General features: G+C 62.3%; 205 protein-coding genes, 6 tRNA genes and 10 pseudogenes (1 of these 221 running past the window's edge). 159 read left to right on the top strand and 62 right to left on the bottom strand.

All coding sequences use genetic code 11. From position 1 onward, the window contains the following. Window positions 1–251: 251 nt before the first annotated feature. Window positions 252–1,928 (bottom strand): glycoside hydrolase 64/thaumatin family protein, encoded by a 1,677-nt coding sequence (locus GNH96_RS13140; protein ID WP_169604082.1) that lies wholly within the window; start codon window positions 1,926–1,928, stop codon window positions 252–254. A 260-nt stretch (window positions 1,929–2,188) separates the two neighbouring features. On the opposite strand from GNH96_RS13140, the gene GNH96_RS13135 reads away from it, so the two are divergent. Next, window positions 2,189–3,361: an integrase catalytic domain-containing protein gene (locus GNH96_RS13135; protein ID WP_223163426.1), complete on the top strand. Its 1,173-nt coding sequence runs from the start codon at window positions 2,189–2,191 to the stop codon at window positions 3,359–3,361. A gap of 108 nt (window positions 3,362–3,469) precedes the next feature. Here GNH96_RS13135 and GNH96_RS13130 read toward each other — a convergent pair whose 3' ends face one another. Both GNH96_RS13130 and GNH96_RS13125 read right to left on the bottom strand, forming a co-directional pair. Continuing rightward, window positions 3,470–3,724, bottom strand: a complete 255-nt coding sequence (locus tag GNH96_RS13130) for a hypothetical protein (RefSeq protein WP_188114777.1) — start codon at window positions 3,722–3,724, stop codon at window positions 3,470–3,472. Between the two features lie 36 nt (window positions 3,725–3,760). After that, window positions 3,761–4,765, bottom strand: a complete 1,005-nt coding sequence (locus GNH96_RS13125) for a DUF3047 domain-containing protein (protein ID WP_169604081.1) — start codon at window positions 4,763–4,765, stop codon at window positions 3,761–3,763. A gap of 3 nt (window positions 4,766–4,768) precedes the next feature. Here GNH96_RS13125 and GNH96_RS13120 point away from each other — a divergent pair, with 3 nt between their 5' ends. Beyond that, the gene (locus GNH96_RS13120) at window positions 4,769–5,332 is read left to right on the top strand and encodes an AraC family transcriptional regulator (protein ID WP_169604080.1); all 564 of its coding nucleotides are present in this window, start codon (window positions 4,769–4,771) and stop codon (window positions 5,330–5,332) included. A gap of 39 nt (window positions 5,333–5,371) precedes the next feature. On the opposite strand, the gene GNH96_RS13115 is transcribed toward GNH96_RS13120, so the two are convergent. Together GNH96_RS13115 and GNH96_RS13110 are read right to left on the bottom strand one after the other, a co-directional pair. Beyond that, entirely contained in the window at window positions 5,372–5,851 is a 480-nt protein-coding gene (locus tag GNH96_RS13115; protein WP_169604079.1) for a cupin domain-containing protein, read from the bottom strand. Between the two features lie 4 nt (window positions 5,852–5,855). Further along, entirely contained in the window at window positions 5,856–6,512 is a 657-nt protein-coding gene (locus GNH96_RS13110; RefSeq protein ID WP_169604078.1) for a glutathione S-transferase, read from the bottom strand. Between the two features lie 135 nt (window positions 6,513–6,647). Between GNH96_RS13110 and GNH96_RS13105 the strand changes: the two genes are divergently transcribed. Beyond that, complete coding sequence (locus GNH96_RS13105) at window positions 6,648–8,315, top strand: L,D-transpeptidase family protein (RefSeq protein ID WP_169604077.1); 1,668 nt, start codon at window positions 6,648–6,650, stop codon at window positions 8,313–8,315. A gap of 1 nt (window position 8,316) precedes the next feature. Here the strand turns inward: GNH96_RS13105 and GNH96_RS13100 are convergent, their stop codons facing one another. Beyond that, window positions 8,317–11,034: a cation-translocating P-type ATPase gene (locus tag GNH96_RS13100; RefSeq protein WP_169604076.1), complete on the bottom strand. Its 2,718-nt coding sequence runs from the start codon at window positions 11,032–11,034 to the stop codon at window positions 8,317–8,319. Window positions 11,035–11,199: 165 nt separating this feature from the next. Here GNH96_RS13100 and GNH96_RS16110 point away from each other — a divergent pair. From GNH96_RS16110 to GNH96_RS13080, 5 genes and pseudogenes are all read left to right on the top strand, one after another. Then, a pseudogene (locus GNH96_RS16110) lies at window positions 11,200–11,523 on the top strand (inorganic phosphate transporter); the annotation flags it as partial. Next, window positions 11,465–12,460 (top strand): inorganic phosphate transporter, encoded by a 996-nt coding sequence (locus tag GNH96_RS16105; protein WP_267313374.1) that lies wholly within the window; start codon window positions 11,465–11,467, stop codon window positions 12,458–12,460. The pseudogene GNH96_RS16110 and the gene GNH96_RS16105, both read left to right, overlap by 59 nt. A gap of 198 nt (window positions 12,461–12,658) precedes the next feature. After that, window positions 12,659–13,696, top strand: coding sequence for an IS630 family transposase (locus GNH96_RS13090; RefSeq protein WP_169604075.1), 1,038 nt, complete (start codon window positions 12,659–12,661; stop codon window positions 13,694–13,696). Beyond that, window positions 13,697–13,891 (top strand): annotated as a pseudogene (locus GNH96_RS13085) (integrase core domain-containing protein); the annotation flags it as partial. Window positions 13,892–14,015: 124 nt separating this feature from the next. Next, the gene (locus tag GNH96_RS13080) at window positions 14,016–14,603 is read left to right on the top strand and encodes a transposase (protein ID WP_169604073.1); all 588 of its coding nucleotides are present in this window, start codon (window positions 14,016–14,018) and stop codon (window positions 14,601–14,603) included. Between the two features lie 628 nt (window positions 14,604–15,231). Here GNH96_RS13080 and GNH96_RS13075 read toward each other — a convergent pair. Continuing rightward, window positions 15,232–16,749 (bottom strand): carbohydrate porin, encoded by a 1,518-nt coding sequence (locus GNH96_RS13075; protein WP_169604072.1) that lies wholly within the window; start codon window positions 16,747–16,749, stop codon window positions 15,232–15,234. An 11-nt stretch (window positions 16,750–16,760) separates the two neighbouring features. Between GNH96_RS13075 and GNH96_RS13070 the strand changes: the two genes are divergently transcribed. The 3 genes from GNH96_RS13070 to GNH96_RS13060 are packed head-to-tail and all read left to right on the top strand — an operon-like array spanning window position 16,761 to window position 17,779. Then, window positions 16,761–17,165, top strand: coding sequence for a transposase family protein (locus GNH96_RS13070; protein WP_169604071.1), 405 nt, complete (start codon window positions 16,761–16,763; stop codon window positions 17,163–17,165). A gap of 45 nt (window positions 17,166–17,210) precedes the next feature. Beyond that, on the top strand, window positions 17,211–17,522 hold the full coding sequence (locus GNH96_RS13065) for a hypothetical protein (protein WP_169604070.1): 312 nt from the start codon (window positions 17,211–17,213) through the stop codon (window positions 17,520–17,522). A 26-nt stretch (window positions 17,523–17,548) separates the two neighbouring features. After that, on the top strand, window positions 17,549–17,779 hold the full coding sequence (locus tag GNH96_RS13060; RefSeq protein ID WP_169604069.1) for a hypothetical protein: 231 nt from the start codon (window positions 17,549–17,551) through the stop codon (window positions 17,777–17,779). A 116-nt stretch (window positions 17,780–17,895) separates the two neighbouring features. Here the strand turns inward: GNH96_RS13060 and GNH96_RS13055 are convergent, their stop codons facing one another. Continuing rightward, window positions 17,896–19,467 (bottom strand): 8-oxoguanine deaminase, encoded by a 1,572-nt coding sequence (locus tag GNH96_RS13055; RefSeq protein WP_223163425.1) that lies wholly within the window; start codon window positions 19,465–19,467, stop codon window positions 17,896–17,898. A 115-nt stretch (window positions 19,468–19,582) separates the two neighbouring features. After that, a pseudogene (locus tag GNH96_RS13050) lies at window positions 19,583–19,738 on the bottom strand (IS1595 family transposase); the annotation flags it as partial. 205 nt (window positions 19,739–19,943) lie between these two features. On the opposite strand from GNH96_RS13050, the pseudogene GNH96_RS13045 reads away from it, so the two are divergent. The 4 genes and pseudogenes from GNH96_RS13045 (at window position 19,944) to tnpA (ending at window position 25,413) form a co-directional block, all read left to right on the top strand. Further along, window positions 19,944–21,407 (top strand): annotated as a pseudogene (locus tag GNH96_RS13045) (transposase). Between the two features lie 588 nt (window positions 21,408–21,995). Beyond that, window positions 21,996–22,658: a nucleoside deaminase gene (locus GNH96_RS13040; protein WP_169604068.1), complete on the top strand. Its 663-nt coding sequence runs from the start codon at window positions 21,996–21,998 to the stop codon at window positions 22,656–22,658. Between the two features lie 381 nt (window positions 22,659–23,039). Next, on the top strand, window positions 23,040–24,602 hold the full coding sequence (locus tag GNH96_RS13035; RefSeq protein ID WP_169604067.1) for an FAD-binding oxidoreductase: 1,563 nt from the start codon (window positions 23,040–23,042) through the stop codon (window positions 24,600–24,602). Window positions 24,603–24,981: 379 nt separating this feature from the next. Then, window positions 24,982–25,413, top strand: a complete 432-nt coding sequence (gene tnpA / locus GNH96_RS13030; RefSeq protein WP_169604066.1) for an IS200/IS605 family transposase — start codon at window positions 24,982–24,984, stop codon at window positions 25,411–25,413. 134 nt (window positions 25,414–25,547) lie between these two features. Here tnpA and GNH96_RS13025 read toward each other — a convergent pair whose 3' ends face one another. Both GNH96_RS13025 and GNH96_RS13020 read right to left on the bottom strand, forming a co-directional pair. After that, window positions 25,548–26,291, bottom strand: a complete 744-nt coding sequence (locus tag GNH96_RS13025) for a hypothetical protein (protein ID WP_169604065.1) — start codon at window positions 26,289–26,291, stop codon at window positions 25,548–25,550. Between the two features lie 829 nt (window positions 26,292–27,120). Then, complete coding sequence (locus tag GNH96_RS13020; RefSeq protein WP_169604064.1) at window positions 27,121–29,553, bottom strand: AMP-binding protein; 2,433 nt, start codon at window positions 29,551–29,553, stop codon at window positions 27,121–27,123. Window positions 29,554–29,747: 194 nt separating this feature from the next. Between GNH96_RS13020 and GNH96_RS13015 the strand changes: the two genes are divergently transcribed. Then, window positions 29,748–30,404: a hypothetical protein gene (locus GNH96_RS13015; protein WP_169604063.1), complete on the top strand. Its 657-nt coding sequence runs from the start codon at window positions 29,748–29,750 to the stop codon at window positions 30,402–30,404. 107 nt (window positions 30,405–30,511) lie between these two features. Further along, window positions 30,512–31,141, top strand: a complete 630-nt coding sequence (locus GNH96_RS13010; protein ID WP_169604062.1) for a DUF47 domain-containing protein — start codon at window positions 30,512–30,514, stop codon at window positions 31,139–31,141. A gap of 79 nt (window positions 31,142–31,220) precedes the next feature. Here GNH96_RS13010 and GNH96_RS13005 read toward each other — a convergent pair whose 3' ends face one another. Further along, the gene (locus tag GNH96_RS13005; protein WP_267313373.1) at window positions 31,221–31,496 is read right to left on the bottom strand and encodes an RNA recognition motif domain-containing protein; all 276 of its coding nucleotides are present in this window, start codon (window positions 31,494–31,496) and stop codon (window positions 31,221–31,223) included. 337 nt (window positions 31,497–31,833) lie between these two features. Here GNH96_RS13005 and GNH96_RS13000 point away from each other — a divergent pair, with 337 nt between their 5' ends. The 7 genes from GNH96_RS13000 to GNH96_RS12970 all read left to right on the top strand — a co-directional run bounded on the left by GNH96_RS13000 (window position 31,834) and on the right by GNH96_RS12970 (window position 41,114). After that, the gene (locus tag GNH96_RS13000) at window positions 31,834–33,198 is read left to right on the top strand and encodes a DEAD/DEAH box helicase (protein ID WP_169604060.1); all 1,365 of its coding nucleotides are present in this window, start codon (window positions 31,834–31,836) and stop codon (window positions 33,196–33,198) included. Between the two features lie 218 nt (window positions 33,199–33,416). Beyond that, complete coding sequence (locus GNH96_RS12995; protein WP_169604059.1) at window positions 33,417–34,409, top strand: sterol desaturase family protein; 993 nt, start codon at window positions 33,417–33,419, stop codon at window positions 34,407–34,409. A 213-nt stretch (window positions 34,410–34,622) separates the two neighbouring features. Then, on the top strand, window positions 34,623–37,346 hold the full coding sequence (gene bstA / locus GNH96_RS12990) for a sterol transporter cytoplasmic membrane protein BstA (protein WP_169604058.1): 2,724 nt from the start codon (window positions 34,623–34,625) through the stop codon (window positions 37,344–37,346). After that, window positions 37,343–38,188, top strand: a complete 846-nt coding sequence (gene bstB / locus GNH96_RS12985) for a sterol transporter periplasmic substrate-binding protein BstB (RefSeq protein WP_169604057.1) — start codon at window positions 37,343–37,345, stop codon at window positions 38,186–38,188. Before bstA ends, bstB begins: the two co-directional genes overlap by 4 nt. Window positions 38,189–38,201: 13 nt before the next feature. Then, window positions 38,202–38,990: a sterol transporter outer membrane protein BstC gene (gene bstC, locus GNH96_RS12980; RefSeq protein WP_228720094.1), complete on the top strand. Its 789-nt coding sequence runs from the start codon at window positions 38,202–38,204 to the stop codon at window positions 38,988–38,990. Window positions 38,991–39,021: 31 nt separating this feature from the next. Then, window positions 39,022–40,131 (top strand): aromatic ring-hydroxylating dioxygenase subunit alpha, encoded by a 1,110-nt coding sequence (locus GNH96_RS12975; protein WP_169604055.1) that lies wholly within the window; start codon window positions 39,022–39,024, stop codon window positions 40,129–40,131. Next, window positions 40,128–41,114, top strand: coding sequence for an SDR family oxidoreductase (locus GNH96_RS12970; RefSeq protein WP_169604054.1), 987 nt, complete (start codon window positions 40,128–40,130; stop codon window positions 41,112–41,114). Before GNH96_RS12975 ends, GNH96_RS12970 begins: the two co-directional genes overlap by 4 nt. On the opposite strand, the gene GNH96_RS12965 is transcribed toward GNH96_RS12970, so the two are convergent. After that, window positions 41,092–42,537 carry a L,D-transpeptidase gene (locus GNH96_RS12965; protein ID WP_228719864.1) on the bottom strand — a complete coding sequence of 482 codons (1,446 nt, stop codon included), beginning with the start codon at window positions 42,535–42,537 and terminating at the stop codon, window positions 41,092–41,094. The two genes, GNH96_RS12970 and GNH96_RS12965, sit on opposite strands and share 23 nt — an antisense overlap. 660 nt (window positions 42,538–43,197) lie before the next feature. On the opposite strand from GNH96_RS12965, the gene GNH96_RS12960 reads away from it, so the two are divergent. The 4 genes from GNH96_RS12960 (at window position 43,198) to GNH96_RS12945 (ending at window position 47,819) form a co-directional block, all read left to right on the top strand. Then, window positions 43,198–44,703 (top strand): dynamin family protein, encoded by a 1,506-nt coding sequence (locus tag GNH96_RS12960; RefSeq protein ID WP_228719863.1) that lies wholly within the window; start codon window positions 43,198–43,200, stop codon window positions 44,701–44,703. A gap of 114 nt (window positions 44,704–44,817) precedes the next feature. Further along, complete coding sequence (gene gnd / locus GNH96_RS12955) at window positions 44,818–45,828, top strand: phosphogluconate dehydrogenase (NAD(+)-dependent, decarboxylating) (RefSeq protein WP_169604053.1); 1,011 nt, start codon at window positions 44,818–44,820, stop codon at window positions 45,826–45,828. Continuing rightward, window positions 45,825–47,339 (top strand): glucose-6-phosphate dehydrogenase, encoded by a 1,515-nt coding sequence (zwf, locus tag GNH96_RS12950; protein ID WP_169604052.1) that lies wholly within the window; start codon window positions 45,825–45,827, stop codon window positions 47,337–47,339. The genes gnd and zwf overlap by 4 nt, the downstream gene beginning before the upstream one ends. An 18-nt stretch (window positions 47,340–47,357) precedes the next feature. Further along, the gene (locus tag GNH96_RS12945) at window positions 47,358–47,819 is read left to right on the top strand and encodes a metallophosphoesterase family protein (protein WP_169604051.1); all 462 of its coding nucleotides are present in this window, start codon (window positions 47,358–47,360) and stop codon (window positions 47,817–47,819) included. A 9-nt stretch (window positions 47,820–47,828) separates the two neighbouring features. On the opposite strand, the gene GNH96_RS12940 is transcribed toward GNH96_RS12945, so the two are convergent. Next, window positions 47,829–48,989 carry a MalY/PatB family protein gene (locus tag GNH96_RS12940; RefSeq protein ID WP_169604050.1) on the bottom strand — a complete coding sequence of 387 codons (1,161 nt, stop codon included), beginning with the start codon at window positions 48,987–48,989 and terminating at the stop codon, window positions 47,829–47,831. Between the two features lie 196 nt (window positions 48,990–49,185). Between GNH96_RS12940 and cysK the strand changes: the two genes are divergently transcribed. Together cysK and GNH96_RS12930 are read left to right on the top strand one after the other, a co-directional pair. Further along, entirely contained in the window at window positions 49,186–50,118 is a 933-nt protein-coding gene (cysK, locus tag GNH96_RS12935) for a cysteine synthase A (RefSeq protein WP_169604049.1), read from the top strand. Between the two features lie 102 nt (window positions 50,119–50,220). Then, window positions 50,221–50,505, top strand: a complete 285-nt coding sequence (locus GNH96_RS12930; protein ID WP_169604048.1) for a hypothetical protein — start codon at window positions 50,221–50,223, stop codon at window positions 50,503–50,505. A gap of 67 nt (window positions 50,506–50,572) precedes the next feature. On the opposite strand, the gene GNH96_RS12925 is transcribed toward GNH96_RS12930, so the two are convergent. From GNH96_RS12925 to GNH96_RS12885, 9 genes are all read right to left on the bottom strand, one after another. Further along, window positions 50,573–51,178 carry a peroxiredoxin gene (locus tag GNH96_RS12925; RefSeq protein ID WP_169604047.1) on the bottom strand — a complete coding sequence of 202 codons (606 nt, stop codon included), beginning with the start codon at window positions 51,176–51,178 and terminating at the stop codon, window positions 50,573–50,575. Window positions 51,179–51,331: 153 nt separating this feature from the next. Further along, window positions 51,332–51,778 carry a hypothetical protein gene (locus tag GNH96_RS12920; RefSeq protein ID WP_169604046.1) on the bottom strand — a complete coding sequence of 149 codons (447 nt, stop codon included), beginning with the start codon at window positions 51,776–51,778 and terminating at the stop codon, window positions 51,332–51,334. 257 nt (window positions 51,779–52,035) lie between these two features. Then, window positions 52,036–52,398 carry a hypothetical protein gene (locus GNH96_RS12915; RefSeq protein ID WP_228719862.1) on the bottom strand — a complete coding sequence of 121 codons (363 nt, stop codon included), beginning with the start codon at window positions 52,396–52,398 and terminating at the stop codon, window positions 52,036–52,038. Window positions 52,399–52,552: 154 nt separating this feature from the next. Continuing rightward, entirely contained in the window at window positions 52,553–53,131 is a 579-nt protein-coding gene (locus GNH96_RS12910; protein WP_228719861.1) for a hypothetical protein, read from the bottom strand. A gap of 24 nt (window positions 53,132–53,155) precedes the next feature. Beyond that, the gene (locus GNH96_RS12905; protein WP_169604045.1) at window positions 53,156–54,472 is read right to left on the bottom strand and encodes a PepSY-associated TM helix domain-containing protein; all 1,317 of its coding nucleotides are present in this window, start codon (window positions 54,470–54,472) and stop codon (window positions 53,156–53,158) included. Between the two features lie 10 nt (window positions 54,473–54,482). After that, window positions 54,483–55,454, bottom strand: coding sequence for a DNA/RNA non-specific endonuclease (locus GNH96_RS12900; protein WP_169604044.1), 972 nt, complete (start codon window positions 55,452–55,454; stop codon window positions 54,483–54,485). A 92-nt stretch (window positions 55,455–55,546) separates the two neighbouring features. Continuing rightward, complete coding sequence (locus tag GNH96_RS12895; protein ID WP_228719860.1) at window positions 55,547–56,185, bottom strand: hypothetical protein; 639 nt, start codon at window positions 56,183–56,185, stop codon at window positions 55,547–55,549. Between the two features lie 182 nt (window positions 56,186–56,367). After that, window positions 56,368–57,504, bottom strand: a complete 1,137-nt coding sequence (locus tag GNH96_RS12890) for a Glu/Leu/Phe/Val family dehydrogenase (RefSeq protein WP_169604042.1) — start codon at window positions 57,502–57,504, stop codon at window positions 56,368–56,370. A gap of 137 nt (window positions 57,505–57,641) precedes the next feature. After that, window positions 57,642–58,001, bottom strand: coding sequence for an HPF/RaiA family ribosome-associated protein (locus GNH96_RS12885; protein ID WP_169604041.1), 360 nt, complete (start codon window positions 57,999–58,001; stop codon window positions 57,642–57,644). Between the two features lie 267 nt (window positions 58,002–58,268). Between GNH96_RS12885 and GNH96_RS12880 the strand changes: the two genes are divergently transcribed. After that, window positions 58,269–60,572 (top strand): Tex family protein, encoded by a 2,304-nt coding sequence (locus tag GNH96_RS12880; protein ID WP_169604040.1) that lies wholly within the window; start codon window positions 58,269–58,271, stop codon window positions 60,570–60,572. Between the two features lie 10 nt (window positions 60,573–60,582). Here the strand turns inward: GNH96_RS12880 and GNH96_RS12875 are convergent, their stop codons facing one another. Beyond that, window positions 60,583–61,593: an alpha/beta hydrolase gene (locus GNH96_RS12875; RefSeq protein WP_169604039.1), complete on the bottom strand. Its 1,011-nt coding sequence runs from the start codon at window positions 61,591–61,593 to the stop codon at window positions 60,583–60,585. A gap of 347 nt (window positions 61,594–61,940) precedes the next feature. Here GNH96_RS12875 and GNH96_RS12870 point away from each other — a divergent pair, with 347 nt between their 5' ends. After that, window positions 61,941–62,756: a spermine/spermidine synthase domain-containing protein gene (locus GNH96_RS12870; RefSeq protein WP_169604038.1), complete on the top strand. Its 816-nt coding sequence runs from the start codon at window positions 61,941–61,943 to the stop codon at window positions 62,754–62,756. Between the two features lies 1 nt (window position 62,757). On the opposite strand, the gene GNH96_RS12865 is transcribed toward GNH96_RS12870, so the two are convergent. Together GNH96_RS12865 and uvrD are read right to left on the bottom strand one after the other, a co-directional pair. Further along, a complete protein-coding gene (locus GNH96_RS12865; RefSeq protein WP_169604037.1) occupies window positions 62,758–63,072 on the bottom strand; it encodes a DUF6156 family protein in 315 nt (104 codons plus the stop codon). A gap of 295 nt (window positions 63,073–63,367) precedes the next feature. Continuing rightward, a complete protein-coding gene (gene uvrD / locus GNH96_RS12860; protein WP_169604717.1) occupies window positions 63,368–65,530 on the bottom strand; it encodes a DNA helicase II in 2,163 nt (720 codons plus the stop codon). A 165-nt stretch (window positions 65,531–65,695) separates the two neighbouring features. Here uvrD and GNH96_RS12855 point away from each other — a divergent pair, with 165 nt between their 5' ends. Next, a complete protein-coding gene (locus GNH96_RS12855; protein ID WP_169604036.1) occupies window positions 65,696–65,962 on the top strand; it encodes a YgaP family membrane protein in 267 nt (88 codons plus the stop codon). 38 nt (window positions 65,963–66,000) lie between these two features. Here the strand turns inward: GNH96_RS12855 and GNH96_RS12850 are convergent, their stop codons facing one another. Continuing rightward, window positions 66,001–66,423, bottom strand: a complete 423-nt coding sequence (locus GNH96_RS12850; RefSeq protein WP_169604035.1) for an FxsA family protein — start codon at window positions 66,421–66,423, stop codon at window positions 66,001–66,003. Between the two features lie 41 nt (window positions 66,424–66,464). On the opposite strand from GNH96_RS12850, the gene cutA reads away from it, so the two are divergent. From cutA to GNH96_RS12805, 9 genes are all read left to right on the top strand, one after another. Then, window positions 66,465–66,791, top strand: a complete 327-nt coding sequence (gene cutA / locus GNH96_RS12845; RefSeq protein ID WP_169604034.1) for a divalent-cation tolerance protein CutA — start codon at window positions 66,465–66,467, stop codon at window positions 66,789–66,791. Beyond that, window positions 66,773–69,010, top strand: coding sequence for a protein-disulfide reductase DsbD (dsbD, locus tag GNH96_RS12840; RefSeq protein ID WP_228719859.1), 2,238 nt, complete (start codon window positions 66,773–66,775; stop codon window positions 69,008–69,010). Before cutA ends, dsbD begins: the two co-directional genes overlap by 19 nt. Beyond that, window positions 68,997–69,518, top strand: a complete 522-nt coding sequence (locus GNH96_RS12835) for a TlpA disulfide reductase family protein (RefSeq protein WP_228719858.1) — start codon at window positions 68,997–68,999, stop codon at window positions 69,516–69,518. Before dsbD ends, GNH96_RS12835 begins: the two co-directional genes overlap by 14 nt. A gap of 110 nt (window positions 69,519–69,628) precedes the next feature. Further along, window positions 69,629–70,075, top strand: a complete 447-nt coding sequence (gene aroQ, locus GNH96_RS12830; protein ID WP_169604032.1) for a type II 3-dehydroquinate dehydratase — start codon at window positions 69,629–69,631, stop codon at window positions 70,073–70,075. Further along, complete coding sequence (accB, locus tag GNH96_RS12825; protein WP_169604031.1) at window positions 70,076–70,531, top strand: acetyl-CoA carboxylase biotin carboxyl carrier protein; 456 nt, start codon at window positions 70,076–70,078, stop codon at window positions 70,529–70,531. Between the two features lie 42 nt (window positions 70,532–70,573). After that, window positions 70,574–71,920, top strand: coding sequence for an acetyl-CoA carboxylase biotin carboxylase subunit (gene accC / locus GNH96_RS12820; RefSeq protein WP_169604030.1), 1,347 nt, complete (start codon window positions 70,574–70,576; stop codon window positions 71,918–71,920). Window positions 71,921–71,924: 4 nt separating this feature from the next. Continuing rightward, window positions 71,925–72,806, top strand: a complete 882-nt coding sequence (gene prmA, locus GNH96_RS12815) for a 50S ribosomal protein L11 methyltransferase (RefSeq protein WP_169604029.1) — start codon at window positions 71,925–71,927, stop codon at window positions 72,804–72,806. Window position 72,807: 1 nt separating this feature from the next. Beyond that, window positions 72,808–73,497, top strand: a complete 690-nt coding sequence (locus GNH96_RS12810; protein WP_169604028.1) for a DUF3426 domain-containing protein — start codon at window positions 72,808–72,810, stop codon at window positions 73,495–73,497. A gap of 84 nt (window positions 73,498–73,581) precedes the next feature. Continuing rightward, entirely contained in the window at window positions 73,582–74,781 is a 1,200-nt protein-coding gene (locus tag GNH96_RS12805; protein WP_169604027.1) for a class I SAM-dependent rRNA methyltransferase, read from the top strand. 10 nt (window positions 74,782–74,791) lie between these two features. Here the strand turns inward: GNH96_RS12805 and prmC are convergent, their stop codons facing one another. From prmC to hemA, 3 genes are read right to left on the bottom strand one after another with little or no spacing between them, the layout of a single operon-like run. Further along, on the bottom strand, window positions 74,792–75,649 hold the full coding sequence (gene prmC, locus GNH96_RS12800) for a peptide chain release factor N(5)-glutamine methyltransferase (RefSeq protein ID WP_228719857.1): 858 nt from the start codon (window positions 75,647–75,649) through the stop codon (window positions 74,792–74,794). A gap of 5 nt (window positions 75,650–75,654) precedes the next feature. Beyond that, window positions 75,655–76,737 carry a peptide chain release factor 1 gene (prfA, locus tag GNH96_RS12795; RefSeq protein WP_169604026.1) on the bottom strand — a complete coding sequence of 361 codons (1,083 nt, stop codon included), beginning with the start codon at window positions 76,735–76,737 and terminating at the stop codon, window positions 75,655–75,657. Continuing rightward, complete coding sequence (gene hemA / locus GNH96_RS12790; protein ID WP_169604025.1) at window positions 76,734–77,996, bottom strand: glutamyl-tRNA reductase; 1,263 nt, start codon at window positions 77,994–77,996, stop codon at window positions 76,734–76,736. The genes prfA and hemA overlap by 4 nt, the downstream gene beginning before the upstream one ends. Before the next feature lie 339 nt (window positions 77,997–78,335). On the opposite strand from hemA, the gene GNH96_RS12785 reads away from it, so the two are divergent. From GNH96_RS12785 to thiS, 30 genes are all read left to right on the top strand, one after another. Continuing rightward, window positions 78,336–80,033 (top strand): tetratricopeptide repeat protein, encoded by a 1,698-nt coding sequence (locus tag GNH96_RS12785; RefSeq protein WP_228719856.1) that lies wholly within the window; start codon window positions 78,336–78,338, stop codon window positions 80,031–80,033. After that, the gene (gene lolB / locus GNH96_RS12780; protein ID WP_228719855.1) at window positions 80,030–80,641 is read left to right on the top strand and encodes a lipoprotein insertase outer membrane protein LolB; all 612 of its coding nucleotides are present in this window, start codon (window positions 80,030–80,032) and stop codon (window positions 80,639–80,641) included. The genes GNH96_RS12785 and lolB overlap by 4 nt, the downstream gene beginning before the upstream one ends. Next, window positions 80,614–81,501, top strand: a complete 888-nt coding sequence (gene ispE / locus GNH96_RS12775; RefSeq protein ID WP_169604024.1) for a 4-(cytidine 5'-diphospho)-2-C-methyl-D-erythritol kinase — start codon at window positions 80,614–80,616, stop codon at window positions 81,499–81,501. The genes lolB and ispE overlap by 28 nt, the downstream gene beginning before the upstream one ends. Before the next feature lie 6 nt (window positions 81,502–81,507). Further along, window positions 81,508–81,582: transfer RNA gene (locus tag GNH96_RS12770), tRNA-Gln, on the top strand. A 33-nt stretch (window positions 81,583–81,615) separates the two neighbouring features. Then, a complete protein-coding gene (locus GNH96_RS12765; protein ID WP_169604023.1) occupies window positions 81,616–82,569 on the top strand; it encodes a ribose-phosphate diphosphokinase in 954 nt (317 codons plus the stop codon). Window positions 82,570–82,617: 48 nt separating this feature from the next. Further along, the gene (locus GNH96_RS12760) at window positions 82,618–83,226 is read left to right on the top strand and encodes a 50S ribosomal protein L25/general stress protein Ctc (RefSeq protein ID WP_169604022.1); all 609 of its coding nucleotides are present in this window, start codon (window positions 82,618–82,620) and stop codon (window positions 83,224–83,226) included. Between the two features lie 14 nt (window positions 83,227–83,240). Then, the gene (gene pth, locus GNH96_RS12755) at window positions 83,241–83,804 is read left to right on the top strand and encodes an aminoacyl-tRNA hydrolase (protein ID WP_169604021.1); all 564 of its coding nucleotides are present in this window, start codon (window positions 83,241–83,243) and stop codon (window positions 83,802–83,804) included. Window positions 83,805–83,884: 80 nt separating this feature from the next. Further along, window positions 83,885–83,969 (top strand) — tRNA-Tyr (locus GNH96_RS12750). 17 nt (window positions 83,970–83,986) lie between these two features. Further along, window positions 83,987–84,060, top strand: a tRNA-Gly gene (locus GNH96_RS12745). Window positions 84,061–84,090: 30 nt separating this feature from the next. Next, a tRNA-Thr gene (locus tag GNH96_RS12740) sits at window positions 84,091–84,166 on the top strand. A 66-nt stretch (window positions 84,167–84,232) separates the two neighbouring features. After that, window positions 84,233–85,423: an elongation factor Tu gene (gene tuf / locus GNH96_RS12735; protein WP_169604020.1), complete on the top strand. Its 1,191-nt coding sequence runs from the start codon at window positions 84,233–84,235 to the stop codon at window positions 85,421–85,423. A gap of 44 nt (window positions 85,424–85,467) precedes the next feature. Then, window positions 85,468–85,543: transfer RNA gene (locus GNH96_RS12730), tRNA-Trp, on the top strand. Window positions 85,544–85,602: 59 nt separating this feature from the next. Continuing rightward, window positions 85,603–85,977 (top strand): preprotein translocase subunit SecE, encoded by a 375-nt coding sequence (gene secE / locus GNH96_RS12725; RefSeq protein ID WP_169604019.1) that lies wholly within the window; start codon window positions 85,603–85,605, stop codon window positions 85,975–85,977. Window positions 85,978–85,986: 9 nt separating this feature from the next. Further along, a complete protein-coding gene (gene nusG / locus GNH96_RS12720; RefSeq protein WP_169604018.1) occupies window positions 85,987–86,520 on the top strand; it encodes a transcription termination/antitermination protein NusG in 534 nt (177 codons plus the stop codon). A gap of 99 nt (window positions 86,521–86,619) precedes the next feature. Continuing rightward, the gene (rplK, locus tag GNH96_RS12715) at window positions 86,620–87,051 is read left to right on the top strand and encodes a 50S ribosomal protein L11 (RefSeq protein WP_010960362.1); all 432 of its coding nucleotides are present in this window, start codon (window positions 86,620–86,622) and stop codon (window positions 87,049–87,051) included. After that, window positions 87,051–87,746 (top strand): 50S ribosomal protein L1, encoded by a 696-nt coding sequence (gene rplA / locus GNH96_RS12710; RefSeq protein WP_169604017.1) that lies wholly within the window; start codon window positions 87,051–87,053, stop codon window positions 87,744–87,746. The genes rplK and rplA overlap by 1 nt, the downstream gene beginning before the upstream one ends. 216 nt (window positions 87,747–87,962) lie before the next feature. Next, window positions 87,963–88,490, top strand: coding sequence for a 50S ribosomal protein L10 (gene rplJ, locus GNH96_RS12705; protein ID WP_169604016.1), 528 nt, complete (start codon window positions 87,963–87,965; stop codon window positions 88,488–88,490). 39 nt (window positions 88,491–88,529) lie between these two features. Continuing rightward, window positions 88,530–88,907, top strand: a complete 378-nt coding sequence (rplL, locus tag GNH96_RS12700) for a 50S ribosomal protein L7/L12 (protein ID WP_169604015.1) — start codon at window positions 88,530–88,532, stop codon at window positions 88,905–88,907. A gap of 269 nt (window positions 88,908–89,176) precedes the next feature. Then, a complete protein-coding gene (gene rpoB / locus GNH96_RS12695; RefSeq protein WP_169604014.1) occupies window positions 89,177–93,253 on the top strand; it encodes a DNA-directed RNA polymerase subunit beta in 4,077 nt (1,358 codons plus the stop codon). A gap of 77 nt (window positions 93,254–93,330) precedes the next feature. Beyond that, a complete protein-coding gene (rpoC, locus tag GNH96_RS12690) occupies window positions 93,331–97,521 on the top strand; it encodes a DNA-directed RNA polymerase subunit beta' (RefSeq protein ID WP_169604712.1) in 4,191 nt (1,396 codons plus the stop codon). Window positions 97,522–97,643: 122 nt separating this feature from the next. Further along, window positions 97,644–98,312, top strand: a complete 669-nt coding sequence (locus GNH96_RS12685; RefSeq protein WP_228719854.1) for a c-type cytochrome — start codon at window positions 97,644–97,646, stop codon at window positions 98,310–98,312. A 129-nt stretch (window positions 98,313–98,441) separates the two neighbouring features. Then, window positions 98,442–99,023, top strand: coding sequence for an ATP-dependent zinc protease family protein (locus tag GNH96_RS12680; protein WP_169604013.1), 582 nt, complete (start codon window positions 98,442–98,444; stop codon window positions 99,021–99,023). 16 nt (window positions 99,024–99,039) lie between these two features. Next, complete coding sequence (locus GNH96_RS12675; RefSeq protein WP_169604012.1) at window positions 99,040–100,572, top strand: inactive transglutaminase family protein; 1,533 nt, start codon at window positions 99,040–99,042, stop codon at window positions 100,570–100,572. Further along, window positions 100,569–101,537, top strand: a complete 969-nt coding sequence (locus GNH96_RS12670) for an alpha-L-glutamate ligase-like protein (protein ID WP_169604011.1) — start codon at window positions 100,569–100,571, stop codon at window positions 101,535–101,537. The genes GNH96_RS12675 and GNH96_RS12670 overlap by 4 nt, the downstream gene beginning before the upstream one ends. 233 nt (window positions 101,538–101,770) lie before the next feature. Then, window positions 101,771–103,150: a phosphate ABC transporter permease subunit PstC gene (gene pstC / locus GNH96_RS12665; protein WP_169604010.1), complete on the top strand. Its 1,380-nt coding sequence runs from the start codon at window positions 101,771–101,773 to the stop codon at window positions 103,148–103,150. Next, the gene (pstA, locus tag GNH96_RS12660) at window positions 103,143–104,447 is read left to right on the top strand and encodes a phosphate ABC transporter permease PstA (protein WP_169604009.1); all 1,305 of its coding nucleotides are present in this window, start codon (window positions 103,143–103,145) and stop codon (window positions 104,445–104,447) included. The genes pstC and pstA overlap by 8 nt, the downstream gene beginning before the upstream one ends. Before the next feature lie 107 nt (window positions 104,448–104,554). Further along, window positions 104,555–105,391, top strand: coding sequence for a phosphate ABC transporter ATP-binding protein PstB (gene pstB / locus GNH96_RS12655; protein WP_169604710.1), 837 nt, complete (start codon window positions 104,555–104,557; stop codon window positions 105,389–105,391). Between the two features lie 18 nt (window positions 105,392–105,409). Beyond that, a complete protein-coding gene (gene phoU, locus GNH96_RS12650) occupies window positions 105,410–106,102 on the top strand; it encodes a phosphate signaling complex protein PhoU (RefSeq protein ID WP_169604008.1) in 693 nt (230 codons plus the stop codon). 186 nt (window positions 106,103–106,288) lie between these two features. Next, a complete protein-coding gene (gene aroG, locus GNH96_RS12645; RefSeq protein ID WP_169604007.1) occupies window positions 106,289–107,380 on the top strand; it encodes a 3-deoxy-7-phosphoheptulonate synthase AroG in 1,092 nt (363 codons plus the stop codon). Between the two features lie 4 nt (window positions 107,381–107,384). Further along, on the top strand, window positions 107,385–108,365 hold the full coding sequence (thiS, locus tag GNH96_RS12640) for a sulfur carrier protein ThiS (protein WP_169604006.1): 981 nt from the start codon (window positions 107,385–107,387) through the stop codon (window positions 108,363–108,365). A gap of 57 nt (window positions 108,366–108,422) precedes the next feature. On the opposite strand, the gene smbP is transcribed toward thiS, so the two are convergent. Next, the gene (gene smbP / locus GNH96_RS12635) at window positions 108,423–108,761 is read right to left on the bottom strand and encodes a small metal-binding protein SmbP (protein WP_169604005.1); all 339 of its coding nucleotides are present in this window, start codon (window positions 108,759–108,761) and stop codon (window positions 108,423–108,425) included. A 240-nt stretch (window positions 108,762–109,001) separates the two neighbouring features. On the opposite strand from smbP, the gene GNH96_RS12630 reads away from it, so the two are divergent. After that, window positions 109,002–110,873, top strand: coding sequence for a PhoX family protein (locus GNH96_RS12630; protein ID WP_169604004.1), 1,872 nt, complete (start codon window positions 109,002–109,004; stop codon window positions 110,871–110,873). A 49-nt stretch (window positions 110,874–110,922) separates the two neighbouring features. Here the strand turns inward: GNH96_RS12630 and GNH96_RS12625 are convergent, their stop codons facing one another. Then, window positions 110,923–112,137 (bottom strand): hypothetical protein, encoded by a 1,215-nt coding sequence (locus GNH96_RS12625; protein ID WP_228719852.1) that lies wholly within the window; start codon window positions 112,135–112,137, stop codon window positions 110,923–110,925. A gap of 378 nt (window positions 112,138–112,515) precedes the next feature. Here GNH96_RS12625 and GNH96_RS12620 point away from each other — a divergent pair, with 378 nt between their 5' ends. From GNH96_RS12620 to cax, 4 genes are all read left to right on the top strand, one after another. After that, entirely contained in the window at window positions 112,516–113,232 is a 717-nt protein-coding gene (locus tag GNH96_RS12620; RefSeq protein ID WP_228719851.1) for an EcsC family protein, read from the top strand. A 10-nt stretch (window positions 113,233–113,242) separates the two neighbouring features. Then, window positions 113,243–113,587 carry a DUF5132 domain-containing protein gene (locus tag GNH96_RS12615; RefSeq protein ID WP_169604002.1) on the top strand — a complete coding sequence of 115 codons (345 nt, stop codon included), beginning with the start codon at window positions 113,243–113,245 and terminating at the stop codon, window positions 113,585–113,587. Beyond that, the gene (locus GNH96_RS12610; RefSeq protein ID WP_169604001.1) at window positions 113,587–114,057 is read left to right on the top strand and encodes an HMA2 domain-containing protein; all 471 of its coding nucleotides are present in this window, start codon (window positions 113,587–113,589) and stop codon (window positions 114,055–114,057) included. Before GNH96_RS12615 ends, GNH96_RS12610 begins: the two co-directional genes overlap by 1 nt. A 145-nt stretch (window positions 114,058–114,202) precedes the next feature. After that, entirely contained in the window at window positions 114,203–115,288 is a 1,086-nt protein-coding gene (cax, locus tag GNH96_RS12605) for a calcium/proton exchanger (protein ID WP_169604000.1), read from the top strand. A 63-nt stretch (window positions 115,289–115,351) separates the two neighbouring features. Here cax and GNH96_RS12600 read toward each other — a convergent pair whose 3' ends face one another. The 4 genes and pseudogenes from GNH96_RS12600 to GNH96_RS12585 form a co-directional block, all read right to left on the bottom strand. Beyond that, window positions 115,352–116,647 carry an alkaline phosphatase PhoX gene (locus GNH96_RS12600; protein WP_228719850.1) on the bottom strand — a complete coding sequence of 432 codons (1,296 nt, stop codon included), beginning with the start codon at window positions 116,645–116,647 and terminating at the stop codon, window positions 115,352–115,354. A 209-nt stretch (window positions 116,648–116,856) separates the two neighbouring features. Then, window positions 116,857–116,930: transfer RNA gene (locus GNH96_RS12595), tRNA-Gly, on the bottom strand. A gap of 820 nt (window positions 116,931–117,750) precedes the next feature. Then, a pseudogene (locus GNH96_RS16385) lies at window positions 117,751–118,197 on the bottom strand (competence/damage-inducible protein A); the annotation flags it as partial. Then, window positions 118,194–119,135, bottom strand: a complete 942-nt coding sequence (locus GNH96_RS12585) for an AEC family transporter (RefSeq protein ID WP_169603998.1) — start codon at window positions 119,133–119,135, stop codon at window positions 118,194–118,196. The gene GNH96_RS12585 and the pseudogene GNH96_RS16385, both read right to left, overlap by 4 nt. A 153-nt stretch (window positions 119,136–119,288) precedes the next feature. Between GNH96_RS12585 and pyrF the strand changes: the two genes are divergently transcribed. From pyrF to GNH96_RS12570, 3 genes are all read left to right on the top strand, one after another. Beyond that, entirely contained in the window at window positions 119,289–120,017 is a 729-nt protein-coding gene (gene pyrF, locus GNH96_RS12580; RefSeq protein WP_169604707.1) for an orotidine-5'-phosphate decarboxylase, read from the top strand. Window positions 120,018–120,081: 64 nt separating this feature from the next. Beyond that, window positions 120,082–120,807 carry a sulfite exporter TauE/SafE family protein gene (locus GNH96_RS12575; protein WP_228719849.1) on the top strand — a complete coding sequence of 242 codons (726 nt, stop codon included), beginning with the start codon at window positions 120,082–120,084 and terminating at the stop codon, window positions 120,805–120,807. Window positions 120,808–120,824: 17 nt separating this feature from the next. Continuing rightward, on the top strand, window positions 120,825–121,766 hold the full coding sequence (locus tag GNH96_RS12570; protein WP_169603997.1) for a sigma-54 interaction domain-containing protein: 942 nt from the start codon (window positions 120,825–120,827) through the stop codon (window positions 121,764–121,766). A gap of 64 nt (window positions 121,767–121,830) precedes the next feature. On the opposite strand, the gene feoB is transcribed toward GNH96_RS12570, so the two are convergent. The 3 genes from feoB to GNH96_RS12555 form a co-directional block, all read right to left on the bottom strand. Further along, window positions 121,831–123,618 (bottom strand): ferrous iron transport protein B, encoded by a 1,788-nt coding sequence (gene feoB / locus GNH96_RS12565; RefSeq protein ID WP_169603996.1) that lies wholly within the window; start codon window positions 123,616–123,618, stop codon window positions 121,831–121,833. Further along, window positions 123,618–123,860 (bottom strand): FeoA family protein, encoded by a 243-nt coding sequence (locus GNH96_RS12560; RefSeq protein WP_169603995.1) that lies wholly within the window; start codon window positions 123,858–123,860, stop codon window positions 123,618–123,620. Before GNH96_RS12560 ends, feoB begins: the two co-directional genes overlap by 1 nt. A 134-nt stretch (window positions 123,861–123,994) precedes the next feature. Continuing rightward, window positions 123,995–125,221 (bottom strand): argininosuccinate synthase, encoded by a 1,227-nt coding sequence (locus GNH96_RS12555; RefSeq protein ID WP_169603994.1) that lies wholly within the window; start codon window positions 125,219–125,221, stop codon window positions 123,995–123,997. A gap of 340 nt (window positions 125,222–125,561) precedes the next feature. Between GNH96_RS12555 and GNH96_RS12550 the strand changes: the two genes are divergently transcribed. Continuing rightward, window positions 125,562–127,037, top strand: coding sequence for a multicopper oxidase family protein (locus GNH96_RS12550; RefSeq protein WP_228719848.1), 1,476 nt, complete (start codon window positions 125,562–125,564; stop codon window positions 127,035–127,037). A gap of 37 nt (window positions 127,038–127,074) precedes the next feature. Here GNH96_RS12550 and GNH96_RS12545 read toward each other — a convergent pair whose 3' ends face one another. Next, window positions 127,075–128,397: a sigma-54 interaction domain-containing protein gene (locus GNH96_RS12545; protein WP_169603992.1), complete on the bottom strand. Its 1,323-nt coding sequence runs from the start codon at window positions 128,395–128,397 to the stop codon at window positions 127,075–127,077. A 180-nt stretch (window positions 128,398–128,577) separates the two neighbouring features. Here GNH96_RS12545 and GNH96_RS12540 point away from each other — a divergent pair, with 180 nt between their 5' ends. From GNH96_RS12540 to GNH96_RS12505, 8 genes are all read left to right on the top strand, one after another. After that, window positions 128,578–129,300, top strand: a complete 723-nt coding sequence (locus tag GNH96_RS12540; RefSeq protein WP_169603991.1) for an MBL fold metallo-hydrolase — start codon at window positions 128,578–128,580, stop codon at window positions 129,298–129,300. Then, window positions 129,297–130,202, top strand: a complete 906-nt coding sequence (locus GNH96_RS12535) for a sulfite exporter TauE/SafE family protein (RefSeq protein WP_169603990.1) — start codon at window positions 129,297–129,299, stop codon at window positions 130,200–130,202. Before GNH96_RS12540 ends, GNH96_RS12535 begins: the two co-directional genes overlap by 4 nt. Before the next feature lie 186 nt (window positions 130,203–130,388). After that, on the top strand, window positions 130,389–130,601 hold the full coding sequence (locus GNH96_RS12530; protein WP_169603989.1) for a hypothetical protein: 213 nt from the start codon (window positions 130,389–130,391) through the stop codon (window positions 130,599–130,601). Continuing rightward, window positions 130,598–132,175, top strand: coding sequence for a cytochrome ubiquinol oxidase subunit I (locus tag GNH96_RS12525; protein WP_169603988.1), 1,578 nt, complete (start codon window positions 130,598–130,600; stop codon window positions 132,173–132,175). The genes GNH96_RS12530 and GNH96_RS12525 overlap by 4 nt, the downstream gene beginning before the upstream one ends. A gap of 19 nt (window positions 132,176–132,194) precedes the next feature. Further along, window positions 132,195–133,331 carry a cytochrome d ubiquinol oxidase subunit II gene (gene cydB / locus GNH96_RS12520; RefSeq protein WP_169603987.1) on the top strand — a complete coding sequence of 379 codons (1,137 nt, stop codon included), beginning with the start codon at window positions 132,195–132,197 and terminating at the stop codon, window positions 133,329–133,331. 39 nt (window positions 133,332–133,370) lie between these two features. Then, window positions 133,371–133,493 carry a cytochrome bd-I oxidase subunit CydX gene (gene cydX, locus GNH96_RS12515; protein ID WP_169603986.1) on the top strand — a complete coding sequence of 41 codons (123 nt, stop codon included), beginning with the start codon at window positions 133,371–133,373 and terminating at the stop codon, window positions 133,491–133,493. 58 nt (window positions 133,494–133,551) lie between these two features. Further along, on the top strand, window positions 133,552–133,830 hold the full coding sequence (locus GNH96_RS12510; RefSeq protein WP_169603985.1) for a PepSY domain-containing protein: 279 nt from the start codon (window positions 133,552–133,554) through the stop codon (window positions 133,828–133,830). 237 nt (window positions 133,831–134,067) lie between these two features. Continuing rightward, window positions 134,068–134,712 carry an alpha-ketoglutarate-dependent dioxygenase AlkB family protein gene (locus GNH96_RS12505; RefSeq protein ID WP_228719847.1) on the top strand — a complete coding sequence of 215 codons (645 nt, stop codon included), beginning with the start codon at window positions 134,068–134,070 and terminating at the stop codon, window positions 134,710–134,712. Between the two features lie 42 nt (window positions 134,713–134,754). Here GNH96_RS12505 and GNH96_RS12500 read toward each other — a convergent pair whose 3' ends face one another. Together GNH96_RS12500 and GNH96_RS12495 are read right to left on the bottom strand one after the other, a co-directional pair. Beyond that, window positions 134,755–136,329, bottom strand: a complete 1,575-nt coding sequence (locus GNH96_RS12500; RefSeq protein ID WP_169603984.1) for a glucan biosynthesis protein — start codon at window positions 136,327–136,329, stop codon at window positions 134,755–134,757. A gap of 114 nt (window positions 136,330–136,443) precedes the next feature. After that, a complete protein-coding gene (locus GNH96_RS12495) occupies window positions 136,444–137,226 on the bottom strand; it encodes a sulfite exporter TauE/SafE family protein (protein ID WP_169603983.1) in 783 nt (260 codons plus the stop codon). Window positions 137,227–137,455: 229 nt separating this feature from the next. On the opposite strand from GNH96_RS12495, the gene GNH96_RS12490 reads away from it, so the two are divergent. Continuing rightward, window positions 137,456–138,136: a TVP38/TMEM64 family protein gene (locus GNH96_RS12490; RefSeq protein ID WP_169603982.1), complete on the top strand. Its 681-nt coding sequence runs from the start codon at window positions 137,456–137,458 to the stop codon at window positions 138,134–138,136. Here the strand turns inward: GNH96_RS12490 and hisC are convergent. Beyond that, the gene (gene hisC, locus GNH96_RS12485) at window positions 138,133–139,206 is read right to left on the bottom strand and encodes a histidinol-phosphate transaminase (protein ID WP_169603981.1); all 1,074 of its coding nucleotides are present in this window, start codon (window positions 139,204–139,206) and stop codon (window positions 138,133–138,135) included. The two genes, GNH96_RS12490 and hisC, sit on opposite strands and share 4 nt — an antisense overlap. Window positions 139,207–139,547: 341 nt before the next feature. Here hisC and gspE point away from each other — a divergent pair, with 341 nt between their 5' ends. The 11 genes from gspE to gspD all read left to right on the top strand — a co-directional run bounded on the left by gspE (window position 139,548) and on the right by gspD (window position 150,653). After that, window positions 139,548–141,305: a type II secretion system ATPase GspE gene (gspE, locus tag GNH96_RS12480; protein ID WP_169603980.1), complete on the top strand. Its 1,758-nt coding sequence runs from the start codon at window positions 139,548–139,550 to the stop codon at window positions 141,303–141,305. A 59-nt stretch (window positions 141,306–141,364) separates the two neighbouring features. Further along, window positions 141,365–142,582, top strand: a complete 1,218-nt coding sequence (locus GNH96_RS12475) for a type II secretion system F family protein (protein WP_169603979.1) — start codon at window positions 141,365–141,367, stop codon at window positions 142,580–142,582. Window positions 142,583–142,621: 39 nt separating this feature from the next. Beyond that, entirely contained in the window at window positions 142,622–143,056 is a 435-nt protein-coding gene (gspG, locus tag GNH96_RS12470; protein WP_169603978.1) for a type II secretion system major pseudopilin GspG, read from the top strand. Between the two features lie 13 nt (window positions 143,057–143,069). Next, window positions 143,070–143,525 carry a GspH/FimT family pseudopilin gene (locus GNH96_RS12465; protein WP_169603977.1) on the top strand — a complete coding sequence of 152 codons (456 nt, stop codon included), beginning with the start codon at window positions 143,070–143,072 and terminating at the stop codon, window positions 143,523–143,525. After that, entirely contained in the window at window positions 143,500–144,000 is a 501-nt protein-coding gene (locus GNH96_RS12460; protein ID WP_169603976.1) for a type IV pilus modification PilV family protein, read from the top strand. The genes GNH96_RS12465 and GNH96_RS12460 overlap by 26 nt, the downstream gene beginning before the upstream one ends. A gap of 2 nt (window positions 144,001–144,002) precedes the next feature. After that, window positions 144,003–144,605 (top strand): prepilin-type N-terminal cleavage/methylation domain-containing protein, encoded by a 603-nt coding sequence (locus tag GNH96_RS12455; protein ID WP_169603975.1) that lies wholly within the window; start codon window positions 144,003–144,005, stop codon window positions 144,603–144,605. A 266-nt stretch (window positions 144,606–144,871) separates the two neighbouring features. After that, window positions 144,872–145,774 (top strand): type II secretion system minor pseudopilin, encoded by a 903-nt coding sequence (locus GNH96_RS12450; protein WP_169603974.1) that lies wholly within the window; start codon window positions 144,872–144,874, stop codon window positions 145,772–145,774. A gap of 44 nt (window positions 145,775–145,818) precedes the next feature. Then, window positions 145,819–146,937, top strand: coding sequence for a PilN domain-containing protein (locus GNH96_RS12445; RefSeq protein WP_169603973.1), 1,119 nt, complete (start codon window positions 145,819–145,821; stop codon window positions 146,935–146,937). Beyond that, the gene (gspM, locus tag GNH96_RS12440; RefSeq protein WP_169603972.1) at window positions 146,888–147,499 is read left to right on the top strand and encodes a type II secretion system protein GspM; all 612 of its coding nucleotides are present in this window, start codon (window positions 146,888–146,890) and stop codon (window positions 147,497–147,499) included. The genes GNH96_RS12445 and gspM overlap by 50 nt, the downstream gene beginning before the upstream one ends. Then, a complete protein-coding gene (locus tag GNH96_RS12435; RefSeq protein ID WP_169603971.1) occupies window positions 147,496–148,185 on the top strand; it encodes a hypothetical protein in 690 nt (229 codons plus the stop codon). Before gspM ends, GNH96_RS12435 begins: the two co-directional genes overlap by 4 nt. 29 nt (window positions 148,186–148,214) lie before the next feature. Further along, complete coding sequence (gene gspD, locus GNH96_RS12430) at window positions 148,215–150,653, top strand: type II secretion system secretin GspD (RefSeq protein WP_169603970.1); 2,439 nt, start codon at window positions 148,215–148,217, stop codon at window positions 150,651–150,653. A gap of 21 nt (window positions 150,654–150,674) precedes the next feature. On the opposite strand, the gene GNH96_RS12425 is transcribed toward gspD, so the two are convergent. Then, window positions 150,675–151,376, bottom strand: a complete 702-nt coding sequence (locus tag GNH96_RS12425; protein ID WP_169603969.1) for a ComF family protein — start codon at window positions 151,374–151,376, stop codon at window positions 150,675–150,677. Window positions 151,377–151,693: 317 nt separating this feature from the next. Here GNH96_RS12425 and bioB point away from each other — a divergent pair, with 317 nt between their 5' ends. The 7 genes from bioB (at window position 151,694) to GNH96_RS12390 (ending at window position 157,994) form a co-directional block, all read left to right on the top strand. After that, a complete protein-coding gene (gene bioB / locus GNH96_RS12420) occupies window positions 151,694–152,674 on the top strand; it encodes a biotin synthase BioB (RefSeq protein ID WP_228719846.1) in 981 nt (326 codons plus the stop codon). A 5-nt stretch (window positions 152,675–152,679) separates the two neighbouring features. Next, complete coding sequence (gene bioF / locus GNH96_RS12415; protein WP_169603967.1) at window positions 152,680–153,843, top strand: 8-amino-7-oxononanoate synthase; 1,164 nt, start codon at window positions 152,680–152,682, stop codon at window positions 153,841–153,843. After that, window positions 153,844–154,602: a pimeloyl-ACP methyl ester esterase BioH gene (bioH, locus tag GNH96_RS12410; RefSeq protein WP_169603966.1), complete on the top strand. Its 759-nt coding sequence runs from the start codon at window positions 153,844–153,846 to the stop codon at window positions 154,600–154,602. It abuts the gene before it with no gap. After that, the gene (gene bioC, locus GNH96_RS12405) at window positions 154,586–155,422 is read left to right on the top strand and encodes a malonyl-ACP O-methyltransferase BioC (RefSeq protein WP_169603965.1); all 837 of its coding nucleotides are present in this window, start codon (window positions 154,586–154,588) and stop codon (window positions 155,420–155,422) included. Before bioH ends, bioC begins: the two co-directional genes overlap by 17 nt. A gap of 10 nt (window positions 155,423–155,432) precedes the next feature. After that, window positions 155,433–156,122, top strand: a complete 690-nt coding sequence (gene bioD / locus GNH96_RS12400) for a dethiobiotin synthase (RefSeq protein ID WP_169603964.1) — start codon at window positions 155,433–155,435, stop codon at window positions 156,120–156,122. A 102-nt stretch (window positions 156,123–156,224) separates the two neighbouring features. Beyond that, window positions 156,225–156,629, top strand: a complete 405-nt coding sequence (locus tag GNH96_RS12395; protein WP_169603963.1) for a hypothetical protein — start codon at window positions 156,225–156,227, stop codon at window positions 156,627–156,629. Window positions 156,630–156,635: 6 nt separating this feature from the next. Continuing rightward, on the top strand, window positions 156,636–157,994 hold the full coding sequence (locus GNH96_RS12390) for an MBL fold metallo-hydrolase RNA specificity domain-containing protein (protein ID WP_169603962.1): 1,359 nt from the start codon (window positions 156,636–156,638) through the stop codon (window positions 157,992–157,994). Between the two features lie 43 nt (window positions 157,995–158,037). On the opposite strand, the gene GNH96_RS12385 is transcribed toward GNH96_RS12390, so the two are convergent. Further along, window positions 158,038–158,805 (bottom strand): Nif3-like dinuclear metal center hexameric protein, encoded by a 768-nt coding sequence (locus GNH96_RS12385; RefSeq protein ID WP_169603961.1) that lies wholly within the window; start codon window positions 158,803–158,805, stop codon window positions 158,038–158,040. Window positions 158,806–158,898: 93 nt separating this feature from the next. On the opposite strand from GNH96_RS12385, the gene GNH96_RS12380 reads away from it, so the two are divergent. After that, window positions 158,899–160,395 carry a phenylacetate--CoA ligase family protein gene (locus GNH96_RS12380; RefSeq protein WP_169603960.1) on the top strand — a complete coding sequence of 499 codons (1,497 nt, stop codon included), beginning with the start codon at window positions 158,899–158,901 and terminating at the stop codon, window positions 160,393–160,395. 213 nt (window positions 160,396–160,608) lie between these two features. On the opposite strand, the gene GNH96_RS12375 is transcribed toward GNH96_RS12380, so the two are convergent. After that, window positions 160,609–161,826: an MraY family glycosyltransferase gene (locus GNH96_RS12375; protein WP_169603959.1), complete on the bottom strand. Its 1,218-nt coding sequence runs from the start codon at window positions 161,824–161,826 to the stop codon at window positions 160,609–160,611. A gap of 129 nt (window positions 161,827–161,955) precedes the next feature. After that, complete coding sequence (locus GNH96_RS12370) at window positions 161,956–162,744, bottom strand: TIGR01458 family HAD-type hydrolase (protein ID WP_169603958.1); 789 nt, start codon at window positions 162,742–162,744, stop codon at window positions 161,956–161,958. 203 nt (window positions 162,745–162,947) lie between these two features. Between GNH96_RS12370 and GNH96_RS12365 the strand changes: the two genes are divergently transcribed. Beyond that, entirely contained in the window at window positions 162,948–163,397 is a 450-nt protein-coding gene (locus GNH96_RS12365) for an STAS-like domain-containing protein (protein ID WP_228719845.1), read from the top strand. A gap of 10 nt (window positions 163,398–163,407) precedes the next feature. On the opposite strand, the gene GNH96_RS12360 is transcribed toward GNH96_RS12365, so the two are convergent. The 6 genes from GNH96_RS12360 to hyfB (GNH96_RS12335) are packed head-to-tail and all read right to left on the bottom strand — an operon-like array spanning window position 163,408 to window position 170,755. Then, the gene (locus GNH96_RS12360; RefSeq protein WP_169603957.1) at window positions 163,408–163,920 is read right to left on the bottom strand and encodes an NADH-quinone oxidoreductase subunit B family protein; all 513 of its coding nucleotides are present in this window, start codon (window positions 163,918–163,920) and stop codon (window positions 163,408–163,410) included. An 11-nt stretch (window positions 163,921–163,931) separates the two neighbouring features. Continuing rightward, on the bottom strand, window positions 163,932–165,554 hold the full coding sequence (locus GNH96_RS12355; protein WP_169603956.1) for a hydrogenase large subunit: 1,623 nt from the start codon (window positions 165,552–165,554) through the stop codon (window positions 163,932–163,934). Beyond that, a complete protein-coding gene (locus GNH96_RS12350; protein ID WP_169603955.1) occupies window positions 165,551–167,017 on the bottom strand; it encodes a hydrogenase 4 subunit F in 1,467 nt (488 codons plus the stop codon). The genes GNH96_RS12355 and GNH96_RS12350 overlap by 4 nt, the downstream gene beginning before the upstream one ends. Further along, window positions 167,014–167,691: a formate hydrogenlyase gene (locus GNH96_RS12345; protein WP_169603954.1), complete on the bottom strand. Its 678-nt coding sequence runs from the start codon at window positions 167,689–167,691 to the stop codon at window positions 167,014–167,016. The genes GNH96_RS12350 and GNH96_RS12345 overlap by 4 nt, the downstream gene beginning before the upstream one ends. Window positions 167,692–167,696: 5 nt before the next feature. Further along, on the bottom strand, window positions 167,697–168,635 hold the full coding sequence (locus GNH96_RS12340) for a respiratory chain complex I subunit 1 family protein (RefSeq protein ID WP_169603953.1): 939 nt from the start codon (window positions 168,633–168,635) through the stop codon (window positions 167,697–167,699). After that, window positions 168,635–170,755, bottom strand: a complete 2,121-nt coding sequence (gene hyfB, locus GNH96_RS12335) for a hydrogenase 4 subunit B (protein ID WP_169603952.1) — start codon at window positions 170,753–170,755, stop codon at window positions 168,635–168,637. Before hyfB (GNH96_RS12335) ends, GNH96_RS12340 begins: the two co-directional genes overlap by 1 nt. A 249-nt stretch (window positions 170,756–171,004) precedes the next feature. On the opposite strand from hyfB (GNH96_RS12335), the gene GNH96_RS12330 reads away from it, so the two are divergent. The 36 genes and pseudogenes from GNH96_RS12330 (at window position 171,005) to GNH96_RS12160 (ending at window position 203,356) form a co-directional block, all read left to right on the top strand. Continuing rightward, window positions 171,005–171,574, top strand: a complete 570-nt coding sequence (locus GNH96_RS12330) for a Uma2 family endonuclease (protein ID WP_169603951.1) — start codon at window positions 171,005–171,007, stop codon at window positions 171,572–171,574. 1 nt (window position 171,575) lies between these two features. Further along, a complete protein-coding gene (locus GNH96_RS12325; protein ID WP_169603950.1) occupies window positions 171,576–171,971 on the top strand; it encodes a hypothetical protein in 396 nt (131 codons plus the stop codon). Window positions 171,972–172,096: 125 nt separating this feature from the next. Beyond that, window positions 172,097–172,465, top strand: a complete 369-nt coding sequence (locus GNH96_RS12320; RefSeq protein ID WP_169603949.1) for a MarR family EPS-associated transcriptional regulator — start codon at window positions 172,097–172,099, stop codon at window positions 172,463–172,465. 7 nt (window positions 172,466–172,472) lie between these two features. After that, window positions 172,473–173,591: pseudogene (gene gmd / locus GNH96_RS12315) on the top strand (GDP-mannose 4,6-dehydratase). A gap of 6 nt (window positions 173,592–173,597) precedes the next feature. Beyond that, window positions 173,598–174,554 (top strand): GDP-L-fucose synthase, encoded by a 957-nt coding sequence (fcl, locus tag GNH96_RS12310; protein ID WP_169603948.1) that lies wholly within the window; start codon window positions 173,598–173,600, stop codon window positions 174,552–174,554. After that, window positions 174,551–174,982, top strand: coding sequence for a nucleotidyltransferase substrate binding protein (locus GNH96_RS12305; protein ID WP_169603947.1), 432 nt, complete (start codon window positions 174,551–174,553; stop codon window positions 174,980–174,982). Before fcl (GNH96_RS12310) ends, GNH96_RS12305 begins: the two co-directional genes overlap by 4 nt. Before the next feature lie 4 nt (window positions 174,983–174,986). Continuing rightward, window positions 174,987–175,310: a nucleotidyltransferase domain-containing protein gene (locus GNH96_RS12300; RefSeq protein WP_169603946.1), complete on the top strand. Its 324-nt coding sequence runs from the start codon at window positions 174,987–174,989 to the stop codon at window positions 175,308–175,310. Window positions 175,311–175,663: 353 nt separating this feature from the next. Then, window positions 175,664–176,740 (top strand): ATP-binding protein, encoded by a 1,077-nt coding sequence (locus GNH96_RS12295; RefSeq protein ID WP_267313372.1) that lies wholly within the window; start codon window positions 175,664–175,666, stop codon window positions 176,738–176,740. Continuing rightward, window positions 176,737–177,090, top strand: a complete 354-nt coding sequence (locus tag GNH96_RS12290) for a four helix bundle protein (protein WP_169603944.1) — start codon at window positions 176,737–176,739, stop codon at window positions 177,088–177,090. The genes GNH96_RS12295 and GNH96_RS12290 overlap by 4 nt, the downstream gene beginning before the upstream one ends. Window positions 177,091–177,125: 35 nt before the next feature. Beyond that, window positions 177,126–177,964: pseudogene (gene gmd, locus GNH96_RS12285) on the top strand (GDP-mannose 4,6-dehydratase); the annotation flags it as partial. 143 nt (window positions 177,965–178,107) lie between these two features. Further along, window positions 178,108–179,082: a GDP-L-fucose synthase gene (gene fcl, locus GNH96_RS12280; RefSeq protein WP_169603943.1), complete on the top strand. Its 975-nt coding sequence runs from the start codon at window positions 178,108–178,110 to the stop codon at window positions 179,080–179,082. A gap of 74 nt (window positions 179,083–179,156) precedes the next feature. After that, window positions 179,157–179,474, top strand: a complete 318-nt coding sequence (locus GNH96_RS12275) for a nucleotidyltransferase domain-containing protein (protein ID WP_169603942.1) — start codon at window positions 179,157–179,159, stop codon at window positions 179,472–179,474. Continuing rightward, window positions 179,374–180,042 (top strand): DUF2887 domain-containing protein, encoded by a 669-nt coding sequence (locus tag GNH96_RS16380; RefSeq protein ID WP_407658827.1) that lies wholly within the window; start codon window positions 179,374–179,376, stop codon window positions 180,040–180,042. Before GNH96_RS12275 ends, GNH96_RS16380 begins: the two co-directional genes overlap by 101 nt. A 113-nt stretch (window positions 180,043–180,155) precedes the next feature. Beyond that, on the top strand, window positions 180,156–180,836 hold the full coding sequence (gene cysC, locus GNH96_RS12265; protein ID WP_169603940.1) for an adenylyl-sulfate kinase: 681 nt from the start codon (window positions 180,156–180,158) through the stop codon (window positions 180,834–180,836). A gap of 176 nt (window positions 180,837–181,012) precedes the next feature. After that, a complete protein-coding gene (locus tag GNH96_RS12260) occupies window positions 181,013–182,287 on the top strand; it encodes a flippase (protein WP_228720093.1) in 1,275 nt (424 codons plus the stop codon). Between the two features lie 88 nt (window positions 182,288–182,375). Next, window positions 182,376–182,576, top strand: coding sequence for an LbetaH domain-containing protein (locus tag GNH96_RS12255; protein WP_169603938.1), 201 nt, complete (start codon window positions 182,376–182,378; stop codon window positions 182,574–182,576). Between the two features lie 37 nt (window positions 182,577–182,613). Then, a complete protein-coding gene (locus GNH96_RS12250; protein ID WP_223163423.1) occupies window positions 182,614–183,294 on the top strand; it encodes a class I SAM-dependent methyltransferase in 681 nt (226 codons plus the stop codon). Continuing rightward, window positions 183,234–183,548: pseudogene (locus GNH96_RS16375) on the top strand (hypothetical protein); the annotation flags it as partial. The gene GNH96_RS12250 and the pseudogene GNH96_RS16375, both read left to right, overlap by 61 nt. A gap of 129 nt (window positions 183,549–183,677) precedes the next feature. Then, window positions 183,678–183,851: pseudogene (locus GNH96_RS16370) on the top strand (hypothetical protein); the annotation flags it as partial. A 186-nt stretch (window positions 183,852–184,037) separates the two neighbouring features. Beyond that, entirely contained in the window at window positions 184,038–184,976 is a 939-nt protein-coding gene (locus tag GNH96_RS12240) for a class I SAM-dependent methyltransferase (protein WP_169603937.1), read from the top strand. Window positions 184,977–185,240: 264 nt separating this feature from the next. After that, the gene (locus GNH96_RS12235) at window positions 185,241–186,578 is read left to right on the top strand and encodes an O-antigen ligase family protein (protein ID WP_169603936.1); all 1,338 of its coding nucleotides are present in this window, start codon (window positions 185,241–185,243) and stop codon (window positions 186,576–186,578) included. A gap of 94 nt (window positions 186,579–186,672) precedes the next feature. Then, window positions 186,673–187,620, top strand: coding sequence for a glycosyltransferase family 2 protein (locus tag GNH96_RS12230; protein WP_169603935.1), 948 nt, complete (start codon window positions 186,673–186,675; stop codon window positions 187,618–187,620). Next, complete coding sequence (locus tag GNH96_RS12225) at window positions 187,617–188,198, top strand: serine O-acetyltransferase (RefSeq protein WP_169603934.1); 582 nt, start codon at window positions 187,617–187,619, stop codon at window positions 188,196–188,198. Before GNH96_RS12230 ends, GNH96_RS12225 begins: the two co-directional genes overlap by 4 nt. Beyond that, the gene (locus GNH96_RS12220; RefSeq protein WP_169603933.1) at window positions 188,182–188,706 is read left to right on the top strand and encodes an acyltransferase; all 525 of its coding nucleotides are present in this window, start codon (window positions 188,182–188,184) and stop codon (window positions 188,704–188,706) included. Before GNH96_RS12225 ends, GNH96_RS12220 begins: the two co-directional genes overlap by 17 nt. Window positions 188,707–189,396: 690 nt before the next feature. After that, entirely contained in the window at window positions 189,397–190,398 is a 1,002-nt protein-coding gene (locus tag GNH96_RS12215) for a sulfotransferase family protein (RefSeq protein ID WP_223163421.1), read from the top strand. 49 nt (window positions 190,399–190,447) lie between these two features. Then, on the top strand, window positions 190,448–191,557 hold the full coding sequence (locus GNH96_RS12210) for a glycosyltransferase family 4 protein (protein WP_169603932.1): 1,110 nt from the start codon (window positions 190,448–190,450) through the stop codon (window positions 191,555–191,557). A gap of 13 nt (window positions 191,558–191,570) precedes the next feature. Continuing rightward, a complete protein-coding gene (locus GNH96_RS12205) occupies window positions 191,571–192,650 on the top strand; it encodes a family 20 glycosylhydrolase (protein ID WP_169603931.1) in 1,080 nt (359 codons plus the stop codon). Then, window positions 192,640–193,797 carry a DUF1972 domain-containing protein gene (locus tag GNH96_RS12200; protein WP_223163420.1) on the top strand — a complete coding sequence of 386 codons (1,158 nt, stop codon included), beginning with the start codon at window positions 192,640–192,642 and terminating at the stop codon, window positions 193,795–193,797. Before GNH96_RS12205 ends, GNH96_RS12200 begins: the two co-directional genes overlap by 11 nt. Window positions 193,798–194,022: 225 nt before the next feature. After that, the gene (locus tag GNH96_RS12195; RefSeq protein ID WP_223163419.1) at window positions 194,023–194,670 is read left to right on the top strand and encodes a glycosyltransferase family 2 protein; all 648 of its coding nucleotides are present in this window, start codon (window positions 194,023–194,025) and stop codon (window positions 194,668–194,670) included. A gap of 661 nt (window positions 194,671–195,331) precedes the next feature. Next, the gene (locus GNH96_RS12190; protein ID WP_169603930.1) at window positions 195,332–195,886 is read left to right on the top strand and encodes a hypothetical protein; all 555 of its coding nucleotides are present in this window, start codon (window positions 195,332–195,334) and stop codon (window positions 195,884–195,886) included. 76 nt (window positions 195,887–195,962) lie between these two features. After that, entirely contained in the window at window positions 195,963–197,432 is a 1,470-nt protein-coding gene (locus GNH96_RS12185; RefSeq protein WP_228719843.1) for an O-antigen ligase family protein, read from the top strand. Then, a complete protein-coding gene (locus tag GNH96_RS12180; RefSeq protein ID WP_169603929.1) occupies window positions 197,429–198,766 on the top strand; it encodes an outer membrane beta-barrel protein in 1,338 nt (445 codons plus the stop codon). Before GNH96_RS12185 ends, GNH96_RS12180 begins: the two co-directional genes overlap by 4 nt. A gap of 90 nt (window positions 198,767–198,856) precedes the next feature. Continuing rightward, a complete protein-coding gene (locus GNH96_RS12175; RefSeq protein WP_169603928.1) occupies window positions 198,857–199,396 on the top strand; it encodes a polysaccharide biosynthesis/export family protein in 540 nt (179 codons plus the stop codon). 42 nt (window positions 199,397–199,438) lie between these two features. Then, window positions 199,439–201,871: a GumC family protein gene (locus tag GNH96_RS12170; protein ID WP_169603927.1), complete on the top strand. Its 2,433-nt coding sequence runs from the start codon at window positions 199,439–199,441 to the stop codon at window positions 201,869–201,871. A gap of 56 nt (window positions 201,872–201,927) precedes the next feature. Beyond that, window positions 201,928–202,653, top strand: coding sequence for a tyrosine-protein phosphatase (locus tag GNH96_RS12165; RefSeq protein ID WP_169603926.1), 726 nt, complete (start codon window positions 201,928–201,930; stop codon window positions 202,651–202,653). 13 nt (window positions 202,654–202,666) lie between these two features. After that, window positions 202,667–203,356, top strand: a complete 690-nt coding sequence (locus GNH96_RS12160; protein WP_169603925.1) for a hypothetical protein — start codon at window positions 202,667–202,669, stop codon at window positions 203,354–203,356. Window positions 203,357–203,388: 32 nt separating this feature from the next. Here the strand turns inward: GNH96_RS12160 and GNH96_RS12155 are convergent, their stop codons facing one another. Genes GNH96_RS12155 through cysT form a run of 3 tightly spaced genes read right to left on the bottom strand, consistent with a single transcriptional unit; the run spans window position 203,389 to window position 206,217 of the window. Continuing rightward, a complete protein-coding gene (locus GNH96_RS12155; RefSeq protein WP_169603924.1) occupies window positions 203,389–204,447 on the bottom strand; it encodes a sulfate/molybdate ABC transporter ATP-binding protein in 1,059 nt (352 codons plus the stop codon). A gap of 17 nt (window positions 204,448–204,464) precedes the next feature. Then, on the bottom strand, window positions 204,465–205,352 hold the full coding sequence (gene cysW, locus GNH96_RS12150) for a sulfate ABC transporter permease subunit CysW (RefSeq protein WP_169603923.1): 888 nt from the start codon (window positions 205,350–205,352) through the stop codon (window positions 204,465–204,467). Between the two features lie 28 nt (window positions 205,353–205,380). Continuing rightward, complete coding sequence (gene cysT / locus GNH96_RS12145; RefSeq protein WP_169603922.1) at window positions 205,381–206,217, bottom strand: sulfate ABC transporter permease subunit CysT; 837 nt, start codon at window positions 206,215–206,217, stop codon at window positions 205,381–205,383. A 161-nt stretch (window positions 206,218–206,378) separates the two neighbouring features. Here cysT and GNH96_RS16260 point away from each other — a divergent pair. Next, a pseudogene (locus tag GNH96_RS16260) lies at window positions 206,379–206,504 on the top strand (hypothetical protein); the annotation flags it as partial. Between the two features lie 223 nt (window positions 206,505–206,727). Further along, window positions 206,728–208,125 carry an FAD/NAD(P)-binding protein gene (locus GNH96_RS12135; RefSeq protein ID WP_169603921.1) on the top strand — a complete coding sequence of 466 codons (1,398 nt, stop codon included), beginning with the start codon at window positions 206,728–206,730 and terminating at the stop codon, window positions 208,123–208,125. Between the two features lie 535 nt (window positions 208,126–208,660). On the opposite strand, the gene GNH96_RS12125 is transcribed toward GNH96_RS12135, so the two are convergent. The 4 genes from GNH96_RS12125 to GNH96_RS12110 form a co-directional block, all read right to left on the bottom strand. Then, window positions 208,661–209,305: a c-type cytochrome gene (locus GNH96_RS12125; RefSeq protein ID WP_169603920.1), complete on the bottom strand. Its 645-nt coding sequence runs from the start codon at window positions 209,303–209,305 to the stop codon at window positions 208,661–208,663. 9 nt (window positions 209,306–209,314) lie between these two features. After that, the gene (locus tag GNH96_RS12120; protein ID WP_169603919.1) at window positions 209,315–210,520 is read right to left on the bottom strand and encodes a hypothetical protein; all 1,206 of its coding nucleotides are present in this window, start codon (window positions 210,518–210,520) and stop codon (window positions 209,315–209,317) included. A gap of 12 nt (window positions 210,521–210,532) precedes the next feature. After that, the gene (locus GNH96_RS12115; protein ID WP_169603918.1) at window positions 210,533–211,900 is read right to left on the bottom strand and encodes a c-type cytochrome; all 1,368 of its coding nucleotides are present in this window, start codon (window positions 211,898–211,900) and stop codon (window positions 210,533–210,535) included. A 235-nt stretch (window positions 211,901–212,135) separates the two neighbouring features. Further along, window positions 212,136–213,161 (bottom strand): IS5 family transposase, encoded by a 1,026-nt coding sequence (locus tag GNH96_RS12110; protein ID WP_169603917.1) that lies wholly within the window; start codon window positions 213,159–213,161, stop codon window positions 212,136–212,138. Window positions 213,162–213,511: 350 nt separating this feature from the next. Between GNH96_RS12110 and GNH96_RS12105 the strand changes: the two genes are divergently transcribed. From GNH96_RS12105 to GNH96_RS12085, 5 genes are all read left to right on the top strand, one after another. After that, window positions 213,512–215,467 (top strand): sodium/proton-translocating pyrophosphatase, encoded by a 1,956-nt coding sequence (locus GNH96_RS12105; protein ID WP_169603916.1) that lies wholly within the window; start codon window positions 213,512–213,514, stop codon window positions 215,465–215,467. A 31-nt stretch (window positions 215,468–215,498) separates the two neighbouring features. Then, entirely contained in the window at window positions 215,499–216,254 is a 756-nt protein-coding gene (locus tag GNH96_RS12100) for a ferritin-like domain-containing protein (RefSeq protein ID WP_169603915.1), read from the top strand. 4 nt (window positions 216,255–216,258) lie between these two features. Further along, a complete protein-coding gene (locus GNH96_RS12095; RefSeq protein ID WP_169603914.1) occupies window positions 216,259–217,134 on the top strand; it encodes a hypothetical protein in 876 nt (291 codons plus the stop codon). 79 nt (window positions 217,135–217,213) lie between these two features. Next, window positions 217,214–217,807, top strand: coding sequence for an SCO family protein (locus tag GNH96_RS12090; protein ID WP_169603913.1), 594 nt, complete (start codon window positions 217,214–217,216; stop codon window positions 217,805–217,807). Continuing rightward, window positions 217,804–218,229 carry a copper chaperone PCu(A)C gene (locus tag GNH96_RS12085; RefSeq protein ID WP_169603912.1) on the top strand — a complete coding sequence of 142 codons (426 nt, stop codon included), beginning with the start codon at window positions 217,804–217,806 and terminating at the stop codon, window positions 218,227–218,229. Before GNH96_RS12090 ends, GNH96_RS12085 begins: the two co-directional genes overlap by 4 nt. A 42-nt stretch (window positions 218,230–218,271) precedes the next feature. Here the strand turns inward: GNH96_RS12085 and GNH96_RS12080 are convergent, their stop codons facing one another. Both GNH96_RS12080 and GNH96_RS12075 read right to left on the bottom strand, forming a co-directional pair. After that, entirely contained in the window at window positions 218,272–219,039 is a 768-nt protein-coding gene (locus GNH96_RS12080) for an XRE family transcriptional regulator (RefSeq protein WP_169603911.1), read from the bottom strand. Between the two features lie 91 nt (window positions 219,040–219,130). Continuing rightward, window positions 219,131–219,394 (bottom strand): RNA recognition motif domain-containing protein, encoded by a 264-nt coding sequence (locus GNH96_RS12075; RefSeq protein WP_169603910.1) that lies wholly within the window; start codon window positions 219,392–219,394, stop codon window positions 219,131–219,133. A 306-nt stretch (window positions 219,395–219,700) separates the two neighbouring features. Between GNH96_RS12075 and GNH96_RS12070 the strand changes: the two genes are divergently transcribed. The 6 genes in view from GNH96_RS12070 to GNH96_RS12045 are tightly spaced (at most 24 nt apart) and all read left to right on the top strand, a layout consistent with a single transcriptional unit that may run on beyond the window. Continuing rightward, window positions 219,701–221,335 carry a SulP family inorganic anion transporter gene (locus GNH96_RS12070; RefSeq protein ID WP_169603909.1) on the top strand — a complete coding sequence of 545 codons (1,635 nt, stop codon included), beginning with the start codon at window positions 219,701–219,703 and terminating at the stop codon, window positions 221,333–221,335. A gap of 24 nt (window positions 221,336–221,359) precedes the next feature. Beyond that, entirely contained in the window at window positions 221,360–223,474 is a 2,115-nt protein-coding gene (gene hyfB, locus GNH96_RS12065; RefSeq protein ID WP_169603908.1) for a hydrogenase 4 subunit B, read from the top strand. Then, window positions 223,474–224,418, top strand: coding sequence for a respiratory chain complex I subunit 1 family protein (locus GNH96_RS12060; RefSeq protein ID WP_169603907.1), 945 nt, complete (start codon window positions 223,474–223,476; stop codon window positions 224,416–224,418). Before hyfB (GNH96_RS12065) ends, GNH96_RS12060 begins: the two co-directional genes overlap by 1 nt. Then, a complete protein-coding gene (locus GNH96_RS12055) occupies window positions 224,418–225,095 on the top strand; it encodes a formate hydrogenlyase (RefSeq protein WP_169603906.1) in 678 nt (225 codons plus the stop codon). The genes GNH96_RS12060 and GNH96_RS12055 overlap by 1 nt, the downstream gene beginning before the upstream one ends. After that, on the top strand, window positions 225,092–226,558 hold the full coding sequence (locus GNH96_RS12050) for a hydrogenase 4 subunit F (protein ID WP_169603905.1): 1,467 nt from the start codon (window positions 225,092–225,094) through the stop codon (window positions 226,556–226,558). The genes GNH96_RS12055 and GNH96_RS12050 overlap by 4 nt, the downstream gene beginning before the upstream one ends. After that, window positions 226,555–227,758: the 5' portion of a hydrogenase large subunit gene (locus tag GNH96_RS12045; RefSeq protein ID WP_169603904.1), read on the top strand. The gene runs 380 nt beyond the window's last position; 1,204 of the gene's 1,584 nt are visible here — the first part of the coding sequence; it begins with the start codon at window positions 226,555–226,557; its stop codon lies off the right edge, out of view. Before GNH96_RS12050 ends, GNH96_RS12045 begins: the two co-directional genes overlap by 4 nt.

Here is a 227,758-nt window from a genome sequence, read left to right as displayed (position 1 = left end):
AAGGCGATCCGCCAAATCCCTTCGCCGAGATGTTCCGGCGGAATCCTTACGATGGCGACCAACTCGGCGAAACGATCATCCATCGATGTCTCGCCGGAATGGGGGCGGGGAGAGGAGCCGCTTCCAGAGCCGGCATCGGGGCTGTGGCGCGGCGCCAAATCAGGGACGAGACGCGAAACCGAAGTTCCGAATGCCCCGTGTCTTTGCCGGGCGGATGCAAGGCGCGGATCGCGGGATTCGCGCCGAGAGTGCTATTGCGGTGGCCAGGGCTGCTGGTTGTTGGTCACGCCCCATGGGCCGGTGCAGACGTTGCCCATGTTCTGCAGGGGCGGGGCGCAGCAGCCCGGCGTGACGGCGTCGGTGTAGGGCTGACTTTCATCGATCGTTATCAGGCACTCGTTGGTCCCTTTTTTCTGGGCGGTCACCGTCGAAATCTTGTAGGTCTCGATACCTTCGCCGTAGACCGGCGGCGCCTGCGACAAGACGCACTGGTCGGAAATCATGAACTGGGCGCCCGAATTGTCCGGATTCTGCGGCGGACCCTTCTGGACCGGCAGGTCTTCCGAAGTCCAGTACCAGTTGTTCACCTGCAAGCCGAGCCCGGGATAGGCGGAATAGTCGCCCTGGAGGGTGACCGAGCCGCCGCCGGGCTGGACGACCTGCTGTCCGCCGGAGGTGAAGATGCTCACGGTGTTGCCGTTGGCGCAGGGAGAGCTCTTGCTCAGGTTGTTCTGGACCGTGATCTTGTTCTGAAGGGCGCCGGCCTGGGCCAGTGCCGGCAGTTGATGGGTGCCGGGACAGAGCGTGACGACGTAGCCGGTGCCGGCCGGGCAGGCGACCTGCTTGTTGTCTTCCGGATACTGATACGCGTCCGGACACGAGACGTCCGTGCAGGTGAGATCCGAGCCGCCTTGCGGGAACGTGCAGCCGGCGCCGTTGCTCATGGTCACGCCGATCGGAACGTTGAAAAATAGGTTCGCGGTGGCGCTCACGCAGTTGTTGGCGTCGGCACCGGGGGTGCCGCACAAGGTGGGCGGCGAGGTGGGGCCCGAACCGTAATTCGTGCTGAGATCGACGAAGTCCTGGCTATTCGTCGCGCCGCCGTTCGGGGTGATCTCGAAAGTCGTACCGAAGGTCTTGTCATAATTCATTTGCGAGCCGCAGCATGGGGTCGTGGAGGTGGTGGTGCACTGTCCTGCCGCCGCATTGGTGGGCTGGCAATAGGCTGCGTAAACCAGGTTGTCGTTGCCGGGAGGGTTATTGGAAGTGTTGTTCATCCACATGTAGCCCATGCGCTGTCCCGCGGCCCGTATGTCCGTCCAGTTGCCGCATTGCACCTGGGCGCATTGGGCATCGGTGGTGATCGGCGCGAACAGGAAGGTGTTGGGCGTGTTCTGGCCCAAACCCCCGCCGGCAGCGGTCGGATAAAAGGTGCTGTCATACGGCTGCAGCGTCGTGCCGTTGATCGTGCTGCTGGTGGGCGACATGATCTTTATGGGCCGGGTGCAATGGTTGTAGAGCGTGAGTTGGCCCGGTACCGGGTCGGGCGGGGTTCCCGCAACCATGCCGCGCACTTCGCCCACCGTTTGCCGAACCTCTTGCTCCAATGGCGACTGGATACCGGATTCGGTGTCGCCCGCCGCGGGGCACCCTTCGGCCGAGAGCTTCAGGGCCGCGTGGTAGGCTTTTTTGTAGGCATCGTCGCAGGCCTTACGGACATGCTCATTCTTGAGCACGTTTTGCCCTTTCGCCAAGGCGGCCTCGGCGTTCATCCGGCAATGCAGGTATTCGCCGATATGCCGGTAGAGTTTCACCTGACATTGCGTCTGCCGCGAGTGCGCCGGTGTTTGAGCCACCGGCATGAGCAGTAGCAGGCCATAGGCGACGGGGCGGAGGCTGGCGCGGTACAGGTTCAGGATGCGTTTCACGGTCGATCTCTCCCAGATGTTGTTATTCGGAATCCAATCATCCGCTCATTGGTTCCCGATCGGGGGAGGACCGCGGTATCGCCGAGGTGGCGGCAGATCGCCGGGGCGGAGAAACTGGAGAGGGTTCCTATTGTCATCCCGTCGGGCGGAACGGTCCATATCGAGCCTTGTCCAATGACACATGAGCCTGAAGGGAGGGCCGTGTTTCCAGTGTGAGGTGAGCCTGGAGGCGGCGAAGTTGGGATCATGGAGAGGTGATCGTGACTTTGCAGACCGCAGGACTTCAAACCCTGGCGCAGGTACGCGCCTTCGTGGAGGGCAATGAGCCCGTTTCTTTCACTCTCACCGACCGCACCGTCGCCCATCTGTGGATGACGGACACGCTCAAGCGCTTTCGCTACATGCACTGCACACGGACCGATAAGGGCCTGCTGCGCCGCTACCTGGCCAAGGTGACCGGGCTGTCCCGAGCCCAGCTGACCCGCGCCATCACTCTGTTCTGCCGCGCGGGTGTCATCGAGGATCGCCGCCGAGCTCCCGCCAAGCCCTTTGCGCGGCGCTACACGGCGGACGATATTCGCCTGCTGGCCGAGACGGATGCGCTGCATGGCACGCTCTCGGGCCCCGCGACACGCAAGCTGTGCGAGCGCATGCACCAGGTCTTCGGCGACGCCCGCTTCGAACGGTTGGCGCGAATCTCAAACGGCCACCTCTACAACCTGCGCCAGCACAAGACCTACCGGACTCAGCGCGGCAGCTTCGACAAGACCCGCCCGGTTCATGTCCAGATCGGCGAACGGCGCAAGCCCACACCCCAAGGCAAGCCCGGCTATCTGCGCATCGATTCGGTCCATCAGGGCGATCTGGACGGCATCAAGGGGCTGTATCTGATCCACGCGGTGGATGAAGTCACCCCGTTCCCGGCCGTCTTTGCCACGGCCAAGATCAGCGAGCACTTCCTGGTGCCGGTGCTCACCCAACTCCTCAACAGCTTCCCCTTCACCATCCAGGGGTTCCACACCGACAACGGCTCGGAGTACATCAACAAGAAAGTCGCCAAACTGCTCGAAAAGCTCCGTATCGAACAGACCAAGTCCCGCGCTCGAAAGACCAACGATAATGCCCTGGTCGAATCCAAAAACGGCTCCACCCTCCGCAAACACCTCGGCTACAGCCATATCCCCGGCCGCTTCGCCGAGGCGGTCAATCGCTTCACCAGCGGCATGCTCACCGAGTATCTCAACTTCCACAGGCCCTGCCACTTCCCCACCGAATCGGTCGATGCCAAAGCTAAGCTTCGCAAACACTACCGCTACCAGGACATGATGACGCCCTACGAGAAATGGAAATCCTTGCCCCAAGCCTCCGAATACCTCAAGCCCGGCATCACCTTCCAACCACCTGGATGCCATCGCCAACCAATACAGCGATAATGAAGCCGCCCAACGCTTGAATCAGGCTCGGGCTGAACTCTTTCAACTCATCAACCAATCCCAAACCAACGCCGCCTGAACCGCTGCTTCCTCAACCCTCCTTCAGGCTCATCTCTGGATTGGAAAGGACTTTGGGGGCAAGGGGATCTTCGCGGCATGGAAGCCGAACAGCAGGGCGCTCATCAGCAGCAGATCCAGATGCGCCTGCACCAGACGGGTGAATTTGCCCGCGAAAACCGCAGGCAGCAGGGGCAGGCCGAAATTCAGCCCGACCAGGCACCAGGCCAGGATCAGGGCCAACAGCAGCCACAGGGCCGCGCCTTGCAGCAGAAGCTTGTTTTCCGGCTGTGAAGACTGGGGCATCGATCGTTCTCCTTTGCGAAACATGGCCGGGGCGGCTCACTCGCCCGCCGGAACCGGGATTATGCTAGCGTCGGTCACGAACGCCATGTCCGCGTAGCGCCCGTCGCCTTCCCGTCCCTGAAACAGACTGACGGCGATCAGCCACACCCGCACGATGTTGCCCGGCAGCGGACCGCCGATGTACTGCTGATAGTCCCGGTAGACGTTCCGCTCCTCGTCGAACCATTGGCCGAGTTCCTCGCTGCCGGAACGGATCACCACGTGGGTTTCGCGCGCGGTCCAGGTGGGGATCGGGCAGCGGTAGCCGGTGCCGACAGGCAACTCGGCGCTCCAGTAATAGGTGATGTCCTGGCCGTTGTCGAATTCCACGGCGATGCTGAGGTAGTCGTGGGTCGGCAGGGTATCTTCGCGGACCGCCGAGGGCAGGCGGTCCATCCGCCAGGCCCAACGCAAGCGGGTGTCCGGCGAAAGCGGGAGCGCGACGTCCTTTTGCAGCAGCCCGACGTCGCGGTGGGTATGGCAGCAGATGGCGGGCTTTTCCTCCGGGGTCCGGCAGGGCCGGTAGATTTCGGCCGGTCCCACGAACCACAGGTCATTCCAGCCCGCCGGCGTTTCCACGGGATGGCTCAGACGGTCGATCTCGGAGGCGATCAGTCCTGCCACGTCGCCGATTTCCGCCAGTTTGTTCAGCCCTTCCAGCGGCGCCTTCCGCCAGCGCAGGATCAGCACGGCCAGGTTTCCCGAGGCGTGGTTGTAGACCTCGTCCGGCGTCGCCAGGCCGCCGGTCCGGGTCGACCATTCGCCTGGGAAGTAGCTGGCCAGATAAAGCCGGCCGGCGCGCTCGGCCGTGAAGGTATGGCTCGCCCGGGTGCCGCGGAAGACTTCACCGTCCGCGCCGATGCGGAACCACAACTGGAAGTCCGCGCCGAACCAGAAATCCGCGCCCTGTAGCTGCGTCTTGCCCACGGCGAAACTGGTGACGGATTCGCCCTCGGCCAGATCGATGCCGGTGTCCAGCCAGGGCCTGCGGGGATCAGCCATGCCTTGGACCTGGCGGGCGGGGTGCACGGCAAGCTGTTCGTGGAGCGGGACAGCGCCGATGCGCCGGGACTGTGCCGCCGGTTTCCCCATCCGGAGACGGCGGCGAGGTTTTTCGAGGATACGGAAGCGATCGAATGCTTCCGCTGGATATACGAGGAAGACCCCGGCCGGGTTGCCGTCGAGGAGTGCCTGGACTGGCTGCTGCCGTGCCCGGAGCGGCAGCCGTGGGCGCCCGATGCCCGCATCCGCCAGGTGGTCGAACTGATCGGCCGGGAGCCGGACCGGAATTTTTCCCAGGAGGAGCTGGCGGCTCGGATCGGCTTGTCGCCCTCGAGGTTCCTGCACCTATTCCGCCAGCAGACCGGTTTGCCCTACCGCCGCTTCCGCCAGTGGAAGCGCATGATGTCCGCCATTGCCCTGCTGCATTCCACCGACAGCCTGACCCGCGCCGCTCTGGACGCAGGCTACGCGGACGCGACCCATTTCAGCCACCGCTTCCGCGCCACCTTCGGCGTCAATCCGGCGCCGGTGTTCCGCAAGCTGGGCCGGTTCGAGATGGGGCCGTGAGGCGCCCATGCCGGAGTTCGGGCGCGAGCCAGGGCGGTTTCAGTAGGGCGTGCCGTCCTTGTGCCGGAACTCGTAGCTTCCCCTGATCGCCCTGGCCTCCATATCCTCTTCGGGATAATGCACCCGGTCTCCCGGCAGCCGGTCGCCGACTTCCAGGTAGACCGCGACGCGGCCGCTCCGGTTGACCAGCTGATGCCCGTCCGCCTGGCCGGCCGGGAAGCCGGCGCAGGTGCCCGCCGCCAGGCATTGCTCGCCGGCCTCGGTGACCAGGGTGAGTTCGCCTTCCAGCACGTAGATGAATTCGTCCTGCCGGCTGTGCCAGTGCCGGAAGGCGGAGATCGCGCCGGGCTCCAGCCTGACGAGGTTGACGCCGAAATTCTGCAATCCCAGGGCGTCGCCCAGGGCCTGCTTGCTGCGGCCATGGATCCGCTGGCGCTGCTCCACGGTCGGGTAGATGGAGGCGGTCCGGGCCGGCACGGCCGCGGGGTCGAGGGCGGGTAAATCGAGCGGCGTTTTCATGGCGTTACGGTTTGCGGTTGCCGAAGAATGCTTCCAGCGCCTGGGCCCGGTCCGCTGCGACCTTTTGTGCGGCGGGGCGGGCCGTCATCGCCGCCAGATACTCGGCCAGAGCCGGAATCTGGGCGGAGACCAGGTCTTCGCCGTAGACGCGGCTGGTGGCGAGGCCGATCAGGGTCAAATGCGGCCAGGCGGCGCAGTCGGCGGCGCCGAAGTTCTCGGAGCACACATAGGGGTTGAACCGTGCCAGCCGCATCACGCCTTTCAGGCCCGCTTCGATCTTCGGTCTGACCTCGGCCTTGGTTTCCTCGGAGACCTTGCCGCCGAAGAAGGCTTCCAGGTAGAGCCGGCGGGCGATGAGTTCGACGTTCAGCTCGAGGTGCTGGATCAGTTCGCGGCATTTGGCGCGGGCGTAAGGGTCGGCGGGGTAGAGCGGTCTTTCCGGGTAGGCGTCTTCCAGGTATTCCAGGATGGCCTGGGATTCCGACAAACAGCCGTGCCCGGTTGCGATGAACGGGATCTTTCCGAGCGGCGACTTCGCCAGGACGGCGGCGTCCTGGGAAGGGATCGTCCGTTCCTCGCGGAATTCGACGTCCTTTTCGAGCAGGGCCAGCTTGACCTTGTTGTAGTAGTTGCTGATGGCGGAACCGTACAGGGTGATCATGGGCGGTGCCTCGCGGGGGGATGGAGCGCCGATTGTAAGTCGATGGAAGACTGAAGCGTGCCGATACCGCATTATACTGTTGCGGATGGGCAACGGTTCGGTCGGAGTACGATGAAAAACGGGCGGGAAAGGAACATGGGCGGCTTCCCACGGGGCCGGTTGATCGCATTCGTGGCGGCATTTTCGGTCGGCGCCGATGCCGCGGGCGCCGCACCGGAGGCTCCGGCGGCGCACATCGACGCCCTGGTCGCGTCGGGTGTCCATCCCCGGCTGCGCTGGGGGCGTTTTGCGGATGTCCAGGAGCCGTTGCGGGCCTTGTACCTTGCCCAAGGTTCACGGCCTTTGTGGCTGGACGGGGGCAGGCCGGTGAAACAGTCGGCCGCCGTTCTCGAGTGTCTGCGCATGGCCGACGACCAGGGCTTGAACGGCAGCGACTATGACGCCGATCTCCTGGGCGGTTGGATCGAGAAGTTCAATGACGGCGGGGCGGCCAGCGCGGAGGAAGCGGCGCAGTTCGAGGTGGCGATGAGCCTCGCCTTGATGCGCTACGGCTCGAATCTCGCCGTCGGCCGGGTCAGCCCGCGCGCCGCCGATTTCGCCCTGGACGTTGCGCCGAAGCGGCTCGACCTGCCGGCGCTGGTGCAGCGCCTCGCCCATGATTCCCGGCCTTGCGAGGTGCTCGCCGAGCTGGAGCCGAAACTGCCCCTGTACCGGAACCTCAAAGCCGCATTGCCGCGCTACCGGGATTGGGCCGGGGGCTACGATGCCTCGGCGCTGGTCCTCCCGTCCAAGCTGAGTCCGGGCGACCGCCACAAGGAGGTTCCCGCCTTGCGCAAGCGTCTGGCCGCCATGGGTTTCCTCCCGCAAGAGTCTCCCGCCAAAGATCCGGAAGCCTACGCCGGCGATCTGGTCGACGCGGTCGAGCGGTTCCAGGAGCGCCACGGTCTGGTGCCGGACGGGGTGATCGGCAAGGACACGCTGGCGGCGCTCAACGTGCCGCCGGGCGCGCGGCTCACGCAGATCCGGCTGGGGCTGGAGCGGCTGCGCTGGCTGCCGGAGCAGTTCGATGGGCCCTTCATCCTGGTGAACATCCCGTCGTTCCGCCTGTACGGCTACGGCGAGGACCACGAGCGGCCGGAGGTGTCGATGAACGTGGTCGTGGGCCGGTCGTCCGGGGGCCATAACACGCCCGTGTTCCATTCCGACATGACCTACGTGGTGTTCCGCCCCTACTGGAACCTGCCGCGCGCCATCACGGTTAAGGAAATGCTGCCGGGCATCCTGCGCGACCCGAGCTACCTGGCCCGCCACAACCTGGAGATGGTGCCGAGCTTCGGCAACGGTTCCCAGGTCTATGAACCCAGCCCGGAAAGCCTGGCGATGCTGTCGGCCGGTTCACTCAAGCTGCGCCAGCGGCCGGGGCCGAAGAACGCGCTGGGGCTGGTCAAGTTTGCGTTTCCCAACAACGACAACATCTATCTGCACGGCACGCCCAGCGTGAACCTGTTCCAGCGGGCGCGGCGGGATTTCAGCCATGGCTGCATCCGGGTCCAGGACCCCGTGGGCCTGGCGGAGTTCGTGCTGAAACGCCAGGACGAGCCCTGGCCTCCCGAGCGGATCGAGGCGGCGATGAACGGCGCCCAGTCGCGCACGGTGACGCTGAAGCAGCCGCTGCCGGTCTACATCTACTACTCGACCGTGCTGGCCGAGCCGGATGGCACCGTACGGTTCTTCGAGGACATCTACGGACTCGACCTGGTGCTGGAGCGATTGCTGGAGAAGGGCTTCCCGTATCCTTCCTGATCTAGCCGTGCCGGAGAAATCCCGCCAGCTTGATCCGTTCCGTACCCAGGAACACGGTTGTGGCCACTGCGCCGGCAACGGCCAGATCGCCCAGGGACAGCGCGGTGGTATGGAAGGCGGTTTGCAGCGGCGGCAGGTAGACGATGGCGAGCTGCAGCAGCACCATGGCGGCGACGGCGCCGAGCAGCGCCGGGTTCGATCCCCAGCCGAGCTGGCTGACGGGGCGCGTCCGGCTGCGCAAGGCCAAAGCGACGGCCATCTGGCTGAACACCAGCACCGTGAGCAGCATGGTCTGCCAGGCCGCACTCCTTCCCAGCCAGTAGGCGAAGCCCACGCCCAAGCTCAGCTCGGTGATCAGCGCACCCACCAGCAGCATCAGGTGCAGGCCCTGTTTCCCGAAGATCAGCTCGTTGGCGGCCTTGGACGGCCTCTCCATCAGGCTGTCCTCCGCCGGTTCCATCCCCAGCGCAAGGGCCGGCAGGCCGTCGGTGACCAGGTTCATCCAGAGTATCTGCAGCGGCAGCAGCGGCAGGGGCATCCCCAGGAACGGCGCGAAGGTGACCACGGCGATTTCACTGACGTTACAGCTCAGCAGGTAGACGATGAACTTGATCAGGTTGTCGTAGATCGCCCGCCCCTGGCGCACGGCGGCGGTGATGGTGGCGAAATTGTCGTCCAGCAGGACGATCTGGGCGGCTTCCTTGGCGACGTCGGTGCCGATCCTGCCCATGGCGATGCCGATGTCCGCCTTCTTGAGGGCCGGCGCGTCGTTGACGCCGTCGCCCGTCATCGCGACGCTCCAGCCTTCGCTCTGGTAGGCTTCGATCAGCCTTAGCTTGTCCTCCGGCGCGACCCGGGCGAACACGGCGCAGCGTTTCACCGCGTTCCGCAGTTTGGCGGGTGTCATGGCGGCGATCTCGCTGCCGCCGATCACGCCGCCCGTGGTGTCGATGCCGACCTCCTCCGCGATGTGGCGGGCTGTCAGCGGGTGGTCGCCGGTGATCATGACCGGCTTGATGCCGGCTCGGCGGCATTCGGCGATGGCTTGCATGACCGCGGGGCGCGGCGGGTCGTAGATGCCGATCAGGCCGATGAAGCTCAGGCCGCTTTCCAGCGTCGCCTTGGCTGCCGCCGACGGGGGAGCTTCCAGGCGACGCGCGCCCAGGGCCAGCACCCGCATGCCTTTTTCCGCCAGGAGGTCGTGCGCCCGGACGATCCGCTCGCGCCAGGCAGCGTCCAGCGCCTGCTCGCTGCCGTCGACCCAAATGGTGTCGGCGCGCGGGAGGAGGGCTTCCACCGCGCCTTTGGTCAGGCTGAGGAACCGGCTCCCGGCGAGATACTGGCCGACGACGCCAGGGTAGGCGCCGTCGGCCGCTGCGGGGCCGTGCACGGTCGTCATGAGCTTGCGGCCGGCATCGAAGGGGATTTCCTCGATCCTGGGCAAGGCGGCTTCCAGTTCCGGCTTGAGCCGTTCCGCCCGGGCCGCGGCCAGCACCAGCGCGGCCTCGGTGGGCTCTCCCAGGACCCGGTACGCGTGATGCGGGTCTTCCGGGTTCTCGATCAGTCCATCGTTGCACAGCGCGCCGCCGATCAACAGCAGGTCGATGGCCGGGTGGCCGGCGATTTCCACCGCCAGTCCCGCGGCGTCCGGTTCGTCGAGCTTGAGTTCCAGCCGGTGTTCGGCGACGTCCAGCACGGAGACGGTCATCCGGTTTTGGGTCATCGTGCCGGTCTTGTCGGCGCAGATCACCTTGATCGAACCCAGGGCTTCCACCGCCGGCAGGCGACGGATCAATGCGCCTTGCTTCAGCATCTTCTGGGCGCCCAGAGCCAGGGTGATGGCGACCAGCGCCGTGAGTGACTCGGGCACCGCTGCGACGGCGAGGCTGACCGCCGTGAGCATCATGGTGCGGAAGCTCTCGCCCATGGCCGTTCCGAGCAGCAGGATCACGATGGCGATGCCGGAAACGCCGTAGGCCAGCGAGCGGGCGAAGCCGTCGAGCTGCTTCTGCAGCGGAGTGGGCTCGGCAGTCACCGATTCCAGCAATCGGGCCGTGGCGCCGAGGGCGGTGGCCGGTCCGGTCTCGGTCACGATGAAGCTGCCGTGGCCGTAGACGACCTGAGTGCCGAGGTGGACCCTGTTGGTCCGGTCGGCGAGCGCGGTAGCCGGCTCCAGCACGGCCGCGGCATCCTTGCGGACCGGCGCCGATTCGCCGGTCAGCGCCGATTCCTGGATGCTGAGGTCGATGCTTTCGAGCAGCCGGCCGTCGGCGGCCACGCTGTTGCCGGTCTGCAGCAGCACGACGTCGCCCGGCACCAGCCGGTCGGCGGGGATTTCGCAGATCCGCCCGCCGCGCCGTACCGTGGCCTGGCCGACCGCCATGCGCCGCAGCGCCTCGAGGGCCTTTTCCGCTTTGGATTCCTGCAGGAATCCAAGGATGGCATTGAGCAGGACGATGGCCAGGATCACGCCCGCCTCCAGGCCTTCACCGATGATCAGGGAGAATACGGCAGCGGCGATCAGTATCTGGACCAGCATGCCGGAGAACTGCTCGGTGAAGATGCGCCAAGGGTCGCGCGTGCCGGCGCTGGGGATTTCATTCGGGCCGGACGTGGCGAGCCGGTTTTCGGCTTCGGTCTCGCTCAGTCCCTGCTGGACGTTCACGTCCAGGCGGCTTGCCACTTCCTCGGATGTCAACGAATGCCAGGCTTGGTTCATGGTCGCGGTTCCTCTCCGTGAAGATCATCATGATGGCCCGAAGCACCGCGCTTGCCTAGAGCGGGGACTGTCACACGGCGGCAACGAGGCTCGCTTATCGTCTTGGCCGGCGGGGCGGATTTCCCGTGCCCGGTATCGTATCGCTCTCCGTCGGGACAGGTGCTCATGACACAGACTACTTGCGAAGCGGTTGCAGAGCCCATCGCGGCCACCGTCGAGAAACCGAAACTGGCATCCCGTACCGGGCCGGTCGGGTCGATCGTATTCATGGGCCTTCTGGGCGTCGGCGTGGCCTTCACGGCGTACGGTCTGCAAAGCGACGTAGCCGGTGCCGGCACATCCCTGGCCTTGGCACCCCTGCTACTGCTCGGGCTGTCGTTGCTGATCGCCCTGGGTTTCGAGTTCGTGAACGGGTTCCACGATACGGCGAATGCCGTCGCCATCGTCATCTATACCCATTCGCTGCCGCCGATGGTGGCCGTGGTCTGGTCGGGACTGTGGAATTTCGTCGGCGTGCTGGTGTCGTCCGGGGCCGTCGCCGCCGTGGTGGATCCGCAGCGTCCTGGTGCTGACCTGCACCGGCGTCTCCTTCGCGCATGGCTCGAACGACGGGCAGAAAGGCATGGGGCTGATCATGCTGATACTGATCGGCATCGTGCCGACAGCCTATGCCTTGAATCGGGCGGTGCCGGACTCCTATGTGCCAGAATTCCTGGCTTTGTCGCATGTCGTCGGGCAGGCTTTGCTGGAAAAGTCGGTAGGGGCGAAAGGATTCGACGGTGATCCCCGGCCTGCGGTGACCGACTTTATCAGGGCCCGCCAACGGGGGCCGGACACGCTGACGGCAACCGCGAAGCTCGTCGAGGAGATCGCCGGCACCATCGAAAAGAACGGGTCGCTGGCGCACATTCCCGTCACCAAGACCCAGGACGTGCGCAACGACATGTACTTGGTCGACGAGGCCATGCGCTGCTTCGAAAAACTGGGCCAGCCCGTGTTCGACGAGCGCAGCCAAAAGGAGATCGGTGGCTACCGCAAGGCGCTGGGGAAGGCCACCCGGTTCATTCCCACCTGGGCAAAGGTCGCCGTCGCCATTGCGCTGGGGCTAGGCACGATGGTGGGCTGGCGGCGCATCGTGGTGACCGTCGGCGAAAGGATCGGCAAGCAGCACCTGACCTACGGCCAGGGCGCTTCGGCGGAACTGGTGGCCATGAGCGCCATCGCGGTGGCGGACCTGTATGGGGTGCCCGTGTCGACGACCCATGTACTGTCGTCGGGGGTTGCCGGCACCATGGCGGCCAATGGCTCGGGACTGCAGTGGTCCACGGTGCGGAATCTATTGATGGCCTGGGTGCTGACCCTGCCCGCCGCCATCCTGCTTTCGGGCGGGCTGTTCTTTCTGTTTCATCAGTTCATCGTGCATTGATCAGGCATCCCGCACGGAAAGGTGGAGTAGTCCCCAGGAACACTCCAACGTCTTGTAATCTTTGTGGGATATGACACCGACCCGGATATCGCGTTGGCCATAAAAGCGGGCACAGGGTGGAAGCATCGAAGAGTGTTGATGAATTTCGGACTATTAACCAGGCAACATAATACCGTACATACATGATAGAATTCCGGCATGGAAACGGAACGCACGGATATACGGAAACTGGAGCCGGCGGCGTGCGAGCAACTGCGCCGCACGGTGATACACATGCACAAGCGGGGCCACACGCAAACGGCCATTGCGCAGAAACTGGGTCTGCGTCGCCCGACGGTGACGGGCTGGATTGTCCAGGCCAACGCGGGCCGTGGCGTGAAAGAGGCCCAACGCGGCCGCCCGCTGGGCGAGGGGCGCAAGCTGACGCCGGCCCAAGAGGAGCGCATCCGCAAGGACATCGTGGACAACACGCCCGACCCGCTCAAGCTGCGCTTTGCCCTGTGGAGTGCGCAAGCCGTGCGCGCCCTGATCAAGGCGTACTTCGGCATCGATCTTACGGTGCGCTCGGTGAGGAACTACCTCAAGCGCTGGGGCTTCACACCGCAGCGGCCGCTGAAGCGGGCCTTCGAGCAAAAGCCCGAAGCGGTGCAGAAATGGCTGGCCGAGGAATATCCGGCCATCGCGGCCCGAGCCAAGGCGGAAGGGGCGGAAATCTGCTGGGGGGACGAGACGGCGGTCAGCTCGGTGGAGCACTACCCGCGCGGCTACGCGCCCAAAGGCAAGACGCCGGTGCTGGTGCTCTCCCAAGCCAAGCGGGAGCGCATCAACCTCATCTCGGCCATCACCAACCAGGGCACGATGCGCTTCATGATGTACCGCGACACGCTGACTGCCGAGGTGCTGATCAAGTTTTTCGACCGGCTCAGCCGCGAGGCCGACCGCAAGGTGTTTCTGGTCTTGGACAACCTGCGCGTGCACCACAGCCGCAAGGTGCGGGAATGGCTGGCGGACAAGCTCGACAAGATCGAGCTGTTCTTCCTGCCCAGCGATTCCCCGGAGCTCAACCCCGACGAGTACCTGAACGCCGACTTGAAGGCGAGGATGAGCGCCGCCGAGCCGGTGCGCGATGCCGCCCATCTCAAGCGCAAGGTGCTTTCTCATCTGCGCTCCATCCAAAAACAGCCAGCGCGCATCCGTTCGTATTTCAAAGCTGATCGCATCAAATATGCCGCATGATTCGTACGATATTTCATGGCCGGGTTAAAATACGAGGAAGTTTACTTGCATGCTTACGACTCAGTTTCTCAAGCAAGGCAAGGCTTACAAAGCTATTTCAAGTTTTACAATGAACGGCGGCCTCATTCATCGCTTGATGGCAAGACCCCGGATAGCGTGTACTTTAATTCGCTGCCACTCCAGAAGGCAGCCTAAACCGCAGAAGCCCACTTAAGCCAGGTAAAATCCTGTCTAAAAAACCGGGGCCACCGCACCCCGACCGGGTGTAGAGTTCGTCGTGTAAGCGGAACGAACGCGAACCCGAGAAGAGGAGCCGAAGATGAAACTGTACGGTGGTATCGACTTACATTCCAACAATAGTGTGATCGCGTTGCTGGATGAACAGGATCAGGTGGTGTATCGGAAGCGGTTGCCGAACGACCTGGCCACGATGCTGGTGGCCGCCGGTTATCGCGTGCATTTGGACGAGCAGATCACGGTGCTGGAGAAGACCATCCAGGCGCACGTCAAGCCAAGCGCTGAGTTGCAGTTTCTGCTGAGCGTCAGTGGGGTCGGCGACATCCTGGGATTGACCATTTTGCTCGAGACGGGCGAGATCAAGCGCTTCGCCAGCGTGGGTCAGTATGCGTCGTACTGCCGCTGTGTGGGCAGTGAGCGGATCAGCAACGGCAAGCGCAAAGGGCGCGGGAACAGCAAGAACGGCAACCGCTACCTGGCCTGGGCATACGTCGAAGCGGCCCACTTTGCGGTCCGCTACAACGCGCAGATCAAGCGCTACTACCAGCGCAAGTGCAGCCGGAGCAACACATTGGTCGCGATCAAAACCGTAGCGCACAAGCTGGCGCGGGCGTGCTACTACCTTCTGCGCGATCAGGTGCCGTTCGACGTGAACAAGGCGTTTGCATGAACACCTGAGATTTCCGGGCTGAGGCGGTGAGCTCGCCATGGGGTTGGCTGATAACCATGAGACCTGATTCGGCCGCCGTCTCATCCCACCCATCGGCCGTGGAGCAACGAGTTTGACTGAGACGCCTCTGACTTGAGCCCACATGGGGTTGGACGCTGCCGCCGACGGTGGCGAGCCACAGACCTGTGAAGCGGTCTTCACCGACTGCGACCACTTGGACAGGGCAGGGTACTGAGGATTTTCTGGGGCTCGAACGAGCCAGGGGCCGGGTGTCTCCCCTCCACAGGGTAGCCCCGAAGCCTTGATCCAGAAGGGTGACTGGTGCGGATCAGCGATGATGCCGTCACCGACCGACCGAGAACCGAAGGCGCGTACTGGGTTGAACACGGCGCTTCGCGCCAGGAAAGACGAACATCGTGAACGGGCGCGAGTAGCAAACTCGTGCTATTGACCAGGGCCGGCTAAAGGGTGACCCCGTGGTTTCGTGGTTTTTCGGTTGCATGCCCGTTACCTCCGATGGGGAGTTCCGACGCAAGATTATGCCGGCAGCAGCGGGGTCTGGCCAGAAGGCTTTTTCAGGGGCACATGGGGAAGCGCTAAAGAATACGGCCAGAGGGGCTGGTTTTCTTCAAAAGAGAGTCACTAACTGGAATATCATCGAGGTGGCGGATGGGTAGCTTCCGTATGCACCATTAGGAATCCCTGGGTTGGGTACATAGGAAAACGTGGGCTGGAAAAAAACGTCGCCGATGACGTGGGCTTGGTAATAGAACTGGGTCAGTATTTCCGTTGATTGCGACCGAGGCGGGTTGTTTAGCCAGGAAACGCCGATGCCCAGGCCCAGCGAATCTTTATTACGGCCAGGAATCAGGCCGAAACCGGACAAACCCCCGCCCACGAATTCGTTGACCATCATGGTATGTGAATTGTTGATGCCATATTGAAGATATCCTAAAACCACTCCCTTGCCATGGGTTGTGTCAAGGTTCCACAAGCGATTGGATGCCGTTGCATAAATGCCTTGGGCACCAGTTTCCAGGTCGTTGCCCGTACCTAAGGTTCCGCTCTGACCCCAGCCGCCTACTGCAACCTTGCCAGGGTAGTCTCCAACCCATGAAAACCCGGCTTCGCTAATATTGAAATAATAGCTGTTAAAGGTTGGCCAGGCGTGAGTTCCCGTCTGCCGGCCCCTGGCCAAGGATCCATCGTAGATACCATAGGAGGCATAGAGGGTCTTGGTGGGTGCGGCCGTGACCGTGAGGCCCCAGGCCGAGTTGTAGTACCCCGGCATGACGCCGAGGATGGACGGGTTCACATAAATGGGAGTGAATAAAAGGCCGGTCACGGCGGCGACATAGGGCTTTTCGTCGGGTACCGGCAAGCGGCGGCTGACATTATTGAAATCGAAAGTCGGAATGCTCTTGCCTGCACGTACGATCACCTTGTCATCAAGCAAGGACTGACGCCACCAAAACTGATAAAGCTCGCTTCTATTCAGCGGTTCCGTTTCGGTCAAACCATTGTAGCCGGTTAGAACGCCGCCTCGTCCGTTGCTGTCCTGACCATCGAATTGCAGGAAGGTCGCGCCGAATGATGCGCCGGGAAGGCCACCCAAGCGGGCCAGGTCGAGTTGCAGATCGACAATGCCCATGCTGTTGAACGACGCACTGCCAGCCAACCGGCCTGACATCTGAATGTCGGCGTTGCCGATCCAGAGTCCCCCCAAACGCACGCCCGTATCTTCCGTCAAGCCCAGCGTCTGGCCCAGCCATCCGGTGCCGGTCAATACGTTGACCGCGCCCGGGTTTCCTGCGATACCAACCTGCTTGCTGCTATAGCCACTTTCGTTGAGATGGTTTGCCGGTTTACTTGATGCGGCCGCTGCTTTTTGCCGGTGCTTTGATTTTTCCTCGGAAACAGGATTAATGGTGGGTTTGTCATCCGACTGCGAATGGGTTGCCTTTGGTGCCGGAGATTGCTGCTCGGCATTCGCCTGCATGTTGGGCAGACAAAAGGCCAGTAAAACTGCTATTACAGACCACGGATGCTGTTGCTTATTGTTATTTGGACCTCCCATAATCGATGCCATGGTAATTCCAGGGCTGTTCAATGCTGAAAAATTGATGCAAGAAGTCGAGATTTTCAAGGAGGTTCCCGTTGTCCGCCCTCAAACAAAGTCTGCTGGCCATCCCGGATCATCGCCGTGCCCAGGGGCGGCTATTCGACCTGCCGCATCTGCTGCTGTTCAGCATCTTGGCGATCATGAGCGGCGCGACGTCGTACCGGCGCATTCATCAGTTCCTGTACACCCATCAGGTGGCTTTGAACGCGGCCTTCGGTTGCCGGTGGCGCCGCGCGCCGGCTTACAGTTCGATCCGCCATGCCTTGCAGGGCTTGGACACGCAAGCCATGGCGCCGCATTTTCGCGCCCATGCCGCGCGCTTGGCCGAAGGGGCGGCCGTCATCACGCTCAATGGCAAGACCTTGCGCGGCAGCCTGGACCGTTTCGAGGACCGCAAGGCCGCCCAGGTGCCCAGCGCCTCATCGAAACCTTGGGGCTGAGCGGGCGGCTCGATACGCTCGACGCCCTCCACCTTCAAAAAAACGGTGGAAACCGTGCTCGCCACCGGCAACCACCTCCTGGTGCAGCTCAAAGGCCATCATCCCAAGCTGCTGGCGGCAGTGCGGATGCTGTGCCAGAGCCGAGCCCACGCCGAACAGAGCTACACCGTCGACCTGGGCCGGCGCAACCGCATCGAACAGCGCACCGTGCGCCTGTGGCCGCTCCCGTCGGGCAGCGGCACCGAACCTTGGCATGACCACTTCCAGACCGTGATCGAGGTGCAGCGCCAGACCGAAGTTTTCCATCCCTGCCACCGCTGCTTCGAGCCCCGCCAGGCCCCCCGGCCTATTACCTGACGACCTGCACGGCCTCGGCGGCCACCATGGCGCACCTCATCCGCGGCCATGGGGCCATCGAAAACCGCCTCCATCATGTGCTCGATGTCTCCCTCGGCGAGGACTCAAGCCGCATCCGCAAAAATCCCGGCGTCTTTGCCCTGCTGCGCCACTTCGCCTTGAACCTCTTGCGACACAAGGGACAAACCCCCATCCGCTCCGCCCTTTACGACAATGCCATCAGCCTACACCGGCTCTTGGCCTATGAAGGTATTTAGCGTTGAACAGCCCTGATGGTAATTCGGCCAGAAATTTCCTTTGCGGAAACCTTATATCGATGACTCCAGAATTCCGCGCAATGAGCTGAATCTTGCCCATTGCGCGGGTTCGCTACTTAGCCCGACACGACTCGCCGCGCTGCTCGGTTGCACTGAGCGATCACATTGGGCAGGTCCAGAGTCGTGACATGGCCTTGTTTGACGATGTAACGGCCGTTGATCACCGTGTAGTCGGCGGTTACCGGTGCGCAGAAGACGATCGAAGCCACGGGATCGATCATGCTGCCTCCGGCGAAATCCACCCGATTGAGATTTACGGCGAAGAAGTCGGCGCATTTGCCTGGTTCGAGAGAACCGATATCGTTTCGTCCCAATACGGCTGCGCCGCCCAGGGTCGCGATCTCCAACGCTTCCCTCGCGCTCAGCCATTGTTTCTTGTCGGTCGGAGGGCCGCCAGGAGTGTTCGCCAAGTTGAGCCGCGCCAACAACATCGCCTGACGAGCCTCGGCCAGTAAATGCGATCCGTCGTTGCTGGACGAACCGTCGACGCCAAGGCCTACGTTGACACCCGCTTGACGGTATTTCCACACCGGGGCGATGCCCGAGGCGAGCCGCATGTTTGAACAGGGGCAATGGGCCACGCCGCAACCCGTCTTGGCAAACATCGAAATTTCGGCGTCGTTGATGTGTACCGAGTGCGCAAACCAGACGTCTTTGCCGACCCAGCCGAATTTTTCCATCAGACCCGCGGGGCGCACGCCGTATTTGTCCAGCGTGAAACGCTCCTCATTGGGCGATTCGGCGAGATGGGTATGCAGATTCACCTTATATTTTCGCGCCATCTTGGCAGATTCGACCATGAGGTCGTCGGTCACCGAGAACGGTGAGCAAGGCGCCAGCACGATACGGGTCATCGCCCCATGCTTGTCGTCATGGTATGTCTCGATAACCCGCTGTGAGTCTTTCAGAATCGCGCTTTCTTCTTCGACGCAACTATCCGGCGGCAAGCCGCCTTTGGACGCGCCAAGCGACATGCTGCCACGTGATGCATGGAAACGCATGCCGAATTCGGCAGCGGTATGTATTGCGTCGTCGATCTTGCAACCATTCGGGAAAACATATTGATGATCGAAAGCGGTCGTGCAGCCGGACAGGGCGAGTTCCGCCAGACCAACCTGAATGGCCAGCTTGACGTCATCGGGCTGCATGCGCGCCCACATGGGATACAGCACCTTGAGCCAGTTCCAGACGTTGCCGTCCTGTGCGGCAGGCACTACCCGAGTCAGGTGTTGGTACAAGTGATGATGGGTATTGACCAGCCCCGGAAGAAGGATGTGATCCTTGAGGTCCAGCACTTCGTCGGCGGTTTTCGGCAGACTGCTGGTCGGGCCGACTTGCTTGATGACGCCTTCCTCGATGTACAGGCCACCGTCTGCAATTTCCCGGCGACTGCCATCCATCGTAACCATCACGGTCGCGTTTTTTACAAGCATCGTTTTCGGGCCTTTACGGTCCGAACCGGCGGCTTTTTTGGATTTTGGTGCCGCTAGGCCTCCTTTGCTATCGACACTGAGCGCTAGTCCAGCCGCGACGGCAGAACCGGTAGTCAAGAATTCTCGCCGGGTAAACCCTTGGTGGCCTGAGTCGTCGGCAAGCCTCTCCCCATCTTTAAATTCAAACTTATTCATCCACATCTCCCTTTTCTTCTGTGTTCGATCAAACAGGAAGCTCCCGGATGCACTGATAAAGCCCGAACAGCCTTTTCGTATCCAGGCGGATAGTATACCGGAAAAATATTGAGGTTCAGACAAAAAGTTCAGCGTCCTGCAGATCGCGCTCCGGTCTGGGTGGCGGGGCCACAGCGGCGACGAGCAGACGCCTGAGGATTGAGGTTAAATCGAGGCGACGATTGAAACGGTATTGAACCTCGGCAAGATAGCGATGAGCGTATTTGGCGAACCCCGCTTAGTACGTTTCGGGAAGATACCAGCTCAGTGCGATGCTCCGCACGCGCTGGCCAATCGCGTAGTTGATGAGAATACCCAGCTCAGAAGGCCGAGCTGGTATGGGTCTACCTGAATCCGTGTTCATGATCCCGAAATAACAATCCAACACATTGATTTAATGAGATAATTGAGCGCAATTCAACCTCACCCAAACGACCATGCCGCACTTTGAAGTCAAGCACTCGAGCAAGCTGCAATTGACCTCGTATGCAGGGCTGGCCCTGATTGGCCAATGTTGTCAAGCGGCGCAGGTGGAAGCGGTGATCGACGGGAAGATTCCCGTATCGCAAGGCATGCGCACATCAAGCATCGTCAAGAGCATGGTGGGGGCTTTTGAGTCTGGGGAAGAGTGACTTCGAAGCCATCGAGCCATTCCGGACGGATCGATTCTTCAAGGAGGCCCTGGGTCTGTCCAATGTCCCGAGTAGTGTCTGGAACGGTAAGCGGCTCGATGCCAAGGCGGAGGCGATCCGGGAGCGGGTCGACGAGCTGTCCCTGCGCCTGCTGGAACGGACCGAAGCCCCCATCACCGCCCACCGAGGCGATGTCTGCGTCGACATCGACACCGTCGCCCTGGACAACAGCGGGACGAAGAAGGAAGCGGTCACGCGCACTGACCTGGGCTTTGACGGCTATACCCCGATTGCAGCGTACCTTGGCAACGAGGGCTGGGCCATCGGTCTGGAATGGCGACCGGGGTCGCAACACTCGGCGAGCGAAACGGAGTACTTCTACGAGCGGCTCTTTCCCCGGATCGAGCGCCTGGTCCAGGCCGATCAACCCGTCCTGCTGCGCGAGGACAGCGGTTTCGACAGCGCCCGCCTGCTCTTTGCCAAGGTCGAGGAACGGGATCGACTGGCCCTGCTGGGCCGCTCCTTTGACTTCCTCTGCAAGTGGAACCCGCGCCGCCAGGACAAGGCCGCTTGGGTGGCCCAGGCAGAAGCAGCGGGCGCCTTTGAAGAGACGCGTCCCGGCAAGCGCATCGCCCTCTTGTCTGTCGAGGTCGAGCGCGCCTGGGCCAAAAAGACGCGCCGCTTCCGGCTGATCGTTCAAGTCACCGAACGCACCATCGACCAGCCCGAAGGGCGCAGGACGCCACGTCGTGGCGGTCCTGAGCGAAGCGAAGGATTCGGCGCAGCCGAACACAAGAACGGCCAGCATCTGTTGGTCCCCGACATCGAATTGCAGGGCTGGTGGACGAGCCTTGATGCCACGCCGCAAGAGGTCATTGACCTCTACAAGCACCACGGCGTGCATGAGCCGTTCCACTCCGAGTTGAAGACCGATCTGGATATGGAGCGGCTGCCTTCGGGCCAATTCGACACCAATGATGTCGTCCTGCATCGGGCGGCCTTCGCCTACAACGGCCTGCGCTTGCTGGGGCAGTTGGGGCTCACCGGCGAGGATCGCGCCGCCTCTACACCCGGCCAAACGTCGGCGCTATCCGAGACGGTGCTGCAGGAGATCATGTACCGGGCAGCGAACCCTTCGACTGGCTCAGGACAGGGTTCGTGGCCCATGCCCGCCGCCTCGTGCTGGACTTCGGGCGCAGCGTAGCCGCGCATGTGAACGTGTTCGTGGCGCTGCAAGAGCGCTTGCGGCGAGCGGCGGCTTCGGGATGAGACCCACTGGCGGACGAACTCCCGTGGTGAACACCTCTTCCGACCCGTCGGAAGGGTCTGCCCTGCACGGAGCACGGAAAATGAGCCGATTTCGGGCGAAAGAGAGGCCGATTTGCTTAAAACCCCCTATCGATGCTTCCCCGGATCGGAGTGGTCCAAGGCAAAAGCCGGGGCCGATTGCTGAAAAATCATGCAATCAGGCCTTCAGGGTTGTTGTGAGGGTTGGGGAACACGGATTCAGGCAGAGGATTGCGTGCTGCTGCATTTGGGGTCGCCGAGTATTACGAGAATTTCATGGTACGATGCAGCGGGACGGTGCTGCATGGGCCTACCGGGACGAGCTATCAGGTTCAGTCTAAATGGACATTAGTGCGTGCACCTTGGGAGCCTTAGCAGCGAGATCGGTAAATTAAAGGTTACCCGTTACGCCCGAAGTTGATCGTCGGACTCCGAGCGCCAAGGACAGCGCATTTGCAGTACAAGCTTCGAACGGCACGTCACCCTTTTTCTTCTCGGGGCGTACCATTCCAAGGGGAGCGTTTTGTTATTGCGACAACAACCATACCAAGTCCATTAGGAGACTCCGAAATGAGCGCAGAACAAGAAAACAAGCCTGAACATTCAGAGCAAGCATTGGATGCCGATACCACCCGGATTTACGCGGTGTCCCGCCGTAATTTCCTGCTTGCTGGCGCAGCGGCCGGCGCAGGCCTCTATTTTGGAGCCGGCGACGCGCTTGCCAAATCCCCTGCCGGCGGCAAAGCAGCTGAACCCGTGACGGATAAAGATCGCGAATATATGCGAGAGGCCATCCGTCTCATGCGGCAAGCTGGAGTCGTCGACAAGACAGGTGGCCCTTTCGGCGCCGTTATCGTCAAGGACGGCCAAATCCTGTCCGCCACGGGCAACAGCGTCATGAAGGACAAGGACCCTTCCGCCCATGCGGAAGTGAACGCTATTCGGCAAGCTTGCCGCAAAATCGACAGCCATGATCTCACTGGCGCAGTGCTTTATTCGAGCTGCGAGCTGTGCCCCATGTGCTACGCCACCGCCTATTGGGCACGCATCAGCAAGGTCTTTTACGCTGCCAGTTGGGCGGACTACGACGATTTGTTCGATGATCTGGTGCTCCACAAGGACATGGCAAAGCCGTACTCCCAGCGCAAACTGAAACCGCAACAGATCCTGAGGGACGAAGGACAAAAGGTCTGGGCGGAATTCCGAAAAGTGCCCGACGGCGCACGTTACTGATCGCTTGCCCAACTCAATCCGGGAGCCACGGCGAGAGCCTATACCCCCGCCGCGGTTCCCGGGCATGCGCGCGCCCAACGGGGCTTGGCGCCTACGACACCTTTCTCCGCATCATCGCGTGGAGCGTCAGATGCCTGAGCCGAAGACCAACGCATCCAAAGGCACACTGGCACGTCTCTTCATTTCTCTCTTGCTTGTCTGTGCCGGACCTGTGCCAAATGCCTGTGAACTTTTTCAAGACAGGTTCCAAAAGACGGCAGGGTTTACCGCTCAGCGATCATTGGTGCGCGCGCTTTACCCAGCCAAGTATTGGTTATTCGAAGTGCCCTAGGCGTTGTGGTGCTTGACTAGTTGTTCAACCCGGAGAGGCTCGTGGTTACTATGAAAACAGATTGCACGAAAAAATCAGGAGCGGCCGAGTCTTCGTTGGATATTAGCGCAGATGAATTTTGTGCGATGTCTCGCCGTAATTTTCTTGTTATGGGGGCGGCGGCAACGGCTGGAGTCTATCTGGCAGGAAGTGAAGCTGTCGCCAGGCAATCGGGCCGTACCGATAAATCTCCCGGTAACACCGTAGCCAATAGCCTGTCCTTGTTGAAGGATGTCGATATTTATTTTCCTGGGGATGAGAGATACGGGTCGTTTCTAGAGGGGCTGTTTTCGAGAGAGGCCGGCCAAAAAAAGCCTAGCGCAATAGTCTGTCCAAAAAAGCATGAAGATATCATGCGCTTCGTCGAGATTGCTGTCCATGACAAGTTGAAGTTCACTGTTTGCGGCGGCGGTCTTAGTTCATTGTCCGTTCAAACGGACATGATCTGTCTAGCGCTTAATGTTTTCTATAATAAAGTAGAGGTTTTGGATAGGGATGGGTGTACTATTGTAAAGGCGTGTGGCGGAGCAAAGGTCGGGGACATCGTTGCTATTTTGAAAAATCACGGACGCCATATTCCTGTTGGCGTGTCGCCAATGCCTGGTTTGGGACTCGTCATGCGAGGCGGAATAGGGCATTTGTCGCGTAGCGAAGGTTTGACTTGTGATCATATTTCTCAGGTAAATTTTGTTACTGCCTGCGGCGATAATTTTCTCCTTGATGCCAACTGCGCTCGGCAATATCTCTGGAATGCGGTTCGCGGGGCGGCACCCAGGTTTGGTATCGTCTCTGAAGTTTATCTGGACACCGTGCCTGGCACCAAAGTGACCGTATCACGTTTGACCGCGGATACAGGCATGTTAAATGGCTGGATGGAAAATGCGGATAAATTGCAGGATAGCGTGTCGGCTTCTTTTGTCTTAGGGTCTGATAGCGTTAAGCATATGAATCCTGTATTTTATGGCTATTTGGTTCACCAAGGTAGCAATGAAAACGCTTTGGCTGAATTAAGCTCGGCGCAGAAAAATATGACAGGAGACGCAAAACTCTCTTGGCTTGAGGAGGCGCATGTCGTGGATTATGCTCAAATGCCGCCATTCGATGTGCCTCTGCGTGATTCCGGAGAGCTCGGCGGTGAAATGATTCCGGTCGTGAAGAGCTACTTGGTTAAGAATCGAGTAGTTAAGAGGATGGGGGAGGTGTTGTTGAACGCAATACGCACAGCTCCGAATCAGTTTTGCCGGATTGATTTTCAGCATATGGGTGGCGAGGTGCGCCGAATCAAGAATGGCTCTGTTTTTTCCGGAAGAGATGCTGACTGGAATGTTGTCGTGACTGGATTTTATTATGCGCACTCATTGCCTGATGAGGTGGAGAAAACAACTGCTTGGGTTAAAAACATTATGCACCGGATCAATGCCGCGATAGTTGGGGTGTATAGCGTTGAGATAAAAAAAGATACTCCTGAAACAAAGCATGAACTCGAGATGGCATTCCGCAACAAATTGAGCCTATTGCATAGGCTGGCAGCTAAATATGACCCGTACAACTTGCTAAGTCATTACCCCCTGTAGCAGTTTTTGGAACCTGCGCCGCCCTCATGCGGAAAGTAATGGGCTCCTGGAATGACCAATTTCCGGAACGTCGCCGTTTTTCGCGAAACCCGTGGGAACATCCCGGTCACCCTCGGGAGCAAATTATGGCGAGGACTTTGCCTTCGGCGACCGGCGCCGTTCTGGTTCCGACTCGGCTCCCACTCGACGCCGCGTCGGTTCCCTTATGTTTTGTCTCCACCCATGATGAAGCCGCGGACTCCTACAAAACATCCGGGCCTAAGGCTTCGGCGGGGGCATCGCCCGTGAGTCCCCCGGCTCTGCCGGGGGGCTCACGGGGTTTGACCTATGCGGCGGTCGCCGTGAACCTGAAATCTCGACCAAGAGATAGAGGTTCACGATGAAAGAGTACCAGAGTCTTTCCCACACGCGATGGGATTGTAAGTATCACGTGGTGTTCATTCCCAAGAGGCGGAAGAAGCAGCTTTTTGGGGCGCTGAAGCGGCATTTGGGCGAACTGTGCCATGAGCTTGCCGGGCACAAGGATTCGAAGATCGTGGAGGGTCATCTGATGGCGGACCACGTTCACATGTGCATCAGCATCCCGCCGAAGTACGCGGTGTCGAACGTGGTGGGTTACATCAAGGGTAAGAGCGCGATTCAAATTGCCCGAAAGTTTGGCGGTCGTCAAAGGAATTTCAGCGGAGAGAATTTCTGGGCCAGGGGCTACTTTGTTTCTACCGTGGGACTGGATGAAGCTAGGGTTCGGGCATATATCCGCCGGCAGGAACAGGAGGATGAGCGTTACGACCTGATCAAGCCGGGGCTGTAGGTAGCCGCCTTGGGCGGCTCCCGATTTTAAGGCGCCTTTGAGGCGCTCACCCAATAAGCCCCCGGCTTTGCCGGGGGTGATTTAACTTACGGTGTGTTATTTCGGCCATTTCCCAGGAATCGGGAGATTGGCGTCTATGTCTTCCTTGGAGGCGTTGACATGAACGGTGTAACCATCGCCGCAGGCGGCAGGCAGTACCCCTGAACTGGGACCACGTTTGAACTCGATCCGCAATTCATTTTCGCCGATGCCATGTACGGCATTAGGAAACTTCGCGGTGGGCTCGGCGATCCAAATGTTCGCATCGCCGAGTTGGGGGTGACCCCAAGCTTGCATATGTCTGCGCCCACAGGATGCACCACCAGACGAGTTGCACAGGACGCCTCGACGAAAAAGACTGGGGTGACGACGAAGGGGACTTCGGCGTAAATACGGCCGCCCGGAGGGACTTTCCCATTGGTCGAGTTGAAGCCGAGCACATTACCCAACGCATCAGTTATTGGCCTTCGGTTCTTGAATACGCTACTGTCGACCAAGGGTGTCACCTGACCTATCAATGAGCCGCCTTGGATGACATCGTTCAGATCGACGATTCCATTTCCGTCCGTGTCCTGAATCTGGCCACCGTCGTCGCGACTGAGGACAGGATTGACCGTCGGCAACAAAAAGCTTTGAGCAATGATTGGGCGCGGCTTAGCACCGCGGAGTTGCTCCTCACAGCCGTGTTGAATACGGTACTTGGCGGTTACCCACTCTTCGACGATCTCGCCGTTGGGAACGATGATCAGCGAGTGAGCCCATACGCTTGCTGTGATGCCATGTAAAATGCCAGCCACTGCAAGTGCGCTTAACTTTTTGGAAATTGTCGTGCCCGACATGAACAGATGCTCCTGTATTATAAGTTGGAAGTAATGGCCCGCCCCTCTTTCAAACGGCTCACGTCGTTAATGTTTCCGGGCGGGGGGGTGCTGAGTGCCTTATTCCATATCGGGCTCTGGTCCGAGTGAATAAGGCGTCGAATCCCAAACACGGCGAGCGGGAAAGCCGGGGATGCGTCTGACGCATGAGTGTTCGGCCTCGCTCTTGAGTTTAAGAAACACCCAGATGACGACCGCTTTTCGGACTCAGAATTTATGCAAAGATATGCCGAATCAAGTAACGCGCCCAAAAAATGGCTCGCCTCGGCATGTCAATGTAGCACGATTTATGCCGCAAGAAGATTGTCCTTCAATGGCTTGATTCTTCGAGCCCGAGCGGACGAATCGCTGAGTGAGTGAATGACGACTCCCTCACCTAGGTCTTATAGGTGTTTTGCCGTACCTTGTGCGGCAAAACACCTAGCCCAGATATTTCGAGCAGCGAGTAAGTGAACCGGGTTTTTCGGATACTCTATTTCTTGAGAGGATGGAGTCATGAACAAGATATCGAGATTTTCACCGGAGGTTCGCGAGCGGGCTGTCCGGTTGGTGTTTGAATACCGTGGGTCAGGGGTCGAAGATCGGCTCGATTGCCAGCAAGATCGGGTGTACCGTCGAGACGCTCCGGAAATGGGCTAACAGAATTGAAGCCGGAAAGATTTGCTTCAGGAAAGCCCGAACTGGTGTGACCATCCCCGAAATGAGACAAGTTCTGTGCCGTTACGGGAGCTCTGCTCATTGTCCGTGGATTGCAGACAATGGGCCAGAGCGGCGCGATCGGCCGGTGAAATCACAACGCAGGATTTTTCAGCAAGCTCCCCAGTGCCGCTTCGATCCGGCTGAGCATCTGCCCGTGGGTTTCCGTCACTCCCGCCCGCAAGGGGGCGCCGAAGCGCACACTCACGGTCGCTACGGCGCGCGGCACGATCCTGTCCGGCGGCATGACTTTCTCGGTGCCCTCGATCACCATGGGCACGACGGGCACGCCCATGTCGACCGCGATGGTGCCGGCACCCCGGCGGAGCGGCTGAATGCCCAGTCCGCCGCGGTTCATCTGGCCTTCCGGGAAGATCAGCACGTTCCAGCCGTCGTCCAGCAGGCGGCCGATGAGTTCGAGGCCGGGGCGGATGTTCTCGTCGGGGCCGCTGGGCAGGGGGAAGGCGTTGAGCGAGAGTTCGCCGATCGGCACGGCCCAGCGGTAACGGGTGTACAGCACGCCGGTCGCCGCGGCGATGGCGAGGCGGTAGCGGAAGCGGTGGGGCAGGGCGAAGCTGGCGATGGCGGAGTCGAGATAACTGCGATGGTTGGCCATGAAGATCACCGGGCCTTCCAGCGCCGCCAGATGCTCCTGGCCGTGGACCTGAAGCCGGCAGAACGGTGTGATCCACCACTGCAGGAAAATCTTCTGCGCCAGGGGACGCAGTTTCGAGGCCCAGGATGACAGCGACCAGCGAGGATAGGCGGCGAGCCTCGGCAGCCGGCCTTGGCGCCGTACCAGCAGGTTTTCGAGATCGGCCACGGTCGTCAGTGGGCCGATATCGGTTTCATCCAGGCAGACGCCGAGATCTTCTTCGATACGGGCCACGAGTTCGATACGGAGCAGCGAATCGAGTCCCAGATCGGAGACCAGCCGGGTCTCGGCGCTCAACGGGCCGGCCTCGGGCCCGACAACATGGGCCAAGAGTTGCCGGAGCGGCGTCGTCCGGCCGGGCGAGACCGCTGCAGCCGCCGGCTCCCGCCGCAGCCGGCGCAAGACCTCGTCTTTCTTGACCTTGCGGGTGACCGAGCGGGGGAAGTCCGGCTCCGGCCATACCGACCAGCTCATGATGCGCTGATGCGGCGCCAAGTGGCGGTTGGCCTCCGCGACGATGTCGGCGGTCCGTGTTGCTTCGCACAACAGTACGGCGTGGATCAGCGTGCGCCCGCCGGTCTCCAGTCCCACCACGGCGCTGTCGGCGACGCCCGGAATCCGGTTGAGCACGGCCTCCAGATCCTCGGGAAACACATTTTCCCCTCCCGGCCCCAGGATCATGTAACGCTTCCTGCCCGAGACGTACAGGAAGCCGTCGGCGTCGAGATGGCCGGCGTCGTCGGTCTTCAGCCAGCCGTCGATGAAAGCCGCCTCGGTGCGCTTCGGGTCGCGGAAATAGCCGGCCATGACCATGGGGCCCTTCACCAGGATTTCACCGTCGGGGGCGATCCGCAGTTCGACCCCTGCCAGTGGCTTGCCGACCGAGCCGATGCGGTGATCCTTGGGGGTGTTGGCGGCGATCACCGGACTGGTTTCGGTGAGGCCGTAGCCCTGCAGCACTTCGAAGCCCAGCGCCCACCATTTCTCTTCGACGACCGGATCGAGCGGGGCGCCGCCGCAGACGATGGTCCGCAAAGAGCTGGAAATCCGCGCACGGATCCGGCCGCGCAGCAACGGGCGCAGGAAGCCGGGAATCCTGCCGATGCGGGCCTCCAGCCGGTCCATCATGGTCTTGAGGACTTCCGGCACGGCGACCAGATGGGTGGCGGGGGTAAACGCCAGGGCTTCGAGCACGCTGCGGGTGGTCGGTGCCGCGAGGTAGCTGACCGAACAGCCGGCGGAGAGCGGGCAGAACAGGCTGGTCATCTGGCCATAGACATGGAACAACGGCACCAGGCTCACCACGTGGTCGTCCGGTTCGAGCGGAACGGCGCGGGAAACCGCGTCCAGATCGGACAGCAAGTTCGCGTGGGTGAGCATGACGCCCTTGGGGTCGCCCGTGGTGCCCGAGGTATAGATGATCTCGGCGAGCCGGCTGGGAGCGGCGGGATCGCCGGGCCGATCGGATTTCGCCGCGCCGGGACGTTCGATGTCGATGACGGGCAGAGGGAACGCTTCCCAGCGGCAGCGGGGCGAAGCCAGAACCAGCCGGGGTTCGGCCGATTGCACCAGGCGGTCGAGCTGTTCCGGAGGACTTTTGGGATTGAGCGGAACCACGACCGCGCCACGCGCGGCAACGGCGAAGAATGCCGCCACCCAGTGAGGCGAATTTTCGGCGAAAAGGAAAACCCGGTCGCCGGTCCCGACGCCACCTTCGGCCAGCAACGATGACAGATGCTGGACCCGGGCTCCGAGCTCCTGGTAGCTCCAGCGGAGAGTGCGGTAGCGCGGACGGTACTGCATCGCGAGCCGGGAGCCGTAACGGCCGACCATTTCATCCAGGAATTCGGAAAATGATTTGACCGTTTCCATTTGCTTGGCCTCGAGGTTGCGACAGGGACGGTATTTTAAGGATACTGCCATTCCTTGGCCGCATCCGCCCGAGCGTCCGGACCTTGTCGAATCGAGGTCTGCCGCCGGGGACGGGCGCCAACCGCCGATTGCATTAGAAGCCGTGCGGCCAAGTATCATGAACTCCCAGGGTTTTCCGCCAAGCGACTTGCCACATGAAAGACAAGGCCACGGATGCGGCATTTCTTGCCAGGATCGACCGGCTCAAATATCGGATCGCTTTCGGCAACATGGTTTTCCTCCTTTTCGGTACGATCCTGCTGCTGGGTCTGGTCGGGGTGTTCGCCGACCTTCGCCCGGGAACTTGGCTCAAGTATTTCGACCTGGACCGCGAGTACACCGTCCCCACGCTGTTTTCGGGCGGTTTGCTCCTGGCGGCTGCGTGGGAATCCTTTCGCGCGGCATCTTCCAGGCGTCTCGATGCCTGGGCATTCGCGCTCGCGGCCCTGTTTTTCGAGATGGGATTCGATGAACTCCTGATGATCCACGAGCGAATCGAGCAGGCCGTCGGCGTCGACTGGCAGATCCTTTACCTGCCGGTCATGGCCTTTGCCGGCATCGGCTGGCTTTTTCTCTTTGCCCAGTTGCCGGATCGTTGGCAAAAGCGATTATGGGCCGCCGGCGCAGGGGCATGGGCGGCATCCCAACTGTTGGAGGCCGCCGAATGGGGATGGGGGGCGGAGAGCGAGATTCCCTTAGCCGGATATCTCTATCTGGTGCCTGTCGAGGAATTGCTGGAAATGTCGGGCTCGTCGTTTTTTCTGCTGGCGCTGCTTCATTTGAATGGCAGCTGCTCAGTTTCACGGAATTGACGCGAAACGGTAACGCCCCGGAAGCGGAAGCCGGCGATTCATCATGGTAGTTTGTAGCGGGCTATATTTCCCGTATCCCGCCGTTTCGTTCCCATGCTGAATTCGATATGAATTTCGATCACGCCGACCGTTCACTCAAGAAAATATTCCAGGATCATCTGAGCTGCAGCCTCGAATGCGGTCGGGCTCTGGAAAGGCTTTTTGCCGACCTCGACGCCGCCGAACCGCATATCGGCCTGATCCGGCAGCTCGAAGAAAAAGGCGATGCGCTGATGCGCGAAGCCTATGATGCATTGGAGATCGCGCCCTATTCCGAACTGGTGCTGTTGATCCAGCAATTCGCCAGGCATGTCGACGACATTCTGGACGGCCTGAACGACACCGCCCGGGTGATCGACATTTTCACGCCGCAGCAGGCGGAAGCCGCCGCCCTCGATCTTCTCGCGATTACCCTTTCGATGGTCCGGCGGTTGTCGGCGGAAATGGACCACTATCCGCGAAACGAACTCGCGAGCATCAAGCAATGCAGGGAGGAGCTCAAGGCGTCGGAGGCGAGCGCGGACCTGGTGTATCACGCATGGCGGAAGTCACACCGGCGTTACAGCACCCTGTCGCTCCTGGCCGAATCGGACTGGACCGAGATTCTGGGAATCCTGGAAAAAACCACGGATTCCTGCTATCACGCGGCGCTTCTACTCGAGCGTATCACCAAGTATCGGCTGCGGCAGGCTTCGTGATGCGGGGCATGCCGGCCTTCCGCGTGACGGATGGCCGGCAGGGTACCCGATTCCGAGCCTGCAATGGTGCCGTTCCCGGTCAGTACCGCCTACCGCCGCCGCCCCGCTTGACGTCGCCACCGCCGCCGCGCCTTTCCGGCGGACGAGCTTCATTGACCATCAGATTGCGTCCATCCATATCCTTGCCGTTGAGCCCGGCGATGGCGGCTTGCGCCTCCTGGTCGCTGCCCATTTCCACGAACCCGAATCCCCTGGACCGGCCGGTGGCGCGATCCATCACCACCTGTGCCGATTTCACGGTGCCATACGCCGCGAAGGTCCGTTCCAGATCGGCGTCGCCGACACGATAGTTCAAGTTGCCTACATATAGCTTGCTGCCCACGAAAGACCCCCCGTCGAGGTTCATGAAAACCCGCGGTCAACAATAAAACAAAAATGCTCCATTCGACAGGGGGAAAAAGAGAAATATTCATCGTTTCCCGCGCTGTACGGGGGATGTTCGCAGGCGAACGGGAGGGAGGGCATTTGCTGGGTGACATCGACGCCGGATCCCCCTATAATCATCCGTGGCACGTTCAACCAATCACCGTGCCGTCTGCTCGTCATTCCCTCCCAATACATTGATTCGTCTGCCTCGATTGGTGCCGCCTTGCTTGCGATGCGGCAGGCCGTCGCAGGACACTTACCTTAATATGTCATCAGAACTGAATTCTGCCGGCCCGGCGTTCGCCGATTTGGGGCTGGCTCAACCCCTTTTGCGCGCGGTTTCCGAAGCGGGCTACGTCAATCCCACGCCCATCCAGGCTCAGGCCATACCGTTGCTGCTCGCCGGTGGCGATCTGCTCGCCGCGGCCCAGACCGGAACCGGCAAGACCGCCGGTTTCACCTTGCCGATTCTGCACCGCTTACTCGAAAACCAGGCTCCTCGCCGCAGCCGCCGCCCGCGCTGCCTCATTTTGACGCCGACCCGCGAACTGGCGGCGCAGGTTCAGGCATCGGTCGAAACCTACGGCAAACACGTTCCGCTGAAATCCACGGTCATGTTCGGTGGGGTGGGACTCAACCCGCAGATTCGTGCCCTGGAACACGGGGTCGACATCCTCGTTGCCACACCGGGCCGGCTGCTCGATCACTGTGGGCAGAAGACCGTCGATCTTTCCGGTGTGGAAATCTTCGTGCTCGACGAGGCGGACCGCATGCTGGACATGGGGTTCATTCGCGACATCCGACGGATTTTGGGGCTGCTGCCGAAACGGCGGCAGAACATGTTGTTTTCGGCCACCTTCTCGGACGAAATCCGGGCGCTCGCCGACGGCCTGCTGAACAATCCCGGCTACGTCGAAGTGGCGCGCCGCAACGCGGCTTCCGATCTGGTGGACCAGACCGTCCACCTGGTGGCCCAGGAGCACAAGCGCGATTTGCTGACCCATTTGATTCGCCGGCACGACTGGCGTCAGGTGCTGGTGTTCACCCGGACCAAGCACGGTGCGAACCGGCTGGCGGAGAAACTGGCCGAAGACGGCATTCCGGCCGCGGCGATCCATGGCAACAAGAGCCAGGCGGCGCGCACCAAGGCGCTGGCAGACTTCAAGGACGGCCGGGTGCCGGTCCTGGTAGCGACCGACATCGCCGCGCGCGGCCTGGATATCGACCAGTTGCCGCACGTGGTGAATTTCGAGTTGCCGAATGTGCCCGAGGATTATGTCCATCGCATCGGACGCACGGGGCGTGCCGGCAACGCCGGTTCGGCGGTGTCGCTGGTGGCGAAGGATGAGCTGAAGCTGCTGAGCGGGATCGAGCGTTTGATCAAGCGGCCGATCCAGCGCGGGATCGCGGACGGCTTCAATCCGCCGCCCCGTCCGCAGATCGAGCGCAGGGACGATCGGCCACGGCGCCCGCAAGAGGCGCGCGATGCGGGTGGACGGCAGTCTCCCGGAAGCCAGCCGAAGGCACGGGCGAGTTTGGGGACTCGTAGCGCCGCCCGGCATTCGCCGAAGCCGCAACAGCGGCGGGGGGGCGACGGATTGCGCAGCCAGGGTGGCGGCAAACGGGGCTGACGGCCGCTCGGCCTTGCCGGCTTTCGGTGCGCCGTCGTTCTTTTCGCGCAACAGTTTGTTACTCCGTGCTTTGTTGTCGGCGCCGCCTTCAGGGGATAGGCTGAAAGCGCCCTTGGATACGCCAGGGCGGCGCCGATAACTCTCACCGATCCCTTGATCGGGACCCGCCGTGCGCAGCCAAGGCCTGCTCCAGACAGCATTCGTGCGGAGGAAAGATCATGATCCTGAACAATCTGACATGGCATCTGAAATTTCCCGGCATCGACCGTCTGTGGCCCGATGTGACGGTCCAGGACGTGTTGTCGGCGGCGATCCTGCTGACGTTCGCCTGCTTGATGGCGTTCGAGATCCGCCGCGGCCGGGGCGTGCGCGGCAGGTCCGTGGTACGAAGGTCGTACCGCACGAATCTATGCCTGTTCTTGTTCAACGACCTGCTGATGTCCGCGCTGTCCGTGTCCTCCCTGCTGGTTTTGGCGGAGCGCCACGCCGGCGGTGGACTCCTGGCCGGCGTGAGCAACCCGTGGCTTCGCGGTTTGCTGGGACTGCTCCTGCTCGATCTCGTGCTGTATTTGTGGCACTGGGCCAGCCATCGGCTGCCTTGGCTGTGGCTGTTTCACAAGGTGCACCATAGCGACCGCTCGATGAACGTGACCACCGGTTTCCGGTTGCATTTCGTGGAAGTCCTGCTGACGGTTCTGGTCAAGGCTGCCTTCATCGTCGTCACCGGCGTGCATGCTGCCCAGGTGTTGTTCGGCGAGGCGCTGATCACGCTGGCCGTGCTGTTCCATCATGCCGATATTTCGTTCCGCGGCGAGCGGAAACTTGGCCGAGTCCTCATCGTGCCCAGCCTGCACCGTGTGCATCACTCGGCGTTGCGCGGCGAGCACGATCGCAATTATGGCGCGCTGTTTTCCATCTGGGACCGGCTGTTCGGTACGCTGATGGAGGCCCGTCCGGCGCAGATCGGATTGCGCGAGGTGGATGCCCTGGGTTTTGTCGAATCGTTGAAATTCGGTTTCACCTACGCCTATGCGCCGGCTCCACGGCCCTTGGAGCCGATGATAGCTGAAGCCGCCTATTTCCGGGCTGAAAAGCGCGGGTTCGTCCCAGGTTTCGAGATGTTCGACTGGCTGGCCGCGGAGCGCGAAATCGTGGAACGGATGGCTGGTGGCCGCAATCGCCATGCCGGCACGGTACGGCAGGCGTCGTAACGGTCGGGGAATCGGGCCATTTTCCGGCGTTTGTCGGAAAATGGCCCGAAAAGCCGTGACGCTTGGGGCCAAGGCTAAGGTTTTGTTTTAGGGCACTCGCACAATTAGACTATGCCTCGAAAGCACTGCCGCCGAGTGCTTTTTTTGCGTTCGCACTCCACCACTGCTTCGAGTCGGACGCCGTGCCGCAAGCCTTGAACCCGATCGTTTCGAGTGAATATTCCTCAATGGGCCGCTACGGTGGCCGAACGTTTCGCCCGCCGGCCGTGGTGGATTCTGGCCGTTGCCGTCGCGTTCTCGGTTCTCTCTCTCTGGGCGGTTTCCCAACTGCCGGTCTACACGTCCCGTCAAGCGCTGCTGCCGCACGACAACGCGGTCGCCGCGCGTTTCGACGGTTTTCTGAAAAAATTCGGCGCCGCTTCCGATCTGATCGTCGTCTTGGAAGGGGCGCCGTCCGATGAGCTGAAGACATTCGCCGACGAACTGGCGGCGGCTCTCGCTGCCGAGCCCGAAATCGCCCAGGCGACGGCCCGGGTCGATCTGGATTTTCTGCTGGAGCACGCCTATCTGGCGGTACCCGAAGATCGGCTCAAAGCGCTGGCGGGCGCACTCGACAGGTTGGCGGGAGCGCCCATCCCCAGCGATGCCTCGCAGATCGATGCGGCTTTGGACCGGCTTCGCGAGCGCCTCGACGAGGCGCCCGCCGCGCCTGATGCGGGCATCGACATCCCCACCGCCGAGACCGGGCTGAAACTGCTGGCGGTGCTGCTCGACGAGTGGCGCCGCTGGCTCGCCGCGGATGAGGTGCCGGCGGCGCTCGACTGGGGACGGCTGCTGGCCGGCCAGGGCGGAAGCGAGGTCGCCAATGAAGGCTATTTCGTCTCGCGCGACGGGCGTATGTACTTCCTGTTCGTGCACCCGGCGAGCGCTTCGGAGGATTTCACCACCACCGGGCCGTTCATCGAAAAGGTGAGAGCCGTGGCGGCAACGCAGGCGGCGAAGACTCGGGCAGCCGGCCGGGCCGCGCCCAAGGTGGGGCTGACCGGGCTGCCGGCCATCGAGTACGAAGAGCACGTCAGCATCCGTCACGACATCGCTCTGGTCGTCGGCTCGTCGGCCGGCCTGATCGTCCTCCTGATCCTGGCGGTGGTGCGGAGCTGGCGCTGGGCGCTGGTCATCTTCGTTCCCATGGGGCTCGGGGTGCTGTGGAGCTTGGGCTTGGTGCTGGTGACCGTCGGCCATCTGACTCTCATCACCGCCAGTTTCATCGCCATCCTGTTCGGCCTCGGTGCGGATTACGGCATCTTCACGTCGGCACGCATCGCCGAGGAGCGGCATAGCGGCAAGCCGCTGGCCGAAGCGATCGGCGCGGGGATCGGCGCTTCGTTCCAAGCGGTATTCACCGCCGGCGGGGCCTCGGTGATGATTTTCGGCGCGTTGGCCACGGTGGACTTCCCTGGTTTCTCCGAGCTGGGGCTGGTGGCGGCCAAGGGCGTACTGCTGATTCTGGTCAGCACTTGGATGGTCCAGCCGGCGCTGTACGCTTTGCTGCCGCCCAGGTTGCAGCCCTTGCCGGTCGCGGCTTCGGCTCGGGAGATCAAGCCGGGCCGGTGGCCGTACCGGGGAAGCATTGCCGCCACCCTGGTCGCGGGATCGCTGGCCGCGGCGGTCTTTGGCATCGTCTGGGGCTACGAGCTGCCCTTCGATTACGACGTACTTTCGCTGTTGCCGAAAGATTCCGAGGCAGCGCATTACCAGAGCCGAATGGTCGCGGAAAGTGACTACCAGGCGGAGGTGGTCATCTTTACCGCCAGGGATATGGCCGAGGCCCGGCGTATCGCGGCGGACGCGGCCAAGCTGGGCAGCGTGGCGAAAGTGCAGTCTCTCGCGGACCTGTTTCCGCCGGACGCCGACGCGAGGGCTCGAAATGCCCGGCGCGTCGGCGAGCTTGCCGCCGCCGGCGCCTATGCGGCGAAGGCGGCCGGGCTTGCCGGCATCGGCCTGCCGGATCGAACCTTCGGTCGGGTGCGTGCGGTTCTGGAGCGGGCGGGCGACTTCATCGACCAGTCGCAGGAACTGGCTTTTTCCGCGGGCCATTCCGGATTGGTGGCGGCGCTGGAACAAGTACGGGAGCGGCTGGATGCGGTCCGGGCCGGCATCGACGCCGATCCCGTGCGGGCCAGGCAGCGCAGCGAACGGTTTTTCCGCGTGCTGCTTTCGGCTGCCGCGCGGGGCGGAGCGCTGCTGGAAGACTGGCGGAGGGCTCGTCCGCTGACTCCGGAGCAACTCCCGCCGGCCTTGCGGGACCGGTTTTTCGCTGCCGACGGCACGGTCGCGGTGTACGCGTTTCCCGCAAAAACTGTGTATGATCCCGCCAACCTCGATAGGCTGATGCAGGAGATTTATGCGGTATCGCCCGAAGCGACCGGTTTCCCGGCGACCCATCAGGTATTTTCCAAGTCCGTGGTGGAGAGCTTCACCCACGGAACCCGCGCGGCGGTAGCGGTCTGCCTGCTGTGGCTGGCGCTCGTCCTGCGCAGCTGGCGCGGTTTTGTGCTCGCATCCATGCCCTTGCTGATCGGCGGCGGCTGGATGTTGGGGCTGATGGCGCTGGGCGGTATCCGTTACAACTATGCCAATATCATCGCGCTGCCGCTGGTGATCGCCTTGGCGGTGGATTACGGGGTGTGGTTCAGCCAGCGCTGGTTCGAGCTGGAGGACCATTCACTGAGGCAGCTCAACCGGGTGGCCGGACGGGTGATCGGACTTGCCGCCGGCACCGAGCTGGCCGGTCTCGGGGCGATCACCCTGGCGAACTACCGCGGCGTGTCCACCCTGGGCGTCAACATCACCATCGGCCTGCTCTGCTGTCTGTCCGCGACGCTGTGGGTTGCGCCGGCCATCGGGCAGCTTCTCGATTCAAGAAGGAAACCATGACATACAAGATTTCGCGCGCTTTGCTGTTGGCGGTCCTGCTGGCTCCCCTCGTCCCGGCTTCGGCCGGCGGTCCCGCCCCGGTGGTCGTCTGTTATCCGGGGGGACCCGTGAACGAGCGCGACGCCGGTCAGGCCATGGACGCCATGCTCCGGGTGGTGGAACGGGTAGGGCAGTGGCCCCAGAAGAGTTTCAGCAGCGTGTTTACTGCGAAGGCGGCCGATTGCGGAAAACTCATGGCAGAGAAAAAGCCCGCTTTCGCGATCACATCGCTGGGGCTGTATCTGGACATGCGCGGCCCATACGATCTGGTGCCGGTGGTTCAGCCCCGGATCGACGGGCGGACCAGCGAGCGTTACCGGGTCGTGGTGCAGAAGGGGAGGTTCCATGGCATGGACGAACTCAAGGGCAGATCGCTGGGCGGCACCGTGCTGGATGAGCCGGCCTTCATCGGCAGGATCGTGTTTGCCGGTAAATTCGACCCGGAAAAGGATTTCGCCCTCCAGCCCTCGCGGCAGGCGATCCGCGCCCTGCGTTCGCTGGACAAAGGGGAGCTGGACGCGGTCATGCTCAACGAACAACAATTCGCGGGCCTGAGCGCGTTGCAGCTCGCCAATCCGGTGGAGGCGGTCTTCACCTCGGCGGAGATTCCGCTGATGGGCGTGGTGGCGAATGGCAAGCTCGCCACGGCACAGGACCGGGCGCGATTTGGCAAGGCGCTGGAAACCATGTGCGGCGACGCCGACGGCAAAAAGCTATGTGATCTGTTCGGCATCCAGTCCTTCGTGGCGGTGGATCCGGCGATATTCGACCCCATGGCCAAGCTCTGGCTGGCGGGGAACTGAAGCCTTGCCTACCGTGCGCCTGTTCGCGTCCGGCCTGTTGTCGGCAGTCCTGGCCGGTTGCGGCGGCTTGCACAGGGATGCCGTACCGGCCGGCCAGCCTGCCGGTTGCCCCCGGCAGACCGCAGCAGCCTTGATCGCCAACCAGGACGCCCTCGGGCCGTCGAGCGCAACGCCGGAGCTGGAATGCGCTTTGGGTTTCGTGCGCGGGTCGGACGATCCCGTTCTGCGCCGGAGTTCCCTGGGCAGCCGGCTTTGCCTGCATCTTGCCGAACGGGATTCCGACCCGGCAGAGCGCGAGCGCTTTGCCTGGGAAGGCGTGAAGCTCGCCGAAACCGCGCTGGCGCAAGGCGGAAAAGATGACGGCGCCGTCCATTATTATCTGGCCGCAAATCTGGGGCTGGCGGTCCGCGACGACATGACGGTGGCAATGGCCAATCTGCACCGGCTGGAAGACGAGTTCGAGGCGGCGGTGAGGTTGAGCCCCGATGTCGACGATGGCGGCCCGCTGCGGCTCTTGGGCATGCTGTACCTCAAGGCCCCGCCCTGGCCGGCCGGGATCGGCGACGGCGACAAGGCGCTCGATCTGCTCCAGCGGGCCGTGGACAAACATCCGGCGCATCCGCTCAACCATCTTTTCTACGCCCAGGCGCTGTGGGAAGTGAACGGCGAGGGCAGGCGCGTCAAGGAAGAGATGGCTGCCGGGATGAAACTGCTGGAGTCCGGACACTGGGGATACAACAAAAAACCCTGGAAGCAGGAGTTTGCCGATCTGCGCGAGGAGATCGGCGAGCCTGTCCGGTAGACTTCTCCTTCGCCTTTCCACGACGCCGAAAATGAACCGATCGACCGAAAATCAGGCTATCCCCGAGCTGCCCCGCCGCCGCCAAGTCCGTACCATCGGCCTCAGCGGCAATTACTGGTATGTGGTCGAGGTCGACGGCAAACTCAAGCCGCGGCAGGTCAAGCGGGTGCGGTTCTGGAGCCAGGACATCGCGCTGTTCCGCGATGCCGGCGGCAAACTGCATGCCGTGGAAGACCGCTGCCCGCATCGGCAACTGGCGCTGTCGCAAGGCTTCGTCGAGGACGGAAATCTGGTGTGCACTTATCACGGCTGGAAATTCGACGGCTGCGGCAGATGCACCGACATTCACCACGAACTCGGCAAAGGCCGATCCAAGCTGCCCAAAATCCGCATCCGGACGTATCCGGTCAAGGCGCAGTGGGGACTGATCTGGCTGTTTCCGGGCGACCCGGCGCTGGCGGACAGCGTGCCGCTGCCGACGATTCCGCAACTCGAAGGGGACAAGCCCTGGCCCTTCTTCCCGATCGACGTGACCATCCGGTCGCATTTTTCGATGATCGTGGAGAATGTCTGCGACTTCAACCACGAATACCTGCACCGGCATAAGCGTCCGTTCTTGCAGCCGACGTTGCGCGAGTGGAAGCAGGATGGCGACAGCGTGCGGGTCTACTACGACACCCGCTTCGACGGGAGCCCGGTCGCCAAGCTCTTCATGGAAGGCGGGGCACGCGACCTCAATGAGATAGAAATCTGGTACCAATACCCTTATCAGGGTTCCGATATCGGGGGCAAATACATCCACTGGCTGTTCATGCTGCCGGAGGATGAGTGCACGACACGCTGTTTCTTCGTTTTCCTGTTCGGGCCGATCCACATCCCGATCCTGAATTGGAAGATGCCCGAATTCCTGCGCAAACCTATCCTGTGGTTCACCAACAAGTGGTATATCGAACCCCTGCTGGGCGAGGACAAATGGGCGCTCGAACTGGAACAGGACGGTTTCGAGCGTTACCCCGACGCGCCCCAGATCGAACTCAATCCGGCCATCCCTTCCTTCCAGAAGCTATCGCTGGAGAAATGGAAAGCCTATCAGCAGTCTTCACCGATGGATGACCCCAAGCCGGCGACGGACCCTGCGTGACCACGCTAGTCACCGGCGCCACCGGCCATCTGGGCGCCAACCTGGTGCGGGCATTGCTCGCCCGCGGCGAGAAGGTCCGGGCCTTCGTCAGGACGCAAAGCGATACCGCGGCGCTCGAGGGATTGGACGTCGAGCGGGCCTGTGGCGATCTGCGCGACCGCCGCTCGATCCGGGAAGCGCTGGAGGGCGTGGAACGGCTGTACCATACCGCCGCTTTCGTCAGCATCCGCAACGGCGATCGCCAGGAGCTGTTCGACGTCAACGTCATCGGCACCCGGATGCTCATGCAGGAGGCGAGGCGGGCCGGCGTCCGGCGGGTGGTGCACACCAGCTCGTTCGGTGCCGTCGGCATCAATCCCGAGGGCGCTTCGAACGAAGGCTGGACGGTGAGTCCGTTCGAGCTCGGCACCGACTACGAACGGACCAAGGCGGTATCGGAACACGATGTGCTTCTTGAAGCCGTGCGCGGCTTGGACGTGACCATCGTCAATCCGGCCGCCATCGTCGGCCCGTGGGACTTCCGTCCCAGCCTGATCGGCCGCACCATACTCGATTTTGCCCAAGGCCGGATGAAGGCCTTCGTCCCCGGCGCCTTCGACTTCGTGCCCATGCGCGATGTGGTCGCCGCGGAGTTGCTGGCCATGGACAAGGGCATCCGCGGCGAGCGCTATCTCGTCACCGGCGAGTACCGCAGCATCGGAGAAATCCTGCGGTGGCTGGAGGAATTGACCGGACGGCCGCGCCCGAAGCTTGCCGTGCCGCCCCGCCTCATGCAGGGCATCGCGCTGTTGAAGGATCCGCTGGAGCGGCGTTTCTTCCCGCACAAGGCCCCACGTTTCAACTACCACTCGATCCGCCTGCTCAACTCGGGCAAGCGCGGCGACTCCTCCCGCATCCGGCGCGAACTGGGCTTGATACCGACTTCCACTCGCGAGGCTTTCGCCGACGCGGTGGCTTGGTTCAGGGAGCGGGGGATGATTTGAGGCCGGGTTGTTCCCGGCGCTGCTCGTCCAGGGCGATCCGCGTCGAGGCAGACGGCGCCGGCGAGTGCAGCACCGTCACCGGTACGCCCAGCGAGGCCCATTGATACAGCCAGCCGGCATCCTCCGGCGCCTGAGGCCAGCGGGCGTTGTGCCGCTGCGTCGACATGTTGACGCAGCCGTGGCTGGCGGGACGCCCGAAGCCGTTGTGCCACCAGGCGCCGTGAAATGCGTAGTCGGCATGGAAATACTGCGCGTAAGGGACGTTCTCCACGATGTAATGGCCCTTTTCCCCTTTCTTGGCCCTGCTTTTCATGGTCTTTGTGGGGAAGCGGGCGTAGATGTAGAACGAGCCGGTGACCGTGGGCGTCTTCGGTTTGCCGGTGCTGACCTTGAAGGTACGCACGGTCTGGCCGTTTTCCACCGCCGTCATGGTCTGGGTATCGAGGTAGACGAAGATTTTCCGGTCGGTTCCGGTGGAGAAGCTCAAATCCAGCGGGGGTTCGAGAAAGCCTCCCTGGGTGCTGCGGAATGCGCCGGGTTCTGCGCTGACCCGTATCACGCTGGAGGGCGGCCAGCCGTTGCGCGGCGTGAATTGCAGGCGGGTCTTGCCGATCCAGCCCCATCGTCCGGCGACGTCGGTTCCGTCCTGCGTCTGGATCCGTACCTGCCGGCCCGCGTCGTCGCGTTCGGCCAAAGGCTCGCTGAAGGCGATCTGCAAAGGCATCGCCGTGCCGAGATTGTCCGCGCCGCGCAGGTTGACTTCCGCCGACACCGGCGGCGGGGTCGAGATGCGCAGCTCGAACGGTGGCAGCGGCACGCCGGTGGTCGTTTCCCAGCGAATCTGCGTCGGGTAGGTTTGGCCTTGGGCGTAGTCGGCGGCGGAAAGCCGGAAGGCGGTGCGGGTCTCGTCCGGTTGAACGGCAAGGTTCAGCTCGCCGACGGGTTCGAGTTTGCCCACCGGCTGATCAAACCGGAGCGTCACCGATGCGTCCGGCGCCAGGCTGCGATCCGCCGGCCCCTCCAGTGTGGGGATGCCCACGGTCGAAAATTCCAGCACTTCGGTCTGCCGCTGGTCGGACCAGGAACGCTCCACCGTCGCGGTCAAGGTGTAGTGCTTACCGAAAGCCAAGGGCCTGTCGAGCTCGAAACGGTCCAGCCCTTGGGCAGCCGCCACTATCGCCCCCCCGTCTTCCCGCAGTTCCACAGCCGCGATCCGGGTGCCCACGCCGAGCGGTTCCACAGTGATGCCCTGGCGCGGATCGGCCAGGGAGGCGCCATTCGCCGGATGCGTCACCATGCCGAAGGGGAAGAGGCGGGCGCGCAGTTCCACGGCAAGCAGAGCGGTTGCCGCCATCGCCAGCACGCCGACCAGCACTCGGCCGGTCGACGTCCGGGTTACGGGTGCAGTTGCAATGTCGTTCACGCTGGTTCTCCCTGTCTTCGGCCCCGAGCCGAGGCGCTCATTTTATCCGGGTGAGGGATCGTTGACAGTATTTTCCAATCCAGTGTAAGAGCAAAGTTGTAATGTCCCCTTTCGGCAAGATAGAGATGTCCCCTTTTGGGTTTTGGAGGGGGCGAGATGACCGAGAGGATGGTGACGACGAGCGGGAAGGAATTGGATCGCCTGGAAGTGGTGCGAGAGGTGGCGCCAAGCGGATGAAAGTTGCCCAGGCGGCGGGGCGGCTTGGGCTATCGCCGCGACAGTCCCGACACCTTGGCCAGGTAGGCGTAGCACGCCTTTGTCGGGGCGGCAGCATGCGGATAGCGAAAGCGGGCGAGCACATCGGCCATCCAGGCGTAGGCGCTTTCCCGATCGGTCAAAAGGAAACCGCCTCGGCACCGGCCACGAAGGCCCGCACCTGGGCGAGGGTTCGAAGGTTTGGGGTCGGTAAGGTCACGATCATGTCTGCCTGATCCCAACCTACGCCCCTTCAGGCTCATCTCACGCTGGAAATACGCACCCTCGTTCAGGCTCATGTGTCATTGGACAAGGCTTGGCGTCGACTTGCGGGCCCGGAACACGTAAAGTGTCGCGGTCTCGAACTATCGGCACCGTGCAAGCCGGTTCCGCAAACAGGAAGCCATGACCAACTACTCCGAAAATCTCGAAAGGCATCTCACCCAGGAAAATCCGGTGCTGCTGGGCGCGGCGCGGAGTTTCGAGGAATTGGACAGCATCGCCCGCGAACTGGGCCTGATCGACCCGGAATACGCCAGCGCCGGCCAGATATCCTGGTGGCCGGTGATTTCGGTGTTGGGTACGTTTTCCGCCGGCAAGTCAACCTTCATAAACCACTTGCTGCAAACCAAGATCCAGCGCACCGGCAATCAGGCCGTGGACGACAAGTTCACGGTCCTGAGCTATTCCGACGATACGGAATCCCGGACACTGCCGGGCATCGCCCTGGATGCCGATCCCCGCTTCCCTTTCTTCCAGATCAGCAAGGAAATCGACCAGGTGCTGCAGGGCGAGGGCGACCGCATCAACGCCTACCTGCAGCTTAAGACCTGCGGCAGCCCCTTCCTCAAGGGCAAGATCATTATCGACTCGCCCGGATTCGACGCCGATCCGCAGCGCGACACCATCCTGGCGATCACCAAGCACATCATCGACATCTCGGACCTCGTGCTGGTGTTTTTCGACGCCCGCCATCCCGAACCCGGTGCGATGAAGGACACCTTGCGCTATCTGGTGACCGAAACCATCAAGCGCCACGACTCCAACAAGTTCCTGTTCATCCTCAACCAGATGGACACGACGGCGCGGGAGGACAATCCGGAGGAGGTGGTGGCGGCCTGGCACCGGGCTCTGGCGGAATCGGGACTGGTCACCGGCCGGTTCTACACGATCTTCTCGCCCGACGTCTCCGTGCCCATTGCCGACGAGACCCTGCGCCAGCGCTATCTCCAGCGCCGCGACCGCGACTGGGCGGAGATCAACGCACGCATCCAGCAGCTCGAAATTGAGCGTTCTTACCGCATCCTCGGTACCCTGGAACGTCTGGTCGAGGAGTTCCAGGACGTGGCATTGCCGGAAATCGAGAAGGTCTTCAAGACCTACCGCAAGCGCCTGATCCGGACCGACTGCGCGACCTTCCTGCCGGTGCTGGGGGCCGCCGGCTACGGCATGGTGGAATTCGTGCCGCTGGAGCCGAACCTCTTGGTGATGGCGGGATCGGGCGTGCTGGCGGGGCTGATATTGCTATGGTCGCGGGTCCATGTCGTGCTGAGCAAGATTTTTGCGGCGTTCGGCGTGCGGACCCTCAAAAAACGCCAGAAGGCGCTCAACATCCGCTGGGACATGGTTCGCGGTTTCCGGGCGAATGCCGTGCCTTGGCCGTTTTTCCGCAAGCCGGGCCTGATGGGCTGGAGCCGGCGCTGCGAGATTCAGTTGTCCGCGATCCGTCAGCGCTGCAAGGAATCGATCCAGTCGCTGAACGATTTGTACACGAATCCGTCGGGCAGGTCGGAAACAGTGGGGCCGGTCGAGACGGTTTCACCGCTGGAAATCGCGTCTGTGGCCGAACCGGTTCCAGCGATCCTGGACGAGGTCGAGCCAGGCCCGGAGCCGTCGCAAGAATCGCCCTAGCTCGCCTACGCGGTCGAAGGGACCCAAAGTTTCATATTCCGGCGATAGGCTTTGGTCGTCGAGCGCGTGCAGATGCAGGCAGGCTGACCGCGGACATTCAACGGGAGGTTTGAGATGCGATTGGGAATGATCGGTTTGGGCCGAATGGGGGCGAACATGGTCCGGCGGCTGCTGCGCGCCGGCCATGAGTGCGTGGTGTTCGATCTCGACCAGGCGGCGGTCGAGGCCTTGGCGGCGGAAGGCGCGACCGGCGCATCCTCGCTTGAAGAATTCGTGGCGGCGTTGACCCCGCCGCGGCCGGTTTGGCTGATGCTGCCGGCCGTCGTGGTGGATCGCATGGCGGAGCAGCTCGCCGGCGTGCTGGAAGCCGGGGACATCCTGATCGACGGCGGCAATTCCCATTACGTCGATGACATCCGGCGTGCGGAACGTCTGGCCGAGCGCGGGCTGCACTACGTGGACGTGGGGACCAGCGGCGGCGTCTGGGGGTTGGAGCGAGGCTATTGCCTGATGATAGGCGGCGAACCGGCGTCCGTGGCGCATCTGGGTCCCATCTTCCAGGCCTTGGCGCCGGGCAAGGGTGAAATCGCCGGGACCGCCAGCCGCAAGGACGGCCGCAGCACCGCCGAACAGGGCTATCTCCATTGCGGGCCTGCCGGCGCCGGGCATTTCGTCAAGATGGTTCACAACGGCATCGAGTATGGCCTGATGGCGGCCTACTCCGAAGGGTTCAACATTCTCAGCCGCGCCAACATCGGCAAGGCCGGCAAAGCCTCGGATGCCGAAACCGCGCCGCTCCGTCACCCCGAGCATTACCGCTATGACCTGCCGATCGCCGACATCGCCGAATTGTGGCGGCGCGGCAGCGTGGTGTCCTCGTGGCTGCTCGACCTCACCGCCGAGGTCCTGGGCCGCGATCCCGACCTGGCGCGCTTCAGCGGCCGCGTGTCCGATTCCGGCGAGGGCCGCTGGACGGTCGCGACAGCCATCGACCAGGGTACCCCTGCGCCGGTGCTCAGCGCGGCGCTGTACCAGCGCTTTTCTTCCCAGGGCGAGGACGAGTTCGCCCGCAAGATCCTGTCCGCGATGCGCTTCGCATTCGGCGGCCATGAGGAAAAGCGATGAGCGCCGACATGACGCCGGTGCATACCGGCGATTCCTGCGTCATGGTCATCTTCGGGGCCACCGGCGACCTGACCAAGCGCAAGCTCGTCCCGGCCTTGTATAACCTCGCCAAGGCGGGGCTGCTCGCGAAGAAGTTCGCGGTGATCGGCGCGGCCTTCGACGACATGGACACGGAGGGTTTCCGCCGGCACCTTTCCGACGCGATCCACGAGTTCGCCGCCATCGAGCTGGACGATGCGTTGTGGACCGGACTGGAGGAGCGCATTTTTTTCGCTCAGGGCGATTTCCGCGACGCCGATTACTACCGCCGCCTGAAGGACCTGTGCGAGCGGGTCCGGGGCGAACTCGGCATCGAGGACAACCATTTCTATTACTTGGCGACCGCGCCGGCCTTCTTCGGCGAAATCGTGCAGCAGCTCGGCCGGGCAGGCATGGCGCAGGAGCCGGCCGGCCACTGGCGGCGGGTCATCATCGAAAAGCCGTTCGGGCGTGACCTGGATTCGGCCAGAGCGCTGAACGCCGACATCCGGCAGGTGCTGCATGAGCGCCAGATCTACCGTATCGACCATTATCTCGGCAAGGAAACCGTGCAGAACATCATGGTGTTCCGCTTCGCCAACAGCATTTTCGAGCCGATCTGGAACCGCCGCTACATCGACCACGTGCAGATCACCGCCGCCGAAACCGTCGGCGTCGAACGGCGCGGCGGCTATTACGAGAATGCCGGCTGCATGCGCGACATGGTGCCCAACCACCTGTTCCAGCTGCTGTCGCTGACGGCCATGGAGCCGCCGATCTCGTTCGAGGCCGATGCGGTGCGGGATGAGCAGACCAAGGTGCTGCGCGCCATCCAGGCGCCGACGCCGGAGGAAGTGCTCAGCAGGATGGCCCGCGGCCAGTATCGCGAGGGTTCGGTGGACGGTGAGCCGGTGCCGGCCTACCGCGCCGAGCCCAATGTGGCGCCGGATTCGCATACCGAGACCTTCGTGGCCCTGAAGCTGAACCTGGACAATTGGCGCTGGGCGGGGGTGCCATTCTATCTGCGCACCGGCAAGCGCATGCCCAAGCGGGTGACGGAGATCGCGATCCAGTTCCGGCGCGCCCCCTTGGTGCTGTTCCGGAACACCCAGATCGAGCAGTTGCAGACCAACCGGCTGGTGATCCATCTGCAGCCGAACGAAGGCATCTCGCTCCAGTTCGGTGCCAAGGTGCCCGGCCCGGTCATGAAGCTGGGCGCGGTCAAGATGGATTTCGACTACGAGGACTATTTCGGCACCAGCTCCAGCACCGGCTACGAACGGCTGCTGCACGACTGCATGACGGGCGATGCCACGCTGTTCCAGCGCGCCGACATGGTCGAGGCCGGCTGGAGCGTCATCCAGCCGATACTCGATGTCTGGAAGGCGCTGCCGCCGCGCGCGTTTCCCAACTATGCCGCCGGAAGCTGGGGGCCGAAAGAAGCCGATGAGCTGCTGGAAGAGGACGGCCGGCACTGGGCGAATCCGCTCTGACCCGGACCCGTCGCGGCAGTGAAGCGCATCGGATTCATCGCCGACACTCACGGTCTGCTGCGGCCCGAAGCCGTCGCACTGCTGGAAGGAAGCGACCTCATCGTCCATGCCGGCGATATCGGCCATCCCGGGATTCTCGACCGCCTGCGCGAATTGGCGCCGGTGGTGGCCGTGCGCGGCAACAACGACCGTGGCGCCTGGGCCGAGAATCTCCCCGAGACCGCGGTCGCCGAATGCGCCGGCCTTGCCTGCTATGTCCTGCACGACCTGCGGATGCTGGCGATCGATCCGGTGGCCGAGGGTTTCGGCGTCGTGGTCTCCGGCCATTCCCATCGCGCCAAAATCCGCGAAAGCGGCGGAGTGCTCTATCTGAATCCCGGCAGCGCCGGTCCGCGGCGTTTCAAGCTGCCGGTCAGCGTGGCGATCATCGACATCGTCTCTGGGCAGCCATCGGCCCGGATCGAAGGGATCGGCGTCTGACCGTCGATTTCAGAGCGCGTCGGCGATACGCTCCAAGGCTTCCTTGACGACCAGCCGCGGCGCGCCGATGTTGAGGCGCATGAACCCGCTGCCGGCCTCGCCGAAGCTGATGCCGGGGTTCATGCCGACGCGGGCCTTGTGCACGAAGAACTGCTTCAGCTCCGCATCGCTCATTCCCAGTTCGCGGCAATCCAGCCAGAGCAGGTAAGTGCCTTCGGCCGGAAGGGGCTGGATGGCCGGAGCGTGGCGGTCGAGGAAGTCGGCCACGAAGTCGCGGGTCTCGGCGAGATAGGGCAGCAAACGGTCCAGCCAGTCTTCGCCCTCGCGGTAGGCGGCTTCGAACGCGGTGATGCCGAAAGGCGTCGCGGCGCCGATGTGGAAGAGGTCGAAGACCTCGCGCAGGGCCTTGCGCCGGCCGGCATCCGGTACGATGAGGGCGGACAGCCCCAGCCCCGGCACATTGAAGGTCTTGGAGGGAGCGACCGCGGTCAGGACATGGGGAGGATTGTCCGCCAGCGCGGCCAGCGGCGTGTGGCGGAAGCCTGGATAGACCAGGTCGTGGTGGATCTCGTCGGACAGCACGATCATCCCGTAGCGCTCGGCGATGCGCAGCACTTCCCCCAGCTCGTCCCGTGTCCACACCCGCCCGACCGGATTGTGCGGCGAGCACAGGATCATGAGCCGGGCGCCCTCGGCGGCCCAGCGCTCCAGCCCCTCGTAGTCCATCCGGTAACGGTTCTGTTCCAGGCGCAATGGATTCAACGCCAGCCGGCGGCCGGGAACGGTGACCGCCGTAAAGAACGGATGGTACACGGGCGGCTGGATCACCACGGGGTCGCCGGGTTGGGTGAAGGCCATCACCGCGGCATGGAGCGAGGGCACCACGCCGGGGGAAAGGAGTATCCATTCCCGCCGGATTTCCCAGCCGTGGCGTTTCTTCATCCAGGCGATCAGCGCCTCGTACAGGCTGTCCGGGCAGAGTGTGTAGCCGTAAATCGGATGGGCCGCGCGTTCCATCAAGGCCCGCGTGATCGCCGGTGGCGCGGCGAAGTCCATGTCTGCGATCCACAGCGGGATCACGTCGTCGCTGCCGAAATAGGCGCCGCGCCCCTCGTATTTGACGGATGCGGTGCCCGCGCGCGGGATTTCGAGGTCGAAGTCCGAAGCCACCCGGTGTCCTCCCGGAGTCATTCAAAGGGCCTCAAGTTTAACGGATGGCGCCTTGCGCCGCTGATGGTTGGCAGGCAATGCAGCGCTTCGCAAAAGAAATAACCCACTTGGCCTCTGGGGATATAGAATTCCGCGACGGGCGGTACGTAGCCCGCTCAAGACCTCAGCATCCCGGACTATTTTGAGTGCCAGATCCATGAAAATCGCCAACAGCGTCACCGATCTCATCGGCAATACCCCCTTGGTTCGAATCCGCCGGCTCAGCGCAGGCTGCGGGGCGGAGGTCGTCGCCAAGCTCGAATTTTTCAACCCGGCCCACAGCGTCAAGGACCGCATCGGTGCGGCGATGATCGACGCCGCCGAGCAGGCCGGCCTGCTCGGCCCGGACACCGTCATCGTCGAACCCACCAGCGGCAACACCGGCATCGCCCTGGCCATGGTCTGCGCCGCGCGCGGCTACCGCTGCGTTTTGACCATGCCCGAAACCATGAGCAAGGAGCGCCGCATGCTGCTGAGGGCCTACGGCGCCGAGCTGATCCTGACGCCGGGCCCGGAAGGCATGGGCGGGGCGATCCGCAAGGCCGAGGAACTGGCGGCTTCCGATCCGAAATATTTCATGCCGCAGCAGTTCAAGAACGCCGCCAATCCGGAAATCCACCGCAAGACCACGGCGGAGGAAATCTGGCGCGATACCGATGGCAAGGTCGATATCGTCGTGGCCGGCGTCGGCACCGGCGGCACGATCACCGGGGTTGGCGAGGTGCTGAAATCGCGCAAGCCTACCCTCAGGTGCGTCGCGGTGGAGCCGGATGCTTCGCCGGTGCTGTCCGGCGGCGAGAAGGGGCCGCATCCGATCCAGGGCATCGGCGCCGGCTTCGTGCCCCCGATCCTGAATACCTCGATTTACGACGAGGTCATCCGGGTGAAGAGCGACGATGCCTTCGAATTCGCCCGGCGCGCGGCCCGCGAAGAGGGGCTGCTGGTGGGCATTTCCTCGGGCGCGGCGCTGTGGGCCGCGCTGGAACTGGCGCGCCGCCCGGAAAATGCCGGGAAGCTGATCGTGACGATCATCCCCTCGTTCGGCGAGCGTTACCTCAGCACCCCGCTGTTCGCGGATCTGGCGGACTGAAAGCTTGGATCGCGGCGTGAACCGAGGCTGCGAGTCCTGTATCTTATCGGTCCGGTGGGGCGAAGGCCCGTGTCGAAATAAGAAAACGATGGAGGAGAAGTTATGATCGGCGGCATAGTCGCAATTCTGATTGCGATCTGGTTCTACCGTTCGGCGGAAGGTCGCGGGTTGCCCGCGGTGCAATGGGCATTTGCCGGCCTGCTGGCCTATTACGTACCTCATTTCATCTGGAGCCTGGTCGTGGCCAAACCCCTGATGGCCGAGTTCCATGCCAGATCGGCCGTCATGATGGCCGGCGTGATCGGGCATTCATCCGTGGTGGTCGGCGCCTTGGTCGCCGTCGCCGTTCGCCATTATTTCTTGCTGCGGGCTCCGACCAACAGCTGAGCCAAGAAAAAGCACGGGCGGAGACCGGCTCCGCCCGTGCTTTTGTTTGAACCTTGCCTCGGCTGGTTTAAAGCTTGTCGGCGTTCTGGCTCAGGTAGGCGGCAACCCCTTCCGGGTTGGCCTTCATGCCGCTCTGGCCCTTGTTCCAGCCTGCCGGGCAGACTTCGCCATGCTCCTCGTGGAACTGCAGGGCGTCCACCATGCGAATCAGTTCGTCCATGTTGCGGCCCAGCGGCAGGTCGTTGACGACCTGGTGGCGTACGATGCCGGACTTGTCGATCAGGAAGGTGCCGCGATAGGCCACGGCCGCGCCTTCGACTTCGACGTCGTAAGCCTTGGCAATCGCATGGCTGACGTCGGCGACCAGGGTGTACCTGACCGGGCCGATGCCGCCCTTGTCGACCGGGGTGTTGCGCCATGCATTGTGGGTGAACTGGGAGTCCACGGACACGCCGATCACTTCCACGCCGCGTTTCTTCAGTTCATCGACGCGGTGATCCAGCGCGATCAGCTCCGAAGGACAGACGAAGGTGAAATCCAGCGGGTAGAACACGATGGCGGCATACTTGCCCTTGGTTTCCTTCGAGAACCAGTAGCTGTCGACGATGGTGCCGCAGCCGAGGACCGCCGCCGCCTTGAAGTCCGGGGCCGGTTTGCCTACGAGAACGCTCATTTACAAATCTCCTTTGAATGATGGACGGTGTTGACTCGCGGTGCCGGGCGAAGCCTTACGCAGTCCCGGCTACCGTGCAAATCTTGAGAGAGAGCCTGAAATCGGCAACCGAATTGTACACAAAAATACTCAGAGATAGGCTAACGCCGGCATTCACAAGGTGGAGTGCGAGAAAGCGTCCATGAGGTCCTGCCAGACCGCGCCAACCACGGGGTCCGGGAGTCCGCAGATGCGCGTGATCAGACCTCCTTCGCGGTGATAGAGCTCGACCGCGGCTCCGGATTGGCCGTCGTCGTCCTGGTCCGCCAGGTAAATTCGTCCCATCATTCGTTCTTCCAGCCCGAGGCTGAACTGATCGCTTTCGATCACGATGCGTCCGTTTTCCCGCACGCATCGGCGCAAGGGGCCCATGAACAACTGCCCCACACCCCGGCCGTTCAAATAAACCATGCAAGGCAGACCGATATGGGCGAGGAGGTCGAGGCGTTCGCATAAGGCTTCCAGGCCAAGCGCTACCCCATGCTTCATGGGGCCGCTTGGCGGCGGAACGTGCGGCGGGTGCAGATGTCCTGGATTGAGGCCGGTGGAGGGATCAGACATATGCGGCTCCGTATTCTTTCAGCGGGGGGTGGCAGGTGGACCTGCGCGTGCTTCGGACGGACATGCGATCACGCCCGTTCGAGATTCCATTCAGCAATTTAAGTGCCATGGTCGCCGCCGGCCGTTTCGGGCCGCCGAGACCGCAGGATAGGGGATCAGGATAGCGTTCGGAATTTAAGGGAGTATGACGTCCGCTGTGTGGCTTCACCCAGGAACGTGGGAAATCGCGCTGGTTCCCCCGATGCCTTTCCTCGCACTCAAGGGGACCGCGGATAGCGTCGCTCCAGGTCGGTGAGGAAACGATCGATCTGTCTGAGCCCTCCGTAAAGGAGCTTGGGCGCGCGGCGGTGCATCCAGCGTTCCATACGGTGGCCCATCCGCGGCCAGAGAATGAGCATGCCCGCGATCCAGAAGGGCGTACCGATGACGCCCGGCGCCACTTCGGCGACGATGCCGGCGGTCACCAGCAGCCAGCCGACATCACGCGGCAGGCTTTCGAGATAACGAACGACGGTTCCGGGCTCGGGCGGATCGATACACACGGGGAGCCGGGATTCGACGATGGGAATCTCCCGGCGGTCTTCGGAAACTGCCTTTGCCTGGGCTTGTCGCGTTGCCACGGGTGATTGCCGGATGTTTGGAACCTGGAGCTCTGCAGTCTGCGCCCCAGCTGTTACAGAACGATGAATTCAATCCGACGCGCTCGCATGGGGCGGAAAAAACTATCCCCGCAGGATGCGGGGATAGAGGGAATGGCGTCCGCGAAGGACCAAATCAGGTGGCCGCCAGGCCTTCCTCGGAAGAGGCGATCGCGGCCTTTGCTTCCTTCCTTTTGGCGAAGGCTTTGACTGCCGAATCCGCACCGTCGCGTACGCCTTTGGCCAGGACGCTGTTCCGGGGAATCAGGCTGCCGATCATCAGGCCACCGAACACGACGCCGTAGGTGATGCCGTAGCAGCCCGTGTAGACGGCCTTGGAGACGGTCCGGCCCACGGCGGGACCGAATGCTCCCGCGGCCTTGCGCGCCTGGCTGGCGCCCTCCTTCAGACCTTCCACGGCGACGGCGACCGCCGTGAGCGCGGTGGACTTGGAGGTTTCGGTTTCGGATGTGGCTTCCTCTGAAGTTTCCGTTGCAGAAAATTCGGGCGAGGTTTCAACGGCGCTTTCGGCACCTGTACTTTCGGAAGCTCGGGATGAAGGTCTCTTTGCCATGAATGCGTTCTCCTGCCAACACAGTTGAGCCGATTTTTCCGCCGCCACACTTTCCGAAAGTGGACGGAAGAAAGTTTTGGTTTTCGTCACGAGAAAACCCTGAAAACCAATATAACAAGATTTGGTTTTGGCGTCGTACACGTCATTGTGACGGCCGGAGCTGGCTCAGCCGTGCGGCGGTGTCCGGTGGCGCTGCCGTTGCGCCCAAAGTGCCCGCAGCCTGCGGATCAGGATAGATGAGACGTGAGCGATGACTACGACGATATTGCGGATGAGAGCCGACGCCAAGCCGCGCGCCTGCGGCCCATGGCGGTGCCAAAGCCGGAGCCATGCCGGGGGGAGGCGGGGACAATAGCGGACTACCTCGACCCGTCGCTTGTGCAGCCAGTGAATGATGCCGGTCAGGAAGAGTGCGAAGGGCACGAAACCGGCCAGAAATGCCATCGTCCGGCCGGGCGCGCCCAACAGGCTGCCGTTGTGCAAGGGGCGAATCGCGTTGACGAAGCGCTGCCCCCGGCCGAAATGGGCGGAGTTGCGGGCCTGGCGGATCTGGCCGCTGTAGGGGTCCACCCAGACGGCGGTCAGGGCGTGATGCTCTCCGGGCCGGCGGAAGTCCACCCGGTACAGGCCGTTGCTTGCACGCGGCGTCGTCACGCTGTCGACGGCGGCGTTCGGGAACAGTCCGCGCGCCATCAATATGGCTTGGGCCAGATTCAGCGGAGTGCCCGAAACGGCGGTCGAGCCGGCGATTTCTTCCGCTTCGGGCGCTTCGTGATGGCCGAAGTCCGCAGCGCCGATCGCGGTCGTCAGGACCGTGGGAAATGCCAGGTGCAGGCCGGTGAGGACTGCGGTCAGCAGAAGGGGCAGGCTGTAAATCCCGGCAACCCGGTGGAGATCGAAAATCCTGCGTTTGAAGCTCGCCCGGGATTTCAGGGTCAGCGCCTGGCGCAGGCGGTGCCTGCCGGGCAGCCCTAGCCTCAGGCCGGTGACCAGGCTGACCAGCCACGCCAATCCGGTCAGTCCGACGAGCGTCCGGCCGAACCCGCCGAGCAGCCATTGGGAGTGCAGGCGGTAGATCCAGCTCGCGGACGTATGTCCCCAGAACCGGTTCGCCAGTATTTTCCCCGTATAGGGATCGAGGGCGACCATGAGCGGCGCATACGACTCCTCGCTGGTTTCGACCGGTTTGTCGTACCAGGCGATCGCCGGGCGGTCGGGCGATTCCGGGAATTGCAGCCGCCAGGCGCCGAAGCGCCGGGGATGAGCGGCTTTCACGGCCGCCATCAACGTGTCCGGCGAGCGTTCGGCACCGGGGCGGGCGGTCACCGACAGTTCCGGATTGAGCCAGCGGTCGAGTTCGGGGCCGACCACGTTCAGGCTGCCGGTGAAACCTATGAGGACGAACAACAGCCCGAGGCTCAAGGCGAGAGTCGAATGGATCCTGAGCCAGTGCTGGCGACGGCGCCGCCGGTCGATGGTCATTCCTTGCCTCTCATGGTTCGGGGGAGGGTGAGGCCGGCGCTCGCCGGCGGTGCTCTGCGGAAAATCGTCCTGGCCGCCGGGCGGCTTCCCGGATGCCCCAGGGTTCCGGCGCTATTTCCGCTTCCAGACGTTCTTCCGCGGCATCCTCGAGTTCGTGGAAAAAGTCCAGGCCGGAGAGCGCTTCTACGGCGTCGACGCTGGTCAGGAAACGGTCCAGCGGCTCGTTGCCGGCGGCTTCCTGTGGAACCACGAAGGCCAGCAGGTACGGCTCGTCCGCCGTGCCGGGAGCGGCATAGATGCGGAAGAAGGCATCGGGGATTTCGATCCGGAAGGCCGATTTCAGCCGCTCGGTCCGGGCGTCGAACACAGGGCCGGTGATGACCCAGACGCGGTCGAACCGGCGGGTGAAATGGTCGAGTTCGACCTCTTCGAGGCGCTCCCACAGCTTCCGGTTCAGTTCCGGTTTCTGCGGAGTGACGTTGGTCATCAAGAAACTATCGAGCTGTCCCGGGCGGCCGAACAGGAGATCCATGGCGTGGTTGGGCGCCATATGTCCGCGGTCATAGCCGCTGCCGGTGTAGTCCTCGGGGGCTATCCTTGTCAGGTTGCGCCAGTCCACGCTGAAACGGGCGGGGCGGTGGTGGCCGGCCCCGGCGTGCACGACCGGCCGCAGAGCGAAGGTAACCCACAGCGGATTGCCGCGCAGTTCCGAGTACCCGAGCATGAAACCGTGGTTGCGGAGCACATGAGTCCAGGTGTACGGCTGTTGCCGGTCGATCGCGCGGGGGACGCCCAGATAGGCCATGCGGGGCCTCGCATACAAGACCTCATGGGCGTATTCGGCCAGCGCAACGACCAGAGCCAGACCCAGTGCCGGGGCGCGAAGACGCGCGGCGAGGAAACGGTCCGGGCGGGATGCGGCCCGGCGCCGGCGTGTCTCTGTTTTGGCGTGGCGTTTGGGGAAAGGAAGGAACGGCGGCAAACGGAGCGGGCTACACGCAGATGGGACAAACAGAAAAGCCGCCGAACCGGCATCGGCCGGTTGAGCGGCTTGCCAGGCGCGGAGCGCGCCGATCAGTGCTGCATGGGTTGCGCGCCCGGCACGGGTGTGGCTGCCGAGTGAGCGCCATGGGAGCCTTCGCTCGCGCCATGTCCACCGTGGCCGCCGCGCCCCGTCCCACCACCACTTTGGCCCGGACCCGCACCGCCGCCGCCGGCTCCTGCGCTGACCCCCGCGCTTTGCCGCAGGCCGATGGCCCCGCCCGAGGCTTTCGCTATGTTCTCTGCCGTTAGTCCCCCGAGGGCGATGGCTGAGTCGACCACGATCGTCGAAACGGCGGTCACGTCCTGGCGGTCGGCGATGTCGCTGGTGACCACCGCTTTGACCGGGGCCGTGGATGCCGCGTTCGGCGAGGTGGGAGTCACGGTGATGACGATCGGATAGGCCGTGCCGGCCGGGATGGTCAGTTCGAAATGGTTGGTGCCGTTCAGATCGAATGAGGTGATGACCGCCCCGTTCTTGTCGGTGACCTGCAATCGTCCTTCGTCGATCGGACCGGTCTGGTCGCTCACGTTTCCGCTGATCCGGGCTTCCGAGGTCGAAGTGGCGGGGATGGCGCTGCCGTTATCGCCGCAGCCCGCCATCATTCCGGCCAAGGCCAGCGAAAGGGCGCCGGCTTTCATGAGATGAAATGCGTTCTTGGAATTCTGCATCGCCATGTTTGTGTTAACCACTTTCCGTCTAGAACAGGGATGAATGGTCTGTTCGTCAGACCAGCGTAATGTCCGTAGGGTAGGCTCGCGACACGCGCGACGGATCGGGTGGTTTTATAGCACAACCGCGAACACAGTGTACACCGTGTGAAAACTCGCGGAAGGAGGCCGTGGGCGGGTCCTCAGGCCGACGCCGGATCGCCGGAAAGCCCGCTCCAACGACGGTATCCCATGGCCTTCGCAATCGGCTTTTCCGCAAGCTGGGCCGCCGCCTGGCGCGGCAGGCTGCCGTCGGTTTCGACGGCTTCCAATATCTTTTCCGTGTTGCGCCGGATTTTTTCCTTGATGGCGCTGAGGACCTGGGCTTTGTTGGCGCCCCGGTATTCCAATGCCGCTCCGATCAGCCCGCCGGCGTTGGCGATGAAGTCGGGGATGCAGATGACCCCTTTTTCGTGCAGATAGCGTTCCGCCGACGGCGAAAGAGAAGCGTCGGCACCTTCGACCACCAGGCGAGCCTTGAGCCGGGCGACGTTATCCTGGGTGAGGGCGTCGGCTCCGGCAGCCGGTATCCAGATGTCACAGGCCAGATCGACCGCCGCGTCCCGCTCCAGGCGCTCGCCTTCGGTCGAGTCGGCCACGCTGCCGCCGTTTTTCTTGAGTTCGATCAGGTCCCCGATATCGAGTCCTCTCGGGTGGTAGAGCGTCCCGCCCCTGTCGGAGACGCCCACCACGAGGGCGCCGTTTTCGGCGAGGTAGCGCGCGGCGTTCTGGCCAACCGCGCCGAATCCCTGGATGACCACCCTTGCGTCTTCGAGCTTGAAGTCGCAATACAGCAGCGCGACCTCGGTGGCATGGAAGAGTCCCCAGCCGGCCGCGCCGATACGGCTCAAAGCGATGCCGCCCAGTTCGCGCGGCAAACCGACCGCTCGGGCGTGTTCATCCCGGATCCAGGCCATGGTGGTTTCATCCGATCCCAGATCCGGCGCGAAGATGAACTGGTCTTCGTTGCGCAGCGCGGCCGCGAGCGCCCGGACAAGATGCTGTCTGCGGGCGGTCTGGAGGTCTTCCGGCGATGTGTGGAGCACAGCGACGCCGCCGCCATGGGGAAGGTCGGCGGCCGCACTCTTGAGGGTCATGGTGCGGGCGAGCCTGCAACACTCGCCGGTGGTCGCCGCGGGCGCGATCCGCAACCCCCCGATCGCCGGGCCCAAGGCGTTGTTGTCGATGATGACGGTGGCCTTCAGTGCGAGCGAAGGCTCCCAGACATGGATGATGCGGGCGGGGCCGAACGCGTCGGCAGGGTCGAGGATGTCCCTCATGCAAGGCTCCTGTAGGTCAGGACTGATCGTCGTCAAGCCTAACAGGCTAATCCGCCCGTATTACAATTAGCGGTGGGTTCCCGCCAAGGACGGATTCGGAAAGGGACCCGACCGCCGGGGCGGCGGGTCCTGAGACGTCAGATCGCCTGCGGCGCCTGATGGTTTTTCACTTCGCCGCGCTGGATGCGGACGTATTCTTCGAGCTGGCGCTTGAGCGCATCGAAGGCGTCGCGCAATGCGACGTAGAGGTCTTCGTGCGCCTGCTTGTCGTGATGTTCCCGGCTCACCACGAGATGCTTGTTCGGAACCGCAAGGTCGATGCGCACATGGTAGAGATTGCCTTGGTGCTGGTGGTGGTGATCGGCTTCCACGGCCACCCGGCAACTGATGATGTGGTCGCAGAACTGCTCCAGCTTGCCGGCTTTTTCGCGAATCTTGGCTTCCACCGCGTCGGAGTGTGGAATGCCACGAAACGTAATCTCCAGAGGTACTTGCATAATCGATCCCGATAACTTTTTGAATGAGTATGATCAGGGAAAAGGCGTTGGGCCGAAATCCTTCGTTATTTTCGCGTTCATGCCGAACCGGCCCGCTCTTCCCGGTCGCGAGGCGCGCTTTAAACCGCAACCTAATTGCGCATTATTGCATTGGTTCGGGGCGGTGTCGAACGCGCGCCGTCCCAAAGGGGGCTGTTCCGGCTGTGTCATGCCGGACGGGACTGCTAAAATTCGACCCCTTTCACTGGTTCTCAAGGATCTAAGACGATGGATGTGATCGTTCGCATCGCGGAGGAACTCGGCGTCCAGGCGCGCCAGGTGCGGGCGGCGGCGTCGCTGCTGGACGAAGGCGCCACCGTGCCTTTCATTGCGCGCTACCGAAAAGAGGCGACCGGCGGGCTGGATGACACCCAACTGCGCACGCTGGAGGTCCGGCTGATCTACCTACGGGAGCTGAACGACCGGCGCGAGGCCGTCCTGGCCAGCATCGCCGAGCAGGGCAAGCTGACGCCGGCGTTGGAACGGGCCATCCGCGAGGCCGACACCAAGACCTTGCTGGAAGACCTTTATCTGCCCTACAAACCGAAGCGGCGCACCAAGGCCCAGATCGCCCGCGAAGCCGGCCTGGAACCCCTGGCCGATGCGCTGCTGGCCGATCCCGGGCTCGATCCGATCGCCATGGCGGCCGGCTACGTCGACGCCGGCAAGGGCGTGGCCGATGCCGTGGCGGCGCTGGATGGCGCCCGCCAGATCCTGATGGAGCGCTTCGCCGAGGATGCGGCCCTGGCCGGCGAGCTGCGCGAGAAGGTCTGGAACGAGGGAATCCTGGTTTCATCCCTGGCTTCGGGAAAGGAGCAGGAAGGCGCGAAGTTCAAGGACTATTTCGAATACGAGGAGGCGCTTGCCAGGATTCCCTCGCACCGGGCACTGGCCCTGCTGCGGGGACGCAACGAAGACGTCCTGCTGCTGGATTTGCGGGTGGCCAAGGACGAGGAAGCCGGTCGCCGTTTCGCCGAGCATCGCATCGCCGGCACCTTCGGCATCGCCGACCGCGGCCGTCCGGCCGACTCCTGGTTGTTGGAAACCGTGCGGTTGGCTTGGAAGGTGAAGCTCCTGACCCGTATCGAACTCGATCTGATGCAGCGCCTGCGCGAGGCGGCGGAGGCCGAGGCCATCCGAGTCTTTGCCAGCAATTTGAAGGACCTGCTGCTGGCCGCGCCGGCGGGCCAGCGCGCCACGATGGGGTTGGATCCGGGGCTGCGCACCGGGGTCAAGGTCGCCGTCGTCGACGGTACCGGCAAACTGGTGGCGACCGATACGATTTATCCGCACGTGCCCAGAAACCAGTGGGACCAGTCCATCGCCACGCTGGCGGCGCTGATCGCCCGTCACGGCGTTAATCTGGTGAGCATCGGCAACGGTACCGCCTCACGCGAGACCGACCGGTTGGTGGCGGAGCTGATGCAGCGGCATCCGGCATTGCCGATCACCCGGATCGTGGTGTCGGAGGCGGGGGCTTCGGTGTATTCGGCTTCGGAACTGGCGGCGCGCGAGCTTCCCGATCTCGACGTATCCCTGCGCGGCGCGGTCTCGATCGCCCGCCGTCTGCAGGATCCGCTGGCGGAGCTGGTCAAGATCGATCCCAAGTCGATCGGCGTCGGCCAATACCAGCACGACGTCAACCCGACCCAGCTCGGCCGCAGCCTCGACGCAGTGGTCGAGGACTGCGTGAACGCCGTGGGCGTGGACGTCAACACCGCATCGGTGTCGCTGCTGCGCTATGTCTCCGGCCTGTCGCAGAGCCTGGGGCAGAACATCGTGGAATACCGCAACCAGCACGGCCCCTTCACCAACCGCGAGCAGCTGAAGAAGGTCTCGCGGCTCGGCCCCAAGGCTTTCGAGCAGGCCGCCGGCTTCCTGCGCATCGCCAACGGCGAAAATCCGCTGGATACCTCGGCCGTACACCCGGAGGCCTATCCCGTGGTAGAGAAGATCATCCAGCGTACCGGCAAGGACATCCGCGAGCTGATCGGCAACGCGGCCTTCCTGCGCAGTGTGAACGCCGAGCAGTTCACGGACGAGCGTTTCGGCTTGCCGACCGTCACCGACATCTTCCGCGAACTGGAAAAGCCCGGCCGCGATCCCCGCCCGGCGTTCACGATGGCCCGTTTCAAGGAAGGCGTCACCGAGCTCAAGGACCTCGAGCCCGGCATGAGGCTGGAAGGCGTGGTGACCAACGTCACCAATTTCGGCGCTTTCGTCGACATCGGCGTGCATCAGGACGGCCTGGTCCACATCTCCCATCTGGCGGACAAGTTCGTGCGCGATCCGCGCGAAGTGGTCAAGACCGGGGACGTGGTCAAGGTGAAGGTGGTGGAGGTGGACATTCCGCGCAAGCGGATCGCCCTGTCCATGCGCAGTGACGCGGCGCCGGCCGTCAAGGGCGACGCGTCCCAGCCGCGCCGGGAAGCAGGTGAGCCGGCCGGAAGGTCGCGCAAGCCCGCGCCGCAGGCGGCCCCGCAAGGCGCCATGGCCGAGGCGTTGGCGCAGGCTTTGAAGCGGGGGCCTTGAGTTTTGTGTTTCAGGTGTCGTCCGGCGCGGGGAAGCCTTCGGCTGCCTGCCTTTCGGCGCCGGACGGTAGCGGTTCCGATGGCGCCGTCACCCAGGCCGCGATGTCGCGCCAGGGTTTGTCGGCCTGCAGGTCTCGCAGCAGCAGATGATAGCCCTGCCGGTAATAGGCGAAGCGGGTGCCAGGCGGGAGCTTGCCCAGCAGGGCCATGACCGGTGGCCGCGGAATGATTTCGTCGCGTTCGCCGTAGAGGACCAGGGTCGGCGTCCGCAGCGCCGCGACCCGCTCCTGGGCGGCGTCCATCAGGTCCGCCAGGCCGTGGATCGCGTCGACCCGGGTGGCCTTGATGACATTGGGGTCGCGCCCCAGGCCGCGGAGCATCTCGATATTGTCCGACGCCATCACCCCCAGTCCTTCGCCGGTGAGACGGAGCCAGGGCACGGTATGCGAACTCAAGGCCAGCAGGGAGCGCTGGTACCAGGGCATGGTCTCCCGCGACCACACTGCCGGCGCCGACAGGATGAGGCCGTCGGCCCGCGGAGGCAGGGCGGAAGTCATGGCGACGATGGCCACGGCGCCGCCCATGCTTTCTCCGAGCACGTAGACGGGTACGCCGGGATGCCGTGCCCGGACCTGTCCGACGATGGCCTCGAGATCGCGGGCGTAGGCCTCGACACCGGCCCAGAGCCCGCGCCCCGGCGCCAGGCCGAAGCCGCGCTGGTCGTAGGCATAGCAGCCGATGCCGCGGATCTCCAGGTAGCTTCCCAAAGGTTCGAACGCGTGGCTGTAGTCGTTGAAGCCATGCAGGGCGACGATCACGGCCTTGGGGCGCGCAGCGCGTGGCAGCCAGTGCCGGACCGGCAACACCGCTCCGTCGGCGGCGACGAAATGCGCGGTGTGCAGCCGCGGCACCGTCGCTTCCGGGCCGGGGCGATTGATCAGCGGGGCGCAGGCTGTCTGCATCGCGAGGAGTGCCAGGCAAACCAGGGCATGACTGGACCTGAAGCGGAAACGGCGGTGCATGGCGGACATGCGGTGAGAGAATGGATGGCCCCGGATTATACAGCCGGAACACGAGCCCCCTTAGGGGGAAAATGAACCAGGGACGAGCAGTCGATGGAGAGGACGTGAGTGCAAGACTTGGGAGAGGAGAATGCAGTCTTCGCGAAGAAGAAGTGTGTCGGTCCCTGGTCTACCCCAGAAAAGGCAAAGTGTTCGGTGGTTACTTTACGCAAAAGCCGTGCCTCTCCCTGCAGGCGGCGCGCAGTCCGGGACAACGGCCACACGAGGGCGTCGGGGAAGCGCGAGACTGAGGCAATCGCCTCAGTTTCTGTGGGATATGACCCGGCGCATCCTTACCGGGAGCGTTGATGCCTTTGCCGAAAAATGATCCGACACCGCAGAAGTTCGGCGGGTCCCTCGTCCACTTCGCCCGCGATGGATACGGTTCCATCGAAGTGGTTGACGCCTTCGGCGTGAGGACCCTGCATTTCGGGACGCCGGCTCGCCAGAGCGCCATGTGCCTTCAGGAGCCGGACAGGGTGGAGCTGCCGTATGTCCGCGCCCTGCTGAGCGCGCTGCTGTTCCAGCCGGAGCCCGCCGCCATTCTGCTGCTCGGACTCGGCGGCGGCTCTTTGGCGAAGGCCTTGTTCCAGCACTTGCCGGCGAGCCGCATCGACGTGGTGGAGCAGCGCGAGATGGTCGTCCAGGCCGCTCACCGTTTCTTCGGTCTGCCGGAGGATCCGCGCTTGTCGGTCACGGTCGGGGATGCCGCCGAGTTCGTGAAAGAGGCGAGGACGGAACGGCCCTGCTCCTACGATCTCATTCTTGTGGATCTGTTCGATGCACAAGGCATGGCGCCCCTGGTGGGAGACGAGCCGCTCTATCTGGACTGCGCCGGCGCGCTGCGGAGGGAAGGCGTGTTCGGCATCAATCTCTGGGGCACACAAGCCATGGCCTGCAAGCGGGTGCTGGGGATGATGGCGACAGCCTTCGACGGGCCCTCCTTCCGATTGGCGGTTCCGGGCCGGGGCAACCTGATCGGGTTTGCGCTTGGGTCCGAACCGGAACCGGCGACTGCCAGGGCGATGGCGCAGCGGGCCCGGCGGCTCGAAGCCGGCCTGGGCATCGAATTCAGTCGTTTCCTACGCGCCCTGCAGCAGTCGAACCGCGCCCTCTTCGGCTGATTCAGTCCGCGGCGGCGGTGAGGCGCAGGCCCGCTTCGTCGAAATCCAATACGGTGAGTTCGCCGTCGGCGTCGGTGATTTCCGCCCGCTTGAGTTTGCCGTTCTGGTGATAGGCGTAACGGTGTTCCATTTCGACTTCCCCGTAAACCATCTTCCGCAGACCGACCAGACGGCCCTGGTCGTCGAAATGGCCCTGAAAGTAGGTATTCCGGTGGCCGATCTGTTGCGGTTCCAGTTCGGTCATCAGGTTGAGGGGCAGGCTCACGCCGCTGTAGGTCAGGAAGAATCGTGGAGCGCCGGCAGTCGCATCGGGCATGGTTTCACCAGGGGCTGTATTCGTGGAGGGGCGATGATGGCATAGGTTCCTGCCGGCATGGAATGGCGACAGGATGCTGTGTGAAAAGCCATCAACATTACGAGTTTTGACTCGCCAGGCGGGAAGAGCGATCGGCCGCCGATCGGGAAACCTAGGAAATTCCAGGGCTGCAGGGCTTGGCATCCGGGTTGCATCACATATGGCGCATAACCTCACTTTGTCTGGCGGTCGAGTGTTTTTGAACGGAGATCTGCGCAAGGATGCGCCGCTTGCCGCCAGCTTTTTTTGGGGGTCGTCAGATCGGTTCCAGGTTGGCATAAGCCAGCATCAGCCATTTGGCGCCCGCATCCGCGAAATTGACGTGGACCCGAGCCTGGGCCCCGTCGCCCTCCTGCTGCAGAATCACGCCCTCGCCGAATTTGCCGTGGCGAACCCGCTGGCCCAGTCTTAGCCCTCCGGGAGCGCTGGCAGCCGGCTGAGTCGATGGTGATGCGACGGGCCGGCTGACGCCTCCCTTCATCCTGATGTCTTCCAGACAATCCGGCGGCAGTTCGCGCAGGAAGCGGGAAGGCCGCGGGTAGGTCTCCTTGCCGTAGAGCCGCCGGCACTCCGCATGGGTGATATAGAGCTTGCGCCGCGCCCGGGTGATGCCGACGTAGCAGAGCCGGCGTTCTTCTTCCAGCCGGGTCGGGTCTTCCAGCGATTGCAGGCTGGGAAACAAGCCTTCTTCCAGCCCGACCAGAAACACCAGATCGAATTCCAAGCCTTTGGCGGCATGCAGGGTCATGAGCTGGACACAGTCCTCGAAGCTTTCGCCCTGGTTCTCGCCGGCTTCCAGCGCCGCATGGGCGAGGAACTGGTCGAGGCCGCCCAGTTCGGGATCGATCAGCGGTTCCAGCTCGAACTGGCGGGCGGCGCCGATCAGTTCCTCCAGGTTCTCTACCCTGGCTTCCGCCTGTTCGCCTTTTTCCTTGCGGTAATACTCCAGCAATCCCGAGCCGTTGACCGCGAGCTGCACCTGTTCCCACAGCGCCTGCCCCTGTGCCGCCGTCGCCATGGCGTCGACGAGCTCCAGGAATCCGGCCAGGGCGCCGGCTGCCCGGGCGGGCAGCGTGCCGCTGCCGATCAGCTTCTCCGCGGCGGCCCACAACGACAGCTGCTCGAACCGCGCCAGATCGCGGATCAGATCGAGGGTCTTGGCGCCGATGCCGCGGGTCGGCGTGTTGATGACCCGCTCGAAACCGGGATCATCGTGGCGGTTCGCCATCATCCGTAGGTAGGCCAGGGCATCCTTGATCTCGGCGCGCTCGAAGAAGCGCTGGCCGCCGTAAACCCGGTAGGGTATGCCGAGAGCGAGCAGCTTTTCCTCGAATTGGCGCGACTGGGCGTTGGAGCGGTAGAGGATGGCCGCGTCGCTGCGCCGGCCGCCTTCCTCGACCCAGCGGCGGATCCGCTCGACCACGAAATAGGCCTCTTCCTGTTCGTTGAACGCGGCATAGACCGAGATCGGCTCGCCCGCGCCGCCCTGCGTCCACAGATTCTTGCCCAGCCGGCTCTCGTTCTTGGCGATCAGCGCGTTTGCAGCGCTGAGAATGTTGCCGGTGGATCGGTAGTTCTGCTCCAGGCGGACCAGCCGGTGGCGCGGATAATCCTGGCGGAAGCGGTGCAGGTTCTCGATCTTGGCGCCGCGCCAGCCGTAGATGGACTGATCGTCGTCGCCCACTACGCTGAGGTTGTCCCGTTCCTGAGTCAAAAGCCGCAGCCAGGCGTACTGGACGCTGTTGGTGTCCTGGAATTCGTCGACCAGCACGTGCTGAAAGCGTTCCTGGTAGTGCGCAAGGACGTCGGCGTTGTCGCGGAGGAATTCGTGGGTGCGCAGCAGCAACTCGGCGAAATCGACCAGGCCGGAGCGCTCGCACAGTGCCTCGTAGGCCAGATAGATCCGCCGCATCTGCTTCTCGAACGGGTCGTAGGAGTCTGGCAGGTTCCTGGCCCGGCGGCCTTCGTCCTTCTGGGCGTTGATGTACCACTGGATCTGGCGCGGCGGCCAGCGCGCCTCGTCCAGTTCCAGGGTCTTGAGCAGCCGGCGGATCAGCCGGTACTGGTCATCGGAATCGAGAATCTGGAAACCGTCGGGCAGCCCGGCCTCGGCCGCATGTCGGCGTAGGAAGCGGTGCGCCAGGCCGTGGAAGGTGCCGACCCAAAGGCCCTGGGTCGGCAGGTCGAGCAGCGACTCGATACGCGCTTTCATCTCGTTCGCCGCCTTGTTGGTGAAGGTCACGGCGAGGACGGCATGCGGTGACACGCCTTCGGCCTTGAACAGCCAGGCGATGCGGTGCACCAGGACGCGGGTCTTGCCGCTGCCGGCACCGGCCAGCACCAGCAGGGAGCGCTCCGGGGCGGTGACGGCCTCGCGCTGGGCCTCGTTGAGGGGGGCGATGATGTCGGTGATGTCCATGACGGGCATTTTACACCTGTCTTGCGCAATACCTGGGGAGCCTGCACAATCGCGAGGCTCTACTCGACGGCGATGGCGGCCCGCGCCATGGCCGTTTTCCTCGCCCAGCCCCTTGGGGGAAGGGTTTTTGCTACGCGAACTGCACGTTTAAGAGGAGGTTATGACATGGCTTTTGATTATAAGAAAATGCTAAAGCGTGAGCTCAACGTCGGCCTGAAAGATCGCCAGTACCGCATGATAGGCGGCGCCGCGGCGCTGCTGCTTTCTGTCTTCATGGGAAACATTGTCCTGCTGCTGATCGGCATCGTCCTCGTGGCGACTGCGTTCATGCGCTGGTGCCCAGTGTATTCCGGTCTGTCCAAGAGCACCGTAGACCCGAATGAGCCGACGGCCGGCGGTGGTTGCCCCCATTCCGATACTGAATCCCACTAAAGGACGGCGGTTTCTGCTGGCGCAAGGAGGCGCCCCGGCTAGTCCTCTCGCCGGCACTGGCCTTCGATCGTGCGGGAGCCGGAATCGGGCGACTGGAGACCCTGGAGCGCGTGATCGACGAGGTAGCCCGCCAGCCAGCGGCGCGAGGCCGGCAGCAGCAGGAAAAGGCTCATCCCGTCGGAAATGAAGCCGGGTATCAGCAGCAGGATGCCGGCGGCGAAGATCAGGCCGCCCTCGATCATGTCCTGCGCGGGAAGGCGTCCGGCATCCAGGCTCTGCTGGATGCGGCCGAAGGTCTTCAGTCCCTGGGTTTGCAGCAGATAGGTGCCGGTCAGCGCCGCGCAGCCCAGCAGCAGAATGGTGGGAAGGAAGCCGAGCAGGCCGCCGACATGGATCAGGACGTAGATTTCGGCGATCGGCAACAGCAGGAGCGCCAGGATGGCAAGTTTCAACGGATTCATCGACGCAGTGTTTCTGCAATTGAAGTGGCGCACTTTCTGCCATGACATCGGTCTACTGTCTAGTGCTTTGTAGTTGTCCGGACGAAGAATCCGCCGGTATCCTGGCGGAGGGGCTGGTCGAGGGACGGCTGGCGGCCTGCGTAAACATCGTTTCCGGGGTCCGGTCGGTTTATCTGTGGCAGGGCGCCCTCGAGAAATCGGCGGAATGCCTGCTCCTGGCCAAAACCTTGGAATCCCGCCTGCCGGAACTGCAAGCCTGGCTGAAAGAGCACCACCCTTATGAACTTCCCGAAATCATCGCGATTCCCATACAAAGTGGTCTGCCGGAATATCTCGAATGGATCGGAACATGCGTGACACCTTCGTGATGCGGATTTATCTGCTGCTGGTCTTATGCCTGGCCGGAATGCCGGCCTTCGCCATCGACAGCCGTGACCTTTTGCCGCCGGAGCGGGCATTTCCGGTGGCGACGCGGCTCGAGGGTTCCGGCACGGCCGTGCTGTCCTGGGACATCGCCGATGGCTATTATCTCTACCGGAGCAAGTTCAAGTTCGCATCGCGCGCCGCCGGTATCCGTCTGGGCGAGCCGGTCTTCCCGGAGGGCCACAAGAAGCAGGATGAGTTTTTCGGCGAAGTCGAAATCTATCGGGGACACATCGAGGTGCGGCTGCCGCTCGTGGCGGAAACCGCGCTGCCGGAGACGCTGGGACTGGAAGTGACCGTGCAGGGTTGCGCCGATGCCGGCGTCTGCTTCCCGCCGTACCAGCGATCGCTCGAAGTGAAAACCGCTGCGACGAGCGGCGTGGGTGCGCTCACGCGCCTGGCCGGCGCGCTCCCGGGCATCGGAGCCGGTCCGGCGGCGGGTGATCTGTTGCCGGCGGACCAGGCATTCCGCTTCTTCGCCGATGCGCCGAGCCCGGATACCGTGCGGCTGAGCTGGCAGATCGCGCCCGGGTATTATCTCTACCGGGAAAAATTCCGCGTCGCCTTGCGCGATTCCGAGGGCGTGGCTCTGGGCGGCCATGCCTTCCCGCGCGGCGAGCCGAAGATCGACGAAGCGTTCGGGGCGGTGGAGGTCTTCCATGGCGAGGTGTCTGTCGACATCCCCTTGCTCCGGACCGGCGGCGGTTCGCACGCCATCACCCTGGAGGCCGGATTCCAGGGTTGCGCCGAGAGAGGCGTTTGCTACCCGCCTATGCTGAAGACGGTCGAGCTTGAACTGCCCGCGGCGGCTGAGGGGGGGGTGTCCGCGATCGCCGGGGCGACCGTCATCACTGAACAGGACCGCATCGCCGACAGGCTCTGGCGTGGCTCGCTCTGGCTCAACATGCTCAGCTTCCTGGGCTTCGGCATCCTGCTCGCCTTCACGCCCTGCATTTTTCCGATGATCCCGATTCTTTCCGGCGTCATCGTCGGCCACGGTCATGCGATCACCACGCGCCGGGCGTTTTCACTGTCGCTGGCCTATGTGCTCGCCCATGCCCTGGCTTATACGTGTTTCGGCGTGTTGGCCGCGCTGTTCGGTGCGAACCTCCAGGCCGCGCTGCAGAATCCCTGGGCCATCGGAGCTTTCAGCGCCCTGTTCGTGGTACTGGCGCTGTCCATGTTCGGCTTCTACCAGCTCCAGCTTCCCCCCGCCGTGCAGTCGCGGATTGCCGCACTCAGTTCCAAGCAGCATGCCGGCAGCTTGGCCGGTGCGGCCGTGATGGGGCTGCTGTCGGCGGGGCTGGTGGGGCCCTGCGTGGCGGCGCCGCTCGCGGGGGCATTGATCTACATCGGCCGGAGCGGCGATGCGCTGCTCGGCGGGCTCGCGCTGTTCTCCCTGGGGCTGGGCATGGGACTGCCGCTGCTGGCGATCGGTACCTCGGCCGGCAAGCTGCTGCCCAAGGCGGGCATGTGGATGAATGCGGTCAAATCGGTGTTCGGCGTGGCCATGCTGGCGGTCGCGGTGTCGATGCTGGAGCGGATCGTGCCTCTGTCCGTGGCCATGCTCCTGTGGGGACTGCTGCTCGTCGTATCGTCCGTGTACATGGGGGCGCTCGACGCGCTGCCGGCGGGCGCTTCCGGTTGGCGCAAGTTGTGGAAAGGGCTGGGAGTGGCCATGGCCGCCTATGGGGTGTTCATGCTGCTGGGGGTGGCGGCCGACAGCCGGGATCCCTTGCAGCCCTTGCGGGGTGTGGTCGGCTCGTCCGGCGCCGCCGCCGATGCCGGTCCGGTGTCTTTCGCCAGGGTTGCGAGCGTCGACGAACTGGAGGCTCGCCTGGGCGAGGCCGCCGCCGCCGGACGCTGGGCGATGCTGGATTTCTACGCGGACTGGTGTGTGTCCTGCAAGGAGATGGATCGTTACACCTTCAGTGATCCCGCGGTCAAGGCGAAGCTGAAAGACATCGTGCTGCTCAAGGCCGATGTCACCGAAAACGGCGACAACGATCAGGCGCTGCTGCAACGCTTCGGCCTGGTCGGTCCGCCGGCGACCCTGTTTTTCGGCCCCGATCGGAGCGAACGGAAACCGTTCCGGCTGGTGGGGTTCACGGAGCCCGAAAAGTTCCTCCACCACCTCGACCGGGTGTTCGATGGTGTCCGATAGGATCGTCCTGATCGCAGTCGCCGTGCTGGCCGTCATGGGGGGAGTGGCGGCGCAACGCTGGCTGTCCGCCGGTTCGGTCGAATGGCAGGGGCCGGAAGCCGTGTTCCCGGACCTCTCGGGGAAACCCGTGCGCCTGTCGGATGAACGCTCCGAAGTGCTCATGCTGAATTTCTGGGCCAGTTGGTGCGAGCCGTGCCGGGAGGAAATGCCGGTGCTGGACCGACTGTATGCGGAGTTCAGGCCGCGCGGGCTCAGGATCGTAGGCATCGCGCTGGAGAGCCGGGAAGGGGTCGCAGCGTTTCTGCGGAAGTTTCCGGTCGGCTATCCCATCCTGGTCGGCGAGCATGGCGGCGACGCGTTGGCGGCGCGCCTCGGCAATGCCGGGGGAGGGTTGCCTTTCAGCGTGGTGTTCGATGCCAGCGGCAGGGTGCTCGCGACTCATCTGGGTCCCCAGACGCGGCCCCGGCTCCTGGCTGATATCGAGCCTCGGCTCGCACCCTCCCGATGAGAGCCCTCATTTGAGCGTCTTGTCCGCATTTGTGGACAAAATAGCCCCATTTCGGCAGAATACCGCCGCCTATTTAGGCGATTTGATCGATTCATGAACGGGCGCGCGCAATGGCGGGTATCTTGGTGCTGAATGGGCCTAACCTCAATCTGCTGGGGGTGCGTGAGCCCGGTATCTATGGCAGCGATACGCTTTCCGATATCGAATCGCGCCTCGGCGCGCGGGCCGGAGCGGCGGGCATACCGATCGATTTTTTCCAGAGCAATGCCGAGCATGCTCTGATCGAACGCATTCACCAGGCGTTTCGCGACGCGGTCGACATGGTCATCATCAACCCGGGGGCATTCACCCATACCAGCGTCGCCTTGCGCGATGCGCTGCTGGCCACCGCCATTCCTTTCATCGAAGTACATATTTCCAACGTGCATGCGCGCGAGTCGTTCCGTCGCCATTCCTATCTTTCCGATATCGCCCAAGGGGTCATCTGCGGATTGGGTCCCCTGGGCTACGAACTGGCGCTGCAAGCCGCCCTGCAAATGACACAAAGGTCGTTATAGATGGATATTAGAAAAATAAAAAAACTGATCGAAATCATCGAGGAATCGGGTATCGCGGAAATCGAGATTCGCGAAGGGGAGGAATCCGTCCGCATCAGCCGCTATGCTTCCAGCGTCACGACTCCTGTCGCCGTGACGGCACCGGTGATGCCTGCGGCAGCTCCCCAGGTGATCGCCGGGCAGCCGGCGGCCACCGCGGCCGAAGCGCCCAGGGAATTCACCGGCCACGAGGTGCGCTCGCCCATGGTGGGCACCTTCTATCGGGCGCCGTCGCCGGGTTCCAAGGCGTTCGTGGAAGTCGGCCAGCGGGTCGAAGTCGGCGACACGCTGTGCATCATCGAGGCGATGAAAATCCTCAATCAGATCGAAGCCGACAAGGCCGGCATAGTGACCAGGATTCTGGTGGAGAACGGCCAGCCCGTGGAGTACAACCAGCCGCTGTTCGTGATCGAATAGCCCCGGCCCGCTCTGGCTCAACAGTCTCCCAAGGTGCTCACCATGCTAGGTAAAGTCGTCATCGCCAATCGCGGCGAAATCGCCCTGCGCATCCTCCGGGCCTGCCGCGAACTGGGCATCAAGGCCGTCGCCGTGCATTCCGAAGCGGACCGCGATCTGAAACACGTGCGTCTGGCCGACGAGTCGGTCTGCATCGGCCCGGCTGCGTCGCGCGACAGCTATCTGAACGTTCCCGCCATCATCAGCGCCGCCGAGGTCACCGATTCTCTAGCAATCCACCCCGGCTACGGCTTTTTGTCGGAAAACGCCGATTTCGCCGAAAAGGTGATCCAGAGCGGATTCATCTTCATCGGCCCGAAGCCGGAAACCATCCGTCTCATGGGCGACAAGGTCTCGGCCATCGAAGCGATGAAAAAGGCCGGGATTCCCACCCTGCCGGGCTCGGACGGTCCACTCGGCGACGATGAGGAGGAGAATCTGGCGATCGCCAGGCGCATCGGTTTTCCGATCATCATCAAGGCCTCGGGCGGCGGCGGCGGGCGCGGGATGCGGGTCGTGCACAGCGAGGCCAATCTCGCCGCCTCCATCGAACTGACCCGGAGCGAGGCCGGCGCCGCGTTCGGAAACGACATGGTCTACATGGAGAAGTTCCTGGAAAACCCCCGCCACATCGAGTTTCAGGTGATCGCGGATTCTCACGGCAATGTGGTCCATCTGGGTGAGCGAGACTGCTCCACCCAGCGCCGCCACCAGAAGGTCGTGGAAGAGGCGCCGGCGCCCGGCATCACCCAGGCGCAGCGGGACGAGATGGGCATGCGCTGCGTGCAGGCTTGCAAGGAGATCGGCTATCTCGGCGCCGGCACCTTCGAGTTCCTGTACCAGGATGGCCGGTTCTATTTCATCGAAATGAACACCCGGGTCCAGGTGGAACATCCCGTGACCGAAATGGTCACCGGCTTCGACATCGTGAAGGAGCAGTTGCGGATCGCCGCCGGCGAGCCGTTGTCGATCCGCCAGGCCGAGGTGGAAATGCGCGGGCATGCCATCGAATGCCGTATCAACGCCGAGGACCCTGTCAAATTCACGCCGTCGCCGGGATTGATCGAACAGTTCCACATGCCGGGCGGCCCGGGCATCCGCGTCGAGACCCATATCTACAACGGCTACCGTGTGCCGCCTTATTACGACTCCATGATCGGCAAACTGATCGCGCACGGGGAAACCCGTAGCGGGGCGATTGCCCGGATGCGTACGGCCCTGAACGAGATGGTGATCGGCGGGATCAAGTGCAACATCCCGCTGCTGCTCGACATCGTCAACGACTGCGCCTTCGAGGCGGGAGGACAGAACATTCATTATCTGGAGCAGAAGCTGGGGCTCAAGCACTAAACCTATGTGGCATCAGTTGATGGTGACCGTCGACGAGGATCAGGCCGAGGAAATATCGGACGCGCTGATGGACGCCGGTGCTTTGTCCGTCAGTTTCCTGGATGCCGGCGATCAGCCGCTGTTCGAGCCTCCGCTCGGAACGACGCCGGTGTGGGCGCAAACACGGGTGGTCGGATTGTTCGAGGAGGGCGGCGATCTGGCCGCGGTCCGCTCGGCGCTCGGCCAGCGTTTCGGCGAAGGGCGGCTGCGGGACTGGAGCGAGGAGACGCTGGCGGACCAGGTTTGGGAACGTGCCTGGCTCGAACATTTCCGCCCCATGCGTTTCGGCCGCCGGCTGTGGGTGTGTCCGACCGGATTCACGGTCGAGGAACCCGGCGCGGTGGTGATGCTGCTGGATCCCGGTCTGGCTTTCGGCACCGGCACACATCCCACCACCGCTTTGTGCCTGGCATGGCTGGATGCGGCGGATTTGGACGGTGCGACCGTGGTGGACTACGGTTGCGGTTCCGGCATCCTCGGCATCGGCGCGGCGCTGCTGGGCGCCTCCTCCGTCCATGCCGTCGACATCGATCCGCAGGCGCTGGTGGCTACCGTCGACAACGCGCGGAAGAACGCCGTCGAGGACAAGATCGAGACTTCCCCGCCGGACCGGCTGTCCTCTTTCGAGAGCGACATCGTATTGGCGAATATCCTCGCCAATCCGTTGATGGAACTGGCCGATGAATTGCGGTTGCGGGTACGCCTCGGCGGTCGGATCGTGCTCTCCGGCATCCTGGCCGAGCAGGCGGATGCCGTGGCCTCCGTTTATGCGGGGAAAGGCTTTGAAATGGAGCCCGCCGTGCTCGGCGAAGGCTGGGCCCGACTCGCCGGGGTAAGACGGGCCTAAGGTGTTTACCCGCTGTCCTTCCTGCGGTACGGCTTACGGCATCTCGGTGCGCCAGCTCCGGGAAGGGCGCGGTGTCATGCTCTGCGATCATTGCGGCCGCGTTTTCAATGCCCTGCCGGGACTGGAGGAGAGCGTCCCCGATTCGTTCTCGCAGCCGCCGAAAGGCGTGTCGGGACGCTGGTTCGGGGGAGGGAGGCGGGGCTACGACGAGCCTGCCCGTCCGGGTTTGTTTTTGCGGCTGGTATGGAGCGTCGGCAGTATCGTCTTGACGATCGTCCTGCTCGGCCAGGTGGCGTATTTCGGCAGCATGCGCTTTGCCCAGGACGAGGCCATGCGGCCATGGCTGGTGATGTTGTGCGATGCGGTGGGTTGCCAAGTCCCACCGTACAGCGACGTCGAGTCGATCCAGATCGTGGAGCGCACCCTGCGGCCGGTGCCCGCCACCGGCGGCTATGAATTCCGGCTGGTCATGGCCAACCAGTCCACGGCGGCCCAGGTGTTCCCGTCCATCGTCCTGCGAGTCGTCGACCGGCAGGGGAAGCCTGCCGCCGGGAGGGTGTTTTCGCCGGCAGAGTACCTCCCGAAGGGGAGTGGCCTGTCCATGATGCCGGTCGGCAAGTCTCTTGAAGTCCGTCTGGATTTGGCGAAGCCGGATCGGGACATCAGCGGTTTCACCTTCGAATTGATCTGACACGTGTATCCAGGCGCTTCCCGGTCGGGAACCGCCTTCTCTTTTTATTCTCCAGGGACCGGTGGCGCTTGGGTTGTCGACTGTATGTCTGAATTGTCGGTATTGCGGCTGAAGAAGAACGAGGATCGCCGTCTGCGGGCGGGGCACCTGTGGGTCTTCAGCAATGAAGTGGATGGCGAAAAGACGCCGCTCAAGCGGTTCGCGCCGGGCGAATACGTCGTGGTGGAGGACTCCCGCCAGCAGCCCTTGGGGCTAGCCTACGTCAACCCCGAATCGCTGATCTGCGCGCGGCTCTTGAGCCGCGACCACCGTATCGGGATCGATCAGACCTTCCTGTTGAAGCGCCTGAGCCGGGCGTTGCATCTGCGCGAAATGCTTTTCGACAAGCCCTATTACCGCTTGCTGTATGGCGAAAGCGACGGATTGCCCGGTCTGGTGATCGACCGCCTGGGCGATGTCCTGGTGCTCCAGGCCAGCACGCTCGGGGCAGAGCGGCTCCAGGAGCCGGTGATGGAGGTGCTCGAAAAATTGCTCTCGCCCCGCACCATGGTGCTGAAGAATACCTCCAGCCTGCGCCAGTTCGAGAAGCTCGAGAATTACGTGCGGGTGCTGGGCGCACCGCTCGAGGGTCCGATCGGGATCGAGGAGAACGGTGCCCGCTTCCTGGTCGATCCGGTGGCAGGGCAGAAGACCGGCTGGTTCTTCGACCATCGCCAGAACCGGGCAACCGTGGCGCAGTTGGCCAAATGCCAGCGTGTGCTCGACCTGTTCTCCTATACCGGCGGCTGGGGCGTGCAGGCGGCCTTGGGCGGGGCCGAATCGGTGGACTGCGTGGACAGTTCCGAGTCGGCCCTGGCGCTCGCCGCCGAGAACGCCCGGCTTAATGGCGTGGCGGACCGGATGGCCTTCATCCGGCAGGATGTTTTCGAGTTTCTCAAGCAGCTCAGGCACAAGCGCCAGCGCTACGATCTGATCGTGGTGGACCCACCCGCCCTCATCAAGCGCAAGAAGGACATCAAGGCGGGCGTGGAGGCTTATCACCGCCTCAACCAGGCCGCCATGCAGGTGCTGAACCCCGGCGGAGTTCTGGTTTCGGCCTCCTGTTCCTTCAACCTCCCGCGCCCCACGCTGCATGACATCCTGCGCACCAGCAGCCGGCATCTGGACCGGCATCTGGTGATCCTGGGCCAAGGCTGGCAGGGGCCGGACCATCCGGTCCATCCCGCCATTCCGGAGACCGAATACTTGAAGACCTTCTTCTGCCATCTGTCGATGCCGCTGTAGGCGGCATCTTTCAATCCCGGGCGCCGCGCCTCGCCGCGGTGACGCGCTCGTGGCCCTGCATGTCCCGGTAGTGGTGGATGTCGCGGTAGCCCAAGTCGGTGAGGATGTCCGCGACTCTGGCGGCCTGGTCGTAGCCGTGCTCGAACATCAGCCCGCCGCCGGATGTCAGCGCCTGGCGGGCGCTTTCGGCGATCAGGGTGATGTCCTGCAGGCCGTCGCCAGCGGACACCAAGGCCTGGCGCGGCTCGTACCGGACATCGCCGTTCAGCAGATGCGGGTCGGCGGGGCCGATATAGGGCGGGTTGCTGACGATCAGGTCGAAGCGGACATTGGCCGGCAAAGGCGCGAGCCAGCATCCCTGCAGGAATCGGATCGCCTTGGCGCCGAGTTGGGCGGCGTTGCGGCGGGCGACCGCAAGAGCGGGTTCACTGACGTCCACGGCCCAGACTTCCGCCTCTGGACATTCCAGCGCCAAAGTCACGGCGATGGCGCCGCTGCCGGTGCCCAGATCGAGGATGCGGGGCCGGTCTTCGCGGCGAATCGCCTCGATGGCCAGTTCCACCAGCAGCTCTGTCTCCGGCCGCGGAATCAGCACTTCGGGGGAGACATGGAAGGATCTGGACCAGAACTCCCGCTCCCCCGTCAGATAGGCGACCGGGACACCGCGAGCGCGCTGGGCGACGTGGTCCAGAAAGCATCGTTGGTCCTCCGGCCGGAGCAGGCGCTCGGGCCAGGCGCGCAGAAAGGCACGGTTTTTCCCGATCGAGTGCGCCAGCAGCACCTCGGCATCGAGCCGGGCCGTGTCGCTGACAGCGCCCAGCAGCCCGATGGCATAGGCCAGGGCCGCTTCGATGGAGAGTGTCGCCACAGCCTTCAGGTTTCTGCCAGGCTGGCCAGCATGTCGGCCTGATGTTCCTGCATCAGGGGATCGATCACCGGGTCGAGATCGCCTTCCATGATGGCGTCCAGCCGGTACAAAGTGAGATTGATGCGGTGATCGGTGAGCCGCCCTTGCGGGAAGTTGTAGGTGCGGATGCGTTCGGAGCGGTCGCCGCTGCCGACCTGCAGTCTGCGCGATGCAGCGATGTCGGAATTCTGCTTGTCCTGAGCCGCGGCCAGAATACGAGCCTGAAGCAGGGACATGGCGCGCGCCCGGTTCTTGTGCTGGGAGCGTTCGTCCTGGCACTCCACCACGGTGCCGGTCGGGATGTGGGTGATGCGTATGGCCGAATCGGTCCGATTCACGTGCTGGCCGCCGGCCCCGGAGGCGCGAAAGGTGTCGACGCGGAGGTCGGCGGGGTTGATGTCGATCTCGACCTCGTCGACTTCCGGCAGGATCGCCACCGTACAAGCCGAGGTGTGGATGCGGCCCTGGGCCTCAGTGGCGGGGACCCGCTGCACGCGGTGGGTGCCAGCTTCGAATTTGAGCCGCGAATAGACGTTCTGGCCGCTGATGCGCATCACGACTTCCTTGTAGCCGCCGTGCTCACCCTCGCTTTCGCTGACGATCTCGGTCTTCCAGCCTCGCTGTTCGGCATAGCGGCTGTACATGCGCTGCAGGTCACCGGCGAAGATCGCCGCTTCCGCACCGCCGGTGCCGGCACGGACTTCGAGAAAGACGTTGCGCTCGTCGTTGGGATCGCGTGGCAGCAGCAGGACCTGCAACTCCAGTTCCAGAGCTTCGCTGCGTTTCCGGCCGGCATCGAGCTCTTCCCGCGCCAGGCTGCGGACGTCCGCATCCTTATCCTGGAGCAGGGTTTGTGCGTATTTGATGTTCTCCAGGGTTTCCTGGTACTGCCGGAAGCAGTTGATGCAGGGTTCCAGCTGGGCATATTCACGGCTCAGGGCCTTGAACCGGTTTTGATCGTTCTGGACTTCCGGGGTGGCCAGGAGGCCGGTGATTTCTTCGAAGCGATGGGACAGGTTCTCGAGTTTCTGCTGAACGGAAGGATTCACGTATCGGGGTCTTTGAGTTGAAAGATTTCGCGCGCCGCGGCGACGATGTCGGCGCGTTCGTTCACGCCCGCCTGCCAGATTTGCGAACTGGGCGCATGAATGATCTTGTTGGTCAGGGTTTCCGCCAGCCAGCGCAGGGTGTCCTCGGCGCTCTTGCCACGGCGCAGCTCCCGCAGCGCCCGCTCCAAGGCCGCGTCGCGGTGCTGCTCGGCGTAGCTCCGGACGTCGCGGATGGTGTCGGTCGCGGCCTGGGCCCGGAGCCAGGCCAGGAAATGCTCGACCTCCAGGTCGATGATTTCCTCCGCCTGGAGGGCGGCTTCCTGCCGGGTCTTGAGGTTTTCCTCGACGGTGTGCTGCAGGTCGTCGACGGTGTACAGATAGACGTCCGGGAGCTGCTCGACCTCGGGCTCGATGTCCCGCGGTACCGCCAAGTCCACGATGAACATCGGCTTGTGGCGGCGGCTGCGCAGCGCGCTCTCGATGCTGCCCTTGCCGAGGATGGGCAGGGGGCTGCCGGTGGATGCCACGATGATGTCGGCCTTGGCGAGGTGTTTGGGCAGCTCTTCCAGCGAGATCGCGAAGCCGTCGAACTGGTGGGCCAGGGTATGGGCCCGGTCGAAAGTCCGGTTGGCGATGATGATGTGGCCGATCCGGTTTTCGCTCAAGTGCCGTGCCGTCAGCTCGATGGTCTCGCCTGCGCCGATGAGGATGGCGGTCAGATCGCTCAGGTCGTCGAAGATGCGCTGGGCCAAGCGGATGGCGGCGAAGGCGACCGATACGGGGCTGCAGCCGATCGCCGTGTCGGTGCGGACCTTCTTGGCGGCGGCGAAGGTGTGGTGGAACAGCTTGGTCAGAACCTTCCCGACGGTGCCGGCGTCCCGGGCCGCCTGATAGGCGGTCTTCATCTGGCCGAGGATCTGCGGCTCGCCCAGGATCATGGAGTCCAGACCGCAGGCGACGCGGAACATATGCCGGATCGTGCCGGCATCGACATGGGAGTAAAGGTATTGGGCGATGTCCTGGTCGTCGAGCTGCCGCTGCCCGCGTATCCAGTCGACGATGGGCCGCTGATCGCGCCCTTCGAGTTCGCAATACACTTCGGTGCGGTTGCAGGTCGACAGGATGGCCGCTTCGCCCACCTGCGGCAGGCCGATCAGGTCTTGCAGGGCGAATTGCAAATGGTCGGCGGGAAAGGCCAGACGCTCCCTGATCGAAACCGGTGCGGTGGTGTGATTGACGCCTAAAGTCAGGATCGCCATGGTGAGCAGGTGGCTGAAACAGACGCCGATTTTAATGAAAATGCACCCTTAATCCAATTTCACCGATGCCTAAGTCTTGCCGGCTTATCGGGAAAGGGTACAATTTCGCTCGGAAAAATCGGTTCTGGCCAGCGTCGCAAGCAACATCGGTAATCCCGCGTCCTCCTCCAAATATCCCAGAACATCGGCGCTGGTGGGATGCAGGGAAAGCTTCAGCCTGTCCGGTTGCTTCTGTCTCAAGCTTTGGATTTCCTACGCGCAACTCGCGGGACGATAGTGCCTAAAATTCGGATACGAAAACTCTGGCCCGGCGGTGCAGGTACTTTGCCGGGATTGCTGTTGATCGCGCTGGCATTTGGATGCGCGGGTCATCGAACCAAGTCGGCAGATGAAACATTCTGGAACGACGAGGCCGAAATCAGCGGGGCGGTCAAACCGCTGACGCCCAAGTCCCAGCTCGTGTACCTGGTGTTGGCCGGGGAATTGGCCGGCCAGCGCGGTCAGTACGAGGCCGCACTCGACCACTACCTTCAGGCCGCGCGCCTGTCGCGCGATGCACGCATCGCAGAGCGGGCGACCCAGATCGCGTTGTTCGTGAAAAAGTATCCGGAAGCGATCGAGAGCGTATCGCTCTGGCTGGAGCGCGAACCCCGCAATGCCGTGGCACGCCGCATGGCCGCCCTGCTTTACCTAAAGGCTGGGAGGCGTGACGAGGCAGTGGCGCAAATGAAGATCTTGCTGACGCTGCCGGACGCCGACTTGGAGAACACCCTGATCGAGCTGGTGAAAGTGCTGGGCGGCGAGGTGCCGAAAGAGGATGCGGCGGCATTCATGAATGCATTGCTTCGGTCGTTTCCGGGCATGGCCGAGCTTCATTTCGCAGCAGCCTTGCTCGCCGCCAATCAAGGGGAGTTCCAACGGGCGTTGAGCGAAACCGAGGAAGCCTTGGCGCTGCATCCGGACTGGAGCCGGGCGCGGGTGCTGCAGGCGCAGGTCATGGCGCAAATGGGCGATTCGGCGGCGGCTGGCGAAATGATCCGGCGGGCGCTCAAACGGGATCCCGATAATGCCAGATTGCGCCTCATCTACTCGCAGTTCCTGATCAAGTCCGGCGATATCGAAGGCGCTCGGCGCGAGTTGGCGCATATCGTAGCCAAGGAGCCGGGCAATCAGGATGCGCGGTTCGGGCTGGGCCTGGCGCTCATCGATTTGGGCCAGCTCGATGCGGCCCGGCGCGAGTTCGCGGGACTGGCGACGTCCGAGAAATGGCGGGTTCAGGCGTACTTCTATCTGGGGCTGGTCGATGCCCGCAAGGGTCGCTTGAGCGACGCGGTGGGCTGGTTCGACCGTGTCACGACCGGTCCGACCGAGTTCGACGCTCGGGTGAACAGCATTACCGCCCTGATCAGCCTGGGCCGGCTGACGGAGGCGCGAACCCGGCTGGCCGAGGTGCGCAAGCGTTTTCCGAACGAATCGGTGCGGCTGTACCTTTTGGAAGCGGAGCTGCTTTCCAAGAACAAAAACTATGAAGACGCCTTCAACCTGCTGACCGAGGCGCTGGTGGAGTGGCCGGGGCAGGCCGATCTGCTCTATGCCCGTGCCCTGGTGGCGGAAAATGTCGGCCGGTTCGATGTGCTGGAGTCGGATCTGCGCCAATTGCTGGAGAAGAATCCCGATGACCCCCATGCCTTGAACGCATTGGGCTACACGCTCGTCGAGCGAGGCGAGCGGCTGGACGAGGCCAAGGGTTATCTGGATCGGGCGATCCGGCTCAAGCCCGACGATCCTGCGATACTCGACAGCTATGGCTGGCTGCAGTACCGGCTGCACAATTACGCCGAAGCCGTCGAATATCTGCGCCGGGCTTACGACAAGGTTCAGGATCCGGAGATCGCATCGCACCTGGGCGAGGTGCTGCTGGAGTCGGGCAAGCGCCAGGAAGCCAGGAAAATTCTGCGCGAGGCCTGGAAGAAAGCGCCCGAGCACGAGGATATGCAGCGGATCAAGGCGCGCTATCCGGACCTGCTGGCTCCATGATGCCTGATCGGTTTTCTTGCGCCGCGGCGGTCCTGGTCGTGTTGTCGATAGTCATTGGGTTGCACGGCTGCACCCGGGTGCAGACTCGGCCTGCCGCGGTGGATGCTGCGCACCTGGCCGGCCTGGAGCGTTGGCGGCTGGAAGGGCGCATCGCGGTGCAGACCCCGGACGATGCCTGGCAGGCCAGCCTGGCCTGGGACCATGACGGGCGCCAGGATCGCTTGCTGGTTTCCGGCCCCTTGAATCAGGGGACGGTTTCCATCGTCCTCCAGGACGACCTGATTCTCATCAACGAAGGTCATGGGAACGAAAGGATTTCCCGTGATCCCGACGCTCTTTTGAAGGAAAAACTGGGATTTTCCATTCCGCTGCAGAGCTTGCGCTACTGGGTTTTGGGCGTATCGGCGCCGGGTGAGGCAAGCGAAGACATGGATCTGTATCCGGATGGCCGTCTCAAGCATCTGAAGCAGGCGGAATGGTCCCTCGATTACGAGCGCTATCGCGACTGGGACCGGTTCGTGCTGCCGCAGAAAGTACTGATCCAGGGGCGCTCGCTCAAGCTGAAGCTGTTCGCGGACGAATGGACCATCGGGAATTCTCGGGTATGAAGTCGCCCTCTCTGCGCCTGCCTGCGCCGGCGAAGCTCAATCTGACTCTCCGGATCACGGGTCGCCGCGCCGACGGCTACCATAACCTGCAGACGGTCTTCCAGTTCGTGGATTGGTGCGATTGGCTCGAGTTTCGAGCCAATGCTTCCGGCGAGCTTGCGCTGCGGGAACCGCTGGCAGGCGTGCCGGCGGAGCAGAATCTGATCATCCGCGCTGCCCAGTTGCTGAAAGACTACGCCGGTGTGTCCGCCGGGGCGGATATCATCTTGGAAAAAAACCTGCCGATGGGCGGCGGCCTGGGTGGCGGAAGCTCGGATGCCGCGACCACGCTGGTGGCGCTGAACCGCTTGTGGGCGTTGGGTCTGGATAGGGAGACGCTGATGAGTGTCGGTCTGCGGCTGGGAGCCGATGTGCCCATCTTCGTGTTCGGCCACGCCGCGTGGGCGGAAGGGGTGGGCGAAAGGTTGCAGATCGTGGAACTGCCCGAGCCCTGGTACGTCATCGTCGTGCCGCCTTGCCATGTCTCGACCGCCGAGATTTTTGGCGCCCCCGATTTGACAAGGGATAATGAGCCGATCACAATAGCCGACTTCCTTGCGGGAAGCCACGAGAATCATTGTCTCGATGCCGTCGTGCGTCGATACCCGGTCGTGGCCGAGGCGATGCGCGCGCTGGCGAAGTATTCCCCGGATGTCCGTCTGACGGGCACCGGCGCCTGCGTGTATTCGGTCCATGGCAGCGAGGAAGAGGCCAGAGCCTCGCATGAGGCGTTGGCCGGCGCCTGGACTGCCATGGTGGCGTCCGGCCGCAACCTGTCGCCTCTCTACGAGGCGCTGAGCGGGCTGTCATCCTGCATTTGATTTTTTTGGGGCGTAGCCAAGCGGTAAGGCACCGGGTTTTGATCCCGGCATTCCCAGGTTCGAATCCTGGCGCCCCAGCCAACTCCCTGTCTGTGTCGATATCTGGAGTGCACGATGACCGACACCTCCTTCATGGTGTTCTCGGGTAATGCAAATCTCCCCCTTGCCGAAGGCGTTGTGCGCAAGCTCAACATGCGCCTGGGCATGGCGACCGTGGGGCGGTTCAGTGACGGCGAAATCGCGGTCGAGATCGAGGAGCACGTGCGCGGGCGCGAAGTGTTCGTCATTCAGCCCACCTCGCAGCCCATCAACGAGAATCTCATGGAGCTTCTCGTCATGATCGACGCTTTGCGCCGGTCGTCCGCATCGGTCATCACCGCGGTCATCCCCTATTTCGGCTACGCGAGGCAGGATCGGCGCATTCGCTCCGCCAGGGTTCCCATCACTGCGAAACTGGTGGCCAAGATGATCTGCGCCGCCGGTGCCGATCGGGTGCTGACGGTGGACCTTCACGCCGATCAGATTCAAGGCTTTTTCGACGTGCCTGTGGACAACGTCTATGCTTCGCCGATATTGCTCGGCGATGTCTGGCGCCAGAAATATCCCGACCTCATGGTGGTGTCGCCCGACGTCGGCGGGGTGGTCAGGGCCCGGGCGCTGGCCAAGCGGCTCGATGACGCCGATCTGGCCATCATCGACAAGCGCCGTCCGCGCGCGAACGAGGCGAAGGTCATGAACATCATCGGCGATGTCCGTGGGCGGACCTGCGTCATGGTCGACGACCTCGTCGATACCGCCGGCACCCTATGTAAAGCTGCCGGTGCCTTGAAGGAGCACGGCGCCGAAAAAGTGGTGGCGTATTGCACGCACCCCGTGCTTTCCGGACCCGCTGTCGACAATATCGAGGCATCGATGCTCGATGAGTTGGTGGTGACCGACACGATCCCGTTGCAGGAGCGGGCCCGAGCCTGCGGAAGAATCCGGCAATTGACCATTGCCGAAATGCTGGCGGAGACCATCCGCCGTATCGCCATGGGGGAGTCGGTCAGTTCGCTGTATGTGGATTGATGGCGTCCCCGTTTTTCAATATCTGCTAAGAGTATTTTGGAGAAAGAGATGGTAGGCAGTTTCGAATTTGAAGCCGAGTTGCGACATCAGTTGGGGAAGGGTGCGTCCCGCCGCCTGCGCCATGCCGGCAAGGTCCCCGCGGTGCTTTATGGCGGCGGCGGCGAGCCGGTGCCGCTGTTGCTGGAGCATCACAAGGTCGTCAAGAGTCTGGAAAACGAAGCCACATACTCGCACGTGCTGACGATTCGGTTCGACGGTCGCGAAGAAAGCGCCATTTTGAAAGCCGTGCAACGCCACCCCGCCAAGCCCATCGTGATGCACATGGATTTTCTGCGTGTCAACGCGGCTGACAAGATTCGCGTGCACGTGCCGCTGCATTTCATCAATCAGGAATCTTCGGTGGGCGTCAAGAGGGGCGGGGTCGTATCCCATAGCATGGTGGATGTGGAGGTGCACTGCTTCTCCAAAGATCTGCCCGAGTACATCGAAGTCGATCTGGCTCAGCTCGATATCGGCGATATCGTCCATCTTTCCGACCTGAAGCTGCCGGCCGGGGTCGAAATCCATGCGCTGACCCAGGGTGCCGGCCACGATCTTCCGGTGGTTTCCGTGCATGCGCCGCGCACCGCGGAAAGCGGCGAGGGCGAGGCGGGCTGATCGGTCCGGGTGGGATGGTCAAGCTGATTGTCGGCCTGGGCAACCCGGGTCCGGCCTATGACAAAACCCGGCATAATGCCGGGTTTTGGTTTGTTGACAGACTGGCGTCCGCCCACGCCTGCGTATTGCGGGAAGAATCCCGTTTCCATGGCCGCGTGGGCACGATCGAGGCAGCCGAGCCCATCTACCTCATGGAGCCTTTGACCTTCATGAACCGGAGCGGGCTCGCAGTCGCAGCGATAGCCAGGTTTTACAAGATCGCGCCCGAGCATGTCCTGGTGGTTCATGACGAACTCGATTTCGAGCCTGGGGTGGTTCGCATCAAGCGGGACGGTGGTCACGGCGGGCATAACGGCCTCCGCGACATCATGGCTCGACTGGGAAGCGGGAAATTCATGCGGTTGCGGATCGGAATCGGGCGCCCGGTCGGTCCCATGGCGGTGGCGGACTATGTTCTGGCGGCACCTTCCGCCGTCGATCGCCAAGCCATATTCGGGGCGATCGAAAAAGCCGCGGGCTGTCTGCCCGAGTTGCTGGCGGGTAACGTCGACCAAGCGATGAACCGCTTGCACGTTTGAAGGCGTGCGCTGCGGGAAGACAAACTGACGTTTGCTTGACACGGCCGCAGGACTCTGGAAGAATGCGCGCTTTCCGCTTAGGAGGGGTTCCCGAGCGGTCAAAGGGATCAGACTGTAAATCTGACGGCTCAGCCTTCGAAGGTTCGAATCCTTCCCCCTCCACCAATTGGATTTTGTGGTACGCGGGTGTAGTTCAATGGTAGAACCTCAGCCTTCCAAGCTGATGGTGTGGGTTCGATTCCCATCACCCGCTCCAGTGTTGTGATGGCGCTTTACAAATTGATTTGCCCATATAGCTCAGTCGGTAGAGCACTTCCTTGGTAAGGAAGAGGTCACCGGTTCAAGTCCGGTTATGGGCTCCATCGTATATCTGTGAATCGTTTTTGACTGAATTGAAATTGAAATAGCCGAATCAGGGGTGTTGGCGGATGTCCAAAGAGAAATTTACGCGCACGAAGCCGCATGTGAATGTGGGAACGATAGGTCACGTGGATCACGGGAAGACGACGCTGACGGCGGCCCTGACCAAGTGCATGGCGGAGAAGTTCGGGGGCGAATTCAAGGCGTACGACCAGATTGACGCCGCGCCCGAAGAGCGCGCCCGCGGCATCACCATCGCGACCGCGCACGTGGAATATGAGTCGAAGGCGCGCCATTACGCCCATGTCGACTGCCCTGGTCATGCCGACTACGTCAAGAACATGATCACCGGCGCGGCGCAGATGGACGGCGCCATCCTGGTCTGCTCCGCCGCCGACGGCCCGATGCCGCAGACCCGCGAGCACATCCTGCTGGCGCGCCAGGTGGGCGTCCCTTACATCGTCGTGTTCCTGAACAAGGTGGACATGGTCGACGACCCCGAACTGGTCGAACTGGTCGAAATGGAGCTGCGGGAACTGCTCTCCAAGTATGATTTCCCCGGCGACGACATCCCGATCATCCGGGGCTCTGCCCTGAAGGCGCTGGAAGGCGACACCAGCGAGATCGGCGTACCCGCCATCGAAGCCCTGGTGCAGGCCCTGGACGACTACATTCCCGAGCCCGAGCGCGCCATCGACCGTCCGTTCCTCATGCCGATCGAAGACGTCTTCTCGATCTCCGGGCGCGGCACCGTCGTCACCGGGCGCGTCGAGCGCGGCGTCATCAAGGTTGGCGAAGAAATCGAAATCGTCGGCATCAGGCCCACGACCAAGACCACCTGCACGGGCGTGGAAATGTTCCGCAAGCTGCTCGACCAGGGTCAGGCCGGCGACAACATCGGCGTCCTGCTGCGTGGCACCAAGCGCGAAGACGTCGAACGCGGGCAAGTGCTGGCCAAGCCCGGCACCATCACCCCGCACACCCACTTCGAAGCCGAAATCTACGTCCTGTCCAAGGAAGAAGGCGGTCGTCATACCCCGTTCTTCAATGGCTACCGGCCGCAGTTCTACTTCCGGACCACCGACGTCACCGGCTCGGTGACGCTGCCGGAAGGGGTCGAGATGGTCATGCCCGGCGACAACGTCAAGATCGAAGTGAAGCTGATCGCGCCGATCGCGATGGACGAAGGGTTGCGGTTTGCGGTGCGCGAAGGCGGTCGTACCGTCGGCGCGGGCGTTGTCTCCAAGATCATCGAGTAAGGGCGGCAGAGCGAACGGGTTTCGCTCGCATCCGATATTTATTTAGGTCAGTAGCTCAATTGGTAGAGCAGCGGTCTCCAAAACCGCAGGTTGGGGGTTCGAGCCCCTCCTGGCCTGCCACGACATGATGTGGGCGCCCGGTAATGGGCGCCCCCTTTTATTTCATAGCAGTCCGGCGCATGTCTACTCAAACTACTTCAGAGTCCGGTGTTTCCGGTCTGGATACCGTCAAGCTCGTTCTTGCGCTGGTATTTCTATTCGCGGGCATCGTCGGATACTACTATTTCGGCGATTATTCGATCGTCTATCGCACTCTTGGGCTCATCGGCGCCGGGGTATTCGCGGCGGGACTCGTGTCCACAACAGCCAAGGGTCGGACGTTGCTCGGATTTTTCCGCGAATCGCGCATCGAAGTGCGAAAAGTGGTCTGGCCGACGAGGCAGGAGGCCGCTCAGGCTACTTTGATGGTTGTCGCGCTGGTGTTTTTTGTCGGAATTTTCCTCTGGCTGCTCGACATGCTCCTGTTCTGGGCAATCACCTCGATCACGGGGTAAGGGGCGGTCATGGCGCTACGCTGGTACGTTATCCAAGCTTATTCGAATTTTGAGAACCGCGTGAAGCGCTCTTTGGAGGAGCGGATCGCCCGGGCCGGGCTGGAGCGCTTTTTCGGCAAAATTCTGGTGCCCACCGAGGAAGTGCTCGAGATGCGGCAGGGCCAGCAGCGTAAAGGCGAGCGGAAATTTTTCCCGGGCTACGTGCTGGTCCAGATGGAGTTGAACGACGACACTTGGCATCTGGTGCGCGACGTGCCGCGGGTGTTGGGTTTTGTCGGCGGGACGCCGGACCATCCCGCGCCGATCACCGATGCCGAGGCGGAAGCGATTCTGGCGCGCGTGGAGGAAGGGGTCAAGAAGCCCAAGCACAAGGTGCTTTACGAAGTCGGCGAAGTCGTTCGCGTCATCGACGGTCCGTTCAAAGACTTCAATGGCGTCGTCGAAGAAGTCAACTACGAGAAGAGCAAGCTCAGAGTTTCCGTCCTCATTTTTGGACGATCCACGCCTGTCGAGCTCGAATTCGGACAGGTCGAAAAAGGCTAGGCGAGGCGGTTGCAAGCAGGGGCCGTGGCTGCCGTCGCGGGCCCTTTTTTATTTATTTAGGGGAGCCTCACAGGCGTTCGTACCCATAGGAGTCAGAAAATGGCAAAGAAAATCACAGGCTACATCAAGCTTCAGGTCAAGGCTGGCGAAGCCAATCCGAGCCCGCCGGTCGGGCCGGCGCTCGGTCAGCGCGGTGTCAATATCATGGAGTTCTGCAAGGCATTCAATGCCCAGACCCAGAACGTCGAGAAGGGCTTGCCGCTTCCCGTCGTCATCACGGTGTATGCCGACCGCAGCTTCACGTTCATCACCAAGACGCCACCGGCTTCCGTGTTGCTGAAGAAGGCGCTCGGACTGAAATCCGGCAGCTCGAAGCCGAACACCGACAAGGTCGGAACGGTTACGCGGGCCCAGTTGGAGGAAATCGCCAAGATGAAGATGCCGGATTTGACGGCGGCGGATATGGACGCGGCCGTGCGTACGATTGCGGGTAGCGCGACCAGCATGGGTCTGATTGTGGAGGGTGTGTGATGGCTCGTTTGACCAAGCGGATCAAGTCGATCAAAGAACAGGTTCAGTCCGGCAAGGCTTATGCGATCGAGGAAGCGCTGAATGTCCTGAAATCGGTCAGCTCCGTCAAATTCGTCGAGTCGGTGGATGTGGCCGTCAATCTCGGCGTCGATCCCCGCAAGTCCGATCAGGCCGTGCGCGGTGCGACCGTGCTGCCCAACGGGACAGGCAAGTCGGTTCGGGTGGCGGTGTTCGCCCAGGGGGCGAATGCCGAGGCCGCCTTGGCGGCGGGCGCGGACATCGTCGGCATGGACGATCTGGGTGCCCAGGTGAAGGCCGGTGAGCTGAATTTCGACGTCGTCATCGCGGCGCCGGATGCCATGCGCGTCGTGGGCCAGTTGGGCCAGATTCTCGGTCCGCGCGGACTGATGCCGAACCCCAAGACCGGCACCGTCACGCCGGATGTCGCCACGGCGGTCAAGAACGCCAAGGCTGGCCAAGTCCGCTACCGCACCGACAAGAAGGGCATCATCCATTGCACGATCGGCAAACTCAGCTTTGAGCCGGCGGCGCTGAAAGAGAATCTGGAAGCCTTGCTGGTGGATCTCAAAAAGCTCAAGCCGAGCACGTCGAAGGGCGTGTATGTCAAGAAGATCACGGTATCGTCGACCATGGGCCCCGGCCTGACGGTCGACCAGAACACGCTGACCGCGTAGAACCGTAACAAATCATGTAACTTTGGGTTGCCGGGTTTCCGGTAACCGTCAAAGACCGCAGGCGTGCCTTGTGCACTTAATCGATCCAGCCTGCGCAGACGGTGACTGAAGCCGAATATCGGCGAAGGGAGCCGTTACAAGAGTCCCCGGCCTCGGTTGGGGTGACATGGCTCTGAATGGTTTCCCAAACTATTCAGCTTTTTCTGGAGGTAACGAGTGGCACTGAGACTCGATGACAAGAAAGCGGTCGTCGCCGAGGTTGCAGCCGTTGCCGCGCAAGCGCACTCCGCAGTTGCGGCAGAGTACCGGGGACTGAGTGTCTCCGCTCTGACGCGGCTCCGCAAGGAAGCGCGGGAGTCTGGGGTTTACCTGCGCGTGGTCAAGAACACCTTGGCGCGCAAAGCCGTTGAAGGCACGAGTTTCGAGTGCATGCAGGACGGCTTGGTAGGTCCCTTGATTCTCGCGTTTTCCCTTGAGGACCCGGGCTCAGCAGCCCGCGTAGTCAGCGCATTCGCCAAGACCAACGACAAGCTTGTCGTGAAGTTGGTGGCGGTTGGCGGCAAACAATACGGTCCTTCCGAGCTCGAGCGTTTGGCATCGCTGCCGAACCGCGAGCAGGCGCTCAGCATGTTGATGGGCACGATGAAGGCGCCGATCGAGAAGTTCGTCCGTACCCTGGCGGAACCGCACGCGAAGTTCGTGCGCACCGTGGCGGCGGTTCGGGATCAGAAGCAGGCGGCGTGATCCGCCGGGCTTGCAGAAAGACATTTCGGAGTAATTATCATGGCAGTTTCCAAAGAAGACATCCTTGAGACCATTTCCAACATGACCGTGATGGAGGTCGTGGATCTCATCTCGGCGATGGAGGAGAAGTTCGGCGTTTCGGCGGCAGCCGCGGTCGCGGTGGCTCCTGCAGCGGCAGGCGCAGCAGCGCCTGTGGTTGAGGAGAAGACCGAATTCGATGTGGTCCTGACCAGCTTCGGCGCCAACAAGGTCAACGTGATCAAGGCGATCCGCGAGATCACCGGTCTGGGGCTGAAGGAAGCGAAAGATCTGGTCGAGGGCGTGCCCTCCACCGTCAAGGAAGGCATTTCCAAGCAGGAAGCCGACGACATCAAAAAGAAGCTGGAAGAAGCCGGCGCAGCTGTAGACGTTAAGTAACGTAACGTTGCACACCCGCTCCTTTTAAGGAATAGCTTCGAATCAGGCTGGCAGCTTTGCGCTGCCGGCCTTTCGGCGTTTGCGGATTGTTACGGAATCGGTTACCTTGTCAACTCCGATCTTCCGTCCATGCCACTATGCCGTCCTCCGTATCACACGTGGCAACCCGATAACGAGCGCGGGCATATCCCCGATACTGCCGGCATAGCCTCTCGAAGGCTTTGGGCTCACGATATTTCAAGCAAACCAAACTCAGGTCAGGAACCAACATGGCTTACTCGTTTACCGAGAAAAAACGAATTCGCAAGAGTTTCGGAAAGCGCCAGGACGTGCTGGAGGTCCCCTATCTTCTGGCGACACAGGTTGACTCGTACCGGCGGTTTTTGCAACTCGACAGGCAGCCCTCCGGCAGGAGCGACGAAGGCTTGCATGCGGCGTTGAAGTCGGTTTTCCCGATCAAAAGCCATTCCGGCAACATTTTGCTCGAATATGTGAGCTATCGTCTGGGCGATCCGGTGTTCGACGTCAAGGAGTGCCAGCAGCGGGGGACTACTTATGCGGCCCCGTTGCGCGTGCTCGTGCGTCTGGTCGTCTACGACAAGGAAGCACCGGCGAATGCCAAGGTGGTGAAGGACATCAAGGAGCAGGAAATCTACATGGGCGAGATTCCGCTCATGACGGATAACGGCACCTTCGTCATCAACGGCACCGAGCGGGTGATCGTCTCCCAGTTGCACCGTTCGCCCGGCGTGTTCTTCGATCACGATCGGGGCAAGACGCATTCTTCGGGAAAGCTGTTGTTCAATGCCAGAATCATCCCTTATCGGGGGTCCTGGCTGGATTTCGAATTCGACCACAAGGACTGCGTTTACGTCCGTATCGACCGTCGCCGCAAGCTGCCGGCAACGGTCTTGCTGCGCGCGCTGGGTTACGACAACGAACAGATCATCGGTGAATTTTTCGATACCAATCGTTTTCTGCTGTCGCCCAGCGGTGTCCAGCTCGAGTTGATCCCCGAGCGTCTGCGCGGCGATGTCGCAAGCTTCGATATTCGGATCGGTGATCAGCTCGTGGTCGAGAAGGATCACCGGATCACGGCGCGCCACATCCGGATGCTGCAGAAGGAAAATGTGAGCCTGCTCGACGTTCCTAAAGACTATCTGTATGGCAAGATACTCGCGCACAACGTCGTCGATACGACGACGGGCGAACTCATCGCCAAGGTGAACCAGGAGGTCACCGAGGATGTCTACGGACGTCTCGTGGGCGCTGGCATCGCCGAGGTCCGCACCCTCTATGTGAACGATCTCGATCGCGGGCCGTACATCTCCAACACCATGCGTATCGATCTGACCGAGACGCAACTGGACGCGTTGGTGGAGATCTATCGCATGATGCGCCCCGGCGAACCGCCCACCAAGGAGGCTGCCCAGACCCTCTTCGAGAATCTGTTCTTTTCCCCCGAGCGCTACGATCTTTCCGCCGTCGGTAGGATGAAATTCAACCGTCGTCTGGGGCGAGCCGATCCGACCGGCCCGGGTGTGCTGGAAAATGGAGACATCATCGCGGTGTTGAAGGAGCTGATCAACATCCGTAACGGCAGCGGCACGGTCGATGACATCGATCATCTGGGCAACCGCCGCGTGCGCTCCGTGGGCGAGATGGTGGAGAACCAGTTCCGGCTCGGTCTGGTGCGGGTCGAGCGAGCGGTGAAGGAGCGTCTGTCGCTGCCCGATGCCGACGGTCTCATGCCGCAGGAAATCATCAATGCCAAGCCGGTGGCGGCCTCGATCAAGGAGTTTTTCGGTTCCAGCCAGCTCTCGCAGTTCATGGACCAGAACAATCCGCTGTCGGAAGTCACCCACAAGCGGCGCGTTTCCGCACTGGGGCCGGGCGGCTTGGCCCGCGAGCGCGCCGGCTTCGAAGTGCGCGACGTGCATACCACGCACTACGGTCGCGTCTGCCCGATCGAGACCCCTGAAGGTCCGAACATCGGCCTGATCAACTCGCTCGCCGTGTATGCGCGTACCAACGAATACGGCTTCCTGGAGACGCCGTATCGGAAGGTGGTCGACGGACGGGTGACGGGTGAAATCGAATACCTGTCCGCCATCGAGGAAGGCCAGTACTACATCGCCCAGGCCAGCGCCTCGGTCGATGAGCAGGGCATGCTCAAGGATGACCTGGTCTCGTGCCGCCACAAGGACGAATTCACGTTGGCTTCGCGCGAGAACATCAACTACATGGACGTGTCGTCCAAGCAGATCGTGTCGGTCGCCGCTTCCCTGATTCCGTTCCTCGAACACGACGACGCCAACCGTGCCTTGATGGGGTCGAACATGCAGCGCCAGGCGGTACCGACGCTGCGCACCGAGAAGCCTCTGGTGGGCACCGGCATGGAGCGTATCGTCGCCCGCGATTCCGGGGTCGCGGTCGTGGCCAAGCGCGGCGGCACGGTCGAGTTCGTGGACGCCGGGCGCATCGTGGTCCGGGTCAACGACGAGGAGACCGAGGCGGGCGTCCCCGGTGTCGACATCTACAACCTGACCAAGTACACGCGTTCCAACCAGAACACCTGCATCAACCAGAAACCGCTGGTGAAGCCGGGGGATGTGGTGGCCCGCAATGACGTTCTGGCGGACGGTCCGTCCACCGACATGGGGGAATTGGCGCTGGGCCAGAATCTGCTGGTCGCGTTCATGCCGTGGAACGGCTACAACTTCGAAGACTCGATCCTGATTTCGGAGCGGGTGGTGCAGGACGACCGCTTCACCACCATCCACATCGAGGAGAAGACCTGCGTCGCCCGAGACACCAAGCTGGGGCCGGAGGAAATCACCGCCGACATCCCGAACGTCGGCGAGGCGGCGCTGTCCAAGCTGGACGAGTCCGGCATCGTCTATATCGGCGCCGAGGTCAAGGCTGGCGACATCCTGGTGGGCAAGGTCACCCCCAAGGGCGAAACCCAGCTCACACCCGAAGAAAAACTGCTGCGTGCGATCTTCGGCGAGAAGGCCTCCGACGTGAAGGACACCTCGTTGCGCGTACCTTCCGGCATGGACGGCACGGTCATCGACGTACAGGTGTTCACCCGCGACGGCGTGAAGAAGGATGAACGCGCCCGCCAGATCGAGGAGGCCGAGATCGAAAAGGTCCGCAAGGACCTGAACGACCAGCTTCGCATCATCGAGAAGGACTTCTACCAGCGTGCCGAGCAGATGGTGCTGGGCAAGGTGGCCGACATGGGGCCGGCCGGCTTGAAACGCGGCGCCACCGTGACCCGGGAATACCTGGATTCGATCAAGCCCGCGCAATGGCTGGAGATCCGGCTGCAGGACGAGGACCTCAATCTGCAGATCGAAGCGATCGCGGAGCAGATCGCCCAGCAGCGCGAGGAGATCGCCAAGCGCCTCGAAGAGAAGCGCCGCAAGATCACCATGGGCGATGATCTCGCGCCGGGCGTGCTCAAGATGGTCAAGGTGTATCTGGCGGTCAAGCGCCGCATCCAGCCGGGCGACAAGATGGCCGGACGGCACGGCAACAAGGGCGTGATTTCGCGCATCGTGCCGGTGGAAGACATGCCGTATTCGGCCGACGGCACGCCGGTCGACATTGTGCTGAATCCGCTGGGCGTGCCCTCGCGCATGAACGTCGGCCAGGTGCTCGAAACCCATCTCGGCTGGGCAGCCAAAGGGGTGGGCCTGAAGATCGGGCGGATGCTGGAAGCCAAGGCCCGGATCGAAGAGCTACGTTCGTTCCTGACCCAGGTTTACAACGTGAGCGGCCGGCAGGAGGACATCGCCAGCCTGAGCGATGCCGAAGTCATGGAACTCGCAGGCAACCTGCAGGACGGTGTGCCGATGGCGACCCCGGTGTTCGACGGCGCGACGGAGCAAGACATCAAGGCCATGCTGAGACTGGCCGATCTTCCCGAGAGCGGCCAGGCGACTTTGTACGACGGACGCACCGGCGACGTCTTCGACCGTCCGGTGACGGTCGGCTACATGTACATGCTGAAGCTCAACCATCTGGTCGACGACAAGATGCATGCGCGCTCCACCGGTCCGTACAGTCTGGTGACCCAACAGCCGCTGGGCGGCAAGGCCCAGTTCGGCGGACAGCGTTTCGGTGAAATGGAAGTGTGGGCACTGGAAGCCTATGGCGCCGCCTACACCTTGCAGGAGATGCTGACGGTGAAATCCGACGATGTGAACGGCAGGACCAAGATGTACAAGAACATCGTCGACGGCGATCACCGCATGGAGGCCGCCATGCCCGAGTCCTTCAACGTCTTGATCAAGGAGATCCGTTCGCTCGGGATCAACATCGAGCTTGAGCAGGACTGATCGCCGCCCCGCGCAGCAGGCAGCCGTTCGCGGCTGCCTTCCGAATTGATGACTGGGAGATTTACGTGAAAGATTTGATCAATTTTCTGAAGCGCCAGACTCAGAGCGAAGAGTTCGATGCGATCCGCATCAGCCTGGCTTCGCCCGACATGATACGTTCCTGGTCCTACGGTGAAGTGAAGAAGCCCGAGACCATCAACTACCGGACCTTCAAGCCGGAGCGCGATGGACTGTTCTGCGCCAAGATCTTCGGGCCGGTGAGCGACTACGAGTGTCTGTGCGGCAAGTACAAGCGCCTGAAGCACCGCGGCGTGATCTGCGAAAAATGCGGCGTGGAAGTCACCCTTTCCAAGGTGCGGCGCGAGCGGATGGGGCACATCGAACTGGCCAGCCCGGTCGCCCATATCTGGTTCCTCAAGTCGCTGCCTTCGCGCATCGCGCTGCTGCTCGACATGCAGCTGCGCGAAATCGAGCGCGTGCTTTACTTCGAGTCCTATGTCGTGATCGATCCGGGCATGACGCCGCTCACCCGCGGGCAGCTCCTCGGTGAGGAGGAATACCAGAAGATGGTCGAGCAGTACGACGACGAGTTTTCCGCCAAGATGGGCGCCGAAGCCATCCGCGAACTGCTGCGCACCATGGATCTCCAGGCCGAGGTCGTGCAGTTGCGGGAGGAAATCAACGGCACCAACTCCGAGACCAAGATCAAGAAGTACACCAAGCGGTTGAAAGCGATCGAATCGATGCTGGCCTCCAACAACCGGCCGGAATGGATGATCCTCACCGTGCTGCCGGTACTGCCGCCGGACCTGCGTCCGCTGGTGCCGCTGGATGGCGGCCGCTTCGCCACCAGCGATCTCAACGACCTGTACCGCCGCGTCATCAACCGCAACAACCGTCTCAAGCGGTTGCTGGATCTCAATGCGCCCGACATCATCGTGCGAAACGAGAAGCGCATGCTGCAGGAATCGGTCGATGCCCTGCTGGACAACGGCCGCCGCGGCCGGGCCATCACCGGTTCGAACAAGCGCCCGCTCAAGTCGCTGGCCGACATGATCAAGGGCAAGCAGGGCCGGTTCCGCCAGAACCTGCTCGGCAAGCGCGTGGACTACTCCGGCCGCTCCGTGATCGTGGTGGGTCCGACCCTGCGTCTGCATCAGTGCGGTCTGCCCAAGAAGATGGCGCTGGAGCTGTTCAAGCCGTTCATCTTCAGCAAGCTGCAGTTCCGCGGCCTCGCCACCACCATCAAGGCAGCCAAGAAAATGGTGGAGCGGGAGGCTCCCGAAGTCTGGGATATCCTGGACGAAGTGATCCGCGAACACCCGGTCATGCTGAACCGTGCACCGACCCTGCACCGTCTGGGTATCCAGGCATTCGAGCCGATCCTGATCGAAGGCAAGGCGATCCAGTTGCATCCCTTGGTGTGCACCGCATTCAACGCCGACTTCGACGGCGACCAGATGGCCGTGCACGTGCCTTTGTCGCTGGAGGCACAGCTCGAGGCCCGGTCCCTGATGATGGCGACCAACAATATTCTGTCGCCGGCCAACGGCGAGCCCATCATCAATCCGACCCAGGACGTCGTCATGGGTCTGTACTACATGAGCCGGGAGCGCACTTTCGCCAAGGGCGAGGGCATGATCTTCTCCAGTATCGACGAGGCCGAGCAGGCGTTTCTCAATGGTGTGGTGGACTTGCACGCCAAGGTGACGGTCCGGCTACGCGAGGTCGTTCTGGGCGAAAACGGCGAGCGTACCGAGGTGACGAAGCGGGTCCAGACCACGGTGGGCCGCGCGCTGATCTGGAACATCGTGCCGGACGGCATTCCGTTCGAGATGATCAACGTCGACATGACCAAAAAGGCCATTTCGCGTCTGATCAATCATGTCTACCGAACTCTGGGCATCAAGGCCAGCGTCATTTTCGGCGACCAGTTGATGTATCTCGGTTTCTCGCATGCGACCCGGGCCGGCGTGTCGTTCGGCGTGGAGGACATGGAGATCCCCTCCCGCAAGGACGAGATCATCCAGGCCGCCGAGCGCGAAGTGAAGGAAATCCAGAATCAATTCGCGTCCGGCCTCGTGACCGACGGCGAACGTTACAACAAGGTCGTCGATATCTGGTCGCATGCCAACGACCAGGTGGCGAAGGTGATGATGGAAGGCCTGGGGGTGGACGAGGTCACCGGCGAAAACGGCGAGATCATCAAGCAGAAGTCGTTCAACTCGATTTTCATGATGGCCGATTCCGGCGCCCGCGGTTCGGCGGCGCAGATCCGCCAGCTGGCCGGTATGCGCGGCCTGATGGCCAAGCCGGACGGCTCGATCATCGAGACGCCGATCACGGCGAACTTCCGGGAAGGACTGACAGTGTTGCAATACTTCATTTCAACCCACGGCGCCCGCAAGGGGCTGGCCGACACCGCGCTCAAGACGGCCAACTCGGGATACCTGACGCGCCGTCTGGTGGACGTCGCGCAGGACCTCGTCATCACCGAGGACGATTGCGGTACCACGGATGGCCTGCAGATGGCTCCCCTGATCGAAGGCGGGGACGTCGTCGAGCCGCTGGCGGAGCGGGTGCTGGGGCGGGTTCTGGCCGAGCATGCGGCCGATCCATCGAACGGCGAGGTGCTGCTCGAAGCCGGTTCGATGCTGGACGAGCACGCTGTGCAGCTGCTCGAGCAGCACGGTGTCGACAACGTCCGTGTGCGTTCCGTCATCACCTGCAAGACCCGTTACGGCGTGTGCGCCTCCTGCTACGGGCGCGATCTCGGCCGGGGCCACAAGGTCAACATCGGCGAGGCGATCGGCGTCATCGCGGCGCAGTCGATCGGTGAGCCGGGCACGCAGCTCACCATGCGCACCTTCCACATTGGTGGTGCGGCATCGCGGTCGGCGGCGATCAGCAACGTCGAAGTGAAGTCCAGCGGGCAGATCCGCCTGACGAACCTCAAGACTGTGGTCAACCGCGATAACGCTCTGGTGGCGGTGTCGCGCTCGGGCGAAATCAGCGTGATCGATGAACACGGTCGCGAGAGGGAGCGTTACAAGATTCCCTACGGCGCGGTGCTGTCGGTGCGGGAAGGCGGTGCGGTCAAGGCGGGCCAGATCGTGGTGAACTGGGATCCGCATACCCACCCGGTGGTGTCCGAAGTGCGCGGCCGCGCCAAGCTGATCGACTTCGTCGAGGGCGTGACCGTCCGCGAGCAGTCCGACGAAATGACCGGCCTGAGCTCGATGGTGGTCATCGATCCCAAGCAGCGCGGCGGCGCGGGCAAGGAGCTGCGGCCGCTGGTCAAGCTGGTGGATGAGAACGGCAACGACATCTTCATCCCCTCGACCGAAATCACTGCACAGTACTTCCTGCCGGCCGGAGCGATCATCGGCATCCGCGACGGCGACCTGGTCGAGGTGGGCGACGTGCTGGCTAGGATTCCCCAGGAGTCCAGCAAGACCCGCGACATCACCGGCGGTCTGCCGCGTGTCGCCGACCTGTTCGAAGCGCGCAAGACCAAGGATCCCGCCATCCTGGCGGAAGCGACCGGCACGGTTTCCTTCGGCAAGGAAACCAAGGGCAAGCGCCGGCTCATCATCACCGACGCGAGCGGCGAGCAGCACGAGGTCATGGTGCCGAAATGGCGCAACATCACGGTGTTCGAGGGTGAACACGTGGAGCAGGGAGAAACCATTGCCGAAGGCGAGCTGACGCCGCATGACATCCTGCGGTTGCGCGGTACCGCGGAGCTGGCTTCCTATCTGGTCAAGGAAATCCAGGACGTCTACCGTCTGCAGGGCGTGAAGATCAACGACAAGCACATCGAGGTGATCATCCGCCAGATGCTGCGCAAGGTCGAAATCACCGACCCGGGCGATTCCAGCTTCCTGCGCGGCGAACAGGTGGACCGGTCGCGGCTGCTGGAGGAAAACGACCGCTTGGAGGAGGAAGGCAAGGTGCCCGCGTGTTACGAGCCCGTGCTGCTGGGCATCACCAAGGCCTCGCTCAGCACCGAGTCGTTCATCTCCGCGGCATCGTTCCAGGAAACCACGCGCGTGCTGACCGAAGCGGCGATCCGGGGGTCCACCGACCGCCTGCAGGGTCTGAAAGAAAACGTGATCGTGGGGCGCCTGATCCCGGCGGGCACCGGTCTGGCTTACCACGCGGAGCGCAGGGAGCGGGCGAAACTCGGCGAGGTCGAGGAGCCTGAGGCTCAGACGATCGATACGGCGGAGGTCGAAGAGGCCTTGAAACAGGCGTTCAGTCTCTGACCGCGCTGGATGGGACCGGAGGATGGGGGACGCATCCTCCCGGTTCCGCAGGTTGTGAAATTCCCGGAAACCGGTACCATACGCCGACTTGCCGGGGCCGTCGCCGTCTGTCGCGTGCCCGGGTGCGCCCGGCGTTCGGATCGATTAGTCACTGGGGAGTATTCAGCATCATGAAAAACCATATCCTTTGGAAGGTTGCGGTTGCCGGACTGGCCGGAATGGTCAGCAGCGGGACGGTATCGGCGGAAGGAGACCGCATGTCCGGAAAGGAGAAGTTCTACACCTGCGCCGGCTGTCATGGCATCGAAGGTTATTCCAACGCCTATCCGACTTACCATGTGCCCAAACTGGCGGGTCAGCACGACGATTATGTCGTGTCCTCGCTCAAGGCCTATGCATCGGGCGCTCGGCGGCACGGCAGCATGGAAGGCAACGCGGTTTCGCTGTCCGACAAGGATATGCAGGATATCGCCGCTTATGTCGCGGGCTTTCGTGCGATCAACGTCAAGAACGCCGTAACCGGCAACGTAGCCAACGGCAAGAAGAAGGCCGAAACCAGCGGCTGCGGTGGTTGCCACGGTGAGGACGGCAACGGTGAAAGCCCGAATCCCCGTCTGGCAGGCCAGTACGAAAACTACCTGATGAAGGCGCTCGAAGACTACAAAACCGGCGTTCGCAAGAACGCGATCATGAACGGTTTGGCTGGCGCGCTTTCCAATGAAGACATGCACGATCTGGCTGCTTATTACTCGAGCCAGGCTCGCGGATTGTCGGTCGTTCAGGACAATTGACCGGCTTTTCCGTGGTTTCGGACGACGGCTCACCGGGGAGACTGGTGGGCCGTTTTTCGTCGATTGCCAGGGAGGCCGGACGCATCGTCAGACTCTGACCCCGCCGTATCTTGCGGGACGAGTTCCGTCATGAAACTTCATCGTATTGCACTTGCATTCTTGCTAGGGCTATTCAGCGCCCTTTCTTCCGCTGGAGAGGCGCCGAAGTCGAAGGAAAAAGTCGTCATGGGCTGGCTGGAGTCGGTCTTTCTGCTGCCCTGGAATCTCCGCTTGACGGCCAAGTTGGATACAGGAGCGAAGACTTCGGCCCTCCATGCGAACAATATCCAGCGATTCAACCGAGACGGCCGCGAATGGGTGAGGTTTACCCTGGAAGGAGACGACGACGACGAAAAAACCGTCGTGGTGGAAAGGCCCTTGGAGCGGACCGTTTACATCAAGGAGCGCCATAAGGGAGCTTCGAAGCGGGAGGTGGTGACTTTGACGGTGTGTAAGAACGGGCGGGAGTATCAGACCGAATTCACTCTAGTGGATCGGAGCAATTTCAACTATCCCCTCCTGCTCGGCCGCAGTTTTCTGAGCGGCGCCGCCGTGGTCGATGCCGGCGAGACGTTCCTTTTCAAGGCCGAAGACGATCCCTGCAACAAGCGGGATAAGACGGTCGCCACACCGTCCCCTCGCCCGCAGCCGGTGGGCACCGAGGACAAATGACGGAGTTCTGTCCCGCATGAGCAAGCTTCACGTCCGCCTTCTGGCCGCGTTGCTGACTGCGGTAGGCTTGGCGTTGTGCTATTACAAGGTCGAAATTCTGGGATTGCCGCTGTTGCCCACCGAGCAGGCCGAGGTATGGACGGTCGAGGCGCGCATCGAGTTCAAAGCCAGGCGCGATACCGCCGTCAAGGTGCAATTCGCCATTCCGCGAGCGCCGCGGGGTTACACCGTCCTGGACGAAAACTTCGTCGCCAGCGACTACGGCCTGACGACGGACGACAATGGGCTACGCCGGCAAGCGCGCTGGGCCATACGCGAAACTCACGGGTGGCAGGTCCTGTATTACCGCATCCACCTTGCCAAGGATCCGACCGCCGAAGCTGCCCCCCTGCCGACGGGCGTGGACGTACCCGTCGACACGCAGAATTTGCCCGAGCCGTTGCAGGCTGCCGCGCGCGGCCTCCTCAACGAGGTTCGGAGCAAGTCGGCGGATGACGTGACGTTCGCCCAGGCGCTCCTGCAACGTCTCAATGCTGCCGATCCCGACAGTAACGTCAACCTGTTGCGCCAAGACGTTTCCGGGCCGGACGAATGGGCGCGCAGGGTGGTGGCCATCCTCCGCGAGGCCGACGTCTCCGCCCGCCCTCTCTACCTGGCGACTCTGAAGGACAACGCCAGCCGAGGCTCGCTGACGCCTTGGGTCGAGATATTCGACGGCGAGTCCTGGATCGACCTGAATCCCGCCACCGGCGAGGCGGGCCTGCCGGGGGACGCAATCGTGTGGACGGTGGGCAGCGAGCCGCTGCTCGAGATCACGGGCGGGAAGAATGGGCGGGTCGAATATTCGGTGCGTCGCCACTCCCAGGAGATGACTCTGATCGCCGAGCAGCGCGCGCGCAAGATGGGATCGCGGATCATGGAGTTTTCTCTGTTCAGCCTGCCGGTCAAGACGCAGAACGTCTATCGCGTGCTGCTGCTGGTGCCGATCGGGGCGTTCCTGATCGTATTCCTGCGCAATGTCGTCGGGTTGCAGACTTTCGGCACTTTCATGCCGATCCTGATCGCGCTGGCCTTCCGGGAAACCCAGTTGCTCTGGGGCGTCGTGATGTTCTGTCTGCTGGTTGCCCTGGGGCTGCTGTTGCGGTTTTATCTGGAGTCGTTGAAGCTTCTCCTGGTTCCGAGGCTTGCGGCGGTCCTCATCATCGTGATCCTGCTGATGGCGACCGTGAGCGTGATGACTTACAAGCTCGGCCTGGACAGGGGGGTCTCCGTCGCGCTGTTCCCGATGGTGATCATGGCGATGACCATCGAACGCATGTCCATGGTTTGGGAGGAGTTCGGGCCCGCCGAGGCCTTGAAACAGGGATTCGGCAGTCTTGCCGTTGCCGTGCTGGGGTATTTGAGCATGAGCAGCGATTATCTCGGGCATCTGGTTTTCGTTTTCCCGGAACTCCTGCTGGTGGTCTTGGCTTTCACGCTGCTCCTGGGGCGATACACGGGCTACCGTTTGCTGGAATTATGGCGTTTCCGCGGAGCGCTCAAGGGATGAGGGCCGGGGGCTGGAAAGACAGAATCCTTCCCTGGCGGCGTCTGCGCACGCTCGGCATCCTGGGCATGAACGAGCGGAACGCCGATTTCGTGCTGCCTTACAATCCCCGCTCGCTGTACCAACTCGTCGATGACAAGCGCAAGACCAAGGCGCTCGCGATCGAATATGGTATTCCCGTGCCCCGCCTTTATGCGGTGGTGGAAATCGAACACCAGATCGAAGATCTTCCCCGATTGCTTGCTCCCCACGGCGAATTCGTCGTCAAGCCGGCGCACGGCAGCGGGGGAGAGGGTATTCTGGTGGTGGAATCGCGTAGCGACGGACGCTATCGCAGGACCAGCGGCCTGGTCATGACCGAAGAGGACCTGGGGCACCACATTTCGAATATCCTCAGCGGCATGTACAGCCTGGGAGGGATTCCGGACTGCGCGCTCGTCGAATACCGGGTCAATTTCGATCCGCTCTTTGCAGAAGTGAGCTATCTCGGTGTTCCCGACATCCGGATCGTCGTGTTCCGCGGCGTTCCGGTGATGGCGATGATACGGGCTCCCACCCGCCTGTCCGACGGCAAGGCCAATCTGCATCAGGGCGCGGTGGGGGTCGGTGTCGATATGATCACGGGTCGGACTTACCATGGCGTCTGGCGCGAGTGCAGGGTTGAAGAGCATCCCGATACCGGCGGGGAGCTCGCCGGCATACGGATTCCCCATTGGGACGACATCCTCACGATGGCCGCCCGCTGCAACGACATGGTCGGCATGGGGTATATCGGCGTGGACATCGTGCTGGACCGCGACCTCGGGCCGCTGATGCTGGAGCTGAATGCGCGCCCCGGCCTCAGTATTCAGCTTGCGACCCGGACCGGGTTATTGCCGCGCTTACGCTATCTCGAAGGCCTGCGTCACATTCCGCTGGATGTTCCGGAGCGGGTGGCTTTGGCCAAAACTGTCGCGCGCTGCTGTTAACGCCTTGAGTTTTAGGAGGCTGCGCCTTGGACGGTTGTTGTGAAATGACCTTGTAATATTATCGGGTTAAAAAAGGTTTTTTTATCAGGCTCTGTTTCCTGGGCGGACCCGCTTCCGGCCGCGGTTTCGAGAAACCACGCCTGGATACCCCACGCCGCTCCGTGATGATGTCCGATGTGCCGTTGCATCCGTAAAGTGCCCCGCAGTCCGATTTTTGTGGCCAGAAATTTCCGATGACCAAATCAACGCTGTTGTTTGTCCTAGTGCTGTTGTGTCTCGTTGCTTACCGCTTCGGCTGCCATCGCTCGATGCAGGTTGCCTCCGGCAGGATCAAGAACCTTCATTCCCTCCCTGGTTACTACGGATTTTTCGTTGCCCTGTGGTGCGGCGTGCCAGCCGTGATTCTGTTGCTATGCTGGCTGATGTTCGAAGGGGCCGTCATCAACCACCTGGTGATCGCGAGCTTGCCGGATGAGCTCCGCAATCAGCCACCCGAGCAGTTGGGGCTCATCATCAACGACGTCAGGAACGTCGTCGGAGGGCGGGAGACTTCCACGGCGAGCCCGGCAATCCAGCAAGCCGCCACGGAGTATCTGCGCCTGCGCTCTCTGAGCGACGCCTTGCTGGCCGCGTTGGCGTTGTCTGTCGCTGTCATCGGCGGTCTCATCGCGGGTTGGCGCATCCAGCCGCTGCTCCGGGCGCGCAATAAGGTGGAAGGGGCGTCGATGCTCTTTCTGATTGCCTGTTCCCTGGTGGCGATTTTTACCACCGTCGGTATCGTGTTTTCGGTGCTGTTCGAGTCGATACGATTTTTCCAGCTGGTTCCCATCACCGAGTTTTTGTTCGGCACCGAGTGGAGTCCGCAGATGGCGATCCGCGCGGACCAGGTCGGTTCTTCCGGGGCGTTCGGGGCGGTGCCGCTATTTACCGGCACCTTGCTGATCTCGGCGATTGCCATGGCCGTTGCCGTGCCCATCGGCTTGCTGTCGGCCATTTACCTGGCGGAATACGCCACCCCGCGGGTTCGCGCGATCGGCAAGCCGCTGCTCGAAATCCTGGCGGGAGTGCCGACCGTGGTCTACGGCTTTTTCGCAGCCTTGACGGTCGCCCCCTTCGTGCGTGACGCGGCGCAGGCCCTGGGGCTCCAGGCTTCCTCCGAAAGCGCACTGGCGGCGGGCCTGGTCATGGGGGTCATGATCATTCCATTCGTATCCTCGCTCTCGGACGATTTCATCAATGCGGTGCCGCAGTCGCTCCGCGACGGCGCTTATGCGCTTGGCGCCACCCAATCGGAAACGATCCGCAACGTCGTCATCCCGGCGGCTTTGCCCGGCATCGTCGGCGGCATCCTCCTCGCAGTGTCCAGGGCGATCGGCGAGACCATGATCGTCGTCATGGCGGCGGGACTCGCGGCGAATTTGACCGTCAATCCTCTGCAAGCGGTGACCACGGTGACCACCCAGATCGTCACTCTGCTGGTGGGCGACCAGGAATTCGACAGCCCCAAGACGCTGGCGGCGTTCGCCCTCGGCCTGGTGCTGTTCCTGGCGACGCTCGCCCTCAACATCATTGCCATGCACATCGTCCGGAAGTATCGGGAACAATATGAATAACGAAGCCACGCAAGTCCTTCCACGGCGCACTGCGGACGTCGTCAGCGCCTCGCTCCGGCGGCGCCATGCTGCCGAAAGGCGTTTTCGCCTCTATGGGCTGATTTCCATAGGCGCCGGCATCCTGATGCTGATCATTCTGCTGGTCAGTATTTTCGGCAAGGGCTACCGGGCGTTTTCCCAGACTTATGTCGGCCTAGACGTCCACTTCGATCCCGCGGTGGTCGATCCCGATGGCCGGCGCTCCCAGGACGCCCTGGCGACCGCGGATTATGACGCGCTCCTGAAGCGCAGCCTGGGCGAACTGTTTCCCGAAGTCACCGAGCGCCAGGACAAGCGCGCCCTCCACCGTCTGGTCAGCGCGGGCGCTTCCTACACGGTTCGCGACGAAGTGCTCGCTCACCCCGAACTCGTCGGTGGCGCCTCGCGCATCTGGGTAGCCGCGGGGCCCGATGTGGACATGCTGGAAAAGGGCTATGTCGACCGCGATGCCGCCGAAGCCGAACGGCGCATGAAGGATCGGGAGCTGGCATGGGTCGACAAGCTGAAGGCGGAAGGGCGCCTGGAACGGCGCTTCAACGTGAAGTTCTTCACCGCCGGCGATTCGCGCGATCCGGAGCAGGCCGGGATATGGGGCGCGTTGATGGGGTCGCTCTATACCGTCCTGGTGACCCTGGTGCTGTCCCTGCCCATCGGCGTTGCGGCCGCCATCTACCTCGAAGAGTTCGCCCCGCGCAATCACTGGGTCGACTTTATCGAAGTCAACATCAACAATCTCGCGGCAGTACCGTCGATCGTGTTCGGTCTGCTCGGCCTGGCCGTGTTCATCAATTTTTTCGGCGTGCCGCGTTCCTCGCCGCTGGTTGGCGGGCTGGTGCTCACGCTCATGACGCTGCCTGTCATCATCATCGCCGCCCGCTCGGCCCTGAAGGCGGTGCCGCCGTCGATCCGCGAGGCGGCGATGGGGGTGGGCGCCTCGCCGATGCAGACCGTGTTCCACCATGTGGTGCCCCTGGCCATGCCCGGCATGTTGACCGGCGCCATCATCGGCATGTCGCGTGCCCTGGGCGAGAGTGCGCCCTTGCTGATGATCGGCATGGTGGCCTTCATCGTCGACATTCCCCATAGTGTTTTTGATCCGGCGACCGTTCTTCCCGTGCAGATTTATCTCTGGGCTGACAGCCCGGAACGTGGATTCGTCGAGCGCACGTCCGCGGCCATTCTCGTCCTGCTCGCATTCCTGATCCTGATGAACGGCACGGCGGTCTATCTGCGCAGGCGCTTCGAGCGGCGTTGGTGATGGCTGATTCGTCTGCGGGGCTTGCGGGTTACACTACGAAAAACTCGAGGGAGCGCATGAATACAGTCGCAGAGAGTCAAACGGTTCAAAGCAGAGAGAGCGTGAAAATGAAAAGCCCGGAAAAGGAGGCTTTGATCGCGGCCCATCAGAGGGAGTTCACCAAGACGATCGGCGACATCAATTCGCCGAATCCGCGGATCATGTGCCGCGACGTCAACGTCTATTACGGCGAAAAGCATGCGATCCAAAACGTCAGCCTGGATATCGGCCACAACGAGGTCATTGCTCTGATCGGTCCTTCCGGCTGCGGCAAGTCGACGTTTCTGCGCTGCCTCAATCGCATGAACGACACCATCGTAGGCTGCCGGGTCACCGGATCGATCAGTCTCGACGGCCAGGACATCTACGATGGCGGCCTGGATGTGGTGCCGTTGCGGGCACAGGTCGGCATGGTGTTCCAGAAGCCCAATCCGTTTCCCAAAAGTATTTACGAAAACGTCGCCTACGGTCCCAAGATCCACGGTCTGGCGAATACCAAGGCCGAACTGGAGGAGATCGTGGAGTCGTCGCTCCGGCGGGCCGGCTTGTGGGACGAGGTCAAGGACGATCTGGCGAAACCGGGCACCAGCTTGTCGGGCGGACAACAGCAGCGCCTGTGCATCGCACGGACCATCGCGGTCAGTCCCGAGGTGATCCTCATGGATGAACCCTGTTCGGCGCTCGATCCCATCGCCACGGCCAAGATCGAGCAGCTCATCGATGAGTTGCGCGAACTCTATACCATCGCCATCGTGACACACTCGATGCAACAGGCGGCCCGCGTTTCGCAACGCACGGCCTACTTCCATCTCGGCCGGTTGATCGAAGTGGGGGACACGGCGCAGGTCTTCACCAATCCGCGCCACCCCCTCACGGAAGACTACATCACCGGCCGATTCGGCTAACCGCGGAGATTGCGTGCGATGAATCAGGTTACGGAAGGTCACAGTATCCGCCGTTACGACGGCGAGCTACGGGAATTGCATTACAAAGTGCTGGAAATGGGCACCCTGGTGTTGACGCAGGTCAAGGAGGCCGTGCGGTCCCTGAGAACGGGCGACGTGAGCCTGGCTGCCAAAGTCATCGAAGGGGACGATCGGGTCGACGATCTCGAAGTCGAAGCCGATACGGATGTCGTTACGCTGTTCGCCCGCCGCTGTCCGAAGGGCAGCGATCTTCGTCTGGTGATGGCGCTGTCGAAAGCCATTACCGATCTGGAGCGCGTCGGCGATGAAGCGGTCAAGATCGCCTCGTGCGTGGAAAGGCTGTTTGCCGAGCCGGCCGAATACCCCTCCGAAGTCTCGCGCAACGAAGTCCTTACGCTTGCGGATATCGTGGTCCGGCGCTTCGAGGGCGCATTGCGCATCGTCGATTCGTGGGAAGCCGAGGAGGCACAGCAGTTCATCGCAAGCCAACGCGAAGTCGCCGACAGGTTCCACCAGTCGCTTGGCGGTTTGATGGACAACGGCGGCTCCGACGCCGGTGGCGCCAATCCCGCGGTGAATCTGGTGTTGGTCCTCAAGGCGCTGGAGCGCATCGCCTGCCACGCGGAAAACCTGGCCGAGTACGTGATCTACCAGGCGATGGGCCTGGTGATCCGGCATCACGCGATCTGATCGCTTCGCTGCAACAATCGTCCGAGGCGAACGGAGCAGTCGGCTATCCCGCTCCGTTCGCCAATGCGGGTCCGACTATCCCCGAACGGCGCGCCAAGTTAGAATAATTGGCTTCCCCGGCGTCTGTGCCAACGATGAGGCCCGGCCGCAGGGTCTTCGAATTGCCGATCAGAGAGATTTGCGGTCATGCCCAGTGCGTACAACACCGATGATCTTCGCATCTGCGAGATCAAGGAAGTCATTCCGCCCGTCCAGGTTCACGAGGAGTTCCCGATCACGGACCGGGCCGCACTCACGACGTTGAACGCCCGGCGCGGAATTCACGGCATCCTCTCGAACGAGGATGATCGCCTGCTGGTGGTGATCGGGCCTTGTTCGATACACGATCCCGAGGCCGCACTCGAATACGGCGAGCGTCTGTTGCCGCTGCGGCAAAGGCTGGCGGCGAGTCTGGAGATCGTGATGCGGGTCTATTTCGAGAAGCCGCGGACGACCGTGGGCTGGAAGGGCCTGATCAACGATCCAGACCTGGACGAAAGCTTCAATATCAACAAGGGGCTGCGCCTCGCGCGCAAGCTGCTGCTCGACTTGAACGAGATGGGCGTGCCGGCGGCGACCGAATATCTGGACCTGATCACCCCGCAATACGTTTCCGACCTGATCAGCTGGGGAGCCATCGGCGCCCGCACTACGGAGAGCCAGTCGCACCGCGAACTGGCTTCGGGGCTGTCGTGTCCGGTCGGATTCAAGAACGCCACCGACGGCACGATCAAGGTCGCTATCGACGCCATAGGCGCGGCGCGGCGGCCGCATCATTTCCTGTCGCTGACCAAGGCCGGTCATTCGGCGATCTTCTCCACGACCGGCAACACCGATTGTCACATCATCCTCCGTGGTGGTTCCAAGCCCAATTACGATGCGGCGAGTGTCGAGGCGGCGGCCAGGGCGCTGGAAGCCGCCGATCTGCCGCCGAACATCATGGTGGATTGCAGCCACGCCAACAGCATGAAGGATTACCTGAGGCAGATCCGGGTCGCCGAGGATGTGGCCGAGCAGATCGGCGGCGGCGACCGGCGCATCATCGGCTTGATGGTGGAAAGCCACCTCAAGCCGGGCAACCAGAAACTGCGTAAGGGCGTGATGCCCGAATACGGCGTCAGCATCACCGATGCCTGCATCGGCTGGGACGACAGCGTGGCGGTGCTCGAGCGCCTTGCCGTCGCGGTGGCATCCCGGCGCGGCTATCCGGCCCGGTTCCCGAATGTCCGGGGAGGCTGAGCGCATGCGTATTTTCGTCAACGGGGAAGAACGCACGGTGCCGGCAGGGGCGACCCTCGAAGATCTGGTCGCGGCGCTGGACCTCGCCGGGATGCGCGTGGCGGTCGAACTGAACCTCGAAATCGTGCCGCACGGCAGCTACGGCTCTCGCGTTCTGGCGCCGGAAGACCGGGTCGAAATCGTCCACGCTATCGGCGGCGGGGAGGGAGACCCGCTGGTGATCGCCGGGAAGGCTTACACTTCGCGCCTGCTGGTCGGTACCGGGAAGTACAAGGACTTGGCGGAGACGGGGGCCGCGGTCGAAATGTCCGGCGCGGAGATCGTCACGGTGGCGATCCGCCGCACCAACATCGGCCAGGACCCGGGCCAGCCCAACCTGCTGGACGTGATCCCGCCCGACCGCTACACCCTGCTGCCCAACACCGCCGGCTGCTATACCGTCGATGACGCCGTGCGTACCTGCCGGCTGGCGCGCGAGCTGCTCGGCGGGCATCGGCTGGTCAAGCTCGAGGTGCTGGGCGACCCGACGACCCTGTTCCCGGACGTGACCGCCACGCTGGAAGCGGCGGAGATCCTGGTGCGCGAGGGATTCGATGTCATGGTGTATACCAACGACGATCCGATCATCGCCAAGCGCCTGGAAGAGATCGGCTGCGTCGCGGTGATGCCTTTGGCCGCCCCAATAGGGTCGGGGCTCGGGATACGCAATCCTTACAACATCCTGACCATCGTGGAAAACGCAAAGGTTCCGGTGCTGGTCGACGCCGGCGTGGGTACGGCCTCCGACGCCGCGGTGGCGATGGAACTCGGCTGCGATGGCGTGCTCATGAACACGGCCATTGCCGAGGCGAAAAATCCGGTGCTGATGGCCTCGGCGATGAAGAAGGCGATCGAAGCCGGGCGCGAGGCCTTCCTGGCGGGCAGGATGCCGAGGCGCCGGTTCGCTTCGGCCTCGTCCCCGCGGGCGGGGCTGTTCTTCGATTGAGCTGGCGCGCGGGCCGGCATGGCGCCCGGCCCGCACGGATGGCGCAGTACCCTGGTCTCAGGGTGCGGCTTTCAGGTGGGTGACGGCTTCCTCGGCCGATTTCTTGGCGATATCGGCATGGCCCATTTTCCCGTGCTCGATGGCGCTGTTCAGGCTCGTGATCGCAGCGTCGTAATGGGGACTTTTCTTTTCCGCATTTGCGGCGGCGGCATGGGTTTTCGCGGCCTCCGCATGTTCCGCCACGCCCGCCGCGTTGCCAGCAGCGACTGCCGCTTCGGCATGCTTCAACGCCTCGGCCTTGTGATCTTCCGCAGCCTGCGCTGCGCTCAGGCTGAATATCGTGGCGAATGCCGCGGTCAGCAGCCCCTTGATGATGCCTCTGTTCAGAACGCTCATTGTGCTTTCCTCCTCTCATGGGTGGTAAGGCTTTATTGTCGTCGGACGCACTGCACTCAATTTATGCCCGACAGGAGCACGGATACCACAGTCGCTTTCCGACGTCCACAGGAAATTTCCGGCTGCCGTTCGGAGCCAGCCTGTCATCCGCCTTTAACTTCGAGCCAATAGGATCGCCCACTCATCCGGACGGCGCAGGTCGTCTGGTCCAAAGATCGTTCTGTTTCGAGGAGTTTGAAGATGCTGAAAAAACGATTTCTGGCCACGGCGGTCGGCATGGCGCTGGCGAGTGCAGCGGCATCCCCCGTCATGGCCTCCGTCAAAGGCACGATTCCAGTGAAGTCGGTGGAATTCATCGGAATGGCTGCGCCCGAAACCGCCGAAGAACGGGCCGTCGCCTACACTACTGCCAAGGTGAAGGTCACCTTCAAGAGCGGGGGGAGCCGAGTCTACGATCTCAATTACAACGCGCTTTTCCACAACACCGATACCATCGGCGGCGTGACAGCCGGTGCGATATACGATGTCACCGGCACTCCTTTGCTGGATTCGAACGGCAATCCGATGATCGCTGAAACGCCAGACGCGAACAGTCTGATCCGCATCCCGGCCAAGGGCGGCGACAAGCTTTTTCTGATCACTCACTTCGAATACGACTGGCTGGATACCGCTGGGGCCGACCAGTATGGCAAGCAGCCCATGACCATGAGCCTGGCGAATATCGAGCAGGACGGCAAGAACGGGAAGCTTTCGGCCACCGGCATCAGGAACATCGACATGTCGGCCATCGACGGCTTGTGGATCCCCTGCGCGGGCTCTCTCTCCCCTTGGAACACCCATCTCGGCAGCGAAGAATACGAGCCGGACGCCCGTTGCCAGGTGGAAAGGTCCTGCGCAAGCGGAGCCATCGGTCTCGAATCGATGGAGCGTTACCTCGCCGGGACCAAGACGCCCAACGTGTACAACTACGGTATCGTGCCAGAAGTGATGGTCAGCAAGAACGGTGAGACCAAGGTCGTCGGCCATCGAACCCTGGGCCGGGTTTCCCGCGAACTGGTCCAGGTGCTGCCCGATGAACGCACGGCGATCCAGGGCGACGACGGTACCTACAACGTGCTGACCCTGTTCGTGGCCGACAGGAAGCGCGATCTGTCGGCGGGAACGCTGTACGCCGCGAAATGGATACAGACCAGCGCCGAGAATGGCGGCGAAGCCGATCTGGCCTGGGTTCGTCTCGGGCATTCCAGCGACGCCGAACTGGAAGCGCTGGTTGGGAGCGGCGTGACCTTTGCCGACATCTTCGAGACTGCGCCGGTGAACAAGCTGGCGGACGGTTCGTACGAAGCGCCGCCGGCGGGCTTCAAGCAGATCATCGCCGGCCATAACAAGGGGCTGGTGGAAAATCTGAAGCTGAAACCCGGGATGGAAACCGCGGCAGCCTTCCTGGAGACACGCCGGTACGCCGCGTATCTGGGGGCAACCACGGAATTCGAGAAATTCGAAGGCGTGACCGTGAATGCCCGCGACAGGAAAGTCTACCTGGCGATGACGCGTATGAGCAGCGGGATGGAGGACAAGCCGAAGGATCCGGCCAACCACATTCGTATCCCCAAGCTGCTGGCCGGAGCGGTTTACCAGATGGACCTTGCTACATGGAAACTGGACACCGAAGGGCATAGGATCGACAGCAGGTATGTAGGGACTCACATGAAGGCCCTGGTGCTTGGGCAGGATATCCCCAAGGATGCCGCGGGCAACACCGCTGCGGTCGACAAGATCGCCAATCCGGACAATCTGAAATTTTCGGAAAAGATGCGCACGTTGTTCATCGGAGAAGACAGCAGTACGCTCCACATCAACAACTTCCTCTGGGCCTACAATGTGGACACCGGCAAGCTGTCCCGCATCCTGTCGCTGCCTGCGGGTGCCGAGAGCACGGGGCTCCAGGCCATCGACTCCCTCGGTGGCTACGCCTACATCATGAGCAACTACCAGCATGCGGGCGATTTTTCCTCCAACATCGACCCGGCCCTGAAGGGCCAGCTCGAGCCGCTGATCGACAAGTCCAAGGCGGCGGTGGGGTATCTCGGGGGCATGCCGGCTTTCAAGTGAGCGACACTGGCCTCGATCCGCCAAAAACGCCGGGGTGACCCGGCGTTTTTCATTTGGCGATGGTGATGCTGGGCGTCCCGAAAATCGGCAGATCGGTCACCGTCATCTGGTAAAGCTGGTACAGGAGGCGGAAGGCTTCCAGATTCCATTGATGGCCGGATTCAGGACGCAGCGAGTAATAACTTCCGTCGAATTCCACAGCAAGCTCCGCGGCCGACGGGCGCGAAGCCGTCTCCACGATGTCGACGGTTGGCACGGGATTCTCCTCGACCGGCGGTGTTCTGGGATCCGGTGCGACGTCGTACTCCGGTTCTTCCGCAATGGAACTGCCGATGAAGCCCAGAATGCTCTGGAAGCTGCGCAGACGGAACGTGCCGTGGATCGGGAATTCGCCGCCGGGGTAGTCTTTGCGTATATCCACCGCGATTTCGTCGGGCTGGTCGGCAATTTCGGCGTCCCGGTTCAGCCGGATGCGCTCGGCCTCCGGCAGGTTATCCGGATCGTAGTTGGTGATCACCAGGCGTCCGGTCACCTTTCTCGACAAGATGTAGCTGTTCGTCTTGGGGTCGAACTGAATGCCATAGTCTTTTTCCAGCGTCGCGAATCCTTCCGGAGTCATGGCGGCAGCCGGGAGTGTCCAGGACTGATTGAAAAACAGCGGTTCCACGTACAGCCGGTTGCGGTCCTGGATGGAGGACAGATGCAGGACCAGGCGCCGGAAGAATGAATATCCGGCCCGGTCGGACGGCTTGTTGGCGTAGGCGATCTCCTCGCCCTCGTGGAACATCCTGAACTCCTGGGCCATGAGACGCAGGGCCATGTCGACATCCACGCCTTGGCGCAGCAGCAGGGTCAGCTTGGTTTCCTGCAGCGGGGCCAGCATGCGCTTGGTAAAGGCTTCGCCCTCGACCGGCACGATGCTTACCGTCGGATTTTCGGCGACCGAGCCGCCTAACACCGGCATCATCAGCCCTCCCGAGTTACCGGTCAGGGCCGGTGTGGCGCCGGCATTGAAAGTGAAGTTGTAGGTCGCCGCGATGCTGGACAGCGAGGTGAAATGAATCGGCTGGTGGCGGGCGGCACGGGCGATGTTCAGCAAGATCTGCTTGTCTACGATGTCGGTCGCGGCCTCATCGTAGGCCAGGACGGCTTGATCGAGCGCCATGGGAGCCAGGCATCCTGCCAGATGGATGGCGGCCAGTCCGAGAATTCCGGCGCGCGGCAGGGAAGAAGCGCGTGTTTTCATGCTGGTTACGAGTATCATGGCAAGGTCTTCCCAAGGCGGCATCATATCCCTCGGCCTTGTGGGGAAGTAAGCGAGGCGAAGAGTATAGTCCAAGCCATGCGGCGGATTGTGTGGCATCGCATTCAGGCTGGCGTCTCGGTGACCATGGCCGCGGCGTCATGAAATCGTCACAGCAACCTGATAATTTAGGAACGTTCGTTAACGCCATCATGCGAATTTGTCACGGATTCGCTTCAAAGTATTCGAAAAATCAATATGCGTTCAGGCAAACCAACGAGCGTGATCCCTTTCGCGCTGGCGCCGGAAGACCAGCGATTTTTGCAGCGCGCTTTCGAGCATCTGGAATACCCCAGTTTCGCGGCGAGGCTGTCCAGCATCGTGGGGACCCCCATCGAAATGGCGGTCAAGCTGTTGCCGCGTTCGTGGTACGCGGCACTGCATCGTGGAGTGGAGGCCGCTGTCGCCAGGGCACTGGACGTGGCGATCAACAGCCTGAACGAGTCGGCCCGGCCGCTGGCCGATCACCGTTACCGGATGATGGGCGTGGTATCCGGCGCCGTCGGCGGCTTTTTCGGCGGGCCCGCGCTGCTGTTCGAAATGCCGTTGACGACGGTGATCATGCTTCGGGCCATCGCCGACATCGCCAGGCAGGAAGGGGAGGACATGGAGTCCCTCGAGAGTCGGCTCGCCTGCCTCGAAGTTTTTGCGATGGTGGGGCGTTCCAGTGACGACGATGCGGCCGATACCGGCTATTACGGCTTGCGCCTCGCATTGGAGGCGCCGGTTTACAACGCGGCCCGACACATTGCGCGGCGCGGGCTCGATCGCAGGAGTGCGCCGGCCCTGGTGAATTTGATCGGGCGTATTTCCGAACGCTTCGGCGTCGTGCTTTCGGAACGAGCCGCGGCGAAAGTTATCCCCGTCGTCGGTGCCTTGGGCGGCGCATTTATCAACGACGTATTCATACATCACTTCCAGGAGACCGCGCGCAGCCACTTTACTATTCGTCGATTAGAGCGAAAATATTCGAGATCGCTTATCGAAGCGGAATACAAGAAGTTGAAACGCCGGCCCGGAAAACCTTCCGTCCGGTACACCGCGTTGGCTGCCTGAGGAATTTGCTATGCCCCAGATCAAAGAGCTTTTCGACCAATTGCCGCCCGTTAACGAGGTTTTGAACAACGACATTGTCAAGGGCGTTGCGATCGGTGCCGGCATCGTCGCCTTGGCCGGTTTGGCTCTCCCCGCCGCAGTGCGGGCTGCGCGGCCCATGGCACGTTCGACCGTCAAGGCCGCCATTCTCTTCTCGGAAAAGGGCCGGGAAATCCTGGCCGAAGCCGCAGAGAATCTTGAAGACATCGTTGCTGAAGTCAAAGCGGAACTCGCGGCCGGAGCAGCGGCCGGTGCGGCTGCCGGCGAAGCCGCAGCAGAGGGAGCGGAAGTGGAGGGAGCCGAGGCTGCCGACTGATGTTGAAGGCCGAGATCGTTCACTGCCTTCCGGGCAGGCTGCGGCTGCGCGTTGCCGGAAAACGCGGCGATGCTGCTGCGTTGAGGGAATTGGCCGGTGGCTTGGCCGCACACCCCGACGTGGTTTCGGTGGACGTCCGCTCCAAGACCGGTGGCTTGCTGGTCATCCATAAACTGGGCGAGGCATGGCAGCCGATCGCCCGCTACGCCGCGGACCGCAACATACTTGCCGTCGCTTCGCCGGTGACGCCGGCGGCTTCTCCTTCCATCGCGGAGACTACTGCGGCTGGCTTTAAGGTCATCAATCGGCGGTTTCGCCGGGCGACCGGCGGGGCAATCGATTTCCAGTCGGCGATGTTTCTCAGCTTCCTAGGCTTCGCGGTCCATCAAGCCAGACAGGGCCATGTTCTCGGGCCGGTGTCGACCCTCCTGATCAATGCCTACGGCTTCCTCAAGGAGAAAGGCCGCTGATCCGGTGTATCGGGGTGGTCAGTCCGGCCTGAACCGGTTCGTTCGTCATCATGTGATGTGATATGAGGGCCCGGCAGAGCTTCGGTCCGATACCGGGGCGGGGAACCGGAAATCTTCCACCAGATAGGGATGTTTCGCGCATTTCATGAAGTTTCTGCTGGCCTTTATCCCGCTGGCCGTCATTTTCGAGCATTCGCCGTCGGTTCCGGCGGGCTTTCGGTTCGCCGCCGCCGCCCTTGCCATCATCCCATTGGCCGCGGCGATGGTGGATGCCACCGAGCGGATATCCCATCGTACAGGCCCGACCGTCGGCGGTTTGCTCAACGCCACTTTCGGTAACGCGCCGGAACTGATCATCTCTCTCATGGCCTTGCGGGCCGGGTTGATCGAGGTGGTCAAGGCTTCCATCGTCGGAGTCATCCTCAGCAACCTGCTGTTCGTGTTGGGGCTGGCGTTTCTGCTGGGCGGATTGCGGTTTCACGTCCAGAAATTCAATCGGCATGGCGCCCGCATCCAGCGGGCGGTGTTGATGGTCGCGGCCATCAGCATCGTGGTGCCCAGCGTATTCGACAATTTCATTCCGCCGGAAATGATCGACCGGGAGGATGGGCTCAATATCTGCGTCGCGCTGGTGCTGCTGGCGACCTATGCCCTGAGTCTGGTTTTCATGTTGAAGACGCATCCGGATTACTTCGTGTCGGAAGACACCGGCCTTGAGACCGGTGCCTTGCCCGATTCCACCGGCACGAAGCTGGCGGTGGCGCATCTGGCGATCGCCTCGGCGATACTGGCGCTGATGAGCGAGATTCTGGTCGGCTCGATCGAGGGAACGGCGGCCAGTCTGGGTATGTCGAAGGCCTTCATCGGCGTGATCATCCTCGCCTTGATCGGCGGTGCCCCGGAAAGCGTGGCGGCGGTGACCGTGGCGCGCAGGAACAAACTGGACCTCACCATGGGAATCGCTGTCGGCAGCAGCGTCCAGATCGCGCTTTTCGTGGCTCCGGTGCTTGTGTTGTCCAGCTACGTCATGGCTCCGAGGACCTTGAACCTGATGGTGGGAAATGCCGGTATCATGATCATCATGCTCCCGGTCTTGCTGCTGTCCATGCTCGTCGGAGACGGCCGCTCGAACTGGTTCAAAGGCGTCCAACTGCTGAGTGTGTATCTCCTTATCGCGCTTTTTTGCTACTTTCTCCCCGACACGCCAGGGACGTCTTTCTTCGGTTCTTGAGGGGCAGACAAAAAAAAGCGGTCCGGGGACCGCTTTTTTTCACCGCAGGAAAATGCCAAGCGGTCAATGGCTGTGCTGGTCGATGATCGCCATGGTCTTGTCGTTGCCCGTGGACGAGTCTTGGATGTTGACATACAAGGTACCGGGATCGCTGCCGAAATAAACGCCCGTACCCGTTGCCTCTTTATCCTTCAGCGAGGCGAAAAGGCTCACCGGGGTGCTCAGGCCGTCGTCTCCCGTGTCTGTATCCGCCACCCAGATGTCGCTCGGCTGAGTGTCTTCGGTTATCCACAACTTGCCGTCGGGCCCCGCAGCGAGGGTCTCAGGACGGAAAAAGCCGGTGATTCCAGCCGCTGCATCTTGGGCAGGAACGTTCTTTCCGACCTCGATGAAATAGGCCACCCTGGGCTTGTTGCCGAGGGTGATGGACAGGACCACTCCGGGACCGTCGATGCCGTCGATTCGAGGTTCACATTTCACCGCCACGTACAGTTTTTGGCCGATGAGCTCGATGTCCTCCGGATTGCAATAGGGCGTCGCCTTGGCGGCGCGAGCCGCTTCGTGGGCATCGATCCGCGCCTGTTTCATGTTCAGCGGGATCCACTTTGCTTTCCCCGTCTGGCCGCCGGTCTTGATACGGAGAGCATAGAGTTGGCCTTTGCTCAAGTCGCCGCGCCTTTTCGGCACGAACTTGTAAATGAAGCTGTCGCGATTCGAGCTGGACAGATAGATATTGCCCTTGCGATCGAACTCGATCGCTTCGTGCCGGACCGCGCCCAGCGAGGGCAGGGCGGTCACCGACTGGGCCACGGTGGGATCGTCCTTATTCAGCTTCAGCTCGTAAACCAGGCCCCGCTTGGCGTCGGGATAGCCCGGGTCGGGGTAATGCGGCTCGTCGGTCTCCTCTGCGAACAACAAGGAACCCCACGGGGTCCAGGTCAAGCCGTCCAATTCTTCCCAGTCGCTGCGGCTGGCCAGCAACTGGGCGACACCGGTTTCCAGGTCGACCACCGAAAGCGCTCCACCGGAGGTCCTCCCGTCCAGATGGGCGTCCTTGCCCGGATAGGTTTCATGGGTTCGGTACAGGTAGCGGCCTGCCAGCGGGCCGGTTTCGTTCGTGACGATAAAGGCCGGCCGGTCGCTGAGCTGGTAGATGTTCAGATCGGTTTCATCCGAGACGATGCGCTGGGAGTAGCCGTCAGGAATGAGCCAAGGTGCGGTCCCGAGGATGGTTTTGTCCGTCGTGGATTCCACGTAAGCCGACGCGGGAATCGGGTCGAAGTCCATCGACTGGGCTCCTGCGATACCGAGGTAGCCGCACAAGGCGGATGTCACGGCGGCGGTCAGCATGTTTCGCATCGAATATCTCCGTTGTTGTTTTTCTTGGCAGCCGGCCGGCGTTTCGAACGAGAATGTGCCAGGGGAAAAAGGACGGCTGTTACGAAGGGATTAGAGTGGCCTTCCCGGGAAATGTTCCGCGCCGATGGGCTCGGTCGCGTCGGAGTGTGGACTGGCGGCTACGAGAGGGGGATGGTAGTGCCGAACCGGCTGTCCATCCTTGGCTCATTTGGAGCGGGTGATGGGAATCGAACCCACGCTATCTGCTTGGGAAGCAGAAGTTCTACCATTGAACTACACCCGCATGTTGCGAGTCGCAACAGTAGCATTGTCGGGCGCTCCTGGCAATCTCGCGCCGTTCAGTCCGCGGGAGTGGACAGCGTCCGCCGCAGAAAATCCAGGGCCAGGGCCGCGCTCAAGGCTTGCCGGTATCGGGGATTTCCGTCGAGACGGCGCCGTGCCGTGACGATTCCGCTACCCGCGGCTATGGCAATGACGAGTTCGCGTGTGTCAGGCGGCGATTCCAGACAGGCGAGGGCGTGGGAGGTGCCCTGTTGCAGGCGCAGCCGTTCGGCAAGGGCCGCGGCGTCCGGCAGATCATCGGATAGGCCATCACGGGGTAACAGGCCGAGGCGGACCGGAACCGGCCGAGTGTCGGGGATGACCAGCCCGTAAGTCCACCAGGGGTGGGCGCCGCAGAGCTGTGCCAGATGGCCGCGGCTTGTGGTTTCGAGGGTGGCCAGGCTGGCGTTCGCTTGCCGCATCAGGCGATCGACGCATTCGATCAGCGTGCCGCCGGCCTGCTCCGGCGTGTCGATGCTGAAGACGGAAGGCCCGAGGGCGCATCGGATTTTCTCGACGAGGGTATCGCGTTCCGAAGTCGGGAAAGGCGCGGGAAATAGCAGCTTGACGTGGTTTTCCGGCGGCACGGTGCGAAAGCCCAGCTTGATCCCGGGCGGCATTGCGATGGCATCGAGCCGCTGCTGCAGCGTGGATTCGCCGATGCCGAGTACCCGCAGGGTGACGCGTTGCCCCGGTCGGGTGCGGAAGCTCGATTGGATGTCCGTCTTTACGGCGTGTTCGAACATGAACTCCATCTCATGGGGGACGCCGGGCAGGAAGAAAAAGCGGCAGCCGGCATGGTTCAGCGCGAAGCCGGGCGCCGTCCCCCGGAGGTTGTCCAGCCGCCGTGCGCCATCCGGCAACAGGGCCTGTTTACGGTTCACCTCGGGCATGGGTTCGGCACGCCCGGCAAACCATGACCGGATCTGCCGCAGGGCTTCCGGATCTTCCCGCAAGGGGCGGGCAAAGGCGCATGCGGCCGCTTCGGCGGTGAGGTCGTCGACCGTCGGGCCGAGGCCTCCCGTACCGACGCAAAGTTCGGCGCGCGCCCCGATTTCACGGAGAACGCCGGTCAATGCATCGAGGTCATCTCCCACCGTGGTATGGCGCGTGACCAAAAAGCCGAGCTCGGTCAGCCGCTCCGAAAGCCAGGCGGCATTCGTATCGGCGATCTGGCCTGTGACCAGCTCGTCGCCCTGGGAAAGGATTTCGGCACGGGGCGGTGTCACGCCCGGCTCCCGAGCAGGGCTTCGATCGTCAGGTGCCAAAGCGGCAGAGTGCCGAGGGCAAGCAAAGTGGTCGAGGTGGCGAGCATCGCATACAACCCCGTATCCAGCCGGTAGCGGTCGCAATAGACGATGCCGAGCAGCATGCTGGGCATCCCGGCTTCGAGCACCAGAGCGGAGCGGGTGTCGCCCGACACTGCCAGAATCTGGGTCAATCCCAGCCCGAACAGGGGCACGGCGACCAGTTTCAAACCCGATGCCAGGACCACCAGCAGGGTGTTCTCCTTGCGCCAGACGTCCCACCGGAGGCCCAATCCCAGCGCCAGCAGCATGAGAGGCGCCACGGAGGAGGCTGCCGTTTCCAGGGCAAGTTCGAGGGCGGCCGGCTGTGGAATGTCGTATTCGCCGAGCATCATTGCGAAGAGAGCCGCCCCAAGAGGGGGGTTGAACAGCAGGGCTCGGAGGGCTGCGGACGGGTTTCCCGGTGCTTCCCCATAGCGGGAGGCGATGTAGACGCCAAGCGTGAAGACCAGGGGGGCCGTCGAAAACAGATCGATCTGGATGACGAGGGGGCGGGCGAGGTCCGGGCCGAAGGTCTGCTCCAGCACCGGCAGCCCCAGAAACGTGACGTTGGAGAAGGAAATGCCGAGCATGGTCGCTCCCAGTTGCCGCCGTTCCAGGCGCAAGGCCCGGTCGAGGCAAAGCGTCACGGCGATGCCGAACACGACGATCGCCATGCCGAACAGGGAAATCTTCCAGCCCTGAGGAGACACACCGCCGCCCCATAATGCAGACAGCACGAGCGCGGGGAGCAGGGCGTTGAATACCAGTCCGGTGACGGCTCGACGCACCCGCTCGGGGTCGATGCCGCCGGGCCGAAGCCGACGCAGGATCACGCCACAGAGAATCAGGGCGCTCATTTGCGCCAATACGCCCGCCATAAGATACCGTTTCTGGGCCAGAGTGGGCTCATTTTACGGGCAATTTCCGCCGTCCAGCACGCCGGGTCCTATGCAAAACCGGCCTCTACCTCCATAATTCGGCATGACGGCGCCCAGGCGCCGTTTTTCTTGACTTCCTTATCTCTGCTCAATATGCCGAATTTCGTTTCCAACAAGCCTATTCCCGTGGCCGACCGCCTGATCATGGCGCTGGATCTGCCCGCCATCCCCGAGGCCAAAGCATTGGTGGAGCGTCTGGGTGATGCCGTGAGCTTCTACAAGGTGGGGCTGGAACTGTTCATGTCCGGCGACTGTTTCGGTCTGATCGACTGGCTCAAGGCACGGGACAAGAAGGTGTTCATCGACCTCAAGTTCTTCGATGTGCCGGAGACCGTGGGACGGGCGGTGAAGGCGCTCAGTCGCCGCGGAGTGGATTTCGCGACCGTGCACGGCAACGACGCCATCATGGAAGCGGCGGCTCGCAACAAGGGCGAACTCGGCATTCTGGCGGTCACGGTACTGACCAGCCTGGATCAGGGCGATTTGCGCGACCTCGGCTTCCAGTGCGATGTCCAGGCCCTGGTCCTCTCCCGCGCCCGGCGCGCGCTGGCGCTGGGTTGCGATGGCGTGGTTTCGTCCGGCCTCGAGGTTCCGCTGTTGCGCGATGAGATCGACCACCAGCTGATGGTCGTGTCGCCCGGCATCCGGCCGGTCGAGAACCGGCCGGAGGATGACCAGAAGCGGGTCGTGACCGTGGAGCAGGCGTTCCGCAACGGCGCCGATTACATCGTGGTGGGGCGGCCGATCCGTGATGCGGCGGATCCCCGCGAGGCTGCGCTGCGGGCGCAGGCGCAGATCCGCGAAGTGTTCGCGGCCGGCTGAACGTTCGTGGCGGGGATGTTCCCGCCTGTCGGCGTCTTGGCATTTCTGGTATCGTTTCGCTCCCATGCATCCTATCGAACAAGCTTTTAGCACGTCCTATCTCGTCGCCCTGCTGATGGGGCTGTTCAGCGCGCTGCATTGCCTGAGCATGTGCGGTTCGATCATCGGATCGCTCACGCTGAGCCTGCGGCGGGAAATCCGGGACAACAAAGGCTTGTTGATGCCCTTCGTGCTGAGCTACAACATGGGGCGGATCACCAGTTACGCGATCGGCGGTTTGATCGCCGGTCTCCTGGAGCATGTCCTGTCCATCCCCTTGGGGGAAGGGCACGGGCACCGGGTGCTGCAGATTCTCTCGGCGCTGGTGATGCTTGGGGCCGGGCTGCATATCGGAGGCTGGTTTCCGCGTTTCGCTTATATCGAAAAAGGAGGCGCTCTGTTCTGGAAGCGGCTCGAACCGTATGGGCGTCGCCTGATCCCGGTGGAAACCTTGCCGCAGGCTTTCTTCTTCGGCATGGTCTGGGGCTGGCTGCCGTGCGGACTGGTCTACACCGCTTTGGCTCTGGCGGCCACAACGGGTGATGTGGTGCGGAGCACGTTCACCATGTTGTCGTTCGGCATCGGGACTTTGCCGGCAGTGGTCGGTGTCGGTATAATGACCAGCCTGCTGGTGCGGTTATCCCGTATGCAGAAGTTCCGCCAGATCGCGGGGATCACGCTCATCGTATTGGCAGTGCTGGCCGCGTTCCCTGGCCTCAATCCGCTGGTATTGCACCATCTCGAATATTAAGAAAGTTGGGTGAGGTTATGTTTGATACGCTGATTGGACAATCACCGAGCTTCGAAGCGCTCACGAGAAGCGCCAAACTGGTCGCGGCGACCGATGTCACCGTCCTCATCGTCGGCGAGACCGGAACCGGAAAGGAGGTTCTGGCCAACGCCCTGCAAATGCACAGTCCCCGAGCGGACAAGCCGTTCGTCACGCTGAATTGCGCCGCATTGCCCGAGGCGATCGCGGAATCCGAACTGTTCGGCCATCGCCGCGGTTCCTTCACCGGCGCGGTCAGCAACCAGACCGGCCGTCTGCCTGCCGCCGATGGCGGTACGCTGTTCCTGGACGAAGTGGATTCGCTGTCCCTGCCTCTGCAGGCAAAGCTGCTGCGCTTCCTGGAAACAGGCGAGATTCAGCCGGTGGGCGAAACCCAGACGTACAACGTCGATGTGCGCATCATCGCTGCTACCAATGCCAATCTTCACGCCAGGATCGAGCGCGGCGAGTTCCGCAAGGATCTCTATTACCGGCTGAACGTGGTTCCCCTGGAGATCCCGCCGTTGCGGGACCGGATGGGTGACATCGTCCTGCTGTTGCAGCATTACATGGACCGGTTCGCGCGCGAGCACGGCTTGGCCCCCGCTACCTTCAGCAAGGCGGCGCTGAACCGCCTATGCAATTATGGATGGCCGGGCAACGTCCGCGAGCTGCGCAACGTCTGCGAGCGGCTGTCGATACTCCTGGCGGGCCGGACCATCGAAGAAAGCAATCTGCCTATTGAAATCACCTACCGGGCGTCCACGACCAAGGGTTTGTTCGCCTTACCCGACATGGGCATCGAGCTGGAACAGGTGGAAATGGACCTGATCCGTCAGGCATTGAACCGGACCAACGGCAATCGCAGCCGTTCTGCTCGCCTGCTCGGCATTTCGCGCGATACCTTGCTCTATCGGATGCAGAAATACGGCATAAATTGACCACTGGATCGATGACGAAAAAAGCCCGCTCGAAGCGGGCTTTTTTCGTCCAGGCGGGGCAGTATCAGAATCCAAACAGCCGGGCGCCCTGGTAGAACGCGAAGCTCGCGAGCCAGGCCAGCAGCAGCGACCAGAGGACGGAGCCGACCATGAACGCCCGGCTTTTCGACTCGGTGCGCAGCGTCGCCACGGTCGAAAGACAAGGCAGGTAAATAAGAGTGAACAGCATGAAGCTATAGGCTTGCACCCAATCGAGTTTCTGCGCCATCAAGCCCATCAGGGCATCTCCTTCCAGGCCGTAGATCGCAGCGAGCGAGCCGACCACGATTTCCTTGGCGACGAAGCCGAAGATCAGAGCGAGGCTCAGTTGGGCGTCTATGCCGATGGGGGACAGCACCGGCGCCAGCCAGGCGGCGACATGGCCCGCCAGGGTGTCCGCCCCGCCGGCCGGGACGTCGGTGGGAATATGGGTCAGCAGCCAGACCGCGACCACGCCGGCGGTGATGAACTTGGACGCGCGCTTCAAGAAGTGCCGGACCTCATGCCAGCCGCGCAGAACGATCTGGCGCCAGGTCGGCAAGCGGTAGGGCGGCAGCTCGATGACGAAGGGCTCATTGCTCACGAAGCGGCTCTTGAACGCGACCGCCGTCAGCAGAGCGGTCGCAAAGCTGAGGAGATACAAGCTGAACAGGACCGCGGGTGCCGTTTCGACGGTGAACAGCGCCGCCGTGATGAACAGGAATACCTGCAGCCGCGCGGAACACAGCGAAAACGGGATCACCAGCATGGTGAGCAGGCGCAGGTTGCGCGAGCGCATCACCCGCGTGCCCATCAGCGCCGGCACGTTGCAGCCGAACCCCATGAGCAGCATGACGAAACTGCGTCCGTCCAATCCCAGCCGGGCCATCAGGGCGTCCATCAGGAAGGCGACGCGCGAGAGATAGCCGCTGTCTTCGACCAGGGTCATGACCAGGAAAAACAGGATGATGATCGGCACGAACGCTGCCACGGTGCCGACGCCGCTGTAGATGCCGTCGAGCAGAAGTCCCCTGGCGAAGGCCGGTACGTCGGACATCAGCGGTTCCAGCGCGAGTGTCCGCAGTTCGGTCAATGCCCAGGCGACGCCGTCCTGCATCGGCTTGCCTAGGGTGAAGATGAACTGGAACAGCAGGAACATGAACAGAAAGAACAGCGGGAGACCCAGCCAGGGATGAAGCAGAACGCGATCGATGCGGGCCGTGGTGTTTTCCGGCAACTGTTTGGGGACGCGAACCGCGGCGCTCAGCACGTTTGCGGCGGCCGCCTCGATCTGATGCTCCTCGGCGAAGGTCGGCTCGATTGCCGCCGGCGCATGGGCGGGACTGGCATTGAGGGACCGCGTCAGGGTCTGGGTGACGTTCTGGAAGCCGCTGCCGTACTTGGCACTGAGAAGGATGACCGGCATGCGGAGGATTTCGGCCATCCTGCGGGCATCGATGTTGATCCCCAGGTGACGCGCTTCATCCGCCATGTTGAGCAGCAGGACGGTGGGAAGTCCGAGCCGGGCGACCTGGAGCGCAAACGGGAGCTGGCGGTCGATCTGGGTGGCGTTGAGCACGATGGCGACCAGGTCGACCGGGTTGTTTTCGAGAAAGTCCCGGACCACCTTCTCGTCTTCGGAAAATCCATGGAAACTGTAGATGCCCGGCAGGTCCACCACTTGCGCGACCGTGCTGCCGAGGATGATCTTGGCGCTCAGCAGGTCGACCGTGATGCCGGGCCAGTTGCCGACCCGAGCGGATGCTCCGGTCAAGCGATTGAAAAAAGTGGATTTGCCGGTATTCGGCATGCCGACCAGGGCGATTCTCTTCATCAGGCTGTCTTGGCGATGACTCGGATTCTTTCGGCGTCGCTGCGACGCATGATGATGTCCGTATTGCCGATGCGGACCTGCAAGGGGCCTTTGAAGCGGCCGTGGCGGACGACGGCGATGGCCTTGCCGACTCGGAAACCGAGGCCGACCAGGCGATGGTAGAGCGCGCCTTCCGCACTGATGGCGCGGATGATCGCCGATTCGCCTTCTTTGAGGCTGTTCAGGTTCAGGTTGGAATCCATAGGTAAACCCCGCAAATGATAATTATTCTTGAATATACCATATCCACGGGGTTTGGCGAGGGCGGCGTATCGTCACGGCCGCGACATTGTGTTTCCCGGCGCGGCAGGACTTCGCGCCGGGAACGGCTTTCTTGTTATATGAAGCTCGCACCCTTGCGGCCGGCGATGCGCAAGCGCAAGGCGTTGAGCTTGATGAAGCCTTCCGCGTCCTTCTGGTTGTAGGCGCCGCGGTCGTCTTCGAAGGTGGCGATGTTCATGTCGAACAGGCTGTTGCTTTCGGATTTTCGGCCCGCCACGCTGACGTTGCCCTTGTAGAGTTTCACCCGCACCACGCCGTTCACCGGCGCCTGGGATGCGTCGATCATCTGCTGCAGCATCCGGCGTTCCGGACTCCACCAGTAGCCTGTGTAGATCAGGCTGGCATAGCGGGGCATCAGCTCGTCCTTGAGATGGGCGACTTCGCGGTCCAGGGTGAGGGACTCGATGGCGCGGTGTGCCTTCAGCATGATGGTGCCGCCGGGGGTCTCGTAGCAGCCGCGCGACTTCATGCCGACGTAGCGGTTTTCCACGATGTCGAGCCGGCCGATGCCGTTGGCGCCGCCCAACTGGTTCAGCTTGGCCAGCACCGCCGCCGGCGTCAGGCGTTCGCCGTCGATCGCGACGATATCGCCGCGCTCATAGGTCAATTCGACGTAGGTCGGCTGGTCCGGGGCGTTTTCAGGCGAGACCGACCAGCGCCACATGTCTTCTTCCGGCTCGGCCCAGGGGTCTTCCAGGATGCCGCCTTCGTAGGAGATGTGCAGCAAGTTGGCGTCCATGGAATAGGGCGAGGCCTTGCCGCGCTTCATCTCGATGGGAATGCCGTGCTTCTCGGCGTAGGCCAGCAAGGTTTCGCGCGAGGTCAGATCCCACTCCCGCCAGGGAGCGATGACGCGGATGTCCGGCCGCAGGGCATAGGCGCCCAGTTCGAAGCGCACCTGGTCGTTGCCCTTGCCGGTGGCGCCGTGGGCGATGGCGTCCGCCCCGGTTTCGTTGGCGATCTCGATCAGGCGCTTGGCGATGAGGGGACGGGCGATGGAGGTGCCCAGCAGATATTCGCCTTCATAGATGGCATTGGCGCGGAACATGGGAAAGACGAAATCGCGGGCGAACTCCTCGCGCAGGTCGTCGATGTAGATTTCCTTGACGCCCATGGCCTGAGCCTTGGCGCGCGCCGGCTCGACTTCTTCGCCCTGGCCGAGATCGGCGGTGAAGGTCACGACTTCGCAGCCGTAGGTTTCTTCCAGCCATTTCAGGATGACCGAGGTGTCGAGGCCGCCGGAATAGGCCAGTGCGACTTTCTTGACGTTTGAGCTTGACATGAGGGGAGAACCGCAGGGTTACAGGACGAAAGCGGCGAATTATAGCGCGAACCGGGTCGAGGATCGTCCCGGCCGTTCAGCCTCTCCTGGGGTAATTTCAGGGTGGGTCATTTCACCTTGCGAGCGAGGGAAATGACGTGTTCCCGTTCGGCCGGAAGTCGGTGACGAGCTGGGAGCGCCATGATTCGCGGGATCTTCCGGACGGTGTTCAGTCCTGGTCCGATACCTGCAATCCGGATTTCGGCCTCATGGGCCAGTCATGTCACATTGTCATCAAATCTCATGGAAAGTCACACCAATGACTATAACGACAAACTCACGGAGTCTTTCGCTGGCGGCCTTGACAATAGGCGCCGCGGTCTATGCGTCTTCCAGTGCCGCCATGATGGGTGGCGGCTGCATGATGGGCTGCACTTCCACCACCGTCATCGATCCGCCCCGCGGAGCGGCGTTCGCCGATCCGGCAACGCTGCCCAATCTGTCGACGACCCCAGGCGTCGTCGAAGTCAACCTGGAGGCGAAAATCGCACCCGTCGACATCAACGGGACGACGGCAAACCTGCAGACTTACAACGGCTTGTTCCCCGGTCCCACCATCAAGGTGAAGAAAGGCGACATCTTGAAAGTCCATTTCAAGAATTCGCTGCCCTACACCGGCGTCAACGACATGGGGATGCCCCGCGACATGACCAATCTGCACACCCACGGCCTGCACGTCTCGCCCGCCGGGAACGCCGACAACGTCCTGGTGCATTTCCTGTCCGGCGAGACCTTCGACTACGAGTACGATCTCTCGCTCCATCGCGGCGGCAACCTCAATTTCTATCACCCGCATGTCCACGGCAACGTCGCGGAGCAGGTCTGGGCGGGGCAGGCGGGCGCCTTGGAGGTGGCGGACGAGAGCGCGGTGCTCTCGGGCTACGAGACCCACACCCTGGTCCTGAAGGACATCACCCTCAGCGGCGGCGCACCCGCGGCCCACACGTCGTCGGACTTCATGAACGGCAAGGAGGGTGACACGATGATGGTGAACGGCCAGGTCAACCCGGTGCTGGCGATGCGGCCGGGGCAGGTGCAGCGCTGGAAGATCGTCAACGCCAGCAACGCGCGGTTCTACAAGCTCAGCCTGGCCAGCCATTCGCTGCGGGTGGTGGGCACGGACGGCGGCCTGCTGGACAAGCCCTATGCACAGAGCACCGTGCTGCTGTCGCCGGGCGAGCGGGTGGACGTCCTGGTGAAGGCTTCAAGCACCAAGGGTTACTACAAGTTGCAGGCCTTGCCTTACAACCGCGGGGCGGGCGACTCGGCCAATCAGCAGATCACCCTGATGACCGTGAACGTCACCGGCTCATCGCTGAGCCAGAGCCTGCCGGCGACGGTCGACCCCAGTGCGACCAGGCTGAGCGTGCCGGCCAACGCCCTCACGCGGCAGATCACCCTGAGCATGGGGATGGGCATGATGGGGGGCGGCTCGGCCACCATCAACGGCATCGCCTTTTCGGACACCGAGGCCTACACCATCACCTCGGGACGCGAAACCTACGAGGTCTGGGAAATCTACAACCAAAGCATGATGGACCACCCCTTCCACCAGCACGTCAACCCGGCACAGGTGATTTCCATCAGCGGCGGCGATTCGGCGTACAACGCCTTGTACACCACGACGCCGGCCTGGAAGGACACCGTCATCGTGCCGGCCATGGGAAGCGTCAAACTGCTGGTGCCGGTGAAGGATTACGGCGGGACCACGGTATTCCATTGCCATATCCTCGAGCACGAGGACATGGGGATGATGGGGATATGGAACATCCAATAGGGAAGCCGGTTATCAGGGGCAGGGAGGCCCCTTTCCTTCACACGCCCCACTTCTTTCGCTTGCGCCACAGCGTCGCCCGACTGATGTTCAGCAGCCGGGCGGCCTGGTCGATGCGTCCGCCCGAGCGCCGCAGCGCGGCGCGGATGCGCTCGGCCTCGTCCGGCACATGTTCCGTTTCCGCCCGCGGCGCCGCGGGTTCCTCGCGGAACTCGGGCGGCAGATCGTCGAGCGCCAGCACGTCTCCGCGTCCCACGGCGAAGGCGTATTCCACCACGTTCTGCAATTCGCGCACGTTGCCCGGCCAGGCATGGTCGAGCAGGCGCCGCATGGCGTCCGGATCGATCCGGACGATGCGGCGCAGGCCGCGGGCATTGTGCCGCCCGATGAAATGCCAGAGCAGCAGACCGACGTCGCGGCGGCGCTCGCGCAAGGGCGGCAGAAAGATGGGAACCACGCGCAGCCGGTACATCAGATCCTCGCGGAAGCGGCCCTCGCGCACGGCTTCGCGCAGCGAGCGGTGGGTCGCCGCCACGATGCGCACATCCACGCTGAGCGTGCGGTCGCCGCCGACCGGGACGAAGCTGCGCTCCTGCAGCACGCGCAGCAGTTTGGCCTGTAGCTCCAGCGGCAGTTCGGCCACTTCGTCCAGGAACAGGGTACCGCTGTCGGCGCGTTGGAACAGCCCGGCATGGTCCCGCATCGCCCCGGTGAAGGCACCGCGGACATGCCCGAACAGCTCGCTTTCCAAGAGGGAAGGCGACAGCGCGGCGCAGTTGACCGCGAGAAACGGCCCCTTGGCGCGATGGCTCTCGGCATGCACGGCGCGGGCGATCAGCTCCTTGCCCGCGCCCGACTCGCCCCGCACCAATACCGTGGCCTCAGTTTCCGCGACGTTGCGGACGATGCGGAACACCTGCTTCATCGCCGGTTCGCGGGTGATCAATCCATGCAGGATTTCGACGTCGGCTTCGGCCAAGGGAGTGCCGACGGTTTCGATCGCGGCGAGCACCTCCAGCCGGCCCAGGGGGGTTCCGTCCTGGTCCCGCAAGGGCTGGAACCGGCGCCGTGCCAGGAGGGTCGAACCGTCCGCCCGCTCCACCCGAATTTCGTCCTCACCCATGCCGCGGGCTTCGTCTGCGGCAGGACGGCTATAGCCGGGCAGCAGACGGGCAATGGGCTTGCCGGTTGCGAACCCGGCCTCGTGGCCCGTCAGGCGCTCGGCGGCCGAGCTCCAGTAGCTCACGCTGCCATCTTCATCCAGCAGATAAAGAGCGCCGGCGCATTCGAGCCCGGCCAGGGCATCAAGCAGGCAGCGCGCGTCGAGACGGGGGCCCGGCGGAGTGTCGGTGCTGTGTTTCATAATGATTCAAGAATCGTAGCATGGGTTTCATCGATGAATCATAAGATGAAACGCTCGCAGCCTGCGAGACCTACTGGCTACCCAAAAAGCGTCTATCAATCATTTCATTGGCTTGATGGCACGGGTTTTGTTTCGTCCTGGCCCAGGAAGGCCAAAATGTTTTTCTTGAAGGAGAGCCGGATGATTTTCAGACAATTGTTCGAGACCGATACGTCGACCTATACCTATCTGCTGGGGTGCGAGCGCACCCGCCGAGCGGTGCTGATCGACCCGGTGGACACACAGGTCGGAAAGTATGAAGACCTGCTGCGCCAGCTCGATCTCAGGCTGGTCTACACCCTGGAAACCCATGTGCACGCCGATCACGTCACCGCCGCCGGACTCCTGCGGGAGCGCCTGCAGAGCAGGAGCGTGGTGCATCGGGATGCCGGGGCGAGATGCGCCGATCTCCTGGTGACCGATGGCGTGCCGCTGCAGGTCGGCGATCTGGAGTTCGAGGTGCGCCACACGCCGGGCCATACTGCCGGCTGTGTGAGCTATGTCATGAGCGACCGGGTATTTACCGGCGATGCCCTGTTCATCGCCGGCTGCGGCCGCACCGATTTCCAACAGGGCGACGCCGGCCTGCTCTACGACAGCATCCACCGGCGGCTTTTCACCCTCCCGCCGGACACGCTGGTGTTTCCGGGACATGATTATCATGGCAACACGGTGAGCACGATCGGCCGGGAGATGGCCAGGAACCCGCGCGTGGGGGGCGGCAGGAGCCAGGAGGAATTCATTGCCCTCATGAGCGAGCTCGAACTCGATTATCCGAAAGACATCGATCGTGCGCTGCCGGCCAACCAGGCCTGCGGCCTGCGGCCGGCTGCTGGCGGAGCGCCAAGGGTGAGGTGTCCATGACCCTTGTGCTGGCACTGGCATTGGGAATAGGTGTCCTGCTGGGACTGCTGGGCGGCGGCGGTTCGGTGCTGATGGTGCCGATGCTGGTCTACGTCGCCGGATTCGCCCCGAAGGAGGCGATTACGACGTCGCTGGTCGTCGTCGGCATGACCAGCCTGACGGCGCTGGTCGGCCATGTTCGGCATGGGCGGGTGTGCTGGAAGATGGGGGCGGTATTCGGCCTGGCGGGAATGGCCGGGGCCTACGGCGGCGGGCGTGCGGCCGCAGCGCTGCCGGGCGGAATCCTGCTGATCCTGTTCGGCCTGATGATGCTGGCGACTTCGATGGCCATGCTGCGAGGGCGCCGCGGCGGGGATGTTCCCGCCGGCAAGGCGCCCGTCTGTCCCTTGAGGCTGCCGCTGTTCGCCGTTCTGTTCGACGGCGGCCTGGTCGGTGCATCGACGGGACTGGTGGGGGCGGGAGGCGGTTTCATGGTCGTGCCGGCACTCAATCTGCTCGGCCGCTTGCCCATGCATGCCGCCGTAGCGACTTCGCTCCTGGTCGTCGCCATGAACTCGCTGGCGGCCCTGCTGGGCTACGCCGGTCATGTCCAGGTTCGCTCTGACTTGGCCGTGCCGATCGCGGGCGCAGCGGTCGCGGGGAGCCTTCTGGGCGGATGGCTGGCCGGTCGCCTCGGCGGAACGATTTTGCGCCGGCTATTCGGCGGATTCGTGGCGCTGATCGCGGTATTCGTGATGTACCGCGAGCTGACGCCGGAACGGCTGGACGAGATCGGCGCGCTGGTTTCCGCCCATCCGGATTTTTTCCGCGGCGCGGCGGCCGTGCTGGTGGCGATGCTGTTGTCGCGGGTGCGAGGATGGCTCCATTCGCGCTACTTCGGCGCCGGCAGGACGGTCCCTTAGGCAGGGGTCGGGCCGATGTCGAAAAAGCACGCTGTCGGTGTGGTGAAATCAACGAAAAGGTGTACGATTGGCGCATTCGTGCCTGTCGGCCACTGGAAGCGGGCTGATTCCTGACGGAATGCGAGGGACATCATGAAACCATGCGATGGATGTCGTTCTGTCCCGGTCCACGCGCCGCGGGCTGGCATGGCCGCCTTCAAGCGCCTGGCCGGATTGGGCCGGCGTTTCCCCTTTGCGCGCGAGCTCACGCTGGCGTTGCTGTTCAAGATGATCATGCTGTGGGGCCTGTGGGCGCTGTTCTTCCGCCCCGATCCGGATGCCCCGAAACCGTCGCGTCCGGCGGTTCTGCTCTCCGCAAATCCCTTTTCCTCTCCCAACCAGGAGGCGCTCAAGCCATGATAGGTGAAGACATCGTCAACCTTTCCAGGCTGCAATTCGGCCTGACCGCGCTCTACCACTTTCTGTTCGTGCCCCTGACCTTGGGGCTCACTTTCCTTTTGGCCATCATGGAATCGGTCTACGTGATGACGGGCAAGGAGGTGTATAAGGACATGACCCGTTTCTGGGGCAAGCTGTTCGGCATCAACTTCGCCATGGGCGTGACGACCGGCATCACCCTGGAGTTCCAGTTCGGCACCAACTGGTCATACTACTCGCATTACGTCGGCGACATCTTCGGTCCCATCCTGGCCAGCGAAGGCCTGATGTCGTTCTTCCTGGAATCGACCTTCGTCGGCCTGTTCTTCTTCGGCTGGGACCGCATGAGCCGGGTGCAGCATCTGAGTGTCACCTGGCTGCTGGCGCTGGGCACCAACACCTCGGCGCTGTGGATTCTGATCGCCAACGCCTGGATGCAGCACCCCGTGGGAACGGAATTCAATGACCAGACCCTGCGCATGGAGCTGACCAGCTTCGCCGACGTGTTCTTCAATCCCGTGGCCCAGGTCAAGTTCGTGCATACGGTCGCAGCCGGCTACGTCACCGGGGCGATGTTCGTCCTCGGCATATCCTCCTGGTATCTGCTGAAAGGGTGGGACATCGGGTTCGCCCGCCGCTCCTTCTCGATCGCCGCGGCGTTCGGCTTGGCCTCGATCCTTTCGGTCATCGTGCTGGGCGATGAAAGCGGTTACACCGACGGCGAGGTGCAAAAGGTCAAGCTGGCCGCCATCGAAGGGGCTTGGGAAACCGAAAAGCCGCCGGCAGCGTTCACCGTCGTCGGCTTTCCGGACCAGGACAGGCAGGAAACCCGCTATGCGCTCCGGATACCGTACGTGCTCGGCCTGATCGCGACGCGCTCCATCGACGAAGAGGTCAAGGGACTGAAGGAGCTGCGGGAATCCAGCTTGGCCCATATCCGCAGCGGCCAGATCGCCTACGGGGCCCTGGAGCGGATAAGGGAGGGCGATACCAGCGCCGCGGTGAAGACTGAATTCGAAGCGCACAAGGCCGACCTGGGCTTCGCTCTGTTGCTCGCCAAATACACCGAAGGCATTGCCGGGGCGGGCGAGGACTTGGTGCAGAAGGCCGCAACCGACACCATTCCACGCGTCGGGCCGCTGTTCTGGACCTTCCGCATCATGGTGGCCTGCGGCTTCACCCTGCTGTTCATCTTCGTGATGGCCTTCTATTACTGTGCGATACGGGTGGCGGACCGCAAGCGCTGGCTGCTGAAGCTGGCGGTCTGGTCCATTCCGTTGCCCTGGATCGCGGCGGAAACCGGCTGGTTCGTCGCCGAATACGGCCGCCAGCCCTGGACCATTTCCGGCGTGCTTCCCACGCATTTGAGCACCTCGTCAATCAGCGCCGGAGAACTCTGGTTCAGCATTGCCGGCTTTGCGTTCTTCTATACAGCGCTCCTGGTGATTGAACTTTACCTCATGCTCAAGTACGTGAAGCTCGGACCGAGCAGCCTGCACACCGGACGATACCATTTCGAGCGGCCGGCAGCGGCGCTCTCCCATTCAGCAGCTTGATAAGCGTCGGGAGGTCCACATGTTCGACTATGAAACCATGCGGGTGATCTGGTGGGTGATCACCGGAGCGGTGGTGACGGGTTTCGTCCTCACCGTGGGATTCGATTTCGGCATCGGCGCCCTGCTGCCATTCGTAGGCCGCAACGACGTCGAGCGGCGGGTGGTGATCAACACCATCGGGCCGACCTGGGACGGCAATCAGGTCTGGCTGATCCTGCTCGGCGGAGCCATCTTCGCCGTATGGCCCGCGGTTTACGCGACGCTGTTCTCGGGGCTCTACATCGCGATGCTGCTGGTGTTGTACACCCTGTTCTTCCGGCCGGTCGGTTTCGATTACCGCAGCAAGCTGGCATCGCCCACGTGGCGCAACGCCTGGGACTGGGGCTTGTTCATCGGCGGTGCGGTACCGCCCGTCCTCATGGGCGTCTTGGTCGGCAACCTGCTGGTCGGGTTGCCATTCCATCTCGACGGGAACCTCCGCACCTTCTATGACGGCAGCTTCTTCGGCTTGCTGACGCCGTTTCCACTCCTTTGCGGCGTCATCGGCGTGCTCGCCTGCGTCTTTCACGGTGCGGTTTACTTGAGTTGCCGGACCGAAGGCGCGATCGAGCAGCGCGCCCGGCGCATCGCGCTGATCGGTGGTCTGGTGCTGGTCGTGCTGATCGTGTTAGCCGCGGCATGGGTGATCCTCGGCATCCCGCGGCCGGAAATCGTGACCGCGGCCGGCCCCGGCGCACCATCCAATCCGATGGCGAAGACGGTCGATTTTTCCGGCAGCTGGCTGGCGAATTTCCTGGCCCATCCGCGCATGTTCGTCGCTCCCGCGCTGGCCGTGCTGGGTGTGCCGGCGGCGGCGGTGCTCGCGGGCAGCGGCCGCGCGGTAGCGGCCTTCGCCGCCAGCTCGGTCGGCATCGGCGGCTTGCTTTGGACGGTCGGTTTCGGCCTGTTCCCGTTCCTGTTGATCTCGACCACCGATCCCCGCAGCAGCCTGACGATCTGGGACGCCAGCGCCAGCCATCTGAACCTGCAGTGGTCCCTGGCGATCACCCTGGTGTTCCTGCCCATCGTGCTGCTCTACACGCAATGGGCCTACCGGGTGATCTGGGGCAAGGTGACGGAGGCGGACATCGCCAAAGGCGATCACACGCTGTATTGAATGGGGGCAGTTCGTCCGCTTGGACAGGAGGAATCGACTATGTGGTACTTCGCTTGGATTCTCGGCGTAGGCTTCGCCTGCGCGTTCGGCATCATCAATGCCATGTGGCTGGAGTCGGTATGCGATATCGACGCCGAGGGCTCGGGAGAGCAGCGGAAATGATCCATTCGGCGCGCTATCGAACCGGTTCCGTCGTTCAATTTCGCACAGGAGTCGCGTCATGAATCGAAAACTCTCCCATGCTCTGGTTTGGGTGTGTGTATTGGTGTCATCGGCAGGAACCCTGGCCGACGATAAGAATCTGACCGAGCAGCAGGTGCCAAAACCGGTGCTCGACACATTCAAGGCGGTTTATCCGAATGCGACGGACATCGAATACGAGGAAAAGGTGAAGCATGGCCAGACCGTCTATGAGATCGAGTTCAAGGATAAAGGCGTCGAACGCGAGATCGTATACAGCGCCGACGGCAAGGTGCTGAAGTCCGAATGGGATGATTAGGGAGAATCCGTTGCGGTCGCGGGAGCGGTTTCCGCGCCGACGGCTGGCATCCGCACGCCGGTCGGGTCCGGTCCGGCTTCAACGAAAGGTGCTGTGATGCCAAACAGAAGGTCCTGGAAACAAGGAAGCGGGTCTGTGTTGATGGGGTTCCGTAGGGCATCGGTTCGTTCGGTACCTTGTGACGCCGTTGAAGCGCGGCGCCCTTGCCGGCGGTAGAAAACCGGTTCGGACCGGTGGATGGCGAAGCCCCGCTCGCGGACCCAGCTCGATGACCGTCGGGGAAGCCGAATGTCCTCCGCGATACGCCTCATCGCCGAAGACGGCGAGCTTGATCTGGTCGAGGGGTTCCTCCCGCCGGCCGAATGCGCCGGACTCGGCTCGCGCCTGCTCGGCGAGCTCGCCTGGCATGGCGAGGAAATCGCGATCTTCGGACGGCGGATGGCGGTGCCGCGCCTGTTGTGCTGGTATGGCGATCCCGGCGCGGTCTATCGCTATTCGGGCGTGTCGCATGAACCGTTACCATGGGATGCGGCACTCGCTGGCTTGCGGGATCGAATCGAGGCATTCACCGGACGATCCTTCAACGCCGTTCTTTGCAACCGCTACCGCACGGGCAAGGATTCCATGGGTTGGCACGCCGACGACGAGCCCGAACTCGGCGAGCGTCCGTTCATTGCCTCGCTGAGCCTGGGGGCCGAGCGGACGTTCCGCATCCGTCATCGCCGGACCGGCAAAACCCTCGATGTGCCGCTGCGGGATGGGGACCTGCTGCTGATGGGCGGGGCGTTGCAGTCGTGCTGGAAGCATTGCATCCCCAAGACCGCGAAAGCCTGCGGCGAACGCGTCAATCTCACGTTCCGCCGGATCGTCCAGCCCGGTTGAGGCACGCCGGCGGCAATTCGGCCGGCGTGCAATGTTCCGGGTTCAGAACGGGTGATACTGGTACAGCCAGGTTTCGGACATCACTTCGTCCTTGTGGCGCAGATAGCAGCGGATTTCGACCGGATCGGGCCCTTCCACCGCCAGGTCGAAATGGGTGCGCCAATGCCCCGGCACGTCATCCGGCACGGCTTCGATTTCGAGCCGCGACAATTCCCCGCGGGAGGCGGTGACGACCGGCTCGGGCTTCTCGCCGAAGGGCAGTTTCGCCAACGGCTTGCCCAGGAATTCGACCATGAACTTGCGCACGCCCTTGGGGCGCGGCTTGCCGGGCTGACCGCCGTTGCCCAGCCGGGTTGCCACGCAGCGGGCCAGCGGACTGGGGAACGGCTCGTCCGCCAGCCAGTGGATGCGGTAGCGCAGGTCGTAGGTCTTGCCTGCCGTCGCCGGTTCACGCGGCACCCACATCGCTACGATGTTGTCGTGGATCTCGTCGTCGGTGGGGATTTCGGTGAGCTGCACTGCGCCTTCGCCCCAGTCGCCGAGCGGCTCGACCCAGGCTGTGGGCCGCAGGTGGTAGCGCACGCCATCCAGGTAATGGTCGAATACCCGGTCGCGCTGGCCGAGCCCGAAGCCTTTGGGGGATTTGTCGGAAAAGCTGGACACCATGATATGAGCGGGATTGTTGAGTGGCCGCCAGATGTGCTCGCCGATGCCGGTCCACAGCGCCAGGCCGTCGGAATCGTGCACCTCCGGCCGCCAGTCGACCCCGGTGGGCTTGGCGGTTTCCGAGAACCAGTACATGGAGGTCAGCGGCGCAATGCCCAAGCGTTCGATGTCCTTGCGTAGGAACAGTGCGGCCTCGATTTCCATGACCACGCCCTTGGTCCGCTTGAGCGAGAACCGGTAGGCACCGGTCAGGCTGGGACCGTCGAGCAGGGCATGGACGGTCACGGGATCGTCGGCCTTGCACGAGGCTTCGAACCAGAACGAGACGAAATCCGGGAACTCTTCCGGACTGGCTGTACCGGGGTTCAGCGCGATGCCGCGGGCGGACAGGCCAACCTGGCCCAGTTCGCCGATGGCCCGGAAATACGAGGCGCCGAGGAAGGTGACCCAGGGTTCGCGCTTCTTCCAGTCCGCTTCCTTGCGGCTTTCGTGCAGCCAGAAGCCGGCGAAGGCCGACGGAACGGCCGGCAACCTGCTGGCCACATGATCCGGCCCCATGGTGAAGAGTTTGGGATCGTACAGTATCTCCCTCGCCGCGCCCTTTTCGACGACGTTCATGGTCACCGTCTTGGGGAAGAACATGCCGACGTGTTGGAACGAGATCGGGTAGCAGCCGCCGCTTTCGGCCCACAGGGCGGCTTCCTTGCGGTATTGCAGCTTGCCGTGGGCGTCGTAGTCGATCTGCTTGACGATTTCCGGATCGGGCTGGGGCGGCGGCGTATATTCACGCCCCGCCCGCTCGCGCGCCAGCGCTTTCAGTATCTCGAAGGAGAAGGGGGAGGGCGCCCCGAATTTCAGTCCGGATTCGGCGTGCGCTGTGCCCGCTTTGAGCAGTGAAAGTGCGTTCATCGCGATGGCGAGCTGGAGGAAATTGCGGCGGCTGAGACTCATGGGATCGAATTGTCCTGCAAGGATCGTTTGTCATGGAGACGGCCGGGCGCGAAGACCCTACGCCGGAGCGGCGCCTATTCTAAGGCCGCGCCAGCAGTACTCAAGAGGGGACGGTCACAGCACGAACTTGCAGCCGATCAGCAACAGGAGCGTGGCGAGTGCCGGCCGCAGCACCCATTCCGGAATCCTGGCGCTCAGGTGGCTGCCCAGATAGATGCCGGGGAGCGAGCCCACCAGGAGGCTGCCGAGCAGGGTGAAATCGACATTGCCCATGTGCAGATGGCCCAGGCCAGCCACGGCGGTCAGCGGGATCGCGTGCGCCAGGTCGGTGCCCACGATGCGGACCGTCGCCAGTCGCGGGTACAGGAACAGCAGCGCGACGGTGCCCAGGGCACCCGCGCCGACCGAGGATAGGGTGACCAGCACGCCGAGAACGAGGCCGACCAGCACGGTCAGCATGCCTTGCCAGCGTCCGAAACGCTCGGCATGGGTCAGGCGCTGGACCGGTGATTTCTGCGAGAGCCGCTTGCGCAGCAGCAGGGACAGGCCGGTAAAGATCAGGGCGATGCCCAGCGTCGTCGTAATGATCGCGGTCACCGCCTCGTCCTTCTTGAATACGGTTTCCAACAGGTAGATGACGGCCAGCGCCGCTGGGATGCTGCCCACTGCCAATTGGAAGACGACCTTCCATTCGACCGACCGGTGGGAACGGTGGTGGACGAGGACGCCGCCGCCCTTGGTAATCGCAGCGAACAGCAGATCGGTCCCCACCGCCGTCTTGGGGGCGAATCCGAACATGAAAACCAGCAAGGGGGTCATCAGCGAGCCGCCGCCGACACCGGTCAAGCCGACCAGGAACCCCACCAGCAGTCCAGACATTGCATATGCAGTAGTCATGACCCTCTCCGGGCAAAAGAGGTGGAGTCTATAGGACCATCGATATGTTAGGCAGGATTTTTATGTTATACAGTTATAATCAATTGGAATATGCCTGTTCCGGAACGTCCCCCAGATTCCGGTGGCCAAGACGGAACCGTGGGAGGCGACGTACGAGTCCTATCGCCAAGACTATCTTTTGAGCCGGTTTTGCTGGAAACTAAGCGCTAGTAAACAAGCACTTGGACACATGGACAAAGCAACACGCACATCCGCGCGGCTGCGGATCGCCGGTATGACGCTGCTGGCGATCGCGGGGGCGATTCCCCTGCTTTTTGCCGCGCCGCTCGAGGTTTGGCTGGCTTACCTGAGAGATGCGCGGTCCTGGTTCGACGGGATCGGGCCGCTGGCGCCGCCCGTATTCGTCCTGGTTTCCGCGCTGCTGACGGCTTTTGGGTTCCCCCGCCTGGTCTTCTGTGTTCTCGGCGGACTGCTGTTCGGTGTCGTCTGGGGAACGGTGTGGAGCGAGCTGGGCACCGTGCTTGGCGCGTACGGCACGTTCCTGTTCGCGCGCTGGTCGGCCCGTGAACTCGTGCTGCGGCGCTATCCGAAATTGCATGCTCTGGCTGCCCGTGTCCAGGGCCGGAAAGGCTGGTGGTCCGTCGTGCTGATCCGGCAGATCCCGGTCGCGGGGCTCTACAACGACATTCTGCTCGGCATCAGCGCGATCGGGCACCGCGATTTCTGGATCGGCACTGGACTGGGTTTTCTTCCCCAAGGCATGGCGGCGACCTTGGTCGGCGCCGGCATGGTGCAGACCGATTTCGTCGAGGTCGGTCAATATCTTGCCGTCGCAGCAACCGCTCTCCTCGTTTTGACTCTGGCCTGGAACCGCCTCGTCGCCCAGGCCGGCAAGCAGCACGCCGCCTAAGCGGCTGCTTTCCCCGCCACGAGTTCGCTCAACGCGTCCAGCAGGATTTGGCATTCCTCTTCCGTGCCGATGGTGACGCGGAGGAACTGATCGATCCGCGGCAGCCTGAAATGGCGGACGATGATGTGCCTTTCACGCAAGGCTGCTGCGAGTTCGCCGGCATCGTGGGAGGGGTGGCGGGCGAAGACGAAATTGGCGGCCGACGGCAGAACTTCGAAGCCCAGATCGGCAAGCGCCTGAGCGACCCATTGCCGTGTCCACATGATGGCTTGCCGCGACCATTCGAAGTGGTCCCGGTCTTCGAAGGCCGCGACGCCCCCCGCGATTGCCAGGCGATCGAGCGGATAGGAATTGAAGCTGCCTTTCACCCGCTCCAGGGCTTCGATCAATCCTTCGTGTCCGAACGCGAAACCGACCCGCAGGCCGGCCAGGGACCTGGATTTCGACAACGTCTGGATGACCAGCAGATTGGGAAACTGGTTGACCAGCGCCGCCGCCGAGTCACCGCCGAAGTCGATGTAAGCCTCGTCCACGATGACGACCGAATCCCGGTTCCGACCCAGCAGCGTTTCGATGTCCGCCAGGGGCAGCAGGCGCCCCGTCGGCGCATTGGGATTGGGGAACACGATGCCGCCGTTGGGCCGCATATAGTCCTCGACCCGGATCTCATAGCTGTCGGTCAGCGGCACGCAGGTGTAGGCGATGTCATACAGACCGCAATAGACGGGATAGAAGCTGTAGGTGATATCGGGAAACAGGATGGGCAGCGGGTGTTTCAGCAACGCCTGAAACGCGTGCGCCAGAACTTCGTCCGATCCGTTTCCCACGAAGACCTGGTCGGTGCCGATGCCCTGGTACTGGGCGATGGCCCGTTTGAGTGTTTCGGCATTCGGATCGGGGTAAAGCCTGAGGGAGGCTCCGAGTTCGGCGCGTATGGCCTCCAGGACCTTGGGCGAGGGTGGATACGGATTCTCGTTGGTGTTCAGTTTGACGAGATTGCTGAGCTTGGGCTGTTCGCCGGGCACATAGGGCCTCAGGTCCCGGACCAGCGCACTCCAATAGGGATTCATAGACTTCTCGAAACATAGCGGAAGCGTAAAAGATAGCCGACGGCAGCCGCGAGGTCCATTTTGGCGGCTCGGCGATCGCCCTACGGACCTCCCTGCGATTCATGAATAAAGGGGGATGGGGCGCAGCAAGCCTCTCGATTCCTGCCGCGAGGGGCGGGGCGGCTTGACATTGATCCCCCGCTCGTGGAAAGGTAACCTCTCCAAGGCTGAAAAGATGCGAAGGGCCGCCCGGCGCATTCGTAGCAAGCCCTCCTCAAGAACCGTCTCGTGATCTGTAGCATAATCCCTCTCCGTGCCGGACCCCGGCTGCAAGCATTGACTATCTTCCGCCATCCCCATCCATGACCGAAGCAGTATTGAGAAAGACCGAGGCGGCACCGGCCGCGTCCGTCGATTGGGCGCAGGATGGGGATGGCTACGCCATGTTCGCCGCCGCCCTGCTTCGCCGCGGCAAGGTCCGTGAAATGGACCTGGCAAGGGCAAGGCGGCTCTCGGCGCAGGCCGACGACATGCGCCTCCCCGCCTTGCTGGTCAAGCTGGGCGTGGTGTCGGAGCGCGACGTGGCCGAGACTCTGGCCGAGGCCAGTGGCCTTCCCTTGGTCGGGCCGGCCGACTATCCCGATGTGTCGCCGTTACCGGAAGGTGTCGCAGCCCGTTTCCTCAAGGATCGCCATGCCGTCGGCGTCGCGGCCAGGGAAGACGGCTTCGTGGTGGCGGTGGAAGATCCCTTCGATGCCGAACTGATTCATGCGCTCGGCCTGGCCTTCGGCCAGCCGGTCCATCCCGTCGTCGGCCTGGCTTCCGAGATCGACCGCGCGCTGGAGCAGCAAATCGGCTCGGGGCGCTCGGTGATGGGGCAGATCGTCGAAAACCTGGGTGGCGACGAGGATGCCGATGAGGCCGATGTCGAGCATCTGAAGGACCTCGCCAGCGAAGCGCCGGTGATCCGCATGGTGAACCTGATCATGCAGCGGGCAGTGGAGTCGCGGGCCTCGGATATCCATGTCGAGCCTTTCGAGCAGCAGCTCAAGGTGCGGTTTCGCATCGACGGCGTATTGCGCGACGTGGAGGCGCCGCCGGTGCGTTCGACCGCCGCGGTGATCTCGCGCATCAAGATCATGGCCAAGCTCAACATCGCCGAGCGGCGCCTGCCGCAGGACGGCCGGATCAAGCTGCAGGTGCAGGGCAAGGAGCTGGATCTTCGCGTTTCCACCGTGCCCACGATGTACGGCGAAAGCGTGGTGATCCGACTCCTGCATAAGGAAAGCATCACGTTCGACTTTGGCACCCTAGGGTTCGAGGGTGCGGTACTCAGGCGGTTCCTCGAGATACTGGAGCTGCCCCATGGCATCATCCTGATCACGGGTCCGACCGGCTCGGGCAAGAGCACCACCCTGTACACCGCGCTCCATAAGATCAACACGCCCTCACGCAAGATCATCACCGTCGAAGATCCGGTCGAATACCAGCTGGAGGGCGTCAACCAGATCCAGGTCAAGCCCCAGATCGGGCTGAGCTTCGCGAGTGCCCTGCGCTCCATCATGCGGCAGGACCCGGACGTGATCATGATCGGCGAAATGCGAGACCTGGAGACGGCCCGCATCGCCGTACAGTCGGCGCTGACCGGCCACATGGTGCTGTCCACCCTGCATACCAACGACGCCGCCGGCGGCGTCACCCGGCTCATGGACATGGGGCTGGAGGACTATCTCATCACTTCGACCGTGAATGGCATTCTCGGCCAGCGCCTGGTGCGGCGGCTGTGCCAGCATTGCCGCGAGCCGTATCCGGCGCTGGAAGAGGTCGCCGAGGAAATGGGGCTGCGGCGGTTCCAGCGCGACGGGGAGGTGGTGCTGTACCGGCCGGTCGGCTGCGAACATTGCGGCGGCACCGGTTTCCGCGGACGGCTCGCGATCCTCGAGTTCCTGGTCATGTCCGACGAGGTGCGGCGGCTGGTCATGAGCCATGCCCAAGCCCGGCAGATCGAGGAAGTCGCCTTGCGCGAGGGCATGCATACCATGTATGAAGACGGTATCCGCAAGGCGTTGATGGGGCTTACCACGGTGGAAGAGGTCCTGCGCGTGACCTCGGACTCCTAAAGGCGGCGATGATTTCCGAATCGCCCGCCGCCGCTCCGATGTGATCCCGGGGTAACTCCGTGCCGCTATATTTTTACAAGGCCGTGAACCGTGACGGCGAAACGGTGGAGTCGGAGCGGGAAGCTTCCGACGAGATGAGCCTGGTCCTGGCGCTCCAGGGCGAAGGGTTGATTCCGATCCGGGTGGCGCCGGCCGGTGCCCGCCCGTTTGCCTGGCTCAGCCTGTCGCGGCGCCGCAACAGGATTTCGCAGAAGGACATCGGCATCTTCACCCGGGAGCTGCTGACGCTGTTGCAGGCCGGCCTGCCACTGGACCGGGCCCTGTTCGTGCTGGAAGACCTGACCCGGGAAAACGTCGCGCTCAACAGCATGATCGGGCGCGTGATCGAGCTGGTGAAGGGTGGCTCGCAGCTCTCGGCCGCGCTGGAGCGGCAGGAGGGCGTGTTCTCGCGCTTCTACCTGAACCTGATCCGGGCGGGAGAGGCTGGCGGCGCGCTGGAGGACGTGCTGGAGCGGTTGACGGACTATCTCGAGCGTTCCAAGGAGCTGAGGGACACGGTTTCCACTGCGATGATCTACCCCGCGATCCTGTTGATCATGTCCGTCGGCTCGCTGCTGCTGCTGCTCACCTTCGTGGTGCCACAGTTCGAGGAGATGTTCGAGACCGCGGGCAAGGAGCTGCCGGTACCGACCCAGATCGTGGTCGGCGTGGCCAATATCCTCAAGAGTTACTGGTGGGCGCTCCTGGGCGCGGTGTTGGTGCTGGTGGGCTGGGGACGCTACGAACTCGCCGAGCCCTCGCGCCGGCTGGTGTGGGACCGGCGTTTTCTCGGCTGGCCCTTGTTCGGCGATCTGGTGCGCAAGGTCGAGGTGGCCAATTTCGCCCGGACCCTGGCAACCCTGCTCGGAAACGGTGTACCCCTGCTCGGCGGTCTTTCCATCGTCAAGGAGACGCTCGGGAACAGGGCGGTGGCGGAACGGGTCGATACCGCCATGGACAATCTGAAGGAAGGCGGGGCCTTGTCCGGCCCCCTGAGCGATGCCGGCGTGTTTCCGACTTTGGCGCTGCAGATGATCAAACTCGGCGAGGAGTCCGGGCATCTGACCGAGATGCTGGAACGAGTCGCGGTCACATACGACAAGGAGATCAAGATCACGGTTCAGCGCATTCTCGCGTTGCTGGAGCCGGCGTTGATCGTTGGGCTCGGCATCATGATCGGCGGCATTATCGTTTCCATCCTGATGGCCATCGTGAGCGTCAACGATCTGGCTTTTTGATTTCCCACCACTTCCCTTTCCCTTGGTTGAGGTTTTCCTATGAAACATATGCGTTCTTTCCGCAGCGGCAGCAGCGGCTTTACCCTGATCGAACTGCTGGTCGTATTGGCGATCATCGGTCTTTTGGCCGGCCTGGTCGGTCCGCAGGTCATGAAGCACCTGGGCGAGTCCAAGTCCAAGACCGCACGCCTGCAGATCGAGGAGCTGGCATCGTCGCTGGATATGTACAAACTGGATGTGGGCCGTTATCCCACTACTGAGGAAGGGCTGAACGCCCTCATCGAGCAGCCCAGCACGGCGCGGGTCTGGAATGGGCCGTATCTGCGGAAGAAGAAGGTTCCGCTGGACCCGTGGAACAACCCGTTCCATTACGTCGCGCCGGGACAGCATGGCAAGTTCGACCTGTGGTCGCTCGGCCAGGACAATGCCGAGGGCGGCGAAGGCGAAGACGCCGATATTCTCGGCTGGGAGTAAGGTGCGCCAAGGGATGCGCGGCCATGGCTTCACCTTGTTGGAAATGCTGCTGGTGCTCGGCATCGGTACCATCCTCCTGGCCGTCGCCGTCCCCAACGTGATGCCGGCTATCGAAGCCGCCCGGCTCAGTTCCGCCGCCCGCGACGTGGCCTCTGGACTCCGGTTCGCCCGCGGCCAGGCCTTGAGCAGGCGCCAAGAGGTGCGGTTCACCCTTGACGTGGCCGGACACCGTTACCAGGTGAGCACCCGGCCCAAGGCTTTCGGCCTGCCGTCAGCGGTGGCTTTGAAGCTTTTTACTGCCTCGGGCGAAGTCGAGGGCGAAGGGGTCGGCAGTATTCGCTTTTTCCCCGACGGTTCCTCGACCGGGGGACGGGTGACCCTGGAGGCCGCCGGCCGGAAACGGCTGATCGACGTCAATTGGCTCACGGGCAGGATATCCTCCAGTGCGGAAGAAGCGGACGATTCCTGAATTCCGGTCCCAGTCCGGCTTCTCGCTGCTCGAGATGCTGGTGGCTTTTTCCATCATGGCCATCGCGCTGGGCGTGCTGATGCGGGTTTTCGGCGGTGCGACCCGTTCGGCCCGGATCGCCGAGGAATATTCCCGCGCCGTGATCGCCGCGGAGTCGGTGCTCGACGACGTCGGCGTGGAAATGCCGCTGGCACCCGGCGTGACCGAAGGCCGTTTCGGCGAAGAGTTCCGCTGGATTCTACGGATCGCGCCCTTGCCCATCCCCGTCTTCGAACAGCCGACGGGGCCCAATAACGCGCCTCCCACGGGCTCTCCGCTGGCCGGCCTCAAACTGTTCGCCGTGGATGCCAGCGTTGTCTGGGGGGAGGGCGAGGAGCCGCGGGAAGTCACCTTGAGCACCCTGCGGTTGTCCAACGAGAATCCGGGTCTCGGCCCCGGTCGCCCCCCTGTCGGCGCATTCGGGCAACGCATGTAATCATGGCGCCCCGCGGTTTTACCTTGATCGAGGTGCTGATCGCCACCAGCCTGCTGGCGGTGATGTCGCTGATTCTGACGGCGAGCCTGCGGATGGCGGCCGCTTCCTGGGAAAAGGGGGAGGTTTCGGTAGAGCGGGCCAGCCGCGCCCTGGTGGTGCAGGAGTTTCTTCGCGCCCGTCTGACATCGGCGTTTCCGATCCGCGAACCCGGCGAAATGAACCGGATGGTCCTGGCGTTTCGCGGCGGTCCGCAGACCCTGAGTTTCGTGTCCACCTTGCCGGCTTACGTGCGGGGCGGTCTCCATCGGTTCCGGCTGTATCTGGCGCAGCGGGAGGAAGGCATGGACCTGCGGGTCGCCGTCCTGCCATTGACCAACAGTCCCCAGGACCCGGTCACGCCCATTGACGACGTTCTCGTCCTGGAGGGGGTGGAGCAGTTCCGCCTGTCCTATCTGGGACAGAATGAACGTACCGGCGACCTGGCCTGGGTTGAGGAATGGAACGAACTGGCCATGCCGCGGATGGTCCGCCTCGCGATCAAGCCGGAAGGCGAGGATCCTTGGCCGCCGCTGATGGTAGCGCCCCGTCTCGACATGGCGCGGTGAACGCGGCTGGGATACCAATCCGCTACCACGCGAACACACTCCTGATACAAAACCATGGTTTACTCTTGTCCGTGGCTGAAGGTTCCCAGCCATATGAAGGTAGCTTGTTCATGCGTCTTCATCTCTCTCCCTTGACGGAGTGGCCGGTTTCCCCCTCATGCACCCCCTTGCTGCCGGCCACTCCGCTTTTTTTCGCTCGTTCCCGGAAAGGGACCGGATTCTCCCCGGCGTGGACGGTGACGGCGCGGGCCCCTAGCCAGAAAGGCATGGCGCTCGTCCTGGTCCTGTGGATGCTGGCGCTCATGACGATCATGGCCGGAAGCTTTTCCCTCACCTTGCGCCGCGAATCGGAACTGGTCAGCAGCGTCCGCGGCACGGCCCAGGCGCGTGCGCTGGCCGAAGGCGGGATCTACTACGCCATGCCCATGCTGGTCGAAAGAGACCCGGCCAAGCGCTGGAAGACCGATGGCACGCCTTATCCCCTAACGCTGGGCACAGGCCGCCTGATGATCCGCGTCCTGGATGAGGCGGGCAAGCTGGACATGAATATGGCGTCGGATGCCGCGCTTAGGGAACTGTTCCTGCAGGTCACGGGTGACGAGGATTTGGCTCAGCGCCTGTCGGATGCCATCGTGGACTGGCGCGATCCCGATGACCTCAAACGGCCCAGCGGCGCCGAGCGCAACGAGTATCAGGCCATGGGGAAAACAGGGCCACGCAACCGGCCGTTCCAGGTTGCCGACGAACTGATGGAAGTGCTGGGATTGGCCCCGGCAGTTTATCAGCGCATCGAGCCGCTGATCACGGTGTACACCGGGCGCGACGGCATCAATCCAGCCAAGGCCGGTCCGGAGATGCTGCGGATCGTGTTCAAGGGCGACGAAGCCGCGGTTGCCGACTATATCGCCCAGCGCGGCGCCGCCATCGGAAACGCTCAGCCGCCGATTCCGGCCAATCGCGCCAACAGTCCGATCAAACTGACGACCGGCGGCGATACCGCCTACAGCGTATGGGTCGAAGCGGTGCTTCCCGACGGCGACAAAGCGGCCGTGGAGGCTGTGCTGATGCGCCAGCAGAATGCGCGGGATTTGCCGTTTTCCGTATTAAATTGGAAAATCCCGCGTTTACATGAACTTTCCGGCGGCTTTTCCGCCATCGCCGGGTCTTGATGCGGAACCGTTCCAGCGGCCACGGAAACTGACATTTTCAACCCATGGTGGATTTCAGCAAACCGATAGACCTGGATGTCCAGGCTTTCCTGCGATGGTGGGGGAGCGAACTGGCCTTCCTGGTTCCGGAGCGTCTCCGGCGCCTCTTGGGAGGGCGGACCTCCTGGATATTCCTGACCTGGCGGGCGGACATGCTGGAGGCGGTTCACCGGACCGCGGGCAGCGAGCGCCGGCTCGGCTCGTTCACGCTGGACGAGGCGGGCCGCGAAGCCTGGCGCCGGCTGCTGGAGGCCGAGCCCGAGTTGGCCGAAGTCCGGATGGTTTTCCGGCTTCTGCCCGATCAGTGCATGACGCGGGTGGTCAAGCTGCCGCTGGCAACGGAAGAGAACCTGCAGCAGGTCATCGCATTCGAACTCGACCGCCTCACGCCGTTCAAACCCGACCAGGTGTATTTCGGCGCACGAGTGATCGAACGGCTCAAGGCGGCGGGGCAGATCCGGGTCGATCTCGCCGTGGTGCCGAAAGACCGGCTGGATTTGATGCTGGAGTCGATGATCGCATCCGGCTGGCAGCCGGACTACGTGGACGTGAGCGAGGATCCCTACAAGCGGTCGCACCAGTTGTTGCCCGAACGGTTCCTCATGAAAAAAAGCCGCTGGAACCGTTGGCTCAATTTCGGTCTCGCCGGTTTGGCCGTGGGGTTGCTGCTGGCACTCCTGATCGTACCGGTCTGGAAAAAGAGCCAGTGGGTCGAGCAGCTCGAGGCCGAGGTGCGAAAGGCGGGGAAGGCCGCCAAGGAAGTGGAGGCTCTGCGGCAGGAGGCCGAGCAGATGGCGCACGAGATGGGGTATCTGGCGCAGAAAAAACGCAAGGACCCGATCGTGCTGGACGTCCTCAACGAGCTGAGCAAGGTGATGCCGGACGACACTTGGCTGAACGGCCTCCAGTACAAGGACGGCCATCTCGTGGTCCAGGGGCAGTCGCCGTCGGCATCCAGCCTGATCGCCCGCATGGAGACGTCCGAGGAGTTCAAGAACACCAGTTTCGTGTCGCCCGTCACCAAGGATGTATCGAATGGCCTGGAGCGGTTCCAGATTGCGTCGGATGCGGTCAATGGGAGGTTTTCTGAAGCGCCTGCTCAACCTGAAAATCCAGGTCAGTAAATCCAGGGCTGCGGCCCTGGGTTTGCTGGCGCTGACTGTCCTGGCCTTGTACGGCTTGATCATGGCGCCGCTGTGGGCGTTGTCCTCCAGATATGACGAATCGATCGAAAGCCTGCTGTTCCGGCTGAAGCGCTTTCAGACGGTGGCGGCCGAAAGAGCGTATTGGGAGAGCCGCCTGGAAGAAATCCGCAATGAAGGCGAACAGGCGAAGAACCTGTTTTCCCAGGCCACGGCTGCTCTGGCTGCGGCGGACCTGCAGTCGCGCATCAAGGATACCGTGACATCCGCGGGAGGCGAGCTGATCAGCACCCAGGTGATCCCCGAGCGCAAGGAGGACCAGTTCACCCGCATCGCGGTGAAGGTGCGTTTGAACGGCAGCACCGAAGTGCTGCGCCAAGTGCTGTACGACATCGAATCGGAGCAGCCGGTGCTGTTCGTGGAAAACCTCAATCTCCGCCCGATCCGCGTTCCCCCCCGGCCCGGCCAGAAACAGGCGGTGGCGCCGGACAAGCTGAGCATCGACTTCGATGTGGTCGGCTATATGTCGCAGAAGGCGCCATGAACATAAAAGTGGACATGGGGAAACTGAGCCCCGATCTCAGGCTGTCGCTGCTGCTCGCGGGAGTCTGCGCAGCGCTGGCGCTGCTGCTCGTGGCTGAGTGGTTCAGCGTGGACCGGCTGCACCACATTCCACAGGTGTCGAAGACGGTGGATAAAGACAATGCCGAGAAGCCGGAAATCGGCCTTTTCGAATTTCCCGATCTCGGCGAGTTCGAAGAAATGGTCGAACGGCCCCTGTTCGTGGAAGGGCGCAGACCGCCGCCGGAGATCGTCGAGGAGCCGCCGCCGCCGGTCAGCCGCACTCCGCTGGACCTCAAGCTGATGGGGATAATTTTTTCGCCGACCGGAAAAACCGCCTTGCTGGTCGATCCGAAGGGCAAGTACAAGCGGGTCAAGCAGGGTGGCGTCGTCGGCGGCTGGGTCCTCAAGGAGCTGAAGACGGATGGCGTGGTCATGCAGCAGGACGGGGAGACCAAGGAACTCCCCCTCTTGAAGGTCAAGCCGAAAGTCGCGGCGGGTGGATCGCCGCCGCCGGCCGCGGAAGCCAAGCCCGGAAAGAAGCCGCCCGCCGGCCTCCAGCCGCCGGATGCCGATACGCTGGATGAAGAAGAGGGTGAGTTGGCCGAACCCGATGAGGATACCGAAAGCGACAGCGCCGAGGATTCAGAGGACCAAAGCGATGAGTAACCCGTTCAACGAATTGCAATCGACAGTGCATGCCTAAGTTCATTCAAAGAATCGTCGCCGTCTCGGTATCGGCGGCCCTCGGCCTGAGCGGCTGCGAGTCGCTCTTGCCCGACTATTACAAGAAGCCCGTTTCGCCGGACAGCCTGAAGATCGAGAAGGTCTCGGCCGAGCCTCCGCCCGCGCCGCTGGCGGAGGCCCAGACGGACATGCTCAAGAAGCCGGAGTACTACCCGCGGAAGGGCTCGGTGGTCAATCCACCTTCGTCGAGCGGTGGTGGCTATACGAGCGCAGGCATCTCCGGTGGCGGCACGAAGGGAAAAGGGGGCGGCCGGACCTCGCCCCGGAAGGAAGGCAAGTACACCCTCAATTTCGACGATGCCGACCTGTCCGAGGTCACCAAGGTCATCCTCGGGGACACGCTGAAGGTGAATTACGTCCTGAGTCCCAAGGTCACCGGCAAGGTGAGCCTGCAGACCACCCGGCCGCTGACCGAGGACGAGATGATCCCGACGCTGGAGACCTTGCTGCGCATGAACGGGGCGGCGCTGATCCGGGACGGCGGCATGTACAAGATCGAGCCCGACGCCCAGGCCGCGATCAGCGCCTCCGGCCCCGGTGTCGGCCGGGGGATGATGGAGCCGGGCTACCAGTTGCGGGTCATTCCTCTGCGTTTCATCAGCGCACAGGAAATGCAGAAGGTCCTTGAACCCATCATGCCGCCCAAGGCCGTGCTGCGGATGGACGAAACCCGCAACCTGGTCATGGTGGCCGGCACGGCGGAGGAGCTGAGCGGCGTCATGGAAGCGGTGCAGATTTTCGACGTCGACTACATGCGCGGCATGTCCGTGGCGCTGTATCCGGTCAAGAACGCCGACGTGCCGACCATCGCCGATGAACTGACGAAAGTTCTCGGGCTCGGCGGCAAGGGCGCCATGGGCAACGTGTTGCGCATCCTGCCGATCGAACGCCTCAACGCCATCCTCGCGGTCGCGCCGGAGATGCATCTTCTGCAGGAGGTGCAGGACTGGGTCGAGCGGCTCGACCGCTATAACACCACGCGCACCGGCAATGTCCACGTCTACCGTTGCCAGCATGTCGATGCGACGGAACTCGCCCGTACGCTGGGCGGGATTTTTGGCGGCGGGGCCGGAAGGCAGGGACCGTCGCTGGCGCCGGGCTTGACCGGAATGGATGTGGGCAGCGGAGGTTCGAGCGGATTTGGGGCTGCTTCCGCCAGTTCCGGCGGCTTTGGAAGCACGGGTTCCTCCGGTTTCGGTAGTTCAAGCAGTTCCTACGGCGGAGCGGGGAGTTCGTTCGGCGGTAGCGGCTCAGGTAGTTCCGGTGGGCTGGGAGGGACCACGAGCGGCAGCATGGGATCAACCGGCAGCGGCGGTGGGCTCGGCCGGTCCGGCGGCGGTCTGGGGGGATCAGGCGGTGGACTGGGTACCAGCGGTGGCAGTTTTGGCGGGAGCCGATCGGGTGCGGGTGGTCAGGGGACGACCATGACGCAACTGGGCAACAACGCGCGAGTCGTCGCCGATCCTTCGAATAATGCGTTGATCGTTATCGCTAAGAATCAGGATTGGAAGGAAATAGAGGCGGTAATCAGGGAGCTTGATGTATTACCTTTACAGGTGCTTATCGATGCAACCATAGTCGAAATTACCCTCTCGAACGAACTTCAATACGGGTTGAAATGGTTGATCAGTAGTGGTACCAGTACAGAGGCGCTTGGCAGTCCACTGATAAACGCAAACCCGATCAAGGATTTTCTCACCACCACCGGGGGCGCGGCAGCGGGGGGATTTAGCTATGCGCTAATTGCCAATGGTGGCAACGTCAAGGTGTTGCTCAATATGTTGGCAAAAGAAAATCTGATCAACGTGATTTCCTCGCCTTCGTTGATGGTATTGAATAATCAACAGGCCAAGATCAATGTGGGTGATCAGGTGCCCGTTCTAACGGGCACGACTGCAAGCGCGACTATCGGCACTACCCAGTTCAATCAATTCCAGCAGCAACAGTCTGGCGTTACTCTCCAAATACGCCCCCGCGTCAATGCCGGCGGTTTGGTTTCTCTGGAAATATTCCAGGCAATTTCTACGCCCTCTCAAGTCAAGGTCGGCAGCGATCAAATTACCTACCAGTTTGCCAACCGGGAGATACAGAGCATGGTGGCTGTGCCTAACGGCGAGACGCTGGCTTTGGGAGGCCTGATTTCGGATAAACGCACGGAGAGTCAGGTAGGTCTGCCGTACCTGAACCAAATTCCGATGATCGGCTGGATGTTCGGGTCTACGACGATCAAGCCAGAGCGTACCGAATTAGTCGTGTTGATTACACCCAGGGTAGTCGAGAAGAAGGGCGACATTACCTCGATCAGCAACGAGTTCCGCCGCAAGCTGACCAATCTTTATCAAGGCGAGCCGGATGCCCAGCCGGCGGCGGTGGTGCCTTCAACGCCGTAAAGGGGACAGCCGTGGCGCGGCTCACGCCCGCGCCACGGCCCAGACGTCGATCCGTGCGATGCCCGTCTTCCGCAAGGTTCGCGCCAGCTCGCTGACAGTCGCCCCCGTGGTGACCACGTCGTCGAGGATGGCGATGTGGCGCGCCTCGATTTCCCGTTCCAGCCGGAAAGCGCCGCGGATGTTCTTCGCCCGTTCTTTGGCCGACAGTTGGGCTTGCGGCCGGGTGGTGCGGCTGCGGGTGCAGGCATGCAGTTCCAGCGGGAGATTCAGGTTCCGGCTCAGGTGCCGGGCGATTTCCAGCGACTGGTTGAAGCCGCGTTCGCGGTAGCGGGAAGGGTGCAGCGGCACCGGGACAATCACGTCCGGCGGCTCGGCGTATTCGCGGAAATGGCGGGCGGTCAATTCGCCCAGGGTACGGGCGCAGGCATGGCGATGATCGAACTTGAGCCCGTGGATCAGATGCCGGATGGGCTCTTCGTAGTGGAACGCCGCGCGGCAGCTATCGAACGGCGGCGGCTGTTGCAGGCAGCGGCCGCAGGGGCTGGGGGCGCCGTCGGGCAGGGGTTCGCCGCAGTGTAGACAGGCGGTGCCAATCCTTGGAAGGTGGCGTTCGCATGCCCCGCACAGATCCAGTCCCCGTTCTCCGGGAGCTCCGCACAACAGACAGGTGGGCGGATAGACCCAGTTCTGTATAATATTCAGCCAGCCGTTTACGGTTTTCATGTCATTGTAGTTGACGGAAGCTGTCGGCGTGTTGGTGTTTTGGTTTTCAACGCCGGTCGTGTGTGAAGGTGAGTGTCTTTGTCCTCTCTTCGGAGACGATGCCGTTAAGTTAAGAGACATCCCGTCGCTCCGGCATGGATTCGCATACGTGCTCTGGCGAGTGCCGGAGCCCAGGGGGCAGGGAGGGCGCGTGCCCAGCACATCCTTGTGTCATGGATGCCGGCATTCCCTGCCGGCATGACGGCTTAACTTCGTACACCGCCGGTTCGCGGGTAGTCCACTGGAGATCGAGTGTAATGCAAGCAGAAGTAGCGGTAATGACGAACCAGGAGCGGGTTGGGGAACCGGTGCTGCGCCATGACTGGACCCAGGGCGAGGTCGAGGCCCTGTTCGCGCTGCCGTTCAGCGAGCTGCTGTACCAAGCCCAGAGCGTGCACCGCCGCCATTTCGATCCGAGCGAAATCCAGGTCAGCAGCCTGCTCAGCGTCAAGACCGGCGCCTGTTCGGAGGACTGCGCGTATTGCCCCCAGAGCGCGCATCACGACACCGGCCTCAAGCGCGAGTCGCTGATGCCGCTGGAAGAGGTGCTGGATGCCGCCCGCCGGGCGAAATCGGAAGGCGCCACGCGGTTCTGCATGGGCGCGGCCTGGCGCAGCCCGCGCGATGGCGACCTGGAGGCCATCGCGGCGATGGTCGAGGGCGTCAAGGCGCTGGGGATGGAAACCTGCGTCACCGCGGGAATGCTGAGCGATCCACAGACCCGGCGGCTCAAGGAAGCGGGCCTGGATTACTACAACCACAACCTGGACACCTCGGAAAGCTATTACGGCGAGATCATCACCACCCGGACCTACCAGGACCGGCTGGACACGCTGCAACGGGTGCGCGATGCCGGTATGCACGTGTGCTGCGGCGGCATCGTCGGCATGGGTGAATCCGCCGCCGACCGCGCCGGCCTGCTGATCGGTCTGGCCAATCTGCCGCGCCACCCGGAGAGCGTGCCGATCAACCTGCTGGTGAAGGTGGAAGGCACGCCGCTGGCCGATGCGGCAGCGCTCGATCCGCTCGATTTCGTGCGCACCGTCGCCGTGGCGCGGATCATGATGCCGGCATCCCGGGTGCGGCTGTCCGCCGGACGCCTGGACATGAGCGACGAAATGCAGGCCCTGTGTTTCCTGGCCGGGGCCAATTCGATCTTCTACGGCGAGAAACTGCTGACCACGGAGAATCCGCAGGCCCAGCGCGACAAGCAGTTGTTCGCGCGCTTGGGGCTGCGCATGGCGGGCTTGGGCTGCTGAGTTCCATGGCGTTCGACCCGGCCGCGGCCCTGGCGAAGATCAAGGCGCGCGATGCCCATCGGCGGCGGCGGATCGTCGAAGGTCCGCAGGACGTGCAAGTCGCCGTCGACGGCCGCTCCCTGGTCAATTTCTGCAGCAACGATTATCTGGGACTGGCGAACCACCCCGCCGTGCGTGAGGCTTTCCGGCGCGGCGTCGACCGCTGGGGTGCCGGCTCCGGCGCCTCCCACCTGGTCTGCGGCCACGCGGCGGCGCACCATGCGCTGGAAGAAGAGCTGGCCGAATTCACCGGACGTCCGCGGGCCTTGCTGTTCTCCACCGGCTATATGGCCAACCTCGGCGTCGTGTCCGCCCTGGCCGGGCGCGGCGATGCGGTGTTCGAGGACCGGCTGAACCATGCTTCGTTGCTGGACGGCGGCCTCTTGTCCGGCGCCCGCTTCCAGCGCTATCCCCATGCCGATGCCCGTGCCCTCGAAGCCGCTCTGGCCGAGTCCCGCGCCGAAACCCGGCTGGTCGTCACCGACGGCGTGTTCAGCATGGACGGCGACCTGGCACCCTTGCCGGCGTTGGCCCGCGCCGCCCGGAGCGGCAGGGCGTGGCTGATGGTCGACGATGCCCACGGCTTGGGCGTCCTGGGCGGCGAAGGGCGCGGAACCCTGGAGCATTTCGGCCTGGACGAGACCGAGGTTCCCGTGCTGGTCGGCACCCTGGGCAAGGCGCTGGGCACTTTCGGAGCCTTCGCGGCGGGTTCGGAGGATCTGATCGACTATCTGATCCAGCGTGCCCGCACTTATGTCTACACCACGGCGCTGCCGCCGGCGGTCGCCGAGGCGACCCGCGCCAGCTTGCGTCTCGTGCGCGAGGAGCCCGAGCGGCGCGAACGGCTGCACCGCAACGTGCGGCGTTTCCGCGCCGGCGCGGAAAGCCTCGGGTTCGAACTCGGCGACCTGATCGGCCCGATCCAGCCCATCGTGATCGGCGCCAATGCCGAAGCGCTCGAAGCCAGCCGTCGTCTGGGCGAGCGGGGCTTCCTGGTGAGCGCCATCCGCCCGCCTACGGTGCCGGAAGGTACCGCCCGGCTGCGGATCACCTTGTCCGCGTCGCACACCGACGAGCAGGTCGACGGCCTGCTCGAAGCGCTGGCCGCGGCTGTTCCCCAGGAGGCTTGAATGGGGTTGTTCGTCGAGACCGCGGGTCGTGGGCCCGATGTCGTCCTGATCCACGGCTGGGGCATGCACGGCGGTATCTGGTCCGATTTCGTGCCGCTGCTGGCCGGCCGTTACCGGGTCACGCGCATCGACCTGCCAGGACATGGCCACAGCCCGATGCGGGCGGATTGGTCGCTGGAAACCGTAGCGGCAGCCGTTCTGGAGTCCGTGCCCCAGCCCGCGCACTGGGTCGGCTGGTCGTTAGGCGCCATGGTGGCGCTGGACGCCGCCCGCACGGCGCCCGAGGTGGTGGCCTCGCTCACCCTGCTGTGCGGCACCCCCCGCTTCGTCGCCGAACCGGGTTGGCCGGGGATGGAGGCGACCACGCTGGCGCGTTTCGCCGAGGGTTTCCTGGACGACTACCAGGACGCCTGCCGGCGCTTTCTGGCATTGCAGGTCTGGGGCATGCCGGGCGAGAGGGAGTTGCTCCGCGAGGTCCGCAGCCAGCTGGCCGGCCGGCCGCAGCCAGAGCGGACGGCGCTCCTGGCCGGGCTGGACGTGCTGCGCCATGCCGATCTGCGCCCGCTATTGCGTGAGCTTTCCCAGCCGGTGCAGGCGCTGCTCGGCCGGCGCGACAAGCTGGTGCCAGCCGCTCTCGGGCCTGCGCTCGCCGAACTGAAACCGGGCTTGATCAGTCATTGCATCGACAACGCGCCCCATGTTCCATTCCTGACCCACGGCGACCAGACGGCCCGCCTGATCCATGAATTCATTTCCTGATCGGCGGGCCGAGGTCGTCATGGCAGGCATGGGTGTGCCCGAGAAGCGCTGGGTCGGCGCCTCCTTCAGTTCGGCAGCCGCCGGGTACGATGGCGTCGCGGCATTGCAGCGGGAGGTCGGCGAGTCGCTGCTCGCGCGGCTTCGCCCTCTCGGCCTGCGGCCGGGGCGGGTGCTGGACCTCGGGGCGGGTACCGGGTATTTCACCGGGCCGTTGGTTTCGGCCTTTCCCGATGCTTGCTGTCTGGCGGTGGACATTGCCGAAGGCATGCTCCGGTTCCTGCGCGCTCACCGGGCCCCCGGCGGCGGCATTGGGCTTGTCGTGGGCGATGCGGAAGCCCTCCCGCTGGCGGACGAGTCGGTCGACCTGATTTTTTCCAACATGGCTTTTCAATGGTGCGAGCGCCTGGATGCCGCGCTAGCAGAATGCCGCCGGGTGCTTCGTCCCGGCGGCAGGCTGGCGTTCAGCACCTTCGGCGAGGACACACTGGGCGAATTGCGGACGGCATGGCGCGCGGTCGACGGCTACAGCCACGTCAATGCGTTCGCGACTCGCCATTCGGTGGAGCAGAGCTTGCGGGCCCAGGGATTCTCGAAGGTCCGGGTGGAGGCCGCAATCGTAGGACGCGGCTATCCTTCCGTCATGGCGCTGATGAAGGAGCTGAAGGCGCTGGGAGCGCGCAACCTGACCCGGAACCGGCCCCGTCATCTGCTCGGCCGGCACACGCTGGAGCGGGTGGCCGAGGCCTACGGGCGTCTGCCGGGCATGGCCTCAGGGGTGACCGCCAGCTTTGAAGTGTTGACTGCATTGATCGAAAAATGAGGGTGCATTCGTGGCGCAAGGTTTTTTCATTACGGGAACGGGCACCGGGGTCGGCAAGACCCGGGTTTCCCTGGCGCTGATACGCGAGCTGCGCCGCCGGGGATTCCGGGTCGCCGCCATGAAGCCGGTGGCAACCGGCGCCGCGCGGAGGAACGGCAGCCTGCGTCATGAGGACGCCGAACTTCTGATGGCGGCGGCGGACGTCCCGGCGTCTTACGAAGACGTCAACGCTTTCGCCTACGAAACGCCGACCTCGCCCCATATCGCCGCCAGTCTGGCGAGGCGGCCCATCGATATCGGCGCGATCGTCGCTCGCAGCGAGGCATTGGCGAGCGAGGCCGACTGGGTGATCGTGGAAGGCGTCGGCGGCTGGGAAGTGCCCTTGAACGATCACGCAAGGGTAGCCGATCTCGCCGAAGCGCTGCGCTGGCCGGTCGTTCTGGTCGTGGACCTGCGGCTGGGCTGCCTGAACCATGCGCTGCTCAGCGCCGCGGCGATCGGCCGTTGCTGCGTGCGCCCGGCCGGCTGGATCGGCAACGTGATCGACCCCGAATTTCCCTATCTGGACGAATACCTCCGCACCCTGGACGAGTCGCTGCCCGAGCCCCGCTTGGCGCTGTTGCCATGGTGTCCTGGAGACGGCCGCTCGGGGGCGTCGGAACTGGTCCTGTCGGCGGCGTTCGAGCCATGGGTGGGCTGATTCCTGACCGCCCGTCCTTGGGGCTGGTCAGCCGGCCGGTTCGGTGATACCGTCCGCGGTGCTGGAATTCCCCAGCGCACTACATAATGAAGGAGTCGCAAGATGCGTAAGCCGATTGAAAAACTGATCCTGGTCTGGGTCGCGGTTATAGGCCTCGCCGGCCCGGTCTGCGCGGAGGAGCCGAGTGCAAGCCAAAAGCCCCAGGCGTCCGGAGGCATGGGAGGCATGGGCGGCATGGGTTCCGGCATGATGGGGGGCGGCGGCATGATGAGTGAGGAACAAATGGATCAGCGCGTCAAGATGATGCAGGATCACATGCTGCAGATGCACGAGATCATGGACAAGATCCAGGCGACGACCGATCCGGCGGAAAAGGAGAAGCTCAAGCAGCAGCAGCGCGACATGATCAAGCAGCACATGAAGGCGCACCATCAGATGATGATGCAGATGCAGCATCAGGGCGGAATGAGCCACGGCGGAAGCGCGGGAGCCGCGGCCAAGCCCTGATTCCCCATGGAACTGGGCTTCTTCGGCGCCACCGGGACGGTCACCGGTTCCAAATATCTGGTGACCGGGGCGCAGAGCCGCATCCTGGTGGACTGCGGGCTGTTCCAGGGGTTCAAGCAGCTCCGTCTGCGTAACCGCGAACCTTTTCCGGTGGCGCCGGCCAGTCTCGATGCGCTGGTCCTCACCCATGCGCACATCGACCACAGCGGCTACATTCCGCTGCTGGCGCGCAACGGTTTCGCCGGGCGCATCCATTGCACGCCGGCGACCCTCGATCTCTGCCGGATCCTGCTGCCCGACAGCGGCCACCTGCAGGAAGAGGAAGCCGAGTATGCCAACCGGCGCGGTTTCTCGCGTCATCATCCGGCCCTGCCGCTGTACACGCGGGAAGATGCGGAACGTTGCCTCGATCTGTTCGAGCCGGTCGATTACGGCCGGGAGGTGCGATTGGGCGGCGAATTCCGGTTCCGCTTCCAGCCGGCGGGACATATCCTCGGGGCGGCTTCGGTGGTGCTCCAGGGCCGGCGTGCCTCCCTCGCTTTCTCGGGCGACCTGGGACGGCCCCAAGATCCGACCATGCGCAGCCCGGCGCCTTGCCCGGCGGCCGATTTCCTCGTGGTGGAATCCACCTATGGCAACCGTCGCCACAGCGCGGAAGACCCGGTGGAAGCCTTCGGCGACTACATCGGACGGACCTTTCGCCGCGGCGGTGTGGTGCTGATCCCAGCGTTCGCCGTCGGTCGTGCCCAGAGCGTGTTGTACTGCATCCACCGTTTGAAGGCTGCCGGGAAAATACCGGATATCCCCGTCTACCTCGACAGTCCGATGGCCGTCGATGCCACCGAGCTGTTCCGCCGCTACCGTTCGGAGCACCGGCTTTCCTCGGCGGAGGCCGAGGCGGTGTGCCGGACCGCGTGCTACGTCAATACCGCCGAGGAATCCAAGGGGCTGAGCGCGCGCCGGACGCCGATGATCCTGATCTCGGCGAGCGGCATGGCCACCGGCGGACGCGTGCTGCACCATCTCAAGGCTTTTGCTCCGGATCACCGCAATACGGTGCTGTTCACGGGCTTCCAGGCGCCGGGGACGCGCGGCGCGGCGATCCTGGGCGGCGCCGAGGCGGTCAAGATCCATGGCGAATACGTTCCGATCCGGGCCGAGGTGGGACGGGTCGAAAACCTCTCGGCCCATGCCGACTCCAGTGAAATTCTCGACTGGCTGCGGCAGTGTCCCAAGCCGCCGCTCAAGACATTCATCACCCACGGCGAGCCCGAGGCCGCGGACGCGCTTCGTTTTCGGATCGAGCACGAATTGGGTTGGGACTGCCGGGTCCCCGAATACCGAGAAACGGTCGGTTTGGGATGAGCCGCCATGGCTGCCGGTGAGTCTGACATTTCCTGATGACGAACTAGGCCGGGTTGTCGCTCGGGATGAAGCGGCACTCGATATCAAGCTCGCGCTCGATCCGTTCCTGCAGAGCCTGAATGCCGAACCGCTCGGTGGCGTTGTGTCCGCCGGAATACATGTGTATTCCTGCTTCCTGCGCCTCGTGCCAGTCATGTTCACTCATTTCGCCGGTGATGTAGGCGTCCAGGCCCGCCTTTGCCGCCTCGGCCCAGCCGCCGTTGGCGCCACCGGTGATGATCCCGACCGTGCGGACCGGCGCCGTCGCGTCCGGCGTGGCCAGCAACACCGGATGTTCGAGGATTCCCGCCAGCCGCTCGCGCAGCGCCGAAGCCGGTAGCGTCAGCTGCAGCTTGCCCCGAACACCGGTGGGGCAGCCCTGATGGTCGCCGAACGGCGCCTGTTCGTCCAGGCCGATCCTGCGTCCCAGCACCGCCGCATTGCCGATTTCCGGGTGGGCGTCGAGCGGCAAGTGGTAGGCGAACAGATTGATGGCATGGCGCACCAGCGGAAACACCCGCCCCGCGAACGGTCCGACCAGCGGTCGGGCACCGTGGAATTTCCAGAACAGGCCGTGATGCACGATCAGAGCGTCGGCCCGCCATTCGGCGGCCGCAGCGACGGAATGGGCCGTCGCGGACACCGCGAAGGCGATCCGCCGGATGTCCTCGCGTCCCTCGATCTGCAGGCCATTGGGGCCATAATCGGCGAACGCCCCGGGATTCAGCAGCGCGGCGAGGAATCGTTCGAGAGAGGAGCGGGTGAGTGCCATGGCGCGCGTTGCAAGCAGTGTTGAAACCTCCGATTATCCCCCAAAGTCGCAATGGCTCTATCATCTTCAATCTCCCGACCTCGAGACAAGCCCATGACCGTTCCCCTTCTCGCCGATCAGCCGACGCGGTTTCTGGATCGCTCCCTGGAGGATTTGATGGCCGAACGACTGGCCTGCGACCCCGGCGCTGCCGCTCTCTCGCTATTCCAGCGTGCGGCGGCGGAAGTGCCGGCCTACCGGTCCTTTCTGGCGGCGCACGGGATTCGTCCGGACGCGGTGCGGACCCTCGCCGACTTCGCCCGCTTGCCTTTGACCGACAAGCCCGCCTACATGCAGGCCTATCCGCTGCCCGAGCGCTGCTGGGGCGGGCGCCTGGCGGCTTGCGACAGAATCGCGGTGTCTTCCGGTTCGACCGGCAAGCCGACGTTCTGGCCGCGGGCCTTGCACCACGAACTCGACATTGCGTTGCGCTTCGAGCAGGTGTTCCGCGATGCTTTCCAGGCCCACGCCCGCAGCACCCTGGCGGTGGTCTGCTTCGCCCTGGGGAACTGGGTCGGCGGCATCTACACCACCTCCTGCCTATGGCATCTCGCCCGCAAGGGGTATCCGATCACGGTGGCGACGCCGGGGAATCGCCCCGATGAAATCTTCCGGGTGATCGGCGAACTGGCACCGCATTTCGAGCAGACGGTGCTGCTGGGTTATCCGCCGTTCGTGAAGGACGTGATCGACGCCGGCGCGGCCGCGGGGATTCCCTGGGAGCGTCATGCGGTGAAGCTGGTGTTCGCCGGAGAGGTGTTCAGCGAGGAATGGCGTTCGCTGGTCTGCGCCCGGATCGGGTCCGACTCGCCCTGCTACGACACCGCCTCGCTCTATGGCACCGCGGATGGCGGGGTGTTGGGCAACGAAACGCCTCTGAGCATCGCCATACGCCGTTTTTTCGCTTCCCACCCCGAGGCAGCCCGCGAGCTGTTCGGCGAGTCCAGGCTGCCGACGCTGGTGCAGTACGATCCCTTGAGCCGCTATTTCGAATTGCACGACGGCACGCTGGTGGTGACCGGCGACCACGGCGTGCCCCTGATCCGCTACCACATCGCCGACCGTGGCGGGCTGGTCGGACATGCCGACATGCGGGACTTCCTGCGCGACTGGGACGCGCACGATCTCGCCGAATACGGATTCGATCCGGCCTGGGGCGAACGGCCATTGCCTTTCGTCTACCTGTTCGGACGGGCCGATTTCACCGTTTCGTATTACGGGGCCAATATCTACCCGGAAAACGTGGCGGTCGGGCTGGAGCAGCCCGGCATCGTCGATTGGGTCAGCGGAAAGTTCGTGCTGGAGGCGCCGGAAGGGGCGGGAGGCGACCGCATGCTGCTGCTGACGGTGGAGCTGTTGCCGGGCGTGGCGTCAGACGAGACCAAGGCGGCGAGAATCGCCGAGTCGGTGCGCACGGAACTGCTGCGCCTCAACAGCGAGTTCGCCCATTACACGCCGGAGGCGCGGCAGACCCCGCATGTGGTGCTGCGTCCTTTCGCCGATCCGGACTATTTTCCGGTCGGGGTGAAACACCGCTATACGAGGCGTTGAGCCGCAGACTCGATGTCTTTCGAATAGCGGCGGCCGATTTCTCAGGCGAGGAGCGCCGACGTGTGCTAGGCCACAAGCAGGACCTGGCCGATGACATCGCCAATCGGTTCGATCTCGCCGGGAAGGACGAAGCCCCAGCGCGTGGCCGGGTTGGCGGTACTGATCATTGGCGGCGAGCAAGGCGCGGGCATGCCAGAAGCCGGAAGGGATTGATCAATGGTGTCGGAGCCGGGGTTCGCGGTAACCGTCGGTGCCATCCGACGGGTGGGCCAGCTCGATTGGCAACTCGCTCCCCCTCGGAAGACATTGCCGGACTGACAAGGCATCGAGACTTTCGGGTAGGGGTAAAGGCAGAGTGGCCGAATCGGCTTCGTCCACGCCGCATGCATAGGTCGTCAGCCGGTAATGGGCCAGGAAAATCCCGACAAACCCCATCGTCAGCCAGAAGTCGGGCACACCCAGATGATGGCCCAATACCCCCACCCCGCCGAGTGCCCCATTGATGCCGACCAGCAGCCAGGAGGTTTGGCCAGGACTGAGGTTTTTCCGTAGCAGGATGTGATGGAGGTGCTCGCGGTCGGCCACGAACGGGTTGCCACCCCGCAGTCCCCGCTGAGCCATCAATCTGACCGTGTCGATGACCGGCAATGCCAGCACCCAGGCTACCGCGATGGGTGAAAGTATCCGGTTGGGGCCGCCTTCCACCATCTGAATCGCGACCCAGGCCAGGGCGAACCCGAGCAGCATGCTGCCGGAATCCCCGAGAAAAACCGAGGCCTTCTTGCGCAAGGGATGACGCATGTTGTAGGCGGCGAAACCGAGAATGGCCGCCAGCAGTATCCATTCCTTGAGAGGCACCGGCTGGCCGGCGAGCCAGGTTGCCAGGATGAACCAGGAAATGGCCGTGATCGCGCAGCCCGACGCCAGCCCGTCGATGCCATCCGACATATTGAAGGCGTTAATAAAGCCGACGGTGCACAGGACGGTGAAGGGAATCGCGAACAGGCCGAGCCGCAACGATCCCGTGCCGACGATGTCGCCGAGATCGTGAATCATCTTGTCTCCCCATATCACCATGATCAGGGCGGCCCCGATTTCGGTCACGAGGCGGAAGCGGGCCGACAAGCCGTAAAGGTCGTCGATCAGGCCGACCGCCAGAACGAAACCCATGCCAAGCAGCAGTATGGGAGAAACGATCCCGCTGTCGCACCCCGAAGCAACGACGAAGCCGCCGTAAATGGCCAGGCCGCCCGTGAGCGGTATCAGCCCGTCATGGGTCTTGCGCCCGCCGGGGCGGTCCACCAGACCGAGGCGCGCGGCGGGCTTGCTTAACAGATGGATGAGAAGCGCGGTGAACACGAGTCCCCCTCCCGAGATCAGGACGGGGGTCGCGTTGCCGAAGTCGCCAAGGATATCCTCGATCATCGCCATGGCTCTGATGACCTGCCTGAAAAGTCAATCAATTGGGTGCAGCCTGATTCGAGCCTGCACAGGACGACTGCAGGAGAAACGAGCTCGATCAACTATAGTCGATGATCCTGCAAGGAGGAAGGGTATGAATTACCGGAACCTATCCAGAAGGCCCGGCAGATCGGCCACGGAGTCGATGAGCCGGTCGGGCCGCACGGGGCTGGTTTCCAGATGCGAAGGCCGGAATTTTCCGGTTCTGACCAATATGCCGAGAAGTCCCGCGGACTGGCCTCCGCCGATATCCGCCTCGATATCGTCTCCGACGATGGCGGCTTGCTCGGGCGGCAGCTCCATGTCCCGGAGGGCGACATCGAAAAAATCCGCCGACGGTTTGCCCATGACCAATGCCCGAACGCCGGCGCAGTATTCGAGCGCGGCCACCAGGCCGCCGATGTCCATGCGCAATCCCCCCTCGGTTTGCCAGAAGCGGTTCTTGTGCACGGCGATCAGGCGCGCCCCCCGCATGATCGCGTTGAACATTCGGTCGAGGCAGTCGTGAGTCCAGACAACGCGGGTATCTCCCAGCACCAGGGCATCGGCATCCTCCAGGGGCGCCTGGGGGATGCCGGCGAAATCGGCCGCGACGTCGTCCTCCAGCAGGAGATGGGCCCGCAGTCCCGTTGTCCGCAAGTAGCGCAGCGCGGCTTGGGGAGCGCTGATGATTTCGCCTTGTTCCACCGGAAAACCGAGCGTCCTGAGTTTCCGTTCCAACGTGGCCAGGGATTGCGTGCTGGTGTTGGTGACGAAACGGCAGAGCCTGCCGCCGGCCTTGATCCGGGCGACGGCCTCCACGGCGCCCCGGATGGGCTGCGAATCCACATAAAGCACCCCGTCCAGGTCGAACAGCACGCCGTGAATATTCCGGTCGCTCTCGCCCATGCTTCTCCTTATTGAGTCAACTGGCAGGAAGATCCGTCCCGGAATGTTGCGTGATGACGGCATCGCAGACAAGAGCCCCAAGCGCGGGACCCGCCACGCCGGCCGGCTCGAATCCCCAAGCGGCGAGGGTGGATTTCCCCCAACAAACGGCGCGGGATTCGACCAGACTTTCCCTAACCTCATGTTTTTTCCGCCAGGTGGAGATGGCACGAACCGTGTTTGCCTTGACTGGCATCACCGTTCGGTTTGTCCCTGACGCCATGAACTCGCCCGATCCCGTCCGCGGCCCCACGGCCACGATCCATCTCCTGGCTTATGCCAGCCCGAGAACCCACACCCTCGATACAGCCCGTCAGGCGCATTCGGTGATCGCCAGCCTGAGGCGCAAGCCGGGCAACTGGATGGAACTGGATTTTTCCGGGGTGGACGGCGCAAGCCCTGCATTCATCGAAGAACTGTTCGGTTTCATCGAGCGGGAAATGTCCGACATCTGGCTGGTGCCGACGCACTACAACGAGAGCATCAGGCCGCTGCTCAACCGCCACCTCAGCCTCTTGCAGCATCGGCGGGACCAGGCTTGGTGCCTGGCCTCGATCGCCACGGAATTCGGAAGCTGCGCCACCTCTGCGGAGGTTTCCGAAGCGAAGCCCTGAGGATGCCGTTCTAACGCCGGGAAATCAGGGACAGGAGACCGCGGACCAGGTCCGTCGGTGTCGGCGGGCAGCCGGGGATCACGGCGTCCACCTTCAACACGTTGCTTACCGCTCCGCAGCTCGCATAATTCACGCCGAATTCGCCGCCATCGGCGGCGCACTTGCCGACCGCCACCAGCCACTTGGGCTCCGGCGTGGCTTCCCAGGTCGCCAGCAGCGCCGCCTGCATGTGGCGGGATACCGGCCCCGTCACCATCAGCACATCGGCATGGCGGGGGGATGCGACGAAATGGATGCCGTAGCGCTCGACGTCGTAGAAGGGATTTCCCAGCGCGGCGATCTCCAGCTCGCAGGCATTGCAGGAACCGGCATCGACTTGCCGGATCGCCAGGCTCCCCGCGAAGCGTCTGTCGAGCACAGCCTTGAGTTCCGCACCCAGGCGGTCCAGCTCGGGGTCGGTCAGCGGCTTGAAGGTTTCGGTGACGATACCTACGCGGGCAATCTTGCTCAAAATCTTGTTCATGGCGGCGGCTTTTAGAGGTCGTGGCCGGAATATGAACCGTTGACCGATTTGTTGCAGAGGGGGAAGTCCGGAACGATGTTGCCCAGGATCAGTTTTTCCAGGGCCGGCCAGTTGAAGACGCTGGGGTCGCGGGGGAAGAAGCGGGCGATGTGCCCAGTGCCGTCGAAACGGACGTAGCTGGCGATTTCGCCACGCCATCCCTCTACCAGCCCGAGCCCTTCGGCGTTTTCCGAAGCTGGGGCCCAAACGGCCCGCAGCGGTCCCGGCACGATCCGCCGCAGGCATTCTTCGAGGATTTCCAGCGAAGCGAGCAGTTCCCCGTAACGGACGTAAAGGCGGGCGGCGACATCGCCGTCGCCGCGGAGGACGGCTTTGACCGCCAGCCGATCGTAGGGAGCATGGGGCGCGCGTTCCCGCACGTCGTGTCCGATGCCGCAAGCCCGAGCCACATAGCCCAGACAGCCCAGTTCCCGGGCGACGCGGTCCGGCAGCACGCCCGCGCCGACCACGCGATCCTGGAAGATTGAGCCTTCGTCGAGTATCGGCTTGAGTTCGCCCAGCTCGTATCGCAAGCCCGCGATGGCGGCTGGCATCGCCGCGGCGGCCGCTTCCGACAGATCCGCGGCGACGCCTCCTGGCACGATCCGGTCCATCAGCAGGCGATGGCCGAACCAGCGCAGGTTGTCGCGCAGCCAGAGTTCTCGCAGGCGGCTGAACTGGTAATAACCGAAGGCGAAGGCGGTGTCGTTGCAGATCGCGCCGATGTCGTTGAGATGATTTCCGATGCGTTCTCGTTCGGCGAAAATGGTCCGCAGCCACAGGGCGCGCTCCGGCGGCTCGACGCCAGCGGCGCGTTCCATGGCCTGGCACGCGGCCCAGGCGTGGCCCACCGCGGTGTCGCCGGACACCCTCCCGGCCAGACGCGCCAAGCTCTCGGGGTCGCGGCCCTCGGCCAGTTTTTCGATCCCCTTGTGCACGTATCCCAGGCGTTCTTCCAGGTTCAGCACGGTTTCGCCTACGGCAAGGAACCTGAAATGTCCCGGTTCGATGATCCCGGCGTGGACCGGGCCGACCGGAATTTCGTTGACTTCGTCGCCATGGGCGGAGGCGAACGGGTAGTGCCGGTCCGGTGGCGTGAGTGGCAAGGGATGGCCGGCCAGGGGGGCGCCGGGCCGGAGCGGAAAGGCCCGTTCGTCCCAGGCCTGATGGCGGACCCAGCGCCGGCCATCGGGGTGGCCGGTGAAATGCAGTCCCAGCAGGTCCTGGGTGTGGCGTTCCGGGCGGGCGGCCCCGGGAAAGTGAGGCGCCTGCGACGGCAGCTCGTTCCGACCCGGCGGAAACGACGTTCGCAGCAGAAGATAGTCGCCGGATCTCTCCAGCAAGGCGTTGACGACCCAGCGTTCGCCCTGGGTGTCTCCCCAGCCTGCGGCCCAGCGGCAGCCTTGGGCCGCGGCGGTTTCCGCTGCAATGGCCCAGTCGTCGGGGCTGATGGGGCACAGCAGCGCGGGGCCGACGCAGCCGGCTTGGAATGCCTCCGGACGGAATCCCGGCGTGCCGAGGCTCTGCAACATTGTCGTCAGCCTTTCGGCGCCCACGAAATTTGCCTCGCCGGCAGCGGTTTTGTCGGCGCTCATAGCGGCGCGCTCCCTGCGATCAGTCGTGTGGCTTGGCTGAACCAGTCGGCCAGCACCCCAGGAATCGAGAGTCCCAGCCACAGGACGATCCCCAGATGAGCCATCACTGGCCATAGGTTGGCTTGCACCGGCGCTTGTCCCGCCGGTTGCGGTCCATACGCCATGGGGTGCAGATGGCGGAACAGCCCGGCGAAGGCGATGGCGATCCCCAGCAGCAGGAACGGCGTCAACCAGGGGAAATCCTGCATGGTGGCGGTGAGCACCAGAAATTCGCTGGTGAAGACGCCGAATGGCGGCATCCCCGCGATCGCCACCACGCCCAGCACCAGTCCCCAGCCGACCATGGGCTGGGTCCGCATCAGGCCGCGGATGTGCTCGATCCGCTGCGTGCGGGCGATCTGCGCGGCATGGCCCACGGTGACGAAGATGGCCGACTTGGTGAGCGAGTGCACGGTCATGTGCATCAAGGCCGCAAAGGTCGCCAGCGGGCCGCCTAGGCCAAAGGCGAAGGTCATGATGCCCATGTGTTCGATCGAGGAGTAGCTGAACAGCCGCTTCACGTCGCGCTGGCGGTGCAGGAAGAGCGCCGCCACCAGGAAGGACAGCAGGCCGAAGCCCATCATCAGTTCGCCGGCGAGCATGTTTTGCAGGGAGCCGTCGACCAGCATCTTGGAGCGGACTACCGCATACAGCGCATCATTGAGCAGCAGGCCGGAAAGAATGGCTGACATCGGCGTGGGGCCTTCGGAGTGGGCATCCGGCAGCCAGTTGTGCAGGGGCACCAAGCCGATTTTGGTGCCGTAGCCGACCAGCAGGAAGACGAAGGCGATGCTCATCACCGTGGGGTTGAGCTCGGCGGCGTGGGCATAGAGCACCGACCACTGCAGTCCGTGCTCGCCGATCCCTTCCACCTGGCCGGCGGCGAAATAGAGCAGCACGGTGCCGAACAGGGCCTGGGCGATGCCGACGCCGCACAGGATGAAGTATTTCCAGGCCGCTTCGATCGATTCCGGCGACCGGTACAGGCTGACCAGCAGCACCGTGGCCAGGGTCGCGCCTTCCATCGCCACCCACAGCAGCCCCAGGTTGTTGGTGGTCAGCACCAGGTACATGGTCAGCATGAAGCCCTGGTACATGGCGTGGTAGAGCCGCATGCGGGCGGCGTTCAGCCGGCCGTGGTCGCGCTCGTTGGCCATGTAAGGCGCCGAAAACATCGCCGTCGTGAACCCCACGAAGGCGGTCAGTACGATCAGGTAGACACTGAACGCGTCGACCCGGAATTGCAGGTCCGCCAGCTCGACGACGCCCTGGCGCAACACCTCGACCGCCAACACCAGCGAAGCCAGGAAAGCCAGGCCGCATAGGCGAGTGTTGAGCCGGCCGGCCTGTGGCACATCGCCGCGCCAAGCCTGATACAGCATCCCAGCGAACGGGATTCCCAGGATCCAGTAGACGGCGCTCACGGTTCCACCTCATTCAGCCGGTTCAGGCGATCCACATCCAGCGAATCGATGCTGGAACGTATGTGGAAGAAAAACACCCCGAAGATGACGGCGGCGACCAGCACGTCGAAGGCGATGCCCAGTTCGACCACCATCGGCATGCCCTGGGTCGAGGCCACGGCGGCGAAGAACAGGCCGTTTTCGATGGCCATGAAGCCGATGACGTGGGTGACGACCTGTCGCCGGGTGATCATCAGCAGCATGCCCAGCAGCACCACGGCCAGGCTGACCGCCATGGCGTTGCGGGTCGCCAGCGTGGACAGGTGCTCGATCGGGGCCACCACGTGATAGCTGAACATCACCAGCGCGGCGGCGCCCATCATGACATAGCCGTACAGATACAAGGGTTCCGCATCGCGGTGCATGTCCATGCGGATGATCAGCCGGTGGAGCATCACCGGTATCAGAATGACTTTCAGCGCCACGATGATGAGGGCGGAAATGTAGAGGTGCGGGTAGGGCAGGGTGTAGGCGGCAAGGGCGGTGGTCGCAGCCAGCAAGGCGCCCTGGGCGGCGAACAGATGGATCATGCCGAACAGGCGCTTCTGGCCCAGCATCAGGAATGACGTGAAGACCACCAATGCGGCGATGAACAGGATCGCCTGCTCGTAGATCGAATAAGCCGGAACGGGCATGACGCCTAGACCTCCAGGATGATATGGCTCAGCATGCCGAGCAGGCTGAGCAGATAGGCGAACCCCAGGAACTCCTGCACCCGGAACAGCCGCATCTTCGCCACCGAGGTTTCGGCCAGGGCGAGGACGACCGCCAGCACGCCGAGCTTGGCCGCGATGGCCGCGGCCCCGATGCCGAGCGCCTCGGGCGTGAATTCGCGGGCCAGGCCCCAGGGCAGGAAGATGTTGGCGATGAGCACGCCGTACAGCATCAGCCGGACTTGGCCCGCCCATTCGATCAGCGCCAGATGGCGGCCGCTGTATTCGAGGATCATGGCTTCGTGGATCATGGTCAACTCCAGATGGGTCGCCGGGTTGTCGATGGGGATACGGCCGGTCTCCGCCACCGCCACCAGCAGCAGTCCTCCCAGCGCGAACAGGAAGGAAGGCCGCAGCGCCAGGCCGGTGTCCAGCAGATAGTCGATGGCGACCGAAATGTTGGTGGTGGAGGCGGTCAGGGCCAGGGTGAAGATGGCCATGAGCATGGCCGGTTCCGCCAGCGAGGCGATGGTCATTTCCCGCGACGAGCCCATGCCGCCGAAGGCGGTGCCGACATCCATCCCGGCCAAGGCCAGGAAGAACCGGCCCAGGGCGAAGAAGCTCACCAGGACGATCATGTCGGCAATGGCCGCGGTGGGCAGGTCCACGGCGAAGAACGGCACGATGGCGGCGGACAGGGCCGCCGCGCCGAACACGACGTAGGGCGTGGCCGGGAACAGCCAGGAAGCCGTGTCGGCCACCACCGGGCGCTTGCCGAGCAGCTTGCGTAAATCTCGGTAGGGCTGCCACAACGGCGGCGGGCGGCGGTTCTGCAGCAGGCATTTGACCCACTTGAGCCAACCCGAAAACAGCGGCGCCAGCAGGATGAACAGCACGTCCTGGATCAGAGCGAGCAACCAGTCCATCAGCTTACGACCCCCAAGAGAATGATGAGCGTCACAAAGGAATAGGCGATATAGATGCGCATCTGGCCGGTCTGGATACGGGCCGTTTGGCGCGCAAGCTCCTCGACCACGCGGGCCATCGGCAGGTACAGCCAGCGCCAGGAGCGGTCGCCGATCTCCAGCCGGTAGCGCAGCGCGGTGATCTGCGGACGATCGGCGGGCGCCGTTTCGGGGGCGGAGGTTTCAACGGCATCCCAGACCGGCGCGAAGATGCGCCGGACCGGCTGGACGAAGGCGGCCGCGGTGTACTGCATCCGGGGACTCAGGCCGCCGAAGCCGCAATCCCAGGCCGGGGCCCGCCGGACGGCCGCGCCCCGGTCGCCGTGTTCGAGCCTGCGCAGGAACCACCAGGCCATCGCCATCGCCAGCAGCACCAGCGGCGCCGAATACGAGGCCGTGCTGACGCCCCCCGGCGTCAGCCACAGCCAGCCCCGGGCCGAGGCGCTGCTCAGCGTTTCGCCGAGCAATGGGCGGGTGACGGGCCGCAGGGCATCGAGCACCCAGGTCGGCAGCACCCCGAGCAGCAGGCACAGACCGGCCAGAAAGCCAGGCGCCCAAAGCATGCCGGAATGCGCCACCTCGCGGGCATGAGCGGCCTGCCGTTCACGCGGCTGGCCCAGAAACGCCACGCCGTAGAGCTTGACGAAACACGCCGCCGCCACCGCGGCGGTGAACGCCAGGATCGCCGCCGCCACCGAAACCATGCTGCGCAGGATGCCGTTGTCGATGACCGACGCCGCCTGCAAAGCGGCCTGAAAGGTCAGCCACTCCGAGACGAATCCGTTCAGCGGCGGCAGCCCCGCTATCGCAACCGAGCCCATCAGGAACAAGCCGGCGGTGACCGGCATGCGCTTGATCAGGCCACCCATGTGTTCCAGGTCGTGCTGATGGGTCTGGTGGACCACCGAGCCGGCGGTCAGGAACAGCAGGTTTTTGAACAAGGAATGGTTGAGCACGTGATAAAGCGCGGCGACCAGGCCGACCAGCCCAAGCTGCCCATGTCCCTTGCCGATGAAGACCATGGCAAGGCCCATGCCCATGAACACGATTCCCAGGTTCTCGATGGATGAGTAGGCGAGCAGCCGCTTTACGTCGCTCTGCACCACCGCGTACAGAATGCCGAGCACCGCCGAGCCGGTCCCGAGGCCCAGCACGATCGCGCCCCAGTACCATTGCACATCGCCCAGCAGGTCGAAAGCGAAACGCAGCAGGCCGTAGACCGCGATTTTCAGCATCACCCCGCTCATCAACCCGGAAATGTGAGCCGGCGCCGCGGGGTGTGCTTCCGGCAGCCAGGCGTGGAGCGGCACCAGCCCCGCCTTCATCCCGAATCCAGCCAAGGCCAGTAGGAAGGCCCCGGTTCCCCAGCTCGGAGTCACATGCGTGTCCCGCCAGACATCGAACGCAAAGCTATGGGAGACCGCAGCCAGTATGCCGAACGCCAGGATGATGGCGATGGCGCCGACCTCGCCCATCAGCAGGTAGAGGAAAGCGGCTCGTCGATGCGAGGCATGTTCATGCTGGTAGGCCACGAGGAAATAGCTCGAGACCGTCATCACCTCCCAGGCGATCACGAAAACGTAGGCGTCGTCCGCCAGTAGCACGCCTTCCATGCCGGCGACGAACAAGCCGGTGAAAAGCCCGAGTGCCCCGAAGGAATACTGGCCCGCGAACTGGCGGGCGTAGCCGGGACCGTAGACCCCCGCGGCAATGACGCCCAGGCCGAGCACCACGAAAAAAAAGGCCGACAAGGTATCGAACCGCACGTGCCACTGCAGCCATGGCAGGCCCCAAGGCAACTGGTCGGCAACCGCGGTACCGGCATGGAGCTGCAGGCCGCCTGCCGCAAGTGCCAGCACGCCGGACGCGGTCAGCAGCGCAAACACCCAACGCCGCCAGGCGTGGGGCAGGCGCTGGGGGTGACTCTCCGTCAGAGCCAGGCTTGCGGGAAACGGCGTGCGGATGAGCCCGGCGGCACGCCGGGTCTGGCGTGCCCACGCCGCCCGATGTTCCGCGAGCATGGCCAGCAGACCGGAAAACAGCGCGGCCAGCACGGAGGCGTAGGCCAGAAACAAAGTCATGGTGAGTTCTTGGGAAAGAGGATGGCGACGCCTTTGTGTGGCGAATTCTGTGCCAACGGACCGGCGACCCCTCAGCCTATGGCTATCACCGGATTCTCACGGCGTTTTCCGAACGCTGGGTGTCCGATCGGGGTTGCTATGAACCACAACGGCAGGGGCATTTGAACGGGAATCGGCCGGATAGCGCGTTGCAACGTCATTCCTTACCCGGCACACTGATGCGGTCTTCCATCGGATGGGGATGCCTTTATGGGACACGCACAAGCCGTTGCCGCACCGACGCCGTATGAGCGCCTGATGGCTCTGCCCGACAATTTGGTCGGCGAGATCGTCGACGGCGAGCTTGACACCCGGCCGCGGCCGGCCGGGCCGCATGCGCTGGCCGCCATCGGTCTTTCCCTTGAACTGGGCGGGGCTTTCGGAAAAGGCCGGGGCGGCCCCGGCGGCTGGTGGATTTTGCCGGAACCCGAACTACACTTCGTCCGCGACGTCGAAGTCGTCGTGCCCGACCTTGCCGGCTGGCGCCGTGAACGCATGCCCGCGGTGCCCGAGGATCACCGTTTCGAAGTGGTGCCCGACTGGGTCTGCGAAATCCTCTCGCCCAACACGGCGAAAAAGGACCGCGCCATCAAGCTGCCGCTGTACGCCCGCCGCGGCGTGGCCCATGCCTGGCTGGTCGATCCGCAGGCGCGCACCCTCGAAGGATTCGAGCTGCACGACGGTTCATGGCTGTTGCTCGGCACCTACAAGGACGACGACCCGATCTGTTTGGCGCCTTTCGATGCGGTGACTTTTTCTCTCGCGGAGCTGTGGACCTGAGATGCGTATTCCAAAGTGGGGGTTGCTTTCGATTTTTCCGTTTCAGGCACTGGCGCTCGTCGGTTGCGCGGCATCGAACGAAAAAATCGAGACCGTGGAAGAGTTGCTGGCCGCCGCGGGGTTTCAGATTTTCTACGCCCAATCGCCTCAACAACAGGCCCATCTGGATGCGATTCCCCAGCGCCAGTTGGTCTCCCACCGGGTCAAAGACACTCTGACCTATCTCTATGCCGACAACGAACACTGCGATTGTGTCTACGTCGGCGACCAGGCGGCCCAGGATCGTCTCCGCCAACTCGCGGCGGAAAAGAGGCAGGCGGACTGGCAGGTCGAAGCCTCCGAGCTCAGGCTCGACTGGACCATGAACCCGGCCGTGTGGGGTGGCATGTATCCCTGACGGCGTATTCGAGGTCGGCAGAAGATTCTTGCTGAATCAGAAAAAGCGGGTTCACTCCTTACGTTGACGTACCCGGATTGGCTGCTAAGCTCTGTTCAATGCCTGAACGAAGTTTTCCCCCACCGATGACGCCCGGCGAACAAGCCCAGCTTCGAATTCTCAAGATCCTTGCGGAATCCCCCAGCATCAGCCAGCGGCTGCTTTCCGAGCAGGTCGGGATCAGTTTGGGCAAGACCAACTACCTCCTAAAGGCACTGCTGGAGAAGGGGCTTGTCAAGGCTGGCAACTTCCGCCGCAGCGACAACAAGCTGGGCTACCTCTACTTGCTGACCCCCCAAGGTATCGAGCAGAAACTCAGCCTCACCCGCGCCTATCTGGCGCGCAAGGAGGCGGAATACGAGGCGCTGCGCGCCGAGATCGCCGCGCTGCACATCGAACTGTCGACTCCCGCGGAGTCGAACGCAACCGGTGAAAAACCCATTCAAACCCCGTGATCGATCCATGACCCGAAAAATCGCTCTCATCACCGGCGTCACCGGCCAGGACGGCGCCTACCTGGCCGAATTCCTGCTCAACAAGGGCTACGAAGTCCATGGCATCAAGCGCCGGACTTCGCTCTTCAACACCGATCGCATCGATCATCTCTACCAGGACCCGCATGTGAAGGACCGCCGCTTCATCCTGCATCATGGCGACCTGACCGATTCCACCAGCCTGGTTCGCATCATCCAGAAGGTCCAGCCGGACGAAATCTACAATCTGGCCGCCCAGTCCCACGTCGCGGTCAGCTTCGAGGAACCGGAATACACCGCCAATGCGGACGGCATCGGCGCCCTGCGCATCCTGGAAGCCATCCGCATCCTCGGCATGGAAAAGAAAACCCGCTATTACCAGGCATCCACGTCGGAGCTTTACGGTCTGGTGCAGGAAATTCCCCAGAAGGAAACCACGCCGTTCTACCCGCGCAGCCCGTATGCCGTCGCCAAGCTCTATGCCTACTGAATCACCGTCAATTACCGCGAAGCCTACGGCATCTACGCCTGCAACGGCATCCTGTTCAACCACGAAAGCCCGGTGCGGGGCGAGACCTTCGTCACCCGCAAGATTACCCGCGCCATCGCCCGCATCGCGCTGGGCCTTCAGGACTGCCTCTATCTCGGCAATCTGTCCGCCTTGCGCGACTGGGGCCACGCCCGCGACTACGTCGTGATGCAATGGCTGATGCTCCAGCAGGACCAGCCCGACGACTTCGTGATCGCGACCGGCGTCCAATACAGCGTCCGCCAGTTCGTCGACTTCGCTGCTGAAGAATTGGGGATTTCCCTGGCCTGGGAAGGCGAGGGCGAACACGAAACCGGCAGGGTGGCCGCGGTATCCAGCAAGGACGTCAAGGTGAAGGCCGGCGATGTCATCGTCCGGGTCGATCCCCGCTATTTCCGTCCCACCGAAGTCGAAACCCTGCTCGGCGATCCCACCAAGGCACGGGAGAAACTCGGCTGGACGCCACAGACCAGCCTGCGGGAACTGGTCAAGGAAATGGTCCAGAGCGACTACACCGCCGCCAAGCGCGATGCCCTCGTCAAGATGGCCGGCTTCACCGCCTACGACTACCACGAGTAAGCCGGAATGGAAGCCAGCCCCCGCATCTACGTCGCCGGCCACCGCGGCATGGTCGGCAGCGCCATCGTCCGGTTGCTGCAGCGGCGCGGCCACAGCGGTATCCTGACTCGCACCCGCTCCGAGCTGGACCTCACGGACCAGGCCGCCGTCCGCGCCTTTTTCCAGGCCGAAAAGCCCGATCAGGTTTACGTCGCCGCCGCCAAGGTCGGCGGCATCCACGCCAACAACACCTATCCGGCGGAATTCATCTACCAGAACCTGATGATCGAGGCCAACCTCATCCACGAGGCCTGGCGCGCCGGCGTGCAAAAGCTGCTGTTTCTGGGCTCCAGTTGCATCTACCCCAAGCTCGCGCCGCAGCCGATGGGCGAGGAGGCACTGCTCACCGGCACGCTCGAGCCGACTAACGAACCCTACGCCATTGCCAAGATCGCCGGCATCAAGCTCTGCGAATCCTACAACCGCCAGTACGGCACCGACTACCGCAGCGCCATGCCCACCAACCTCTACGGTCCCGGCGACAACTACCACCCGGAAAACAGCCACGTCATCCCCGCGCTCCTGCGGCGTTTCCACGAAGCCAAGGTAAGCGGGGCGCAAGACGTCGTGATCTGGGGCAGCGGCACTCCACGCCGCGAATTCCTGCACGTGGACGATCTCGCCGCCGCTTGCCTGCACGTGATGAACCTGCCCCGTTCGGTCTATGCCCAACACACCGCGCCCATGCGCAGCCACCTCAACGTCGGCTGCGGGCAGGACATCACCATTGCGGAACTGGCGGGGCTCATCGCCAAAGTCATGGGTTACACCGGGGAAATCGTCTTCGACCCGGGCAAACCCGACGGTACCCCGCGCAAACTGCTCGACACGGGCCGCATCATGGCCACCGGCTGGCAACCCCGGGTCACCTTGGAAGAGGGGCTAGCCAGCACCTACACGGATTTTCTGGAGCATCACCGATGAGTCAGACCGAACATCCCGACATCCGCTGGCAACAGCGTTTCGCCAATTACCGGCGGGCCTTGCAGCAATTGGCCGAGGCCGTCGCCCTGGCCAAAACACGCCCCCTGAGCCGGCTGGAACAACAAGGCCTCATCCAGGCGTTCGAATTCACCCAGGAGCTCGCCTGGCAAGTCATGAAGGATTACTTCGAATATCAGGGCAACCCAGGCATCACCGGCTCCCGGGACGCGATCCGTGCCGCCTTCCGCGCTGGGTTGCTCGAAGACGGCGAAGGTTGGATGGACACCATCCAAAGCCGAAACCGCTCCTCGCACACCTACGACGAAAACACGGCCAACGCCTTGGCCGCCTTGATCGTGGAGCGCTACCTGCCATTGTTCACGGCCTTTGAAGAGCGCATGCAGGGCCTGCAGCAACGAGGGGGGTGAACGCATGGAACGCTTTGGCCTGCCCGAGAAAACCATCGAGCGCATCCGCGCGGTGTTGGCGCAGTACCCGTCCATCGAGCGCGCCGTCATCTACGGATCGCGCGCCAAAGGTACCTACAAACCCGGATCGGACATCGATCTCGTTCTCTTCGGCCAAGGCTTGACCGAAACGGAATTGCTCGAACTCGGCAGCCGTCTCGATGATCTCTTGCTGCCCTATACCTTCGACATCAGCCGCTTCGAAACGCTCCAGAACCCGCAGTTGCTTGACCACATTCAACGCGTCGGGAAGGAGTTTTATTCGAGGGTTGAAGGTTATCGGTTATGAAGTGCGAGAAGCTGAGATTACAATTGGCAGAACGTGCCAATTGGCTCGCAGCAATTAACGTCACCCCCCGCAAACTGCTCGACACGGGCCGCATCATGGCTACCGGATGGCAACCCCGGGTGACATTGGAAGAGGGGCTGGCCAGCACCTATGCGGATTTTGTTGAGGGGGAGAGGGTGTCAGGAGTTAGGTGTTAGGTGGGTGGTGCGATGAGGCCAGAATTCCAGCAAAATTTCCCCTCTGCTTCCGAATTGGAAGCATAAATGGCGACGGCGGGACGTTTTTTTGAGGCTCCAGCGGCTAGCTTCTTCCTCTTCGGGCCGCGGGGAACCGGCAAGTCCACCTGGTTGCGCATGGCATTTCCTGGCGCCCTGAGTGTCGACCTCCTCGACCCGGCTGCTCAGCGGCTTTACCAGGCGCGCCCGGAAAGACTGCGCGAGCTGATCGCGGGGAACCCTCAAGCGCGGGAGGTGGTGATCGATGAAGTCCAGAAGGCGCCTGCCCTGTTGGACGTCGTCCATGAGCTCATCGAAGCTGATCGCCCGCGCCGCTTCATCCTCACGGGGTCCAGCGCGCGCAAGTTGCGGCGGGGCAGCGCCAACCTGCTGGCCGGACGCCTGGTGGAAACGAGCATGCACCCGTTCATGGCGGCAGAGCTGGGCGACAATTTCAACCTACACCGGGCTTTGGAAATCGGTCTCGTGCCTTTGATTTGGCACGCCCCCGACCCGACCGCGAGCCTGCGTGCCTACGCCTCCTTGTACCTGCGCGAGGAAGTGCAGGCCGAGGCCCTGGTGCGCGACATCGGCGCATTCGCTCGCTTCCTGGAGGCCATCAGTTTTTCCCATGGCACGTTGCTCAATCTCGCCGAAATCGCACGGGAATGTCAGGTGGGGCGTAAAACCGTAGAGGGTTATCTCGGCATTCTCGAAGATCTGCTGCTGGCATTCCGTGTCCCGGTCTTCACCCGGCGGGCGAAACGTCATCTCGTGGCCCACGACAAGTTTTATTACTTCGATGCCGGGGTATTTCGTTCCCTGCGCCCTGCCGGACCGTTGGATCGGGCTGAGGAGATCGAAGGCATGGCCCTGGAAGGGCTGGTGGCACAACACTTGCGAGCCTGGATCGGCTATCGGCGACGGGGTGAGCAGCTCTACTACTGGCGCACCAAATCGGGCAGCGAAGTCGATTTCGTCATTTACGGACCGGAAAGTTTCTACGCCATCGAGGTCAAGCGTGCCGTCCATATCCACAGCAAAGACCTGCGTGCCCTCAACGCCTTCCGCGAGGATTACCCAGAGGCCTCGGCCTGTCTGCTCTACATGGGCAAGGATCGCCTCAAGATCGGGGAAATTTCCTGCATTCCCATCGAGGCGTTTCTGAAGGGTTTGCGGCCGGAACAAGCCATTCTGGAACATGAGGTGCCATGAAGTGCGAGAAGCTTGAGGTTTGGAAAATCAGCGCGCGCCTGGCGGCGGAGGTTTATCGTCAAACGGCGGAGCTGAAGGACTATGGCTTCAAGGATAGAATCACCCGCGCGGCGCTATCCATCCCCAGCAACATCGCCGAGGGCATGGAAAAAGAACCCGGCAAGGACCAACTGCGCTTTCTCGACTCGCCCCCGGGCTCTGCCGCGGAATTCGCCACCCAAACCTGGATCGGCATGGAAATCGACTATATCCCCAAAGAAACCAGCGCCTCATGGGTAAAGACCGCCCAACAAATTACGGGCATGCTCACCAACCTGCGCAAGAACCTCAAGGCCAAACATGACTCCTAACACCTTAACCCCTAACACCTAAAGGGCGTGCCGCCCTGATCACCGGCATCATCGGCCAAGACGGCGCCTACCTGGCCGAATTCCTGCTCAACAAGGGCTACGAAGTCCATGGCATCAAGCGTCGGACTTCGCTCTTCAACACCGATCGCATCGATCATCTCTACCAGGACCCGCATGTGAAGGACCGCCGCTTCATCCTGCATCATGGCGACCTGACCGATTCCACCAGCCTGGTTCGCATCATCCAGAAGGTCCAGCCGGACGAAATCTACAATCTGGCCGCCCAGTCCCACGTCGCGGTCAGCTTCGAGGAACCGGAATACACCGCCAATGCGGACGGCATCGGCGCCCTGCGCATCCTGGAAGCCATCCGCATCCTCGGCATGGAAAAGAAAACCCGCTATTACCAGGCATCCACGTCGGAGCTTTACGGTCTGGTGCAGGAAATTCCCCAGAAGGAAACCACGCCGTTCTACCCGCGCAGCCCGTATGCCGTCGCCAAGCTCTATGCCTACTGGATCACGGTCAATTACCGCGAAGCCTACGGCATCTACGCCTGCAACGGCATCCTGTTCAACCACGAAAGCCCGGTGCGGGGCGAGACCTTCGTCACCCGCAAGATTACCCGCGCCATCGCCCGCATCGCTGGGCCTTCAGGACTGCCTGTACCTTGGCAACCTCGATGCCAAACGCGATTGGGGGGCACGCCAAAGACTACGTCGAGATGCAGTGGCTCATGCTGCAGCAGGCTGAGCCTGAAGACTTCGTCATCGCCACCGGCGAGCAATACAGCGTGCGCGATTTCGTCAACGCTGCCGCGCGCGAGCTGGGTATGGAAATCCGCTGGGAAGGGCAGGGCGTGGATGAAAAAGGCTATAGCTTTCTCCCCTCTCCCCTGGTGGGAGAGGGTCGGGGAGAGGGGGGGGAATGGTCCAGAGCGACTACACCGCCGCCAAGCGCGATGCCCTCGTCAAGATGGCCGGCTTCACCGCCTACGACTACCACGAGTAAGCCGGAATGGAAGCCAGCCCCCGCATCTACGTCGCCGGCCACCGCGGCATGGTCGGCAGCGCCATCGTCCGGTTGCTGCAGCGGCGCGGCCACAGCGGTATCCTGACTCGCACCCGCTCCGAGCTGGACCTCACGGACCAGGCCGCCGTCCGCGCCTTTTTCCGGGCCGAAAAGCCCGATCAGGTTTACGTCGCCGCCGCCAAGGTCGGCGGCATCCACGCCAACAACACCTATCCGGCGGAATTCATCCACCAGAACCTGATGATCGAGGCCAACCTCATCCACGAGGCCTGGCGCGCCGGCGTGCAAAAGCTGCTGTTTCTGGGCTCCAGTTGCATCTACCCCAAGCTCGCGCCGCAGCCGATGGGCGAGGAGGCACTGCTCACCGGCACGCTCGAACCGACCAACGAGCCCTACGCCATCGCCAAGATCGCCGGCATCAAGCTGTGCGAAAGCTACAACCGGCAGTATGGCAGTAGCCACGGCATCGACTACCGCAGCGTCATGCCCACCAATCTCTACGGCCCCGGCGACAACTACCACCCGGAAAACAGCCACGTCATCCCCGCGCTCCTGCGGCGTTTCCACGAAGCCAAGGTAAGCGGGGCGCAAGACGTCGTGATCTGGGGCAGCGGCAGCCCGCGGCGGGAATTCCTTCATGTGGACGACCTGGCCGAGGCGTGCCTCCACATCATGAGTCTCGACAAGGCAACCTACGATGCTTCGACGGAGCCCATGCAAAGCCACCTCAACGTCGGCACCGGCGAGGACATCACCATCCGGGAGCTGGCCGAACTCATCCGGCAAATCACCGGCTTTGCGGGAGGCATCCGGTTCGATGCCACTCGGCCCGACGGGACGCCGCGCAAGCTGTTGAATGTTGAACGACTGGCCGCCTGCGGATGGCGGGCCCGGATTCCCTTGCGCGAAGGCCTCGAACAAACCTACAAGGCATTCCTGGCCGAGTCAGTGGGGGCATGACGGGCCGGCATGGTTGGCCGTAGCCTGGAATAACCAGAACAAATACATGACCTTACTTCCGGAAGCTTCAAGCCATGCGTCTTAGCCGGACGGAAATCAGCGCCATCAAGCAAACCGCGCAAGAGGTGTTCGGTGCCGACGTGGAGGTCGTTCTTTTCGGCAGCCGTACTGATGACCATAAAAGAGGCGGGGATATCGATTGGTATATCAAGGCTGGCCAGAATCAGGACCTGACCCACAAAATCAAGTTCCTGGTCCGGCTGGAGCAGAGGATCGGCGAGCAAAAAGTCGATGTGGTTTTCAGCGAGGATGCAAGCAGACCCAGCGAGCGGCAGGCCAAGGCGACCGGTATCCGCTATGAGAGGGATCAGGCTGGAAAAGCTTTTCAGTGACGGCGTGCTGGCCCCGCCGGAAGACAGCGACGCTCCCTGGGTCTTCGTCGAAATCCAGTTCCGGCCCGATGACACTCTGTACCGTCGGCTGCACATCCTGATCGCAGAAGACTCCCAGGCTGCGATTCAGAGGGCGCGCCGTCTCACTCGCCCCGAATATCGGGCACAATTGCCCGAGGCCGTAGATTGGCCAGAACTGCTGGATTTCGTCGAACTCGCCGCAAACCCCATGGGAACGGCTCGGCCGCGACCCATCACGGTCGCAATCCAACCCCGAAAACCCACCCACATCCCCCCGAAAAATTTTTTCCAAAGACCCCTTGCCATCCCGTTTCGGCCGGCTAGACTTGATGTTCAAGTGTTGAACACGCGGCAAGGCGCCATGCTTTCGACGATTCCAACCAACAGACCTCCGTCTCGGCCAAAGACGCATCCGGCCGCTGAGCGAGTTCACCCGTTCGTGCAAAACGTACCCTCCTGGTTCGGCCGACCGCGGTATCACCCTACCATCCAAGCTTTTCCCTTTCCGCCCTTCTTTTTCGCGCCCGCCAGCTCAGCTACTAAATGAATCTTGACAACGTCCGCTCGACGTAAATGAAACTTCCCCCTTTAGGAGAAAGGTCGATGAGGGGGAATACATGACGGTATTTTGATGCGCCAAAAAAATGAAAAGGTTGGAATATGATGGCAATTGGAAAATTTCAGTCAACTAACGTCGTGTTTCATCATGCCACCGTCACCCGCGCCCGGCGTGAGCGGATGAATGGCCACAAAGCGGCAGTGCTCTGGTTCACGGGTTTATCCGGCGCAGGCAAGTCCACCCTTGCTCATGCTGTGGAAGAAACCCTGCACCAACTCGGCTGCCGTACCTACGTGTTGGACGGCGATAATGTTCGCCACGGTCTGTGCGGCGACCTCGGCTTCTCCGTCGCCGATCGCCATGAAAACATCCGGCGTATCGGCGAAGTCGCAAAGCTGTTCACCGATGCCGGGAACATCGTCCTGACTGCGTTCATCTCTCCTCATCGCGCTGACCGAGATTGGGTGCGCAGCCTCCACGGCGAAGGCTTCATTGAAATCCATTGCCGTTGCCCTATCGAAGTTTGCGAATCGCGCGATGTCAAAGGCCTTTACAAAAAAGCCCGCGCCGGCGAGATCAAGGACTTCACTGGCATCTCCTCACCGTATGAAGAGCCAGATAAGCCTGAGGTAGTCATTGAGACCAGCGATATGTCTTTGGATGACAGCGTGGATGCAGTATTGGCATGCCTTCGTAACAGGAAGATTATTGATCCAGTTCACAATGTAATTGAAAGTAATGTCATATGCACGCCATCTCCCTTTGGGAGGGGGCTGGGGTGATGGCGAATATATCACTCTAATTTGCATGGTATTGGTAACCATTGGAGTAAGGTTTTGAATATAAGTGATAAGACTGGAGAGACAAAAAAGAAATGTTCGCTGGAAATTTGAAGGCGACCAATAGGGCGCGGGCGAGAACAGCAACACTGCACTCTGGAAGCCTCCACTTGCGTGAAGTGCTCCGCGGCGCGTCGATCTCCTTTCTGCTGCGTTGTATCGGCACGCTATTGGGGTTTACGGTAAGCGTGGCCATTGCCCGCCTTTTGGGCGCTGAAGGATCCGGGATTTACTATCTGGCGCTGTCCGCCTCGACCATCGCGGCTACTCTGGGTCAATTCGGTTTTGAAAATACGGTGGTTCGCTTCGTCGCCGCCCGCGCCGAGGTGGAAAAATGGGGGGATGTCAGTTTCGTCTATCGGACGGCGGTTAAGGTAGTCGCTCTCGCTTCCCTGTTGGCCGCCTTGCTTCTTTTAGTAGGTGCCCCGTGGTTTGCTGAGCATCTCTTTGGCAAACCAGATATCGAACGCTCCTTGATCTGTGCGTCTTTTGCCGTCGTGCCGTTTGCGCTTACCTCCATCCAGTCACAGGCTCTGCGCGGACTCAAGGAGATGGTAGCGTTCCAATCGCTCCAGAGCGTAATGGTTCCCCTAGGGACCCTGCTGCTGCTGTATCCCGCGATCAGGCGGTCGCAAGCCGAAGGTGCGATCGCGGCTTACGTTACGGCAACGTTTGTTACGGCAATTCTCGCTGGCCTGGCTTGGCGACGTGCTTTCCGAATACGCGCGCCCCGAAGTCTTACAATTCATAGCGCGCTGCATCCTCGTATCCTGTTTCAATCCAGTGGACCGTTGTTCGGCGTGACCCTGACCGCTCTGGTCATGCAGCACGCCCCCACCCTGTTCCTCGGCATCTGGGGCAGTGTCGATGACATCGGGGTGTTCAACGTGGCGAACCGGGTGGCGAATCTCCTGTTGTTTCCGCTGTTCGCAATGATCAGTACCCTGGCGCCCAAATTCGCGGTGTTGCACCAGTCCGGAAAGACTCAGGAACTCGCGCACCTGGTGCGGCATAGCTCAATGATCCTCGGCATTTTCGCGGTATGCGCGAGCACCGCGTTGTACCTGGGCGCAGAGGAGGTCATGAAACTCTTCGGCCAGGACTTTACGGGCGGAATCTGGCCGCTCCGCATCTTGCTGTGTGGCGTACTGGTGAACGTCGCGACGGGTGCCGTGGGCGAGTTGCTGATTATGACAGGACATGAGCGGTGGACGAGGAATCTCCACGTGTGTGGGGCCGCTCTCATCGTGGCGCTCTGCCTCGCGCTACTGCCGCGATTCGGCGCAATTGGTGCGGCCTTCTCGGTTGGTGCGGGTTATGCGGCGTTGAACCTGGCGATGGTGGCGGTAGTGCGAATCCGCCTCGGCTTTTGGCCCTTGGGAGTCCGGCCATGAGGCGGGCTTTGTGGCGCTTCTTTCAAGCTTGGCAGCAACGCAAAGTTTCACCGCGCCTGCAGAATAAGAAATCTATACGGGTGTCACCATGGGCGATGATACGGTAATCGAGTTGGGTGCCGTGGTCACGAAATATGTCTCACCTTGCCCGATCATGGCGGGTAATCCTGCTCGAGTATTGCGGCACCGATTCAGACCCAGGATCGTCGAGCTGCTGCTGCAAGTCGGTTGGTGGGATTGGCCAAGCGAACAAATTCTTGATGACGTACCGTTATTGATGAGTGATTAGGTGGAGCTTTTTCTTCAGCAAGCAGGAGTCGATCCAGGTGTGGGCAAAACCAGCGAAAGTTGATTGGAAAAATTTATATTATAAGATGCCACGTCCGGAGATACAGCACCACATTCCGCCGGGTCCGCATCGGGTGCTTGATGTTGGCTGCGGTGAAGGTATCTTCGGGGAAAGCATCAAACAGCTCGGCAAAGCCGAGGAAGTAGTAGGTATTGAACTTGATCAGTATGCCGCCGAAGCTGCAAGGAGCCGACTGGACAGGGTGATTTGCGGTGATCTCGAAACGTTTGACTGGGACGGATTGGGACTTGCCAAGGGGGCGTTCGACTACGTCGTCTGCGGTGATGTCTTGGAACACCTTAAAGACCCTTGGGATGCGCTGCGGCGACTGTCCACCCTGCTGAAGGAAAATGGCCGGCTGATCGCATCGATCCCCAACGTTCGCCACTGGAGCGTGACTCTGCCGTTGCTCTTCCTAGGGGCATGGAACTACGCCCCACGAGGCATTTTAGACCGTACCCACCTGCGGTTTTTCACTCGAAGGACTGCATGCCGCATGTTCATGGAGGCAGGGCTTCAGATCGAGCGTTGCGATGGATTACGTTTTTCAAAAAAAGACCGAGTAATCCACCTCCTCCTGCTTGGATTAGGGCCGGAATGGTCGAGTCCCCAATGGCTGTTGATTGGTTATCCGGAAACGCAGAGTGTTCAAAAATGAGTCCCCGGATCAAAGCTGCTTTGCTCAGCCTAAAAAATTACTGCGACGGTCTTTTGCTTTTTCTTCTCACCTGGGTCGGATATGTGCCTTCCCATATGTTCCGCAAGATGGTATATCGTCTTTGTGGGGTGCGTATGGGCAAGGGGACCAGCTTCCACTGGCGTGCGCGATTTTTTGCGCCGTGGAACCTCGAGATTGGCCACAATACCATCATTGGCAATGATGCCTTTATCGACGCGCGAAACGGCGTCACTATCGGCAACAATGTATCCCTTTCCATGGGGGTATGGATCTGGACGATGGAGCACGATCCGCAAGACCCGTGGTACGGGGCCAAAGGCGGGCCGGTTGTGATTGAAGATTATGCCTGGATCAGTTGCCGGGTGGTCATCTTGCCCGGGGTTACGATTGGGAAAGGCGCGGTCGTGGCGGCAGGGGCTGTGGTAACCAAGGATGTGCCACCTTATAAGATCGTGGGTGGTGTACCCGCTCGGGTGATTGGCGAGCGGACTCGGGATTTGCGATATACCTTGAAGTTTCATAAGCCGTTTCAATGAGAACAGAACAAAATAGTTATTTGTATAAGTTGCAAAAGACCGCGTTGTTTAATTTTTGGTATTTTCTATTTACCATTTGCTGTAGCCACTAGGTTGCCCGTCCTATTATATCAACGCGTACTTGTCAGGAATCATCGGGTACCTGGCAAATAGGTTTTCGAGATATCTTTGGAAAGGAAGAAGCGGATGATCAAGATAGTAGATTGTTTCCTCGCGGTTTTCACGATCCCGGCAGCCTTTTTACTCAAGTTAATTCGTAGGCTTGGGATCAAGCGTTTTCCGTGGTGCCGCAAGGTGCTATTTACCATAGGCGTGTTGCCAATCACCAACCACTACTATGAACCCTTTCCGGAAACGGAAGTCCTCGGAAACCGTTATGACGGAAAAGACCGGCTTTCGGGAATCGATTGGAACGTGGACGAACAGCTCGCGTTACTTCAGGAATTCCGTTACGTCGACGAATTACTCGCGATTCCTCGGTATTCGGGGGACCCTTTGCAGTTTTACATCGAGAATCCTGCCTTTGGCTCTGGAGATGCGGAATACTTATACAGCATTATCCGACACAAGAAGCCCCGGATGATGGTGGAAATTGGGGCTGGTCACTCGACGCTCATCGCGCGCATGGCTATGAACAAAAACCGGGACGACGATCCGACATATAGCTGCCGACACATCTGTATCGAACCCTACGAAAAGCCTTGGCTTGAAAAAACGGGCGCAACCATCCTACGCAAAAGGGTCGAAGATGTGGATCCATCTCTTTTTCAGGATCTCGGAGGCGATGACCTATTATTCATTGACTCGTCTCATGTGATTCGATCCGGCGGCGATGTTCTGCATGAGTATCTGCGAATCATGCCGGTCCTGCCTCCGGGCGTGATTGTTCATGTACACGATATATTTACCCCCAATGATTACCCCAGGTCATGGATATTTGAAGATATGCGCCTTTGGAATGAACAATATTTGCTGGAGGCCTTTCTTATTGGAAACAATGACTGGAAGATTATTGGAGCATTAAATTTTCTAAAGCATAGTTACTATGCCGAATTAAAGAATGCTTGTCCATTTTTGAATCCAGAACGTGAGCCTGGGTCTTTTTACATACAAAAGGGCAGATGATCGTCGGGGGCAGTAAAAAAGTTGGCTATGCGATATGATTTATTAGTATGTTTCGAATGAAAAAATATAGAAGAAGCGATGATTTGTGAGTGCTAGCGAGAGTCTGATGATAAAGGATTGGGATCATGCCTTAATTCGAGTTCGTGACAAGTAACATGGCGTGCTTACCGTATGATGTAACGTGAGGTATCTTTTCATGCTTCTCGGTCTCCTTTCTCTTCTAGGGTTGCGGTAGGCTTGATTTGCTTCTTTAAGTCACGCATCGTGGAAAAAAAATTACAGATCGCGGAATTGTCGCCGTATTCATTGAGAAGTGTAAGAACCGTAGTTTCGAAAGGGAAAGCGAGATATCGCGTGGGGTGGATTGCGATCTTTCTAGCGATGACGTTTGCAACATTTAAATACTTTCCTGGAATGGAAGTACCGCGGGAACTGTGGAACGTCGCCCTGTTTTTGTTTCTGCTGGGACCCTATGCACTCTGGAAGCTGAGAAATGGATTCCGCTTTACGAGTCTGGAGCTCTATGTCATCGTGATATTGACCACGATTCCGGCGATTTCGGCTTTCGCCGCCCATCAGGAATTTGGGCAGCCCATTCTTTACGGCGTACTGGCTAAGCGCAACCTGGTATTGTGTGGCGGGGCGCTGGCTTTGCTTTACCTGCTACGTCGAGGGAAGGTGGGAGTTGGGGAGATTGAAAAAAGTCTCCTTCTTCTGGTGTGGGCGACGTTGCTGCTTTATCTTTCGATTGACCTAATATTTGACCCTGCTGATTTTGCGGACGAATATAAAAGTTTTGCTAACTCTGAATCGAAGTGGGAAAAAGCGGCGTTCAAGTTTGCCCCTGAGTTTATCATCTTTGGTTTCTTTTATTATGGATTTCTTGCCTTTCGTGAGCGGCGGAATAAATATTACCTATACGCATTCGTGCTGCTCTTCTATTTGTTGATGACGGGTCAGAGGACGATGTTGCTCTCGGTGATCCTGTCTTTTCTTATCTTGATTTATCGATTTGGCTCCCTGCCTCGATTGGTAGTATACGTTCCGGCTTTGTTGATGGGTTTCGTTGCTTGCTTGTCGCTTTATTATATTTATGATCCTGATCAATTTATTTTCCTTCTGGAGAAATTTCAAGACGCATTTACCGTGCTCCTGACCGGCGAGGAAAGCAACGACGTTTCAGCGAATGCGAGAATTTCGGAATTTCAGTTGGCGAGGCCGTATGCCGAAAAGCACTGGTTTCTGGGAAATGGCGACATCAGCAACCAATGGGAAGGTGGATATGAAGGCATCCTCGGAGAGTATTTTCACCCATCGGACATTGGTTGGATCGGAGTTGTCTATCTATATGGGATCGTGGGGTTTATGCTGTTCGTGGTGCAATTTCTGTTCGCTATTCGGTATGCGCGGCAGATCAAGCATGGAAAATACGGGAAGTTGGTTGATGCGATTCAAGGATTTTTGCTTTATTATTTTATTATTTCGATGGTGACTGGGCATTTTGTGCATTTCCCGCAAGTCAGTTTGATGTTCATTGCGTTGCTTTGTCATATCCGGTATGAGCCGAGTGAATGCCTTCGTCGAATGTGGATGATATCGTGATGAAAACACGAACCTGCGTAATCACCATCAACTTCCGGAACTTCAAGGACACTTATGAAGATGACTTAGAGTTTTCGCTGAGTAGGAGGCGGTTATGAAGCAGCTTCGAACCTATGTCATCACTGTCAACTACCATGGGTCGGCAGATACCGCCAATTGTCTGGCATCGCTCGAGCGATCCACTGTCCCGGTCAAAACAGTGGTGGTGGATAATACGCCTGATGATCCCGCTCTTGAAAAGGCGCTGTCCCCTTTTGAAAACATCAAACTGATTCGAGCACCGGAAAATCTGGGATTTGGTCGGGGTAACAATTTAGGCATTGATTGGGCCCTTCAACAGCCAGATTGTGAATATATTCTTATTCTGAATAATGATGCCACCATCAAGGCGGATGCGATCAAGCGCATGGAGGCGGCGATGGACACCCACCCAGAGGCCGCGATCGTGACGGCCAGAATCGTGCTTGCGGAGGATGAATCGAAGCTTTGGTATGGGGGTGGGGAGGTGGATTGGCGGCGCGGCGGAAGTCAGGTGCCTGGAGTATTGGGGCCGGCCGCTGCGCCACTGGCGATGCAGTCGCGACATGTTTCTTTTGCCAGCGGGTGCGCCATGCTTGTCAGAAGAGAGGTGCTCGAAAGATATGGGGGCTTCGATGAACGCTATTTCATGTATGAGGAAGATTTGGAGCTCGGATTGCGTCTGACGAATGAGGGTTGGAAGATTTGGTATGAACCGTCAGCCATTATCGTGCATAAAGGGCAGGGCAGTCTGCGACGGGAGCAGGGTAGCCGGTTTATTGGGGCTTGGATGCCCGACAATCCTAACTTGTCCTTTTATGCCTACCACATTATGAAAAACAGACTGCTGACCATGAAGCAGTACATGAAAGGGAAGGATCGGATACGGTTTTATGTCTATTTTCCGCTGTTTCTCTTGGCAAAACTGTTCAGGTTTGCACTTCATCGCCGATGGAGGGCGATCCAGGCTATGTATGATGGTTGGCGAGCGTACAGAGATGAGATACGAAAGGCCATGCCATGAGCCATTGGGTTGAAACGGTTAAAAAAGACCTGGAGATGTTTCGTCTTGTTCATCCGGAGAAGGGGCTCTTCAAGTATCTTTATTTTCCGGATTTCAGGGCGGTGCTGTTGTTCAGGCTCAGCCAGTTGTTGTATGGCAAGCGCATCAGTCGTCCGTTGGCTTACCTGTGCACCATGCTCAACGATCTGGTTCACGGTGTTTGGATAGGGCCAAGAGTAGAGGTTGGTCCTGGGCTGTTCCTTGGACATCCAAGGGGGTTGGTTGTCAATCCGGGAACCCGGATTGGATGCTATTGCTCGATCATGCAACGCGTGACCTTGGGAGGGCCGAATGTCACAATAGGCAATTATGTAGAGATCAATGCAGGCGCACAGATCATTAGTAATGCGCGCGGTGAAAGGCGGCTCAACATTGGCGACAATGTGATTGTTGGCGCCGGTGCGGTAGTGGTGAAAGATGTGCCCGCAGGAAGCGTGGTGGTTGGTGTTCCGGCAAACATCGTAAAGACTATTATGCCTTCTGACAATTGGGTCGAGTTCAGAAAGAGAAGGAATATGGAAGATGGGCGGAACATATGAGGAGGGCACTGCCGCTCCTGAACGCTCTGTTAAGAGAATATTCGGAAAACTGTGCCAACTTGTTGCCCGCAAGATGCCGTTGATTCCGGGCAAGGTGCGAGTGTTGCTGCAGAGGGTGAATGGAGTGCATTTTGTGGATTGGCACTCGGTCTTTCTTGGTGAAGATGTCTTCTTCGACGACATCTATCCCGAGAATATCTTTGTGGGTCGCAATGTGCGTATCACGGCTGGCGTGCGAATCCTGACACATTATTTTGATACAAGATTTCAGCCGACACCAGAAAGGCCATTCCGTTTTTATCAGGGTAAGGTACATATCGGTGACAATGTTTTCATCGGTGTCAATACAGTGATCGTCAAGCCGGTGAAGATTGGCGAAGGATCTGTGATTGGAGCCAATTCGGTGGTGACGCGCGATATCCCTGCCAACGCAATTGCCGTAGGTTCACCAGCAAGGGTGGTGGGTATGCGCCCTCCTATGAAAAAGATTGTAGAGATTCAAGGGTGAAGTGCAAATTGAGTAATGCAGGTCAGAAAGTGCTTGAGGAGCATCCATCCATCATTAGCCGTGAACTGAACCGAAACCGCAGACGGTGCGGCTACACGCCGAAGCAGGCGCATCGGCGAATGGGAAGCCGACACGATCACCGGCGGGAATCGCCAACAGGCCATTGTCAGCCTGGTCGAACGCAAGACTGCTACCGCCGTTAGCGATGCCGTGACCCGACTACTCAAGCCCTACTGCTCCAAGGTGCACACCCCCACCTCCGACAGGGGGCAGGAGTTTGCCAAGCACGAAGCGATCAGCAAAAGGCTTCAAGCGGGCTTCTACTTCACCCACCCTGATGCGTAAGGGGAGCGAGGCACCGAACGACAACACCAGAGGACTGATCCGTTGGCACTTTCTCAAGAACCGGGGCTTCCATATCGGACACGGTCGTCAGAAGAATCGAGACAAGTATATGGAAAGCTTTGATTTGCGAAACCCACAATGACTAATTTTTTTATATATTAATGGCTAAAAAGCCTATTATTGAGCATGCAAAGTCACTCAAAATGGTTGAAAGATGAATGCTGCCATTGTCAACATGGTATTTCCGGCGTTTCTATTTGCGAAGTATGTCCAAATGGTGTGGCAGGAGCTCTGGGATGACTTACAGAGTGGGGGAGGTAAGCAATTATAAAAAAGAAAAAGACTATGCTTGCACAGCTTGATCATTTATATTTGCAAGCGCGTCCCGCGAAAGTGATCGCTCGCTTGATTAGTTACGTGCTATTTGAAGGAAGGCCTATAACTACCCGTGGACGCTGGATCAATCCTTTGGTCTTTTCGCATTTTTTCCTGGAGAAGAAACTTCCGCAATTAAAAGAAGTTCGAGAGCCATTATTCATCCTCGGTACCGGACGGAGTGGTACGACGATATTGGGCACTGTGCTTTCCATGCATCGGGAAGTTGGATTTCTCAACGAGCCAAAGGCATTGTGGCACGCGATTCATCCCCATGAGGACGTGGTAGGCAATTATAGCCGAGGACAAGCCCGCTATCGTCTGGGGGTTGATGATGCAACGGATGAGGTGAAAAGGAATGCTCACAGGCTTTTTGGTGCGTATCTTCGCTTCGTGCGTTCCGCACGCCTCGTAGATAAATATCCCGAGTTGGTCTTTCGTGTGCCGTTTGTGAAGGCGATCTTCCCAGACGCAAGGTTTCTATTTGTGGTGCGGAATGGCTGGGATACTTGTGCATCGATCGATCAATGGTCTTCGCGTTATGGAGTGAGGGTGCAAGGAGAGAATCACGACTGGTGGGGTGTGGATCGACGCAAGTGGAAGCTGATGCTAAAAGAGTTGATTGAACCTGATCCTATTTTTGCGGGTGCTTTGGATACGATTCGGCAACTGCAACGAGATACGGACATGGCAGTAGTGGAATGGGTTGTCACCATGCGGGAGGGGTTACGGTGCCTGAAAGAGAATCCAGATTGCATGCGCATGGTCCGCTACGAGGATCTGGTCGTCAATCCGCGGGCAGTCTTACGTGAAATCGCCACTTTTGCCGAATGGGGAGAAGACGAAGTCTTTTTGCGTTATGGAGAGACGGTACTTCGTTCTGCCCCGCGACGGGCGGGGTTTGAGATGCTTGCAGAATTGCGTCCTTTATTCGACGAGACTATGCGGGCCGTGGGGTATCGCATTGAATGATAAGAACATAAAGGTTGCAATCATCGAGCCTGTCGGAGGTCATGGTGGCATGGATTATTACGACTTCGGCCTCGGCGGCGGTTTGGCTGAGGAGGGCGTCGATGTGGTGCTCCATACCTCCGATGAAACACCGATCCCAAAGGCAGCGGCTTTTTCGGTGCACCCGATTTTTCGAGGGATCTACGGGCCGGATCAGGTCTGGCGCCGGGCTGTACGCTTTATTTGGGGGAGTTTGATGGCGCTCGGTGCCGCCGTTGTGGAACGGCGCAGGGTGGTTCATTTTCATTTCTTTCATGTGGGCATACTTCAGGCCATGCAGATTATGCTGGCGCGTAGCCTGTTTCGTCGGGTGGTCGTCACTGCCCATGATGTCGAGTCATTCGTGGAAGGCCTGGAGACACACGGTTTGAGCCGCAGGGTCTATCGCTGGGCAGATGGGGTCATTGCGCACAATCGAGTCAGTCAGAATGAACTCGTGGCGCGGCTTGGGGTAAAGCCAGACAAGATCGCGGTGATCCCGCACGGTCATTACCTGCACATGCTCCAGCCCTTGCCTCCGATGGGGGAGGCGCGGCATCGGCTTGGACTTCCAGGTTCGGCAAAGGTGTTGCTCTTCTTTGGCCAGATCAAGCAGGTGAAGGGATTGGATGTACTGATCGAGGCCATGCCTGAAGTGCTTCGCAAGCATCCGGATGCCGTCCTGGTGATCGCTGGACGGCCGTGGAAGACCGATTTTTCGGCTTACGCCAGACGTATCGAGGAACTGGGAATCGGCGACCGCTGCCATCGTGACATCCGCTACATTCCGGACGCAGAGGTGTCGTTCTATTATGGGGCCTGTGATTTGGTGGTGCTCCCTTATAGGCGCATTTATCAAAGCGGGGTGGTGTTGATGGCAATGAGTTATGGCAAGCCGGTACTTGTGTCCGATTTACCCGGCATGACCGAGATCGTGCGCGACGGAGAAAACGGGTTGGTGTTCAGGCGCGAGGACCCCAAAGACTTGGCCCGACGCTTGAATGCAGTTTTGGAGGAAAAGGCTTTGCTGCAAGCCGTCGCCGAGAAAGGTCTGGCGTACGTCCGTGCGATACACGACTGGCGCGAGATCGGGAGACGCACGGCGGCGGTGTACCGTGCCTTGTTAAATCTTCCAGCTTGAATGGAGGAATCCAGTGTATTTTTTCCAATGGTGGAATCGGAAGCACGTCGTGGTATCGGCGTTGGGGTTGTGGATATGGGGCTGTTCGGCTATCGCTGCACCGGCGCCGATCCGCGGTTTGCATGTCGTCACCAAGGCCGTTCCCTTGGAGAAGGTAAAGCACTGGATCGATCAGGCCGCGGAGGCCCAATTCAATACGTTGATTTTGGGCGTTGGCTGGGGCGGCAGCACGAAGCTGAATAGTATGCCGTGGGTTACCGAGGATACGGCGTGGAGCCGGGAACAGTTGCTCGAAGTGGTGAACTATGCGCGTGGCAAATCGCTGGAAGTGATTCCGAACCTTCCCTTGCTGACCCATCAGTCCCAGTTCTTGGGCAACTCTCATCCTGAGTTGCTTTATAACTCCGAAACCTACGATCCGCGCAACCCAAAGGTTTACGAGCTCGTATTAGCGGTATTGGAAGAAGTCATCAATCTTCTCCACCCCTCGGCCATCCACATTGGGCACGATGAATTGTATGGTAGCGCCGAAAGACCGAAAAATTGGAAAACGGGCGAGGCGCTTCTGCCGGCGGAGTGGTTTCTCAGGGATGTTCATCGGATTCACGACTACCTTGCGCAGCGCGGCGTAGAAACCTGGATGTGGGGGGATATGCTGATCGCGCCTGAGGAGTTCCCAGAAATGAATCGGGTTTTTCTCTTGGGCGGGGTTCCCGGCTACGGCGCGACCTTGCGGCGGCAATTGCCCAAGGACATCGTGATCTGTGACTGGCATTATGACGAGAAGCTGGACGGTTTCGATTTGGCGGCTCCAGTGGAGTCTTTGTCGCGACTCTGGAAAAGGGAGGGAGCGCCGAAAACTCCGGAATTCCGAACGATCGAAGCGTTTCGGCAGGATGGATTCCGGGTGGTGGGGGCGACGTTCGAGAAGGAGGCCACCACCCGGGCGTTCAGCGCCTATGCCGCGCGGCATGGCGCTTCCGGGATGATGGCAACGGTCTGGTTCGATATCTGGAAAGACCCTTCGATCGTGGATCAGATCATCGAGACCTCGGGTGATGCGTTTGTCGGAGACTTTCCCGATGGCCCATAAAACGCTGAGTCTGGCGTTTCTTGGTACCCGTGGCATTCCCGCCCAATACGGGGGCTTCGAGACTTTCGCTGAGGAACTTGCGGTTCGGCTGGCCGAGCAGGGCGTTTTGGTGACCGTGTACTGCGAAAAAGGGCCGGCTGAGGCGCTTGGAGTATACCGGGGAGTGAAGCTAGAGTACGTGCCGGCGACCCGTTGTGGTCCTTTGACCACGGTTTTATTCGATCTGCGTTGCCTGTGGAGGGCTCGCAAGAACCACGATGTCGTCTATATGCTCGGGTATGGCGCGGCGGTATTTTGTTTCCTGCCCAGGCTTTGGGGGTGTAAGGTTTGGTTGAACGTCGATGGAATCGAATGGCGGCGTGCTAAATGGGGGCGGGTGGCGCGGAGCTATTTCAAGATTATGGAGTTCTTCGCCACGCGTGTTCCCGATCGGGTCATCGCCGATGCAGAAGGGATCCGGCAGCACTTGCTGCAACGCCACAAGCGCTTGGCGCCTTGTTCGGTGATTCCTTACGGAGCGCCGGTGGTCGAGTGTCCACCCGATGCAGACCTGCTTCGGTCGTGGGGGGTGGTGCCGAGGGGGTATTACCTGGTCGTCTGCCGTCTCGAGCCGGAGAACCACGTCAGGGAGATCATCGAGGGATTCCTTGCGAGTGAGACTTCGCACCCCTTGCTCATCATCGGCGATCACAGCCGCAAATCCGATTATGTTTACGCCTTGCGGGGTTATGGCTCGGATCGAGTCAGGTTCCTCGGGACCATTTTTGACCTGGAGAAATTGCAGTCGTTGCGCTATCATGCCGTGGCCTATTTTCATGGTCATTCTGTCGGCGGGACCAACCCATCGTTACTGGAAGCGATGGGCTGCGGCAATCGAGTGCTTGCGCACGATAATTGCTTCAATCGCGAGGTGCTGGGCAGTAATGGCTGGTTTTTTCGCCAAGCAGATGATATTCCAGAGCTTGTGCGGAGGGTCGAGGGACTTTCAGCGTCTCAGTCTGCCGAGATGAGTTGGGCAGTGCGGGAGCGGGTGCGGTTGCATTATAGCTGGGACCGTATCGCTGCCGACTACCTCCGGCTCTTGGAGTCTGAGCGAAAGACGCCGGCTAATCCTGATTCGATGTCTAGTCTGTCCGATATGCCTTGAAGGAAGAAGGTGTTCCCTTCGTCCTCGGAGCAAGAACAATGTCTCGGAATTGGATCTCGAGCGCCACCCCAGTCCCAGACGCTGACGTGCAGTGGGAAGTGGGCTCGAGTGTCCGCATCGGAATCCACCGAGCTAAAGGTGGAGCCCGGCCATGCGGGGTCGAAGACGCGTGAACCCCGGCTGTTCTAGAATTCAACGTCAGTCAAAAAAATTCTTGACCAACTCTTGAAGCAGTCTTTTCGACGTGCCAGTACTGACGGAACCTGGGCGGCCATCCAGGCGCATGGATCGCCGCTGGCGGTTGCCATCAGCGAGCCGGACCGGGGTATCTACGATGCATTGAATAAGGGGATTGCCCGCAGTACGGGGGATGTGATCGGTTTTCTGCATGCGGATGACATTTATGCCCACGATGGGGTGCTTGCGCGCGTTGCGCAGGCGTTCACTGATCCGTCGGTGGATGCGGTGTACGGTGATCTGCTGTATGTAAGCAAGGACGATACGTCGAAGGTGATCCGCCACTGGAAGGCAGGCGCATTTTCGCGGCGCAAGCTCTCCCGAGGCTGGATGCCGCCGCATCCTACCTTGTATGTCCGCCGGGCGGTTTATTCCCGGATCGGCGGATTCGATACGGCTTACCGCATTGCTGCGGACTATGACTTCGTCTTGCGGCTATTCTCACAGCCCGATCTGAGGACGGTCTACGTCCCCGAGGTGTTGGTGAAGATGCGGGTGGGAGGGGCTAGCAACCGTTCTGTGCGCAATGTCCTTCGCAAGTCAGGTGAGGATCTGAAGGCCTTGCGCGGCAATCGGATCGGAGGCGTGGGGGCGCTGATGTGGAAAAACCTGAGCAAGCTGGGCCAGTTTCTCTGACGTGTAGGTTCAGGAGAACCTGTTGATGTGGCAATCCTGTCGTTCGGCGAGGCTACGCCCACGGTAGGGCTCCGCTTGCCACGCCGTTCAGGAAAGCATGGTCCGCATCGATGCTAATCGGCAGCCTTGATCCGTGTCGAAGATTTCCGGCGCGCCATGTCGCCTAACGGGTTCTCCCGGGGTCCGGCAAACGGGTGGTTGAGGTGGAGTTCGTCGATCCGTCGCATGAGCGTCAGGTCGCCCTTTGAGCCCGGCTGATGCCGGCAATACACCAAAGAGCAGGAGATTCCAGCAATTCCACTGGCGCACCATAGGAAGCTTATCGGACCGGACGATCATCGTTTTGCGCTCGCATCGCCCACGCGACCGATCGCGGCTGCCAAAAAATCACGCCCTCGATCGCTGCCCAGGCTACCTTAGAGCCTCGAAGACCGCCCAGTGGTTTCTTCTCTTTCGTTTCATCTTCATGTTCTCTTTTTTCATGCAGGGGCGGTGACTAGCACAGAAACTTCACTCAAGCAGCTGTCCGACTTTCCGTGGCCGCCTCCGATTCCTGAGGGGGGGCAAGCGGTGCGCCGGATAGTGGAGGCGTTGGCAGGCCCGGGAGGGCGCTGGGACCGCGCTTCCGGGGATGGTGCGTAGGGGGTCGCGCCGAGACGACATGCGCATCCGGCCATTGAATTTTTTTTTCCCCCTTCTACAATGGTCCACGCTGTTGTTTTTTTTCTCATCCATCACTTTTTTGGGGGGCCCCATCATGAAGGTTGCATTCACTCGACTCACGATGATTTTTGCTTTGGCATTGCCGCTGACGTTGGCGGCGGTGGCTCCAGCGGCCGCCAATACTTCGCTATCGGATGCTGACAAACAGCTTATCCGAGACACACGGCAGGCGGTCGGGGATCAAACCAAGGCCGATCTGGCAGCGCTGAAGGCTGATCTTCTCGCCGGGAGGATCACCAAGGAGCAGTACAAGGCCCAGGCTAAGGAAATTCAGGCCGAACAGAATTCATTGCTGTCAAAATTGGACAACAGGGCCAAGGCGGCTGATGTCGCAAGAATACTGAAGGAGATCAGGGATAATCCTGAGGGTGCATCCGACTCTGCGAACCATTCTGGCGGACAGTGGCGAAATTTTATCGTGGGGTTGTTGGCCTTTTTGTATCACCACTGCGGAGAACTTCAACCTCCACTATTTTGCGTGAGTCGGGGCTGATCTCGTTCAACAGCGGCGACACCCGCCGGGCCGATGCTCCGGCGGGTGTCGTTGTTGCGTTTGGCACCGAGTGATCGTGGCTGCTTTCGCTGAAAAGAGCCTGTTCATCGCCCTACTAGGCCTGCTCCTATGGCTGCCGTTGCCATTGGGTAGTAACCGTACATGGGCGGTTTTTCTTTTTTCGGCCATGGCGTTTATATTGGGAGCGTTATGGCTTCTGCTTCATGCCCACGGTAGGGCTCCGCTTACCACGCCGTTCAGGAAAGCATGGCCCGCATCGGTGCTGATGGCCGCGTCGTTGCTTTGGGCGGTTTTGCAGGATATGCCTATATCGCCCAGTTGGATCGAGGTGTTGTCCCCTCAGGCGGCGCGGCTGTATTCCTCCTTGGCGGAGGTGGTTGAGCCAGGGGTTACCGCAGTAATCAGTGTAGACGCATATTACACTCGTCTCGCGGCGTTCAAGGGTTTGGCCTACCTCATCCTGTTCGCCTTGCTCCTCCTGCTCGCACGTGGTCATCGTCAAGTGACGTGGCTGGCCTATTCGCTCGTTGCCTGTGGTGTGCTGGAGGCTTTGTACGGGTCCGCAAAATCTTTGACCGGACTTGAGTTTGGTTTCTTTGGTCAAGAAGTCGCCAAGGGCGTGGCGACCGGCACATATGCCAATCGCAATCATCTTGCTGGGCTCCTGGAGATGACGATAGCCGTCGGCATAGGATTGCTGATCGCCGGCAGATTTTCATCTCCTGGGCATGGCTGGCGGGATTGGCTGCGGGGCGCTGCGGGCTTTCTTCTCAGCAACAAGGCGCCGCTTCGCATTGCGGTCGTGATTATGGCCATTGGCCTGGTGCTGACCCGCTCCCGGATGGGGAATGTTGGATTTGCAACGTCGCTGAGTATTGCCGGCGCCCTTTACCTGCTGATCGCTCCGTCATCGCGATTTTCTGCCGGGATGATTTTGGCTATGCTGGCAAGCATCGTCCTCATTGATCTTCTTGTCATTGGGAGTTACTTTGGCATCGAAGAAGTGGCCCGGCGGCTCGAAGAGACGAGTGCGACCGAAGCGTCAAACCGGGTCGATCTCTATGATTACGCGATGCCCTATGTACGGGATTACCTCCCGTTCGGTTCGGGGGCGGGTTCCTTTTTTGCGGCATTCCTCCCTTATAGCGGCCAGGAGGTTATTAAACAATATGCCCACGCCCACAATGATTATCTGGAGTTTCTGGGGGAGTGGGGCGTTGTTGGGTTTACAGCCATGGGCCTTGCGGTGGTTCTAAGCCTGGCTGTTGCAGTGTCCGCGCTGCGTCAGCGGCATGATGCCTTGCTGCGGGCCATGGGTTTTGCTTCCTTCATGGGGATAGTGGCGCTATTGATACACTCGTCTGTTGATTTCAATTTGCAGATTCCGGCGAATGCGGCTTTCTTCGTGGTGCTCATGGCGCTGGCCTGGATTTCCGCTTTTTGTCATCAGCATGACCCTGCCAGGGCGTCGACAGGTCGACACGCCGAGGACGAGCATAAACCTCCACGAAGGAGGCATCAGTGAGAGCAGGCCACGTACCCTGCGCCCGCCTTTTGGCCTTCTTGTTTGGGGGGCTGGCCTTTTCCCATGGCGGTGGGGCGTCCGCGGAGAGTCCGAGTTCGAGCGCTGCCGGCGGATATGGTTCGTACACATCTCCCCTCGTATCCGGTGGTGGGGATAGTCCCTACCTGCGCACGCGTCCCATACTGGACACGGGGGATGCGCCGACGGAGGGGGCGGGCTGGCTGGAAGGGTTCCGGCTGCCACTGTTGACGCGGATTCGCCTGGGTGAATACTACGACGACAATGTCTTCTACAATAATCTGAATCGCCGGTCGTCTTTCGTCACCATCGTTAATCCACAGTTCCTGGTGCCGATGCGTTTCGGCAAGCAAAATTTGGGGCTGGCCTATTCGTTTCGCGGCAGCATTTATGAAAATGCCTCGCAGAATAATTATGTCGATAATTATCTGAATGCTTTTTCTGATCTGGAGTTCAACCACCGCGCCAGGTTGATGCTGAACGGTAGCCTTGTTTTCGCCCATGATCCGATCGGTACGATGTTCAGCCAGGGTAATGTGGTCAACTTGTTAAACGAACCCAATGAATGGCATGAAGGAACCTTCGGAGCCCAATTCCGTTACGGAGCCGACAAGGCAAAGGGCCGTATCGACCTTTACTTCAATTTTGTGAGCAGGACCTACGACAACCATCCTTTGCTCACCAAACTAAGAGACGTCAACGGCTATACGCTCGGTGGGACATTCTATTACCGGGTGATGCCCAAGACGTCGTTATTGGTCCAAATGGACCAGATTTTTTCGGACTACCAGTATACTCCGCCGGGGGCGCCGTCACTGGATAGCCTCCAAGGGCGTTATCTGGCGGGCGTTCTCTGGGAGCCGACCGCAAAAACGGCCGGTTCGCTCCGTGCGGGATACCTGACCAAGGACTTCAGCAATTCATCGCTGGGGTCCTTCGGTTTGCCGACCTACGAAGCCGCGGTTTCCTGGGCCCCCCAGACCTATTCGACCTTCCGGCTTGCCGCGTCGAAAACGGCGAACGAATCGGTTTATCTGGGGGCAAGTTTCAGCGACAGCCAATATTATGCATTATCGTGGAACCATAGTTGGCTCGAACGCTTCAGCAGCCGGCTTGAAGTCAATGCGCGCGAAGACAAGTATCAAAACTCTGATATCAACAACAGGGGCTATGGTATATTTGCTGGTTTTTATTATAAACCGCAACACTGGCTGACGACGGGTCTCAACTATTTCTACAATCAACGACATTCGACTCAAGATCAATACGATTATGACAGGAACATGATAGAGCTGAGTTTGCAGATGAATATGTAGGTTTCTTTGCCAGCTCGCGGTCTGGCCGAGCCTTTTCTCTTTGCCGGCCCGGCGATATGTCGAAACGGGATCGGACGGAAGAAAGCCGATATGCAACGGATTATCTCTTTGGGTTGTTTTGTGCTGTTTGTTTTGATTTCATTCGGTTCCTTTGGCGAGGAACGTCCGGCGGTCTCCGACTACCGCTTGGGTTCGGGCGATCTGATCAAGATCTACGTTCTCAATGAGGAGAACCTCAGCATGGAGGTCCGCCTGAGCGATGCCGGGACTATTTCCTATCCCTTTTTAGGGGAAATTCACGCGTTGGGCCGCACCGTCGGCGAGCTGGCGGCCCAAATCACCCAGGGGCTTAAAGGGCCTTATTTGGTCGATCCCAAGGTTAGCGTCAGTGTGATCGAGTATCGGAAGTTTTTCATCGGGGGCGAGGTCAAAGCGCCGGGAGGTTATCCGTTTCAACCGGGTCTCACCATACAAAAGGCGGTCGCCTTGGCCGGGGGCTTTACGGAAAGGGCTTCGAGCGACATCGTGGTGATCCATGAGGATGATCCGACGCAAACGCCGGTCGAGGCGAATGTGTTGACGCCGGTTCGTCCGGGCGATGTCATTACCGTCAAGGAAAGTTTTTTCTGAGCCATTCCACGCCTTGCATCCTTTCATCTCCCGTCGCCGGTCATGACTGACAAGAATATCTACTCGCCGATCATTCAGAACAATATACCGCAGGTACTCACTATTCCTCATGACGGCGGAGGCTATCAGCCGGAGGAAGAGGAGTTCGATTTGCGGCGATATTGGAGTGTCATTCGCCGTCATCTTTGGGGCATTCTCGGTCTGGCAGTTTCGGTATCCGTTCTGACCTTGCTGATTCTGCTGTCAATGACGCCGATTTTTCGGGCCACCGCAACCCTGATCGTCGAACCAAAAGAGCAGAAAGTTGTTTCTGTGGAGGAGCTTTACGGGGTCGATACGAAGAGTAAGGAGTATTACCTCACTCAGGTGGAGATATTGAAGTCCCGCGCGATTGCAAGGAAGGTGATCGAAAAATTGAATCTGACCTCGAGCCCTGAATTCATCGACGACGACGAAGAAAAGGACGCTGGGGATCGCGCCGAAGAGATGGGGCCGGTGGGACCTTATGGCCCGCAGATTCCGACTCAAATGGCAGTCGCGAAGTCCGGAGCCTTGCAGGAAGGGACCGGATCCGAGGATGACTCGGAGACGGGAGGGTCGTGGTTGGACTTGGGAAGCTGGTTTCCGTTCGGGGCATCGCAGTCGTCCGCCGTCGACATGGCGGAGCGAGATCCGGTCGATGCCGTGGTCGACAAGTTTCTGAAGCGGCTGAATGTCACTGGTGTCCGAAATACTCAGTTGGTGCAAATCTCCTTCGATGCAGCCAGCCCGGAATTGGCCATGCGCGTCGCAAACGCGGTTTGTGACGCTTATATCGACGCCAACTTTGAGGCCCGTTCGGAAGGCACGCAATTGGCTTCCAAATGGCTGGCCACTCGTCTGGAGGGATTGCGCCAGAAATTGGTCGAATCCGAGCGCCGTTTGCAAGCCTATCTCGAAAACCAGAAACTCGTGGACATCGCGGGCGCTTCCTCATCCGGCATGCCGTCTTCAGGGGTGTCGTCGTTGAGCGCCAGCCAGTTGAGCGATCTGAATGCCAAATATATCGACGCCCGAAAGGTCCGGCTGGAAGCAGAGACGCTTTACAGCCAGATCGCCAGCCTGGGCGGCCAGGTGCCGGACAATATCGAGAGCATGCCGGCGATCTACGGCGACGAGACCGTGCGCGATCTCAAGCAACAGGAGCACGAGGCACTGACGCGCGTCAACGAGCTGGCCAGCCGCTACGGCGCTCAGCATCCGGAACGGGTGACGGCGGAGACGCATCTCGAGTCGATACGTGCCGCCTTGAAAAAACAGGTCGCCAGCGTGGCCGGCCGGCTGAAGCAGCAGATCGCCGCGGCCTACGCCAATGAGAATGCCTTGGCCGGCCAGATCGATTCCATCAAGAGCGAGCTGCAGGGGATTGCCCGGAAGGAAAGCGTATACCGCGAACTCCAACGTGAAGTGCAGTCCAACCGCGAGCTTTATGAGATGTTTTTCAAGCGGCTCAAGGAGACTTCCGAGGCGGGCGACCTGCAGCCTTCCAACGCACGTGTCATGGACGCGGCGGTTCTGCCCAAGTTTCCAGTCAAGCCAAACAAGAAGCTGGGGGTGGCCATCGCTTTCGTCCTGTCCCTGATGGCCGGGGTGGGTCTGGCTTTCCTGCTCGATTTCATGGACAAGTCTTTCCGGAGTTCGGAGGAGGTGGAGCAGAAGCTGGGGCTTCCCTTGCTGGGCTTGGTGCCGCTGGTGGTCCAGAAACAGAAACGCGGTGTCAAAGAGGATGTCTCGAAGGCATTCCTGGAGGATCCTCGTGGCATGTTCGCCGAATCGGTGCGCACCATTCGTACCGGCATCATGCTGTCGGCGCTGGATGACCCGCGCATGAGCATCCTGGTGACGTCCTCCGTCCCCGGCGAAGGGAAATCCTCGATATCGATGAGTCTGGCCTATGCGCTTGCGCAGCTCAATTCCAGGGTGCTGGTGGTGGAGGCGGATCTGAGGCGGCCCAATCTGGCCAAGCGTTGCGGCTTGTCCGCCAAGATGCCCGGGCTTTCGAACCTGGTGGTGCAGACCGCGACTCTGGAGGAGTGTATCCATCATTACGACGCGGGTCATATCGATCTGATGCCGGCCGGGCTCATTCCGCCGAATCCGCTGGAATTGCTGTCGTCTCACCGCTTCGCGGAAGCGATGGCGGAACTCGAGAGCGAGTACGATGCGATCATCCTCGACGCGCCGCCGATGCAGCCGGTGAGCGATGCGCTCGCCCTGTCCCGGCTGGTCCGGTCGGTGATTTACGTGATCCAGGCGGAAAAAACGCCGGTGCACATGGCGCGCTCGGGCATCGACCGGCTGCGCAAGGTCCGGGCGCCGCTGACCGGCGTGGTCTTGAGCCAGTTGAACATCGAAAAGAGTAGGCGCGGCTATAGCAGCTATTACTATGGCGACTACTATTATGGGAGTTATCAGCAGGAAGGCGCCCACGAGTGAGAAACGTGTCACTGGGTTGTACCAGCAAGACTACCGTTTTGGAGCGTTGCATTCCCATGATCGACCTTCATTGCCATCTGTTGCCGGCCATCGACGATGGTCCGGAAAATCTGGCCCAGGCGCTGGAGCTGGCCCGGCTCGCGGCGGCGAGCGGAATCCGGCGGTCGGTGATGACGCCGCATATTCAGCCGGGGTGCTGGGACAACGACCAGCCCGGCATCGAGCGCGCCTTCCGGGCGTTTCAGGGTGAGCTCGAGCGCGAAGGCATTCCGCTGGAAGTCGGCATGGCGGCGGAAGTGCGCGTGTGCGCCGAGATCATGAGCCTGCTGGCCCAGGACCGGATTCCCTTTCTCGGCGAATACCGGGGAAAGCGGGTCATCCTGCTCGAATTCCCCCATGAACAGATACCCGCCGGTACCGACGCACTGGTGCGCTGGCTGTTGAAGCGCGACATCCTGCCGATGATCGCCCATCCGGAGCGAAACAAGGCGGTCATCCGCGATTTCAGCAAGATATTCCCCTACGTGGAAATGGAGTGCCTGTTCCAGGTCACCGCCGGTTCGCTGGCCGGGCAGTTCGGCGAGCGCTGCGAGGAGCGAGCCCTGCAGTTCCTCGAGGAAGGCTGGATCACGGTGGTGGCTTCCGATGCGCATAACGTGAAGTATCGTCCCCCCAATCTGGGAGACGGGCGGGATGTGGTCGAGCGTGTTGCCGGTCCGGAAGTGGCGCAAAAACTGGTGGTCGACAACCCGAGCGAAATTCTCGGGTTGCGGATTCCCTAACTTCTGAGTCCGCATGTCCGCTGTCCTGCGCATCCTGGTGTGCTATCTGCTGGCGGGTGGCTTGTTTTTTCTTGCGTGGACGTGCCTGAAAGGCTTTAAAGCCGCCGTCTATTCGATTCAGGTGGGCGCGGTGTTCAATGCCTGGGCGGCGAGGCCGGATAAACCCCCTTCAGACGGCGAGATGAAGCGGGTCGAGCGGGCGCTCCGCGAGGCGAGCGTCCTGGATCCACAAAGCCCCGTGATTCATGAGCACTTGAGCCAGTTATACGTGTGGCAGGCCACGCGGGATGGTGTCGATTCGGACGTCGTTGCCGCGCTCGGCGCCAAATCCCTTGCCGAAGCGCGCAGGGTCGTCTCGTTGCGTCCGGCCTGGCCCATGGCGTGGGCACGTCTACTGAGCTTGAAGGCAGGCTTCGATCTTCCGGATGCGGAATTCAGCCGTTCGTTGGAGCGAGCCACGACACTGGGGCCGTGGGACCTGCCGACCAGCAAGGTGGTGGCGGCCGCGGTGCTTCCGATCTGGGAGGAAGTGTCCCCGGAGGATCGTCAGATTGCGGCAAACGCGGCGGTTCGCGGCCTTCGACAGGACTCGAAGCAGATGCTGCCGATCGTGCGCGAATCCGGCAGACTTGTAGAAGTCTGTGCCGCTATGGCCGGCCAGCCCGAGCTTCACCAGCGAGTCTGTGCGGACGTGATCGAATAGATGGCCGGACCGCACGGCCCGAACAAAGCGCTTCAGGGCTGAAACACTCGGATCCGGCGGGGTTGGATCACCACCTCGTCGCCGTGCTTGATGGCGTGGCGCCCGAACGCTTCGCGGCTCAGTTCCGCTTCCACGGCGCCCTGGCCGTCCTTGCGCTCCAGTTCTACCCGCACGGCGTTGCCGCGCCGCCGGATGTCGCGGACGACGGCGGTGATGCCCGCTCCGTTTCCGCTCGCCGAGCCGATCTCGATTTCGTGCGGCCGGGCGAAGAACAAGGCTCGCTCCGCGTCCGATTCCGCTGTGCCTGCCAGGTCGATGACCGTCTCGCCGATGTGGGCGCGGCCGTCGTGCACCCGGCCGTGGAACAGGTTGACGTCGCCGATGAACTGGCACACGAAGGGCGTGGCGGGATGGTCGTAGACCTCGTCCGCCGAACCGACCTGTTCGATCTGCCCGGCGTTCAGCACCACGACCCGGTCGGCCACTTCCAGCGCTTCTTCCTGATCGTGGGTGACGAAGACCGAGGTGATGTGCAGCTCGTCGTGCAGCCGCCGCAGCCAGCGGCGCAGATCCTTGCGGACCTTGGCGTCCAGCGCGCCGAAAGGTTCGTCCAATAGCAGAACCTTGGGCTCTACCGCCAGGGCGCGGGCTAGCGCGATGCGCTGGCGCTGGCCGCCGGAGAGCTGGCCGGGATAGCGGTCGGCCAGCCAGTCGAGCTGGACCAGTTCCAGCAGCTCGTGCACCCGCCGCCTGATGTCGGCTTCGGGCGGGCGCTGGGCGCGCGGGCGCACCCGCAGGCCGAAGGCGATGTTCTCGAACACGCTCATGTGGCGGAACAGCGCGTAGTGCTGGAAGACGAAGCCGACCTGCCGCTCGCGGACGTGGCGGTGCGTCGTGTCCTCGCCGTGGAACAGGATCTGCCCGCTGTCGGCGGCCTCCAGCCCGGCGATGATGCGCAGCAGCGTGGTCTTGCCGCAGCCGGAGGGACCGAGCAGGGCCACCAGTTCGCCGGAACCGATGGTCAGGTCGATGCCCTTGAGGGCCTGGAAGCTGCCGAAGGATTTGCTGATGTGGCGGATTTCGATGCTCATGGTCGGTTCAGTCTCATTCAGTCTTGGTCTTTGGCAGCGTCGACCTGCTGGGCCAGCCGCCACGCCAGGCCGCTCTTCAAGGCCAGGGTGACCAGGGCCAGCATGGCCAGGAGCGAGGCGACCGCGAAGGCGGCAGCGCCGTTGTATTCGTTGTAGAGAATCTCCACGTGCAGCGGGATCGTGTTGGTGGCGCCGCGGATGTGGCCGGACACCACCGACACCGCGCCGAACTCCCCCATCGCCCTGGCGTTGCAGAGAATCACGCCGTACATCAGGCCCCAGCGGATGTTGGGCAGCGTGACGTGCAGGAAGGTCTGCCAGCCCGAGGCGCCCAGCACCAGCGCGGCCTCTTCCTCTTCGGTGCCCTGTGCCTGCATCAGCGGGATCAGCTCGCGGGCGACGAACGGCACGGTGACGAAGATCGTGGCCAGCACGATGCCCGGCACCGCGAAGATCAGCTTGATGTCATGGTCGTGCAGCCAGGGCCCCAGCCAGCCCTGCATGCCGAACAGCAGCACATAGATCAGGCCGGATACGACCGGCGACACCGAGAACGGCAGGTCGATCAGCGTGGTGAGCAGGTTCTTGCCGGGAAATTCGAACTTGGCGATGGCCCAGGCCGCGGCCACGCCGAACACCGTGTTCAGCGGCACCGCGATCAGGGTGACCAGCAGGGTGAGTTTGATCGCGGCCAGGGCCATCGGGTCCACCAGCGCGGAGACATAGGTCTCCCAGCCCTTGGCGAAGGCCTGGACGAACACCAGCGCCAGCGGCATCAGCAGGAACAGGGCGAGAAAGACCAGGGCGGCGGCGGTCAGCGACCATCGGACCCAGGGCGCTTCGCCGCGGGCGGCGTGATGGACATGGTGGACGTGCGAGGCGAAGGTGAGCGTTTGTGCGGACATGGCAGCGGGTTCGGTCGTTGAGCCGGATTCAGAGACGAAAGCCGCGGCGGGTCTGGGTCCACCACTGCAGCAGGTTGATGGCCAGCAGCAGAGTGAACGAGACCAGCAGCATGGACACCGCCAGGGCGGTGGCGCCGGCGTAATCGTATTGCTCCAGCTTGGTGATGATGAGCAGCGGGGTGATTTCCGAGACCAGCGGAATGTTGCCGGCGATGAAGATCACCGAGCCGTATTCGCCGACGCCGCGGGCGAAGGCCAGGGCGAATCCGGTCATCAGGGCGGGCGAGAGGGTCGGCAGGATCACCTCGAGGAAGGTTTGCCAGCGGGTGGCGCCCAGGCTGGCCGCCGCTTCCTCCAGCTCCGGTTCCAGGTCCTCCAGGATCGGCTGTACCGTCCGCACCACGAAGGGCAGCCCGATGAAGGTCAGGGCGATCGTGATGCCCAGCGGGGTGAAGGCGATCTTGAACCCCGCCTGGGCCGCCAACTGCCCGATCCAGCCCTTGCTCGAATAAAGGGTGGCGAGGGCAATGCCGGCGACGGCGGTGGGCAGGGCGAAGGGCAGGTCGACGAAGGCGTCGGCCAGCTTGCGTCCGGGGAACTCGTAGCGCACCAGCACCCAGGCCACCAGCAGGCCCATGACGGCGTTGATCGCCGCGGCGGCGAGCGCAGCGCCGAAGGTCAGCTTGTAGGACGCCAGCACGCGCGGCGTGGTGACGGCCTCGAAGAATCCGCCCCAGCCCAGGGTGGCGCTCTTGAGGAAGGTCGCAGACAGCGGGACCAGCACGATCAGGCCGAGATAGAGCAGGGTGAAGCCCAGCGCCAGCGGAAAGCCGGGCAGGACGCTGTGTTGCCGGTAGGTCCTCATGTGTTCGTTCAATTCCGGAAAGCGGTGGTTGGGCGGGAGTTTATCCGAGCTTTTTTATATGTCTAAAGAATTAACTATGCTATTTATATTCCATATACGAATGATGCAGGCCGGCCGCAATCCGGGCGGCGCGCAGAACTTAGGGAGGTTTCCATGCCACATTGGTTCGAAGACAACTCGCAATCCGTCGGCCATACGCCCCTGGTGCGCCTCAACCGGGTGACCGACGGCGCGCCGGCCACCACTGCGCACAACCGATCCTGCGGCGGTTCGGCCTGGAAACCACGGTGCGGCCGTCGTTCGCGCTGTACAACACCCGCGAGGACGTCGAAGCGCTGGTGGCCGCCGTGCGGCGCATCCAGGCAGGGAGCGTGGCGTTGGGCCGTTGAGGGGGATAGCCTGGATCGGTGATGAGATAATCAGAGTCTGCTAATATTTAACCTTGTGTCATTCGATCGACGCCGGCTGTTCTGCAGCCGGCGTCGTTTTCGCACTCTGAGCGAGCGATCCATGAAACCTGCTTCTCCACCCCAAACCATCGCCATCATCGGCGCCGGCTTCAGCGGCACCCTGGTGGCCGCGCACCTGTTGTCCAGGGCGAAGGCGCCGCTGACGATCCATCTGATCGAGCGGGAGCGCAGCCGCTTCGCCCGCGGCGTCGCCTACAGCACTACCGAGGACTGCCACCTCCTCAACGTGCCCGCCGGGAACATGAGCGCTTATCCCGACGACCGCGAGCACTTCCTGCGCTGGGCGCAGGCCCGGGCGGGCGAATTGCTCGACTGCGCCTGCGTCAGCGAAGTGACGGCCGCAGCCTATCTGCCGCGGCGGGCTTATGGGGATTACCTCACCCAGGTGCTCGATGAAGCCGAACGCGGTGCGGCGCCCGGCGTAGGCCTTGAGCGCCGGATCGACGAGGTTGTTTCCTTGAAGGTCGAGGGCGAGGCGGTCGACCTCCGGCTGGCCTCCGGCGCGCAGCTCCGGGCCGACCGCGTCGTGCTGGCGCTGGGCAATTTCCGCCCCGGCGATCCGTCCGGCGGCGATGCCGCGTTTTACCGCAGCGCCCGCTACCACGGCGACCCCTGGGCGCCCGATGTGTTGGAAAGGCTCCTGCCGACCGAGTCCTGCCTGCTGGTGGGCAGCGGCCTCACCATGGTCGATTGGGCCATCACCTTGAACCAGGCCGGGTACCGCGGCACCATCCACGTGGTGTCGAGGCGGGGCCTGTGGCCGCATAGCCACAAGCCGGGTGCGCCGGCTGCTTTCGCGCTCGATCCTTCCGGGGCGAAGGGCGCCGTTAGAGCAGGGCTGCACCGCCTCCGCGACTATATCCGCAAATCCGGCGCCGACTGGCGTCCCGCGATCGACGCGCTGCGGCCGGCGACCCCGATTCTATGGAAGAGTCTCGGACTCTCGGAGCAGCGCCGCTTCCTGCGCCATCTGCGCACCTTGTGGGATTGCCACCGCCATCGGCTGGCGCCCGGCATCGCGGCGCGGCTGGCCGCGATGCTGGATTCCGGGCAACTGGTCCGCCACGTGGGGCGCATCCGTGGCTTTCGTGACCTTGGCGGCCAGGTCGAAGTCGTCATCCGGCCGCGGGGAAGTGATCGGAACCATGAATTCCGTGTCGATGCGGTGGTGAACTGTTCCGGTTCGGAGAGCGATTACCGCAGGCTCGACAGTCCGCTGGTCAAGGCTCTGCTGGGCCAGCGGCTGATCCGGCCGGATCCCCTGGCGCTGGGGTTGGATGTCGCCGACAGCGGGGCCTTGGTCGATGCGGAAGGCGTCGCGTCCGAGTTCCTGTTCACGCTCGGGCCGCCGCAGAAAGGGCATTGGTGGGAAACCACGGCGGTGCCGGAGATACGCGGCCAGGCCGCCAGGCTGGCGGCGGAGTTGCTGGGAGTCTAGCGCCTCAGACCGGCAGCATCAGGTCGCCGTATGGCGCCACGGCCGCATCGCAGGTCATCAGCCTGAGCGGTTCCGTGATGGCCTGAGCGATCGGTAGGCGGTCGATGGGATCGGCGTGGCGCTGGGGGCGTCCCGGTAGCGGCGCCGGAAACCGGCATATGGCCGCGGTCGAGCATAGGCTTGATGGCAATCTCCCAGATCGATCCGGCGCTTATGAACATCTGCGATGCCGGTGCAAGGATCGGTGAGCGTGCCCGGGCAGGCAGTCTTGGATTGTCCGTGATCGCCCACGGGGCGATGGGCGTGTCGAGCAGCAGCCTCGATTTGCGACCATGCCGAAGAGTTTCGCGATCGTGGCGTTATCCGCATCGATGTCGTCCGGTATGACGAAAGGCCCCTTTGGCGGTGCCGATGCGCAGCCGCCCGGCAGCGGCCTTGCCGTTGCGGGCGATGACGATTTCCTGATGTCGGAACCCCAAGACCCATGCGGCCTTCTTCCGGGCGGAGCCAGCCGTCAAGCCGCAGAGCCTGGGGTTCAGCGCCCGTAATAGTCGGCCAGCGCCCGGATTTCCTCGTCCGTGAGCTTGACCGCGAACTGGCTCATGCCGGCGTTGACGTCGTTGCTTCGCTCGCCTTTCTTGAAGCGTTGCAGGGCTTTCACGAGGTAGTCCCGGTTCTGGCCCCGCAGCGCGGGCTGGAGATCCCAGCCCTGGCCGTGGGCGCCGTGGCAGGCCGAGCAGGGCGGGATGAGCCGCTTCCTGTCGCCGCGAACAATCGGGGGTTCCGGCGCCTCAGCCGCTGCCGGCCGCAAAAGCGCGCCGAGCCATTCGGCCAGGTCCGCCATGTCCTGACGGCTCGGTTCCCGGACCACGGAAGCCATGATGGCTGCGTCCGCTCCGGCCATCCGGCCGGCCTGGTAATCCAACAGCATCTTGTAGAGGTACAGCGGGCGTTGCCCGGCCAGCATGGGCCCTGGGCGGTCGTCCGCCATACCGTCCGGGCCGTGGCAGCCGGCGCAGCCGCGCTCGGCGTAGAGCGCGCCTCCCCGTGCGGCATCGCCCTGGGGTTTGGCTGCGAGTTCGCGTCGCCATTCGGAGAGAGGCAAGGCTTCCGCCAGGGCGTGGGTTACGCCGACGGCCAAGCCAAATCCCAAAAACAGGCAGGAGAATAGTGGACGCATACGGGTTTCCTATCGGGCCATGACCAGAAAGCCGACGAAGAAATACTGGGCGATCCATACGAGGAGCGCCGCGAGCGCGAATCCGCCGAGGCGGTCCACTCGCGGCGATGCCGTGTAGATGCCGGGAGTCTTGCCGGCTTCCCAGGATATCGCCACGGAATAGGCGATGGCGAAGCCCCCCACCCCGGCGAAGGTCAGGCAGAACAGCGCGTTGCTGTACCAGTCGAGGTTGATGGCGTAAGTGGACAGTTCATAGCCGTGCGTGCCGAACAGGATGCGGTGGCGCAGCGCCTCGCGGGCGATCGCGATCAGCAGGACGGCGCCGGTGGCGGTGGCGAAGGGCGCGTAGCTGCCGGAGGCCGATCGGAACAAGGCGGGGGTCACGATCAACAGCAGGATGCTTGCGTTGGCCACGATGGACCAGAGCGAGACCGGAAAGCCGGCTGCGCTGTCCGGCAGCGTCGCCATCCATGCCGCATAGCAGATGAGCGCGGCGAAGCCGCCTCCCGTCATGAGCTTGTTGCCGAGGCTGGCGATCCATTCCAGGTACGGCGCGTCGCTTTGCTCCCGGCAGGCCAGGTAGCGCCGGCAGCCCAGCAGCCAGGCACCGGTGACCGGGGCCGCCAGCACGATGAAGAAAAGGAACCGCCCGAGGTTGAACTCGTGGATGCCGGAGCCGGCGGTTTCGAGATGACCTTCCGGCGCATACCACGCCATCCAGAGTTCGGGCCGCAGCGCCTGGGAGGCGAGGGCATGCATGATGAAGCCCGCCGCGAGCAGCAGCGCGAGCGAGAGGGCCAGCGACCAGCGGCTGGTGGCCGATCCGCCGTCCTTGCCCACGAAGTAATGGTGGTACATCGCCCAGTAGGCCACCAGCAGCACCACGATGAAAGCGATGGCCCAGCGCGCCGACAACACGTTGGAGACGTACCAGAACGGATCGTAGATGACCTGGACGAACAGCAGCGGGGCCACGCCGATCACGATGGCGATCGAGACCGCGACCTTGGCGGTGTCCAGCATCGGGCCCGCCAGCCGGCGCCCATGGGCGTTCGATGAAAACGCGCCGGTCAGGGCCAGGGCCGTGCTGCCCAGCATGACGTGGACGGCGATCATGTGCAGCGCCCAGGTGAGCACCAGCAGGATCAGGAAAATGGCGGGATGGCTGGGCAGTCCGGAACTGCTGCGCAATGCGTAAAGTGTTTCGATGTCCATGAGGGGTTCCGTTCAGCGGGTGATGGAGTGCCACAGGGGCAGGCTGGCGATGAACTGCGCCAGCGCATGCGCTTCGTCGTCGCGCAAGGGGATGCGCGGCATGTTCACCATGTTCCCGGTGACCAGGGCGCCTTTGATGAAGCGTTCGATGTCCGCGGCGTCGCGGTTGCCGGCGAACATCTCGCCGAAGGGGCGGGTGCCCGTGGTGCCCAGGCCGTGGCAGTTGGAGCAGTACACGATCGCCAGGGCATGGCCGGCTTCCAGTGCGTTGCCTTCGCCGATGCGGCGCAGGTGCTCGGGGATGAACGGGTGCAGCGCCAGCATGCCGCGGGATTCGAGGGCCGGCAGCTCGGATTTCACGCCCAGCGCCGGCACGTCGCGGGCGATGATCTGGTTCGAGTAAACGAACTGGCCGGCGACGTAGGGTTTGCGCATGGATTCGCGCGCCCGCTCCTCCGGCCAGATGCCGAATATCAGCAAGGCCGCCATCATCGCGGCGGCGAGGGGGACATTGAGCGCGCCGGGGCGCAGCAGCAGCGTGGCGAAATAGATCACGATCGCCGACAGGATCGCCCACATCGCCGGCACGAACGATCCCGGCAGGCGGGTCTTCATCAGGAGCTGGGCGCTTTCCGGCAGGGTCGTCAGTCCCCACTGGAAAAACACCGCCCCCAGCACCGCGCCGAGCATGCCCACCCAGGCCAGCTTCCGGGTCATTTCCAGCCGGAAGGCGCCGTCCCGGATATAGGCGGCAATCAGCCCTCCCGCCAGGGCGGCCGCCATCAGCATGAAGCAGGTGCGGCTCAGTATCTGGGCGAAGGTATAGAGGCCGAAAAAGCCGTCGAGGGTGCCGCCTTCGGTGAACCAGCGCTCCTGGCCGGGCCACATCATGAACGACAGGATGCCGACGATGATCAGCATCGTGGCCCAGGAGGCGAGGCCGAAGATCCAGGCGATCTTCAGATAGCTTCGCCCGTCCACCTTCCCGGCCAGATAGACCAGCAGGTAGATGCCCACCACCTCGATGAAGAAGAACACCCATTCGGTCGCCCACCACCACACATAGCTGTGGATCAGGGCCGAGAGCCCCCGGGGGCTGGCGACCGTGGCCGAAAACCAGATGCCGGGACCGGTGATGGAACCGAGCACGTAGGAAAAAACCAGCAGGAAGACGCCGTACCGCCTGACGTACTCCAGCAGTTCCGGCCGGTTGCGGCGGACCGCGACGGTGGCGAGCCAGGTCGACACCAGCGCCGCGCCGACCGAGGTATGGGACGCCAGCACGTGAATCACGGCGATGATGCCCAATACCCAGCCGCTGCCCAGGGCCGGCTGGTACCAGGTGGGATACAGGCCGAGTATCTCCGTTGTGTTTTCCATGGGGTCATTGATCTCCTGTGATATTTCCTGCCCGCATGTCATGAAAATTGACAGAAGACCCCTAGGGAGAAATTCCCATAGGGGCACCTCGAAAAACCGGGTATTAGTCAGGTAAAACGAGCAATCCGACCTGATCAGTCGGTCGTCCCGCGATGCTTGCGTTTTTTGGCCCTGCCCGGCAGGCGCTTTCCGTCCGGAACCGCCCCTTCCGGCGTTTCCGGACGGTCCCCGTGCGTCAGAAGGCCACCACTCCGCACGCCTTGAGGCTGCACAGGCGGCGTAGGTTGTAGGTCGCCGCCTTCCCCGCAAGCAGGAACCTGGCCCGGTCCAGGCCGATGCAGCGCAGCAGCTTGCCGCCCATCTGGTCCAGCGTGGCGAATACATGCTCGACGCGCGCCCGGACTCGGGCGATGCGGGTGTTGCGGCGCTTCTGGCAGACGGACAGGGGGCGGCCCTTCTCCGCCTTGCGTTGGATGTGGACTCGCCAGCCCCGGCTCTTGAGGCGGGCCTCTCGCTCGCCATCGACGTAGCCCTTGTCGCCGTAGAGGTCGCGTCCGGTGTTGGCGCTGTCCAGCACGTCCTCCAGGTGCAGGGTGTCATTCTGACTGGCGGTGCTGACCTTGAGCTTGCGGATCAGCTTGTAGCGCCGGTCCGCGCTAACCGACAGCTTGTAGCCGAAGTAGGACTTGCCGTGCTTCTTCGTCCAGGTGGCGTCGACGTCCCGCTGCCGCCGCTCGGCAGGCTTCCAGTCCGCAGGCATCGCCTGCGCCTTGATCTGTTCTCCTTCTTCCTCGGTGACGTGCTGCCGGGGCACGGGAACCAGGCTGGCGTCCACGATCTGACCGCCTCGCGCGATATAGCCGTGCCGCGCCAGTTGCCGGTTCACCGCCTCGAACAGCGCGTCCCCGGCCTGCGCTGCCGTCAACCGCTCGCGGAAGGTCCAGAACGTGGTCCGGTCCGGCACCTGGCTGCTGCGCCGCAGGCCTAGGAAGCGCTGAAAACTCAGGCGGTCCAGCACTTGAAACTCCATTTGTTCATCGCTCAGTCCGTACAAGTTCTGAAGGAGGAATGCACGCACCATCAGTTCGGTCGGAAACGGCGGGCGTCCGCCACGCGCTCGGCTTGGACGCGGTGCGGCCCGATCGATTTCGGCGGCCAGCACCTTGAAGTCGATGTGCTTTTCCATCTCTCGCAGCACGTCGCCCAAGCGATCCAGCTTGGCCTCACGTTCCTCCGCGGCGAATAGGCTCTCTCTGATCATGGCGGCTCAGGCAGGTTGTTCAGGGGCGGTATTGTCACATGACCTCGGTTTTTCGAGGTGCCCATAGGGCTATCTGCGGTCAGTGTCGACTAAGTCAATATACCTTGGGTTAAGTTATCTGAAGGCGCCGGATACTGACACGGTCGGGGTGCTTGGGTGAATATGTCAAAATGCCGCAGGACAATTTGTCGCATTCTCCGATAGTGGATACCTGCCATACTCTTCCTCCGGATATAGGCCGGTTCAGGACGATGGAACCTGGCTTTCATGTAACAACCATGGCAATGGAATGAGGCCCCGCATCCGCGGCGGCAGATTCCGATATCAACCAATCGACAGGAGCATATGGAATGAATGTGAGCAATATAGCGACGTTTGCTTTGGCCAGCGGTGCGGCGGGAATCGTCTGCGCTTTGTTGAACGCCGGCGGAATCTTGCGGAAGAGCGCCGGGTCTCCGGACATTCAGGCGCTGACGAGGGCGATCCAGGACGGGACCAGGGCGTTTATGAAACGGCAATACGTGGCCTTGGCGGTCGTCGGGAGCCTCCTGGCGCTGGCCCTGACCAAGTTCGGCGCCTGGACTGCGAACGGCTTCATCGCCGGGGTCGTCGCTTCGGCGCTGGCGGGTTACATCGGCTTGGCGATCTCGGTGCGGGCGGATGCCCGTACCGCCGACGCGGCAAGTGCCGGGCTAGGCGCGGCGCTGTCGATGGCCTTTCGAAGCGGAACGGCCACGGGACTCCTGGTCGCGGGACTGGCGTTGTCCACCGTGGCGGGCTATTACGTGCTCACGCTGTCCCTGGGGACGCCGGATGACGTGCACGGCGGTTTGCTGGGACTGGCGCTGGGCGGTTCTCTGATGAGCGTGTTCGCCAGGACGGTCGGCGGGGTCTGGGCAAAGGCGGCCGGCGGCTATGCCGGTGATCTCGTCGGGCGGGAGGCAAAGGAGGCCGCGGCCATCGGAGGGTGCGTCGGCGCCACGGCGGGACATGCGGCCGGAACCGCCGCCGACGTGTTCGAGACCTTCACCGTTGCGCTGGTGGCGGCGGTCCTGCTGGCGAGAAGCGTGTTCGGCGCCGACAGCCCTTGGGCCGAATTCCCGCTGCTGGTCGCGGGTCTCGTTCTGGCGGCTTCCCTGGGTGGCGCCTGTTTCGTGCGTCTGGGCAAAAGCCGCTACCTCGTGGGCGCCCTGTATCGCGGCGTGGTCGTCACCGTGATCCTGGCCGGCGTGGGCCTGTATTACGGGTCCGAATGGTTTCTCGGCCTGCCCGCCGTGCAGCCGGCCTTCAGCGTGCTGAACCTGTTCTCCGCGGCCTGTACCGGCCTGGTGCTGGCCGGGTTGAACATCGTCGCCGCGGAATACCACACCTCGAAGAGCTTCGGGTTCGCCAAGCGCATCGCCGCGGCCTCGCGCGGCGGCCCGGCGACCAACGTCGTCGCGGGTCTGGCCGCGGGGCTGAAATCCACCGGGTGGTCCATCGCCATTCTGTGCGCGGCTTTCGTCAGCCCTTACTCTCTCGGCGGCGGTTTTTCGGGCCACGAGGGGACGGGCTTGTTCGCGGTGGGGCTTGCCGCCGTCGCGATGGCTTCGCTCGGCGGCGTCATGGTCGCCATCGACGGGTACGGCATCGCCGCCCAAGCGGCGCACGGGATTGCCGAAACCGCCGGTTTGCCGGACGAGGTGCGCCAGGCTACCGCTTCCCTGGATGCCGCCGGCCAGGCGACACGCCCGGTGGTGCAGGGGTATGCCGTGGGCGCCGGCGGCTTGGCGATGCTTGCCCTGTTCGCCGAGTATTCCAGGTGCTTCAGCGTTCCCCTGGCACTGAATCTGTCCGATCCGGTCGTGCTGACCGGACTGTTCGCCGGCGGTCTGATGCCCTATCTGCTGGGTTCGGTGTCGCTGGGGGCGGTCGGCAGCGTTTCCGGCGAAACGGGCAAGGGGGCGAATGCCACCGTGCGCGGGGCGTTCAAGCGGGCGCTGATCCTGGTGCTGGTGCCTTTGGCGGTTCCGCTCCTCGTCGGGCTTGGCGGCGGCCGGGAGGCGCTGGGTGGCATGCTGGTCGGCGCCATCGTCACCGGCCTGTTCCAGGCATTCGCCATGAGCAGCGGCGGCGGTGCCTGGGACAGCGCGAGGCGGTACATCGAGGACGGCATGTACGGCGGCAGCGAATCCGAGGCGCACCGCGCGGCCTTGACCGGCGACCGGGTCGGAAGTGCCTGCAAGGAGGCGGCGGGATCGGCGCTCAACCCGCTGATCAAGCTGATGGGCCTGGTGTCCGTGCTGATCGCGCCGCTGCTGGCCTGAGCGGATCCGACGTTCGTCGAGGGAGATGCGCATGCTTTCGACACGCAGCATTTTTCAGGAGATACGGCGCGATCCCCGGGCGTTCCAGCTCTTGATGAGCATCGCCGCCAAGGGCGAGACCCAGGGCGGTTGGGAGAACGAGCGGATTGCGGCCCTGACGCCGGACCCGGCGCTCGCGCGCAAGGTCCTGCGGCACGGGGCCGACGAAACCAAGCATGGCCTGATGTTTTCCAAACTGCTGCGCAAGACCGGGCTGGACGAAGTGCCCGTGCCGGCGGATGCCGATTACTGCATGATGCTGGAGCGCCGCGGCATCGGGCTGCCGCATGATCGGCTCGGCCGCGACGAGCCGCTCGGGCTGGAGGAAATCCTGCAGTATCTGGTGCACAGCAAGGTGACCGAGGAACGGGCGTTCGACGAGGTCGACCGTCTGCTCCGGGTGTTCGGCGACGATGCGGAACTGGCGCCGAGCTTGCGGGTCATCGCGGAGGATGAAATCAACCATCTCTCCTACGCCCACGAGGAGCTGCTGAAACTCAGCGGCCAAGGCCACCGAGACCGCATCGCGCAGATGCTGAAGGCCTACGCGCTGGCCGAGATCCGCGTTTACCGTGACGTCGGCCTGGCCTTCGTCCGGCACATGGCCGCGCTCTTGGGTTGGAGCAGGCCCAAGCAATCGCTGCTGAAGCTTGGCGTATCGGCAGCCTATGTCCTGGAACGGACGTTCGCCTGGCGGCGTCTCGCGGCGCTCCGGCCCCCGTTGCGCAGCAATGCCATGGGGAGCTGAGGCGATGGCGAGAGGGAAACCGAAGGCGGGATCGGCGGAGCACCGGCAACGGTTCTGCCGCGGCTTCATCGACAGCCATCTGCGGTTCGAGCCGGAACGGCTGGCGTGGCCGGCGTTGGAACCGGCCATGCTGCAGCGCCTCCGGGAGGTGCCGTTCTGGCAGGAGGTCCTGTATACCGAGATGCGGGCGATCCGGATCATCGAGGCGTTCGCGCCGACCATTCCGGACCCTTTGGTGCGCGAGGCCATGGAACTGATGGCCGAGGAGGAACGGCGCCATGAGCGTCTGGTGCGCCACCTGATCGCCCGCTACGGGATCGTGATCGAAGCCCGGGAGATGCCGCCGCTGCCGTCAAACATCGAACGGACGTTCATCGACTTCGGCTACGGCGAATGCGTGGATTCCTTCCTGGGCTTCGGCTTCTTCCGGCTCGCGCGGGAGAGCGGATTCCTGCCGCAGGAGATGTTCGACGTCCTGGAAATCCTCATGGGAGAGGAAGTCCGCCACGTGCTGTTCTTCGTCAACTGGATGGCCTGGCACGAAGCGGGGTGCGGACGCGGCGCGGCGCCCTTGCGCGCCCTGACCTCGGCATGGTATTACGCCCGCGCGATCGGAGCGTTGGCGGGGGTCGCCTTGCGGAATGCCCGCCACCGGGGCAACGGCCGGGAGTTTTCGGCAACCCAGGCCGCCGGCCTGATGCAGGGCTTCACGGTGGGCAGGCTCCTCGAAGCCTGTCTGGAAGAAAACCGGCGCCGGCTGGATGCATACGATCGGGATTTGCTGCGTCCGCGCCTTTTGCCGGCACTGGCGCGCATCGCACTGGGGTTTACCGGCAGGGGTGGGCGGCGGATACGTGAGGAAAACAGGCAGGCGTTTTGAACGGACGGGTACGGAGCGCTCCACACGGCCGCAGGCGGGCTCCGCCCGCGATGGCGTCATCCGGATCGCGGCGATCGCAATGATTGCGGCGGTCGCGCTGCCCTTGGGCATGCTGGCATGGCGGGAACAGGCGGAGCGTTCCCGAACCCTGGCATCCGGCACGCTGCTGCCCCAGCCGCGGCCTGTCGCCGAGTTCGCGCTGACCGGCGAGGACGGCAAGCCGTTCACGCGGGCCGGCCTGCTCGGCCGCTGGACGGTCATCTTCGTCGGCTATACCCATTGCCCCGATGTCTGTCCAACCACGCTGTCGCAGCTCAAGGCCGCCAAGGCCAAGCTCGGCGCCGATGGCGCGCGGCTGGCCGTGCTCTTCGTGTCGGTCGATCCCGAGCGCGACACGCCGGACCATCTGGCGCGATACGTGCGCTATTTCGACAAGGAATTCCGCGCCGCCACCGGCCCGGTCGATGCGCTGGCTGCGCTGGGGCGTCAGCTCGGCTTCGTGTTCATCAAGAATCCCGCCCCCGAAGGTGAGGGCTATGGCATCGATCATTCCGCCGAGCTGATGTTGCTCGATCCCGAGGCCCGCCTGGCCGGCTATCTGACCCCGCCCTTTCAAGCCGAGACGCTGGCCGCCGATTTCAAGATGATTCTGGAAAAACAGGTGGCTCCATGAAGAGTGTTCGCGCCCTATGCTGCGCATCGGCTTTCCTGGCCGCTCCGATCTATGCCTGCGAAGGGCTGGAAATCGCAGATGCCAGGGTGATGGAATCCCCGCCCGGCGCCAGCGTGCTCGCCGGATTCGCGACCTTGCGCAACGGCGGGGATACGCCCATCACCATCCGGCGCGCCGACAGCCCCGATTTTTCTTCGGTCGAGTTCCATTCACTGGTGCGCCGGGACGGGCTGATCCGAATGGCGGTGGAAAGTTCGCTGACCGTGCCGCCGCACGGAATGCTCGCCATCAAATCGGGCGAGCGCCATCTGATGCTGTTCAAACCCGCGAAAGATTTTCATGCCGGGGATCGGGTGACGATCCGGCTGTTCTGCTCGACAGGGACGCGGGAGGTGAAAATGACGGTCGAGAAGAACGGCTGACGGATTCGCTCGTCGACAGATCCCCGCTCGAAGGGGCCGTCCTTAGCGAGCCTGTTCTTCCAGGACGGCCAGCCGGACGCGGCTCGAAACCGGACGGCGCATCTGAATGACCACCCCCAGGATTTCGAGCGATTTCAATTCGGTGCCCGCAAAGCTAGGAAAATCGGGATGTATCGAGATGAGTTCGTAGTCGACCTCGTCCCCGGATTGTGACAGGACACGGTATTTGCTCAGGTTGAGTCGCTCCGCACCCGGCCGGAAAACGATGACCGGATCGCTGGGCTGAATCGGCGCATCCGGATCGACGACCAGTTGATCGCCGGGACGAAACTCGGGCTGAAACGCTTCGTCGCTCAGCTCCAGCTTGAGGGCAAACAGACGTGGGCCGGATTCCGCGAATGGCAGCGAATAGTCCATAGCCACCCATTTACCGGTCGATGATTGCACCGACTGATCCTTGAGGTAAGCGTGCACCCGTTCGCAGTCCCGCGTAGAAAACAGCGGGACACGACGGGTGCTCGCCATCAATAGCGGACGCGCGGTACTCACCAGGGGGGACTGTTCGTTTCCGAACAGCAGCGCATCGAAGTCGATTCCCAACTCCTTGGCGATAAGGGGCAGAAAGGTGCTTTTCCTGATTTTGCCCGACTCGAGGCTTTGAATGGTTTGCTGTGCCGCGCCGACCCGTCCCGCCAGCTCTTCCTGACTCAGGCCCAAACGCTCGCGGTAATGCCTTACCCGCACGCCCACCGAATTCAAATTCTCTTCCGATGATGGAATGGCGTTGGGATTCGTGCCCGAGGAAGACATCCTTGCTGTTTTTCGCATGATCGGTGAGCGGGTCAAGGAACGAGGTTACCATTTTAACAGTAACGCAGGTTCAAGCCGACCTGCGTTCACGTCAACGCCGCCCACGTCCGGTCCTGCGGCCTTTGTCCAGGGCGACGTAAATCGTCTTTCCTTCGAAATCGTGGCCGTCCAATCCTGAAATCGCCGCACGGGCTTCGTGGCCTTCCATGTCCACGGTAGCGATGCCACGTGCCTGACCCGTAAATAAATCCCGGCTGACTTTCAAGTCGAAAACCTTGCCGTAGGCGCCAAACAACTCGCTCAGGCCGGCATCGGTCGTTGAAGGGGGTAAGCCACGCACGAAAAGCGTCAACATCGGTTTAAGCTCCTGACTGAAAGGGGAAGTGTGCGGAGAAAAAAGAATCTCCTCGGCGACGAACGGGCCTGAGGACTACGATGCTTTTTTACCACGGTGGCCGGAAGTGTACTAGACAAATTACCGTTTTAATAGTAAAAATCGGTTGTCATTATTTTGTTGCCTCGGCCGAGCACATGCGACGGGGTTTCATGTCGCGGTGGGCACGGCTGGCCGAATGCTTTGCTGGGGGGAACCGGCGCCCGTGGGCCCTCGGCGTTCACACCGCCTTTTCCGCAAAGGCGTCATGCATTGACTGGAGAATTCATGGGAAATCCCGTGTTGCAAGCTTTCGCCGCGTTTCGCGGTCCCGCCGGCAGGCATGCAAGCTGGCGCCAGGACATCGGTGCCGGTTTCCTGGTCTTTCTCATCGCCCTGCCTTTGTGCCTGGGCGTGGCCGCGGCTTCGGGAGTCCCGCCCATGGCCGGCATTCTTTCCGCCGTGGTCGGCGGGCTGTTGGTCTCCCGTATCAACGGCTCCTACCTCACCATCACCGGCCCGGCCGCCGGTTTGATCGTGGTGATTGCCACCGCGGTACAGACATTGGGACAGGGCGATGCCATGGCCGGTTACCGCTACACCTTGGCGGCCATCGTCATGTCGGGCGCGCTGCAGGTGCTGTCGGGCCTTTACAAGGCCGGTCGTCTGTCAGCCTTCTTTCCGGCATCGGTGGTACATGGCATGCTGGCCGCCATCGGGATCGTCGTCGTGGCCAAACAGCTTCCGGTGATGGCGGGCATCAAGACCGGAACCGACGTCACCATGCTGTCCAGCATTGTTCAGCTTCCTCATGTGCTGGCCTATTTCATTCCGGAAACCGTTCTCATCGCTTTGGTCGGCATGGCCATTCTGATCGGTTGGCCGCTGATCGAAAACCGCTTCCTGAGGACCGTTCCGGCACCCATCGTGGTCATTTTGTCCGGGATGGCCTTGGGGCAGGTTTTCGATCTCGGCCGGCTTCATCCGGGCGAAGGTTTCATGGTCCCCAAGGACTTGATCGTCGGTCCGGATTTTCTGGTGTCGATTCCGGACAGCCTGATGGCCAGTCTTTTCCTTCCGGATTTTTCCAAGACATTCACGGTGGCGTTTTGGCAGAGCGTCGTCGCCATCTTTCTGGTGGGCAGCCTGGAAAGCCTGCTGAGTGCGGCGGCGGTGGACAAGCTCGACCCCCAGCGGCGCTATTCCGACCTGAACCGCGATCTCAGGGCAGTGGGCGTCGGTAACGTTGTGGCGGGTCTGATCGGCGGTCTGCCGATGATCGCCGAGATCGTGCGCAGTTCCGCCAATATCGACGCCGGCGCCCGAACCGGTTGGTCGAATTTCTTCCACGGCGTGTTTCTGCTGCTGTTCGTGTGGGCGTTTCCGCACGTGATCGACGCGATTCCCCTGGCCTCCCTTGCCGCGCTTTTGGTCTATACCGGCTTTCGCCTGGCCTCGCCGAGGGTTTTCGCCAGAACCATGGATCTGGGTAAGGAACAGCTGGCGCTGTTCGTCATTACCATCGTCGGCGTCCTCGCGACCAACCTTCTCGCCGGCGTGGCGATCGGCATCGCGGCCAAACTGCTCCTCCATGTCGGGCGAGGCGTCTCGCTCGAGAATTTGCTGGCGATCTCCTACCGGATCGAGCGCACGGCCGCTGGCGCCTACGTCATCCTCGTCCGGGGTTCGGCGATCTTCTCCAATTTCATTTCGCTCAAGAGCGCATTGACAGACCTGCCGGCAGGCAGCACGATCATCTTCGATCTCTCCGACGCCTATCTGATCGACCACACGGTGATGGAGTTCATCGATCACTTCCGCGATGATGTCATCGCGCATGGCGGACGCTGCGAAATTCATGGATTGGCCGGCCACGAACCGTACGGCGATCACGAGTTGGCGGCACGTATCAAGACACAGTAGGACCACCCCGGAGCAGGCGCGGAAATGTCGTTGTTTCTTGCTTATCTATCGGTGATCGCCGCACTGGCATCGGCGCTCGTCGCTGTCGCCACACGCCGGCGCACCGGGTTGCAGCGCCTAGCGGAGGCGATCGGGCGCCGCTGGCCGCAAGAGCCGCCGGCGGTGGCTCGGGCCTTCCCTCAAGCGCATTTTGCCGTGTTCCGTCGCTTCCGCCCGTTCGCGCTGCTGGGGTTTTCCGGCATCAGCGCCGTTCTGGCGGGGCTGGATACGCTCCAGAGCGGGGCAGTGCTCACCGACACCCTGCCGTTGGGGCTTCCCTGGCTCAACTGGCATATCCGCATCGATCCCCTCGCCGGATTCTTTCTCTGTGTGCTCGGCCTGCCGCTGATCGCCGTCAGTCTCTACGGCCCCGGCTACGTTCGGGAGTTCGAACACGGCAAGCACTCCCTTTCCGCGCTGGGGCTGTTTACCGGCCTGTTCGTGGCCGGCATGGAACTGGTCCTGCTGGCCGACGATGCGTTCGTGTTCATGATCGCCTGGGAATTGATGTCGGTCGCCAGCTATTTCCTGGTCGCTTACCAGCATGACCACGCCGCCAACCGCCGTGCCGCCTTCCTTTACCTGCTGATGGCAGAGATCGGGGCCATCGCCATCATCTTGGGCTTTGGCGTGCTTGCGGGCTTCGGCAGCGGCCTGACTTTCGACGCTTTGCGCGGGGCCTCGCTGAGCCCGGGGTGGGCCAGCGTCGCCTTCGTGCTGGGGTTGATCGGTTTCGGCATGAAAGCCGGGCTGGTTCCCATTCATGCCTGGCTGCCTGAAGCGCACCCGGTGGCACCGTCGCATGTGTCCGCTTTGATGAGCGGGGTCATGTTGAAGATTGCCGTCTACGGCTTCATCCGCTTCAGCTTCGATCTGTTGGACCGGATACTCTGGCAGTGGGGCGTCCTGGTGCTGATCATAGGTTCCGCCTCCGCTGTGCTAGGCATCCTCTACGCCCTGCAGCAACAGGATCTCAAGCGACTCCTGGCCTATTCCTCCGTGGAAAACATCGGCATTGTCTTCTTGGCGCTGGGATTGGCCATGATTTTTCTCAGTAGCGGACACACCCAACTGGGCACGTTGGGCTTGGTGGCCGCGCTGTTACATTCGCTCAATCATGCCTTGTTCAAGTCTCTGCTGTTCCTCGGCGCCGGCGCCATCCTGCACCAGACCCATGAGCACAGCCTGGAAAACATGGGCGGATTGATCCATCGCATGCCGAAACTGGCGGCGGTGTTCCTGGTCGGTACCTTGAGCATCGCCGCACTCCCGCCGCTGAACGGCTTCGTTTCGGAATGGCTGATTTTCCAGACCGCGTTGCAGGGCAGTGTCATCGACAGCGGCGTGTTGCGCAGCCTGATTCCCACCGCCAGCGCGGTGCTGGCGCTGACGTCGGCACTGGCGGCCACCTGTTTCGTCAAGGTCTACGGCGTGGCGTTCCTGGGACTGCCCCGTTCACACCATATCGCCCATGCCCATGAGGTCCATCATCGCGGCATGCTGGCGGGTCCGGCTCTGCTGGCCGTTTGCTGCGTGCTGTTCGGCGTGTTGCCGACCCCGTTGATCAATGGCCTGGGGAGTTTGACCCGGCAGTTGACCGGCTTCGTCCTACCCAATATCTCCACCCTGGGCTGGCTGTGGCTCACGCCGGTGGCGCCGGAAATAGCGTCTTATGCACCGGCCCTGGTATTGCTGGCGATCATGGCCGTGGGCTGGGTGTGTTATTTCCTGCTGTATCGCCGCACCCGGATCAAGCCGCGGCGGGCCGAGCCCTGGGACTGCGGCTTCGGGGGGTTGACATCCCGCATGCAATACACCTCCGGCGCCTTCAGCATGCCTATCCGCCGTATCTTCGAGCCCGTGTTCGAAATTTGCGAAACCGTCGAAGAACACAAGGAAGGTCCTGCCCAGTCGCGGGTCACGGCGCTGCGCTATCAATTCCAGGTACTGGACCGAGCTTGGTTGACCCTTTATCAACCCTCGGGGCGCGCCGTCACGAAACTGGCGCGCTGGGTGGGACGTTTGCAGACCGGGAATATTCGGACCTATCTGGGTTATTCCTTCGTTACGTTGATTTTTCTGTTGTGGGTGATCAGCTGATGGCTTGGCTGCTGGCGGTAGTGCAAACCCTGCTTTTCGTCGGCGCGGCGCCCCTGTTGGCCGGCTGGATCAAACGGATCAAGTGCCGCCTGCAGAACCGCAAGGCGCCGTCGGTGTTCCAGCCTTACCGGGACATGTTCAAGCTGTACCGGAAACAGCCCATCGTGCCGCACCCGGCATCATGGATATTCCGGGCCGCCCCTTACATCGTGTTCGCGTCGACCGTGCTGGCGGCGGCCATCGTGCCCCTGGCGGCGGTTGATTTGCCCACCTCGCGCGTCGCCGACGTCATCGTGCTGGTAGGCTTCTTCGCGATGGCCCGCACTTTCCAGGTACTGGCCGGGATGGACATCGGCACCGCCTTCGGCGGCATGGGCTCGTCACGGGAAATGACCATTTCCTCCCTCGCCGAGCCGGCCATGCTGATGGCGGTGTTCACTCTCAGCATGAGCGCGCGCACCACCAACCTGTCTCAGGCCATGGATTACGTTCTGGACGCCGGCCTGGTATTGCGCCCTTCGTTCGTCTTCGCCCTGGGCGGCCTGATACTGGTGGCGATTGCCGAGACCGGGCGGATCCCGGTCGACAATCCGGCCACCCATCTGGAGCTGACCATGATCCACGAGGCCATGATCCTGGAGTACAGCGGACGCTGGCTGGCGCTGATCGAATGGGCCAGCCAGATCAAGCTGATGCTCTACGGCGTTCTCATCGCCAATATCTTCTTTCCATGGGGGATCGCGCAGGAGCTTTCCCCGTCGGCGTTGGTCTTTGGTGCGGCGGCGATCGCGTTGAAGCTGGCGGTGCTGGCTCTGCTGCTCGCTCTGTCGGAAGCCCTGTTCGCCAAGATGCGGATTTTCCGCGTGCAGGAATATCTGGGCTTCGCCTATCTGCTCAGCGTCCTGGGGATGCTGAGTCACATCATCCTGGAGGCGGCGCGCTGATGGCCATTTCCGAACTGACACTGTATCAACAGGCGATTCTGCTGCTGGCGGGCTTGATCGCCCTGACCTCGTTCCTGATGCTCGGGCAGTCCCGCTTGGTCCGGCTGGTGCTGATCTTCGCGCTGCAGGGGTGCCTGCTGGCGGCCGCGACGGCTTTGGCCGCCGCCGTTCTCGATTATCCACACCTCTATGTTTCCGCGGTCCTGAGTTTTCTTTTGAAGGGACTGGTCATTCCGATCCTGCTGCATCGGTTGATCCGCCATATGGGACTGCACCGGGTCATGGATACCGTCGACCACCCGGCGCGGGTCATGATGGCCGGAACGGCCCTGGTCGTGTTCAGCTATTACGTCAGTTTGCCGGTCGTCCAGCATTCCACCCTGGTGACGCTCAACGCCATCGCCGTGAGCCTCGCCGCGGTACTGCTCGGCATGCTGCTGATGATCACCCGCCGGCAGGCGGTGGCCCACGTGGTGGGTTTCATGTCCATCGAGAATGGCCTGTTCTTCGCCGCCGTCGTATCCACCTATGGTATGCCCATGGTCGTGGAGCTGGGGGTGGCCTTCGATGTGCTGGTGGCCGCCGTGGTGTTCGGCGTGTTCTTCTTCCAGATCCGCTCCAGCATCGATTCCCTCAACGTGGATCAGCTCAGCAAATTGAGCGAGGCGGACCAATGATCGCAGTGTATCTGTTGCTTATGATCCCCCTTTGGGGCATGGTGCTGCTGGCCCGCTACGGCGACCGGCCCGAGGCCGGGCGGTTGAATAGCCGCTTCAACGGCCTGGCTTTGGCGGCATCCGTCTGGCTGGCCATCGACGTGCTCATCAATGGTCCGGAGCTCTCATCGGGGCGGTTGCTGTATGTCGATTCCTACAACGTCTACCTGGTCGCCCTGACCGCCTTTGTCGGACTCACCACCTCGATCTTCTCCGGCCCTTACATGGCGCACGAACGGGAGATCGGCCGGGTGACGGGGCGGCGTTTGCGGCTCTACTACGCCATGTACCAGGGTTTCATGCTGGCCATGTATCTGGTGCTCACGACCAACAACATGGGGGTCATGTGGGTGGCGATGGAGGGCGCGACCCTGGCCACCGTCTTGCTGGTCAGTTTGTATCGCACGCCCGAGTCGGTGGAGGCGGCCTGGAAATATTTCATCCTCTGTGGCGTGGGTATCGCCCAGGCCCTGTTCGGCACGGTCCTGCTGTACTTCGCCGCCGAGCAAAAACTCGGCATAGGAGGAGAGGCGCTGTTGTGGACGGTGTTGCATGAAAACGCCCATGCCCTCGATCCCGCCATTCTGAGTATGGCCTTCGTGTTTCTCTTGGTCGGTTATGGCACCAAGATCGGCCTGGTCCCCTTGCATCAATGGCTGCCGGACGCCCACTCGGAAGGTCCGACCCCCATGTCGGCCATCCTCTCGGGGCTGCTGCTCAATGACGCCCTCTATGCCGTGGTGCGCTGCAAAATGCTGGTGGACGGTTCGCTGGGCACGCATCTGGCCGGTAACCTGATGATGGGGTTCGGGTTGCTGTCCTTCCTCGTCGCGGCCCTGTTTCTGCACCGTCAGACGGACATCAAGCGGCTGTTCAGCTATTCCTCCATCGAACACATGGGCCTGATGACTTTCGCCTTCGGTGTGGGTAGCCCCTGGGCCACCTTCGCCGCGCTGTTTCACATGACCACCCATTCCCTCACCAAATCGGCCATTTTCGTCACCGTGGGCCATGCGGCCCAATTGGCCGGCACCCAGCGTATGGACGGGATACGCGGCTTGATCCTGACTCAGCCCACCATCGGCTGGGGACTGTTGATCGGCACCGTGGCCATCGCCGGATTTCCGCCCTTTGGAGTATTCGCCAGCGAATTCCTGGTCCTGGTTGCCACGATGCACGACTACCCCTGGCTGACGCCGTTGTTGCTTCTGGGGATCGGGCTCGCCTTCGCCGGTCTGTTCCGCCATATCCAGCCTATGGTTTTCGGCGATGTTCCGGAGGGCCGGCGGGCCATCCAAGCCAACCTGTGGCCGGTCATGGCGCATCTGGCGCTGGTGCTATGGCTCGGTCTGTCCATCCCCCCATTTCTCGGCAACTGGTTCAACCAGGCGACGCAGCTGATTTCGGGGAGCTTGCCGCAATGAGCGTCGAAAGCTTGACTTCGCTGCGGCTGAAACTGGCGGCCCAGGACATCGACAACCGTTCGTCGGTCCCGTGCGCCTTGCCGCCCGCAACGGTTTTGCAGATCGATGCCCGCGATTGGGGCAAGGCTGCCGAAACCGCCAAGTCCGAGCATTGGCGCTGGGCCGGGGTTTGGGCCGATGACCGAGGTTTCGATCTGACGGTCAACGCCTGTTTGGAACATCGGGGAACCTACCTGATTCTGAGAACCACTCTGGCGCCGGAACGAGCGAGTTTGCCGTCCCATGCGCCTTACTATTGGGCAGCGGACCGACCCGAGCGCCACATCCAGGACCTTTTCGGCGTTCGTTTCGAGGATCATCCCGATCCGCGCCGCTGGATACGCCATCGGGCCTGGGACGAAGGCGTCCATCCGCTGCGCAAGGAATTTCCGGCCGCCGGATCGAACGCGGAGGAAACGCCGCCGGACCGCGACTACCCCTTCCTCAAGGCCCAGGGTGCCAGTGTCTACGAAATTCCCGTCGGCCCGGTGCATGCGGGCATCATCGAACCCGGCCATTTCCGCTTCCAGGCCGTCGGCGAAACGGTGCTGCATCTGGAGGAGCGTTTGGGCTATGTCCACAAGGGCATCGAGAAGATCGCCGAGGGCCGTGACCCGGACGGCTTGGCGCGGCTGGCCGGACGGGTGTCCGGCGACACCACGGTCGGTCATGCCTGGGCCGCCTGCATGGCCATGGAACGCGCCGCGGGGATCGAAATCCCCTTGCGTGCCGCGTATCTGCGCGGAATCCTCGCGGAGCGGGAGCGGGTCATCAATCATCTGTGGGATCTGGGTGCCCTGTGCAACGACGTAGGCTTTGCCTTCGGCTATTACCAGTTCGGCCGTCTACGGGAGCAGTGGCTGCGGGAAAACCAGGTCCATTTCGGCCATCGGCTGCTGATGGACCGGATCGTGCCCGGCGGGGCTCGGGTCGACATCACTCCGGCGACGGCGAAGGCCATGCATCGATCCATAACGGCCTTGCGGGTGGAGCTGGATGAGCTGCTGACTCTCCTCGACGCCAATTCCTCCCTGGAGGATCGTTTTCTCAACGCCGGCATTCTTTCGACCGAACTGGCGGCAGCCTTGGGCGCGCTGGGCTTCGTCGGCCGCGCGAGCGGCCAGACCTTCGATACGCGCCGAGACGCGCCTTATCCACCGT

It is taken from the genome of Methylococcus geothermalis, from assembly GCF_012769535.1.
Classification (GTDB): Bacteria; Pseudomonadota; Gammaproteobacteria; order Methylococcales; family Methylococcaceae; genus Methylococcus; species Methylococcus geothermalis.
Note: the sequence above shows the minus strand (reverse complement) of the source record. Positions and strands in the feature narration are given on the sequence as shown.

Bases quoted from the DNA above. Each gene is read 5' to 3' on its own strand.
- GNH96_RS13130 (WP_188114777.1), bottom strand. From the start codon at position 3,724: ATGCCCCAGTCTTCACAGCCGGAAAACAAGCTTCTGCTGCAAGGCGCG.
- GNH96_RS13125 (WP_169604081.1), bottom strand. From the start codon at position 4,765: ATGGCTGATCCCCGCAGGCCCTGGCTGGACACCGGCATCGATCTGGCC.
- GNH96_RS13115 (WP_169604079.1), bottom strand. From the start codon at position 5,851: ATGAAAACGCCGCTCGATTTACCCGCCCTCGACCCCGCGGCCGTGCCG.
- GNH96_RS13110 (WP_169604078.1), bottom strand. From the start codon at position 6,512: ATGATCACCCTGTACGGTTCCGCCATCAGCAACTACTACAACAAGGTC.
- GNH96_RS13105 (WP_169604077.1), top strand. From the start codon at position 6,648: ATGGGCGGCTTCCCACGGGGCCGGTTGATCGCATTCGTGGCGGCATTT.
- GNH96_RS13100 (WP_169604076.1), bottom strand. From the start codon at position 11,034: ATGAACCAAGCCTGGCATTCGTTGACATCCGAGGAAGTGGCAAGCCGC.
- GNH96_RS16105 (WP_267313374.1), top strand. From the start codon at position 11,465: ATGCCGTCGCCATCGTCATCTATACCCATTCGCTGCCGCCGATGGTGG.
- GNH96_RS13090 (WP_169604075.1), top strand. From the start codon at position 12,659: ATGGAAACGGAACGCACGGATATACGGAAACTGGAGCCGGCGGCGTGC.
- GNH96_RS13080 (WP_169604073.1), top strand. From the start codon at position 14,016: ATGAAACTGTACGGTGGTATCGACTTACATTCCAACAATAGTGTGATC.
- GNH96_RS13060 (WP_169604069.1), top strand. From the start codon at position 17,549: ATGGCGCACCTCATCCGCGGCCATGGGGCCATCGAAAACCGCCTCCAT.
- GNH96_RS13055 (WP_223163425.1), bottom strand. From the start codon at position 19,467: ATGAATAAGTTTGAATTTAAAGATGGGGAGAGGCTTGCCGACGACTCA.
- GNH96_RS13040 (WP_169604068.1), top strand. From the start codon at position 21,996: ATGAGCGCAGAACAAGAAAACAAGCCTGAACATTCAGAGCAAGCATTG.
- GNH96_RS13035 (WP_169604067.1), top strand. From the start codon at position 23,040: ATGAAAACAGATTGCACGAAAAAATCAGGAGCGGCCGAGTCTTCGTTG.
- tnpA (WP_169604066.1), top strand. From the start codon at position 24,982: ATGAAAGAGTACCAGAGTCTTTCCCACACGCGATGGGATTGTAAGTAT.
- GNH96_RS13025 (WP_169604065.1), bottom strand. From the start codon at position 26,291: ATGTCGGGCACGACAATTTCCAAAAAGTTAAGCGCACTTGCAGTGGCT.
- GNH96_RS13020 (WP_169604064.1), bottom strand. From the start codon at position 29,553: ATGGAAACGGTCAAATCATTTTCCGAATTCCTGGATGAAATGGTCGGC.
- GNH96_RS13015 (WP_169604063.1), top strand. From the start codon at position 29,748: ATGAAAGACAAGGCCACGGATGCGGCATTTCTTGCCAGGATCGACCGG.
- GNH96_RS13010 (WP_169604062.1), top strand. From the start codon at position 30,512: ATGAATTTCGATCACGCCGACCGTTCACTCAAGAAAATATTCCAGGAT.
- GNH96_RS13000 (WP_169604060.1), top strand. From the start codon at position 31,834: ATGTCATCAGAACTGAATTCTGCCGGCCCGGCGTTCGCCGATTTGGGG.
- GNH96_RS12995 (WP_169604059.1), top strand. From the start codon at position 33,417: ATGATCCTGAACAATCTGACATGGCATCTGAAATTTCCCGGCATCGAC.
- bstB (WP_169604057.1), top strand. From the start codon at position 37,343: ATGACATACAAGATTTCGCGCGCTTTGCTGTTGGCGGTCCTGCTGGCT.
- GNH96_RS12975 (WP_169604055.1), top strand. From the start codon at position 39,022: ATGAACCGATCGACCGAAAATCAGGCTATCCCCGAGCTGCCCCGCCGC.
- GNH96_RS12960 (WP_228719863.1), top strand. From the start codon at position 43,198: ATGACCAACTACTCCGAAAATCTCGAAAGGCATCTCACCCAGGAAAAT.
- gnd (WP_169604053.1), top strand. From the start codon at position 44,818: ATGCGATTGGGAATGATCGGTTTGGGCCGAATGGGGGCGAACATGGTC.
- zwf (WP_169604052.1), top strand. From the start codon at position 45,825: ATGAGCGCCGACATGACGCCGGTGCATACCGGCGATTCCTGCGTCATG.
- cysK (WP_169604049.1), top strand. From the start codon at position 49,186: ATGAAAATCGCCAACAGCGTCACCGATCTCATCGGCAATACCCCCTTG.
- GNH96_RS12930 (WP_169604048.1), top strand. From the start codon at position 50,221: ATGATCGGCGGCATAGTCGCAATTCTGATTGCGATCTGGTTCTACCGT.
- GNH96_RS12925 (WP_169604047.1), bottom strand. From the start codon at position 51,178: ATGAGCGTTCTCGTAGGCAAACCGGCCCCGGACTTCAAGGCGGCGGCG.
- GNH96_RS12920 (WP_169604046.1), bottom strand. From the start codon at position 51,778: ATGTCTGATCCCTCCACCGGCCTCAATCCAGGACATCTGCACCCGCCG.
- GNH96_RS12905 (WP_169604045.1), bottom strand. From the start codon at position 54,472: ATGACCATCGACCGGCGGCGCCGTCGCCAGCACTGGCTCAGGATCCAT.
- GNH96_RS12895 (WP_228719860.1), bottom strand. From the start codon at position 56,185: ATGCAGAATTCCAAGAACGCATTTCATCTCATGAAAGCCGGCGCCCTT.
- GNH96_RS12890 (WP_169604042.1), bottom strand. From the start codon at position 57,504: ATGAGGGACATCCTCGACCCTGCCGACGCGTTCGGCCCCGCCCGCATC.
- GNH96_RS12885 (WP_169604041.1), bottom strand. From the start codon at position 58,001: ATGCAAGTACCTCTGGAGATTACGTTTCGTGGCATTCCACACTCCGAC.
- GNH96_RS12880 (WP_169604040.1), top strand. From the start codon at position 58,269: ATGGATGTGATCGTTCGCATCGCGGAGGAACTCGGCGTCCAGGCGCGC.
- GNH96_RS12875 (WP_169604039.1), bottom strand. From the start codon at position 61,593: ATGCACCGCCGTTTCCGCTTCAGGTCCAGTCATGCCCTGGTTTGCCTG.
- GNH96_RS12870 (WP_169604038.1), top strand. From the start codon at position 61,941: ATGCCTTTGCCGAAAAATGATCCGACACCGCAGAAGTTCGGCGGGTCC.
- GNH96_RS12865 (WP_169604037.1), bottom strand. From the start codon at position 63,072: ATGCCCGATGCGACTGCCGGCGCTCCACGATTCTTCCTGACCTACAGC.
- uvrD (WP_169604717.1), bottom strand. From the start codon at position 65,530: ATGGACATCACCGACATCATCGCCCCCCTCAACGAGGCCCAGCGCGAG.
- GNH96_RS12855 (WP_169604036.1), top strand. From the start codon at position 65,696: ATGGCTTTTGATTATAAGAAAATGCTAAAGCGTGAGCTCAACGTCGGC.
- GNH96_RS12850 (WP_169604035.1), bottom strand. From the start codon at position 66,423: ATGAATCCGTTGAAACTTGCCATCCTGGCGCTCCTGCTGTTGCCGATC.
- cutA (WP_169604034.1), top strand. From the start codon at position 66,465: ATGACATCGGTCTACTGTCTAGTGCTTTGTAGTTGTCCGGACGAAGAA.
- dsbD (WP_228719859.1), top strand. From the start codon at position 66,773: ATGCGTGACACCTTCGTGATGCGGATTTATCTGCTGCTGGTCTTATGC.
- GNH96_RS12835 (WP_228719858.1), top strand. From the start codon at position 68,997: ATGGTGTCCGATAGGATCGTCCTGATCGCAGTCGCCGTGCTGGCCGTC.
- aroQ (WP_169604032.1), top strand. From the start codon at position 69,629: ATGGCGGGTATCTTGGTGCTGAATGGGCCTAACCTCAATCTGCTGGGG.
- accB (WP_169604031.1), top strand. From the start codon at position 70,076: ATGGATATTAGAAAAATAAAAAAACTGATCGAAATCATCGAGGAATCG.
- accC (WP_169604030.1), top strand. From the start codon at position 70,574: ATGCTAGGTAAAGTCGTCATCGCCAATCGCGGCGAAATCGCCCTGCGC.
- prmA (WP_169604029.1), top strand. From the start codon at position 71,925: ATGTGGCATCAGTTGATGGTGACCGTCGACGAGGATCAGGCCGAGGAA.
- GNH96_RS12805 (WP_169604027.1), top strand. From the start codon at position 73,582: ATGTCTGAATTGTCGGTATTGCGGCTGAAGAAGAACGAGGATCGCCGT.
- hemA (WP_169604025.1), bottom strand. From the start codon at position 77,996: ATGGCGATCCTGACTTTAGGCGTCAATCACACCACCGCACCGGTTTCG.
- lolB (WP_228719855.1), top strand. From the start codon at position 80,030: ATGATGCCTGATCGGTTTTCTTGCGCCGCGGCGGTCCTGGTCGTGTTG.
- ispE (WP_169604024.1), top strand. From the start codon at position 80,614: ATGGACCATCGGGAATTCTCGGGTATGAAGTCGCCCTCTCTGCGCCTG.
- GNH96_RS12765 (WP_169604023.1), top strand. From the start codon at position 81,616: ATGACCGACACCTCCTTCATGGTGTTCTCGGGTAATGCAAATCTCCCC.
- GNH96_RS12760 (WP_169604022.1), top strand. From the start codon at position 82,618: ATGGTAGGCAGTTTCGAATTTGAAGCCGAGTTGCGACATCAGTTGGGG.
- pth (WP_169604021.1), top strand. From the start codon at position 83,241: ATGGTCAAGCTGATTGTCGGCCTGGGCAACCCGGGTCCGGCCTATGAC.
- tuf (WP_169604020.1), top strand. From the start codon at position 84,233: ATGTCCAAAGAGAAATTTACGCGCACGAAGCCGCATGTGAATGTGGGA.
- secE (WP_169604019.1), top strand. From the start codon at position 85,603: ATGTCTACTCAAACTACTTCAGAGTCCGGTGTTTCCGGTCTGGATACC.
- nusG (WP_169604018.1), top strand. From the start codon at position 85,987: ATGGCGCTACGCTGGTACGTTATCCAAGCTTATTCGAATTTTGAGAAC.
- rplK (WP_010960362.1), top strand. From the start codon at position 86,620: ATGGCAAAGAAAATCACAGGCTACATCAAGCTTCAGGTCAAGGCTGGC.
- rplA (WP_169604017.1), top strand. From the start codon at position 87,051: ATGGCTCGTTTGACCAAGCGGATCAAGTCGATCAAAGAACAGGTTCAG.
- rplL (WP_169604015.1), top strand. From the start codon at position 88,530: ATGGCAGTTTCCAAAGAAGACATCCTTGAGACCATTTCCAACATGACC.
- rpoB (WP_169604014.1), top strand. From the start codon at position 89,177: ATGGCTTACTCGTTTACCGAGAAAAAACGAATTCGCAAGAGTTTCGGA.
- GNH96_RS12680 (WP_169604013.1), top strand. From the start codon at position 98,442: ATGAAACTTCATCGTATTGCACTTGCATTCTTGCTAGGGCTATTCAGC.
- GNH96_RS12675 (WP_169604012.1), top strand. From the start codon at position 99,040: ATGAGCAAGCTTCACGTCCGCCTTCTGGCCGCGTTGCTGACTGCGGTA.
- GNH96_RS12670 (WP_169604011.1), top strand. From the start codon at position 100,569: ATGAGGGCCGGGGGCTGGAAAGACAGAATCCTTCCCTGGCGGCGTCTG.
- pstC (WP_169604010.1), top strand. From the start codon at position 101,771: ATGACCAAATCAACGCTGTTGTTTGTCCTAGTGCTGTTGTGTCTCGTT.
- pstA (WP_169604009.1), top strand. From the start codon at position 103,143: ATGAATAACGAAGCCACGCAAGTCCTTCCACGGCGCACTGCGGACGTC.
- pstB (WP_169604710.1), top strand. From the start codon at position 104,555: ATGAAAAGCCCGGAAAAGGAGGCTTTGATCGCGGCCCATCAGAGGGAG.
- phoU (WP_169604008.1), top strand. From the start codon at position 105,410: ATGAATCAGGTTACGGAAGGTCACAGTATCCGCCGTTACGACGGCGAG.
- aroG (WP_169604007.1), top strand. From the start codon at position 106,289: ATGCCCAGTGCGTACAACACCGATGATCTTCGCATCTGCGAGATCAAG.
- thiS (WP_169604006.1), top strand. From the start codon at position 107,385: ATGCGTATTTTCGTCAACGGGGAAGAACGCACGGTGCCGGCAGGGGCG.
- smbP (WP_169604005.1), bottom strand. From the start codon at position 108,761: ATGAGCGTTCTGAACAGAGGCATCATCAAGGGGCTGCTGACCGCGGCA.
- GNH96_RS12630 (WP_169604004.1), top strand. From the start codon at position 109,002: ATGCTGAAAAAACGATTTCTGGCCACGGCGGTCGGCATGGCGCTGGCG.
- GNH96_RS12625 (WP_228719852.1), bottom strand. From the start codon at position 112,137: ATGATACTCGTAACCAGCATGAAAACACGCGCTTCTTCCCTGCCGCGC.
- GNH96_RS12620 (WP_228719851.1), top strand. From the start codon at position 112,516: ATGGCGGTCAAGCTGTTGCCGCGTTCGTGGTACGCGGCACTGCATCGT.
- GNH96_RS12615 (WP_169604002.1), top strand. From the start codon at position 113,243: ATGCCCCAGATCAAAGAGCTTTTCGACCAATTGCCGCCCGTTAACGAG.
- GNH96_RS12610 (WP_169604001.1), top strand. From the start codon at position 113,587: ATGTTGAAGGCCGAGATCGTTCACTGCCTTCCGGGCAGGCTGCGGCTG.
- cax (WP_169604000.1), top strand. From the start codon at position 114,203: ATGAAGTTTCTGCTGGCCTTTATCCCGCTGGCCGTCATTTTCGAGCAT.
- GNH96_RS12600 (WP_228719850.1), bottom strand. From the start codon at position 116,647: ATGCGAAACATGCTGACCGCCGCCGTGACATCCGCCTTGTGCGGCTAC.
- GNH96_RS12585 (WP_169603998.1), bottom strand. From the start codon at position 119,135: ATGGCGGGCGTATTGGCGCAAATGAGCGCCCTGATTCTCTGTGGCGTG.
- pyrF (WP_169604707.1), top strand. From the start codon at position 119,289: ATGCCGAATTTCGTTTCCAACAAGCCTATTCCCGTGGCCGACCGCCTG.
- GNH96_RS12575 (WP_228719849.1), top strand. From the start codon at position 120,082: ATGCATCCTATCGAACAAGCTTTTAGCACGTCCTATCTCGTCGCCCTG.
- GNH96_RS12570 (WP_169603997.1), top strand. From the start codon at position 120,825: ATGTTTGATACGCTGATTGGACAATCACCGAGCTTCGAAGCGCTCACG.
- feoB (WP_169603996.1), bottom strand. From the start codon at position 123,618: ATGAAGAGAATCGCCCTGGTCGGCATGCCGAATACCGGCAAATCCACT.
- GNH96_RS12560 (WP_169603995.1), bottom strand. From the start codon at position 123,860: ATGGATTCCAACCTGAACCTGAACAGCCTCAAAGAAGGCGAATCGGCG.
- GNH96_RS12555 (WP_169603994.1), bottom strand. From the start codon at position 125,221: ATGTCAAGCTCAAACGTCAAGAAAGTCGCACTGGCCTATTCCGGCGGC.
- GNH96_RS12545 (WP_169603992.1), bottom strand. From the start codon at position 128,397: ATGAAACACAGCACCGACACTCCGCCGGGCCCCCGTCTCGACGCGCGC.
- GNH96_RS12540 (WP_169603991.1), top strand. From the start codon at position 128,578: ATGATTTTCAGACAATTGTTCGAGACCGATACGTCGACCTATACCTAT.
- GNH96_RS12535 (WP_169603990.1), top strand. From the start codon at position 129,297: ATGACCCTTGTGCTGGCACTGGCATTGGGAATAGGTGTCCTGCTGGGA.
- GNH96_RS12530 (WP_169603989.1), top strand. From the start codon at position 130,389: ATGGCCGCCTTCAAGCGCCTGGCCGGATTGGGCCGGCGTTTCCCCTTT.
- GNH96_RS12525 (WP_169603988.1), top strand. From the start codon at position 130,598: ATGATAGGTGAAGACATCGTCAACCTTTCCAGGCTGCAATTCGGCCTG.
- cydB (WP_169603987.1), top strand. From the start codon at position 132,195: ATGTTCGACTATGAAACCATGCGGGTGATCTGGTGGGTGATCACCGGA.
- cydX (WP_169603986.1), top strand. From the start codon at position 133,371: ATGTGGTACTTCGCTTGGATTCTCGGCGTAGGCTTCGCCTGCGCGTTC.
- GNH96_RS12510 (WP_169603985.1), top strand. From the start codon at position 133,552: ATGAATCGAAAACTCTCCCATGCTCTGGTTTGGGTGTGTGTATTGGTG.
- GNH96_RS12505 (WP_228719847.1), top strand. From the start codon at position 134,068: ATGGCGAAGCCCCGCTCGCGGACCCAGCTCGATGACCGTCGGGGAAGC.
- GNH96_RS12500 (WP_169603984.1), bottom strand. From the start codon at position 136,329: ATGAGTCTCAGCCGCCGCAATTTCCTCCAGCTCGCCATCGCGATGAAC.
- GNH96_RS12495 (WP_169603983.1), bottom strand. From the start codon at position 137,226: ATGACTACTGCATATGCAATGTCTGGACTGCTGGTGGGGTTCCTGGTC.
- GNH96_RS12490 (WP_169603982.1), top strand. From the start codon at position 137,456: ATGGACAAAGCAACACGCACATCCGCGCGGCTGCGGATCGCCGGTATG.
- hisC (WP_169603981.1), bottom strand. From the start codon at position 139,206: ATGAATCCCTATTGGAGTGCGCTGGTCCGGGACCTGAGGCCCTATGTG.
- gspE (WP_169603980.1), top strand. From the start codon at position 139,548: ATGACCGAAGCAGTATTGAGAAAGACCGAGGCGGCACCGGCCGCGTCC.
- gspG (WP_169603978.1), top strand. From the start codon at position 142,622: ATGAAACATATGCGTTCTTTCCGCAGCGGCAGCAGCGGCTTTACCCTG.
- GNH96_RS12465 (WP_169603977.1), top strand. From the start codon at position 143,070: ATGCGCGGCCATGGCTTCACCTTGTTGGAAATGCTGCTGGTGCTCGGC.
- GNH96_RS12455 (WP_169603975.1), top strand. From the start codon at position 144,003: ATGGCGCCCCGCGGTTTTACCTTGATCGAGGTGCTGATCGCCACCAGC.
- GNH96_RS12450 (WP_169603974.1), top strand. From the start codon at position 144,872: ATGGCGCTCGTCCTGGTCCTGTGGATGCTGGCGCTCATGACGATCATG.
- GNH96_RS12445 (WP_169603973.1), top strand. From the start codon at position 145,819: ATGGTGGATTTCAGCAAACCGATAGACCTGGATGTCCAGGCTTTCCTG.
- gspM (WP_169603972.1), top strand. From the start codon at position 146,888: ATGGGAGGTTTTCTGAAGCGCCTGCTCAACCTGAAAATCCAGGTCAGT.
- GNH96_RS12435 (WP_169603971.1), top strand. From the start codon at position 147,496: ATGAACATAAAAGTGGACATGGGGAAACTGAGCCCCGATCTCAGGCTG.
- gspD (WP_169603970.1), top strand. From the start codon at position 148,215: ATGCCTAAGTTCATTCAAAGAATCGTCGCCGTCTCGGTATCGGCGGCC.
- GNH96_RS12425 (WP_169603969.1), bottom strand. From the start codon at position 151,376: ATGAAAACCGTAAACGGCTGGCTGAATATTATACAGAACTGGGTCTAT.
- bioB (WP_228719846.1), top strand. From the start codon at position 151,694: ATGACGAACCAGGAGCGGGTTGGGGAACCGGTGCTGCGCCATGACTGG.
- bioF (WP_169603967.1), top strand. From the start codon at position 152,680: ATGGCGTTCGACCCGGCCGCGGCCCTGGCGAAGATCAAGGCGCGCGAT.
- bioH (WP_169603966.1), top strand. From the start codon at position 153,844: ATGGGGTTGTTCGTCGAGACCGCGGGTCGTGGGCCCGATGTCGTCCTG.
- bioC (WP_169603965.1), top strand. From the start codon at position 154,586: ATGAATTCATTTCCTGATCGGCGGGCCGAGGTCGTCATGGCAGGCATG.
- GNH96_RS12395 (WP_169603963.1), top strand. From the start codon at position 156,225: ATGCGTAAGCCGATTGAAAAACTGATCCTGGTCTGGGTCGCGGTTATA.
- GNH96_RS12390 (WP_169603962.1), top strand. From the start codon at position 156,636: ATGGAACTGGGCTTCTTCGGCGCCACCGGGACGGTCACCGGTTCCAAA.
- GNH96_RS12385 (WP_169603961.1), bottom strand. From the start codon at position 158,805: ATGGCACTCACCCGCTCCTCTCTCGAACGATTCCTCGCCGCGCTGCTG.
- GNH96_RS12380 (WP_169603960.1), top strand. From the start codon at position 158,899: ATGACCGTTCCCCTTCTCGCCGATCAGCCGACGCGGTTTCTGGATCGC.
- GNH96_RS12375 (WP_169603959.1), bottom strand. From the start codon at position 161,826: ATGGCGATGATCGAGGATATCCTTGGCGACTTCGGCAACGCGACCCCC.
- GNH96_RS12370 (WP_169603958.1), bottom strand. From the start codon at position 162,744: ATGGGCGAGAGCGACCGGAATATTCACGGCGTGCTGTTCGACCTGGAC.
- GNH96_RS12365 (WP_228719845.1), top strand. From the start codon at position 162,948: ATGGCACGAACCGTGTTTGCCTTGACTGGCATCACCGTTCGGTTTGTC.
- GNH96_RS12360 (WP_169603957.1), bottom strand. From the start codon at position 163,920: ATGAACAAGATTTTGAGCAAGATTGCCCGCGTAGGTATCGTCACCGAA.
- GNH96_RS12355 (WP_169603956.1), bottom strand. From the start codon at position 165,554: ATGAGCGCCGACAAAACCGCTGCCGGCGAGGCAAATTTCGTGGGCGCC.
- GNH96_RS12345 (WP_169603954.1), bottom strand. From the start codon at position 167,691: ATGCCCGTTCCGGCTTATTCGATCTACGAGCAGGCGATCCTGTTCATC.
- GNH96_RS12340 (WP_169603953.1), bottom strand. From the start codon at position 168,635: ATGGACTGGTTGCTCGCTCTGATCCAGGACGTGCTGTTCATCCTGCTG.
- hyfB (WP_169603952.1), bottom strand. From the start codon at position 170,755: ATGACTTTGTTTCTGGCCTACGCCTCCGTGCTGGCCGCGCTGTTTTCC.
- GNH96_RS12330 (WP_169603951.1), top strand. From the start codon at position 171,005: ATGGGACACGCACAAGCCGTTGCCGCACCGACGCCGTATGAGCGCCTG.
- GNH96_RS12325 (WP_169603950.1), top strand. From the start codon at position 171,576: ATGCGTATTCCAAAGTGGGGGTTGCTTTCGATTTTTCCGTTTCAGGCA.
- GNH96_RS12320 (WP_169603949.1), top strand. From the start codon at position 172,097: ATGACGCCCGGCGAACAAGCCCAGCTTCGAATTCTCAAGATCCTTGCG.
- fcl (WP_169603948.1), top strand. From the start codon at position 173,598: ATGGAAGCCAGCCCCCGCATCTACGTCGCCGGCCACCGCGGCATGGTC.
- GNH96_RS12305 (WP_169603947.1), top strand. From the start codon at position 174,551: ATGAGTCAGACCGAACATCCCGACATCCGCTGGCAACAGCGTTTCGCC.
- GNH96_RS12300 (WP_169603946.1), top strand. From the start codon at position 174,987: ATGGAACGCTTTGGCCTGCCCGAGAAAACCATCGAGCGCATCCGCGCG.
- GNH96_RS12295 (WP_267313372.1), top strand. From the start codon at position 175,664: ATGGCATTTCCTGGCGCCCTGAGTGTCGACCTCCTCGACCCGGCTGCT.
- GNH96_RS12290 (WP_169603944.1), top strand. From the start codon at position 176,737: ATGAAGTGCGAGAAGCTTGAGGTTTGGAAAATCAGCGCGCGCCTGGCG.
- fcl (WP_169603943.1), top strand. From the start codon at position 178,108: ATGGAAGCCAGCCCCCGCATCTACGTCGCCGGCCACCGCGGCATGGTC.
- GNH96_RS12275 (WP_169603942.1), top strand. From the start codon at position 179,157: ATGCGTCTTAGCCGGACGGAAATCAGCGCCATCAAGCAAACCGCGCAA.
- GNH96_RS16380 (WP_407658827.1), top strand. From the start codon at position 179,374: ATGTGGTTTTCAGCGAGGATGCAAGCAGACCCAGCGAGCGGCAGGCCA.
- cysC (WP_169603940.1), top strand. From the start codon at position 180,156: ATGATGGCAATTGGAAAATTTCAGTCAACTAACGTCGTGTTTCATCAT.
- GNH96_RS12255 (WP_169603938.1), top strand. From the start codon at position 182,376: ATGGGCGATGATACGGTAATCGAGTTGGGTGCCGTGGTCACGAAATAT.
- GNH96_RS12240 (WP_169603937.1), top strand. From the start codon at position 184,038: ATGATCAAGATAGTAGATTGTTTCCTCGCGGTTTTCACGATCCCGGCA.
- GNH96_RS12230 (WP_169603935.1), top strand. From the start codon at position 186,673: ATGAAGCAGCTTCGAACCTATGTCATCACTGTCAACTACCATGGGTCG.
- GNH96_RS12225 (WP_169603934.1), top strand. From the start codon at position 187,617: ATGAGCCATTGGGTTGAAACGGTTAAAAAAGACCTGGAGATGTTTCGT.
- GNH96_RS12220 (WP_169603933.1), top strand. From the start codon at position 188,182: ATGGGCGGAACATATGAGGAGGGCACTGCCGCTCCTGAACGCTCTGTT.
- GNH96_RS12215 (WP_223163421.1), top strand. From the start codon at position 189,397: ATGCTTGCACAGCTTGATCATTTATATTTGCAAGCGCGTCCCGCGAAA.
- GNH96_RS12210 (WP_169603932.1), top strand. From the start codon at position 190,448: ATGGATTATTACGACTTCGGCCTCGGCGGCGGTTTGGCTGAGGAGGGC.
- GNH96_RS12200 (WP_223163420.1), top strand. From the start codon at position 192,640: ATGGCCCATAAAACGCTGAGTCTGGCGTTTCTTGGTACCCGTGGCATT.
- GNH96_RS12190 (WP_169603930.1), top strand. From the start codon at position 195,332: ATGCGCATCCGGCCATTGAATTTTTTTTTCCCCCTTCTACAATGGTCC.
- GNH96_RS12175 (WP_169603928.1), top strand. From the start codon at position 198,857: ATGCAACGGATTATCTCTTTGGGTTGTTTTGTGCTGTTTGTTTTGATT.
- GNH96_RS12170 (WP_169603927.1), top strand. From the start codon at position 199,439: ATGACTGACAAGAATATCTACTCGCCGATCATTCAGAACAATATACCG.
- GNH96_RS12165 (WP_169603926.1), top strand. From the start codon at position 201,928: ATGATCGACCTTCATTGCCATCTGTTGCCGGCCATCGACGATGGTCCG.
- GNH96_RS12160 (WP_169603925.1), top strand. From the start codon at position 202,667: ATGTCCGCTGTCCTGCGCATCCTGGTGTGCTATCTGCTGGCGGGTGGC.
- GNH96_RS12155 (WP_169603924.1), bottom strand. From the start codon at position 204,447: ATGAGCATCGAAATCCGCCACATCAGCAAATCCTTCGGCAGCTTCCAG.
- cysW (WP_169603923.1), bottom strand. From the start codon at position 205,352: ATGTCCGCACAAACGCTCACCTTCGCCTCGCACGTCCACCATGTCCAT.
- cysT (WP_169603922.1), bottom strand. From the start codon at position 206,217: ATGAGGACCTACCGGCAACACAGCGTCCTGCCCGGCTTTCCGCTGGCG.
- GNH96_RS12135 (WP_169603921.1), top strand. From the start codon at position 206,728: ATGAAACCTGCTTCTCCACCCCAAACCATCGCCATCATCGGCGCCGGC.
- GNH96_RS12125 (WP_169603920.1), bottom strand. From the start codon at position 209,305: ATGCGTCCACTATTCTCCTGCCTGTTTTTGGGATTTGGCTTGGCCGTC.
- GNH96_RS12120 (WP_169603919.1), bottom strand. From the start codon at position 210,520: ATGGACATCGAAACACTTTACGCATTGCGCAGCAGTTCCGGACTGCCC.
- GNH96_RS12115 (WP_169603918.1), bottom strand. From the start codon at position 211,900: ATGGAAAACACAACGGAGATACTCGGCCTGTATCCCACCTGGTACCAG.
- GNH96_RS12110 (WP_169603917.1), bottom strand. From the start codon at position 213,161: ATGATCAGAGAGAGCCTATTCGCCGCGGAGGAACGTGAGGCCAAGCTG.
- GNH96_RS12105 (WP_169603916.1), top strand. From the start codon at position 213,512: ATGAATGTGAGCAATATAGCGACGTTTGCTTTGGCCAGCGGTGCGGCG.
- GNH96_RS12100 (WP_169603915.1), top strand. From the start codon at position 215,499: ATGCTTTCGACACGCAGCATTTTTCAGGAGATACGGCGCGATCCCCGG.
- GNH96_RS12095 (WP_169603914.1), top strand. From the start codon at position 216,259: ATGGCGAGAGGGAAACCGAAGGCGGGATCGGCGGAGCACCGGCAACGG.
- GNH96_RS12090 (WP_169603913.1), top strand. From the start codon at position 217,214: ATGATTGCGGCGGTCGCGCTGCCCTTGGGCATGCTGGCATGGCGGGAA.
- GNH96_RS12085 (WP_169603912.1), top strand. From the start codon at position 217,804: ATGAAGAGTGTTCGCGCCCTATGCTGCGCATCGGCTTTCCTGGCCGCT.
- GNH96_RS12080 (WP_169603911.1), bottom strand. From the start codon at position 219,039: ATGTCTTCCTCGGGCACGAATCCCAACGCCATTCCATCATCGGAAGAG.
- GNH96_RS12075 (WP_169603910.1), bottom strand. From the start codon at position 219,394: ATGTTGACGCTTTTCGTGCGTGGCTTACCCCCTTCAACGACCGATGCC.
- GNH96_RS12070 (WP_169603909.1), top strand. From the start codon at position 219,701: ATGGGAAATCCCGTGTTGCAAGCTTTCGCCGCGTTTCGCGGTCCCGCC.
- hyfB (WP_169603908.1), top strand. From the start codon at position 221,360: ATGTCGTTGTTTCTTGCTTATCTATCGGTGATCGCCGCACTGGCATCG.
- GNH96_RS12060 (WP_169603907.1), top strand. From the start codon at position 223,474: ATGGCTTGGCTGCTGGCGGTAGTGCAAACCCTGCTTTTCGTCGGCGCG.
- GNH96_RS12055 (WP_169603906.1), top strand. From the start codon at position 224,418: ATGGCCATTTCCGAACTGACACTGTATCAACAGGCGATTCTGCTGCTG.
- GNH96_RS12050 (WP_169603905.1), top strand. From the start codon at position 225,092: ATGATCGCAGTGTATCTGTTGCTTATGATCCCCCTTTGGGGCATGGTG.